At 66.3% G+C, this 229,917-nt stretch carries 198 protein-coding genes, 1 other RNA gene and 3 pseudogenes (1 of these 202 only partly in view); 98 read left to right on the plus strand and 104 right to left on the minus strand.

The genetic code is table 11. The features are described 5' to 3' along the window. Positions 1-423: pseudogene (locus EIP75_RS10075) on the minus strand (TRAP transporter large permease subunit); the annotation flags it as partial. A gap of 131 nt (positions 424-554) precedes the next feature. Further along, positions 555-2,498, minus strand: a complete 1,944-nt coding sequence (locus tag EIP75_RS10080; RefSeq protein WP_125243148.1) for a PAS domain S-box protein — start codon at positions 2,496-2,498, stop codon at positions 555-557. 192 nt (positions 2,499-2,690) lie between these two features. On the opposite strand from EIP75_RS10080, the gene EIP75_RS10085 reads away from it, so the two are divergent. The 7 genes from EIP75_RS10085 (at position 2,691) to EIP75_RS10115 (ending at position 14,351) form a co-directional block, all read left to right on the plus strand. Next, the gene (locus EIP75_RS10085) at positions 2,691-3,449 is read left to right on the plus strand and encodes a substrate-binding periplasmic protein (RefSeq protein ID WP_125243149.1); all 759 of its coding nucleotides are present in this window, start codon (positions 2,691-2,693) and stop codon (positions 3,447-3,449) included. Positions 3,450-3,475: 26 nt separating this feature from the next. Then, positions 3,476-6,727 (plus strand): PAS domain S-box protein, encoded by a 3,252-nt coding sequence (locus EIP75_RS10090; RefSeq protein ID WP_125243150.1) that lies wholly within the window; start codon positions 3,476-3,478, stop codon positions 6,725-6,727. Positions 6,728-6,734: 7 nt separating this feature from the next. Continuing rightward, positions 6,735-7,832 carry an alpha/beta fold hydrolase gene (locus EIP75_RS10095; protein ID WP_125243374.1) on the plus strand — a complete coding sequence of 366 codons (1,098 nt, stop codon included), beginning with the start codon at positions 6,735-6,737 and terminating at the stop codon, positions 7,830-7,832. A gap of 158 nt (positions 7,833-7,990) precedes the next feature. Next, a complete protein-coding gene (locus EIP75_RS10100; protein ID WP_158622800.1) occupies positions 7,991-8,800 on the plus strand; it encodes an alpha/beta fold hydrolase in 810 nt (269 codons plus the stop codon). Between the two features lie 175 nt (positions 8,801-8,975). After that, positions 8,976-10,718: a serine/threonine protein kinase gene (locus tag EIP75_RS10105; RefSeq protein ID WP_125243152.1), complete on the plus strand. Its 1,743-nt coding sequence runs from the start codon at positions 8,976-8,978 to the stop codon at positions 10,716-10,718. Then, positions 10,715-11,938 (plus strand): OmpA family protein, encoded by a 1,224-nt coding sequence (locus tag EIP75_RS10110; protein WP_233584793.1) that lies wholly within the window; start codon positions 10,715-10,717, stop codon positions 11,936-11,938. Before EIP75_RS10105 ends, EIP75_RS10110 begins: the two co-directional genes overlap by 4 nt. Positions 11,939-12,269: 331 nt before the next feature. Continuing rightward, complete coding sequence (locus EIP75_RS10115; RefSeq protein ID WP_125243153.1) at positions 12,270-14,351, plus strand: TonB-dependent receptor plug domain-containing protein; 2,082 nt, start codon at positions 12,270-12,272, stop codon at positions 14,349-14,351. Positions 14,352-14,383: 32 nt separating this feature from the next. On the opposite strand, the gene EIP75_RS10120 is transcribed toward EIP75_RS10115, so the two are convergent. Together EIP75_RS10120 and EIP75_RS10125 are read right to left on the minus strand one after the other, a co-directional pair. Further along, positions 14,384-16,450: an ATP-binding protein gene (locus tag EIP75_RS10120; protein WP_125243154.1), complete on the minus strand. Its 2,067-nt coding sequence runs from the start codon at positions 16,448-16,450 to the stop codon at positions 14,384-14,386. Position 16,451: 1 nt separating this feature from the next. Continuing rightward, positions 16,452-17,417, minus strand: coding sequence for an ABC transporter substrate-binding protein (locus tag EIP75_RS10125; RefSeq protein WP_158622801.1), 966 nt, complete (start codon positions 17,415-17,417; stop codon positions 16,452-16,454). 197 nt (positions 17,418-17,614) lie between these two features. Here EIP75_RS10125 and EIP75_RS10130 point away from each other — a divergent pair, with 197 nt between their 5' ends. The 5 genes from EIP75_RS10130 (at position 17,615) to EIP75_RS10150 (ending at position 22,595) form a co-directional block, all read left to right on the plus strand. Then, positions 17,615-19,528, plus strand: a complete 1,914-nt coding sequence (locus EIP75_RS10130) for a thiamine pyrophosphate-binding protein (RefSeq protein WP_233584794.1) — start codon at positions 17,615-17,617, stop codon at positions 19,526-19,528. An 11-nt stretch (positions 19,529-19,539) separates the two neighbouring features. Further along, entirely contained in the window at positions 19,540-20,352 is an 813-nt protein-coding gene (locus EIP75_RS10135) for a citrate synthase family protein (protein ID WP_125243156.1), read from the plus strand. Next, the gene (locus EIP75_RS10140; protein ID WP_125243157.1) at positions 20,349-21,167 is read left to right on the plus strand and encodes a citrate synthase family protein; all 819 of its coding nucleotides are present in this window, start codon (positions 20,349-20,351) and stop codon (positions 21,165-21,167) included. The genes EIP75_RS10135 and EIP75_RS10140 overlap by 4 nt, the downstream gene beginning before the upstream one ends. 112 nt (positions 21,168-21,279) lie before the next feature. After that, positions 21,280-21,708, plus strand: a complete 429-nt coding sequence (locus EIP75_RS10145; RefSeq protein ID WP_125243158.1) for an OsmC family protein — start codon at positions 21,280-21,282, stop codon at positions 21,706-21,708. Beyond that, positions 21,705-22,595, plus strand: coding sequence for a pirin family protein (locus tag EIP75_RS10150; protein WP_125243159.1), 891 nt, complete (start codon positions 21,705-21,707; stop codon positions 22,593-22,595). The genes EIP75_RS10145 and EIP75_RS10150 overlap by 4 nt, the downstream gene beginning before the upstream one ends. On the opposite strand, the gene fabR is transcribed toward EIP75_RS10150, so the two are convergent. Further along, positions 22,596-23,321: an HTH-type transcriptional repressor FabR gene (fabR, locus tag EIP75_RS10155; protein ID WP_199758550.1), complete on the minus strand. Its 726-nt coding sequence runs from the start codon at positions 23,319-23,321 to the stop codon at positions 22,596-22,598. A 65-nt stretch (positions 23,322-23,386) separates the two neighbouring features. Between fabR and EIP75_RS10160 the strand changes: the two genes are divergently transcribed. The 7 genes from EIP75_RS10160 (at position 23,387) to EIP75_RS10190 (ending at position 34,874) form a co-directional block, all read left to right on the plus strand. Further along, the gene (locus EIP75_RS10160) at positions 23,387-24,514 is read left to right on the plus strand and encodes a ferredoxin reductase (protein ID WP_125243160.1); all 1,128 of its coding nucleotides are present in this window, start codon (positions 23,387-23,389) and stop codon (positions 24,512-24,514) included. A 16-nt stretch (positions 24,515-24,530) separates the two neighbouring features. Continuing rightward, positions 24,531-25,685, plus strand: a complete 1,155-nt coding sequence (locus EIP75_RS10165; protein ID WP_125243161.1) for a fatty acid desaturase family protein — start codon at positions 24,531-24,533, stop codon at positions 25,683-25,685. A gap of 125 nt (positions 25,686-25,810) precedes the next feature. Continuing rightward, complete coding sequence (locus EIP75_RS10170; protein ID WP_125243162.1) at positions 25,811-26,080, plus strand: hypothetical protein; 270 nt, start codon at positions 25,811-25,813, stop codon at positions 26,078-26,080. Between the two features lie 190 nt (positions 26,081-26,270). Then, positions 26,271-27,965, plus strand: coding sequence for a ShlB/FhaC/HecB family hemolysin secretion/activation protein (locus tag EIP75_RS10175; protein WP_158622802.1), 1,695 nt, complete (start codon positions 26,271-26,273; stop codon positions 27,963-27,965). Between the two features lie 41 nt (positions 27,966-28,006). Next, positions 28,007-28,546, plus strand: a complete 540-nt coding sequence (locus EIP75_RS10180) for a hypothetical protein (RefSeq protein ID WP_125243164.1) — start codon at positions 28,007-28,009, stop codon at positions 28,544-28,546. Between the two features lie 430 nt (positions 28,547-28,976). Continuing rightward, the gene (locus EIP75_RS10185) at positions 28,977-31,538 is read left to right on the plus strand and encodes an ATP-binding protein (RefSeq protein ID WP_125243165.1); all 2,562 of its coding nucleotides are present in this window, start codon (positions 28,977-28,979) and stop codon (positions 31,536-31,538) included. An 84-nt stretch (positions 31,539-31,622) separates the two neighbouring features. Further along, positions 31,623-34,874, plus strand: coding sequence for an adenylate/guanylate cyclase domain-containing protein (locus EIP75_RS10190; RefSeq protein ID WP_125243166.1), 3,252 nt, complete (start codon positions 31,623-31,625; stop codon positions 34,872-34,874). An 18-nt stretch (positions 34,875-34,892) separates the two neighbouring features. Here EIP75_RS10190 and EIP75_RS10195 read toward each other — a convergent pair whose 3' ends face one another. Both EIP75_RS10195 and EIP75_RS10200 read right to left on the minus strand, forming a co-directional pair. After that, entirely contained in the window at positions 34,893-36,125 is a 1,233-nt protein-coding gene (locus tag EIP75_RS10195) for an NAD(P)/FAD-dependent oxidoreductase (protein WP_125243167.1), read from the minus strand. Between the two features lie 10 nt (positions 36,126-36,135). Beyond that, positions 36,136-38,007 (minus strand): thiamine pyrophosphate-binding protein, encoded by a 1,872-nt coding sequence (locus EIP75_RS10200; protein WP_125243168.1) that lies wholly within the window; start codon positions 38,005-38,007, stop codon positions 36,136-36,138. Between the two features lie 130 nt (positions 38,008-38,137). On the opposite strand from EIP75_RS10200, the gene EIP75_RS10205 reads away from it, so the two are divergent. Then, positions 38,138-39,733, plus strand: a complete 1,596-nt coding sequence (locus EIP75_RS10205; RefSeq protein WP_233584795.1) for a flavin monoamine oxidase family protein — start codon at positions 38,138-38,140, stop codon at positions 39,731-39,733. On the opposite strand, the gene EIP75_RS10210 is transcribed toward EIP75_RS10205, so the two are convergent. Continuing rightward, positions 39,713-40,705: a 3-oxoacyl-ACP synthase gene (locus EIP75_RS10210; RefSeq protein ID WP_125243170.1), complete on the minus strand. Its 993-nt coding sequence runs from the start codon at positions 40,703-40,705 to the stop codon at positions 39,713-39,715. The genes EIP75_RS10205 and EIP75_RS10210 overlap by 21 nt on opposite strands. A 95-nt stretch (positions 40,706-40,800) precedes the next feature. Between EIP75_RS10210 and glk the strand changes: the two genes are divergently transcribed. Next, complete coding sequence (glk, locus tag EIP75_RS10215; protein WP_158622804.1) at positions 40,801-41,790, plus strand: glucokinase; 990 nt, start codon at positions 40,801-40,803, stop codon at positions 41,788-41,790. A gap of 34 nt (positions 41,791-41,824) precedes the next feature. Beyond that, positions 41,825-42,295, plus strand: coding sequence for a hypothetical protein (locus EIP75_RS10220; RefSeq protein WP_125243172.1), 471 nt, complete (start codon positions 41,825-41,827; stop codon positions 42,293-42,295). Positions 42,296-42,322: 27 nt separating this feature from the next. Here EIP75_RS10220 and EIP75_RS10225 read toward each other — a convergent pair whose 3' ends face one another. The 3 genes from EIP75_RS10225 to EIP75_RS10235 all read right to left on the minus strand — a co-directional run bounded on the left by EIP75_RS10225 (position 42,323) and on the right by EIP75_RS10235 (position 45,937). After that, positions 42,323-42,757 carry a RidA family protein gene (locus tag EIP75_RS10225; RefSeq protein WP_125243173.1) on the minus strand — a complete coding sequence of 145 codons (435 nt, stop codon included), beginning with the start codon at positions 42,755-42,757 and terminating at the stop codon, positions 42,323-42,325. Positions 42,758-42,872: 115 nt separating this feature from the next. Beyond that, positions 42,873-43,640: a trehalose-phosphatase gene (otsB, locus tag EIP75_RS10230; protein WP_233584796.1), complete on the minus strand. Its 768-nt coding sequence runs from the start codon at positions 43,638-43,640 to the stop codon at positions 42,873-42,875. A 53-nt stretch (positions 43,641-43,693) separates the two neighbouring features. Next, a complete protein-coding gene (locus tag EIP75_RS10235) occupies positions 43,694-45,937 on the minus strand; it encodes an alpha,alpha-trehalose-phosphate synthase (UDP-forming) (RefSeq protein WP_125243175.1) in 2,244 nt (747 codons plus the stop codon). Positions 45,938-46,119: 182 nt separating this feature from the next. On the opposite strand from EIP75_RS10235, the gene EIP75_RS10240 reads away from it, so the two are divergent. Next, complete coding sequence (locus EIP75_RS10240; RefSeq protein ID WP_125243176.1) at positions 46,120-47,925, plus strand: glycoside hydrolase family 15 protein; 1,806 nt, start codon at positions 46,120-46,122, stop codon at positions 47,923-47,925. 37 nt (positions 47,926-47,962) lie between these two features. Here the strand turns inward: EIP75_RS10240 and EIP75_RS10245 are convergent, their stop codons facing one another. The 3 genes from EIP75_RS10245 to EIP75_RS10255 form a co-directional block, all read right to left on the minus strand. After that, positions 47,963-49,120: a mechanosensitive ion channel family protein gene (locus EIP75_RS10245; protein ID WP_199758551.1), complete on the minus strand. Its 1,158-nt coding sequence runs from the start codon at positions 49,118-49,120 to the stop codon at positions 47,963-47,965. A 76-nt stretch (positions 49,121-49,196) separates the two neighbouring features. Continuing rightward, entirely contained in the window at positions 49,197-49,985 is a 789-nt protein-coding gene (locus EIP75_RS10250) for a transporter (protein ID WP_125243177.1), read from the minus strand. Positions 49,986-50,166: 181 nt separating this feature from the next. Then, positions 50,167-50,619 carry a MarR family winged helix-turn-helix transcriptional regulator gene (locus EIP75_RS10255; protein ID WP_125243178.1) on the minus strand — a complete coding sequence of 151 codons (453 nt, stop codon included), beginning with the start codon at positions 50,617-50,619 and terminating at the stop codon, positions 50,167-50,169. 105 nt (positions 50,620-50,724) lie between these two features. Here EIP75_RS10255 and EIP75_RS10260 point away from each other — a divergent pair, with 105 nt between their 5' ends. Next, positions 50,725-51,528 (plus strand): siderophore-interacting protein, encoded by an 804-nt coding sequence (locus EIP75_RS10260; RefSeq protein WP_199758553.1) that lies wholly within the window; start codon positions 50,725-50,727, stop codon positions 51,526-51,528. 101 nt (positions 51,529-51,629) lie between these two features. Beyond that, the gene (locus EIP75_RS10265; protein ID WP_125243179.1) at positions 51,630-52,097 is read left to right on the plus strand and encodes a GlcG/HbpS family heme-binding protein; all 468 of its coding nucleotides are present in this window, start codon (positions 51,630-51,632) and stop codon (positions 52,095-52,097) included. On the opposite strand, the gene EIP75_RS10270 is transcribed toward EIP75_RS10265, so the two are convergent. Together EIP75_RS10270 and EIP75_RS10275 are read right to left on the minus strand one after the other, a co-directional pair. After that, positions 52,098-52,892, minus strand: coding sequence for a glutathione S-transferase (locus EIP75_RS10270; RefSeq protein WP_158622805.1), 795 nt, complete (start codon positions 52,890-52,892; stop codon positions 52,098-52,100). A gap of 7 nt (positions 52,893-52,899) precedes the next feature. Beyond that, entirely contained in the window at positions 52,900-53,823 is a 924-nt protein-coding gene (locus EIP75_RS10275) for a glutathione S-transferase family protein (RefSeq protein ID WP_158622806.1), read from the minus strand. 65 nt (positions 53,824-53,888) lie between these two features. On the opposite strand from EIP75_RS10275, the gene EIP75_RS10280 reads away from it, so the two are divergent. The 3 genes from EIP75_RS10280 (at position 53,889) to dinB (ending at position 56,551) form a co-directional block, all read left to right on the plus strand. Beyond that, entirely contained in the window at positions 53,889-54,884 is a 996-nt protein-coding gene (locus EIP75_RS10280; RefSeq protein WP_125243182.1) for a GlxA family transcriptional regulator, read from the plus strand. Positions 54,885-54,976: 92 nt separating this feature from the next. Continuing rightward, positions 54,977-55,276, plus strand: coding sequence for a flagellar basal body protein (locus EIP75_RS10285; RefSeq protein ID WP_125243183.1), 300 nt, complete (start codon positions 54,977-54,979; stop codon positions 55,274-55,276). A 75-nt stretch (positions 55,277-55,351) separates the two neighbouring features. Beyond that, the gene (gene dinB / locus EIP75_RS10290) at positions 55,352-56,551 is read left to right on the plus strand and encodes a DNA polymerase IV (protein ID WP_125243184.1); all 1,200 of its coding nucleotides are present in this window, start codon (positions 55,352-55,354) and stop codon (positions 56,549-56,551) included. Positions 56,552-56,554: 3 nt separating this feature from the next. On the opposite strand, the gene EIP75_RS10295 is transcribed toward dinB, so the two are convergent. After that, a complete protein-coding gene (locus EIP75_RS10295) occupies positions 56,555-57,208 on the minus strand; it encodes a DUF2239 family protein (protein ID WP_125243185.1) in 654 nt (217 codons plus the stop codon). Positions 57,209-57,326: 118 nt separating this feature from the next. Between EIP75_RS10295 and EIP75_RS10300 the strand changes: the two genes are divergently transcribed. Further along, positions 57,327-58,490 carry a GGDEF domain-containing protein gene (locus tag EIP75_RS10300; protein WP_158622807.1) on the plus strand — a complete coding sequence of 388 codons (1,164 nt, stop codon included), beginning with the start codon at positions 57,327-57,329 and terminating at the stop codon, positions 58,488-58,490. Positions 58,491-58,505: 15 nt separating this feature from the next. On the opposite strand, the gene EIP75_RS10305 is transcribed toward EIP75_RS10300, so the two are convergent. The 3 genes from EIP75_RS10305 to EIP75_RS10315 are packed head-to-tail and all read right to left on the minus strand — an operon-like array spanning position 58,506 to position 60,940. After that, complete coding sequence (locus EIP75_RS10305) at positions 58,506-59,489, minus strand: NAD(P)H-quinone oxidoreductase (protein WP_199758562.1); 984 nt, start codon at positions 59,487-59,489, stop codon at positions 58,506-58,508. Between the two features lie 38 nt (positions 59,490-59,527). Continuing rightward, positions 59,528-60,631 (minus strand): WD40/YVTN/BNR-like repeat-containing protein, encoded by a 1,104-nt coding sequence (locus tag EIP75_RS10310; RefSeq protein WP_125243188.1) that lies wholly within the window; start codon positions 60,629-60,631, stop codon positions 59,528-59,530. A 39-nt stretch (positions 60,632-60,670) separates the two neighbouring features. Beyond that, complete coding sequence (locus EIP75_RS10315; RefSeq protein ID WP_125243189.1) at positions 60,671-60,940, minus strand: MoaD/ThiS family protein; 270 nt, start codon at positions 60,938-60,940, stop codon at positions 60,671-60,673. 67 nt (positions 60,941-61,007) lie between these two features. Here EIP75_RS10315 and EIP75_RS10320 point away from each other — a divergent pair, with 67 nt between their 5' ends. Continuing rightward, positions 61,008-61,712: a TetR/AcrR family transcriptional regulator gene (locus tag EIP75_RS10320; protein WP_125243190.1), complete on the plus strand. Its 705-nt coding sequence runs from the start codon at positions 61,008-61,010 to the stop codon at positions 61,710-61,712. Positions 61,713-61,733: 21 nt separating this feature from the next. Here the strand turns inward: EIP75_RS10320 and EIP75_RS10325 are convergent, their stop codons facing one another. Further along, positions 61,734-62,159: a VOC family protein gene (locus EIP75_RS10325; protein WP_125243191.1), complete on the minus strand. Its 426-nt coding sequence runs from the start codon at positions 62,157-62,159 to the stop codon at positions 61,734-61,736. A gap of 315 nt (positions 62,160-62,474) precedes the next feature. Here EIP75_RS10325 and EIP75_RS10330 point away from each other — a divergent pair, with 315 nt between their 5' ends. From EIP75_RS10330 to EIP75_RS10365, 8 genes are all read left to right on the plus strand, one after another. After that, on the plus strand, positions 62,475-63,521 hold the full coding sequence (locus tag EIP75_RS10330) for a putative solute-binding protein (protein ID WP_125243192.1): 1,047 nt from the start codon (positions 62,475-62,477) through the stop codon (positions 63,519-63,521). 42 nt (positions 63,522-63,563) lie between these two features. Continuing rightward, the gene (gene bla / locus EIP75_RS10335; RefSeq protein WP_125243193.1) at positions 63,564-64,535 is read left to right on the plus strand and encodes a class A beta-lactamase; all 972 of its coding nucleotides are present in this window, start codon (positions 63,564-63,566) and stop codon (positions 64,533-64,535) included. A 133-nt stretch (positions 64,536-64,668) separates the two neighbouring features. Continuing rightward, a complete protein-coding gene (locus EIP75_RS10340; RefSeq protein WP_125243194.1) occupies positions 64,669-65,454 on the plus strand; it encodes a PEP-CTERM sorting domain-containing protein in 786 nt (261 codons plus the stop codon). Between the two features lie 164 nt (positions 65,455-65,618). Next, a complete protein-coding gene (locus tag EIP75_RS10345; protein ID WP_125243195.1) occupies positions 65,619-66,803 on the plus strand; it encodes a fatty acid desaturase family protein in 1,185 nt (394 codons plus the stop codon). Continuing rightward, positions 66,796-67,917 (plus strand): flavin reductase family protein, encoded by a 1,122-nt coding sequence (locus tag EIP75_RS10350; RefSeq protein ID WP_125243196.1) that lies wholly within the window; start codon positions 66,796-66,798, stop codon positions 67,915-67,917. The genes EIP75_RS10345 and EIP75_RS10350 overlap by 8 nt, the downstream gene beginning before the upstream one ends. A 149-nt stretch (positions 67,918-68,066) precedes the next feature. Beyond that, the gene (locus EIP75_RS10355; RefSeq protein WP_125243197.1) at positions 68,067-72,350 is read left to right on the plus strand and encodes a hypothetical protein; all 4,284 of its coding nucleotides are present in this window, start codon (positions 68,067-68,069) and stop codon (positions 72,348-72,350) included. A 10-nt stretch (positions 72,351-72,360) separates the two neighbouring features. After that, positions 72,361-72,816 carry an acyl-CoA thioesterase gene (locus tag EIP75_RS10360; protein WP_158622808.1) on the plus strand — a complete coding sequence of 152 codons (456 nt, stop codon included), beginning with the start codon at positions 72,361-72,363 and terminating at the stop codon, positions 72,814-72,816. Positions 72,817-72,909: 93 nt separating this feature from the next. Further along, on the plus strand, positions 72,910-73,368 hold the full coding sequence (locus tag EIP75_RS10365) for a glycine zipper family protein (protein WP_125243199.1): 459 nt from the start codon (positions 72,910-72,912) through the stop codon (positions 73,366-73,368). A 30-nt stretch (positions 73,369-73,398) separates the two neighbouring features. Here the strand turns inward: EIP75_RS10365 and EIP75_RS10370 are convergent, their stop codons facing one another. The 3 genes from EIP75_RS10370 to EIP75_RS10380 form a co-directional block, all read right to left on the minus strand. Then, on the minus strand, positions 73,399-73,740 hold the full coding sequence (locus EIP75_RS10370; protein WP_125243200.1) for a hypothetical protein: 342 nt from the start codon (positions 73,738-73,740) through the stop codon (positions 73,399-73,401). A gap of 85 nt (positions 73,741-73,825) precedes the next feature. Further along, positions 73,826-76,030 carry an ATP-binding protein gene (locus EIP75_RS10375; protein ID WP_125243201.1) on the minus strand — a complete coding sequence of 735 codons (2,205 nt, stop codon included), beginning with the start codon at positions 76,028-76,030 and terminating at the stop codon, positions 73,826-73,828. Positions 76,031-76,079: 49 nt separating this feature from the next. Beyond that, positions 76,080-76,655, minus strand: a complete 576-nt coding sequence (locus EIP75_RS10380; RefSeq protein WP_125243202.1) for a superoxide dismutase family protein — start codon at positions 76,653-76,655, stop codon at positions 76,080-76,082. Positions 76,656-76,756: 101 nt separating this feature from the next. On the opposite strand from EIP75_RS10380, the gene EIP75_RS10385 reads away from it, so the two are divergent. Continuing rightward, entirely contained in the window at positions 76,757-77,236 is a 480-nt protein-coding gene (locus EIP75_RS10385) for a DUF2127 domain-containing protein (RefSeq protein WP_125243203.1), read from the plus strand. Here the strand turns inward: EIP75_RS10385 and EIP75_RS10390 are convergent. Next, positions 77,179-77,742, minus strand: a complete 564-nt coding sequence (locus tag EIP75_RS10390) for a diguanylate cyclase (RefSeq protein WP_125243204.1) — start codon at positions 77,740-77,742, stop codon at positions 77,179-77,181. The two genes, EIP75_RS10385 and EIP75_RS10390, sit on opposite strands and share 58 nt — an antisense overlap. Positions 77,743-77,872: 130 nt before the next feature. Between EIP75_RS10390 and EIP75_RS10395 the strand changes: the two genes are divergently transcribed. After that, positions 77,873-78,145 carry a YkvA family protein gene (locus EIP75_RS10395; RefSeq protein ID WP_125243205.1) on the plus strand — a complete coding sequence of 91 codons (273 nt, stop codon included), beginning with the start codon at positions 77,873-77,875 and terminating at the stop codon, positions 78,143-78,145. 43 nt (positions 78,146-78,188) lie between these two features. Then, the gene (locus tag EIP75_RS10400) at positions 78,189-79,499 is read left to right on the plus strand and encodes an MFS transporter (RefSeq protein ID WP_125243206.1); all 1,311 of its coding nucleotides are present in this window, start codon (positions 78,189-78,191) and stop codon (positions 79,497-79,499) included. Here the strand turns inward: EIP75_RS10400 and EIP75_RS24860 are convergent. Further along, positions 79,418-81,166 (minus strand): methyl-accepting chemotaxis protein, encoded by a 1,749-nt coding sequence (locus tag EIP75_RS24860; protein ID WP_125243207.1) that lies wholly within the window; start codon positions 81,164-81,166, stop codon positions 79,418-79,420. The two genes, EIP75_RS10400 and EIP75_RS24860, sit on opposite strands and share 82 nt — an antisense overlap. 221 nt (positions 81,167-81,387) lie before the next feature. After that, positions 81,388-82,149 carry a meso-2,3-butanediol dehydrogenase gene (budC, locus tag EIP75_RS10410; protein ID WP_125243208.1) on the minus strand — a complete coding sequence of 254 codons (762 nt, stop codon included), beginning with the start codon at positions 82,147-82,149 and terminating at the stop codon, positions 81,388-81,390. Between the two features lie 256 nt (positions 82,150-82,405). Here budC and EIP75_RS10415 point away from each other — a divergent pair, with 256 nt between their 5' ends. The 10 genes from EIP75_RS10415 (at position 82,406) to EIP75_RS10460 (ending at position 95,946) form a co-directional block, all read left to right on the plus strand. Beyond that, entirely contained in the window at positions 82,406-83,623 is a 1,218-nt protein-coding gene (locus EIP75_RS10415) for a methyl-accepting chemotaxis protein (RefSeq protein ID WP_233584797.1), read from the plus strand. Between the two features lie 27 nt (positions 83,624-83,650). Further along, the gene (locus tag EIP75_RS10420) at positions 83,651-84,019 is read left to right on the plus strand and encodes a response regulator (protein WP_125243210.1); all 369 of its coding nucleotides are present in this window, start codon (positions 83,651-83,653) and stop codon (positions 84,017-84,019) included. Further along, positions 84,016-84,324, plus strand: a complete 309-nt coding sequence (locus EIP75_RS10425; protein ID WP_125243211.1) for an STAS domain-containing protein — start codon at positions 84,016-84,018, stop codon at positions 84,322-84,324. Before EIP75_RS10420 ends, EIP75_RS10425 begins: the two co-directional genes overlap by 4 nt. Next, positions 84,321-86,516, plus strand: a complete 2,196-nt coding sequence (locus EIP75_RS10430) for a chemotaxis protein CheA (protein WP_125243212.1) — start codon at positions 84,321-84,323, stop codon at positions 86,514-86,516. Before EIP75_RS10425 ends, EIP75_RS10430 begins: the two co-directional genes overlap by 4 nt. Before the next feature lie 69 nt (positions 86,517-86,585). Then, a complete protein-coding gene (locus EIP75_RS10435; protein WP_125243213.1) occupies positions 86,586-88,376 on the plus strand; it encodes a methyl-accepting chemotaxis protein in 1,791 nt (596 codons plus the stop codon). Between the two features lie 12 nt (positions 88,377-88,388). After that, positions 88,389-88,967, plus strand: coding sequence for a chemotaxis protein CheW (locus EIP75_RS10440; RefSeq protein ID WP_420797157.1), 579 nt, complete (start codon positions 88,389-88,391; stop codon positions 88,965-88,967). A gap of 21 nt (positions 88,968-88,988) precedes the next feature. Beyond that, positions 88,989-89,795: a CheR family methyltransferase gene (locus EIP75_RS10445; RefSeq protein WP_125243214.1), complete on the plus strand. Its 807-nt coding sequence runs from the start codon at positions 88,989-88,991 to the stop codon at positions 89,793-89,795. Continuing rightward, positions 89,792-90,337: a chemotaxis protein CheD gene (locus EIP75_RS10450; protein WP_125243215.1), complete on the plus strand. Its 546-nt coding sequence runs from the start codon at positions 89,792-89,794 to the stop codon at positions 90,335-90,337. Before EIP75_RS10445 ends, EIP75_RS10450 begins: the two co-directional genes overlap by 4 nt. Next, positions 90,334-91,407, plus strand: coding sequence for a protein-glutamate methylesterase/protein-glutamine glutaminase (locus tag EIP75_RS10455; RefSeq protein ID WP_199758554.1), 1,074 nt, complete (start codon positions 90,334-90,336; stop codon positions 91,405-91,407). Before EIP75_RS10450 ends, EIP75_RS10455 begins: the two co-directional genes overlap by 4 nt. Positions 91,408-91,512: 105 nt before the next feature. After that, positions 91,513-95,946, plus strand: coding sequence for a DEAD/DEAH box helicase (locus EIP75_RS10460; protein ID WP_125243216.1), 4,434 nt, complete (start codon positions 91,513-91,515; stop codon positions 95,944-95,946). Positions 95,947-95,958: 12 nt separating this feature from the next. Here EIP75_RS10460 and EIP75_RS10465 read toward each other — a convergent pair whose 3' ends face one another. The 5 genes from EIP75_RS10465 to EIP75_RS10485 all read right to left on the minus strand — a co-directional run bounded on the left by EIP75_RS10465 (position 95,959) and on the right by EIP75_RS10485 (position 102,308). Continuing rightward, positions 95,959-96,198, minus strand: coding sequence for a hypothetical protein (locus tag EIP75_RS10465; protein ID WP_125243217.1), 240 nt, complete (start codon positions 96,196-96,198; stop codon positions 95,959-95,961). Next, positions 96,198-98,507 (minus strand): xanthine dehydrogenase family protein molybdopterin-binding subunit, encoded by a 2,310-nt coding sequence (locus EIP75_RS10470; RefSeq protein WP_125243218.1) that lies wholly within the window; start codon positions 98,505-98,507, stop codon positions 96,198-96,200. The genes EIP75_RS10465 and EIP75_RS10470 overlap by 1 nt, the downstream gene beginning before the upstream one ends. Next, positions 98,507-99,532, minus strand: coding sequence for an FAD binding domain-containing protein (locus tag EIP75_RS10475; protein WP_125243219.1), 1,026 nt, complete (start codon positions 99,530-99,532; stop codon positions 98,507-98,509). Before EIP75_RS10475 ends, EIP75_RS10470 begins: the two co-directional genes overlap by 1 nt. Next, the gene (locus tag EIP75_RS10480) at positions 99,529-100,050 is read right to left on the minus strand and encodes a (2Fe-2S)-binding protein (protein WP_125243220.1); all 522 of its coding nucleotides are present in this window, start codon (positions 100,048-100,050) and stop codon (positions 99,529-99,531) included. The genes EIP75_RS10475 and EIP75_RS10480 overlap by 4 nt, the downstream gene beginning before the upstream one ends. A gap of 86 nt (positions 100,051-100,136) precedes the next feature. Further along, the gene (locus tag EIP75_RS10485; protein ID WP_125243221.1) at positions 100,137-102,308 is read right to left on the minus strand and encodes a hybrid sensor histidine kinase/response regulator; all 2,172 of its coding nucleotides are present in this window, start codon (positions 102,306-102,308) and stop codon (positions 100,137-100,139) included. 209 nt (positions 102,309-102,517) lie between these two features. On the opposite strand from EIP75_RS10485, the gene EIP75_RS10490 reads away from it, so the two are divergent. Next, positions 102,518-102,901: a phasin family protein gene (locus EIP75_RS10490; RefSeq protein ID WP_125243222.1), complete on the plus strand. Its 384-nt coding sequence runs from the start codon at positions 102,518-102,520 to the stop codon at positions 102,899-102,901. A gap of 27 nt (positions 102,902-102,928) precedes the next feature. Here the strand turns inward: EIP75_RS10490 and EIP75_RS10495 are convergent, their stop codons facing one another. Then, positions 102,929-103,384 (minus strand): hypothetical protein, encoded by a 456-nt coding sequence (locus EIP75_RS10495; protein ID WP_125243223.1) that lies wholly within the window; start codon positions 103,382-103,384, stop codon positions 102,929-102,931. Positions 103,385-103,573: 189 nt separating this feature from the next. Here EIP75_RS10495 and EIP75_RS10500 point away from each other — a divergent pair, with 189 nt between their 5' ends. From EIP75_RS10500 to EIP75_RS10510, 3 genes are all read left to right on the plus strand, one after another. Continuing rightward, complete coding sequence (locus EIP75_RS10500; RefSeq protein WP_125243224.1) at positions 103,574-105,469, plus strand: putative bifunctional diguanylate cyclase/phosphodiesterase; 1,896 nt, start codon at positions 103,574-103,576, stop codon at positions 105,467-105,469. Positions 105,470-105,639: 170 nt separating this feature from the next. Next, positions 105,640-107,160: a choice-of-anchor I family protein gene (locus EIP75_RS10505; protein ID WP_199758556.1), complete on the plus strand. Its 1,521-nt coding sequence runs from the start codon at positions 105,640-105,642 to the stop codon at positions 107,158-107,160. A 79-nt stretch (positions 107,161-107,239) separates the two neighbouring features. After that, complete coding sequence (locus tag EIP75_RS10510) at positions 107,240-108,316, plus strand: metal-dependent hydrolase (protein ID WP_125243225.1); 1,077 nt, start codon at positions 107,240-107,242, stop codon at positions 108,314-108,316. 9 nt (positions 108,317-108,325) lie between these two features. On the opposite strand, the gene EIP75_RS10515 is transcribed toward EIP75_RS10510, so the two are convergent. The 3 genes from EIP75_RS10515 to EIP75_RS10525 form a co-directional block, all read right to left on the minus strand. Further along, complete coding sequence (locus EIP75_RS10515; protein ID WP_125243226.1) at positions 108,326-110,794, minus strand: TonB-dependent siderophore receptor; 2,469 nt, start codon at positions 110,792-110,794, stop codon at positions 108,326-108,328. A gap of 73 nt (positions 110,795-110,867) precedes the next feature. After that, a complete protein-coding gene (locus EIP75_RS10520) occupies positions 110,868-111,842 on the minus strand; it encodes a FecR domain-containing protein (protein ID WP_125243227.1) in 975 nt (324 codons plus the stop codon). Next, on the minus strand, positions 111,839-112,336 hold the full coding sequence (locus EIP75_RS10525; RefSeq protein ID WP_125243228.1) for a sigma-70 family RNA polymerase sigma factor: 498 nt from the start codon (positions 112,334-112,336) through the stop codon (positions 111,839-111,841). The genes EIP75_RS10520 and EIP75_RS10525 overlap by 4 nt, the downstream gene beginning before the upstream one ends. A gap of 96 nt (positions 112,337-112,432) precedes the next feature. Between EIP75_RS10525 and EIP75_RS10530 the strand changes: the two genes are divergently transcribed. After that, the gene (locus EIP75_RS10530) at positions 112,433-112,732 is read left to right on the plus strand and encodes a hypothetical protein (RefSeq protein WP_125243229.1); all 300 of its coding nucleotides are present in this window, start codon (positions 112,433-112,435) and stop codon (positions 112,730-112,732) included. Positions 112,733-112,773: 41 nt separating this feature from the next. Here the strand turns inward: EIP75_RS10530 and EIP75_RS10535 are convergent, their stop codons facing one another. Further along, on the minus strand, positions 112,774-112,992 hold the full coding sequence (locus tag EIP75_RS10535) for a hypothetical protein (RefSeq protein WP_125243230.1): 219 nt from the start codon (positions 112,990-112,992) through the stop codon (positions 112,774-112,776). 92 nt (positions 112,993-113,084) lie between these two features. Continuing rightward, positions 113,085-113,339 carry a hypothetical protein gene (locus tag EIP75_RS10540; RefSeq protein WP_125243231.1) on the minus strand — a complete coding sequence of 85 codons (255 nt, stop codon included), beginning with the start codon at positions 113,337-113,339 and terminating at the stop codon, positions 113,085-113,087. Between the two features lie 170 nt (positions 113,340-113,509). Here EIP75_RS10540 and EIP75_RS24125 point away from each other — a divergent pair, with 170 nt between their 5' ends. Further along, the gene (locus EIP75_RS24125) at positions 113,510-113,731 is read left to right on the plus strand and encodes a hypothetical protein (protein WP_125243232.1); all 222 of its coding nucleotides are present in this window, start codon (positions 113,510-113,512) and stop codon (positions 113,729-113,731) included. Between the two features lie 46 nt (positions 113,732-113,777). Then, positions 113,778-114,023, plus strand: coding sequence for a hypothetical protein (locus EIP75_RS10550; protein ID WP_125243233.1), 246 nt, complete (start codon positions 113,778-113,780; stop codon positions 114,021-114,023). 125 nt (positions 114,024-114,148) lie between these two features. On the opposite strand, the gene ssrA is transcribed toward EIP75_RS10550, so the two are convergent. The 6 genes from ssrA to EIP75_RS10580 all read right to left on the minus strand — a co-directional run bounded on the left by ssrA (position 114,149) and on the right by EIP75_RS10580 (position 121,619). Beyond that, positions 114,149-114,520: a transfer-messenger RNA gene (ssrA, locus tag EIP75_RS10555) on the minus strand. A 99-nt stretch (positions 114,521-114,619) separates the two neighbouring features. Further along, positions 114,620-115,849: a bifunctional glutamate N-acetyltransferase/amino-acid acetyltransferase ArgJ gene (gene argJ / locus EIP75_RS10560; RefSeq protein ID WP_125243234.1), complete on the minus strand. Its 1,230-nt coding sequence runs from the start codon at positions 115,847-115,849 to the stop codon at positions 114,620-114,622. Between the two features lie 70 nt (positions 115,850-115,919). Beyond that, positions 115,920-116,741 (minus strand): LytR/AlgR family response regulator transcription factor, encoded by an 822-nt coding sequence (locus EIP75_RS10565; RefSeq protein WP_125243235.1) that lies wholly within the window; start codon positions 116,739-116,741, stop codon positions 115,920-115,922. Next, complete coding sequence (locus EIP75_RS10570) at positions 116,738-117,979, minus strand: sensor histidine kinase (RefSeq protein WP_233584798.1); 1,242 nt, start codon at positions 117,977-117,979, stop codon at positions 116,738-116,740. The genes EIP75_RS10565 and EIP75_RS10570 overlap by 4 nt, the downstream gene beginning before the upstream one ends. Before the next feature lie 36 nt (positions 117,980-118,015). Then, positions 118,016-120,187 carry a TRAP transporter large permease subunit gene (locus EIP75_RS10575; RefSeq protein WP_125243236.1) on the minus strand — a complete coding sequence of 724 codons (2,172 nt, stop codon included), beginning with the start codon at positions 120,185-120,187 and terminating at the stop codon, positions 118,016-118,018. 178 nt (positions 120,188-120,365) lie between these two features. Then, the gene (locus EIP75_RS10580; RefSeq protein WP_125243237.1) at positions 120,366-121,619 is read right to left on the minus strand and encodes an MFS transporter; all 1,254 of its coding nucleotides are present in this window, start codon (positions 121,617-121,619) and stop codon (positions 120,366-120,368) included. A 98-nt stretch (positions 121,620-121,717) separates the two neighbouring features. On the opposite strand from EIP75_RS10580, the gene EIP75_RS10585 reads away from it, so the two are divergent. Continuing rightward, positions 121,718-122,185 carry a winged helix-turn-helix transcriptional regulator gene (locus tag EIP75_RS10585; protein ID WP_125243238.1) on the plus strand — a complete coding sequence of 156 codons (468 nt, stop codon included), beginning with the start codon at positions 121,718-121,720 and terminating at the stop codon, positions 122,183-122,185. A 62-nt stretch (positions 122,186-122,247) separates the two neighbouring features. On the opposite strand, the gene secA is transcribed toward EIP75_RS10585, so the two are convergent. Beyond that, on the minus strand, positions 122,248-124,995 hold the full coding sequence (gene secA, locus EIP75_RS10590) for a preprotein translocase subunit SecA (RefSeq protein WP_125243239.1): 2,748 nt from the start codon (positions 124,993-124,995) through the stop codon (positions 122,248-122,250). A gap of 165 nt (positions 124,996-125,160) precedes the next feature. Here secA and EIP75_RS10595 point away from each other — a divergent pair, with 165 nt between their 5' ends. Together EIP75_RS10595 and EIP75_RS10600 are read left to right on the plus strand one after the other, a co-directional pair. Continuing rightward, on the plus strand, positions 125,161-125,577 hold the full coding sequence (locus EIP75_RS10595; protein ID WP_125243240.1) for a hypothetical protein: 417 nt from the start codon (positions 125,161-125,163) through the stop codon (positions 125,575-125,577). A 113-nt stretch (positions 125,578-125,690) separates the two neighbouring features. Continuing rightward, complete coding sequence (locus tag EIP75_RS10600) at positions 125,691-127,697, plus strand: TonB-dependent receptor (RefSeq protein ID WP_125243241.1); 2,007 nt, start codon at positions 125,691-125,693, stop codon at positions 127,695-127,697. A gap of 36 nt (positions 127,698-127,733) precedes the next feature. Here the strand turns inward: EIP75_RS10600 and EIP75_RS10605 are convergent, their stop codons facing one another. Then, entirely contained in the window at positions 127,734-128,720 is a 987-nt protein-coding gene (locus tag EIP75_RS10605; RefSeq protein WP_125243242.1) for a M23 family metallopeptidase, read from the minus strand. A 76-nt stretch (positions 128,721-128,796) separates the two neighbouring features. Between EIP75_RS10605 and EIP75_RS10610 the strand changes: the two genes are divergently transcribed. Further along, the gene (locus EIP75_RS10610) at positions 128,797-129,072 is read left to right on the plus strand and encodes a DciA family protein (RefSeq protein WP_233584799.1); all 276 of its coding nucleotides are present in this window, start codon (positions 128,797-128,799) and stop codon (positions 129,070-129,072) included. A 12-nt stretch (positions 129,073-129,084) separates the two neighbouring features. Here EIP75_RS10610 and EIP75_RS10615 read toward each other — a convergent pair whose 3' ends face one another. Beyond that, complete coding sequence (locus EIP75_RS10615) at positions 129,085-130,266, minus strand: NAD(P)/FAD-dependent oxidoreductase (RefSeq protein ID WP_125243244.1); 1,182 nt, start codon at positions 130,264-130,266, stop codon at positions 129,085-129,087. A gap of 15 nt (positions 130,267-130,281) precedes the next feature. After that, entirely contained in the window at positions 130,282-130,446 is a 165-nt protein-coding gene (locus EIP75_RS10620; protein ID WP_125243245.1) for a rubredoxin, read from the minus strand. Between the two features lie 252 nt (positions 130,447-130,698). Here EIP75_RS10620 and EIP75_RS10625 point away from each other — a divergent pair, with 252 nt between their 5' ends. The 11 genes from EIP75_RS10625 to EIP75_RS10675 all read left to right on the plus strand — a co-directional run bounded on the left by EIP75_RS10625 (position 130,699) and on the right by EIP75_RS10675 (position 143,835). Next, positions 130,699-132,447: a diguanylate cyclase gene (locus EIP75_RS10625; protein WP_158622809.1), complete on the plus strand. Its 1,749-nt coding sequence runs from the start codon at positions 130,699-130,701 to the stop codon at positions 132,445-132,447. A 55-nt stretch (positions 132,448-132,502) separates the two neighbouring features. Further along, the gene (locus EIP75_RS10630; protein WP_233584800.1) at positions 132,503-135,067 is read left to right on the plus strand and encodes a polysaccharide biosynthesis/export family protein; all 2,565 of its coding nucleotides are present in this window, start codon (positions 132,503-132,505) and stop codon (positions 135,065-135,067) included. A gap of 34 nt (positions 135,068-135,101) precedes the next feature. Then, positions 135,102-136,226: a Wzz/FepE/Etk N-terminal domain-containing protein gene (locus tag EIP75_RS10635; protein WP_158622810.1), complete on the plus strand. Its 1,125-nt coding sequence runs from the start codon at positions 135,102-135,104 to the stop codon at positions 136,224-136,226. 29 nt (positions 136,227-136,255) lie between these two features. Then, positions 136,256-137,653 carry a hypothetical protein gene (locus EIP75_RS10640; RefSeq protein WP_125243248.1) on the plus strand — a complete coding sequence of 466 codons (1,398 nt, stop codon included), beginning with the start codon at positions 136,256-136,258 and terminating at the stop codon, positions 137,651-137,653. Further along, complete coding sequence (locus EIP75_RS10645) at positions 137,634-138,218, plus strand: acyltransferase (RefSeq protein ID WP_125243249.1); 585 nt, start codon at positions 137,634-137,636, stop codon at positions 138,216-138,218. The genes EIP75_RS10640 and EIP75_RS10645 overlap by 20 nt, the downstream gene beginning before the upstream one ends. Beyond that, positions 138,208-139,317 carry a hypothetical protein gene (locus EIP75_RS10650; RefSeq protein WP_125243250.1) on the plus strand — a complete coding sequence of 370 codons (1,110 nt, stop codon included), beginning with the start codon at positions 138,208-138,210 and terminating at the stop codon, positions 139,315-139,317. The genes EIP75_RS10645 and EIP75_RS10650 overlap by 11 nt, the downstream gene beginning before the upstream one ends. Positions 139,318-139,462: 145 nt before the next feature. Continuing rightward, the gene (locus EIP75_RS10655; RefSeq protein ID WP_158622811.1) at positions 139,463-140,422 is read left to right on the plus strand and encodes a glycosyltransferase; all 960 of its coding nucleotides are present in this window, start codon (positions 139,463-139,465) and stop codon (positions 140,420-140,422) included. Between the two features lie 49 nt (positions 140,423-140,471). Continuing rightward, positions 140,472-141,311 (plus strand): class I SAM-dependent methyltransferase, encoded by an 840-nt coding sequence (locus tag EIP75_RS10660; protein WP_125243252.1) that lies wholly within the window; start codon positions 140,472-140,474, stop codon positions 141,309-141,311. 1 nt (position 141,312) lies between these two features. Continuing rightward, on the plus strand, positions 141,313-142,464 hold the full coding sequence (locus tag EIP75_RS10665) for a glycosyltransferase (protein ID WP_158622812.1): 1,152 nt from the start codon (positions 141,313-141,315) through the stop codon (positions 142,462-142,464). Further along, positions 142,461-143,099, plus strand: coding sequence for a hypothetical protein (locus tag EIP75_RS10670; RefSeq protein ID WP_125243254.1), 639 nt, complete (start codon positions 142,461-142,463; stop codon positions 143,097-143,099). Before EIP75_RS10665 ends, EIP75_RS10670 begins: the two co-directional genes overlap by 4 nt. Further along, complete coding sequence (locus tag EIP75_RS10675; RefSeq protein WP_125243255.1) at positions 143,068-143,835, plus strand: DUF2334 domain-containing protein; 768 nt, start codon at positions 143,068-143,070, stop codon at positions 143,833-143,835. The genes EIP75_RS10670 and EIP75_RS10675 overlap by 32 nt, the downstream gene beginning before the upstream one ends. 6 nt (positions 143,836-143,841) lie before the next feature. On the opposite strand, the gene EIP75_RS10680 is transcribed toward EIP75_RS10675, so the two are convergent. The 3 genes from EIP75_RS10680 to EIP75_RS10690 all read right to left on the minus strand — a co-directional run bounded on the left by EIP75_RS10680 (position 143,842) and on the right by EIP75_RS10690 (position 147,424). After that, positions 143,842-144,969 (minus strand): glycosyltransferase family 4 protein, encoded by a 1,128-nt coding sequence (locus EIP75_RS10680; protein WP_158622813.1) that lies wholly within the window; start codon positions 144,967-144,969, stop codon positions 143,842-143,844. 8 nt (positions 144,970-144,977) lie between these two features. Then, positions 144,978-146,180, minus strand: a complete 1,203-nt coding sequence (gene wzy, locus EIP75_RS10685) for an oligosaccharide repeat unit polymerase (RefSeq protein ID WP_125243257.1) — start codon at positions 146,178-146,180, stop codon at positions 144,978-144,980. Positions 146,181-146,314: 134 nt separating this feature from the next. Then, positions 146,315-147,424: an MraY family glycosyltransferase gene (locus EIP75_RS10690; RefSeq protein ID WP_125243258.1), complete on the minus strand. Its 1,110-nt coding sequence runs from the start codon at positions 147,422-147,424 to the stop codon at positions 146,315-146,317. Positions 147,425-147,706: 282 nt separating this feature from the next. Between EIP75_RS10690 and EIP75_RS10695 the strand changes: the two genes are divergently transcribed. The 3 genes from EIP75_RS10695 (at position 147,707) to EIP75_RS10705 (ending at position 151,595) form a co-directional block, all read left to right on the plus strand. Further along, positions 147,707-148,024, plus strand: coding sequence for a hypothetical protein (locus tag EIP75_RS10695; RefSeq protein ID WP_125243259.1), 318 nt, complete (start codon positions 147,707-147,709; stop codon positions 148,022-148,024). Positions 148,025-148,107: 83 nt separating this feature from the next. Further along, positions 148,108-148,779 (plus strand): hypothetical protein, encoded by a 672-nt coding sequence (locus EIP75_RS10700; RefSeq protein WP_158622815.1) that lies wholly within the window; start codon positions 148,108-148,110, stop codon positions 148,777-148,779. After that, entirely contained in the window at positions 148,776-151,595 is a 2,820-nt protein-coding gene (locus tag EIP75_RS10705; RefSeq protein ID WP_158622816.1) for a YjbH domain-containing protein, read from the plus strand. The genes EIP75_RS10700 and EIP75_RS10705 overlap by 4 nt, the downstream gene beginning before the upstream one ends. A gap of 9 nt (positions 151,596-151,604) precedes the next feature. Here the strand turns inward: EIP75_RS10705 and EIP75_RS10710 are convergent, their stop codons facing one another. The 21 genes from EIP75_RS10710 to EIP75_RS10810 form a co-directional block, all read right to left on the minus strand. Further along, positions 151,605-152,240 carry a hypothetical protein gene (locus tag EIP75_RS10710; protein ID WP_125243262.1) on the minus strand — a complete coding sequence of 212 codons (636 nt, stop codon included), beginning with the start codon at positions 152,238-152,240 and terminating at the stop codon, positions 151,605-151,607. Between the two features lie 17 nt (positions 152,241-152,257). Further along, complete coding sequence (locus EIP75_RS10715) at positions 152,258-152,893, minus strand: hypothetical protein (protein ID WP_125243263.1); 636 nt, start codon at positions 152,891-152,893, stop codon at positions 152,258-152,260. Beyond that, positions 152,890-154,245 carry a hypothetical protein gene (locus EIP75_RS10720; protein ID WP_125243264.1) on the minus strand — a complete coding sequence of 452 codons (1,356 nt, stop codon included), beginning with the start codon at positions 154,243-154,245 and terminating at the stop codon, positions 152,890-152,892. Before EIP75_RS10720 ends, EIP75_RS10715 begins: the two co-directional genes overlap by 4 nt. Further along, positions 154,242-154,454 carry a DNA gyrase inhibitor YacG gene (locus EIP75_RS10725; protein ID WP_125243265.1) on the minus strand — a complete coding sequence of 71 codons (213 nt, stop codon included), beginning with the start codon at positions 154,452-154,454 and terminating at the stop codon, positions 154,242-154,244. The genes EIP75_RS10720 and EIP75_RS10725 overlap by 4 nt, the downstream gene beginning before the upstream one ends. Positions 154,455-154,494: 40 nt before the next feature. Then, the gene (zapD, locus tag EIP75_RS10730; protein WP_125243266.1) at positions 154,495-155,253 is read right to left on the minus strand and encodes a cell division protein ZapD; all 759 of its coding nucleotides are present in this window, start codon (positions 155,251-155,253) and stop codon (positions 154,495-154,497) included. Positions 155,254-155,281: 28 nt separating this feature from the next. After that, positions 155,282-155,887, minus strand: a complete 606-nt coding sequence (gene coaE, locus EIP75_RS10735) for a dephospho-CoA kinase (protein ID WP_233584801.1) — start codon at positions 155,885-155,887, stop codon at positions 155,282-155,284. Next, complete coding sequence (locus tag EIP75_RS24540) at positions 155,884-156,741, minus strand: prepilin peptidase (RefSeq protein ID WP_125243267.1); 858 nt, start codon at positions 156,739-156,741, stop codon at positions 155,884-155,886. Before EIP75_RS24540 ends, coaE begins: the two co-directional genes overlap by 4 nt. Then, a complete protein-coding gene (locus tag EIP75_RS10745) occupies positions 156,741-157,955 on the minus strand; it encodes a type II secretion system F family protein (RefSeq protein WP_125243268.1) in 1,215 nt (404 codons plus the stop codon). Before EIP75_RS10745 ends, EIP75_RS24540 begins: the two co-directional genes overlap by 1 nt. Before the next feature lie 14 nt (positions 157,956-157,969). Then, positions 157,970-159,691, minus strand: coding sequence for a type IV-A pilus assembly ATPase PilB (gene pilB / locus EIP75_RS10750; RefSeq protein ID WP_125243269.1), 1,722 nt, complete (start codon positions 159,689-159,691; stop codon positions 157,970-157,972). A 162-nt stretch (positions 159,692-159,853) separates the two neighbouring features. Further along, complete coding sequence (locus tag EIP75_RS10755; RefSeq protein ID WP_125243270.1) at positions 159,854-160,798, minus strand: WavE lipopolysaccharide synthesis family protein; 945 nt, start codon at positions 160,796-160,798, stop codon at positions 159,854-159,856. Continuing rightward, positions 160,737-162,506 (minus strand): glycosyltransferase family 4 protein, encoded by a 1,770-nt coding sequence (locus EIP75_RS10760; protein ID WP_125243271.1) that lies wholly within the window; start codon positions 162,504-162,506, stop codon positions 160,737-160,739. The genes EIP75_RS10755 and EIP75_RS10760 overlap by 62 nt, the downstream gene beginning before the upstream one ends. Position 162,507: 1 nt before the next feature. Then, positions 162,508-162,831, minus strand: coding sequence for a hypothetical protein (locus EIP75_RS10765; RefSeq protein WP_125243272.1), 324 nt, complete (start codon positions 162,829-162,831; stop codon positions 162,508-162,510). A 2-nt stretch (positions 162,832-162,833) separates the two neighbouring features. Beyond that, a complete protein-coding gene (locus tag EIP75_RS10770) occupies positions 162,834-163,577 on the minus strand; it encodes a glycosyltransferase family 2 protein (RefSeq protein WP_199758558.1) in 744 nt (247 codons plus the stop codon). Beyond that, entirely contained in the window at positions 163,570-164,193 is a 624-nt protein-coding gene (locus EIP75_RS10775) for an HAD family hydrolase (protein ID WP_125243273.1), read from the minus strand. Before EIP75_RS10775 ends, EIP75_RS10770 begins: the two co-directional genes overlap by 8 nt. Continuing rightward, the gene (locus tag EIP75_RS10780) at positions 164,190-164,819 is read right to left on the minus strand and encodes a PI-PLC domain-containing protein (protein WP_125243274.1); all 630 of its coding nucleotides are present in this window, start codon (positions 164,817-164,819) and stop codon (positions 164,190-164,192) included. Before EIP75_RS10780 ends, EIP75_RS10775 begins: the two co-directional genes overlap by 4 nt. A gap of 2 nt (positions 164,820-164,821) precedes the next feature. Continuing rightward, complete coding sequence (locus EIP75_RS10785; RefSeq protein WP_125243275.1) at positions 164,822-165,574, minus strand: glycosyltransferase family 2 protein; 753 nt, start codon at positions 165,572-165,574, stop codon at positions 164,822-164,824. Positions 165,575-165,576: 2 nt separating this feature from the next. Further along, positions 165,577-166,638 (minus strand): WavE lipopolysaccharide synthesis family protein, encoded by a 1,062-nt coding sequence (locus tag EIP75_RS10790; protein ID WP_125243276.1) that lies wholly within the window; start codon positions 166,636-166,638, stop codon positions 165,577-165,579. A gap of 6 nt (positions 166,639-166,644) precedes the next feature. Beyond that, complete coding sequence (locus EIP75_RS10795; protein WP_125243277.1) at positions 166,645-167,829, minus strand: glycosyltransferase; 1,185 nt, start codon at positions 167,827-167,829, stop codon at positions 166,645-166,647. A gap of 3 nt (positions 167,830-167,832) precedes the next feature. Continuing rightward, entirely contained in the window at positions 167,833-168,813 is a 981-nt protein-coding gene (gene rfaD / locus EIP75_RS10800; protein ID WP_125243278.1) for an ADP-glyceromanno-heptose 6-epimerase, read from the minus strand. A gap of 45 nt (positions 168,814-168,858) precedes the next feature. Beyond that, on the minus strand, positions 168,859-170,589 hold the full coding sequence (locus tag EIP75_RS10805) for an ABC transporter ATP-binding protein (protein WP_125243279.1): 1,731 nt from the start codon (positions 170,587-170,589) through the stop codon (positions 168,859-168,861). Next, positions 170,576-171,607 carry a glycosyltransferase family 9 protein gene (locus tag EIP75_RS10810; protein WP_125243280.1) on the minus strand — a complete coding sequence of 344 codons (1,032 nt, stop codon included), beginning with the start codon at positions 171,605-171,607 and terminating at the stop codon, positions 170,576-170,578. Before EIP75_RS10810 ends, EIP75_RS10805 begins: the two co-directional genes overlap by 14 nt. A gap of 113 nt (positions 171,608-171,720) precedes the next feature. On the opposite strand from EIP75_RS10810, the gene EIP75_RS10815 reads away from it, so the two are divergent. From EIP75_RS10815 to gmhB, 4 genes and pseudogenes are all read left to right on the plus strand, one after another. Continuing rightward, the gene (locus EIP75_RS10815; protein WP_125243281.1) at positions 171,721-172,290 is read left to right on the plus strand and encodes a D-sedoheptulose-7-phosphate isomerase; all 570 of its coding nucleotides are present in this window, start codon (positions 171,721-171,723) and stop codon (positions 172,288-172,290) included. Between the two features lie 11 nt (positions 172,291-172,301). Then, positions 172,302-173,246, plus strand: coding sequence for a D-glycero-beta-D-manno-heptose-7-phosphate kinase (gene rfaE1, locus EIP75_RS10820; protein WP_125243282.1), 945 nt, complete (start codon positions 172,302-172,304; stop codon positions 173,244-173,246). After that, positions 173,243-173,719 (plus strand): annotated as a pseudogene (gene rfaE2, locus EIP75_RS10825) (D-glycero-beta-D-manno-heptose 1-phosphate adenylyltransferase); the annotation flags it as partial. The gene rfaE1 and the pseudogene rfaE2, both read left to right, overlap by 4 nt. A gap of 24 nt (positions 173,720-173,743) precedes the next feature. After that, positions 173,744-174,283 (plus strand): annotated as a pseudogene (gene gmhB / locus EIP75_RS10830) (D-glycero-beta-D-manno-heptose 1,7-bisphosphate 7-phosphatase); the annotation flags it as partial. Here the strand turns inward: gmhB and EIP75_RS10835 are convergent. The 3 genes from EIP75_RS10835 to EIP75_RS10845 are packed head-to-tail and all read right to left on the minus strand — an operon-like array spanning position 174,250 to position 177,508. Then, positions 174,250-175,362 carry a glycosyltransferase gene (locus tag EIP75_RS10835; RefSeq protein ID WP_125243283.1) on the minus strand — a complete coding sequence of 371 codons (1,113 nt, stop codon included), beginning with the start codon at positions 175,360-175,362 and terminating at the stop codon, positions 174,250-174,252. The pseudogene gmhB and the gene EIP75_RS10835 overlap by 34 nt on opposite strands. Next, the gene (locus EIP75_RS10840; protein WP_125243388.1) at positions 175,359-176,432 is read right to left on the minus strand and encodes a glycosyltransferase family 9 protein; all 1,074 of its coding nucleotides are present in this window, start codon (positions 176,430-176,432) and stop codon (positions 175,359-175,361) included. The genes EIP75_RS10835 and EIP75_RS10840 overlap by 4 nt, the downstream gene beginning before the upstream one ends. Next, positions 176,432-177,508 (minus strand): glycosyltransferase, encoded by a 1,077-nt coding sequence (locus EIP75_RS10845; RefSeq protein ID WP_158622817.1) that lies wholly within the window; start codon positions 177,506-177,508, stop codon positions 176,432-176,434. The genes EIP75_RS10840 and EIP75_RS10845 overlap by 1 nt, the downstream gene beginning before the upstream one ends. A 196-nt stretch (positions 177,509-177,704) precedes the next feature. Here EIP75_RS10845 and EIP75_RS10850 point away from each other — a divergent pair, with 196 nt between their 5' ends. Both EIP75_RS10850 and EIP75_RS10855 read left to right on the plus strand, forming a co-directional pair. Further along, on the plus strand, positions 177,705-179,036 hold the full coding sequence (locus EIP75_RS10850; protein ID WP_125243285.1) for a UDP-glucose dehydrogenase family protein: 1,332 nt from the start codon (positions 177,705-177,707) through the stop codon (positions 179,034-179,036). 13 nt (positions 179,037-179,049) lie between these two features. Next, positions 179,050-180,066 carry an NAD-dependent epimerase gene (locus EIP75_RS10855; RefSeq protein ID WP_125243286.1) on the plus strand — a complete coding sequence of 339 codons (1,017 nt, stop codon included), beginning with the start codon at positions 179,050-179,052 and terminating at the stop codon, positions 180,064-180,066. Here the strand turns inward: EIP75_RS10855 and EIP75_RS10860 are convergent. The 3 genes from EIP75_RS10860 to EIP75_RS10870 form a co-directional block, all read right to left on the minus strand. Beyond that, positions 180,056-181,579: a sensor histidine kinase gene (locus EIP75_RS10860; protein ID WP_125243287.1), complete on the minus strand. Its 1,524-nt coding sequence runs from the start codon at positions 181,577-181,579 to the stop codon at positions 180,056-180,058. The two genes, EIP75_RS10855 and EIP75_RS10860, sit on opposite strands and share 11 nt — an antisense overlap. Next, on the minus strand, positions 181,576-182,280 hold the full coding sequence (locus EIP75_RS10865; RefSeq protein ID WP_125243288.1) for a winged helix-turn-helix domain-containing protein: 705 nt from the start codon (positions 182,278-182,280) through the stop codon (positions 181,576-181,578). Before EIP75_RS10865 ends, EIP75_RS10860 begins: the two co-directional genes overlap by 4 nt. A gap of 94 nt (positions 182,281-182,374) precedes the next feature. Then, on the minus strand, positions 182,375-182,995 hold the full coding sequence (locus EIP75_RS10870) for a Spy/CpxP family protein refolding chaperone (protein ID WP_125243289.1): 621 nt from the start codon (positions 182,993-182,995) through the stop codon (positions 182,375-182,377). A gap of 156 nt (positions 182,996-183,151) precedes the next feature. Between EIP75_RS10870 and trmL the strand changes: the two genes are divergently transcribed. Continuing rightward, a complete protein-coding gene (gene trmL / locus EIP75_RS10875) occupies positions 183,152-183,622 on the plus strand; it encodes a tRNA (uridine(34)/cytosine(34)/5-carboxymethylaminomethyluridine(34)-2'-O)-methyltransferase TrmL (RefSeq protein ID WP_125243290.1) in 471 nt (156 codons plus the stop codon). A 22-nt stretch (positions 183,623-183,644) separates the two neighbouring features. Here the strand turns inward: trmL and EIP75_RS10880 are convergent, their stop codons facing one another. The 5 genes from EIP75_RS10880 to EIP75_RS10900 form a co-directional block, all read right to left on the minus strand. Beyond that, positions 183,645-184,508 carry a transglutaminase-like domain-containing protein gene (locus tag EIP75_RS10880; RefSeq protein ID WP_125243291.1) on the minus strand — a complete coding sequence of 288 codons (864 nt, stop codon included), beginning with the start codon at positions 184,506-184,508 and terminating at the stop codon, positions 183,645-183,647. A gap of 129 nt (positions 184,509-184,637) precedes the next feature. Then, positions 184,638-185,633 (minus strand): NAD(P)H-dependent glycerol-3-phosphate dehydrogenase, encoded by a 996-nt coding sequence (locus EIP75_RS10885; protein WP_125243389.1) that lies wholly within the window; start codon positions 185,631-185,633, stop codon positions 184,638-184,640. A gap of 44 nt (positions 185,634-185,677) precedes the next feature. After that, positions 185,678-186,142: a protein-export chaperone SecB gene (gene secB, locus EIP75_RS10890; protein ID WP_125243292.1), complete on the minus strand. Its 465-nt coding sequence runs from the start codon at positions 186,140-186,142 to the stop codon at positions 185,678-185,680. A 226-nt stretch (positions 186,143-186,368) separates the two neighbouring features. After that, complete coding sequence (gene grxC / locus EIP75_RS10895) at positions 186,369-186,632, minus strand: glutaredoxin 3 (RefSeq protein ID WP_125243293.1); 264 nt, start codon at positions 186,630-186,632, stop codon at positions 186,369-186,371. 105 nt (positions 186,633-186,737) lie between these two features. Then, complete coding sequence (locus EIP75_RS10900) at positions 186,738-187,151, minus strand: rhodanese-like domain-containing protein (RefSeq protein WP_125243390.1); 414 nt, start codon at positions 187,149-187,151, stop codon at positions 186,738-186,740. Between the two features lie 152 nt (positions 187,152-187,303). Here EIP75_RS10900 and gpmA point away from each other — a divergent pair, with 152 nt between their 5' ends. After that, entirely contained in the window at positions 187,304-188,047 is a 744-nt protein-coding gene (gene gpmA, locus EIP75_RS10905; RefSeq protein WP_125243294.1) for a 2,3-diphosphoglycerate-dependent phosphoglycerate mutase, read from the plus strand. A 39-nt stretch (positions 188,048-188,086) separates the two neighbouring features. Here the strand turns inward: gpmA and EIP75_RS10910 are convergent, their stop codons facing one another. The 13 genes from EIP75_RS10910 to lysS all read right to left on the minus strand — a co-directional run bounded on the left by EIP75_RS10910 (position 188,087) and on the right by lysS (position 203,688). After that, the gene (locus tag EIP75_RS10910; protein ID WP_125243295.1) at positions 188,087-189,139 is read right to left on the minus strand and encodes an exonuclease/endonuclease/phosphatase family protein; all 1,053 of its coding nucleotides are present in this window, start codon (positions 189,137-189,139) and stop codon (positions 188,087-188,089) included. A 23-nt stretch (positions 189,140-189,162) separates the two neighbouring features. Next, the gene (locus EIP75_RS10915; protein WP_125243296.1) at positions 189,163-190,077 is read right to left on the minus strand and encodes a carbohydrate kinase family protein; all 915 of its coding nucleotides are present in this window, start codon (positions 190,075-190,077) and stop codon (positions 189,163-189,165) included. Positions 190,078-190,099: 22 nt separating this feature from the next. Beyond that, on the minus strand, positions 190,100-191,596 hold the full coding sequence (locus EIP75_RS10920) for a DUF3426 domain-containing protein (RefSeq protein WP_125243297.1): 1,497 nt from the start codon (positions 191,594-191,596) through the stop codon (positions 190,100-190,102). 22 nt (positions 191,597-191,618) lie between these two features. Further along, positions 191,619-192,551, minus strand: a complete 933-nt coding sequence (prmA, locus tag EIP75_RS10925; protein ID WP_125243298.1) for a 50S ribosomal protein L11 methyltransferase — start codon at positions 192,549-192,551, stop codon at positions 191,619-191,621. Positions 192,552-192,583: 32 nt separating this feature from the next. Further along, positions 192,584-193,933 carry an acetyl-CoA carboxylase biotin carboxylase subunit gene (accC, locus tag EIP75_RS10930; RefSeq protein WP_125243299.1) on the minus strand — a complete coding sequence of 450 codons (1,350 nt, stop codon included), beginning with the start codon at positions 193,931-193,933 and terminating at the stop codon, positions 192,584-192,586. Between the two features lie 9 nt (positions 193,934-193,942). Then, complete coding sequence (gene accB / locus EIP75_RS10935; RefSeq protein WP_125243300.1) at positions 193,943-194,395, minus strand: acetyl-CoA carboxylase biotin carboxyl carrier protein; 453 nt, start codon at positions 194,393-194,395, stop codon at positions 193,943-193,945. Positions 194,396-194,473: 78 nt separating this feature from the next. Continuing rightward, a complete protein-coding gene (gene aroQ, locus EIP75_RS10940; protein WP_125243301.1) occupies positions 194,474-194,926 on the minus strand; it encodes a type II 3-dehydroquinate dehydratase in 453 nt (150 codons plus the stop codon). 155 nt (positions 194,927-195,081) lie between these two features. Next, positions 195,082-195,588 carry a TlpA family protein disulfide reductase gene (locus EIP75_RS10945; protein WP_233584803.1) on the minus strand — a complete coding sequence of 169 codons (507 nt, stop codon included), beginning with the start codon at positions 195,586-195,588 and terminating at the stop codon, positions 195,082-195,084. A 128-nt stretch (positions 195,589-195,716) separates the two neighbouring features. Next, positions 195,717-196,982, minus strand: a complete 1,266-nt coding sequence (locus EIP75_RS10950) for a hypothetical protein (protein WP_125243303.1) — start codon at positions 196,980-196,982, stop codon at positions 195,717-195,719. Beyond that, positions 196,951-197,574, minus strand: coding sequence for a hypothetical protein (locus tag EIP75_RS10955; RefSeq protein WP_125243304.1), 624 nt, complete (start codon positions 197,572-197,574; stop codon positions 196,951-196,953). Before EIP75_RS10955 ends, EIP75_RS10950 begins: the two co-directional genes overlap by 32 nt. 10 nt (positions 197,575-197,584) lie before the next feature. Next, positions 197,585-199,825: a molybdopterin-dependent oxidoreductase gene (locus EIP75_RS10960; RefSeq protein WP_125243305.1), complete on the minus strand. Its 2,241-nt coding sequence runs from the start codon at positions 199,823-199,825 to the stop codon at positions 197,585-197,587. Between the two features lie 81 nt (positions 199,826-199,906). After that, the gene (locus EIP75_RS24865) at positions 199,907-202,123 is read right to left on the minus strand and encodes an FUSC family protein (protein WP_125243306.1); all 2,217 of its coding nucleotides are present in this window, start codon (positions 202,121-202,123) and stop codon (positions 199,907-199,909) included. 20 nt (positions 202,124-202,143) lie between these two features. Beyond that, a complete protein-coding gene (gene lysS / locus EIP75_RS10970) occupies positions 202,144-203,688 on the minus strand; it encodes a lysine--tRNA ligase (protein ID WP_125243307.1) in 1,545 nt (514 codons plus the stop codon). Between the two features lie 74 nt (positions 203,689-203,762). Here lysS and EIP75_RS10975 point away from each other — a divergent pair, with 74 nt between their 5' ends. From EIP75_RS10975 to EIP75_RS11000, 6 genes are all read left to right on the plus strand, one after another. Continuing rightward, positions 203,763-205,103: an MATE family efflux transporter gene (locus EIP75_RS10975; protein ID WP_125243308.1), complete on the plus strand. Its 1,341-nt coding sequence runs from the start codon at positions 203,763-203,765 to the stop codon at positions 205,101-205,103. 123 nt (positions 205,104-205,226) lie between these two features. Then, the gene (locus EIP75_RS10980) at positions 205,227-205,862 is read left to right on the plus strand and encodes an acyltransferase (RefSeq protein ID WP_125243309.1); all 636 of its coding nucleotides are present in this window, start codon (positions 205,227-205,229) and stop codon (positions 205,860-205,862) included. Continuing rightward, positions 205,859-206,986, plus strand: a complete 1,128-nt coding sequence (locus EIP75_RS10985; protein ID WP_125243310.1) for a glycosyltransferase — start codon at positions 205,859-205,861, stop codon at positions 206,984-206,986. The genes EIP75_RS10980 and EIP75_RS10985 overlap by 4 nt, the downstream gene beginning before the upstream one ends. After that, positions 206,983-208,164 carry a glycosyltransferase family 2 protein gene (locus EIP75_RS10990; RefSeq protein WP_233584804.1) on the plus strand — a complete coding sequence of 394 codons (1,182 nt, stop codon included), beginning with the start codon at positions 206,983-206,985 and terminating at the stop codon, positions 208,162-208,164. Before EIP75_RS10985 ends, EIP75_RS10990 begins: the two co-directional genes overlap by 4 nt. A gap of 78 nt (positions 208,165-208,242) precedes the next feature. Then, positions 208,243-209,421: a DegT/DnrJ/EryC1/StrS family aminotransferase gene (locus EIP75_RS10995; RefSeq protein WP_125243311.1), complete on the plus strand. Its 1,179-nt coding sequence runs from the start codon at positions 208,243-208,245 to the stop codon at positions 209,419-209,421. 21 nt (positions 209,422-209,442) lie between these two features. Then, the gene (locus EIP75_RS11000) at positions 209,443-210,039 is read left to right on the plus strand and encodes a sugar transferase (protein ID WP_125243312.1); all 597 of its coding nucleotides are present in this window, start codon (positions 209,443-209,445) and stop codon (positions 210,037-210,039) included. A 788-nt stretch (positions 210,040-210,827) separates the two neighbouring features. Here the strand turns inward: EIP75_RS11000 and EIP75_RS11005 are convergent. The 4 genes from EIP75_RS11005 to EIP75_RS11020 form a co-directional block, all read right to left on the minus strand. Beyond that, a complete protein-coding gene (locus EIP75_RS11005) occupies positions 210,828-211,181 on the minus strand; it encodes a BON domain-containing protein (protein WP_125243313.1) in 354 nt (117 codons plus the stop codon). Positions 211,182-211,411: 230 nt separating this feature from the next. After that, the gene (locus EIP75_RS11010) at positions 211,412-212,827 is read right to left on the minus strand and encodes a sigma 54-interacting transcriptional regulator (protein WP_125243314.1); all 1,416 of its coding nucleotides are present in this window, start codon (positions 212,825-212,827) and stop codon (positions 211,412-211,414) included. A gap of 1 nt (position 212,828) precedes the next feature. Beyond that, positions 212,829-213,488, minus strand: a complete 660-nt coding sequence (locus EIP75_RS24320) for a hypothetical protein (RefSeq protein WP_199758559.1) — start codon at positions 213,486-213,488, stop codon at positions 212,829-212,831. Continuing rightward, positions 213,469-214,920, minus strand: coding sequence for a HAMP domain-containing sensor histidine kinase (locus tag EIP75_RS11020; protein WP_125243315.1), 1,452 nt, complete (start codon positions 214,918-214,920; stop codon positions 213,469-213,471). Before EIP75_RS11020 ends, EIP75_RS24320 begins: the two co-directional genes overlap by 20 nt. 253 nt (positions 214,921-215,173) lie before the next feature. Between EIP75_RS11020 and EIP75_RS11025 the strand changes: the two genes are divergently transcribed. Continuing rightward, positions 215,174-217,036: a polysaccharide biosynthesis protein gene (locus EIP75_RS11025; RefSeq protein WP_125243316.1), complete on the plus strand. Its 1,863-nt coding sequence runs from the start codon at positions 215,174-215,176 to the stop codon at positions 217,034-217,036. Positions 217,037-217,063: 27 nt separating this feature from the next. On the opposite strand, the gene EIP75_RS11030 is transcribed toward EIP75_RS11025, so the two are convergent. Further along, positions 217,064-217,954 carry a universal stress protein gene (locus EIP75_RS11030; RefSeq protein ID WP_125243317.1) on the minus strand — a complete coding sequence of 297 codons (891 nt, stop codon included), beginning with the start codon at positions 217,952-217,954 and terminating at the stop codon, positions 217,064-217,066. A gap of 31 nt (positions 217,955-217,985) precedes the next feature. Further along, a complete protein-coding gene (locus tag EIP75_RS11035) occupies positions 217,986-220,817 on the minus strand; it encodes a CHASE domain-containing protein (RefSeq protein ID WP_158622818.1) in 2,832 nt (943 codons plus the stop codon). Positions 220,818-220,987: 170 nt separating this feature from the next. On the opposite strand from EIP75_RS11035, the gene EIP75_RS11040 reads away from it, so the two are divergent. From EIP75_RS11040 to EIP75_RS11050, 3 genes are all read left to right on the plus strand, one after another. Further along, the gene (locus EIP75_RS11040) at positions 220,988-221,971 is read left to right on the plus strand and encodes an MBL fold metallo-hydrolase (protein ID WP_199758564.1); all 984 of its coding nucleotides are present in this window, start codon (positions 220,988-220,990) and stop codon (positions 221,969-221,971) included. Positions 221,972-222,167: 196 nt separating this feature from the next. Beyond that, on the plus strand, positions 222,168-223,613 hold the full coding sequence (locus EIP75_RS11045; protein WP_125243320.1) for a S41 family peptidase: 1,446 nt from the start codon (positions 222,168-222,170) through the stop codon (positions 223,611-223,613). Positions 223,614-223,628: 15 nt separating this feature from the next. Next, positions 223,629-224,396: a HesA/MoeB/ThiF family protein gene (locus EIP75_RS11050; RefSeq protein WP_125243321.1), complete on the plus strand. Its 768-nt coding sequence runs from the start codon at positions 223,629-223,631 to the stop codon at positions 224,394-224,396. A gap of 61 nt (positions 224,397-224,457) precedes the next feature. Here the strand turns inward: EIP75_RS11050 and EIP75_RS11055 are convergent, their stop codons facing one another. Continuing rightward, complete coding sequence (locus EIP75_RS11055) at positions 224,458-225,258, minus strand: WecB/TagA/CpsF family glycosyltransferase (protein WP_125243322.1); 801 nt, start codon at positions 225,256-225,258, stop codon at positions 224,458-224,460. 249 nt (positions 225,259-225,507) lie between these two features. Then, positions 225,508-226,107, minus strand: a complete 600-nt coding sequence (locus EIP75_RS11060; protein ID WP_158622819.1) for a TetR/AcrR family transcriptional regulator — start codon at positions 226,105-226,107, stop codon at positions 225,508-225,510. 86 nt (positions 226,108-226,193) lie between these two features. Here EIP75_RS11060 and EIP75_RS11065 point away from each other — a divergent pair, with 86 nt between their 5' ends. The 4 genes from EIP75_RS11065 to EIP75_RS11080 all read left to right on the plus strand — a co-directional run. Further along, the gene (locus tag EIP75_RS11065) at positions 226,194-227,141 is read left to right on the plus strand and encodes an oxygenase MpaB family protein (RefSeq protein WP_125243324.1); all 948 of its coding nucleotides are present in this window, start codon (positions 226,194-226,196) and stop codon (positions 227,139-227,141) included. A gap of 423 nt (positions 227,142-227,564) precedes the next feature. Beyond that, entirely contained in the window at positions 227,565-228,722 is a 1,158-nt protein-coding gene (locus EIP75_RS11070; RefSeq protein ID WP_158622820.1) for a patatin-like phospholipase family protein, read from the plus strand. Positions 228,723-228,863: 141 nt separating this feature from the next. Beyond that, positions 228,864-229,511: a response regulator transcription factor gene (locus EIP75_RS11075; RefSeq protein WP_125243326.1), complete on the plus strand. Its 648-nt coding sequence runs from the start codon at positions 228,864-228,866 to the stop codon at positions 229,509-229,511. Between the two features lie 34 nt (positions 229,512-229,545). Next, on the plus strand, positions 229,546-229,917 hold the 5' portion of the coding sequence (locus tag EIP75_RS11080; protein WP_125243327.1) for a response regulator. The gene runs 33 nt beyond the window's last position; the window shows 372 of its 405 coding nt (coding positions 1-372); the start codon lies at positions 229,546-229,548; its stop codon lies beyond the right edge, outside the window.

Here is a 229,917-nt window from a genome sequence, read left to right on the forward strand (position 1 = left end):
CTTGACCTGCGGCGTCTGGTGGGCCTGGATCCGGTTGTACATGTCCTGCTTGAACTGGCAGATCTTGTTGGACTCTTCCAGCGAGCGGCGCAGCGCCTCCGGGTCCTTCTGGGTCTCGCCGAACAGGTTGTCGATGTCATCGTTCGTGGCGGGAGCGCTCATCTGCCGCTGCACCTCCGCGTCGATGTCGGTGGTGGGTGTGCAGGTGGGTTTGCTGACCTCGCCGCGGAGCATGAAGTACTGAACCTGCGCCTTCTGGTCGCCGAACATCGATTCGCCGAACTTCAGCAGTTGGCCATGCACCATCTCGCCAGTGCCGATGATCAGCGTGAGCAGCAGCAGGGTGAACACCGGCAGGCTGGACAGCCACTCGGTGGGCGTGCGCCCCAGCAGGGTGCGGGACTTGGCAGGCGGTGTGTGCATGGGGCTCTCGTCGAGGGGCAGTCCCTGACTGTATCCACCAGTAAGCCCGGCGGACGTGTCTCACCCGCAAGAGAGGGGCAGGGAAAACACCTGTGGTCAGATTGGGTGCAGAAGCTCGTGTACCCCGGAGATCAAGGTTCTTCCGCCCCTGGCAGCAGCCCGCTTGCCACCATCCAGGCCTGGCCCTTGCCTTCGGCCTTGGCGCGGTACATGCGCTCATCGGCCGCCTGCAGCAGCAGTTCGGCATCTTCCGAATCGCCCCGTCGGTAGACCGCGATGCCGATGCTGGCGCCGATGTGCCCTTGCACACCCTCGTCCAGGTCGAAGGGTTGCGAGGCCTTGTCCAGGATCTTGCGGGCCACGCTGATGGGGTCGTTGTCCGGGTCGGCCATGCCCTCGAGCAGCACGACGAACTCGTCGCCGGCCAGCCGCGCGAGTGTGTCGCTGCGGCGGATGCAGGTGGACACGCGCTCGGCGAACTGCTGCAGCAAGGTGTCGCCGCGCTGGTGGCCCAGTCGGTCGTTGATGGACTTGAAGCCATCGAGGTCCATGAAGAGCACGGCCACGGCCTGGCCCGAGCGCTTGGCGCGCGCGATGGCTTCTGGCAGACGGTCGTTCAGCGCGCGCCGGTTGGGCAGGCCCGTCAGCGGATCGCGCAGGGCCTGGGCCAGCAGGAAGGATTGCAGCCGCTTACGCTCGGTGATGTCGGTGATGAACGCGCAGAACATCCGGCCGCTGTCGGAAACCAGGGCCGTGATGCGCACCTCCACCGGCACCTCCGTGCCGTCGCGGCGCAATGCGCTGAGCTCCACCCGCTGGTTGAGCACCTTGCCCACCCCTGTCCTGAGGTAGCGCTTGAGCCCGTGCTGGTGGGCCTCGCGCAGCGCTTCGGGGATGATGAGCTTGTCCAGCGCCTGCCCGAGCGTCTCGCTGCGCTCCCATCCCAGCATCTCTTCGGCCTGCCGATTCCATTCGGTGACACGCCCGCTTTCATCCATGCTGATGTAGGCGTCGGGGGCGTTGCGGATGATGGCCACCAGCTCGGCCTCCCGCGTGGCCAGCGAACGTGCCGCCAGTTCGCCCTGGTGCAGTGCAACGGCCAGGCGGTCATGGGCCTGCTGCAGCTCGAGGGTGCGCTCGTGCACACGCTGCTCCAGTTGCTGGCGCAGGGCAGCCAGGGCGTCTTCGGTGTCCTTGCGTCCCTGGATGTCCTCGATGATGGTGATGAAGTAGTTCGGCGCGCCGTTCGGCTTGCGGATCAGGGCCACGGTCAGGTTGACCCACACGGTGTGTCCATCTTTGCGGATGTAGCGCTTCTCGAGGCTGTAGTGCGGGATCTCGTTGTCCAGCAACCGCTGCACCATGTGCAGGTCGCTTTGCAGGTCGGCCGGGTGCGTGATGTCCTGGAAGGTCAGGCGCATCAGCTCATGCTCGGTGTAGCCGACGATGTCGCACAGGCGTCGGTTCACGCGCTGCCAGTGGCCATCGGGTTCGACCAGGGCGATGCCCACCGCGGCCTGCTCGAAGGTCACCCGCATGCGGAACTGGCTCTCGCGCACCAGTTCGTCGCTGTGGTGCATGGCCTGCCGGGCCGTGCGCGAGGTTTCACGGTAGGCCAGTTCGCGCTCGACCATCTGCCCCAGGTCGTGCAGCACCTGCAACTCGTCGGGCTGCAGTGTGCGGGGCCGGCGGCCGATGGCGCACAGGGTGCCCAGGGGAACACCGTCGCTGGAGTGGATGGGCACGCCTGCATAGAAGCGGATGTTGGGCGCGCCGAGCACCAAAGGGTTCTGGGCGAAGCGGGCGTCTTCGAGGGCGTTGTGCACCACCAGGGGGGCATCGGCTTCGGCTGCGTGGGCGCAGAAGGACACAGCCAGTGGCGTTTCGGAGACATCCAGCCCGACACGCGACTTGAACCACTGCCGGTCGGTGTCCAGCAGGCTCACCAGCGCGATGGGCACGTCCAGCACCCGGGCCAGCAAGCGCGTGATGCGGTCGAAGACCTCTTCCGAGGGGCTGTCCAGCAGGTCCAGCGAAGCGAGCAGGTCTGCCCGGGCTGAAGCGTTTGAGTCCATCGAACCAGTCTACACACAAGACCTGTTTTGCGGAACCTTGCCGCATCGCTTGTCCCGGGCCGTGTATCCACGGAGAGGCCAAGGCGGGGCCGGCTGGTATGCTGGGCGTTGGTTGTCTCCTGCCGCCGGACGGTGCGGTACGGTCGGCGGCCCCTGCTGTTGTCTCGCCGGTCTGTCGTTGGGGGCCTGTAAATGCGAATTGTTGCGTGCCTGCTGGCCTGGATGGCTCTGGCGCTGTCTGGCCTGGCTGGCGCCGAGACCATCCGTGTCGCTGCCGAAGACGATTGGCCGCCTTATTCTTCGGCGGTCGGCCCCGAGCGTCGGCCGGAAGGTTTCGCGGTCGACCTGGTGCGGGAGGTGTTCGCCTCTCAGGGCATCAAGGTCGAGTTCATTGTCGTGCCTTTTGCGCGTTGCCTGGCCTACACCACCAGGGGGCGTGTGGTGGCCTGCTTCAACGTGGGCATGACCGCAGCCAACCAGGGCGATCACATCTGGCCTGCCACCCCCATGCTGGAAGAAGAGTTGTCCATCTTCGCCCGCGCCGATGCGCCCGCCCGCGAGATCGGGCCGGCCGACCTGCGGGGGCGCAGCGTGGGCTACACGGTGGGCTACACCTATTCGACCGAGGTGATGACCGACCCGCTCATCACGCGCTACGGTGCGTCCTCCGACCATCAACTGCTCAAGATGCTGGTGGCTGGGCGCGTCGACTACATCCTGCTCAACCGCATGCCCGGGATGCTCCGCATCGCCGGCGATCCGGTCTTCAAAGGCAAAGTCAAGCGCGTGGGCAAGGTTTCCGTGGACGGTTTCTGGCTGGCCTTTTCCAAGGTGCACCCCGATGGGCAGCGCCTGTCCGGGGTGTTCGAGCGTGGCCTGCGCGAGTTCAAGCGCGATGGTCGTTACCAGACCATGGTGCAGGCTTTCAGGCGTCGGCTGGGTGTGCAGTGAGCGGACAAGGCGGGCAGGCCACAGCGATGGCATGGTTTCAACGCGGGGGGCGTCGGTCGCTGTTCGCCGTGCTGGCCCTGGCCGTGTTCCTGGGGTTGGGGGTGCCTGCCGCGCTGATCGGTGGCTTCATGGTGGGGGTGCGTGCGCCGGAGCAGGCGCGCCAGCAGCAGGTGCAGGACCTGGCCTCGCGGCTGGAGGTGCTGTCCACCAGCCTGCCCTACCTGATCTGGACCTTCGATGACACCGCCATGGCCGACGTGGTGCAGGCGATGATGAAGTCGCCGGAGGTGGTCAGGGTGGTGGTGACCGATGCCGATGCGCGGGGCGTGCTGGTCGACGTGTCCCGACCGGCGGCCAAACACGCCCAGGTGATCGAGAGCCAGCATGACATCCATTTCCGGGACAAGCTGATCGGGCATGTCCGGCTGGCGATGGATGATCGCCTGCTGCAGGCCGGTCTGCGCCAGCAGCGCCTGTTCTATGCCCTGATGGTGGGTTTGCAGGTGCTGGTGTCCCTGGCTTTGATCCTGGTGCTGCTGCATTCGCGCATCGCCAGGCCTTTGCGTGCGCTGGGCGCCTTCGCCGACGACCTGGCCGAGGGCCGCTTCCAGACGCGCCTGGAGCGTCGGCACAACGACGAGATCGGGCGCCTGGGCGAGCGGCTGGAGCACATGCGCGAGTCCCTGCGCCGGCTGTTCGAAGAGCAGCACCTGCTGCTGCAGCGCCTGAGGGCCGAAGAGGCCCGCACCCTGCGGCAGGCGCGCTTCTACGAAGCCGTGTCGCGGTCCAACCGCTTCATCGTGCGCCAGCGTGGGGCCGAATCGCTGAATGCCGAAATCTGCCGCATCTGCGTGGAGACCGGGCATGCCCTGATGGCTGGCGTGTGGGAACTCGATGACGCCCGGGTGAGCCTGGCGGCGTCTTCAGGGCAGGCACCGTCTGTACCGCCGCAGGGCCTGCCCGGCCTGCTCGCAGGTCCGGACCTGTCGCCCGTACCCATGCTCTTCGATGGACGCGTGGTGGTGTGCAATGACCTGCAGACGGAGGCGGGCGCTGGCCAGAGAGCACCAGGTGGTGAGAGTGCATCGGGTGCCCCCGAACTGAGGGCGCTCGCGGCGCTGCCGATTCGCCATGGCGGACAGGTGTCTGCCTTGCTGGTGCTCTACGCCGGCGAGCCAGGCGTGTTCGACGAACCCGTGGTGGCCTTGCTGGACGAGATGGTGAGCGATCTGTCCTTTGCCCTGGACAATGCGGACCGCGAGGCGTCCCGCCAACGTGCCGTGCAGGCCGTGGAGGCCGGCTACGCGAGGTTCCAGCGGGTCTTTGGCGCCATGCCTCTGCCCGCAGCCATCCATGCGCTGGACGACGGACAGATCCTCGAGGTCAACGAAGCGACCTGCGAATTCCACGGTCTGAGCCGCCCCCAGATGGTGGGCCGGCGCTGGCAGAGTCTGGGCGTGGGACTCAGTCCGCAAGAGCTGTCCCGGCTGGATGTCCAGGTTGAATCCTTGGGCGCGGTGCGCGATGTCGAGACCCGTGTGTGCATGCGCACCGGGCAGTGGCGGGATGTGCTCTTCCACGCCGAGCGCATCGAGTTCACGGGGCGCGAGTGCATCCTCACGATCACCGTCGACATCACCGAACGCAAGACCATGGAGCGGGCCCTGCGCGACAGCGCGGCGCGTCTGGCCGGCCTGGTCGAAACGGCGATGGATGCGATCGTGGTGGTGGACGGCGACCTGCGCGTGGTGATCTTCAACAACGCGGCCGAGCGCCTGTTCGGTGTGTCTGCCGAGCAGGCCATGGGCCAGACCGTGGAACGCTTCATCCCGGAGCGCCTGCGCCACCGGCATGCCGGCTTCATGGCGGCCTTCGCCAGCGATGACCAGCCGGCCCGCCACATGGCCCTGCAGGCCGTGGCACCCGGCGCTGATTTCCATTCAGGCGGCCCCACCACACGGGCACGCCGCCTGACAGCCTTGCGCGCCGATGGCGTGGAGTTCCCGATCGAGGCCTCGATATCGCGCAGTGGCGAGGGCGGGCGCCTGATGCTGATGGCGGCTGTGCGCGACATCAGCGGCGAGCTGGAGGCCGAGAAGGCCCTGCAGGCGCGCCTGGCCGCGGAGGCCGCAAGCCGTGCGAAGACCGATTTTCTGTCGCGCATGAGCCATGAGTTGCGCACGCCGCTCAATGCGATCCTGGGTTTTTCTCAGTTGCTGCAGGCCGACAAGCGCGAGCCCTTGTCGGACCGCCAGCGCGGCCAGGTGGACCTGATCCGCCAGGCCGGCTGGCACCTGCTGGCCTTGATCAACGATGTGCTCGACGTGTCCCGCATCGAGGCCGGCAAGCTCAATGTCGAGAGCGTGCCCCTGTCCCTGCAGGGCCTGCTCGACGAGGCTCTGCCGCTGGTGCAGTCCCTGGCCGAGCGCCATGCCGTGAGCTTGGCAGCCGACTACCGGGGGGGCCCCGATCGGCAGGTGATCGGCGATCCGGTGCGCTTGCGCCAGGTGATGCTCAACGTCATCGGTAATGCGGTGAAGTACAACCAGCACGGTGGTTCGGTGCACATCGATGTGCGCCCTGGCGTGAAAGCGGGCGAGGTGTGCATCCAGGTGGAAGACACGGGCATCGGCATGACCCCCGGGCAACTCGGACAGCTCTTCGAGCCCTTCAACCGCCTGGGGCGCGAGCACGGTAACATCGAGGGCACCGGCATCGGCATGGCCTTGACCAAACAGCTCGTGGACCTGATGGAGGGGCACCTGGAGGTGCACAGCACGGTGGGCGCGGGCACGGTGGTGCGCATCCACCTGCCCAGGCCTGCCGGACAGGCCGAACCCGATGCCCCGTCCGTGCCAGCCTTGCCGCCGGTGTCGCTGAGCGATCCCAGCCAGGCCCGGGGCGGGGTGGTGCTGTGCATCGAAGACGACCCTGTCAATGCCGTGATCGTGCAGCAGTTGCTCGGGCGCTGGCCCGGGGTGGTGTTCCGGCACGTGGTCACAGGGCGTGAGGGGCTGGAGTTGGCGGCCGAGTTGCAGCCGACCCTGGTGCTGCTCGATGTCAACCTGCCGGATCTGGATGGCCTGGAAGTACTGGCCATGCTGCGGGCCGACCCGCGCACCCGTGGCCTGTGCGTGGTGATGCTGTCGGGCAGCACCTCGGCGGACAGTGTCGAAGCAGCCCTGAGCAGTGGTGCGCGGGCCTACTGGGCCAAGCCGCTGGATTTCGCCCGGTTCATCACCGAGGTGCAGCAGCTGTTGCCGCCTGCCACATCCTGATGGGGCCCTGGGTGTGAGTGCGCAGCAGATCCGCTTCTGCACGGCCCATGACGGCGTTCGCCTGGCCTTTGCCAGCGGCGGGGATGGCCCGCCCCTCGTCAAGGCTGCCAACTGGATCAGCCACCTGGAGCGTGATCTGGGCAGCCCGGTGTGGAGTTCCCTGTTGCGCAGCCTGATGCAGCACCATCGGCTGGTGCGCTACGACCAGCGCGGCTGCGGCCTGTCCGATTGGGATGTGCCCTCCATGGTGTTTGACGATTGGGTGGCCGACCTGGAGACGGTGGTCGACCACCTGGGCTTGAAACGCTTTCCACTGCTGGGCATCTCGCTTGGCGCCTCCATCGCCATCGCCTATGCGGCACGCCACCCTGAACGCGTCAGCCACCTGGTCTTGCACGGTGGTTATGCCCGGGGCCGCCTGCACCGCCAGCCTTCGGCCCTGGCGCGGGAAGAAGCCGAGTTGCTGGCCCGCCTGGCCGAGATCGGCTGGGGCCGCCCGGACCTGGCCTTCCGCCAGTTCTTCACCACGCAGTTCATCCCCCAGGGCACACCCGAGCAGCAGGCCTGGTTCAACGAGTTGCAGCAGTTGTCCACCTCACCCGCCAATGCGGCGCGCATGATGCGCGTGTCCGACCAGATCGACGTGACCCCACTGCTGCCACTGGTGCGTTGCCCCGTACTGGTGCTGCACGCGGACCACGATGCCCGCGTGCCTTTCGAAGAGGGGCGCCTGCTGGCCGGGGCGATGGCGCAGGCGCGTTTCGTGCCGCTGAACAGCCCGAATCACCTGCTGCTCGATTCAGAGCCCGCCTGGCCGGCGTGGCTGCAGGCGGTGCGCGGGTTCCTGCCTTCGGTGCCCGCCCCGGCGTGGGCCGAAGCCTTTGCCACGCTCACCCCGCGCGAACGGGGGCTGCTGGCGCTGCTGGCCCAGGGGCACGACAACGCGGCCTTGGCAAGCGCGCTGGCGCTGAGCGAGAAGACAGTGCGCAACCACGTGTCGCGCATCTACGCCAAGCTGGGTGTGCACAAGCGGGCTGAAGCGGTGGTGCTGGCCCACCGTGCGGGATTGGGTCAAGAGGATCCCGGGACATCCATCCCGGCTTGAGCACGCAAGGTGCGACTGCGTGTGTGCGTGCCGGGACACATGCCTCACGACAGCGCCACCCAGGTCGGACAACATTCGCCTTTTGACCGCGCTTTGCCTTGGTGCCCGCGCCCGTGTTCTCGATGACCTTCACTGCCTTGTCTCCCAACGCAACAGCCATGTCCAGTGCCCTGACCGACGCGGGCCAAGGCCCCGTGGTGGTTCTGCTGCACAGTTCAATGGCCTCGAAAACGCAGTGGCGGGCCTTGTGTGAACGCCTCGAACCCGAGTGGCGCGTGCTGGCCATCGACCTGTATGGGTACGGCGATGCGCCAGAGGCGCCGCTGCACCCGGCCTTTGGCCTGGCCGACGAGGCCCAGCGCGTGCTGTCGCTCCTGGATGAGCGATTGCCGGCTGGTACGCCCTGGCACCTGGTCGGCCATTCCTATGGCGGCGGGGTGGCGCTGCGGGTGGCCCATGCGCGGCCATCGAGCGTGCGCAGCCTCGCGCTGTACGAGCCGACCGCCTTCCACCTGGTGGCCCCGGCATTCGCCGCCGACCTGGCCGAGGTGCGGGCCGTGGCCCGCCTGGCTGCCACGCACCAGCCTGCCGACCGGCTGGAGAGCACCGGCCGCTTCCTGGATTTTTGGAACGGCCCAAGCTACTTCGAACAACTGCCGCCGGCCCGGCGCGCGCAGTTCGCTAGCCTGCTGCCCAAGGTGGCCCTGGATTTCCAGGGACTGTTCGGTGACCCTCTGACCCCGCAGGACCATGTCCATCCCGGCGTGCCGGCCACCCTGATCGGTGGGCGCCACAGCCCGTTGTGCGCCCACCGGGTGATCGAGGCCCTCGCAGGGGTGTGGCCCCACGCGGACACCCACTGGGTCGACGCCGGCCACATGGGACCGCTGACCCACCCTGATCAGGTCAATGCCATGATCGAGCGTCACCTGCGGGCAGCCATCGCCAGGCAGGCCGATACCACCTGATTGCCTGGGCGGGGCTGGGCGTCCCCCCTTTGTGGCGGATTGGCGGGGCGGGGTGCGGCGCATAGAATCCGTCACAATTCATCACGGCGCGCCTTGTCGGGCTTGCCTGGATGTTCCGCGACCCGCTCGTTCAGGGATCCGCTCCCGGGCGCCGGGTGGCATTCCCCAGCCCCCCATGAGCCCACCCCGCCCTCACGAAGACGACGACGGCGCCACGACGATCCGCACCGGCCCCAGCAGTGGCCTGAACAGCGATTTCGTGACCTCGTCCATGTACATCGGCGACAGCCTGCCGGAAGGCCTGCGCCTGGGCGAGTACGAGATCCTGAGCGTCATCGGCGAAGGCGGCTTCGGCATCGTCTACCTGGCCTATGACCACTTCCTGCAGCGCCAGGTGGCCTTGAAGGAATACATGCCATCGTCCCTGGCCGGGCGCTCGCGCATGGGCCTGGAGGTGACGATCAAATCCGAGCGCCACCGCGACACCTTCGCGGCCGGACTCAAGAGCTTCATCAACGAGGCCCGCCTGCTGGCCCAGTTCGACCATCGGGCCCTGGTCAAGGTGTACCGGTTCTGGGAAGGCAATGGCACGGCCTACATGGTCATGCCCTATGTGGTGGGCCCCACGCTGAAGGCCGCCCTGGCCGAGATGCCTTGCGCGCCCAGCGAGGCCTGGCTGCGTGACCAGGTGCTCACGCCGCTGATGGAGGCCCTGGCCCTGCTGCACAAGGCCAGCTGCCTGCACCGCGACATCGCCCCGGACAACATCCTGCTGACCGAGACCGGCCCGATGCTGCTGGACTTCGGTGCGGCGCGCAAGGTCATCGGCGACCTGAACCAGACGCTGACCGTGGTGCTCAAGCCGGGCTATGCCCCCATTGAGCAGTACGGCGAGGTGCCGGCGCTCACCCAGGGCCCCTGGACCGATGTGTACGCCCTGGGCGGCGTGGTGCGCTATGCCATCACCGGCAAGGTGCCCGTGTCGGCCACCACCCGCCTGGTGCAGGACACCATGGTGCCCATGGCCCAATTGGCCGCGGGGCAGTACAGCGACGCCTTTTTGCAGGCGGTTGATGGTGCCCTGGCGGTCAGGCCCGTGGATCGCCCGCAGGACATGGAACAGCTCGCGGCCCGCTTGGGTGCCCCCGAGGCTTCGGGGCCTGGCGCCACGACGGGTGCAGAGTTGCCTGGGGCCGTGGGGATCGCGCCCAGCTCGGTGCTCCCTGCCAAGGGCCGACCGCAGCCCGTCACGCCAGCGCATCCCACGACCGTGGCCAAGGCCCCCGTGACCCGGGCTGGTTCTGTCACTTCACCCAGCACCGTGCCACCCGAGGCCGCGACGCGGCCCTGGCCTGCCACGGCCGAGCCTTCCGCCGTGGTGACGCCGCCGACCGCCCGCACAGGGCGCCCACTCGGCCTGTGGCTGGGCGGCTTGCTGATCGCAGTGGCCGCAGTGGTGGCATGGCTGGTGTTCAAGCCGGCGGCGACTGGCTCGTCGTCCTTGCCAACCCCGGCCCCAGCTGAAGTCAGCCCCCGGGCGCCAGATGCCGTGGCGGCTTCTGGGGCGACACCTGCTGCCACGACGCAGACACCGCCAGTGTCCCCGCCCCAGGCCACACCAGCCGAACCGGCCGTGGTCACCCCACAGCCCACCGCGGCCGCTGTCGCACCCACCGAGACTGCGGCAGCTCCCAAGCCAGTACCCGCGCCGACACCTCGGCCCGCGCAGCGCAGCGCCACCACGCCGGTTGCCGTGACCGAGGCACCGACGGCCCAGCCGCCGGTACTGGCCCCACCCGTCCGGCCGTCTCCCCCTGGCGGTGACAGGGCCTCGCGCTGCAGCGACCTGCTCCAGAAGGCGTCCCTCGAACCCCTGACCGCGAGTGAAACCTCGTTCCTCAAAACGGAGTGCAGATGATGAACAAAACCACCCTGGGATCCCGCTGGCTTGGCAGCCTGGCCGCCGTGCTCACGGCCGCTTCCGCCCTGGTGCTGGGCGGCTGCGCCGCCCCGCAGGCCACAGCCATCGACAATGAACTGCCTTTTGAGCAGGCCGTGGTGCAGGCCACCGACGGCCTGGTGGCCCAGACGCAGCAGCTCCCGGCCTTCCTGACCAAGCTGGAAACCAAGATCAGCAAGCGCGGTGTGGTGCTCGACAACATGATCGACGCGGACTCGGGCCAGCAGACCGGTGTCACCCGCCTGCTCGAGCAGCGCGTCACCTCGCAGATGACCAGCAAGTACGAGCTGTTCGAGATCCTGCCTTTCCAGGGGCCGAATCTGCAGAAAGCGCAATACTTGCTGACCGGCACCATGAACCGCATTCCCGGCAGCCGCAGCAAGAAGTCCTTCAGGCTGAACCTGGCGCTGACCGAACTGCGCAGCGGCAAGGTCGTGGCGCAGGCCTCGGCCATCTCGCGTGACGAGGGCCTGGACACCAACCCGACACCCTACTACCGCGACAGCCCCGTGCTGGTGAAGGACAAGGTCATCGAAGGCTACATCCGCACCACGGCCACCGCGCCGGGCCAGCCTGCTGATCGCGTCTACCTGGAGCGCATCGCCACCTCGGCCCTGGTCAATGACGCGACCAACCTGTACAACGGCGAGCGTTACCGTGATGCGCTGGCCCAGTACCAGAACGCCCTGTCCACGCCGGCCGGCGAACAGCTGCGCGTGCTCAACGGCATCTACATGTCCAACGTCAAGCTGGGGCGCACGGCCGAGGCCGAGAAGGCCTTCTCGCGCCTGGTGGCCTTCGGCGTGGCCAACAACTTCCTGAGCGTGAAGTTCCTGTTCAACCCGGGCGGCACGGAATTCTGGTCCGACCAGCGCATCAGCGGTGCCTACGGCATGTGGATCCGGCAGATCGCTCGGGAGTCGGCTGCGGCCAAGGTGTGCATGAACATCGTGGGCCATACCAGCAAGACCGGCTCGGACCAGGCCAACGAGAACCTGTCTCTCCAGCGCGCGATCTACGTCAAACAACGTCTCGACGCCGAATCGACGGAACTGGCACGCCGAACCAAGGCTCTGGGCGTGGGCTTCCGCGAGAACATCGTGGGCAGCGCCACCGACGACGCGCGGGATGCGCTGGACCGGCGCGTCGAGTTCAAGATCGTGTCTTGCGGCGCCTGAGCTGCCCGGCCTTCACGCATCCTCCGCCTCGATTGGCCCCGCACGGCAAGCCCGGCGGGGCCTTTTTGCTTTCCAGAACAGGGCGTGCCACGTGGCCGGCAAGCCCTGTTTTGGTGGCTTGACAACACTCCCGGTTGTTACGCGCCCCGCATCGGGGCAGACTGTTCCAATTTGGGACAAAGGCGTTATATTGCCGTGGATCCTTGCGGCTGTAGGGGCGGTGATGGACGGGTCGACGTCCCCGCCCTTCGTGACGATGGAAGCTATCAATATGACCCGATCCAGGCACTTCGAGGGCACATGGTGTGGTTCGGCCAAACGATTGGCCTTGATGCTGTCCGCCCTCGGGCTGGTGAGCCTGCCGGCCCTGGCCCAATCCTCCGATGAGGACGAACTGGCGATGTCCTACGGGGACAAGTCCTTCGTCAGCATCGCCACGGGTTCACGCGTGCCGGTCACCCGCGCGCCTGCCGTGGCCACCGTCATCACCACCGAAGATATTGCCGCCATCGGCGCCACGGACCTCGACGACATCCTCGAGACGGTGCCGGGCCTGCATGTGGCCCGCTCCACGCAGGTGTACGCGCCGATCTATGTGGTTCGCGGCATCAACATCGGCTTCAATCCTCAGGTACTGATGCTGATCAACGGCGTGCCGATCACGGTCACCTACACCGGCAATCGCGGTTCGGGCTGGGGTGGCATGCCGGTGGAGAACATTGCACGCGTCGAAGTGATCCGCGGCCCGGGTTCTGCACTCTATGGTGCGGATGCATTTTCCGGTGTGATCAACATCATCACCAAGTCGGCTGCAGAGATCGATGGCACCCAAGTGGGTGTTCGGGCCGGCTCCTTCAACACCAAAGACGGCTGGATGCTGCATGGTGGCAAGTGGGGCGGCATCGATGTGGCGGCTTACCTGCGTGCAGGCACCACCGACGGTGCGCGCCGTACCGTGCGGGCAGACGCGCAGACAGCCTGGGACGCCCTGGTGGGCACGACGGCCTCGTTGGCGCCGGGGGCGGTCAACAACGATCGCGATTTCGTGGATGGCATGCTGGACCTGAGCCTGGACAAGTGGCGCCTGCACTTTGATTACCGCGAGCGGGATCTGGGCTCGGGTACAGGGGTGGCGTCTGCGCTGGACCCTTCTGGCAAGTCTTACAGCCAGAATGTCAGCGCCGATCTGTCGTACGAGGACAAGAGCTTCGCGCAGAATTGGGCTGTGTCGCTGCAAGGCAGTCTGATGCACTACAAGGAATTCACAGATGCCGTGCTGTTTCCTGCAGGCACGAGACTCGCTTTTTCCGGACCCGTCTTTGCCGATGGCTTGATCGGCAATCCCGACAAGTGGGAGCGCCATGGCCGTTTGAACGCGTCGGCCACCTACACCGGTTTCGAGGATCACCGCATTCGCCTGGGGATAGGCTGGGAAAAGGAAGAGGTCTACCGTACCCGCGAAACCAAGAACTTCTACTATGACGACGCGGCCAAGACCTACCTGCCCATCGGCACCGGCTCCTGGGCCGACGTGACGGACGTGTCTCGAACTGCCCCGTTCATGGAGCCGCAGGGGCGCTACAAGCGTTATGTCTATGCGCAGGACGAGTGGAGCCTGGCCGCCGACTGGACCCTGACGGCCGGCATCCGCCACGACCGCTATTCCGACTTCGGCAGCACCACCAATCCGCGGCTGGCGCTGGTCTGGGACGCAGCGTACAACGTCACTGGCAAGCTCATGTACGGTACGGCCTTCCGGGCGCCATCGATGTCAGAGCTCTATGCCATCAACAACCCGGTGGTGCGCGGCAATGCCAACCTGAAGCCCGAGCGTATCCGCACGCTGGAGGCCGCCCTGACATGGCAACCGCTGAGCCGCCTGCAGTTGGGCATGAACGTTTTCCAGTACGAGATGAGCGACATCATCCGGCTGGTCAACTTCGCTTATGAGAACACCGGCCACCAGAATGGCCGTGGCGTCGAGTTCGAGGCCGAGTGGGAGTACAGCAAGACGCTGCGCCTGTCAGGCAACTATGCGTATCAGCATTCCGTCGATGAGGCCACGGACCAGGATGCCGGCAACTCGCCGCACCACCACGTGTATGCCCGCGCCGACTGGCGTTTCATCCCTGGCTGGTCGCTGCATTCACAAGTCAACTGGATCAGCAAGCGCATGCGTGTGGCTGGTGATCCCCGGGCCGATCTGGCCGGTTACGAGACGGTCGACCTGACACTCAAGACGGACCGGGGCAGCAGCGCCTGGAGTTTCGCGGTGTCCGTGCGCAACCTGCTCGACAAGGATGTGCGAGAGCCTTCGCCTTATGAAGCGCTGGGCAATGGGCAGGTGTACCTGCCTTACGATTTCCCGATGCCCGGGCGATCGATTTACGCTCAGGCCAGCTACAAGTTCTAAGCCGCACCGCAGCGTGCGGCGCTCTCTCTTGATCAGGCTGCGCTGGGCAGCGACGTCCAGTGCAGGCCGAGACGTTGTCCCAGATGTCGCAGCAGTTCCGTGCGCTCGAACGGCTTGGCAATGAACACATTCGCGCCCGCGGCCAGTGCCTCGTCACGGTCTGCGTTCGAGGCGTTGGCCGACAGGGCGATGATCGGCAGCGTGCTCGTTGATTCCTGGGCCCTCAGTGCGCGGGTGGCTTGCAGACCGTCCATCACCGGCATGGCCAGGTCCATCAACACCAGATCGGGCAGGGCTTCGGCAATGCGGTCCAGGGCTTGCTGGCCGTCGGCGGCTTCCGCCGTGTCGAAACCAAGTGGGCGAAGAATGTCCACCAGCATCGTGCGGTTGATGTCCACGTCGTCCACGATCAGGATGGTGCGGCGGCGGCCCTCGTAGGCATTCATTTCGGTGTCCGGTGCCGTGGGTGCTGGCAGAGGCGGTACCAGCGTGTCGCCCGCAGGGCAGTGCACCTGCAGCTCGAACCAGAACAGGCTGCCCGCGTCGACGCGGCTGTCTACCTGCACTTCACCGCCCATCAGCCGCACCAGCTGACGCACGATGGCCAGGCCCAGGCCGGTGCCGGCCGCCCGGCTGCGCGCATCGCCGGCCTGCTCGAAAGGCTCGAACACGCGGTCCTGCTCGCCCTTGGGGATGCCCACGCCGGTGTCGTGGACCTCGAAGCGCAGCGTGGCTGTGGACCCCTGCGCCTGAGTGTCCATGCGCCGCACGCTCAGGCTGACCAGCCCTTGGGCCGTGAACTTCACGGCATTGCTCAGCAGGTTGAGCAGCACCTGGCGCAAGCGCTTCTCGTCGACCTCGATGGTGTTCGGCACGCCTTCGCCGCAGTCCAGCACGAACTGCAGGCCTTTTTCTTCAGCCTTGATGCGGATGATGTCCGACAGGTCCTGCAGAAAGGTGGGCACGGCCACTGGCGCGGGATGCAGCTCGGTCTTGCCGGCCTCGATCTGAGACAGATCCAGGATGTCGACGATCAGCAGCAGCAGGTGCTCGCCACTGCCGTGGATGGTCTTGAGACCCTGCATCTGCCTGTCATTGAGGCTCTTGTCCATCTTGAGCAGCTGGGCGTAGCCCATGATGGCGTTGAGCGGTGTGCGCAGTTCATGGCTCATGCGGGCCAGGAAGGCGCTCTTGGCCTGGTTGGCGATCTCGGCGCGGTCCTTGGCGGTGCGCAGCTCGCCAGTGCGCTCGCGCACCAGGTCTTCGAGATGGTCGCGGTGGCGCTGCAACTCGTCGCCGCGCTCCTGCAGCACGGCGATCATGCGGTTGAAGGCCTGTGCCATGTGTTCGATGTCCTGCGGGCCGTCGACCACCGCGCGCACGTGGGCCTCACCGCGTTCGGCACGGGCCATGGCCGCCGACAGCACATTCAGCGGACGTGAGATGCGGCGGCTGAGATATCGGATCGCCACCAGGAACAGCCCGGCGAAGAAAAAGGCGCAGGTCAGGTTGACGATGAAGATGTCGGCCATCATTCGCACCAGCGTGGCCTTGCTGTGCACCACGCGCACATAGCCCAGGAACTCTTCGGTGGGGGCCACCACCTCGAAGGGGGTGTCGGCCGGCTTGGTCCACACGGGTGCCACGAAGCGCCAGGTCTCGTCGGTTTCTGCTTCCAGGAAGGCTTCTCGCTGATGCAGCTGGGGCAGCGGCAGGTTGCCCGCGCTGCTGTCCTTGCCGGCGGTGCCGCGCACCAGCAGCGCACCGCCGTCCGCCTTGCGGATCTCCACGCGAAGCACGTCCGGAAAGGTGAGGGCGGCGTTCACCGCATCGGAGGCGTTGTCGCTGGACGCGTACAGCAAGGCCAGCGTGCTCTGCGTGGCCAGGCTGGTGGCGATGTGCGCGCCCTGGCGCATCAGGGTGTCGCGGATCTGGCGGCTGCCCTGCCAGGCGCTGGCAATGGATGAGAACAGGGCCAGCAGCACCACGCCGACGGCCACGGCGATGCTGAGCTGGCGCTGGAAGGTCATGCGGTGCAGAAGGCCCGTCGCGCGGCGGTCCTCGGCGGGCACTGTGGTGTGCGTGCTGTGACTCGTCATCTCAAGGCTCCGGGAAGACCAGGTTGAAGCGTTGCGGAGACGCCGTGAGGTTGATGCCCAGGTGGCTGGCGGTGCGCGTGTTCACGGCCAACAGGACATCCTTGAGGGGGTGCAGCCCCCGGGAGGCATAGCTCCCCGAGCTGGCGTAGCCCAGGGCCGTGCCGGCCAGGGCCCGACCCAGTTCGGTGTTGTCGGGGTAGAGCGAGAACAGGGCGCCACGTTTGACGTGGGCCACGCTGCTGGAGAACAGGGGCAGGCTCTGGTTCCAGGCTTCGCGCAGCACCAGGGGCAGCACGGCCGATTCGTCCACGGTGATGGAATCTTGCGGCAGCCACAGGGCATCGCGCCGTGGATCTGCCGAGGACAGCAGATCCTGGTATTGGCGCACCGCGGCCTTGAGATCGTCGGCTTCCTGGGCGATCAGTTCCAGGCCTTGCGCCTTGGCGGCTTCGCGTGCCAGCTTGATCAGCCAGCCGTTCTGGCGCGGGTCGTAGACGACCAGCACGCGGCGGGCGTTTGGCACCAGGCTTTTGAGCCGCGCAAACAACAGGGCGGGGTCGGGCGCCAGGCTGTGCACCGCAATGCCCTGGGCTTCGGATTCGGGGACGGACAGAACGCCACCGGCGATCACGCCGATCGAGCGGTCCAGGCTGGAGGTCACGCGCATGCCATTGCGGCCCAGTGCAATCACGGCGCGGATGTCCCGCTTGCGCAACTCAGCGGCCAGTTCGGCGGTACTGGCGTTGGCGCTCACGGCGTAATTGAAGACACGGCCCTTGGCCTTGTCCTCGACACCATCAAGGATTGTTGTAAAGACGCTGCGGAAGGGCTCCCCGATATCAGGGTAAACCACCGCTATGGACCGCGCGGCGTCATCGGGCCCGGCCTGCACGGCCGGCCATTGAAACGTCCAGATTCCCAGCACCACCAGTCGCAGGGCCACCCAGAACGCTCTGCACGCTACCACCACGGACTCCTCCATCCTGCGCCCTTGCTTGCATATCCCCATAGCTTAGCGAGTCTTTGGGCTTCCCCCCGTATCCGGGGCCTCACACCCACGAGAAGGGGGATGACGCGCAAACAGTACGCAGGCATCATTTTGTTACATGGAAGGCCGCATGTTGTGTTGTTTGTTTGCGCGGCTGTGATAGGGCGTGAAGCATCGTGAACTCATTGGCAGCAGCAGTAGCACTGGGAGGTTTTTCTCCTCAGCCCAATCCCAACGCGGACACCGTGGAGGCGGCCACACTCATCGTGTCCTACCTGGAGGCCATCGGCGTCGAATATGTGTTCGGTGTGCCCGGCGGTGCGATCGAACCCCTGTACAACGCCCTGGCCGTGAGCATGCGCCGCGGCGGACCCCGCCCTGTGCTGGCGAGGCATGAGGCGGGCGCCGCCTTCATGGCCGATGGCTATGCCCGCGAAACCGGTCGCCTGGGGGTGTGCGTGGCCACCTCGGGCCCTGGCGCTACCAACCTGCTCACAGGCGTGGCCTGCGCCTACGACAACGGCGTGCCGCTTCTGGCCATCACGGGACAGCCCTCGCTGCCATTGTTCGGCAAGCGCGCACTGCAGGAATCTGCCTGCACCGGTGTCAACACGGTGGGCATGTTCCGCCACTGCACCCGCTACAGCACGCTGGTCTCGCATGCGGATCAGCTGGAAAACAAGCTTGTCAACGCACTGATGCGGGCATCGCAGTTGCCGCATGGGCCGGTGCACCTGTCCATCCCGGTCGATCTGCTGCGCACGCAGATCGAGCAGCGCTTGTCGCCCGAGGGGCTCAAGGGCCTGCTGGTCAAGCCGTCGATGATCGATGAGGACGCGGTGCGCAGCCTGTTCAAGCTGGTGCAGGACAGCCGCAAGACCGTGCTGATCATCGGTGGGGGTTGCGGGGAAGCGATCGACGCACTGATGCATTTCTGCGAGCTGACCGATTCCAGTTTCGTGACCACGCCCGATGCCAAGGGGCTGGTGCAACCGCACCATCCGCTGTACCGTGGCGTGTTCGGCTTTGCTGGCCACATGTCTGCGCATAAGGCGCTGCGCGATGGCGTGGACCTGGTGCTGGCCATCGGCACCAGCCTGGGCGAATGGACCAGCGGCGCGTGGAGCGACAGCGTGCTCAACCAGCGCCTGGTGCACATCGATGCGGCGGACGAGCACCTGCTGCGCTCTCCGATGGCGCGCCAGCATGTGCGCGGCCGCATCCGCACCGTGTTCGAGCGGTTGCTCGACATGATGCACATCGAGCAGGCCTCGCTGGGCCTGCCCTGGGCTGGCGCTGACGTGGGGCGCGTGCGCTTCGCGGCCAACGCGGCCGACAAGGTGCACCTGGCCGAGCCTGAGAAGGTGCATTCGAATGACACGCCCATCAAGCCGCAACGCTTGATGACGGAGCTGTCACGGCGTTTCCCGCCCACCACGCGCTTCGTGGCCGATGCCGGCAACAGCACGGCCTGGGCCATCCACTATCTGGAACTGCGCAACCGGCGCATGGGCCTGGTTCCTGTGGCCTCGGCGGCATCCGTCGATGGCGATACCGTGGGCGCGCAGGCCTTGCCGGCCGCCTTGGCCCCGCAGCCTCAGCGCCGCGGCGAGCGCCGTCAGGACCACGCCGGCTGGCTGCGTGTGCTGATGGATTTCGCGCCGATGGGTTGGGCCATCGGGGCGGCCGTGGGCATCGCACGCGGCAAACCCGATTGCCCGGTGGTGTGCATCACGGGTGATGGCAGTTATCTGATGAACGGCCAGGAGATCACCGTGGCCGCGCAAGAGGGCCTGAACGTCGTCTTCGTGATCCTCAATGACTCCGCGCTGGGCATGGTCAAGCACGGCCAGCGGCTGGCCGGTGCCGAGCAGGTGGCCTTCGAGCTGCCCCAGATCAACTATGCGGCCATGGCTGCGGCCATGGGCATTGCAGGCCACGTGATCGAATCGCCGGAGGATTTCGCGGCGCTGGACATGGACACCATCCTCAAGCGCCAGGGCCCCACGCTGCTGGACGTGCGCATCGACGGTGAGGAAGTGCCGCCAATGAGCCTGCGCATGCAGACGCTGGACAGCATCCAGGACTGAGGCGCACCACCATGAGCGTGTCACCTATCCACACCCGCATCTGGCAGGAAACGCCAGAGGCCGACAACCCTTTCGCCACGCGCACCGCGCGCTGCCATGGCTATGACGTGTACGGCGCGATGCTGGGTCGCGCGGGCTGGGCGGAGATGGTCTACCTGCTGTTCCGTGGGGAGGCGCCGCAGCCTTGGCAGGCGCGCGTGATGGACATGTTGGCCGTGGCCTTGGCCAATGCCGGGCCGCGTGATCCGGCCGTGCATGCGGCCATGGGGGGCGGCATCGGGGGCTCGACGGCGGCGTCCAGCCTGATGGCCGCGCTGGCCGTGGGTGCCGGGCAGGTCGGCGGCGCGCGCGAGGTGTTCCTGGCCGTGCGGGACTGGCGCGATTGTGGCTGTGATCTGCCCGCCTGGCGCGAGCGCATCGCCGCCAGGCCCGACAACGGCGACGATGTCTGGCCCACGCCCGAGCACACGCCGGGCTTCGATGTGCATGGCGTGTCCACGCCCTTGATCGTGCAGCAGGCACTCGATGCCCTGGCCCGTGACAGCCAGGGGCCGCGACTGGCCTGGCTGCAGTCCCACCGCCTGCTGCTGGAAGAGGCCGCTCGCTCGCCGCTGGCCATGACCGGCGTGGCTGCGGCGGCCCTGGCCGACCTTGGCTTCGAACCCGCGCAGGCGGAGATGCTGTTCCTCTTGCTGCGCCTGCCTGGTGCGGCCGCGCACGTGCTGGAACAGGAAGGCAACAGCTACAAGCGTTTTCCCTTCTACCCCCTTGATCTGGAAGACGACCCTGCGCGGCGTGGCCAGACCCTGGAGACCCTGCCATGAGCCATCCTCATCCCCTGCAGGCCCATGTGGGCGTGCTGCGCACGCGCGTCGGCGGCGCTTTTCCTGGTAGCCGAGCCGTGTTCCGGGGCCATGACCTGCACCAGGACCCGACCGTGCGCAACCTGACGTGGGTCGAGCTGTGCGCCTTCGGCATCACGGGCCGGCGCATCACGCGGGACCAGGCCCGGGTGATCGAGACCATGTGGGTGTGGACCAGCTACCCCGATGCGCGCATCTGGAACAACCGCGTGGCCGCTCTGGCGGGCACCACGCGCAGCACGCCCAACCTGGCCATCAGCGCGGCACAGGCCGTGTCCGAGGCCACCATCTACGGCCGCCGCAACGAGTACCGCGCGCTGGCCTTTTTCCGTTGGGCGCACCAGCGCATGCTGGCCGGCGCCACGGTGGAGCAGGCCATCGACGAGCATCTGCGCGCCGGCAAGCGCCTGGCTGGCTATGGCCGCCCGCTGGCTTCGGACGATGAGCGCATCGCACCCACCATGGCCCTGGCCCGCGAGCTGGGCCTGGCCGATGGCCCGCACGTGCGCCTGTGCTTCGAGGTGGACCGGGCGCTGCAGGCCCAGGGCAAGCCATTGCGCATGAACTTCGGGGCGCTGACCTCGGCTTTCGGCGCCGACTTCGGCTTCACCCCGCGCGAGTACGGGATGATGCATTTCCCGGCGTTCGTGGGGGGCATGCAGCCTTGTTATCTGGAGGCACTGGACAAGCCGCCTGGCGCCGTTTTCCCGACCCCGTGCGATGGGGTGGTCTACGACGGCGAACCCGCGCGAGACTGGCCTGGCGCGGTACGCTGACAGCAGCGCGCCCTTGTCCCGATATCTCAATTCCTCTGCCTGAAGGCAGAGGCGTGCCGGCCTGATTTGGGCGATGATGCTCGCATCGTTGTCCCCACTTTGAGAGGCCTGCATGCACATCTCCGTGCGCAAAGACCCTGGCGCCCTGATGCGCCACATCATCCATGTGCGTGATCACCTTGTGCCCACCGACATGGACGTGGCAGCGGGCGGTGAAAGCAGTGGCCCGGATCCTCATGATCTGTACGACTCGTCACTGGGTGCCTGCAAAGCGCTGACGGTGATCTGGTATGCGCGCCGCAAGGGCCTGCCGCTGCAGGACCTCGAGGTGACTGTATCGCGCGATGCCAGCCAGGAACGTCAGGGCATCTACCGCCTGTCGACCACCCTGCGCCTGGGCGGTGAACTGACGGATGCGCAGCGCCAGGAGCTGCTCAACGTGGCCTCCAAATGCCCGGTGCACAAGCTGATGACCGCGGTGACCACCGAGATCAGCACCGTGCTCGACGACAACCCGCCCGGCACCGAGGTGGCCCCATGAGCGATCCCGACACCCTGCTGCTGTCCGGCCATGAGTCCGACCTGGGCGGTGGCTTCATCGTGCACCGCCTGCTGCCCTCGGGCAAGCGCCAGCGTGTCGGCCCCTTCATCTTCTTCGACCACTTCGGGCCCGTGACGCACCTCCCGGAGGCCAACACCGATGTGCGTCCGCACCCGCACATCGGCCTGGCCACGGTGACCTACCTGTTCGAGGGCGCGATGATGCACCGTGACAGCCTGGGTTCGGTGCAGCGCATCGAGCCGGGGGCCATCAACTGGATGAATGCGGGCCACGGCATCGTGCACTCCGAGCGCACGCCCGATGACCTGCGCAGCGCACCGCGTACCTCGCACGGCCTGCAGTTGTGGGTGGCCGTACCCGCCGCACTGGAAGAGTCAGAACCCAGCTTCGCGCACACCGGTGCCGAACAGATTCCCGAGGTACCGCTGGACGGGGCCCATGTGCGTGTGCTGGTGGGCAGTGCCTGGGGCGCGACCTCGCCGGTGAAGCCGGCCTCCGACACGCTCTACCTGGACATCCGCCTGGAGCCCGGCCGCACGCTGGACCTGCCGGCGCTGGCGCCCGAGATGGCGGTCTATGGCGTGGACCGCCCGCTCACGGTGAATGGCGAGCCGCTGGCCCCGCACACCATGGCCGTGATCGATGGCGCCGCGCAGGTGCGCAACGACACCGATGGCGAACTGCGCTTCGTGGTGATCGGCGGCGAGCCGCTCGAGGGCGAGCGCTTCATCTGGTGGAACTTCGTGTCCAGCCGCAAGGAGCGTGTTGTGCAGGCCGCGCAGGATTGGGACGCCCGGCGCTTTGCCGACGTGCCCGGCGAGACCGAGCGCATCGACCTGCCGGTGCGGCGCCCGCACTGGTTCTGATCAGAGCCGAACCGTGTCGCTGGCCGCCAGCGACTGCGTGCCCATCACGATCATGCGCACCATCAGGGCCAACTGCTGAGTCAGCTCGTCGTGCTTGTCGGGCGGCAGGTCCATGGCCGTGGCGCCCATGGCGAACACCAGCCGTGTGATGGCCTTGGCCGTGAGGGCCGGCTCGTACAGGCCGGTGCCATTGGCCTTGGCCAGGCGGATCAGGTCCACGCAGAGCTCTTCTTCGAAGAAATGCAGCTCGCGCTCGACGGCGGCCTTGAAGGCGGGCGATCCCACCGTGCCTTCGCGCAGCAGGATGTGCAGCATCTTGTCGTCTGCCCGCAGCTGTTCCATGAAGGCCTCGATCGATCCCCGCACCACGCTGCGGTCGCCTGTGGCTCGATGGCGCGCCTCGCCGATGATGCGCCGCAGCGAGCGGCCGGCCAGGTCGATCAGGGCGACAGCCAGCTCGTCCATGTCGCGGAACTGGCGGTAGAAGCTGTTGGGCGCGATGCCTGCTTCACGGGCGACTTCGCGCAGGCTCAGGGTGGAGACGCTGCGGTGCGGGCCAACCAGCTTGAGGGCCGCCTGGATGATGTCGTCACGCGAGATCACGGCCTTGCGGCCCGGTGTGCCATGCGTGGCCACCGGCAGGGCCGGGACAGGCGGGCTGGAATCGGTGATCGTGGTGCTCATGGACGGTGTGGGGCGGATCGGCGACGCGTCAAGGATGTCCATGATAGCGAAAACCATTAAAGTACAAGTGTATAGACATATGTATTTTGATCGCTATACTGTGCATCATGACGACCGCATCCTTCTCTGCGCCGCGCTCAGGCCTGGCCCGCCGGCTGTTGCAACCCCTGGTCAGCCCCGAGGTGTTCGACTTCTGGGCGGCGCTGGTGCGTCCCGGCACGTCTTGGAACCGTCCGCTGGGCCGCATCGTGGCGCGGCACGAGGCGGCACGCGATGCCGTCACCCTGCTGATCCAGCCCAATCGCCACTGGCGTGGTTTCCAGCCCGGTCAGCACCTGAATGTGGGTGCGCAGGTCGGTGGCCGGTGGGTGCAGCGCAGCTACAGCCTCAGCGGCATCCCGCGCCGAGATGGCCGCATTGCCATCACCGTGCGCCGTGTCGAGGGCGGCGTGCTCAGCGAGCACCTGACCGGCCGTGCCCGCGTGGGCGAGGTGCTGAGCCTGGGCCCTGCCTTTGGCGACATGATCTGGCCGGGGGCTTCTTCGGACGCACCGGCCGCCCAGGAGAGCGCCTGGCTGTTCCTGGCCGCCGGCAGCGGTATCACCCCCTTGATGAGCCTGACGCGCGCCTGGGCCGCGGCCGGCACCCCGGCGGACCTGACCCTGGTGTACTGGGCCCGCACCCGCGAAGAGTTGTGCTTTGCCGAGGAACTACGTGCACTGGCCTTGCGGGAAGCCCGGTTCCGCGTGCACTTCGTAATGACGCGCCAGGATGGCCTGCGCGACACCGAGCTGCAGGGCCGCCTCAACGAAGCCCGGCTGGAGTCGATCGTGCCCGACCTGCCCCGGCGCCAGATCTATGCCTGTGGTCCGGCTGGTTTTGTCGACACCGCGCGGCGCGTGGCCGCCCCCCGTGCGCGGTCGTTCCATGCCGAGGCCTTCACACCGCCGCTGCTGGCCGCCGTGGAGCCCCAGGCGGGCACCGTGGCCGTGCACCTGAGTGCCTCGAACCGCACCTTGCAACTGCCTGTCGCCCAGTCCCTGCTTACCGCCCTGGAAGAGCAGGGCGTCCGGCCCGCCTCCGGTTGCCGCATGGGCATCTGCCGTACCTGCGTCTGCCCCAAGACGGAGGGCACCACCCAGAACCTGGGCACGGGCGAGCTCCACCACGGCCACGACAGCGCCCTGCGCCTGTGCGTCAGCCGCGCCTGTTCCGACCTCACGCTGAACCTCTGATCATCCGCACCACGCCATGACCACCGCCACGCTCAGCCAGCCTCTCAGCAAGCCGCTGTCGCCCACCGAACTGCAGTCCTTTGGTGACGAGATCGATGCCTTGCGCGCCCGCACCGTCGCCGACATCGGTGACCGTGATGCGCGCTACATCCGCCGCGTCGTCAAGGGCGTTCGCTACATGGAGGCAGCTGGCCGCGCCCTGCTGTTCATCGGCATCTTCCCGCCGGCCTGGATCCTGGGCACGCTGCTGCTGGGACTGGCCAAGATCCTGGAAAACATGGAGCTGGCCCATAACGTGATGCACGGCCAGTACGACTGGATGAACGATCCCACGCTCGATGGCAAGACCTACGAGTGGGACATCGTCGGTACCAGCGACAACTGGCGCAAGACGCACAACTTCAAGCACCACACCTACACCAACGTGCGCGGCATGGACGACGACATCGGCTACGGCCTGCTGCGCATCTTTCCCGAGCAGCGCTGGCGGCCGTTCTTCCTGGCACAGCCCTTCATCGCGGTGATCTTTGCCTTGCTGTTCGAGTGGGGCGTGGCCATCCAGGACCTGCGCCTGGGCCGCTGGTTCGCCGGCAAGATGAAGCCGGGCGAACTGGGTGCGGCCTTCAAGCCGGTGGGCAAGAAGATGCGCCGCCAGGTCATCAAGGACTACGTGATCTTCCCGCTGCTGGCCGGGCCCTTCTTCCTGCCGGTGCTGCTGGGCAACATCGTGGCCAACCTGATGCGCAATGTGTGGACCTTCTCGATCATCTTCTGCGGCCACTTCACCGCCGATGCCGAGACCTTTCCCAAGAGCGTGCTCAAGAACGAATCGCGGGCCCACTGGTACCTGCGCCAGGTGCGGGGTTCGTCCAACCTGCGCGGCGGGCGCCTGCTCAACCTGATGTCGGGCAACCTGAGCCACCAGATCGAACACCACCTGTTTCCTGATCTGCCGGCCAACCGCTACGCCGAACTGGCGCCTGAAGTGCAGGCCATCTGTGCGCGCTACGGCGTGCACTACAACACCGGCTCGTTCTGGCAGCAGTATGGGCAAGTGCTGTGGCGCATCCTGCGCCATGCCTTCCCCAGCAAGCCTGCCCCCGACGCGCCGCTGGTGCAGCCCCCGCAGCTCGACGACGACGAGGCACTGTCCCTGTCCCGCCAGGGATGATGGAAGGCGCCGCCGCGTCGCCCCAATGCCCTGAGGGTGACAGGGCGGTACGGTGCCTTCAGCGGGCATGCGGCGCACAATGATCTGCCTGCCTCTCGATGCCATGAGAGGCCAAGGAGCGAATCATGGACATCAAGCTTCAACGCCTGGAGACCATCCCCGCCACCGATGAGGCGGGCAAGGCCTACACCGTGCACGCCTTCGAACGACTGGCGCACGTGCCCGTGCTGCTGGACAGCCGCACCCAGTGGGAGCCCACCGGCCAGGTCGAGTACCGCCTGGCCAGCGGCGAGCGCCTGGACGTCGACACCGATGGCGACTGGCTGCTGCCAGGCAGCGAGTTGCGTCTGCATCGCCAGAACGGCCTGCCCGCGCGCAGTGCCCAGGCCACCTGAGCCTGCAGCGCCAGGCTGCCCCGGTGGCGTGAGGCCGGCAAGCAACGGCTTGCGAATTAGGGGGGTTATTTCGTGCCCCCGGTGGGGTTGATCGTGCGAGGATCAAGGTCCCGCTGACCATGAGGGGCGCCATGCCTTGGCGATCCCCGGAAGGTCTGTTGTCTCGATGAACCTGCCACAAAGGACCACCGTGTCAGCCCCCTCGCGATCCCCTTCGTCTGCTCTTTCGCCGTCCCTGCGCCGCGTGCCCGGCCTGGCCTTCGTGGCCGTGGTATTGGCTTTGCCAGGTGTGACCGCGCAGGCCCAGGGAGCGAGCGCGCCAACTGCCAGCGAGTCAACTGCACCCGCCTTGCCCAGAGAACTTGGCAAGCCCGAGGACGATCTGAGCCTGGACGTCACCACCTACGAGGTCGATGGCCTGGCGGAGGCTTCCCGCGAGACCTTGGCCGCCCTGACCGCGCCATACACGGGCAAGGGGCGTACTTATGAGGATCTGGTCAATGCCACGACGGCCGTCACGCGCTACATGCAGAGTGAGCTGGGCTACTACGTCGGCTTCGCCTACCTGCCCGAGCAATCGCCCCAGGGGGGCGTGATCCGCCTGCAGGCGCTCGAGGGGCGCCTGGCCCGGGTCGATGTGCGCTGGCCCGAAGGGCCCTTGCCCGTGCAGCGAAGCGTGGTCGAGCGCTATCTGGCGACGCTGCAGCCGGGGGCCATCCTGCGCGTGAACGAGGTCGAGCGGGTGGCCCTGCTGGTCAATGACCTGCAGGGCATCAGCGCACGCTTCGAGATCGAGGCGGGCGCCGAGCCTGGCACGGCTGTGCTGGTGGTCACCCCGCGCGCCGAGCAACGAGTGCGCGGCCGTGTCGACCTGGACACCCTGGGCTCCCGGTACACGGGCCTGGTTCGCCTGAGCGGGCAGCTCACCGTGGCCAGCCCGCTGGGCTGGGGCGATGCACTGTCGGTCAATCTGCTGGCCTCGCACAATGGTGGTGTGGTGCAAGGGGGCATTGCCTATGCCGCGCCTGTCGGCACCCAGGGCCTCAAGCTTGGCGCCGCACTCTCCAAGATCGAGTACCAGATCGACAAGGACGCCTACCCGACCGACCTGGACGGCCATGCCGTTGCCGGGAGCGTCTATGCGCTTTACCCTTTCGTTCGGTCGCGCAACGTCAATGTGTTCGGCCTGGGCAGCCTGGAGCACAAGCGCTTCACGGATGATCAATCCGGCGTGAGCTACAGCCGCAAGCACAGCGACGATCTGCAGATCGGTGTGATCGGCGATTTCCGTGACAGCCTGGGCGGCGGCGCCATCAACACCTTCGAATCTCATTGGCTGCATGGCCGCATCAGTTTCGACACGGACAGCCTGCCTGCCGGCTACAAGCGCAACTACGACAAGCTCACGCTGGGCTATTCGCGACTGCAGAACGTGGTGAGCAACCGCCTGCAGTTCTATGCCCGCTACAAGGGGCAGATCTCGGGCACCAACCTTGACATCACTGAGCGTTTCGCCGTGGGCGGTCCGCTGAGCGTGCGTGCCTTCGCGCCGGGTGTGGCCAGCGCCGACACCGGCCACGTGGTGACGGCCGAGCTTCGCCTGCTGCCGCCGGAAACCTGGTTCGGACGCTTCTCTCGCGAGTTCGTCTTCAGTGCCTTCTACGATTGGGGGCAGGCCAAGTTCTCACATGATCCGGACCTGCGCCCCGTGGGCCTGGAGAACACCGCCACTCTTAGCGCCTACGGCCTGGGCGTGGTCTGGGAGCGGCCCAGCGACATCAGCCTGCGCATGCACCTGGCCTGGCGGGGCGCCGGTGACCAGTGGGTCGACAGCCGCGAGCGCCAGCAGCCCCGTGTCAACGCCGTGCTGAGCAAGAGTTTCTGAGCCTGGCCACGCACGGCCGCTCAACAGTTCTGGAGACGATCATGAGTTCACATTCTTCTTCTCGCGTGGTGGTCCTGGCCCGTTGCTTGGCCCTTTCTCTGGCCTGTGTTGCCCCGATGGCGGTGAACGCCCAAGCGAGTGGCCCGACCACTGGTCCCATCGACATCCCGCCTTCCGAGGAGAAGCCGGCAGCGCCTGGCGCGCAGTACACGCCAGCGGCCGAAGCGGCCCGTGCGGCAGCAGCGTCCTCGCTGAGCTCGCCGGCCAATGCGGTGGACACCTCGCGTGGCCGCGCAACCTTGGGTCCGCGCCCCGGCCTGGTCACCGTGGTGGGCGCCGACCGCAAGGCAGGTGACAGCACGCGCGCACTGAAGGCGCCGACGGCCTGCACCCCGAAAACCAACAGCCTGGATTGCGTCAGCGAGGCAGGGCAGGCCGGACAGGGGGCCAATGTGTCATCGCGCGTGCGCAACAGCGTGATCGGTGAAGTGGGCGCTGGCCGTGCGGCCACGGAGGGGGCGGGCGGCGCCAAGCGGGAGGGGCCATGCGTGCCCCAGGCAGGCAAGCTGACCTGCAATTGAGCCGGAAGAAAAAGAAAAACGGCCGATCCACTGGATCGGCCGTTTTTGCCAACACAACCCCCCTGGGATATCTCGGGAGCCTCTGTCGAGACTCCCGATCCCGTCCTCTGGATGTTTCGTTGATGTGTCCGTTAGGACTGATGACAGCGTTTTTGTAGGCTACGACGGAAATCACACTCCGCTGACTTCTGTGTCTCGCTGATCAACCGGCGGCCGGTATCACTTGCTAAACTTACAGTCGTTTACGATTTGCGTGTCGTTGCTTGCTTTACTTAGAATGAAGTGATTCTCCGGCACGGGGGCTGACACAGTCTTTAAGGACTGCTGAAAGTTCCTTAAATACCCTGAATAAGAACAATGCACATCTCTTTCGGCGATGATGCATGCGAGTGACCCAGGGGGTCGGCATCCTGGATGAGAAGAGGGTTCTTTGTCTCGTAGCTACCGCTTTGACCGATTTGAACTCCGTCCTGCCGAACGCCTTCTGTACGTTCAGGGAGAACCCGCCCCTTTGGGTTCCCGGGCGATTGACCTGCTGCTGGCGCTGGTGGAGCGCCACGGCTGCCTGGTCACCAAGCACGAGTTGATGGACTTGGTCTGGCCGGGCGTGGTGGTGGAAGAGAACAACCTGCAGGTGCAGGTATCCACCTTGCGCAAGGTGCTGGGCGCGCGCTCCATCGTGACCGTGCCTGGGCGCGGATACCGATTCGTCGAGCCCGTGATCGTGGACACGGGGCTGCCTACCTCGGCGCCCCCAACGGCCCGCACGGTCGATTCCGTCGAGGCGCTCTGGGCCGCTGCCACATCCGATTCGCCCTTGTCGGTGTTGCCGGCCATGCCATCGCGCATCCTGGGGCGAGACCGGGATCTGGCGGCGCTTGAAGACCTGGCCGACCGACCCGTCGTGAGCATTGTCGGCCCCGGCGGCATCGGCAAGACGGCGCTGGCCCTGGCCGCCGCCCACGCGGGGCAACGGCGCCACCGCGACGGTGCTGTCTGGGTCGAACTGGCCGCGATCAGCGACCCGGCCCTGGTGGTCACGGTGGTGGCGCAGGCCTTGGGCCTGCCGGCCAACGCGGACGCGCCCCTGGCCTCGTTGGTGGTGGGGCTCAAACCCCTCAACGTGCTGCTGGTGCTCGACAACGCAGAGCACCTGCTGGAATCCGTGGGCGCCTTGGTCAAGGCCCTCATTGAGGCCGCACCGGAGGTGCACGTGCTGGTCACGAGCCAGTTGGCGTTGAAGGTGCCGGCTGAGCAGGTGTTCCGCCTGAACGCGCTGTCCGTCCCCGAGCATGGTGCGTCCACCGAAGAGGCGATGTCGCATGGCGCCGTGGCCCTGTTCGTGGACCAGGCCCAGGCGGCTGATCGCCGGTTTCTGCTCAGCGACTCCAATGTGGCGATGGTGATCGCCCTGTGCCATCGGCTCGATGGCGTGGCCCTGGCCATCAAGCTGGCCGCGGCGCGCATGCCCCTGCTGGGCCTGCAGGGCATCTGGATGCGGCTGGATGAGCGCTTTCGCCTGCTGGCCAGCCGCAATGCGCAGACCCTGCTGCCTGCCCGCCACCAAACGCTGCTGGCTGCCCTCGAATGGAGCCACGAACTGCTGGGCGAGCCTGAGCAGACTGTGTTCCGCCGACTGAGTGTCTTCTCCGGTGGCTTCTCGCTGGCCCTGGCCAGCGCGGTGACCAGCGACGAGCAATTGGACGAATGGGCGGTCATCGACCTGCTGGGCGAGCTGGTGGACCGCTCCCTGGTGTCCGTCGACGCCACGCTCGAGGGGGCGGATGCGCCGCGCTATCGGTTGCTGGAAAGTACCCTCGCTTTTGCCGAGCTCAAGCTGGCAGGCTCCAGCGAGCGCGAGTTCCTGGAGCGTCAGCATGCCCATGCGGTGGCTGAGCTGATGGAGCGCTCCTACGACGATTACTGGGCCATGCCCGATGCGGTCTGGCTCAACACCTATGGCCCCGAGATCGACAACGTGCGCAAGGCGCTGGAGTGGGCCCGCGCCCATGACCCGGCCCTGGCCGTGGCGCTGGTGGGATCGGCCAGCGCGCTCTTCCTTCTGCTGGGCCTGGCCCCCGAGTGCCGTCAGCACGGGCTGGCCTTCCAGGCGCAGGCCGAATCGATGCAGGCCAGCGCGGCATCGGTCCGCTACTGGGTCGAGCGCAGCCGGCTGCACTGGGGCATTTCCAACGGTCTGATGTACGAGTTTGCCTTGCGGGCGGCTCGGCAATGCCGCGAGATCGGCGACCAGCGCGGCCTGTACATGGCGCTGCGTTGCCAAGCCGGCAGCGGGGTGGTGTCCCAGGAGGATGCGCTGGGGCTGCTCGACGAAATGGCGCGCCTGGAGCACCCCGGCTGGCCGGTGCGCCTCAAGCTGCAGCGGCTGCTGGCCGAGGTGGGCGTGCTCAAGGCAGGCGACTTCATGGTCGAGGCGCGTCTGGTGTGCGAAACGCTGCTGATCCGGGCCCAGGCAGCGGGGCTAGACGCTGTGGTCTCTGCCACCCTGAGCGATCTGGCCACGGTCAGCCTGGCCTTGGGCGAGACCGAGGCGGCCATCCGTGCCTGCCGCAAGTTGCTCTCGCGCGGGCGCCTGCGGCGTGACAACTTCGTGCTGCACGCTCTGGCCATCGTGGCCAGCGCCTCTTTGATCCAGGGCGATGCCCATCAGGCGCGGGGGTCGCTGACCGATTTCGTGGCCGCATCGCGCAGCCGCGACTGGGAGTGGCTGGGCCTGTACTCCGGCTTGCTGGCGCTGCTGGCGGCCGTCGAGGGGCGCCACGAGGCCGCCGCCCGTGTGCTGGGCCATGCCGACCAGGCCTACCGCCAGCTGGGTTCGCGCGATGCGCAGGCGCTCAAGGCCCGCGCCCAGGCCAAGGCGCTGATCCAGCGGGCGCTGGATGCCTCGGCCATCGAGCGGCTCAGCGCCGAGGGGGCCGGCATGGACCCCGAAACGCTGTGCGCCTGGGCCCTGGCCCGGGAAGACGCCTGAGGGACGGAATTTCCCCGCACGCGTACACTGCAACCATGCCGTGTCCCGGGCCATCGCCGGGACAGGCCCACAGGTCGGATACACATGCAGCCGCTTTCTCCGTGGCTCCAGAGCGTCGGGCTCGCGCACCTTGAGCCCGTGCTGGTGGCCAATGACATCGCCGAAGACGTGCTGACCAGCCTGACAGAGCAGGATCTGGAGAAGCTCGGGCTGTCCATGGGGGAGCGCAAGCGCCTGCTCAAGGCCATCGCGGCACTGGTTCAGGCCGAGCCACCTGTCCCCGCGCCCGTGCGCCCCAATGTGGGCGAGTTGCGCCAGCTCACCATCATGTTCTGTGACCTGGTCAACTCCACGGCCTTGTGTGAGCGCCTGTCGCCCGAGCAATGGCGTGAGGTGGTGCTGGCCTACCAGCAGGCCTCTGCGGCCGTGATCGAGCGCTATGGTGGCGCCATCGCCCAGTACCTGGGAGACGGCCTGCTGGTGTATTTTGGCCACCCTCAGGCCCACGAGGATGCGCCTGAGCGCGCCGTGCGCACCGGCGTGGCCCTGGTCGACTGCATCCGCCAGCTGCACCTGGAGCCTGTGCAGGCCCAGGGCATGCATCTGTCTGTGCGCATCGGCATCCACACCGGGCAGGTGGTGATCGGGGACATTGGCGCGGGGGCGCGCCGCGAGCTGCTGGCCCTGGGGGACACCCCCAACCTGGCTGCGCGCCTGCAGGGGCTGGCCCTGCCTGATACGGTGGTGATCAGCGATGGCACGCGCCTGCTGGCCGGTGGCAGCTTTGCCTACACCGACCTGGGGCGCCATGAGCTCAAGGGCGTGCGCGAGCCCCGCCAGGTCTGGCGGGTACAGGCCGTGCTGCAGACGGCCAGCCGTTTCGAGGCCGCCACCAGCGCGGGCCTGACGCCGCTGGTGGGCCGCTCCAGTGAGCTGGCCTTGCTGACGGAACGTTGGCAACTGGCCTGCCAGGGGCGCGGCCAGGCCGTGCTCTTGTCGGGCGAGGCCGGCATCGGCAAGTCGCGCATGCTCAAGGAGTTGTGCGACCGCCTGGGCAACGCGGGCCTGAACGCGATCCGCGTGCAGTGCTCGCCCCACCATGTGCACAGCGCCTTCCACCCCACCATCGACAGCATCGAGCGTGTGTTGCGCCTGACACGCGAACAACCCGTGGGCGTCAAGCTCGACCGGCTCGATGCCTTGGCGATGGGCGAGTACGGGCTGCCGCGATCACAGGTGGCGGTGCTGGCGTCCATGCTGTCCATGCCCAGCGAAGAGCGATATGGGCCCATCGTCGACAGCGCCCATGAGCGCGAGCGCGAAACCATTGCCGCGCTGGTGGACCTGGCGCGTGCGCAGGCGCGCAGCAGCCCCACGCTGATGGTGTACGAGGATGCGCACTGGGCCGACCCGGCCTCGGTCAGCATGCTGCACGAGTTGATCGACCGCATCACCGATGTGCCCTTCCTGCTGGTGATTGCGCACCGCCCCGAGTTTGACCTGCCGATGGCACTGAAGGCGCGCGGCCATGTGACCTCGCTCAGGGTTCCGTCGCTGCGGCGTGATGAGGTTGCTTCGCTGGTGATGCGGCTGGCCGGCGATAACCCCCTGCCCGAAGACCTGGCCCAGCACATTGTCAGCAAGACCGACGGGGTGCCGCTGTTCGTCGAGGAACTCACGCGCTGGATCCTTGAAAGCCCGGTGAGCGAGGACGGCCGCCGCAAGGAGGTGCCGACCACGCTGCGCGACTCCCTGATGGCGCGTCTGGACCGGCACGTGCAGGCCAAGGAGATTGCCCAGATCGGTGCCGTGGTCGGGCGCGAGTTCAGCCGCGACATGGTGGAGGCGCTGGCCGACATGCCGCCGAGCACCTTGAACGAGGCCCTGCTGGCGCTGACCCAGGCCGGCCTGGCGTCGGAGCAGGTCGGACACCAGGGCACGCTGTACACCTTCAAGCACGCCCTGGTGCAGGATGCGGCCTACGATTCGCTGCTCACCCCGCGACGCGAAGCCCTGCATGGCGCCATCGTGACGGTGATGCAGGAGCGCTTCCCGGCCGTGGCCCAGGCCGAGCCGGAGCTGCTGGCCCGGCATGCCAGCGCGGCGCGCCAGCCCCGCGTGGCGATCCCTTACTGGCGACGCGCCAGCGAACTCGCGGTTCAGCGCCTGGCCCTGCAGGAAGCCGCCGCGCACCTGGATGCGGGCCTCAAGGCCTGCGCGTCGCTGCCCGCCTCGGCCGAGCGCAACCAGATCGAGCTGCAGTTGCAGGCCTCGCTGGGCACGGCCCACATGCTGGGGCGCGGCTGGGCCGCGGAAGAGGTTTCCCATGCCTTTGCGCGGGCCAACGAACTGGCCAGCGCCGCCGACCAGGTCGAAGAGGCCATCTGGCCCCTGTGGGGCGTGTGCATCTACCACCTGGTGCATGGCGACATCGACAGGGCGGTGTCCATCGGGCAGCGCATGATGACGGTGGCGCGCCAGTCCAGCAGCCGCAATGCCTGGCTGGTGGCCAACATGATCCATGTGCAGTTGTGCATGTACAGCGGGCAGTTCGATCAGGTGCAGGCCCATGTGGAGCAGGTCGAGCACCGCTACTGCGATCCGCAGGACCGGGCCCTGATCGCGCTGTACTCCACCGACCTCAAGCTGGTCTCGATGGTGCATGGTTCGCAGACCCGCTGGTTCATGGGTCTGGAAGAAGAGGCCGACGCGCTGTGCGTCGAGCAGGAACGTTTCGCGGCCACCCTCAACCACCCTTATTCGATGGCCTGGACGCTGACCTGGGGCGCCATGTCCTATCTGCACCGAGGCCGGGCCGACGAGTTGCTGGAGCGGGTGGAAGAAGGCCTGCGCCTGGCCGAAAAGCATGGCTTCGCCTATGTGGCGGGCATGGCCATGATGGGCAAGGGCTGGGCCTTGGCGCACAAGGGGCGGCATGACGAAGGCATTGCACTGATGAAGCATGGCCTGACGGCCTTCCGGGCCACGGGTGCGGGCATTGCGGTGCCTTTCTTCCTGGTATTGCTGGGTGAGGCCTTGGGGCGAGCCGGGCAGCGGGCCGAAGGCCTGGCACGCCTTGATGAGGCCGAGCAGTTGGTGGCCGCCGGAGGCGAGCGCTGGCACGAGGCCGAGCTGCACCGGATCCGGGGCAGGCTGCTGGCCACCGGCCCTCAACCTGACCTGCTCGCCGCGGAAGCGAGCATCCGGCACGCCCTGGCACTGGCGTCGGGGCAGCAGGCCCATGCCTGGCGTCGCCGCGCGTTGCAGGATCTGCGTGCGTTGCTGCAATCGCAGCAACGCCACGACGAGGCGCAGGCGCTCCTCGTGGCGGTGTGATCGGCGAAAGAGCTGCCTTCAGGCGCGGGCCTGGGCATCTTCCATGATCTTTTGCATGTTCTCGGGGCTGAAGAAATCGGCCGGCGACACGGTCTGACCGAACAGGCCGAAGTAGCGGTCGATCTGCACCTGGTTGCCCGCCAGGGCGCCCAGCAAGGCCACCAGTTCCGGCGGCGGAGGCAACAGCTCGGCCATCTGCTGGGCGAACAGATGCCAGGGCACGGCGGTGTTGTCACGCTGCGTGGCGTAGTCGGCCAGCGCCTGGTCCAGCGGGGCTTCGTCCTCGAAGGCCCTGTGCAGCGCCTGAGACAGGTGCTCGGCATCGCGCAGGGCATTGGTGATGCCCGCGGCGGTGATGGGGTCGAAAGTGATGCCGGCATCGCCCACCAAGGCCCAGCCGGGTCCGGAGGCCTTGCGGGCGCCGGTGGAGATGGACACGCGCAGCCAGTCGGTCTCCCGGCGGCCGGCTTTCAGACGTGCAGCCAGGTCAGGGGCCATGGACGCCAGCTCGTCCAGGATCAGAGGCTCGAGCCCTTCGCGCTCGGTGCGCTCTTCGCGGCCGGGCAAAATGACGCCGCTCATGACCAGGCCATCATTGGTCTGCCAGGCATAGCCCATGCGTTCGGGGCGGGAGTAGAACTCCACGCCGTCCATCGGCACACCGCTGAAGTAGGCGAACACGTTGACCGAGCATTGCTCGCGCGTGAACTCGTGCGCGCTGGGGCTGTCCACGGCGCGCGCCACGCGCGAGCCGCGGCCATCGGCGCCGATCACGCAGCGGGCGTGCACGGTGAGCGGTGTGCCGTCGGCCTGCCTGCACTGGATGCCGGTCACCACACCGGCCGCGTCGCGGATCACGTCCTGGAAGGAGGTGTTGTCGAGCAATTGGGCGCCGGCCTGGGCGGCGGCATCGCGCAGCACCTGGTCGAGCACGATGCGGCGCGGCGCGATGGCGGCGTGGGCCTGCGTGTGCGGCGGGTTGCCGCTGAGCACCAGTTCACCGAGGTCGAGGCTGAAGCGGGTCAGCAGGGGCGTGCCGGCGCGCTGCAGCGGATCGAGCAATTCCCAGGACTGCAGCAGATCAACCCCGGCATGCCATACCAGGTGGGTGGACAGCTTCATGTCGCTGGGGAAGGTGTCCTGGTCCACGACCAGGACGCGATGGCCCTGGCGCGCCAGCAGCATCGCTGTCGCCGCCCCGGCGCATCGTCCACCCACCACCACCGCATCGACCGAAACTGCATCGACCATACAAGAGACCTCAAAGAGAACTGTCACCTCCCGCTGCACTGGCCGATGGCAGGGTGCAACTGGGAATCGGAAGCACGGGCCACCCGTAAGGCGGCGACGGCTGAGTATTGATATGTACCACGATCACCTGGGGCTTGCCGCTGGTTTGGGCCGAATCCAGGGCTTTCACGAGGGCTGCCTTGAAGGACTCGGTGCCCTGGTCGGGTGTGATGGCCACGGCCTCGGCGCCCAGGCCCTGAGAGAACAGCACCAGATCGGGCGCGCCCAGCTTGTAGTAGTCCTGCCAGGACGGGGCCGGTGGCAGCAACTGGGCCATGCCCTGGCTGACCATGGCCAGGTCGTTGTCATAGAGCACGACCCACACGGCGCCGGTGCGGTACTGGGCCGCGGTGGACACCTCGGCCCCGTGCATCATGAAGGCGCCATCACCCACGATGGCCACGCAGGGCTTGTCGGGCTGGGCCATCTTGGCGCCCACCACCGCCGCCACGCCGAAGCCCATCGGGCCCATGGCCAGGGCACTCTGGTAGCGCACGGGCGGGTCCACGACCAGGTTGTTGAGCGACCAGCCCACGCAGTTGCCGGCATCAATGAAGATCTCGCCCTCGCGAACCAGCTCGTTGATCACGCGGATCATCGCGGCGGGGTGCACGGGGGCCTTGTCGGAGTCGCGTCCCTCCGGGTCGGCCCAGGCCGTGTGGCTCTGCTTGATCTGGCGGACGTAGGCTTTGCGCTCGTCCACCTTGGCGGGATCGGGGTGGTGGTACTGGTGCGCATGCTGCAGCAGCACGTCCAGGCTGGCGCCGATCTCGCCGATCACGCCTCGCGTGACGGGGAAATCGCGTCCGATCACGCTGGCATCCAGGTCGAGCTGGATGAAATGCTGCGTGGGCAACAGGGCCTTGTTGTACGGATTGGACGCGGCCGTGGTGGTGGCCAGCTCGCCCAGGGTGGAGCCGAGCACCATCAGCGCGTCGTAGTGATCGGGATCACCCAGCGGCCTGATGTACAGGTCGGGCCAGGCACTGGCGCACATGCCGTAGTTGCGCAGGGACAGTTCATGCGATTCGGGGAAGATGCCCTTGGCGTCGGGCGTGGTCATCACCGGGATGCCAAAGCGATCGACGAACTCGGTGAAGGCCTTGAGCCGTTCGGGCTGGGCCAAGGCTTCGCGGCTGCCGTTGCCCAGGAAGATCAATGGGCGCCGGGCCTGCAGCAGTTCGTGCAGCGAGGTTTTCAGCGCTTCGGGATCGGCGCAGGCGGCACGGGCCTGGTAGCTGCTGGGGGTGGGCTTGGTGGGCGGCGGGCTGATGCAGGTGCCGGCCACGTCGTTGGGCAGGCTGATGTGGGCGGCGCGGTTGGGCAGGGAGCGGGCGTTGCGCAGCGCCTGCTGGAACAGCGTCTGGAAGTTGCTGGGTGACGAGATCATCGCGCTCGATTCCACGGCGTTGCGAAAGATCACGTTGACATCCAGCTTGGCGTCGGTGCCCTCCTGCAGGTAGCCTTGTCCAAAGTATTTCTCCGGTACTTCGCCGGTGATGACCAGGAGCGACACATTGCTGGCCTGCGCGTTCATGGCGCCGGACACGGCGTTGGTGGCGCCCGGCCCCGATGTGGTCAGCACCACGCCCAGGCCGCGGGTGGCCCGCGCATGGCCATCGGCCATGTAGGCCGCACCGCTTTCGTGGCGGCAGATGACGAACTCGATCTGGTCGGCGTGCTTCTTGAGCTCTTCCATCAGCCAGACGGCTGCGCCGCCGGGGATGCCGAAGACCTTGGTGACGCCTTCGGCCAGCAGGTATTGCACAAGCAGTTGTGCCACGGTGCAGCTGGGAATGGTCTGGGCGCCGGGGATGACGGAAACGGATTGGCCTGTTTGCATGGTGATTCTTCCCTTATTGAATCAATCGATGGAACGTGAAGAAGCCACATTTGTAACTCTCGTGTGTCTGTTTCAAACGTAGATATGAAGGGAATCTGACGTGGATACCAAACAATCAGGTAAAGAGGTGTTGGACGTTGCCATCGTTGGCGGCGGGGTTTCTGGCCTGTACAGCGGTTGGCGCCTGCTGACGGACGGTGGTTTGAAACGCGGTTCGGTGCAGCTGTTCGAAAGCAGCGGCCGGCTGGGCGGGCGCCTGCTGTCGGTGACGCCGCCGGACATGCCGCAGGCCCGCATCGAACTGGGCGGCATGCGCTTCACCACGGGACAGGAAACGGTGAAGGCGCTGGTGGACTACCTGCAATTGCCGACCGTGGATTTCTCGGTGGGCGAGGCGAACAATGTGGCGTACCTGCGCGGCAAGCACCTGCGCACGGGCGACCTGACGGATCCGGACAAGATCCCCTATGTGCTCACGGACGACGAGCGCGCCAACATCAAGGACGGCTTCACCGTGCTGGCCGCGCAGCGCTTCCTGCAGAAGGTGCTGGGCGTGGACCATGTGGACCTCAAGACGGTGGACTGGGAAAAGCTGGCCCGCAGTGGCCGCTACGAAGGCACCTTGCTGCGCGACCTGGCCATGCGCTATGTGTACAACCGCTCGGTCAGCCACGAGGCCTTTCAGTACGCCGAAGACACCAGCGGCTACGACAGCATCTACTTCACCTGGAACGCGGCCGATGGTTTCCCCTGGAACCTGTCGGACTACGGCGCCACCATCGAGTACAAGCGCCTGGTCGAGGGCTATGAATCACTCCCCCTGACCATCGCTCATCGCTACACGGAGGCCGGTGGCATCACCCACCTGAAGCACCGCCTGGTTCGCTTTGACAAGACCCGACTGCCCGATGGGAAAGACGGCATCGAGCTGCACATCGAGCACGACGGCCATGAGCAGGTGATGCTGGCGCGCAAGCTGGTGCTGGCCATGCCGCGCCGCTCGCTGGAGCTGATCGAGCAGAGCGGCGCCGTGCTGGCACCCGAACACCACGAGGTGCACCGCCTGATCCAGTCCGTGGTGCCGATCCCGCTGTTCAAGCTGGCCCTGTGCTACCGCACGCGCTGGTGGGAGAAGCTGGGCATCACGCAGGGCCAGTCGGTCACGGACCTGCCGATCCGCCAGTGCTACTACTGGCCGGTGGGCGACGACACCGAGGCTGGCGCCATCCTGATCTACGACGACGGGCTGGACCTGGACTACTGGGCCGGCCTGCGCGACAACCCTGTCAAGTTCACCAACCAGGGCCATGCACCGTCCAGCGAAGGCCTGCCCGCCGACGAATGGAACGACCATCCCGCACCGCAGCTGATGGTGGACGAGGCGCACCGCCTGCTGCTGCAGATGCACGGCTTGCAAGACCATTCGGACCTGCGTCCCTACGCCGCGGCCTACCGCGACTGGGGCGACGACCCTTTCGGTGGTGGCGCCAACTTCTGGCCACAGCATGTGGAGAGCTACGACGTGGGTCATCGCATCATCCACCCGGTGTCCAACGTGCCCGTCTACATCTGCGGCGAGGCCTACTCGCATGCGCAGGGATGGGTGGAGGGCGCGCTGGCCACGGCCGAGGAAATGCTGCAGAGCCACCTGGGGCTCAAGCCGCCGCCCTACCTGCAGGCGGCCCCGGTGGATTCGTCGCCTGATTCAACCACGAAGGTAAAGTAGGGCCGTTGCGTGCATCTCCATGCCGGTGCCCATCAGCACCAGGTACTTGGTGTTGATCTCGCCAAAGCACTTGGCGAGGTTCACCGGCACGGACGATGACACCATGTCGCCCAGCTCCTCCAGCGTGGTGATGTAGGTCCCAGGCTGGATGGCGCTGTTCCAGGCCTCGTAGATGGACTTGGAGCTTTGGTGCGCCACGAGGGTGATGTCTTTGCTCGTGATGCCGTGGCGCGCCAGCATGCGCGCAATGATCTTGGGTGGCACGGGCACGCCGAAGGTCTTGACCGCGGTGGCGCCGTCCTTCTCGTCGATCTTCATCAGCGGGGTGGTGAACAAGGCCAGTTCGCCCTGCTTCTCATGGAAGCGCGGCTCCATGCGCAGCGCGCGGAACCACGAGCTGTCGGTCTCGTTGTCCCAGTCGATCAGCGTGAAGCGGCTGGTGTCATCCGTGGCACCGACCACGGCCGCACCGGCGGCATCTGAGGCGGCCATGGCCACGGCTTCGTGGTAATCGACATGGTGCGTCCAGTTGTTGCCGCAGGCCACCAGGGCCTTGCGGGCCGAACCGGCCGCGATCAAGTCGTTGGCGATGCGCAGGCCGTCGTGGAAGGCCGTGTAGTCGGTGTTGAGCGTCATCACGCGGCAGCTGGCGGACAGCTTGAGCTCGTGGTGCACGGCGCACAGATCGTTGGGCGCATAACAACCGCTCACCGAGGCCGAGCCGATCAGCAGGTCGATGTCGGCCAGGTCCACCTTGGCATCCAGTGCGGCGTTGCGGCAGGCCTTGGCGACGATGTCGGTGACCTGGTCGCCGCGCTCCAGCACGCGCCGGTACTTCAGGCCGTCGAACAATTCGCCCCCCGAGGGCGGGTGCGCACGCAGCCAGTCGAACACCGGGTCGTCGTTGCCGCGGATCTTGTCGGGCAGACAATAACCCACACCCAGGATGGCCACTCTTGACGCTTGGTTCATCGCATGTTCCCTTGTTGATGGATGATGGGCATATCGGCAGGTGGCGCAGACCACCCAAGCTGTTTTTGCAGGGGCGGACAACAAGGAGACGGGACATGATCTTGTGCGCGGACATTGGGGCCACCAAAACCTTGCTGGGCTTGGCCGAGGTCCACCCCGAGACGGGGCGGGTGGTGGTGAAGGCCTCTCAGCGTTATGTGGCCGCGCAGGTGCCCTCGTTCGAGGCCATGCTGACCGATTTCCTCAGCCAGCATGGGCCTTCCTTGTCGCAGCCCTTGCGCGCGGTAGGCCTGGGCGTGGCCGGTCCCGTGCGCGACCAGACCGTGCAGATGACCAACCTGCCCTGGCGGCTGGATGCGCGTGAGCTCAGCCGCCACCTCGGGGGCGTGCCCGTCACCCTGGTCAACGACTTCGAGGCCGCAGCCCATGGCATCGAGGCCCTGGCACCCGATGAGCTGATGACCTTGCAGGCAGGCGATGCGCAGGCCCGTGGCAACCAGCTGGTGCTGGGCGCGGGCTCCGGCCTGGGCGTGGCCTTTCGCATCTGGCAGGGCAATGGCCACGCCGTGGTGCCGGGCGAGGGCGGCCATTTCAGCTTCTCCCCCATCAACGACCAGCAGGACCTGGCCCTGCAGCGCCTGCGCCCGCTGGTGCCGCGCGTCGTGGTCGAGCACTTTGTCTCCGGCCCGGGCCTGGCCAACTTCTACCAGTGCCTGGGCGACGAGCCACCCACCAAGGTGATCACCCCGATGGACACCGAGGGCCTGACCGGCGAGTCGGTGTTCCGCAAGGCGACGAAGGAGGGCGACGCCCTCGCGGCGCAGGCGCTGGAGCAGTTCCTGCTGGCCTATGGTTCTGTGGCGGGTGACTACGCGCTGGCCACGCTGGCCCGTGGCGGCGTGTATGTTGCTGGAGGCGTGGCGCAGCGTTGCGGCGAGATGATGCGCGATGGCCGCTTCATGCGCGGCTTCGGGCAGAAGGGGCCTTACACAGAGCTGATGGCCACGCTGCCGGTGCACCTGGTCCTGCAGCCCGAGCTGGGCCTGGTGGGCGCGGCGGTGGCGGGTGCGCGCCTGCCCCACTGACGCGGCAACGCAACTTGAAAGGACGGGACGCTCCATGACCAGCACCAAGCCCTCTTTGCCGGACATCACCCCGGCGCCCGAGTTGCTCGAAGCCCTGCTGCGCCTGTCGGCCGGCCATGGCACGGCGGCCGACAGCGCCCAGGCCCTGCTGGACGCGGTGAACCGCTACCTGTGGGACGGCAGCACCTTCAATGAGGCCAAGGCCGTAGGCGAGGCACTGGCCTTGCGCTCGCTGGGGCTGCAGGCCATGCCGCTCACGGATGCCAGCCCCCAGGAAACCCCCGGGGCGCCGCAGGACCAACTGCTGGAAGAGAAATTCCGCGTGACCGCTTCCGAGATCCAGCACCCGCGCCGCGTGCTGGGCGCCTCCAGCTTTCTGGTGAGCCTGCTGTCGCAAGACATCTCGCCCGGGCTGAAGGACGGTGCGGAGCGCCTGATCGCGCACCTCAAGGACATCTATCCGGTGGAGAGCGGCATCTACGACATCAACGCCACGCAGTGGTGAGGCCGGTGGCGGACTTTGTGCGGGCACTCAGGCTTGGGTGGCCGGCGCGATGGCGGGCACCACCGCCGTGGCATCGATTTCGAAAAGCATGCCATCGAGGGCCAGGCGGCCTACGGGGATGAGGGTGCAGGCGGGCGCGGGCTGTCCGGCCCACAAGGCCTTGATGGCGGTGCTCAAGACCGCCAGCCGCTCGGGTGAGTGGTCGACCACGAGCGCGGTGAGCCGGGTGATGTGCGACAGGCTGGCCTGCGCCGCCTGCAGCGCAGTCTGCAGGTTGTGCAGGGCCTGATGGACCTGCTCCGCGAAGTCGGTGGACAGCTGGCCATCCGCCGTCTCGCCGCCCTGGCCTGCCACGAAGACCAGCCGGGCGGGCGCATCGGCCACCACCACGTGGCTGTAGCCATTGGGGCTGGGGTCGTACAGGGCGGGCGGGTTGATGAAGGTGTGCTGCGTCGACGACATGGCAAGGCCGGCTCGAGTGGAGAAGGCCTTCACTATCGAACCTCAAGCCCGCTTGAGGTCAATCGGTCGCGCCAGCCAACCCTGCCGAAGGCAGGGCCATCGAGTGCCGAGCCTTTCAGGGCAGCGAGGTCACCATTTGCTGCAGCATCGTCGCCACCTCGGCGTGCGTGTCCAGGAAGTAGCGCGCCTTGGACATCGGGTCGTCGCGCCCGATGCGCACCGTGAGCCAGCTGGGCTGGGCGCGTTCGAACACCGACTCGTCGTTCACGTCATCGCCGATGAACAGGGCGGCCTGGGCGCCCGTGCGGTGCACCAGGGCGGCCACGGCATCGCCCTTGTCGGGCGCGTGCGCGGCCACGATGTTGACAACGCACTTGCCGCCGAACTGGCGCAGGGCCGGGTCCAGTTCGCCCAGGGCGTTGTCGATGGCGCGCATGGCCTGGTCACGGTCACGCGCCAGGCGATAGTGCAACGTCAGCGAGTGGAGCTTGTCCTCCACCAGGACACCGGCGGCAGTCAGCAGGGGCTGGCGCTCCGCGATGCGCTCGCGCAGTTGGTTGAGCTGCTGGGTCAGCGCGCCATAGACCTCTTGCGAGAGCTGCGGGCTGTCCGGGTCTTCCGCCCCGTGGTTGCCGATGATGAAGTGCGGCTCGAAGCCCAGGCGCGGCGCCACATCGGCCACACTGCGGCCGGTGACGATGGCCACGGGCAGGCGGCGGGCCAACTGCTCCAGGCGCTGGGCCACGCCGATGGACACACGTGCGTCGTCGGGCAGCGTCACGATGGGGGCGAGGGTGCCGTCGAAATCGAAGGCCAGCAGGGGCTGCAGCCGCATGACGGTGTCGAGTGCCTGCAGGCCTTGTTGAGAGAACAGGTGTTTCACGTCGTCAGACCTCCCGACGGACTGTGGTGGGTTCGATGGATCAAGGGGTGAAGTCATCCTACGCCGGGTTGGTGCCGTTGAACACGGGCCTCGATGCGCTCGCGCAGGCGCCAGCGGCCAGCGTCGGTCAGCATGCGGCCGGCCCAGCGGTATACGTTGAACTCGTGCACCGTCATGCGCAGGCTGGCCATGCGCTCGCGCTGCTCGGCCTCGGGCATGGTGAGCGAGCGGTGCAGGGCATCGGCGGTTTCTTCCACGTGGTACGGGTTCACGATCAGGGCTTCGCTCATCTCGCGCGCGGCTCCGGCGAAGCGGCTGAGGATCAGCACGCCCCGCTCGTCGTCGCGCGCGGCCACGAACTCCTTGCAGACCAGGTTCATGCCGTCGTGCAGGCTGGTCACCATGCAGGCATCGGCAGCGCGGTAGAGCTCATTGAGCGCGTCGGATTCATGGTGCTCGGCCAGCAGGTGCACGGGCTGGTAGCTGTCGTTGCCGAAACGCTCATTGATGCGGCGCGTGGTGTTCTGGATGCGGTCCTGAAAGGCGCGGTACTCCTCCAACGAGCTGCGCGAGGGCGCGGCCACCTGCACGAAGGAGAACTTGCCGATCCACTCGGGGTGCTTCTCGAGCAGGCGCTCCACGGCATGCAGGCGCTCCAGGATGCCCTTGGTGTAATCGAAGCGGTCCACGCCGATGGCGATGCGGTGGCCGGGCGGCATGCCCAGGCGCTGCAACACGCGTTCCTTGCACTGGGCCACGGGCGCCCAGGTGGCCATGGTGGTGTCCGATGGCCAGGCGATCGAGATGGGGTAGTTCTCGACGAAGGTCGTGTCTTCGTGGAAGGAGATGGTGGAGTGCTCGTGCTCGATGCGCGCCTCGAGGTAGCGGTCCACCGTCTCGATGAAGTTCTTGCAGTGAAAGCGCGTGTGAAAGCCCAGGATGGTGCTGCCCAGCATGCCTTCTAGGATCTCCTGGCGCCATGGGCAGATGCCGAAGGATTCGGGGTTGGGCCATGGGATGTGCCAGAAAGTGATGATGGTGGCGCGCGGCAGCTTCTTGCGGATCAGGGCGGGCAGCAGCGCGAAGTGGTAGTCCTGCACCAGCACGACCGGGTCCTCGCTGCGGGCCTCGGCCACGACGGCATCGGCGAAGCGCTGGTTGATCTTGCGGTACTCCTGCCAGTCGTTCTCGCGGAACACGGGCCGCACGTGGGCCACATGGCACAGCGGCCACAGGCCTTCGTTGGCGAAGCCGAAGTAGTAGCCCTTTTCTTCTTCTTCGGTCAGCCAGATGCGGCGCAGCGTGTAGTCGTCCTTGCCGGGTGGCACCAGCACGCGGTCGTGCTTGTCGACGCTGCCGCGGTCGCCGCTGCCGCTGCCATGCGCGATCCAGGTGCCCGAGCAGGCGCGCATCACCGGCTCCACCGCCGTGACCAGGCCGCTGGCCGGGCGCTTGACGATGGTGCCGTGGCCGGTGTCCTCGTGGATGTAGGGCTCGCGGTTCGAGACCACGATCAGTTCATCACCGCGCAATTGCGTGCGCAGCAGGGCGCGCAGGCGCTCGGGGTTCCAGATGGTCTCGGGCCCGAGCGAGCGGCGGTACTCGTCTTCCAGATCGCGCAGGCGGCTGCGCAGATCGGCTGCCAGGGGGGCCAGCTCGGGCGAGGTCGAGATCAGGGGGCTGATCAGGCCTTCGCCGCGCAGCAGCGCGCGCGCGCCCGATACCCAGCCCCGCCAGCTCAGCTGCGCCACCACCACGGTGATCAGCGCGATGATCACGCCCAGCCCAGAGATCAGCACGATCAGGTACTTCTGCGTGTCCTGGCTGCGGCGCTCGACGAAGCTCAGGTCGTGCAGCAGCACCAGATCGGCGATGTGCTCGCCGTTGTCGGCCTTGACGGGGTGCATGCCCACGTGCACCGAGCCGCCTTCGATGTGCATCTGCGGGTCCTTGCGGCCGGCGGTCTCGGTCGCCTGCGCGCAGCCCAGGTCGCGGGGAAAGGCTGGGGTGTGACGCAACAGTTCGCCATTGAGCGTGCACAGACCGATGGCGACCAGGCGTTCATCCTGCACGGCGCGGTTGAACAGCACCTGCAGGCGCAGGCCCAGCGGGTCTTTCAAGGCCTCCGAGATGGAGTCGGCCATGGTGTTGGTCAGCAACTCGCCGCGCAGGTTCACATCGCGTGAGAACCAGCGCAGGGTGAGGCGGTCCATCAGCGGCAGCGCCAGGTACGAGGCCACCACCAGCGTGATGACCAGGGGGACCAGAAAGCGCAACTGCATGCGCAAAGTGTTCATGCGCGGGCTCCTCTTGTCTTGGGGGAGTTGAGTGTCTGCGCTGGCGTCGCAGGATGCCCGGGAGGCCTATACATTGGTGCAAATATACAGGGCTTCCCAAAACCCCCATGTTTCGCCCAGGTTGGGGGCCTTGCGGTACAAAGGGTGCAAGCTTGATCAAGACCAAGAAGAGGAACAAGAAGATGAGCCATCCCGTCGACCATGCTTCCCTGGGCCTGGCCCTGATCGGCAACTGTGCGATCAGTGCGCTGGTGGACAAACAAGCCCGCGTCGTGTGGAGTTGCATGCCGCGCTTCGACGGTGATCCGGTCTTCCACGCGCTGCTGGATTCGCCCGATGGCGTCAAGCGCGAAGGCACGATGTCCGTGGAGATCGAGGGGCTGGCGCGCACGGAGCAGGAGTACGAGCCGGGCACGGCCATCCTGCGCACCCGCCTGTACGACACCGAAGGGCAGGGCATCGAGGTGGTGGATTTCGCGCCCCGCTTCTTCCAGCGTGACCGGGCCTTCCGGCCGGCCCAGCTGGTGCGCCGCATCCGGCCGCTGAGTGGCCACCCGCGGGTGCGGCTGAGCGTGCACCCCCGCGGCGACTGGGGCGCCACCACCCCCACCTTCACGCGCGGCAGCAACCATTTGCGGTTCGTGTTCCCCGACCATGCGTTGCGCCTGAGCACCAACGCCCCGCTGACCTATGTGGTGGCCGAGACCTGGTTCTCGCTGTCCGGGCCGATCAGCATGTTCTTCGGGCCTGACGAGACGCTGGGCTCCGGCATCGAAGAGACCGCGCGCGATTTCGAAGAACAGACCAGCCTGTACTGGCGCCACTGGACGCGCCGCCTGGCCTTGCCACTGGAATGGCAGGACGCGGTGATCCGCGCCGCCATCACGCTCAAGCTGTGCCAGTACGAAGAGACCGGCGCCATCGTGGCCGCCATGACCACCAGCATCCCCGAGGCGCCGCACAGCGAACGCAACTGGGACTACCGCTACTGCTGGCTGCGCGATGCCTTCTTCGTGGTGCGGGCGCTCAACAGCCTGTCCGAGGTGGGTACGATGGAGGAGTACCTGCGCTGGCTGCACGACATCGTGCGCGGCGCGCAGGGCGGCCATGTGCAGCCGCTGTACGGCATCGGCCTGGAGCGCGAACTCACCGAGGGCCTTGTGCCGCACCTGGCGGGTTACCGCGGCATGGGGCCGGTTCGCGTGGGCAACCAGGCCTTCGAGCACTTCCAGCACGACGTGTACGGCAACATCGTGCTGGGCGCGGCCCAGGCCTTCCATGACCACCGGCTGTTCCGCCGCGCCGATGAGAGCGATTTCGCGGCGCTGGAGGCCATGGGCGAGCAGGCCTGGCGCCTGCACGATCAGCCCGACGCCGGCATGTGGGAGCTGCGCACGCGCTCTCGCGTGCACACCTCGTCGTCGCTGATGTCGTGGGCGGCGTGCGACCGGCTGGCCAAGGTGGCGGCGGTGCTGAACCTGCCCGACCGTGCAGCCCACTGGGCCGACCGTGCCCGCATCGTGCGCGACAAGATCCTGGCCCTGGCCTGGAGCGAAGAGCGCCAGGCCTTCGTTGAGAGTTTCGGGGGCAAGGACCTGGACGCCAGCGTGCTGCTGATGGCCGAAGTGAACTTCATCGATCCGAAGGACCCCCGTTTCATCAAGACGGTGGAGGCCCTGGAGGCCACGCTGTGCGACGGCCCCTTCATGCGCCGCTACGAGGCGCCCGACGATTTCGGCCGGCCCGAGACCTCCTTCAACGTGTGCTCGTTCTGGCGCATCGACGCGCTGGCGCGCATCGGCCGCACGCAGCAGGCCCGCGAGATCTTCGAGGCCCTGCTGGCCTGCCGCAACCACGTGGGCCTGCTGTCCGAGGACATCGCCGTGGGCAATGGCGAGCTGTGGGGCAACTTCCCGCAGACCTACTCGATGGTGGGCATCATCAACGGCGCGATGCGCTTGTCCAAGCCCTGGGACCAGGCCGTCTGAACAACGACGGGTTCGTGCGGGCCTGACCATGGTGGGGTCAGGCCTTGTCCACGGCGGGCGTGGCATGTTCGTGCTCAGGCGTGGGCGAGCGCTGTTCCGGCGCAGGCGGTCTGTGCTCGGTGTCGCTGGGCGGGTCCATCTCGGCGCGCAGGCGGGGCAGGTACTCGGGGTAGTCCTTCTGCATCATCGACATCAGCTCTTCGCGCACCAGGCAGCGCAGGTCCCAGCCCTTGCCTGAATCGGCGGTGCTGATCAGGCAGCGCAGCTGCATCGACTTTTCGCTGAAATCCGTCACCTGCACCAGGCACACGCGGCCGTCCCACAGGGGCGAGCCTTCGCACACACGCTTGAGCGCTTCGCGGATGGGCTGCAGCGGCATGCGGTAGTCCACCCACAGGAAGATGGTGCCCAGCAGTTGGGCGCTGGAGCGCGTCCAGTTCTGGAAGGGGTGTTCGATCCACCACTGCAGCGGCACGATCAGGCGGCGTTCGTCCCAGATCCGCACCACGACGTAGGTGCTGGTGATCTCTTCGATGCGGCCCCATTCGCCCTCCACGATCACGACGTCATCAAGCCGGATGGGCTGGCTGAAGGCGATCTGCAGGCCGGCGATCAGGTTGCCCAGCACGGGCCGCGCGGCCAGGCCGGCGGCGATGCCGGCCACGCCGGCCGAGGCCAGCAGGCTGGTGCCGAGCTGGCGCACGTCGGGGATGGTCATCAGGGCCAGCGACACGCCGATCAGCATCACCAGCGCGGCCACCATGCGGGTGACCACCCTGGTCTGCGTCTGGATGCGGCGGGCCGTCAGGTTGTCGGTGACGTTTTCGATGGGCTGCGACAGGATCACGGCATCGCCGCTGGCCTGCACGATGCGCACGATCAGCCAGGTGAGCGCCCCGATCAGCACGATCGTGGTGAACTGGCGTGTCAGGCCGATGCCACTCAGGTCATCCGGCGCTGCCCGCAGCACGAACTGCAGGGCCAGCAAGGGCAGCACATAGCTGGCCGGCCTGCGGGACGCCTGGGTGATCAGAGAGGCGGATGGCGAGCGTGCCACGGCACGGCGTATCACGGCCGCGCCAGCCTGGAAGGCCAGCCAGGCGATCACCATCGCGATGAGCGCTGCGACGAGCGTCAGCCCCCAGGGACCCAGGGGCAGGCGGTCCAGCCATTGCATGTATTCGGTGTTCTCCATGGACACGAAGTATCCATAGAGGAGGTGCCTGCCCGGCGTTCAGGGTTTTTGACGTCACATTGACGCCATGATCCTGTCAGAAGCGGACAGCCAGCCCCACGCCCCAGGCGAAGTCGGGCGTCTCCTTGGTGGCGCCCCACGAGAAGCTCACGTCCACCTGCACATCGTTGTTGATCAGGTAGGTGGCGCCGGTGTCCCAGGTGGCGATGTTGCCGCCGTTCTTCTTGGAAGCCAGTTGCTGGCCGGCCAGTTCGAAGAAGGTCTTGAAGCGGTCTGTCCAGGATTTGCCCACGGTCACGGCCGCGATGCCGCCCACGTAGCGGTCGCCATCCTCGTTCTTGTCGACGAAGAGGCCCGGCATCACGCCGATGGACCAGTCGTTGGGCAGATCCCACTCCGCCACGGCGCGCAGCGAGGGACGAACGCCGTCGCCACGGAAGGCGCGCGAGCCGGTCTCCAGGTCGGCGTGCAGCAGCCAGGCCATGGCCGGGATGCCCTTGTCGGCATCGCCATCCTGGGTGTGCCACTTGATGCCGATGGCCATGTCGGCGTAGCCACGCTCGCGCGTGGTGATGCCGGTGGTGGTGTCCTCGCTGCGCAGGCGCGAGATGCCGTCGGTCTCGACGCGGAACTCGAGGGTGTCGCTGACGCCGAAGCGCAGCAGCGTGGGCGTGGTGCTCAGGCGCTCCTTGACGCCATCGGCCTTGTTGCGCTCGCTGGCAAAGCCGGTTTCAAGCTGGAAGCGGCCCTTGCCCACCACGTCGCTCGATTCGACGAAATCGGGGCGGTCGGTGCTGATAGGCTCTTCGGCCCTCGCCGCCTGAACCAGGCTCAGGGCCAGCAGCGGGGCGGTGAGCATTGCCATGCGGCAAGCGGTCGAGAGAGTGGGGCGGTGTGAGCGCATGGGGGCCTCCTGTGGATAAGGACCGGCGCACATGCTGTCTGGGGCGAGCCTGCGGGGGCTCCGGGGGCGCGGCCGGGCGTGGCTGACTGTACTGCAGCGCCAGGGCGCTGCCCAGCGGGTGTGCCGTGGATGAGACGCAGCGTCAGCCGGGGGGCGCCAGGTTGTCGCGCAAACGGCCCAGCAGGGCGGACAGCGCCGCGAGCTCGTCGCTGCTCAGCCCCTTGACCATGGCCTGGCCCAGCCGCTGGCGCTGGCGATGCAGCACGCGCTGCAGGGCCGTGCCCTCGGCGGTGGGCGAGATGCGCTGCTGGCGGCGGTCGGTCGGATCGGGCTCGCGCAGCAGAAGGCCTTGGTCCACCAGCAACTGCACCAACCGGGTCACCTGGGCCTTGTCACGGCCGCTGTGCTCGACCAGATCGCTGGCGGTGCTGCCAGGCCGGCGCGCAAAGAACATCAGCACCTTGGCCTCCATCGGGGCCAGGCCGGCACCTTCCTGCCGCACGGCCTGGTGCAGCTGCGACTTGAACAGGTGGGTGAGGTCGGCCAACTGGTCGACGATCTCTTCTCTGGGCACTTTGGGATGGTTGGCGGGCATGGGGCACCGTGCGGGGAACGGAGAACTCAAGACCATATGGTTGACATAGTCAACCAATGAGGCATACGATATGTTGACATTATCAACCAACAACACCAAGTCGTCATGCCTGACAAGATTTCACCCGCCGACCTCACCGTGCAGCGCGTGCGCCACCCCGTCAAGATGCGCCGGCTGCAGGTGCGCCGCACGCAGTTGCTCAGCCCGAACCAGCTGCTCGTCACCCTGGGGGGGCCCGATCTGGCCGATTTCGTCACCGCCTCGTTCGACAACCACTTCAAGCTGATGTGGGCGCCCGATGGCCTGGGCGAGCCCGAGTTGCCCACCATGGGGCCGGAGGGCCCGCAATGGGCGCCCGGCGCGCCGCGCCCGCTGATGCGCGACTACACACCGCGCCGCTTCGACGCCCAGGCGCTGGAGCTGGACATCGAGTTCGCCCTGCACGGCGACGGCCCGGCCGCCAACTGGGCACGTCAGGCCCAGCCCGGGCAGACGCTGGTGGTGGGCGGGCCGCGCGGCAGCTTCATCGTGCCACTGGGTTTTGACTGGCACCTGCTGGTGGGCGACGACTCGGCGCTGCCGGCCATCGCCCGGCGCCTGGAAGAGCTGCCCGCCAGCGCTCAGGTCACCGTGGTGCTGGCCCTGGACAAGGCCGACCGGCGTGCGCTCGACACCCGTGCCGAGCTGACCCTGGTCTGGGTGGACGACCCCGCGGACCTGCCCGCTGCCGTGCAGGCGGTGCGCCTGCCGGAGGGTGAAGGCCATGCCTGGGCCGCGGGCGAGGCGCAGGCCATCGCCGAGGTGCGCAAGGTGCTGGTGGGACACCATGGGCTGGACAAGGCCCGCGTGCGGGCATCGGCTTACTGGAAGCGCGGGCAGGCCGATCACCACGAGTCGCTCGACGCCTGAGTGGCGTCATCGCGGCGTCATGTCGCCTTCATGGGATTGGCTTGCGTGGCTCGGAAGTTGCGTGTCCAGTGTCCATGCACGAACCACGTCCAGAGCCTGCCATGACCACCGCCTTGAACCTGTCAGCCGCCAACCGCCTGATCGACGCCGCCCTGGCCCACGGCCGGGCCGGTGGCATGGCGCCGCTGTGCGTGGCCGTGCTGGACGCAGGCGGCCATGTGATCGCCCTGCAGCGTGAAGACGGTGCCAGCATCCTGCGCCCGCAGATCGCCACGGCCAAGGCGCGTGGTTCTCTGGACATGGGATTTGGCGGACGCGAGCTGGCGCGCCGCGCGGCGGCCAACCCGGCCTTCATCGGGGCGCTGGCTGCGCTGGCGGGTGGGGACATGCTGCCCGTGCCCGGTGGCGTGCTGGTGCGCACGGCCGATGGCGCCTTGATCGGCGCCGTGGGCATCAGCGGTGATCTGTCCGACAAGGACGAGGCCTGCGCCATCGCCGGCATCGTGTCAGTGGGCCTGGTGGCCGATGTGGGTGTGCAGGAGCTGCACACCCAGGTTCCATCGGCCTGATCAGGCCGCCGCTTGCAGCGGGTTCTGCAGCGCGCCTCCGTGCATCGCCCCGCGGTGCTGCGCATACAGGCGGCGCACCCAGGCCATCGATGGGCGCACCTGCCAGGGCGCGGCCGCGCCGGCCATGGTCTGGCGGAACACCGGCTCGCCATAGACCGGGTGCTCGCTGGGGCAGGCCAGCGGGGCCAGCAAGGCCGCGGCGGTCAGGTCGGCCGTGCTCAGCTGGCCACCGACCAGGTAGGTGCGGCCATCGGCCAGGCGCGCGTCCAGCCAGTCCACCGCGTCGCCGATGCGGCGGTGCGCCCGTGCCGCGCCGGCCTCGGTGATGCTGAGCTTGCGCCGGAAGGCCCATCGGATGAACGGGTAGGCGCTGCGGATGAACGCGGCCTGGCCGGGCGTGGCGTGGTCGGTCCACAGGCGCTTGATGTGCTCGTCGCCGCTGCCGAAGCTGTGGGCGTACAGGTAGCGCGCCACGTCCTTGCCGATGGCATCGAAGCGTTTGGCCACCTCTTCGATCTCTGGCAGGTGCGCCGCGGGCATCAGCGGCAGCGGGCCGTGGTGCTCGTTCAGCCAGCGCAGAATGCGGGTGCTGTCCTGGATGCTGCCCTTCGGGGTCTTGAGCACGGGCAGGGTGGTCTGTCCGCGCTTGCCCATGGTCAGGGCCGGCAGGATGTGGAAGACGGGCGTGAGGCACACCTCGCGGTAGGCGATGTCGCTGATGTCCAGCGTCCAGCGGATCTTCTCGCTGTAGTGCGACATCGCGAAGGTGTAGAGCGTGTAGGGCGTGTTGTTCATGGTGAGGTCAAGCCTGCGCTGCCTTCTTGATGCGGTAGCCCAGGCGGGGAAAGTGCACATGCACGCTGCCGGCGCGTTCGGTGTCCAGCGACACGGCCAGGCGCTGCGCGTCCAGTTGCACCAGCGAGCCTGTCACGGTGGTGCCATGGCCCAGCAGTTCGGGCGTGATGCTCACCTGCGTGCCCAGCTCGATCCCTGACGGGTCGCGCTGATCGCTGGCGGGCAGCGGCAGGGCTGCAGGCGTGGCGGCCGCGGCCAGGGCGATGGCCTCGTCGGCGCTCATGGGCTGGTGCTCACCATGGCCGAAGGCGCGCAGGCGCTCCATCCAGGCTGCGGTGGCCGGGAAGCGGCTGAAATCGAAGCGGCCGTTCCGTGCGAACCACAGGGTGCTGTACAGCGTGAAATCGCCACTGCCCGGGCGCACGCCGTTGACGAAGCCCGGCCCGCCGGCCAGCCCCCGCTCGATCCAGGCCACCTGGGTGGCCAGCTCCTGCGCGGCCAGCGGCACGGAGGCCTTGAGCGCGGCACGGTCCAGCGGTGCGCCGCGCAGGGCGGCGCGGTCGGCCAGGAAGGCGTCGTCAAAGTGGTCCACGGCCACGCCGAAGGTGTAGGCCACGGCCTTGCCGAACAGGTTCAGATCCACCCAGTGCTCGACCACGTCGTTCCAGCCCGGCGACACGGTGCTGGCGGCCGGCGTGGGCGCCAGGCGCTCCAGCTCCAGGGCGATCAGGCGGGTGTCGCAGTAGACGTCGGCGCCCAGTTGCAGCACGGGCACCTTGCGGTAGCCGCCGGTCAGCGCGACCATGTCGGGCTTGGGCGCGATGCGCGGCACGATGACCGAACGCCAGGGCAGGCCCTTGTAGCCGAGCAGGGTGCGGATCTTCTCCGCATAGGGCGATTCGGGGTAGTGGTGAAGGATGGGTGTGCTCATGGAACGCATTGTGGTCAGCGTGGCGTGTGCCTAGAATTGTCATTTTGGACATCTTTGAGGCTGATATGGACAATGCGCTGGCGCCCCGCAGCCGGCCGCCCAAGCAGTTGCACCGCGTGGCCGTGGTGCTCTGCCGGCACCACAGCCTGGCCAGCATCGGTCTGGTGATGGACATCTTCCGCATGGGCAACCAGGTGCCCGGGCTGCACCGCTTCGAGCTGCTGCGCCTGAGCGCCGATGGCCAGCCCGTGCCCCACCCGGACGGGCTGCTCAGCGTGGATGGCGATGCGTCCCGCATGGCAGAGGCGCATGCGGTGCTGATCCCGTCGTTGTGGACGGATGGCGAACCCGCCGTGGCCGAGAACGCCGCGCTGATCCAGGCCTTGCAAGACCTGCCCCCGCAGGTGCTGCTGGCCTCGCTGTGCACCGGCGCCTACCTGCTGGCGGCCACCGGGCGGCTGGACCAGCGGCCGGCCACCTTGCACTGGATGCTGGCCGATGCTTTCCAGCAGCGGTTTCCGCAGGTGCAGGTGCAGGCCCATGAGAACCTCACGGACGACGGCGGCCTGATCTGCTCGGGCGGTTCGATGGCTGCGATGGACGGGTGCCTGCAGGTGATGCGTCGCCTGGCCGGGCGTGACACGGCGCGCCGCGTGGCGCAGATGATGGTGATCGACGAACACCGCGGACCGCAGACGCACTACATGCCCCCTTACGGCTGGCGCCGCCATGGCGACCCCGAGATGCGCCGCGTCGAGGCCACCTTGGTGGCGCGCCACGCCGAGGCGCTGGCATTGGATGAGCTGGCCACCCTGGCGCACGTGAGCGTGCGCACCCTGCAGCGGCGTTTCCTGGCCGCCACGGGCATGACGCCGATCCAGTACCAGCAGGCCGTGCGCATCGAGCGCGCCCAGGACCTGCTGCAGACCGAACACCTGCCCGTGCCCGAGGTGGCCGAACGGGTGGGATATCAGGACCGGGTCGCTTTCGGGCGCCTGTTCAAGAAGGCCACGGGCATGACGCCGGCGGCCTGGCGGCAACGCCACAAGCTGTCAGATTGATCCTTTTTGCTTGATGAAAAGTTGTGAGGCCGCATGAAAAAGGTCTCAAGCACCCTTCTTTTCTGTCGATAGCACGACCAAGAGGTGTGCTCATGAAACCAGTTTCCACCATTGCCCTGTCGGGCATGCAGGCCGCTCGGGTTCAACTTGACGTGGCGTCGAACAACATCGCCAATGCCCAGACGCTGGGTTTCCGGCGGCAGACGGTCACCCAGCAGGCGCAGCCCGAGGGCGGCGTCAGCACGACCGTCAGCCTGGTGAACACGCCCGGCCCGGATTTCACGGGCGACGTGGTCAATCAGCTGGGGGCGGGCTATGCCTTCGTGGCCAACCTGAAGACCGTCGAGACCGACCAGAAGATGACCGGCACCCTGCTGGACATCACGGCTTGATCATCTGATTTGATCGCCTGGCCTGATCACCCAGGCCGGCGGACTCCGTGCCCACGCGCTACAGTTCGGCCCAGCATGAGCCGACGCTGGATCGCCCACCTGGACATGGACGCCTTCTACGCGTCCGTTGAACTGCTGCGCTACCCGCAGCTCACCGGCCAGCCCGTGGTCATCGGCGGGGGGCGCCGCCACCAGCCCGAACCGCAGCCCGATGGTTCGCTGAGCTTCTCCACCCTGCGCCATTACGCCGGCCGCGGCGTGGTCACCACCGCCACCTACGCGGCCCGCGCCTTTGGCGTGCACTCGGCCATGGGCCTGATGAAGGCCGCGGCCCTGGCGCCAGACGCCGTCCTGCTGCCCACGGATTTCGACGAGTACCGCCGCTACTCGCGCCTGTTCAAGGCCGCCGTGGTCGAGATCGCCCCGGTGATGGAAGACCGGGGCATTGACGAGATCTACCTCGACCTGACCGAGGTGCCGGGCGCGCAGGACGCGGTTGATGGCGACCCGCTGGGCGGTATCCGCGCGCTCGGCCAGCGCCTGAAGGACGCTGTGCACCACGCCACCGGGCTGAGCTGCTCGGTCGGCATCACGCCCAACAAGCTGCTGTCCAAGCTGTGCTCCGATCTGGACAAGCCCGATGGCCTGACCTTGCTGGAACTCAGCGGCATCCCTGAGCGCATCTGGCCGCTGCCGGCCAAGCGCATCAACGGCATCGGGCCCAAGGCCAGCGCCCGGCTGGAGGCCCTGGGCGTGCACACCATCGGCGAGCTGGCCGCGGCCGAGCCCGAATGGCTGGTGCAGCACTTCGGCGCCAATTACGGCCTGTGGCTGCATGAGGCGGCGCATGGCCGGGACGACCGGCCCGTGGTCACCTACCGCGAGCCCAAGTCGCTCAGCCGCGAAACCACCTTCGAGCGTGACCTGCACCCGCGGCAGGACCGGGATGCGCTGGGTGCCATCTTCACGCGCCTGTGCGAGCAGGTGGCCAGCGACCTGGAACGCAAGGGTTTCGAAGGCCGATCCATTGGCGTGAAGCTGCGCTATGACGATTTCAAGATCGTGACCCGGGTGGTGACGCTGCCGGCGCACACGCAGGATGCGGCCACCATCCGTCAGTGGGCGGGGCGTTGCCTGAAGACCGTGCCGCTGGACCAGCGCCTGCGCCTGATCGGCGTGAAGGTGGAAGGGCTGCGGCGGCCGGGCAGCGAGCCGGTGGCGGCCCAGGAGCCCGCCGCCGCCTGGCGCCTGGGCGAATCGCTGCCCCTGTTCTGATCCTCAACCTGGCTCAGCCGGGGCGGTTGCTGGCTCGAAGGCCGGTTCGGCCAGGCGCCGGCTGTGATCACGCAGATCGACGGGCCAGGGTTCCGTCAATGCATTGAAACGCTCGCGCTGACCGGCATACAGCGCCCGGGCCACCTCTTCATAGCCTGGCAGATCACCCGCCATGGCCATCATGAAGCGGTCGGCACTGGCCTGGGCCTGGCGGATGCGTTCTTGCGCCGAGGAGGCGGTGCGGGCGGTGTCCACCAGCTTGCGCAGCGTCACCGAGGCCCCGCCGGGCTGGGCGCCCAGCCAGTCCCAGTGGCGCGGCAACAGGGTTACCTCACGGGCGACCACGCCCAACTTGGGGCGGCCCGGGCTGCGCGCGTGGGCATCGGCCGACAAGGGGCTGGCAGCCTCTGCCTCCGCTGGCGGACCCAACTGCAGCGCCAGGCGTGCGGCGATGTCCTCGGCGCTGCCGCGCAGGTCCAGGTCGACGCTGCGGCCCTGCTGGTCGTCGAAGGTCAACACGCTGGCGTTGGGGTCATGTCGCAAGGCGGCCTGCACCGCCAGGGCCACCTCCAGCGGCGAGCCGCGGTGCAGCAGGCGTGTGCCGGCAAAGGCTGTCCAGTGGGCAGCGGGCGGGGAATGGTCAGGTGGTGTGCTCATGAAAGTTGAATTTACCCGGGTGAAATTGTCTTGTCAATATTACCCGGGTAAAAATGAGGCTCAAGACGCGTCACAGATGCCCGATATCCACGGTGACTTGTCTTTTCGGAACATTTCCTTGTCCATATCCCTGGGGTCTGCCACGTCGCTGCCCGCCCTGGAGTCCCAAGCACCCCAAAGCGACGAACAACTGGCCCGGCGCTGTGTGCTCGACACCGCGGCGCGCAGTGCCACGGGCACCTTTGTCTACCCTGCCATCTGGTTCACGTTGGTGCTGGCCACCGGCACGCATGAGCGCTGGCCGCTGTTCGCCTGGCTGAACGTGTTGGGCCTGGGCCTGCTGGCGCTGCTGCGCATGGCCTTGAACCACCGGCTGGAGCACCTGCTCACGGTGCGCCTGCGCACCACCAGTTGGGTGTTCACGGTGTTGACGCTGCTGATGGCGTTCTACTGGGGCGCGCTCACGGCCTGGTGCATGGCCCACGCGCCGGACGAGACCCTGTCGTGGGTGATGCTGGCCGCCACCGTGGGCTTCTGTGCTGGCGGCAACACCATGGTGGGCATCAACCCGACCCTGCGGCTGAGCTATCCGGGCCTGATGATCGCGCCCGTGTTCCTGGTCGAGGTGCTGATGCCGACCGCCTCGCACCTGATGATGGCCGCGCTGGAAGGTGCCTTCGGCATCTACCTGGTGCGCTCATCCCGCGTGGTGCACGACGACTACTGGCACATGCTGCAGACGCAGCGCCTGTCCGACGCACGTGCCCGCAGCCTGGAGCTGGCCAGCCTGACCGATGGCCTCACGCAGATCCCCAACCGCCCGCACTTCGACCGGCAGTTCCAGTACGAATGGGAGCGCCAATGCCGCCATGGCGCGCCGGTGTCCGTGATGCTGGTGGACCTGGACCATTTCAAATCCATCAACGACACCTACGGCCACCCCTTTGGCGATGCCTGCCTGCAGGCCGTCAGCCAGGCCCTGAGCGGCAGCATGGGCCGATCCACCGATTTCGTGGCGCGCTATGGCGGCGAGGAGTTCGTGGTGCTGCTGGCCCAGACCGATGGCGAGGGCGCCCGCGTGGTGGCCGAGCGCCTGCTGCAGCAGGTGCGCGAGATCAGCCTGTCGCACCAGGGTGCGCCCGTGCGCATCACCTGCAGCATCGGTGTGGCCTCGACCGTGCCTCATGGCAGTGAGCCGCCGGCCGCGCTGGTCAAGCGGGCCGACGATGCGCTTTACCGCGCCAAGCACCACGGCCGCAACCGGGCCGAGATGGCGGTCTGAGGCGAGTCTTGGCGCTCAGTGCGCCACCTCCAGCACGATCTTGCCGATGTGGTCGCCGCCTTCCATCAGGCGGTGCGCCTCTGCGGCCTGTTCCAGCGGGAAGGTGGCGTGGATCAGCGGCAGGCAGCGTCCGGCGTTCAGGGCCGGCCAGACCATGCTCTGCAGCTCGCGGGCAATGACGGCCTTCTCGTCGCGTGTGCGGCCGCGCATGGTCGATCCGGTGATGGTCAGGCGGCGGCTGGCCACGGCGGCCAGGTCCAACTGCTCGGCGCGGGCGCCGCCCAGGAAGCCGATCACCAGCAGGCGGCCGTCCATGGCCAGCGTGGCGATGTTGCGCTGGAAATAGGCCGCACCCATGATGTCCAGGATGGCATCGACGCCGCGCCCGCCCGTGGCGGTCAGCACCTCGCGGCTGAAATCCTGCTCACGGTGGTTGATGGGCTCGGCGCCCAGTTGGCGCACGGCCTCGCATTTCTCGGCGCTGCCGGCGGTGGCAAAGGCCCGCACGCCGAACTCGCGCGCCAGCATCAGCGCCGTGGTGCCAATGCCGCTGGTGCCACCGTGCACGAGCAGCGCATCACCAGCCTTGACGCGGCCCATCATGAACACATTGGCCCACACGGTGAAGAAGGTCTCGGGCAGAGCCGCGGCCTGCACCGCGCTCAGCCCGGTGGGCCAGGGCAGGGCCTGGGTGGCCGGCACGGTGCAGTACTGCGCGTAGCCGCCCCCGTTGACCAGGGCACACACCTTGTCGCCCAGCACGAAGCCCTGGGCACCGGGGCCGGCGCCCACCACCTCACCCGCGATCTCCAGACCAGGTGCGGGGTTGGCGCCGGGCGGCGGCGGGTACTTGCCCTGGCGCTGCAGCACGTCGGGGCGGTTGATGCCGGCGGCTTCCACGCGGATCAGCAGCTCGCCCTCGATGGGCCGGGGCAGGGGCACGGTGCGCAACTGCAGCACCTCGGGCGCGCCGGGGGCGGTGATGGTGATCTCCTGCATCGAATCGGGCAGGGTGGCTTCCAGGATGGACATGGGTTTCACGGACTGGCGGGTGGCACGAAGCCCACACAGTACACCGGAGGCAGGTGGTTGGACACGGCCTGCCAATGATCCCCCTGGTCGTCGGAGACCCACAAGCCGCCCGTGGTCGAGCCCAGCACCAGGCATTGTCCGGCGTCGTCCACGGCCAGTCCGTGGCGGTAGGCCAGGTCGTAGGCATGCTGCTGGGGCAGGCCCTGGCGCAGCACCTCGAAACTGCGGCCGCCGTCGCGCGTGCGGCTGACCACCAGCTTCGCGTCCACCGGCACACGGGTCTCGTCCTTCACGGCCGGCACGAACCAGGCCGTGTCCGCATTGCGCGGGTGCACCGCCAGCGCGAAACCGAAGCCCGAGGGCGGCACGTCACTGATCTCATGCCAGTGGCGCGCCCCATCGGTGCTGCGGAACACGCCGTTGTGGTGCTGGGCCCAGAGCACCTCGGGGTGGCCCGGGCAGTGCAGCAGCCGGTGCGGATCCTGGATGTTGGGGCTGCCCGCCAGCTCGGGCGGCATGTAGGCGGCGCGCATGCCGTCGGCGGTGAGCTGCCAGGTGGCGCCGCCATCATGTGTCTGCCAGACGCCGCCGCACGAGATGCCCACGGTGACGTGGCGGCTGTCGCGCGGATCCACATTGATCGAATGGATGCCGGGGTGGTCGTAGCCACCGCCGAACCACTCTTTGCGCTCGGGGCGGTCCCACAGGTCGGTCATCAGTTGCCACGATTGCCCGCGGTCGCCGCTGCGGAACAGCCCGCCGGGGATGGTGCCGGCCCACAGCACGCCGGGTTGATCTGCACCGCCCGGCTCCAGGCACCAGATCTGGTCCAGCGTGTCCGGTTTTTCATCGCTGCCCGCAACCGGTGCGGGGTAGGCTGGCACACCCACCTCGGTCCAGGTTCGGCCCTGGTCGGCCGAGCGGTGCAGCTTGACCCCGAAATGACCCAGCCGCAGGGCGGCATACCACTGGCCATCGCGCGGGTCGGCCAGCACGGCCGACACCGGCTCGCCCAGGAAGTGCACGGCATCGGCCAGGGCCCAGCCGGTGGGGCCGCGGTGCAAGGTGATCAGGCCCTTGCGGGTGCCCAGCAGGCAGAGATCGCTCATGGGTTTCTCCGTGGAGGTCGTGTTGGCGGGAAGCGTTGATCAGCCCCCGGTCAGGGCCTGCAGCACATGGACTTGGCTGTCAGGGCCGACCGGGTCACTCAGTGCGCGGCGGTCCTGTGCGCGCACGCCATCGATGAACACCACCACGTGCCGGCGCAGCGCGCCGTGTTCATCCAGCACATAGCCACGTGCGGCTGGATGCTGCTCGAAGATGGCGTCCAGCACCGTGCGCAGCGTGTCGCCGCGCACCTCGCCATCGGGGCAGGGCACGTGTCGCAGCAGGTGGGCAGTGAAAGCGACGTGGGGCATGTTGATTTGTGTACGGTGTACACAATAAGATAGCAGCGGCGATGGACAATGTCCACCTGGAGGCACGATGACACGCAGCACGACCCCGGGCACACACGCCCGATCATCCACCGCATCTTCCAGGGCTGAGCCACCCCCTGCGCGCACCACCTACCGACATGGCGATCTGCGCCAGGCCCTGCTCGAGGCCGGCATCGAACTGGCCCGCGCCGGCGGCCCCGACGCCGTGGTGTTGCGCGAGGCCACCCGGCGTGCCGGCGTGGTGCCCAACGCCGCCTACCGCCATTTCGCCAACCGCGAAGATCTGCTGCAGGCCGTGCGTTCAGCGGCGCTGTCCTCGCTGGCCCGCGCCATGGAGGCAGGCATGGATACCGCCGTGCCGACCGCGCGGGGCAAGCGTGCCGCCGCCGAAGCCGCCCGTGCCAGCCTCCGGGCCGTGGGGGCGGGCTATCTGCGTTTCGCGCTGGCCGAGCCGGGCCTGTTCAGAACGGCCTTCTCGGTGCCGGGTGATCCGCGGGTGGCGGCCGACCCGGCCAAGGCCGGTGACAGTGGCCTGAACCCCTTCCAGTTGCTGGGCGCGGCGCTGGACCGCATGGCCCACGCCGGCGTGCTGCCGGCCGACAAGCGCCTGGGCGCCGAATACCTGGCCTGGTCGGCGGTGCATGGGCTGGCGCTGCTGGTGATCGACGGACCCCTGCGTGAGGTGAGCGCCACGCAGATCCGCGTGCTGGGTCAGCGTCTGCTGGACATGGTCGAACAGGGCCTGGCCTGACCCTGCCCCGTTCGCCCATGCTCACGTGGGCATCGGAGCCGGCACGATCACCATCCAGTTCACCCCGAAGCGGTCGTTGACCACCCCGAAGCTGGGTGAGAAGAAGGTCTTGCCCAGCGGCATGGTCACCTGCCCGCCCTGGGACAGTGCGTCGAAGCGCTGCCGGGCCTCGGCCTCGTCGGCCACGGCCAAGGTCAGCGAGATGCCCTGGAAGCCTTGCGTGCCAGCGCAGTAGCCGTCGGTGGCCATGATCTCGCTGTCGCCGATGCGGATGCTCGAATGCATGACCTTGTCGCCTGTGCCTGGAGGCATCGTGCCCTCGGGCGGCGGCTCCGGGCTTTCCTTGAAGCGCATCAAGGCGGTGATCTGGCCGCCGAGTTGGTCGCGGTAGAAGTTCAGGGCCTCTTCGCAGCGACCATTGAAGGACAGATAAGGTTGGATGTGCATGGTGTGGTCCTCTGGGTTGTCAGGGCCGCTTGGGCAACGGCACATCCGCAAAATTATCATGGTTTGTGTACGGTGTCCACATATGCGGGTAAACAGCGAGGACTTGCCTGCATGCATCGACCTGTGTCGCGGCGCCGCCTCAGCTTGGTGACAAAACACCTTGTCATGTAACGCCGGGGCCCAATGCCGGCTACGAACTATGCAAGTGCTTACACCAGCGCCCAGTTGGCCATCGGGGCATCGATAGCATCGCGCCCTTGCTGCAGGCCACCTCGGCAAGCCCAAGACATCATCAACAAACACAGGACCCTTCCCATGAGCAAGATCTCGCCGTTCGCGCGCATCGCCCTGGCCTGCATGGCCGCTTCCCTGATCAACACCACCGCCGTGGCCGCGCAGAAGGTGTGCGTGTTCGACATCCTCGGCACCTCGGGTGACGCCTACAACATGGCCAAGGACTACGGTGTGGCCATGAACAAGTCGGGTGTGTCGCTCGAACTCAAGGCCTACAGCAACGAGGCCGTGGCCGTGGACGACTTCCGTGCCGGCCAGTGCGACGCGCTGCTGGCCACGGCCTTCCGCACGCGCCAGTTCAACGGCGTGGCCGGTGCCATCGACACCCTGGGGGCCACCACCATCATCAGGGGCGGCAAGATCGACATGGCCGCCAGCTACGACGTGGTGCGCAAGGTGGTGCAGACCTACGCCGCACCGCAGGCCGCCAGGTTCATGACCGACGGCCACTACGAGATCGGCGGCATCTTCCCCTTCGGCGCCGCCTACCCCGTCGTCAAGGACCGCGGCATCAACACGGTCGAGGCGCTGGCCGGCAAGAAGATCGCCGCCTTCGACTACGACAAGGCCCAGGCCCTGATGATCCAGCGCTTGGGCGCGCAGCCCGTGTCGGCCGACATCACCAACTTCGCCACCAAGTTCAACAATGGCAGCGTCGACATGATCGCCGCACCCACGCTGGCCTACAAGCCGCTGGAGCTGAGCAAGGGCATCGGCGCCAAGGGCGGCATCGCGCGCTTCCCGCTGATGATCCTCACCTACCAGCTGGTGCTCAACAAGCCCAAGTTCCCGGCCGGCTTCGGCGAGAAGTCGCGCGGTTACTGGGTGGGCGAGTTTGAGCGTGCCATGGGCCTGATCAAGACCGCCGACGCCGGCATCCCCGCCGCAACCTGGGTGGACCTGGCCCCCGAGAACGCGCTGAAGTACAACCTGATGCTGCGTGAATCGCGCATCGAAATCGCCAACAAAGGCCTGTATGACAAGCAGGGCCTGCGCGTGATCAAGAAGGTGCGCTGCACGGTGAACCCGTCGGATGCCGAGTGCTCGACGCCTTCGGAAGAAGGTTGAGGCGCGTGCACGAAACGGCCGGCCGGTGGATACTCAGGTGCCATGAACGAACACGCTCCTCTTTCCATCCAGCGGCGGCGTTTCGGCCTGTGGGCCGCTGCGGCTGCCATGGGCCTGGCTGCCACCGGCTGTGCTCGCGATGTGCCCCCCTCGCCCGCCCATGGGACCGGGCCGGCCACACCGCCACCCGATGCCGATCCGTGGCGACAGCGCCTGTGGGCCCTGGAGCGCAACAGCGGCGGCCGCCTGGGCGTGGCTGCGCTGGACCTGCACACCGGTGCGCGCCTGGCCTGGCGCGCGGACGAGCGCTTCCCGATGTGCAGCACCTTCAAGCTGCCGTTGGCGGCCATGGTGCTGCAGCGTGCAGACCGCGGCCAAGAACGCATGGACCGCTTGCTGCTCATCGACAAGGCGGCCTTGGTGCCGCACTCGCCCATCACGGAGCGGCACGTTGGCGAGGTGGGCATGACCATGACCCAACTGGCTCGCGCGGCCGTGACCGTGAGCGACAACACCGCGGCCAACGTGCTGCTGCGGGAACTGGGCGGGCCGGCCGCCTTCACGGCGTTCGAGCGCTCTCTGGGCGATGCCACCACGCGCCTGGACCGCTACGAGCCTGATTTGAACGACACCGTGCCCCCTGCCGACGAACGCGACACCACCACACCCGCCGGCATGCTGGCCGGGCTGCAGCAAGCCGTGCTGGGAGATGCTCTGTCGCCTGCGTCGCGCGAACTGCTGGTGCGGTGGATGCGTGAGACGAAGACGGGCGAGCATCGTCTGCGCCATGCGGTGCCCCCTGATTGGCAGCCAGGCGACAAGACCGGGACAGGCGCCCCCGGCACGGCCAACGACGTGGCCGTGTTCTGGCCGCCCGGGCGGCAGCCCGTGCTGGTGACGGCCTACCTCACGCAGGCCACCTTGCCTGCGGAAGGCTGCGAGGCTGTGCTGGCCGATGTCGGCCGCCTGGTGGTGTCGTTGGTGCGCGACGCCAAGCAACCGCCGCCGCCCTGATCCTTGGGGAGAAGACACGAGGGCTTTCTTTTGTGTTGAGGGATAACCCTTGGCGCATCCCCTCAGGCTGGCGTTGACGCCCTGTGACACTCTTTTGCAGAATCCTGCTGTCTACAGCAGGGAGTTACCTTTCATGGTTCTGCGCAAGTTCACGGCTGCCACGCTGGCTGCGGTCGCCACCTCGTTCGTTTCGCTGTCGGCGCTCGCTGCGCCCGTGACCTACAACTATTCGACCTTGCACGGCGGCCTCCTTCAGGCGTCTTCCAACGCCGCCGTTCTGACGGCTCTGGGCGGCCCGGCCGTGACGGTGTCTGGCAGCTTCATCTATGACGCCGAGACCCCCTTCACGACGTATACGCAGAACATCGGCTACGAGGCGGGCCGCGCGGTCTACTCCGGAGCCGTGTCCCAGCTCAGCGGCACGGTCAACAGCACGGTCGGCGGCTTGTCATTCATCGACAACGGCACTGGTGTCGCCACGGTCGGCAACGAAGTGCCGTCGCTTGGCCGTGACTCGTTCTCGCTGAACGCCGATCCCACCCCGCGTCTGGGCGAGAACACCACGCCCGCTGAGTACGCCCATCAACTGGCTGGTTTCAATGTGGGCGACTACACCCTGCACAACGTGCGCCTGTATTGGGTAGAAGGCTATTTTGCTGCGCCGGATTTCCTGTCGAACAACGATCTGATGCCCACGCCGCCTACCTTCTATGGCGTGGTGGCGCTGGACTTCATCCTCACGGCCGATCCCACGAACACGGCCAACTCGCCGTACTACAGCCGCACCGTGTACTTCGGCGGCCTGACGGCGAGCGTGGCCGCCGTGCCTGAACCCGGCACGACAGCCCTGGCCCTGGCCGGCCTGGCCGGTGTGGCGCTGGCCATCCGCAGCCATCGACGCCAGGCCCCTCAAGCCTGAGCGCTGTTCGCCCTGATAAAAAAAGTCACCGCCCGCGGTGGCTTTTTTCTTGGGGGATAACACGCCCCCCGTTCTGGGCGTTCATGGGGAATGCCCGGATCGGGGCCTGTAACGAGCATCGTTAATCTTGCGCTCAGCTGTAGCCACCCTTCACAGGGCCCAAGATGAACGTTTCGCCTGCTGAGCACGCCACCGTCCCCGCCACCCTGGCCGATCCTCCTGCCGAGCGCTCGGCCCTCTACGACCAGATCGAAGCCGAGTTCGAGGCCATCAAGCAGCGCTACAAGGCGAAGCTGGGGCCGGCCGATGTGGCCTACATCAAGGGCCTGCGCTTCAAGTCCCGGCTGGCCGAGTTCTTCGGCCGCGGCCTGATCTGGGTCAGCCCCGAGCCCATCACCTTCAGCGCCGGGGTGGCGCTGCTGGCCCTGCACCGCAACCTCGAGGCCATCGAGATCGGCCACAACGTGCTCCATGGCCAGTACGACAGCTGTCCCGAGATCCCGCAGTTCCACTCGCGCAACTTCAAGTGGAAGGCCCCGGTCGACGAAGAAGGCTGGCGCCGCGAGCACAACGGCCAGCACCACGTGCACACCAATGTGTTCGAGATGGACCCGGACCTCAACCACGGCATCCTGCGCATGAACGATCGCACGCCCTGGAACCCGTACCACCGCTGGCAGCTGCCCATGTACCTGTTCATGGCCTATCCCATCGTGCTGTACGGCTTCAACCTGCAGAACCTGGGCCTGCGCCAGGCCTGGCGCGAGCGCAAGTTCCCCAAGGGCAACGAAGGCTATGCACCCGTGCACCCGGGCGGTGACCTGGCCGACTGCAAGCGCCGCCACCGCCTGTCGGTGTTCCGTGTGATGTTCAAGGAATACGCCGTGTTCCCGCTGCTGGCGCTGGCCAGCGGCTTCTCGTTCTGGAAAGTGATGCTGGGCAACGCCCTGGCCGATGGCATCAACAACTACTGGGTCAGCCTGACCATCCAGGCCACCCACCTGACCGAACCCCTGCAGCCCGAGGATGCCCTGGCCCACAAGGGCCGCTGGTACTTGTCGCAGATGGATTCCACCGTGAACTTCAAGGGCAGCCGCCGCATGAGCATCCTGTGGGGGCACCTGAACTACCAGATCGAGCACCACCTGTTCCCGGACATCCCCTCGCGCCACTACCCGGACATGGCCCGCGAGGTCAAGCAGGTCTGTGCCAAGTACAACTTGCCCTACAAGTGCAACGAAAACTGGTTTCAGGCCATCCGCAACTACCTGGGCGCGATGTGGAAGTACTCCTTCCCCACGCCGGCCGAGCGCCAGGCCATGGCTGAAGAAGAGGCTCGCCATGCTTGAGCGTGCCGAGCGCATCGTGCACGGCGCCAGCCGCTGGGTGCTCGACCGTGTAGATCCGCAATGGGTCGACTACGTGGCCAGCAACACCATGACCGACATCAACCGTCGGCTCAACCGCTTCATCTGGACCTACGACCTGCAGGCCCAGGTGGTGCGTGTGGTCGACGAAGCCCCGGGCGTGAAGACCTTCGAGCTGCGGCCCAACCAGCTGTGGCGCGGCATGACCCCAGGTCAGCACGTCGAGGTGCTGTTGCCGGTCGATGGGCCCGACGCACAGCCGCTGCGCCGCCACTACAGTGCCACGGCCTTGCCGCGCGGTCGCTTCAGCATCACCGTCAAGCGCCTGCCCGAAGGGCGCGGATCGGCCTGGATGCACGAGCACCTGCGGCCGGGCTCGCTGCTTCGCCTCAATGCCGCGCAGGGCAGCTTTGTGCACCGTGACCAGAGCAGGGTGCTGTACCTGTGCGCAGGCTCGGGCATCACGCCCTGCCATTCCATGGTCGATTCGCTGCTGGCCTGCCCCGCCGGTGAGCGGCCTGATCTGCAGGTGATCGCACAGTTTCGCCATTCCGGCGATGTGATCTTCAAGGACGCGCTGCGCCGCTGGGCCCGCGCCGGCATCAAGGTCGACACGGCCTTGAGCGGCACGCCCGAGGCCGGCCACGCACCGCGCCTGGATGCCGATCAGTTGAAGCTTCTGTGTCCGGACATACGCCAGCGTGACATCTACCTGTGCGGCCCCGATGGCTTCATGACGCAGGCCATGGCCCACCTGCAGGCCCTGGGCGTGGACCTGACCCGCGTGCACACCGAGCGCTTCACCGTGCCCGACACCGTGGCCCGCCCGGCCGCTGGCTTCAGCGTCGAAGGCACCGAGGTGGTCTTCAAGCACCTGAACCGCCGCATCACCCTAACTGCCGCCGACCAGAACAAGACGCTGCTGCAGGCTGGCCGCGACCATGGCCTGGACCTCGAAGCCGGCTGCTGCCAGGGCATGTGCGGCACCTGCAAGCTCACAGTGCACGAGGGCGAGGTCAGCGGCAACACGCTGGGCCGTGCCGTCTACCTCTGCACGGCCTATCCGGCCTCTCGCACCGTGGTGCTGGGCGGCTGAGCACACCGCCCTGGCCGTGCTCTCTTGAGGGGGTGATCAAGTCCCCGGCGACAGGCCGATTTCATGGCAGAGTGCAGCCACCACAACAGGTTGCAGGGGATGCCATGGGGCGCAGGATCAATGGGGTCGAGGGGGACATGGCGGGCGCCGTGCGGGCTGTCCTGAAGACCGCCTGGCGCGCCACGCGGCGGCCCCTGCTGGGCCTGGTCTTCGGCGGCGCAGCGGCCTGGGCCACCGCCGGCCCCTTGCCCCGCAGTGAGGTGCCGGGCGCCCTGAAGGACTGGCTGCCCTGGGCCTTTCAAGGCCAGGAGGCCGCGCTGTGCCCGCCGGCCTACAACGCCGAAGCCGACAAGGCCTGCGTGTGGCCCTCATCTCTGACGCTGCACGCCGATCCGGGCGGTGCGCGCTTTCGCTACGAGGTGCAACTGTTCGGCCCTTCCGCGCTGGTGGCCCTGCCGGGCGAAACCGGTCGATGGCCGGTGGACGTCCGTGCCGATGGCCAGGCCTTGCCCGTGGCCGAGCAGGACGGCCGCCCGGTGGCCCTGCTGGCCCCGGGCCGCCATGTGATCGAGGGCAGCATCGCCTGGAAAGAGCTGCCACCGGATCTGCGCCTGCCGCAGGGCGTGGGCAGCCTGGCGCTGTGGGTGGGCGGCGTGCCCGCCCCCCGCACGCCCGATGCCGATGGCCGCGTCTGGCTGCGCCAGGCCCCCGAGGCCGAGCAGAGCACCGATGCCTACACCGTGCACACCTCGCGCCGCATCGACGATGGCGTGCCCCTGCGCGTCACCACCCACATCGACATCGCCGTGTCCGGCAAGGCCCGCGAGATCGTGCTGCCCGTGGCCTTGCTGCCCGGCCTGGTGCCCGAATCGCTGGAGTCGGCCCTGCCTGCCCGTCTGCAGGAAGGCGGCGCATTGGTGGTGCAGGCGCGTCCCGGCCGCTGGACGGTGTCGCTGCGGGCGCGCCTGATGTTGCCCGTGCTGGCCCTGACGCTGCCCGGCGCAGCGGCCGATGCCGAGGTCTGGTCGTTCGAGGCGCACAACGATGTGCGGCTGGTCAGTGTCGAGGGCGCACCCTCGGTCGACCCGCGGCAGGTGGCCATGCCCGATGACTGGCGAAGCCTGCCCGCCTACCGCCTGGTGCCCGGCGGTACGCTCAAGCTGGCGCAATCGCGGCGCGGCAACCCCGAGCCCGCCCCCGACCGGCTCAAGCTGGTGCGCGAGTTGTGGCTGGATTTCGACGGCCAGGGCTACACCGCCCACGATGAAATCGGCGGCACCTTGTCGCGCTCCTCTCGGCTGGAAATGGCCGCCCCGGCCGTGCTGGGCCGTGCCTCTGTCGATGGCGAAGACCAGCCGGTCACGCGCCTGAAGGAGGGTGGCCCGCAAGGCTTCGAAGTGCGCGGAGGCACCGCACGCTTGAGCGCCGACAGCCGTGTTGATGGTCCGCTGCGCACGCTGCCGGCCAGCGGCTGGCAGGTGGACGTGAACCAAGCCTCGGCCAAGCTGAACCTGCCGCCGGGCTGGCGCCTGCTGCACGCTGTGGGCGTGGACAGCGCCGAGGGCTCCTGGCTCTCGCGCTGGACGCTGTGGGACTTCTTCTTCGTGCTGCTGAGCGCGCTCGCTGCTGGCAAGCTCTTCGGTGTGCTCACCGGCGGCGTGCTGGGCGCGGCCCTGGTGCTGTCCTGGCACATGCCGGGCGCGCCGCAGACCCTGTGGCTGGCGCTGCTGGGCCTGCATGCGCTGCGCCGTGTGCTGCCGGCCGGGCGCCTGGTGCCCTGGGTGCGCTGGGGGGAGGGCGGCGCCGCCCTGCTGATCGCGCTGGTGCTGCTGCCCTATGCGGTCGACCAGGTCCGCCTGTCCATCTACCCCTCGCTGGAGCGGCCATGGCAGACCCAGGGCGACGCAGATGGTGCCCGCACCTTGGCTGCCGCTGAAGCCGAGGCTGAGGCTGAGGCTGAGGCCGACGCGGCCGACGAGCCCAGGGCCGAGGCACCTGCGCCGGCCGAGGTGGGCAGCGATTACGGCTCGGGCTCGGTGTCGCGCAAGGTGGCCCAGTCCAGCATCGCCAAGCCCGTTCCTGCCCCCGCACCCACCCGCCGTGACGACGTCGATCCGTCCGCCCGCGTGCAGACCGGCCCGGGCCTGCCCATTTGGCAATGGACCTCGCACCGCCTGGGCTGGCAAGGCCCGGTGCAGGCCGCACAGGAGGTCCGGCTGGTGCTGCTGCCGCCGGCTGGCACGGTGGCCTTGCGCCTGCTCAGCCTGGGTTTGATGGTGCTGGCGCTCTGGCGCATCGTGGGCCGTGGTTGGCGACCGGGATCGGGATGGCCTCCGGCGTGGGGCGGCCGTGATGGCCTGGCACCCGGGCCCAACACGCAGACGCCTGCAACACCGGTGGTGGCGCTGGCCGGCACGGTGTGCCTGGCGGTTGCCCTGGGCATCTTGAGCGCGCCGCGAACCTCATGGGCCGCTCCTGCTCCCAAGCCGGCCAGCACTGAAGAAGCGGCACCCGCTTCGCCTGCTCCTCAGACCAGGCCTGGCGATCCCGCCACGCCACCCTCCGATGTGCTGGATGAACTGCGCCAGCGCGTCACCGCCGCGCCCGACTGCATGCCGCGCTGCGCCGACATCGCCCGGCTGCTGGTGGTGGCCAACGGCTCGCGCATCCAGCTGCGCCTGGAGGTGCACGCCCTGGCCGATGTGGCCGTGCCGCTGCCGGGCCAGGGCAGCCAGTGGCGCCCGTCGTCGGTGCTGGTCGATGGCCGCACGGCGGCCACGCGCCGCGACAGCGCCGGTGCGCTGTGGGTGGCCTTGCCGCGCGGTGTCAACCAGGTGGTGCTCGAAGCCGACGCCGGCCAGGCGTCCAGCGTGGACATAGCCTTGCCCCTGCCGGTGCGCGAGGTGCGTGCGCAGACCGAAGGCTGGACGCTGTCAGGCCTGGATGCGCGTGGCCAGGCCAGCGGCGCGTTGAGCCTGTCGCGGGCCCAGGCCGCTGCGGCCTCGCCCGATGGCGGCACCCAGCGCGATGCCCTGCCGCCTTTCGTGCGGGTGCAGCGCACCGTGCACCTGGGCTTGCGCTGGACGGTCGACACGCACATCGAGCGTGTCGCCCCCAGCCTGGCGCCGGTGCGCGTGCGTGTGCGCCTGATGCCGGGCGAAGCCGTCAATGACGAGTCCGTGCAGGTGCAGGATGGGGTGGCCACCGTGCTGCTGGGCGCCGGCGAATCGGCCGGCTTTTCCAGCACCCTGGCCGTGGCCCCGCGCCTCACACTCGACAGCACCCGCGAGCCGAACCAGATCGAGGTGTGGACGCTGGACGCCTCCACGCAATGGCACACGCGCCTGTCCGGCATCGCACCCGTGGTGCACCAGGCCGCAGGCCGATGGATGCCGACCTGGCAGCCCTGGCCGGGCGAGCAGATCGTGATCGAGGTGAGCCGCCCAGCCGGCGTCGCGGGCCAGACCTTCACCGTGGACCGCTCGCACACCACCGTCACGCCGGGGGCCCGCGCGACCGATGTATCCTCGCTGGTGAGCCTGCGCTCCAGCCAGGGCGGCAACCACCGCGTCGAACTGCCGGCCGATGCCGAACTGCTCGGCCTGTGGGTGGATGGCCAGCAACTGCCGGTGCAGGCGGCCAAGGGCGTGGTGATGGTGCCCGTCACCCCTGGTGCGCACCAGCTGCGCGTCGACTGGCGTGAACCTCGCGGCATGGGGCCGCACTTCCAGACGCAGCCCCTGAACCTGGGCGCGGCCGGCGTGAACGATGCGCTCAGCGTCAACGTGCCGCAAGACCGCGTGGTGCTGGCCGTGGGCGGCCCGGCGGTCGGGCCGGCCGTGCTGTTCTGGGGTGTGCTGCTGGTGATCGTGGCGGCGGCCGTCGCGCTGGGCCGCTGGCACTTCTCGCCGCTGGGCGCGGTGTCGTGGGTGCTGCTGGGCCTGGGCGTGGCGCAGATGTCGCTGGCCGGCGTGGCGCTGGTGGTCGGCTGGTTCCTGGTGCTCGAAGCGCGTGGGCGCTGGGGCGCAGGGTTGGGGCCGCGCTGGTTCAAGGCCGCACAGGTGCTGGTGGCGCTGTGGGGCGTGCTGGCCGCCGGCACCTTGCTGGAAACCGTGCGCGTGGGCCTGCTGGGCTACCCCGACCTGATGGTGCTGGGCAATGGCTCTGATGCGCAGCACCTGCACTGGTATGCCGACCGCTTTGCACAGAGCACCGCCTCGGCCTGGGTGGTGTCGATGCCGGTGCTGCTGTACCGCGTGGTGATGCTGCTGTGGGCCCTGTGGCTGGCCACGTCGATGCTGCGCTGGGTGCGCTGGGGCTGGGAGCGCTTCAGCGCGGGGGGCTACTGGCCTGAGAAGAAGGCCGCCCCTGCCAAGCAGGCGCAGCCGCCTGCAGGCGACGTCTTCCCTGATGACGATCCGCAAGACAAGTGACAATGTGCCCATGGACAGCACACTGACCTGGGACCAGCCCACCCCGTTCATGCTCGACGTGACGGTGGGCGATGAACACATCGACATGATGCGCCACACCAACAACGTCGTGTACCTGACGTGGTTGGAGCAGGTGGCCTGGGCGCACTCGGTGCAACTGGGCCTGGGCCCGGCCGAGTATGAGGCCGAGGCCCATGGCCTGGTCGTGCGTGAGCATCGTTTGCGTTATGAGGCCGCATCGCGCTTCGGCGAGGTGCTGCGCCTGGGCACCTGGATCACGCAGGTGGATCGGCTCTCGCTGCACCGCCGTTTCCAGTTCGTGCGCGTGTCGGATGGCAAGACGGTGTTCCGCGCCGAGACGCACTACGTGTGCGTGGACATCGCCGAAGGCCGCGTGCGCCGCATGCCCGCGGTTTTTCTGCAGGCCTACAGCCCAGCCGTCATGCCGGCCACCCGGCCCCTTTAGGGGATGGATCTGGCCAGGGGCTTGTGGCTATAGTGATCGCACCTGTGCGGCCCATCGGCCCAACTATCGGCCTTTTGCTCCCTGGAGTTGTCCATGTCCTTTTCGTCCGTCAGCCCTGCTGCCCTCGTGATCGTCGCTGTGGCAGCTCTGGCGGCCTGCGCGCAGACCGGGCCGCAATCCTCATCGGCCAAGCCCGTGCTCTACCCCAATGAGACCTTCAACCGCATGGGCGCCCAGGCGGCTCAGGCCCATGTGCAGGCCTGTGAAGGCAAGGCGGTGGATGCCGGCCTCACGCCCCGCGTCGAGGACAACGCCGTGGCCCGCAGTGCGGCACACGGCGCGGCCGTTGGCGGCACACTGGGCGCGGTGGCAGGCATCTTCAACGGCGGCATCAGCCGTGTGGCCGAGAACGCTGCCAAGGGCGTGGTGGCCGGTGGGGCCACAGGCGCGGTGAGCGGCTCGTTCAACAACGACAAGCCCAACCCCATCTACCGCAACTTCGTGTCGCGCTGTGTGCAGGAAAAGGGCCTCGAGGTCATCGGCTGGAACTGAGCAAGTCAGGGGCTGTCGCCAGCGCCTGGCTCATTCCGCCTCGGGGATGGCCACGCAGTTGAAGCGCACCTCGTACTTGGGCTCGGTCGGTTTGCCAGGGGCAGGGCGCTCCTCGCTCGTGTCCTGCACCTTCAAGCCCTTGTTGAGTGAGGCGCAGTAGTGGTCGGCTTCTTTCAGCGCATCGGCCTTGGCCTGTGCGAACCCAGGGGCGCCCGGCGCCACCGGGCGTGAGACGACGAAGATCTCTTGCCCCTCGATCGTGGCCGTGGGCGGCTGCACCTTGTCAGGGGCGGGCGGCGCCGAGCCGGCGCAGGCGCTCAGCAGAAGGGGCGTGGCGATCAGGGCGCCGAGGATGAGCGTCGAACACTTCATGGAGCAGGCTGGCCTCTGGAGGGCGGGGCTGAGATGCGTTCCATCTTAGCGAGAGCCGGGCCCGGGCGCTTTGACCCGGCGGCCATCAGGGTTCGGGGTGCTTCAGCGGCATGCGCACGTCGAACATCACCATGCCTTCATCAGCGCGGTAGCGGTACGCAATGCTGCCCTGGTGGCTTTGAGCGATCTGCGCGGCGATGTACAGCCCCAGGCCCATCCCCGTGCGGTTGCCGGCCTTGCCCAGCGATTGGCGCTTGAAGGGGTTGAAGAGGTGGGGCACCTCGTCTTCCGGGATGGGCAGGGCGCGGTTGCTGATCTCCAGCACGGCATGGCCATCGTCTTCGCGCAGCACCACGTGCACCACACCGTCACCGTGGTGTCGGCCGTTGCTCAACAGATTGGAAATCAGTTGCGAGACACGGCCGGCATCGGCGGGCACGGTCAGGCTGGGGGGCAACTGGTGCGTCACCTGCATGTCCGGGTAGCCCACCGTGGTCTCTTCAATCAACTGCAGCACCAGGGCCACAAGGTCGAGGTCTTCGACATTCATCGCCAGGCCCAGGCCGTTCTGCAGGCGGCTGATGTCCAGCACGTCGCGCAGCAGGCGCTGCATGCGCCCGGCGGAGTTTTTGATCACCGAGCTCATGCGGCCGGCCTGCACGCCCTGGTCCAGCACATTGGCTGCGATGCTCAGCGACTGCAAGGGGTTGCGCAGGTCGTGGCCCAGCACGGCCCACAGCTGTGAGCGCAGGCGGTCGAGCTCCATCACGCGGTCGGTGTTGGCGCGGCTGAGACCGTCCAGCAGTTGCGAGGCGATCTCCAGCTGGGTGTCGTTCCAGGGCACGGCCGTGCCGCGCACGGTCTCTCGCCATTCGTCGAAAGAGCCGCGCGGTGTCAGACGCGGGCCCAGCGGGCCATGGGCGATCTCCTTGTCGGGCTTGCCTCCCCAACGGATGGTCTCGATCTGCTCGCGCCGCAGTGCCACGACCCAGCCTTGCTGCAAGGTGTCGTAACGCAGGGCCAGCACGCCGCAGTAGGGCGGCGGTGTGCCGTCATCGTCACGGGGCAGGTGCTCACCCTCCTGCACATGCACCACGGGCATGGCCTGGGTGCCCAGCCAAGTGGGCAGTGCGTGGGCCCAGGCCAGATCGGCCTCGCCCTCAATGCCATGGGTGCGCACCTTGCCGTCGAGCGACAGCACCAGGGCATCGGCGCCCAATGCCGCGCGCAGGGGGGCGGCATGGCCCTGCAGCACCGTCAGGGGGTCTTCGCCCTGGGCCACGGGCGTGGTGATTTCGCTGCGCAGCCAGGCGGCATGGGCCACCTCGGCAGCACGGGCTTGCGCGTTGATCGTCTGCACCGACGAGGCCAGCAACTGGGCCATCACGTCGGCCGCCATGCGGATGGAATAAGGCACACGCCGTGGCGACATGTGGTGGCAGGCGATCATGCCCCACAGCTTGCCGGCCACCACGATGGACACGCTCATCGACGCGCCCACCCCCATGTTGCTCAGGTACTCGATGTGCACCGGCGAGACGCTGCGCAGCACGCTGTGGCTCAGGTCAAGCGGCTCGTCATGGGCCGTGTCGGCCAGCAGCGGCACCGGGATGTAGCCGATGTCGGCGATCAGGCGCAGCGTGTTGATGGTGTACAGGCGCCGGGCCTGGGCCGGGATGTCGCTGGCGGGGTACCTGCGGCCTACGTAGGGGTCCAGGTCTTCGCGTACAGATTCGGCCACCACATCGCCGCTGTCGTCGTGGCGGAAGCGGTAGGCCATCACGCGGTCGAAGCCGGTCATGGCGCGAACGGCCTGCACGGCGCTTTCGAGCAGGCGCAGTTCGGTGCGCTGGCGTTTGAGCACGTCCAGCGAGCGGTAGGCCTTCTGAGCAAAGCTGGCGACCTCGTTGGCATCGCCGTCGCGCAGCTCGAACTCGCAGATCACCAGGTCTCCGCTGACGTGCACGACCACATCGAAACTGCGGCCGTTGAGTTCTGCCTCTTGTGACAGAGGAGCCATCTGCTCTTGGGGGGCTTCATCGAGCACCTGGCGTATCAGATCATGCACATCCTGCTGGCCGTCCAGGTCGGTGGCCGCGAGTGCCTGGCCAAACACAGGCACGAATCCGAGCAGGTCGGCCACGTTCGCACTGGCGTGCGTCACCCTGCCCCGCAGATCAAGGGCGATCAGGGCACCGTGCGGCTGGACGGAGCCAGGGATGTGGATGGGCTCCCGCGCGCAGTTGTCCAGCGTAACGGAGCCGCCCTCCAACGGCGAGGGGCTGTGCATGGGGCCAATTTGAGCACATTCCGTTGACACTGCCCCGTCTTTGATCTGCTTATTGAATCGCGACCACTCCGCAGGCCAGGCGCGCTCCTGAATTGCCCGTGGGCTGTGTCTTGAAATCATCCGGATCCGCATGCACGATCACGCTGCGCGTGTCGATGCTGTGGGGGCCTGGGCTCAGGCTCACGCCCGTGAGGATGAACTTCTGATCGGCCACGCCGTTGCCGTCGGCCTTGAGGCTGGGCATGTCACCCGCGTGATGCTCGGCGTCCTGAGGGCCATGCGCGCTCTTGGCAGGGTTGAAGTGACCACCGGCGCTGTTGCCGTCGGGGCTGGCACAGTTGCCGGTTTCGTGCAGGTGAAACCCATGCTCGGCGTTGGGCTTGAGCCCGATCACGCGCGCATGGACCATCACATGGGTGGCGTCCATTTCGCGGAACAGCACCAGGCCGCGCACGTCCTTGCCCTGGGTCGGCGTGAGTGAGGCGGCGCCCAGCACAGCGGCTGCGACATCCTGCCCGCGGTCGGTCGACAGGGCGATGGACCGGTCGCTGGCGGGCGGGGTGCTGCAGCCCAGGGTGACCAGCAGCGCGGTGGCTGCACTCAGCATGGCGGGCAGTCGTGACATGATGTCTCCTCCAGGGTGATGGGTCGATGCCGCAGGCTAGCCAATCACCATCACGATGCTGCCGACAGGGTCTTTTGAGCCTGGCGATCCGACAGAGGCCCATGCGAACGAACGGTAACAAGAAGCTCATGAGGCTGGTGGCCGTGTTCGAGGCCAGCAAAGGCCTGCTGGTGCTGCTGGCGGGCTGTGGCCTGCTGGCCATGCTGCACCGCGATGTGCAGCAGGTTGCCGAAGAGCTGGTGCGCTTCATGCATCTGAACCCCGCCAGCCACTATCCTCGCATCTTCATCGACGCCGCGGCGCACACCACCCATGGACGGTTGTGGATGTTGGCCTGGCTGGCTTTCGCGTATGCCATGGTGCGGCTGGTGGAAGGCTACGGCCTCTGGAGGGAGCGCCGGTGGGCCGAGTGGTTCGCGGCGGTCAGCGGCGGCATCTATGTGCCATTGGAGGTCTTCGAGCTGTGGAGCCACCCGTCGTGGCTCAGGGCATTCACATTGAGCGCCAACCTGGCGGTGGTGGCCTACATGGCCTGGTCTCTGCGGCGCGCCCGCAGCCCGCGCCGCAACTCCAGCACGTAAGGCACAAAGCTGAACAGGAACGCGGCCGACAGCACGGCCGCCAGGTACTTGCCAGACACCGATGGATCCTTCAGGCGCAGGCTGAAGTCGGCCTTGGCCGGGCCAGTGCCGACGAGGGCCTGCACCTGCTCCCAGTGGCTCACAGCCAGCAGGCCGATGGCCATCAGCGGGATCATCTCCAGGAAGCTGTGGATGTGCTGCTCGAGGGGCGTGACGACCCGCTTGGTCACGGCATAGCTCACATCCCACAGTGCGGTGGCCTCGTGCACGAAGAAGGCCGCCACCATCAGCACGATCACGAGGGCGTTGATCTCGCACACCAGCGCGATCACCAAGGGCAGGCCGACTTCGGCAAACATCAACAGGTGGATCAGCGATTCCTTGGGGCCTGCGTTGTGCTCGATCCCCGCGCTGCGGTGGCACAGCCAATCGGCCACCCCGGCCACAATCCACAGGGGGATCAGGCCATACATGAGGATCAGCGTGATGGGGTCTGCAGGTGCCATGCGCCCACCTTAACGGGCTGTCCCGCCCCTGCGTGGCGTGGGGCTGTTGTGATGCCCCCTCGGCATGGCTTGCATTCCTCGCGTATCACCCCATCTGAATTGGCTCACGGTTTGTGAAGGAGTGCGTGCCATGTGGAAAAGATTGTCGATGCTGTGGCTGTTGCTCAAGGGCGATGCCCGACGTCTGTGGTTCGCGCTGCGCCACCCGCAATCGCCGGGGTGGCTCAAGCTGGGCACCGGCCTGATGCTGCTCTACATGATCTCTCCCATCGACATCGTGCCCGACTGGATCCCGCTGCTGGGCGTGGTCGATGACGTGGTGGTGCTGAGCACGGCGATGCGCCTGATGCTGAACCGGTTGCCGGCCGCCGTGCGCGCCGATGTGGACCGCCGCATGGGCTGAGGGATAAGATCCGGGGTTTTGCCTTCCCGCTGAGGAAAATCCCATGACGCCGTCTGCTTCGGCCAGCGCCGCGCCCGCGCCCGCACAGCGCAACAAACCCGCCACGGTGCTGTTTGCCAGCCTGATCGGCACCACGGTCGAATTCTTCGACTTCTACATCTACGCCACCGCTGCGGTGCTGGTGTTTCCCAAGCTGTTCTTCCCGTCGTCCGACCCGACGGCGGCCACGCTGCAATCGCTGATCACCTTCGCGCTGGCTTTCTTTGCCCGGCCGGTCGGCTCGGCGGTGTTCGGCCACTTCGGCGACCGCATCGGCCGCAAGGCCACGCTGGTGGGTGCCCTGCTCACCATGGGCCTGTCCACGGTGGCCATCGGCCTGCTGCCCACGTACGCGGCCATCGGCACGCTGGCGCCGCTGTTGCTGGCCATCTGCCGCTTCGGCCAGGGCTTCGGCCTTGGGGGGGAGTGGGGCGGCGCCGTGCTGCTGGCCACCGAGAACGCCCCGCCAGGCAAACGCGCCTGGTACGGCATGTTCCCGCAATTGGGCGCGCCCATCGGCTTCTTCCTGTCGGGCGGCATCTTCCTGTGGCTGGGCGAGGTCCTCACCGAAGAGCAGTTCTTCAGCTTCGGCTGGCGCATCCCCTTCATCGCCAGCGCGCTGCTGGTGCTGGTGGGCCTGTGGGTGCGCTTCAAGATCAGCGAGACGCCGGTGTTCCAGAACGTGCTGACCCACGACACGCGCGTGAAGGTGCCCGTGGTCACGGTGTTCAAGCAGCACACCCGCGTGCTGGTGCTGGGCACCCTGGCCGCGCTGGCCACCTTCGTGCTGTTCTACCTGATGACGGTGTTCGCGCTGAGCTGGGGCACCTCGGCCCTGAAGTACACACGCCGCGAGTTCCTGGAGATCCAGCTGTTCTCGGTGCTGTTCTTCGCGCTGGCCATTCCGCTGTCCGCGGTGCTGGCCGATCGATTCGGGCGGCGTCTCACGCTGATCCTGGTGTCCGCAGCCATCGTGGTGTTCGGCTTCCTGATGGCGCCGATGTTTTCGTCGGGCAACGCGCTGAGCGTCACTTTGTTCCTGTCGGTGGGCCTGGCCCTGATGGGCATGACCTACGGCCCGCTGGGCACCTACCTGTCGGAGCTGTTTCCTACAGCGGTGCGCTACACGGGCTCGTCGATGACCTTCAACTTCGCGGGCATCCTGGGCGCTTCGCTGGCGCCGTATGCGGCCACCGCGCTGGCCAGCACCCACGGGCTGGCCTATGTCGGCTATTACCTGTCGATCTCGGCCGGGATCAGCCTGGCGGCGCTGCTGCTGGCCGGACGGGCCAGCGAAGGCGACTTCAACGCCTGAGACGGTGTGGCGCCCAGGGGCCGGGCGCTGCCCGGGCGCCCCACCGGGCGGCTGGCGTAGAGCATCTGAGCTTCCTCCGCCATGGCCAGCGCCGGTGCGTTGTCGCGTGTCTTGAAGGCGGCGATCACGTTCTGCAGCGCAGCGGCCTGCTGGCGCAGGCTTTCGGCGGCGGCGGCGCTTTCTTCCACCAAGGCGGCGTTCTGCTGCGTGCCATGATCCAGCGAGGCCACGGCCTGGTTCACCTGTCCGATGCCCACGCTCTGTTCGGTGGTCGAGGCGTTCACCTCGGCGATCAGGTCATTCATGCGTTTGACCTGGGCGACCACGTCGTTCATGGTGGTGCCGGCCTCGTCGACCAGCCGGCTGCCGGCCTGCACTTTTTCGCTGCTGTCCACGATCAGCTGCTTGATCTCTTTGGCCGCCTGGGCGCTGCGTTGCGCCAGGGTGCGCACCTCGCCCGCCACCACGGCGAAGCCGCGGCCTTGCTCACCCGCACGGGCCGCTTCCACGGCGGCATTGAGCGCCAGGATGTTGGTCTGGAAGGCGATGCCGTCGATCACGCCGATGATGTCGGCGATTTTGCGGCTGGCTTCGCTGATGTCGCCCATGGTGTGCACCACGCGTTCGACCACCAGGCCACCGCGGCCGGCCACGTCGGCCGCAGAGGCGGCCAGCACGCTGGCCTGGCGCGAGCTGTCGGCGTTGTGCTGCACGGTGCCGGTCATGTGCTGCATGGAGGCGGCGGTCTGCTGCAGGGCGCTGGCCTGCTGCTCGGTGCGGCTGGACAGGTCCATGTTGCCCGTGGCGATCTCGGTGGAGGCCACGGCGATGCTGTCGGCGGCCTGGCGAACCTGGCCCACCATGCTGCCCAGGCTGTCGTTCATGCTCTTGAGCGCGCTCAGCAACTGGCCGGTCTCGTCGCCGCGGTCAACGACGATGTCCGAGCGCAGGTCGCCGGCGGCGACGGCCTCGGCCAGCTTCACGGCGCGGTTGAGCGGGCGTGTCACGCCATTGCTCAGCAACCAGCCCATGGCGGTGGCCGCGACGATGGCGGCCAGGCAGGTGGCCAGCATCAGGGCCTTGTCGCTGGCGTAAGCCTGTTCGGCGCCCTTGGCGCGGGCCACCGCCTGGTCGTGCTCGTGCTCGACGAAATCATTGGTGATCTTGAGGAGTTGCGCCAGCAATGGGCGGCATTCAGCGTTCATCTTGGCCACAGCCTCTTCACGGTGGCCTTGCAGTTCCAGTGCCACGATGTGGCCAGCCACGGTGCGGTACTTTTCTTCGACCTGGGCGATGGTTTCGACCATGGCGCGGTCCTCGTCGGTGGCGTCGCTGTGTACGCTGGGAGCCACCGAGGCGCGCAGATTCTTCACGGCCTCGTCCATGTCCTGCTGGGATTTGACCACGGCGGCTTTTTCGAGTTCGCGGTCACTGGCCTGGGTCACCAGCACCAGGTTGCGCGCAGCGATCGCACGCCGCGTGGCGGCACCCCGCACGGCCGTGGCCATGCGCTCGCGCTGGTTGGCGCCTTCCAGGTAATCAGAGAAGCGGTCATTGGCGCGGGTGAGGGAGCTGAGTGCCAGGCCGGAGACCAGCAGCACGACGGCTGCCAGACAGATGAAGCCCAGCATCAGCTTGGTCTTGATGCGCATGTGATTGAGTGCCATCGCCGCTCCCTTGGCGCGCTGGCGCCATGAATGCCCGGCGTATCTGGTCGTCACAGGCGTCCGGGCTGGGCCTGAGCGATGGGTTGCACGGAGTGGCGTGTACGCCTGTGCAGCAATCCCAGTGGTATCGGACAACAGGGACCCGAATAAACCCTGAAAAAGAACATTTAAGCTTTTCAGGCTGTATCCAGACGTTTCCTGTCTGCCTCTACCATGTGCAATCACATGGCCGGCTGCCCATTGGAGGCCGTCACACCGCCATCGACGGGCAGGTTCACACCATTGACGAAGCGCGCATCGTCGCTGGCCAGAAAGGCCACCACCCCGGCGATGTCCGCTGGTTCGGCGTAGCGACGCAGCGGCAGGCGTTCCATGAAGCGAGACATCAGGGCCTTGTCATCCAGCATGTCCTCGGTCATGCCGGTGTGCGTGAGCGAAGGGCACACGGCGTTCACGCGCACGCCAGCCGGGCCGAAATCCAGGGCCAGCGATCGCGTCAGGTTGACCACCCCGCCCTTGGCGGCGTTGTAGGCGGCCATGTTCCAGTCGGCGCCCAGGCCAGAGACCGAGGCCGTGTTGATGATGCTGCCGCGGCTGTGCAGGAGGTGGGGCAGGGCGGCCTTGCAGCCATACAGCACGCCGCTGAGGTCGGTGTTCAAGGTGGCGTGCCAGTCGTCCAGCCTCAACTCGAGTGCATTACCCGACGGGGCGATGCCGGCGTTGTTGACCAGCACGTCAAGCCGTCCGAACCGATCGATGGCGACCTGTACCAGCGCCTGCACCTCGTCGTAGCGGGACACGTCGCACACGTGCACCAGGGTGCGGTCGGGGGGCAACTGGGCCGCCACCTGTTCGAGCTTGTCCAGCGTGCGGCCCGCCAGCACCACCAGGGCGCCTTCCTGCGAGAAGCGTTCGGCCACGCCCCGACCGATGCCGGAGCCCGCGCCAGTGACGAGGACGGTCTTGCCGATGAAGCGCTGCATGGATCTCTCCTGACGGCATAAGCCTGTGGACAAAGGGATCCCCGACGAGCAAACTGCATTCCCAGCGTGCCGTGTGCAAGGCCTAAGGCCCTGCACACGGCAGGGCGGTTCAAGTGTGCGCATGCTGAACCTGTCGTGAACTCGCAAGTGCAGCTGTCAGGCGCTTGTGCTTCGTGGCATCGGAGCCTCTCCGTTGCGTCACGAAGGCCCCGGCAAGCGGGGTGAAAGGCTTGCATGTCCAATGTGGAGTGTTGCCTTGAATCGCCTGACCGACCGCAGTCGATGGCCTGCGCTGTATCCCTTGCTGATCGCCCTGTGTGGTGGCCTGGCCCTGCTGTGGGGCACTCATGGCCATTGGGCCGCCTGGCCGGTGGCGATGGCGCTGCTGGGCGCCGGGGCCCTGGCCAGCCGCCACACCGCGCAGCGCCTGCGCGAACGCACGGGGGGGCTGGCCGAATACATGGAAACGCGCCAGCGCTTCAGTGAGGCAGTGGCGCCCGTATGGACCGGCCAGATCGAGGTGTCGCGCCAGCAGATGGAGTCGGCGATTTCTTCGCTGTCGCAGCGCTTCTCGGGCATCGTCGACAAGCTGGACCACGCGGTACGCACCACCAGCACCACCACGGCGTCCATCGATGACAGGGAGCAGGGGCTGCTGGCGGTGTTCGCGCGCAGCGAGCAGGAGCTGGGCGTGGTCGTGTCCAACCTGGAGGCGGCCATGAACAGCAAGACCGAGATGCTGCACAAGGTCCAGAACCTCAACCAGTTCGTTCAAGAGCTGCAGCAGATGGCCACCGATGTGGCCAGCATCGCCTGGCAGACCAACCTGCTGGCCATCAACGCCGCGATCGAAGCCGCGCATGCGGGCGAGAACGGACGGGGCTTCGGCGTGCTGGCGCAGGAGGTGCGCAAGCTCTCCTCGCTGTCGGGCGACACGGGCCGGCGCATCACCGAAAAGGTGGGGCTGATCAATGCTGCCATTGCCGAGACGCGCCAGGCGGCCGAGGCCACGGCGGCCGAAGAAGGCCAGGCCATGGCCCATTCGCAGGGCAGCATCGCCAATGTGCTGGGCGAGTTGCGCGCCGTGACCACCTCACTGGCCGCGTCCACCGGTGTGCTGCGCGAGGGCAGCGAGGACATCAAGGCCGAGATCTCCGAGGCGCTGGTTCAGCTGCAGTTCCAGGACCGTGTCAGCCAGATCATGAGCCATGTGCAGCACAACATCGAGCGCCTGCCCGCCGTGCTCGACGAGAACCGCCGGCAGGCCGAGGCCGCCGGGCAGCTGTTGCCGCTGGATGCGGCGGCATTGCTCAACGAACTGGAGCAGACCTACGCAATGAAGGAAGAGCGCGCTATCCACCGGGCGGCCCCCGCCTTGGCGGTGGTGGCGGGTGGCAAGCCGGCTGCGCCGCCGGCCATTGAGGCCCCCAAGGCGGCTGCGCCTTCCAGCGATGACGAAGTCACCTTCTTCTGAACCCACAACACTCAAGGAGATGAAGCCATGGCCAAGACCATCATGATCGTCGACGACTCGTCTTCGCTGCGGGTCATCGTGGGCATCGCGCTCAAGGGGGCGGGCTATGAGGTGCTCGAAGGCAGTGACGGCAAGGATGCGCTGTCCAAGCTGACGGGCCAAAAGGTGCATCTGATCGTGAGCGACGTGAACATGCCCAACATGGACGGCATCAGCTTTGTGCGGGCCGTCAAGCAACTGCCGGCATACAAGTTCACGCCCATCGTGATGCTGACCACCGAATCGCAGGATGCCAAGAAGAAGGAAGGCCAGGAGGCCGGGGCCAAGGCCTGGGTGCTCAAGCCTTTCAAGCCGGAGCAGCTGCTGGCCGTCGTCCAGAAGCTGGTGTTGCCATGAGCGGGGCCGGAGCCACAGGTCGCCTTGCCATCGAAGGCGAGATGACGATCTACCGTGCCGCGGAACTCAAGGACGTCCTGCTGACGGCCTTGCGGGCACCACGCCCGCTGGAGATCGACCTGGCCGAGGTCACCGACATCGACAGCGCCGGGGTGCAGCTGTTGATGATGGCCAAGCAGGCCGCCCGCGCACAGGGCACCGAGCTGCGGCTGGTGCGGCACAGCCCCGCGGTGCTCGACGTCTTCGAGCTGCTGGACCTGGCGGGGCACTTCGGTGATCCCTTGCTGGAAGGAGCCCTTCGATGAACATTGACCAGGTGCTGCATGCCTTCATCACCGAGAGCCGCGAACTGCTGGAGTCGATGGAGACGGCCCTGCTCGGCCTGGACGAGGCCGATGGCGAGACGCGCGCCGAGTACATCAACGCCATCTTCCGAGCGGCGCACACCATCAAGGGCTCGGCGGGGCTGTTCGGGCTGGACCGCATCGTGCGCTTCACGCATGTGGTCGAAAGCGTGCTGGACCGGGTGCGCGACGGCGGTGTGGCTGTAGACGGCCCCTTGATCGAACTGATGCTGGCCTGCCGCGACCACATCGGCTCGCTGGTGGACGCGGCTGAAGCCGCCATGGGTGATCCGGACGAGGCCGCAGCGCAGGGGGGTGATCCACTGGTGGTGCGCCTGGGCACCTACCTGGAAGCCCGCCCCGGCACGGAGCATGGGGACGCGTCCACCAACCGAGCTTTGGCGGCGCCCGGGAACGCGGTGGGCGAGCATTTCGAGCGAGTGGACCGCGGCGGGGCCTCGGCCGACCACTGGCACCTCTCGCTGCGCTTCGGCCCCGATGTGCTGCGCAACGGCATGGACCCGCTGTCCTTCCTGCGCTACCTGGGCACCTTGGGCCGCATCGTCGGCATCGTGACCTTGCACGATGCCCTGCCGCCTGCGGCCGAGATGGACCCGGAATCCTGCTACCTGGGCTTCGAGATCGCCTTCCAGAGCGAGGCCAGCAAGGCCCAGATCGAAGGCGCCTTCGAGTTCGTGCTCGACGATTGCCAATTGCGCATCCTGCCGCCGCACAGCCTGGCGACCGAGTACGTGGCGATGATCCAGGAGTTGCCGGAAGACATGTCCCGCCTGGGCGAGATCCTGCTGCGCTGCGGCACGCTGACGCAGCACGAACTCGACGCCGCCCTGGCCCTGCAGGCGAAAGCCGAGCCGGAAGCACGGCGCATCGGCGAGATCCTGGTGGAGCAAGGTCAAGTGCAGCCGGCCGTGGTGGCCGCCGCGCTGAGCAAGCAGAAGCAGGCCAAGGACGGCCGTGCCCAGGAGACCCAGTCCATCCGTGTGGACGCTGACAAGCTCGACAGGCTGATCGACCTGGTGGGCGAGCTGATCATCGCCTCGGCCGGTGCCAGCCTGGTGGCGCGCGCCAGCCGCGTGCCCACGCTCGATGAGGCGCATTCGGTGCTGTCCAACCTGGTCGAAGAGGTGCGCGACAGTGCTTTGCAGCTGCGCATGGTGAAGATCGGCGCCACCTTCGGCCGCTTCCAGCGGGTGGTGCACGACGTGGCGCGCGAGCTGGGCAAGGACATTGCCCTGGCCGTCAGCGGCGAAGACACCGAGCTGGACAAGACCGTGGTCGAGAAGATCGGCGACCCGCTGACCCACCTGGTGCGCAACGCGATGGACCACGGCATCGAGCCTGTCGAGGTGCGTCTGGCGCGCGGCAAGCCGGCGCGGGGTACCGTTCGCCTGAACGCCTTCCACGATTCGGGAAGCATCGTGATCGAGGTGGGCGACGATGGCGGCGGGCTCAAGCGCGAGCGCATCCTGGCCAAGGCCGTGGAGCGCGGCCTGGTCGAGCCGGGCAAGGTGCTCAGCGACAGCGAGATCTTCGGGCTGATCTTCGAGCCGGGGTTCTCCACCGCCGAGCAGGTGACCAACCTCTCCGGGCGCGGCGTGGGCATGGACGTGGTCAAGCGCAACATCACCGCGCTGCGCGGCAGCGTCTACATCGACAGCGCCGAAGGTGTGGGCACCACCGTGACGGTGCGCCTGCCCCTGACGCTGGCCATCATCAATGGCTTCCAGGTAGGCGTGGGACCTTCGGTGTTCGTGGTGCCGATGGAGATGGTGGAGGAGTGCATCGCCTTCTCTGCCGAAGAAGGGCACGACTACACCAACCTGCGCGGCCAGGTGCTGCCCTTCGTGCGCCTGCGTCAGCTGTTCGGCATCGACGGGCCGGTGCCGCCGCGCCAGAACATCGTGGTGGTGCGCCATGCGGGCCAGCGCGCCGGCCTGGTGGTGGACACGCTGCTGGGTGAGTTCCAGACCGTGATCAAACCGCTGAGCCGCCTGTTCGTCCAGGTACGGGGCATCAGCGGTTCGAGCATCCGGGGAAGCGGCGATGTGGCGCTGATCCTGGACGTGCCGGCGCTGCTGCGGCACATGCAGACAGCCGTGGGCATCGAAGGGCCGCCCCTCGTGCCCTCATAAGACAGGCCTCGCCTGTTTGTCGCCCTGTTCCGAATCATCAAGCAAGAGAGGTTCCGCATGTTCAACAACATGAAAGTCGCCACCCGCCTGGCTTTGGGCTTCGGCCTTGTGATCGCGCTGCTGCTGATCATGGCCGTTCTCAATGTGTCGCGCCTGTCCGCCATCAATGACTCGTCCACCGAGATCATGGAAAACCGCTATCCCAAGGTCGAGATGGCCACGCAGGTGGCGAAGAACGCCCTGAAGAACGGCAATCTTCTCCGCAGTTTCCTGCTGAGCACCGATGAGGCCGAGCAGAACACGCTGCGCCAGCATGTGGAGACCACGCGCTCCGAAAACGGCGAGCTGCTCAAGAAACTCGAGGCGGTGCTGACCACACCGGACGCCAAGCTGTTGCTCAAGGAACTGACCGACCGGCGTGCCGCGCTGAGCACGAAGTACAACCGACTCTACGATTTGGCACGCACCGAACGTGCCCAGGCCGTCCAGTTCATGGCCAGCGACTTTGCCCCGGCCAACGAGGCCTATGTCGAGGCGGCCGACACCCTGGTGGCCTATCAAGTCAAGCAGATGAACCAGGCCAACGACGATGCGGATGCGCTGTACACCCAGACGCGGGCCTTGGTGATCGGTCTTTCGATCGCGGCCATCGTGGTGGCGGTCGGCGTGGGTTTCCTGATCGCTCGGGGCCTGCTGCGCCTGCTGGGCGGCGAGCCGGCTTACGCGGCCGAGGTGCTGCGGCAGGTGGCCGTGGGCGATTTCACCGTGCAGGTGGCGGTGCGCCCCGGGGACAACCACAGCATGCTCTACACCGTGAAAGAGATGGTGGGCTCGGCCGGCGACAGCATCAACGACGTGGTGCGTGTGATGAGCGCCGTGGCCGAGGGCGATCTGACGCAGACCATCACCAAGACCTACCAGGGCTCGTTCGCCGAGATGAAGGAGTACGTCAACAACACCGTGCTCAAGCTCTCTCAGGTGGTCTCCGAGGTCAACAGCAGCGCCGAATCACTGGCGGGTGCGTCTGAAGAAGTCAGTGCCACGGCGCAATCGCTCTCGCAGGCGTCCAGCGAACAGGCGGCCGGGGTGGAGGAGACCAGTGCTTCCATCGAGCAGATGACGGCCTCCATCGCGCAGAACACCGAGAACGCCAAGGTGACGGACGGCATGGCCACGAAGGCCGCCGCCGAAGCTTCCGAAGGGGGCGATGCGGTCAAGGCCACGGTGGTGGCGATGAAGCAGATCGCCCAGAAGATCGGCATCATCGACGACATCGCTTACCAGACCAACCTGCTGGCGCTCAACGCTGCCATCGAGGCGGCACGGGCCGGCGAGCACGGCAAGGGCTTTGCGGTGGTGGCGGCCGAGGTGCGCAAGCTGGCCGAGCGCAGCCAGGTGGCCGCGCAGGAGATCGGCGATGTGGCCGGCTCCAGCGTGGAGCTGGCCGAGCGCGCGGGCAAGCTGCTCGACGAGATGGTGCCCAACATCCGCAAGACCTCCGACCTGGTGCAGGAGATCACGGCCGCGTCTGAAGAGCAATCGTCCGGCGTCAGCCAGATCAACGCCGCCGTGAGCCAGCTCAGCCAGACCACGCAGCAGAACGCATCGAGCTCGGAGCAGCTGGCCGCCACGGCCGAAGAGATGAGCGGGCAGGCCGAGCAACTGCAGGAGTCGATGGCCTTCTTCAAGCTGGCCCACGGCCATGCGCCCGTCGCGCGGCATGTGCCCGCGGTGGGTACGGCGGCGCGCAAGCCACCGCGCGGCCGGCCGCCGGCCCGCAAGGCCAGCACCGCGCAAGCGGCCGACCTGGCCCTCGCCACGGCCGATGGCCCTGACGAGACCCACTTCGCCAAGTTCTGAGGAGGCGTGGCCGTGAACACCTCCACACACACTCCGTCGCCATCCGGCGCCGTGGCGCCGCTGTCGCGCGCTGCGGCCCGCCCGGTGTCCAGCGAGCCGGCGCAGTACCTGACCTTCATGCTGGGCGGTGAGACCTTCGCCATCGGCATCCTGGCCATCAAGGAGATCATCGAATACCAGAGCCTCACGGCGGTGCCGATGATGCCCGAGTGCGTGCGCGGCGTGATCAACCTGCGCGGGGCCGTGGTGCCCGTGATGGACCTGCAGGCGCGCTTCGGGCGGCCTTCGTCGCCGATCACCAAGCGCACCTGCATCGTCATCGTCGAGGTGCGGGCGCAGACTGAGGATGGCCCGGAGGGCCAGGTCATCGGCGTGCTGGTGGACGCGGTCAACGAAGTGATCGACATCGCCCCGGGCGAGGTGGAGCCGCCGCCTGCTTTTGGCGCACGCATCCGTACCGATTTCATGCAGGGCATGGGCAAGGTCAAGGGCAAGTTCGTGATCCTGCTGGATGTGGACCAGGTGTTCTCGCTGGACGACATCGCCCAACTGGCCGCGCTGGCGCCGGAAGCACAGGCGGCCATGGAGTGAGCGCGGCGAGCGCGGCAGGGCATGCACCACACGATCACCGACCAGGAGTTCGGCTGGTTCCAGCGCTTCATCTTCGAGGCAGCGGGCATCAGCATGGGCGATACCAAGAAGGCGCTGGTGTCCGGGCGCCTGGCCAAGCGGCTGGCCGCCCTGCGCCTGGACAGCTTCACCGCCTACTTCAGGCTGCTCGACAGCGGCCAGCGGCCCGAGGAGGTACAGGCCGCCATCGACCTGCTGACCACCAACGAGACCTACTTCTTCCGCGAGGCCAAGCACTTCGAGCTGCTGCGCCGGTTGGCCCTGGAGGCGGCGCAGCGTCCCCACCAGGCCATGCGGGTGTGGAGCGCGGCCAGCTCCAGCGGCGAAGAGGCCTACAGCATCGCCATGGTGCTGGCCGATTGCCTGCCGCAGGCGCCCTGGGAGGTGCTGGGCACCGACATCAGCTCGCGCATGCTGCACAAGGCGCGCACCGGCCACTTCCCGATGGAGCGGGCCCGGCACATTCCGCAGAACTACCTCAAGCGTTTCTGCCTGCGGGGCTTCGGAGAGCAGCAGGGCACCATGCTGGTGGACCGTTCGCTGCGCGCCCGCGTGCAGTTCCGCCACGCCAACCTCAACGAGGCGCTGCCCGCGCTGGGACAGTTCGATGTGATCTTCCTGCGCAACGTGATGATCTACTTCAACGCCGAGACCAAGCGCCGCGTGGTGGCCCGCCTGCTGGCCCACCTCAAGCCGGGCGGCCACTTCCTGATCGGGCATTCCGAGAGCCTCAACGACATCACCCAGGCCCTGGTGCCGGTGGCGCCGTCCATCTACCGCAAGCCATGAGAGCCGCTCATCTGCACGGACACACCCGAGGGGGGAAGCCCCCCGGGCCGACCGACCTGGTGCTGCAACCCGGTGAGTACGCGGTGGCGGACCACCATCACCGCATCCTCACGCTGCTGGGCTCGTGCGTGTCCATCACCTTGTGGCACCCGGGCCGGCGCATCGGAGCGATGTCGCATTTCCTGGTGCCCAGCCGATCCGCGCGGGAGCCGGTCACCCAAGCGATGGCACTGGATGCTCATTACGGCGACGAAGCCCTGGCCCTGATGCTGCGTGGCCTGGCACGGCGAGGTGTGTCTCCGCAAGCCTGTGAGGCCAAGATCTTCGGTGGCGGCGACATGTTCCCCACCGTGCCGGCCCAAGGGCCCAGCGTTGGCCGCCGCAATGGCGAGGCGGCCCGCTGCCTGCTGCAGGCGCATGGCATCCCGGTGCGCTCCGAGAGCCTGTTCGGCACTGGCCATCGCAAGATCATCTTCGATGTCGCCAGCGGTCATGTCTGGTCGCATCAGGCCCGGCGGGCCGGGATGGGAGGCGCCGCGTGAAGCCCATCCAGGTCATGGTGGTGGATGATTCGGCCGTGGTTCGACAGGTGCTCGCGGCCTTGCTCAACGAGGCGCCGGGCATCGAGGTGCTGCATGCCGTCGCCGACCCCTTGCTGGCCATCGAGCGCCTGCGCGTGCAGTGGCCCGATGTGATCGTGCTGGACGTGGAGATGCCGCGCATGGACGGCATCACCTTCCTGCGCAAGATCATGAGCGAGCGGCCCACGCCGGTGGTGATCTGCTCGACGCTGACGGCCAAGGGCGCGCAGACCACGGCCGAGGCGCTGGCGGCCGGCGCCGTGTCCATCGTGACCAAGCCCAAGCTGGGGCTCAAGCAGTTCCTGCAGGATGCCAGTGATGACTTGGTGGCCGCGGTGCGCGCTGCGGCCAAGGCCAACGTGAAGCGGTTGGTGCAGCGCGAGCCCGCGCAGGCACCGCCGGCCAAGCTCACCGCCGACGCGGTGATCGCCCCAGGGGGGCGCGCCATGGCACAGACCACCGAGCGCGTGGTGGCCATCGGCACCTCCACCGGCGGCACACAGGCGCTGGAAGAGGTGCTCACCAGCCTGTCTCGGGTCAGCCCCGGCATCGTCATCGTGCAGCACATGCCGGAGAAGTTCACAGCGGCTTTCGCAGCCCGGCTGGATTCGCTGTGCGAGATCGAGGTGCGCGAGGCTCGCCACAACGACCGTGTGGTGCCCGGCCGCGCGCTGATCGCGCCGGGCGGGCGGCACATGCTGCTGCGCCGCAGCGGCGCGCAATACCACGTGGAGGTGGTGGAAGGCCCGCTGGTCAACCGCCACCGCCCCTCGGTGGACGTGCTGTTCCGTTCGGTGGCCAAGAGCGCCGGGGCCAACGCCCTGGGCATCATCATGACGGGCATGGGCGATGACGGCGCCGCCGGCCTGCTGGAAATGCGCCAAGCCGGTGCCCACACCCTGGCCCAGGACGAGCGAAGCTGCGTGGTCTACGGCATGCCCAAGGAGGCCGTCAAGCGCGGTGGGGTAGAGCGCAGCGTGCCGCTGCAGGGCATCGGGGCGGAGATCATGCGGCAGATGGCGATGGGGTGATGGCCCCGGGCTGACGGATGGTGCATGGCTGTGAGACAGTGCTCCCTTGGGGTGCTTGAAGCCTGGGCAAGCGCCCTCAGCTGTGTTCCAGCCCCAGGCGTGTCCATGCCGCTGTCCACTTTCCACCCCGTCGTTGCCACCTGGTTCGCCAGTGCCTTTCCTGCGCCCACCGAGGCGCAGGCCTTGGCGTGGCCGGCCATCGCCGCAGGCCGTCACACGCTGGTCGCCGCGCCCACGGGTTCGGGCAAGACCCTGACCGCCTTCATGGCCGCGATCGACAGCCTGGTGCGCCAGGGCCTTGAAGAAGGTGGCCTGCCCGACGAGACCCAGGTGATCTACGTGTCGCCGCTCAAGGCGCTGTCCAACGACATCCACGTGAACCTGGACGCGCCGCTGGCCGGCATCCGTGCCGCGCTGGCTGCGCACGGCCTGCCCGATGTGGCGTTGCGCGCCGCCGTGCGCACCGGCGACACGCCGCAAGCCGAGCGCGACCGCCTGCGCCGCAAGCCGCCGCACATCCTGGTGACCACGCCCGAATCGCTCTACGTGCTGCTGGGCTCGGTGTCCGGGCGGCGCATGCTGGGCACGGCGCGCACCGTCATCGTCGACGAGATCCACGCCGTGGCCGCCAGCAAGCGCGGCAGCCACCTGGCCTTGTCATTGGCGCGGCTCGATGCACTGTGCGGCCGGCCGCTGGTGCGCGTGGGCCTGTCGGCCACGCAAAAGCCCATCGACGAGGTGGCGCGCTTCCTGGTCGGCGCGGGCAGGGTGTCGCCCGAGGGCACGCCCGATTGCAGCATCATCGACATCGGCCATGCCAAGCCACGTGACCTGGCGCTGGAGCTGCCGCCCGTGCCGCTGTCGGCCGTGATGAGCAATGACCAGTGGGAGATGGTCTACGACCGACTGGCCGAGCTGGTGGTGCAGCACCGCACCACGCTGGTCTTCGTCAACACCCGGCGCATGGCCGAGCGCGCTGCGCGCCACCTGGGTGAGCGCCTGGGCAAGGAGGCCGTGGCCGCGCACCATGGCAGCCTGGCCCGTGAGCTGCGGCTGGAGGCCGAGCAGCGCCTGAAAGGCGGCCACCTGCAGGTGCTGGTGGCCACGGCCTCGCTGGAGCTGGGCATCGACATCGGCGATGTGGACCTGGTCTGCCAACTGGGCTCACCCCGTTCCATCGCGGGCTTCCTGCAGCGGGTGGGGCGCTCGGGCCACGCGGTGGGCGGCGTTCCCAAGGGGCGGTTGTTCCCGCAATCGCGCGACGACCTGCTCGAATGCGCGGCCCTGCTGGACAGCGTGCGCCGCGGCGAGCTCGACCGCCTGCGCCTGCCGCCTGCCCCGCTGGATGTGCTGGCCCAGCAGATCGTGGCCGAGGTCACCTGCCAGGATTGGGATGAAGATGCGCTGTACGCGCTGGTGCGCCAGGCCTGGCCCTATGCCTCGCTGGCCCGGGCGTCGTTCGACGAGGTCGTGCGCATGCTGGCCGAGGGCTTCACCACCCGACATGGCACGCGAGCGGCCTATGTGCACCGCGACGCCGTGAACCGCCGCCTGCACGGCCGAACCGGCGGGCGCATGACGGCGGTGATGTCCGGCGGCACCATCCCCGACCTGGCCGATTACAGCGTGATCCTGGAGCCGCAGGCCCACACCATCGGCACCGTGCACGAGGACTTCGCAGTCGAAAGCCTGGCCGGCGACGTGTTCCAGCTGGGCAATGCCAGCTACCGCATCCTGAAGATCGAGCCGGGGCGCGTGCGCGTGGCCGATGCGCAGGGCGCACCGCCCAGCATCCCGTTCTGGCTGGGCGAGGCGCCGGGCCGCAGCGACGAGCTGTCGCAGGCGGTGTCGCGCCTGCGTGCGCAGGTGGCCGAGCGCTTCGAGGCCGACACCGGCACCACCGCCGCGCCGCGCGCGCAGCATTGGCTGGCGCAGGATCTGCAGCTGGGCGATTCGGCCGCCGCGCAGATCGTCGACTACCTGGTGCGCACGCGCGCCGCGCTGGGCACCGTGCCCACGCAGGAGCACCTTGTGATCGAGCGCTTCTTCGATGAATCGGGCGGCACGCAACTGGTCATCCACTCGCCCTATGGCAGCCGGCTCAACCGCGCGTGGGGCCTGGCGCTGCGCAAGCGCTTTTGCCGCCAGTTCAACTTCGAGCTGCAGGCGGCGGCCACGGAAGATGCCATCGTGCTGTCGCTGTCGAGCAGCCACAGCTTCCCGCTGATCGACGTGGCACGCTACCTGCACAGCAACACCGCGCTCGATGTGCTGGTGCAGGCCCTGCTCGACGCACCGCTGTTCGGCGTGCGCTGGCGCTGGAACGCCACCACCGCGTTGGCGCTGCCGCGCTTCAGCGGTGGCCGCAAGGTGGCGCCGCAACTGCAGCGCATGCGCAGCGAAGACCTGCTGGCCGCCGTCTTCCCGGACCAGGTGGCCTGCGCCGAGAACATCGTGGGCGAGCGCGAAGTGCCCGAGCACCCCCTGGTGGCGCAGACGCTGCACGACTGCCTGCATGAGGCCATGGACGCGGAGGGGTGGCTGGCCCTGCTGCGCGGGCTGGAGTCGGGCCGCATCGCCATCGACGCGCGTGAGACCACGGCCCCGTCGCCGCTGGCCGCCGAGGTGCTCAATGCGCGCCCTTATGCCTTCCTGGACGACGCGCCGCTGGAAGAGCGCCGCACACAGGCCGTGATGGCACGCCGCCTGACCGACCCCGACCACCCCGATGACCTGGGCCGGCTCGACCCCGCCGCCATCGACGATGTGCGCGACCAGGCCTGGCCCCAGGCGCGCGATGTGGACGAGATGCACGATGCCCTGATGGGCCTGGGCCTCATCACGGCCGATGATGTGCGGGCCCGGCCGGCTTGGCTGCCCTTGCTGCAGGCCCTGGCGGCCGACCGGCGTGCCACGCAACTGGTGGTCACAGGCCTCCTGCCTGCCGACCTTGACCTTGCCTTGCCGCCCGTGGATGCTGCCGATGCACGTTGGGTGGCGGCCGAACGCCTGCCCCAGGCGATGGTGCTGTTTCCATTGGCGGCACGTCAGCCGGCCATTGAGGCCCCACCCGATTTTGCCGAGCGCCTTTGGAGCCCCGATGAGGCGCTGGTCGAGATGGTGCGTGCACGGCTGTCCGGGCTGGGGCCCGTGTCCGTCGATACGCTGGTGAGCGACCTGCACCAGCCGGCGCCCGACATCGCCGTGGCCCTCAGCCGGCTTGAGGCCGAAGGCGTGGCCATGCGAGGCCGCTTCACGCCCCAGGCGTCCGAACTTGGTGCCCCGGAAGAATGGTGCGAACGCCACCTGCTGGCCCGCATCCACCGCTACACCATCGCCCGCCTGCGCCGCGAGATAGAGCCGGTGGAGCCGCGCGATTTCATGCGCTTCCTGTTCGATTGGCAGCGTGTGGACGAGGACACCCGCATGCAGGGCGACGAGGCGCTGCCCGCCATCATCGAACTGCTGGAAGGGTTCGAGGCACCGGCCGGTGCCTGGGAGGCCGAGCTGCTGCCGGCACGCCTGGCCGACTATGGCCCCGCCTGGCTGGACCAGCTGTGCACCGGCGGCAAGGTGGCCTGGACGCGGCTGCGTGGGCACACCCACAGCGTGGCCAGCGAGCAGGGCGGTGCCGTGGCCACGACCTTGCGCGCCACGCCCATCGTGCTGCTGCCGCGCCGTGTGCTGGGCCTGTGGCGCGGCCTGCCGCCGCAGCGGGCCGATGACGACGAGGCCCTGTTGTCACCCAAGGCACGCCGCGTGGCTGCACTGCTCGAGGCGGATGGCGCTTCCTTTTTCGATGAGCTGGCTGCTGGTGCCCACCTGCTGCGCAGCGAACTGGAAGACGCGCTGACCGAACTGGTGGCACGTGGCCGTGCCCATTGCGACAGTTTCGCGGGCTTGCGCGCCCTGTTGCTGCCTTCGTCGAAGCGGCCCTCCGCGCACGGATCGCGTCGCGGTCGCCGAGCCTCCGTGTTCGGGCTGGAAGATGCCGGGCGCTGGGCACTGGTGCGCCGGCCCGCCTTGCCTGCCGAGGCATCGGCCCCAGCGGGCAGGAACGCGCCTGCGCGCGCCGCGTCGCCGCTGGACCCGGCTTCGGTGGAGCATGTCGCCCGCGTGCTGCTGCGCCGCTACGGCATGGTCTGCTGGCACCTGCTCGAACGCGAAGCGGCCTGGCTGCCCCCCTGGCGTGAGCTGCTGCGCGTCTACCAGCGCCTGGAGGCTCGCGGCGAGATCAGGGGGGGCCGTTTCGTGGCCGGCCTGAGCGGTGAGCAGTTCGCCCTGCCCGAGGCCATCGGCCTGATGCGCTCAGTACGCCGCCGCCCGCACGATGGCCGGCTGGTGCGCGTGTCGGCGCTGGACCCCTTGAACCTGTCCGGCACCTTGCTGCCCGGCGCCAAGGTGCCCCGCCTGGCAGGCGCCCGCCTGGTGTTCGAAGATGGCGTGGCAGTGGCCAGCCTGGTGGCCGGCGAGGTGAACCTGTTGCAGCCGGGCATGGCGGTGGACCGCATCTCGCGCGTGCGCCAGGCCTTGATCTGAGCCCCGCGACAGTCAAGCCTTGTTCTTGCTTGCCCCGCGGATGTTCATGGCTGCCAGGCCCGCCTGCAATGCAATGAGCGCCCAGGCCTGCGTGCTCCATCCCCACGCCACCCACAGCACATTGCTGAGCATGTAGACCCAGAAGCCCCACTTGCGGTGCCGCTCGGACCGGGAAGCCACCAGCCAGGCCGCACCCAGCGTCACCGCCATCGCGGGCCATTGCAACAGATCGAGCAGGTCCGAGCCGTCCATCAGGCTGTGCCCTCCGGCCGCATCACCTTGTCGGGCGTCATGGGCGTGCTGCGCACACGCCGTCCGGTGGCATGGAAGATGGCGTTGCTCACCGCGGCTGCCACGCCCACGATGCCGATCTCGCCCACCCCCTTGGCCCCCAGGCTGCTGACCACGTCGTCGTGCTCTTCCACGAAGATCACGTCAATGTCGTGGATGTCGGCATTGACGGCCACGTGGTACTCAGAAAGGTTGTGGTTCATGAAGCGGCCCAGGCGGTGGTCGGTGAGGGTGTCTTCGTGCAGGGCCTGGCTGATGCCCCACACCACACCCCCCACGATCTGGCTGCGTGCCGTGTGCGGGTTGATGATCCGGCCGGCTGCGATGGCACTGACCACACGGGTCACGCGCACCGTGCCCAGCTCTTCATCGACCTTCACCTCCACGAACACGGCCGAATGCACGGCACGCACGAACTTCTTCTGCCGCAGCATGTTGGGCAGCATCAGGTATTTCTCGTCGAGCTTGGAGACGCCTGCGGTGCTCAGGACATCGGTGATGCGAAGGGCCGCGGCCGGATCGAGGGTGGACTTCACCATGCCGTCGGCGAAGCGCACGTCCTTGAAGCGGGCGCGGGCCAATGGTGAACCAGGCAGCGCGCGGGCCAGCTTGAAGAGCTTCTTGTGCAGTTTCTCGCACACCCCCTGCACGGCCGAGCCCACCGTGGCCACATGTGATGAGCCGCCTTCGATCGGCGCCACCGGCAGGTCGGAATCGCCCAGCTCGAAGCACACCTGCTCGATCGGCAAACCCATGGCGGCGGCGGCGATCTGCGTCATCACGGTGATGGTGCCAGTGCCGATGTCGGTGGCAGCGCTGCTGACCACCAGCCGCCCGTCGGCGTGCAGCACGGCGCGGGCCCGCGCGAACATCTGCATCGCATCCCAGGTGCCCGTGGCCATGCCCCAGCCCACCCAGTCGTCGCCCTCCCGCATGGAGCGTGGTGCCAGGGGACGTCCATGCCAGCCGAAGCGCTCGGCGCCCTGCGCATAGCAGGCACGCAGCTCCTTGCTGGAGAAGGGCAGGTCCTTGCTGGCATCGCGCTCTGCGTAGTTCTTGAGCCGCAAGGCCAGGGGGTCCATCTTCAGCGCATGGGCCAGCTCGTCCATGGCCACTTCAAGCGCGTGCACCCCATGGGCTGCTCCCGGTGCGCGCATGTCCATCGGTGAATAGTGGTCCAGATCCACCAGGCTGTATTCCATCCGCACGTTGTCGCACTGGTAGAGCTGGCCGGACCAGTTCACCACCACCTCCACGTAGTCTTCCAGCCGCGAGGTTTCGGCGATGGCTTCGTGCAGCACCGCGGTCAGGCGGCCATCCGGCTCGGCCCCCAGCCTCAGGCGTTGCCAGGTTTCGGGCCGGTGGCCGAAGGTGAACATCTGCTGGCGCGTGAGCACCACGCGCACGGACCGGTTGAGGTGCAGTGCGCCCATCACGGCCAGCAGCAGCTGGTACTGCGGGCGCAGGCCGGACCCGAAAGCGCCGCCCACGAAGGCGTTGCGCACCGTCACGCGGCTGCGCGGCAGACCGAACACGCGCGACACCACCCAGCGGCTGTTCTGCGAGCCTTGTGTCTTGTCATGGATGGTCAGGTGGCCGTCTGCGCCCAGCAGCACAGTGGAGGCGTGCATCTCCATCGGGTTGTGGTGCTCGACGCCCGCGTAGTAGCTTGCATCGATGCGCACCGGCGCGGCCTCGAAGGCGGCATCGGCATGGCCACGCGGCTCGGGCGGTGGCGAGTACCCCGCCTTGAGGCGGCTGGGCTGGTGGGCACGACGCAGGTTGCTCAACAGATGGGTATCGTGCGGCTCGGCTTCGTATTGCACCCGCACCAGCGATGCGGCGTAGCGGGCGGCTTCGAAGGTCTCGGCCAGCACCAGGGCCACGGGCTGGCCGCTGTGGTGGATGTGTTCATCGTGCAGCGGCCTGAAGGGCGTGCCGCCGGGCGAGGTCATGTCCTTGTAGAACAACCCCGAGTTGCGAACCTTGGGGCGATGGGCGTGCGTGAGCACGTCCAGCACCCCCGGCACGGCCAGCGCGTCGCTCAGCTCGAAGCCTGAGATGCGGCCGCGCGCAATGGTGCTGTTCACCACCACCCCGTGCACGACGTCGGGAGAGGTGGCGGGATCAAGGCCCTGGTGATGGTCCATCAGGTGTTCCGCCGCGTACCGGGCCTGGCCAGTGACCTTGGCATGGCCGTCAAGCCGCTTGACAAGGGTGCCCAGGGCCACCGGTGTGGCCAGGTTCGCAGCAGGATCTCGGGCGTTCATCAGGCGGCTCCCAAAGGCTGGGGCGTGCCCCGGGCGGCCCGCTGCAGCGTGCGCACGATGGCGCGCCTGGCCAGCGGGATCTTGAAGTCGTTGTCGCCCTGGCCCTGGGCGCCGTGCAGCAGTGCATCGGCGGCCTGGGCGAACCTGGCGTCGTCCACCGGCTGGCCCACCAGCAGGGCCTCTGCGTCCGGCTGCCGCCAGGGCTTGTGCGCCACACCGCCCAGGGCCAAGCGCGCCTCACGCACGTGACCGTCCGGGCCAATGTCCAGTGCCGCGGCCACCGACACCAGTGCGAAGGCATACGAGGCGCGGTCGCGCAGCTTGAGGTAGGCGCTGTGTCCACGCAGGTGGTCGGCTGGCGGCAGCTCGATGTGGGTGATGAGCTCGCCGGGTGCCAGGGTGTGGTCCTGCTCCGGGCGGTCTTCGGGCAGACGGTGAAAGCTGGCCATGGGCACGGTGCGGCTGCCTTGAACGGACTGCACATGCACGCTGGCGCCCAGGGCCGCCAGGGCCACGCACATATCGGAGGGGTGCGTGGCGATGCAGTGCGGGCTGGCTCCGAGGATGGCGTGCTGCCGCGTCAGCCCACCGATGGCGGAACAGCCGCTGCCGGGCAAGCGCTTGTTGCAGGGCGCGGCGGTGTCGTAGAAGTAATGGCAGCGCGTGCGCTGCAGCAGGTTGCCGCCGTTGCTGGCCATGTTGCGGATCTGCGGTGATGCGCCCGCCAGGATTGCGGTGCTCAGCAAGGGGTAGTGAGCGCGCACCAGGGGGTGCCAGGCTGTGTCGGCATTGCGGGCCAGAGCACCCAGGCGCAGCCCGCCAGCAGGGGTGGGCTCGATGTCGTACAAGGGCAGGGCGTTGATGTCGACCAGGCGTGCCGGGCGCAGCACGTTCTCCTTCATCAGATCGAGCAGGTTGGTGCCGCCAGCGATGAACATGGCCGGGCCCAGGGCGGCGGGCGCATCATGCAGGGCGGCCAGGGCAGATGAGGCGTCTGCGGGCGCGTCGTAGGCGAACGGCGTCATGCGCTGGCCTTGTGCGCTGGGCCGAACATCACCTGGCTCACCGCCTGCACGATCTGCGGGTACGCGCCGCACCGGCAAATATTGCCGCTCATCAGCTCGCGCACCTGGTCTTCATCGTGGGCCTGTCCTTCACGCATCAGGCCCACGGCGGAGCACAGCTGGCCTGGCGTGCAGTAGCCGCACTGGAAAGCATCGTGGTCGATGAAGGCCTGCTGCAAGGGTTGCAGGGCCTCGCCATCGGCCAAGCCTTCCACCGTGGTGATCTCGCTGCCATCGCGCATCACGGCCAGCGTCAGGCAGGCATTGATGCGGCGCCCATCGACCAGCACGGTGCATGCGCCGCACTGGCCATGGTCGCAACCCTTCTTGGTGCCTGTCAGGTCGAGGCGGTCACGCAGCAGGTCGAGCAGGGTCACCCAGGTTGCCACCTCCAGGTGATGGGCCGTGCCGTTGACGGTGAGCGTGATGGGGCGCGTCGGTGGCGGGGCGGGGATGGGCCTGTCGAGGTCTGCGGGCATGGCGGCTCCGGGCGGTGGGGATCACGTCCTCTGGCAAAGGACGTTCCCAAGGCACGCCTGCCGCGCGCCGCCCCGCCTGGGCCTGCTCAGACGACGGGCTGGCGGAGCGATTCGAGGGTGTGGGCCAGCCGCTGGATGTCGACCGGCTTGACCAGGTGGTCGAGGAAGCCGGCTTCGCTGGAGCGCTTGCGATCGTGCGGCTGGCCATAGCCTGACAGCGCTAGCAGAGGGGTGTGCTCATGCCCCGGGACCCGGTGGATGGCTTGCGCCAGCTCGTACCCATCCATCACGGGCAGGCCGATGTCCAGCACGGCCAGGTCGATGGCCTGGCCGTCCAGCATCTGGAGCGCCGTGGGGCCGTCATGCACCACCAGCGCGCCATAGCCCCAGGAGCGCAGCAGTTCTCCGAGCATGCGGGCGGCGTCTTCGTTGTCGTCCACGACCAGCACCGTGCGGCCGCTGCCCTGTGGCGTGCCGCTGCGCTCATCTCCGGCATATGGGCTGCCGGCATCTTCGGGCAAGCGGGGAAGGGTCAAGGTGAAACTGCTGCCCTGGTCCCTCCCCTCGCTTCGGCAGCTCAGGGTGCCGCCATGGAGCGTGGTCATGGTGCGTGCAATGGTCAGCCCCAGGCCCAGACCGCCCTGAGACCGGTCGATGCCCTGGCGCCCTTGGGCGAACAGGTCGAACACGCGCGCCTGGTCATCTGGCTCGATGCCGACGCCGTTGTCATGGACCGTCAGCTGCACCTGGCCTTGCTCGTTCACCTGGGCAGAGATGCGGATGTGCCCCTCTGGCGGTGTGTAGCGCGCGGCGTTGGTCAGCAGGTTGGAGATGGCCTGCCCCAGCCGCACAGGGTCGGCCATCACCTGCAGGCCGACGGGAGGCACCTCGATCTGCAGGGTATGGCGGCGCTGCTCAATCAGGGGCGAGGCGGTTTCCACGGCCCGGCCCACCACGGACCACAACTCGGTGGGATTGGCCTGCAGCGTGACCTGGCCGCGGATGATGCGCGCCACGTCCAGCAGGTCGTCCACCAGGCGCGCCATGTGGTGCACCTGTCGGCCGATGATGGCGCGCTCCCTCTCCGAGCCGGTTTCACCGCGCATCTCCATCAGGTGCAAGGCGATCTGGATCGGCGCGAGGGGGTTGCGCAACTCATGTCCCAGCATCGAGATGAACTCGTCCTTGGCCCGGCTGGCCTGGCGCAGGTCATCGGCCACCTGGCGCAGTCGGGTTTCGATGCGTGAGCGTTCGATGAGCTCGGCCGCCTGCCTGGCATAGAGATCGAGCATGCGCATGGCGCTGTCGGCAGGTTGGGTCGGTTCTTTCCAGTGCGTGGACAGCATGCCCATGGGCACGCCATTGCGGCCCAGCAGGGGCGTGCTTTGCACGGCGCGGTAACCGGCTTCCCGGGCCACTTCGCGCAGCGAGGCGTAGCCCTCGTCCAGGTTGACATCTGGAATCATCACGCGGGCATTGCTGTGCAAGGCACGCCCGCAGGCCGATTCGGCCGCGGCATCCACGGTGCTGAAGGTGCGCAGGAATGCCTCGTCAAACCCGCGCTGTGCACCGATGCGCAACGTCTGGTGTGCGGCGTCGAACAGCTGGATGTTGCCTTTGTCGGCAGCCATCATCGTCAAGGTGGCGTCCAGCACCTCGTGCATCGCGCTGTCCAGATCCTGGCAATGCAGCAGGCGTGATACCAGCTCGTGCAGCTGTCTCATGGCGCGCAGCTCGTCGGCCAGCACGGCTTCGGCTTCGACGCGGCGTGTGACGTCGACGATGGTGACCATCACCCCCTGCACCTGGCCTTGCGGTCCGCGAGCGGGGCTGTAGCAGATGGTGAGGCTGTGCCTGCGCGGCTGGCCTTCGAGCTCCAGCACATAAGGCTGGTCTTCCATGAAGACGCTCTCGCCGGTGGACATCACCCGCTGGTAGATGGGCTCATTGAAATGCCACACCTCGGGCCAGCAGGCCTGTGTCGGGCACCCCAGGTAGGCCGGGTGCTTGTCGCGCATCAGGCGTGCGTAGGGCTCGTTGTAGATCTGCAGGAGATCGGGGCCCCACAGCAGGATCATTGCGAAGCGGTTGTCCAGCAGCGAGGAGACCAGTGCACGCAAGGTGTCTGGCCAACCCTCGATCGACCCCAACCCGGTCTGCGACCAGTCTTTCTCGCGGATCAGCCGCGCGAGTTCACCCGTGCCGGGTGGCCAGGCTGTCTGCTGCGTCTCCCACCGACGTTCTTCTTGTTCGCTCATCCAGGATCCTTGCGTCTTGCTGCGCAGGCTTTTGGCGGTTGGACGGCCTCGGAGCGGGCCGTGTTGCAGGGGGTGCAGAACAGTCTACCCGTTTGCCTTGGCCCTTGCCCTTGGCGGGCATAGGCAGGCATTCGGATTGCCATGGATGGAAGGTGCCCTGGCGTGCGTTGTGCGTGCCAGGGCTCGCATGTGTTTGCAAGGAGCCCACCATGTACCAGACCGCACTCAATCTTCACGATGCCTCCAGTATCTTCAATCCAGTTCAGGCGACTGAGCTGGCGTTGCGAGGTGCCGAGCACCTGTATGAGCTGAACGTTTCAACGGCTCGGCTGCTGCTTCAAGCCCAGCTGAACACTGCCGTGGCGTTCGGCATGCCCGACTGGTTGCCGTTCTTCGACCTGGCCACCGATCAAACGCGCAACATGTGGCTGGCCGGCGCGGGACAGGTGCTGGACGCTGGTCAGCGCACCAACGATGTCGCGACAGAACTGCAAAGGCAAGCAGGCCAGATGATCGAATCCCAGGCATCGGAACTGGCCAACCCCGATTTGCCGATGAACCCGGTCAGTCAAGCCGCCCGCATGATGATGTGATCAGGAAGGGCATGCCTGCCTGAGCGCTCATGTTCCGGCCTGCTGAACGCGGGCCGAATCGGACGTGAGTGCCGGGTCATCGGGATTTTCTTCCTCCGAGTCTTCCTCATCGACGGTCAGGTTCTCTATGTCGACAGCCTGCGGATCGTCCAGTGACACCAGGTCTGGCGAACTGTCCAGGGCTTCACTGGCCGGCAGGATCACCCGGTCTGGGGCCACGTCCGAGCCGTCCTGCACATGGTCCGGGGTGGCTGATCCACGCTCGCCTGTGCCTGCGGTATCGCTGTCCGCTTCTGGATCGGTGTTGCCCGCGCCAGAGATGGCTGCCGCGCGGCTTTCCAGATCGTCGTCGGTTTCCACATGCAGTTGCCCCTGGATGTCGGATCCGCTGTCGGAGCTGTCGCTGGGGCCGAGCGCATCGGCATCGGTGCCTGCGGCGTGGGTAGGGGCGGGCGTGGCGCCCCAAAGACTGTTCTTGGCCATGGTCTTGTCTCCGGCGTCTAAGGTGTTGACCAAGCCAGAGGCAATCGATGTGCCTTCGCCCTGAGCGGCAAAAAGTCACCACCTGACCTCAAATCGCACCCTTTGGTTTTGTGTAACTGCGGCCGATAAGTTGTCATGGACTGTCCCCATGAGCGGGGGCTCGTCCGATTTTGACAAGGACGAGGCGCGGTGAAGGCGAGCAGGGAACAGCATTCAGGAGGGAATCAGCAGGCTGGGCGTCGCCGTCTGGCCTGGCTGCCATTCACACTCGCCCTGGTGGTGGCTGCCTTGCTGCTGACCTGGCAGCGCCTGTATTTCGAAATGCAGGATGTGCGGCGCGACGCTCTGGGCGAGGCCGAATCCATCATGACCGTGATCGAGCTGTCCCGTGCGATGAGCTCCACCGATGCGGCGCCCTGGCTGACCAGTGCCTCCAGCCGTTTCACGGACGTGGTGTCGTCCAGCTATTGCGTGCAAGGCCGTTGTTCGGCCAATTATCACCAGCGAGGCAGCGCGTTGTGCTCGGCGGGTGATCAATGGGATTCGGTGTGTGTGCAGTCCTTCCCGCGGGGAACGACATCGGCTTTCGTAGAGGTGCGCCACAGCCTGATCCCGGCCTACCAGGCCACCTTGCGGGATCTGCTGGTCGTGAGCATCGTGGCCCTGCTGGGGCTGGGCACCTGGTTCAGTGCCGAGCAGCGTCTGCGTCAGCAGGTGCTGCGCCGCGAAGACCAGCTGCGCCATGCGGCCCGCCATGACGCCCTGACCGGCCTGCTCAACCGCGCAGCCTTTGAAGAAGTGCTGTCGGCCCATCTGAGCCGGCCGAAGGCCGAGCGGGCCCCCGCCACCTTGCTCTACCTGGACCTGGACGGCTTCAAGCACCTCAATGACACGCATGGCCACCACATGGGTGATCTGGTGTTGCGCGAGGTGACGCACCGCTTCGCGAAGGCCCTGCCGGACGCGCAGGGCAGCATGGGCCGGCTGGGCGGCGATGAGTTCGCATTGATCCTGCCCGGTGTCAGCGAGCCGCTGGCCGTGGCCGCGGCGGTGGATGCGCTGACGGAGAGCCTGGTGGCGCCGTTCGAGGCCGAACAGATGTCGGCCCAGCTGGGCGTGAGCATCGGCGCCGTGGTGCTCGATGCCGAGGTGCACACGGCCGAAGAGGCCTTGCGCCGTGCCGACGTGGCCATGGACGAGGCCAAGCGACTGGGCCACGGCAAGCTGGTGCTGTTCGATGACCTGCTGGGATCGCGCGCGCGCCGCCGCCAGTTCATCCAGTCCGAGCTGCGCCCGGCCATCATCCAGGGGCAACTGTTCCTGGAATACCAGCCCCAGGTCGGCATTGATGGCGGCGTGCGCGGGGTGGAAGCCCTGGTGCGCTGGCGCCATCCCCGTTTCGGGGTGATCCGCCCTGACGAGTTCATCTCTGTAGCGGAAGAAACCGGCCTGATCCTGCCCCTGGGCCTGGCCGTGATCGAGATGGCCTGCCGTGACCTGGTGGCCTTGCGCGCGCAAGGTGTGGCCCTGCCGTATGTGAGCGTGAACGTGTCGCCCCGGCAGTTGGCCGATCCTCAACTGGTGGCGGCGCTGATGAGTGCCTTGCGGCAGCACGGGCTGGGCCCGGCCGACATGGAACTGGAGGTGACCGAAGGCGCGGTGATGGAGGTCAATGGGGCTGAAAGCTCCGTGCTGGATCACTTGTCCGCGCGCGGCTTCCGCATTGCCATTGACGACTTCGGTACCGGCTACTCGTCGCTCAGCCGCCTGCAGCGCATGAAGGTGGACAAGCTCAAGATCGACCGGTCCTTCATCGAAGGCCTGGGCGAGCCGGGACACGACCCGATGCTGGTGGACATGATGTTGGCGCTGGCGCGCCGCATGAACGTCAAGAGCGTGGCCGAAGGCGTGGAAACCCAGCAGCAGGCCGACTGGCTGCGTGCGGCAGGCTGCCACATGATCCAGGGCTACCTGTATGCCAAGCCGATGCCGCTGGCGCAACTCGGCGCCTGGATGAAGACCCACTCGGGCGAGCATGAAGACGACGAGGATGTGTGGTCGCCGACGATCTCTGCGGAGTTGTGAGTCGCGCCCTGGCGCACGCGCCATCTGGACACATCGGACTCAGCAGCCTTGTGTCTGGCCGATGAGTGGCGCCCCCTTGATCGAGTGATCCATCGGGACCATGTCGTCACGGGACTGTCATGGAGCCTGGGCAGTATGCCGGCCTGAAACACACCCATTCTGAGCAGTCCATGACAAGCAAGCCTTCCATCGCCCGTCGCCTGTGTGCAGCCCTGACGTCGGTTGCCCTGGCCTCGATCGCCGTCTCCGCCTCGGCCGGTGCGCTCGACGACATCAGCAAGAGCTGGAGCTACCAGCACAGCAGCACGGGTGGTTTCCTGTCGGAGATCGTCGGCTTCGATGCCAGCACCAGCACCCTGTGGGTGGCCGGTGTGAGCGGTGTCGATGTGTTGAACGCCCGCACCGGTGCCTTCATCGACCGCATCGACGTGTCGGCCTACGGCCAGATCAACAGCGTGTCGATCAACAACGGCATCGCCGCCTTTGCCATTGAATCCAGCGTGCGCACCAACGCCGGGTTGGTCACCTTGTACGACACCAGCACGCGCTCGTTGCTGGCCGGCAGCAGCCCCATCACGGTGGGTGCGCTGCCCGACATGCTGACCTTCACCAAGGACGGCAGCAAGATCCTGGTGGCCAACGAGGGCACGCCCGGCACCTACGGCACGCGCATCGGCAATACAGTGCCACGCAACTACGGCGCAGCCGCCAATGACCCGGTGGGCAGCGTCAGCATCATCGACGTGGGCAGCCGCACCGTGACGCACACCGCCACGCTGGCCGGCGTGCCGCAAACGGGCACGAACATCCGCACCAACACCGGCATGGATTTTGAGCCCGAGTACATCGCGGTCAATGCCGCGGGCACCAAGGCCTACGTGACGCTGCAGGAGGCCAACGCCATCGGCGTGCTCAACGTGCAGACCGGCCAGTTCGAGAAGGTGATCGGCCTGGGCGCCAAGGATTTCAGCCTGCCCGGCAACCGCATCGATGCGCTGAACAACGGCAGCATCAACCTGAGCTCGGTCAACGCCAAGGGCCTGTACATGCCCGATGGCATCGCCGTGTACGAGAAGAACGGTCAGACCTTCGTCGTGATGGCCAACGAAGGCGATTTCCGCGAGGACGACGGCGACCGTTCGGCCGCCAGCAGCCTGGGCGCCACGGGCGAGCTGGCCAACCTGCGCGTGACGAACACGGATTCGTCCGCGGGCAACCTGTTCGCGGCAGGCGCACGCTCTTTCTCGATCCGCGACGAGGACGGCAACATCGTCTACGACAGCGGCGAGATCCTGGACCGCGAGGCCATCGCCCGCGGCATCTACGACGATGGCCGCAGCCGTGACAAGGGCGTGGAGCCCGAAGGCGTCGAGGTGATGGAGATCAACGGCCGCACCTTCGCGCTGATCGGCCTGGAGCGCACCACCAAGGCCGGCATCGCCGTGTTCGACATCACCGATCCGGCCCACGCCAGCTTCGTCGACATGATCGTGTCCGACGGCGACCTGGCACCCGAAGGCCTGCGCGGCTACTCGCTGGACGGCAAGTTCTACCTGGCCTTCTCCAGCGAAGGTTCGAACACGACCTCCGTCTACCAGCTGGCCGCAGCCGTGCCCGAACCGCAGACCTGTGCCATGGTGCTGTCGGCGCTGGCCGTGATCGGCGCGATGCGCGCACGCCGTCGTCGGTGAACACCGGGGCCTGATTCGGGCCAGCAGCGACAATGGCCCTGGGCGATGATCCGCCCGGGGCCTTCTTGCTTTCAGGACCATGGATTCAATCACTCAAGCCGTTCTGGGCGCTGCCGTGCATGGCGCGCTATTGGGCAGGGCCCAAGGCCGCCGCGCCTTGCTTTACGGCGCTGCGCTGGGCACGCTGCCCGATCTGGATGTGTTCGTGCGCTATGCCGATCCGGTGTCCACGATGACCTACCACCGGGGCTTCTCGCACTCCGTCTTCGTGCTGACGGCACTGGCAGCCTTGATGACCTGGCTGATACGCAAGCGGTGGCCCGGCGCACCCTACAGTGGGCCGAGGCTCTTCACCACGGCCTGGCTGGTGCTGGTGACGCATGTGCTGCTGGACGCGTTCACCGTGTATGGCACGCAGATTTTCTGGCCCATCGCCTCGACGCCAGCGAGCTGGGCTGCCATCTTCATCATCGACCCCGTCTACACCGTGCCCTTGCTGGGCGCCGTGCTCTTTGCCGGAGCCGGTGGGCTGAGGGGCCGCAGTGTGGCCGTGCTGACATGGGCACTGGTGTTCAGCACCGCCTACCTGGGCTTTGCCCTGGGCAACCGCGTGCTGGCGGAGCATCGCGTCAGCCAGGCGCTGCGTGATCAGGGCATCGTGGTGACGGCGTTGCGTGCCGTGCCGATGCCCATCAACACGCTGGTGTGGCGCGTGATCGCCAAGACACCCGATGGACACTATATCGAGGCCGTGACCAGCCTGTTCGATCGTGCCCCGCCGGAGTGGTTGCGCTATCCGCTGAACCTGGAGGCGGCACGTGTGCTGAGCGGCGTGCCCTTGCACGAGCGGCTCCGCTGGTTCACGGACGACTGGCTGCGCTACGACGTGGTCGGCGATGCGCTGGTGGTCAGTGACCTGCGCATGGGCATCCCGGGGCAGTACACCTTTCGCTTCAAGATGGCGCAGTGCGGCGCGGGCGGCCAGTGGCAGGCCGTGAAACCCTCGGCGTGGGCAGGCCGCTCTGCCGGACTGCCCGAACTCGAACTCATCCTGCGGCGCATCGTGCACCAGCAGCCAGCCTTGCCGCTGGCCGACTGGGCCGATGCCTTCCTGGACAAGCCAGACGGCTTGCCGTCGCCGTCGGCTTGTTTCTGAAGACTCGCCTCAGAAATCGTAGCGTGCGCTGAGATTCACGCTGCGCGGCATGCCCCAGGTGTAGAACAGGCCCTGGCTCGTGAAGTCGGTGACGCCCGAGTAGTACTTCTTGTCGAACACGTTGTCGACGTTGAGGTTGATGCTCAGGTGGCGGTTGACCTGGTAGCGGCCCATCAGGTCGAACAGCCAGTAGGCATCCTGGCGCAGCGTGGCGCTGCCACGGCTGGTGGAAATGGCGCTCTGCCAGCGCGCTCCGCCGCCCACCGTCAGGTTCTGCAGTGGGCCGCTGCCGATGTGGTAGCTGCTCCCCAGCTTGAACTGGTGCTTGGGTGTGGTGGAGGCGCTGTCCAGATCGCTGCTGTTGAGCACATAGCTGCCCTGGGCCTGCCAGCCGCGGGCCAGCTCGCCCGACAGTTCCAGCTCATAACCACGCCGCTTGGCGCCGTCGACGGCCCGGTAGATGCTGTCGCCGCTGGGGGTCGATCCGACCTCTTCAGCCGTGTTGTTCGTGCGCATCCAGAAGTAGGCCAGGCTGGCGTTCAGGCGCTTGTTGAAGAACTCGCCCTTGGCGCCGAGCTCATAGGTGGTGCCTTCTTCCGGGGGCAGCGTGCTTTCGGCCGCGTCCTTGGCGCTTTGTGGCTGGAAGATGCTGGCATAGCTGCCGTACACAGAAACGTTGGGCGCCACGTCCACGATCAGGCCGGCGTATGGCGTGAGCACGCTGCGCTCGCGCATGCTGTAGTTGTACCAGCCGATGTCGGTGACGTCCTTCTGGTCGTAGTCGCTCAGGCGTGCCCCGGCGATCAGCTTGACCGGATCGGCCAGGCTGAAGCGGCCGGCCGCGTACACATAACGGTTCTTGCGGCTGAACAGGTCGTTGGAGTAGCTCAGGCTGTTCCAGTCGCGCTGCGGGATGCCGGCGCCGCCATCGGCGTAGTCGATGCCGACATCGGTCAGCGTGGTGTTGGCACTGCTGCCGCGCAGCAGCGTGGTGCGTGCCCGCGCGCTGCCGGCGCCCAGCAGCAGGTCGTGCGTGCGGCCGAACAGCTGGAAGGGGCCTTGCACATCCAGGCTGATGCTGCCGTTGCGGTCGTCGATGTCGGTGTAGCGGTTGTACTGGACCTGGCCCGGCAGCGCGTAGCGCAGGTAGCCGATCAGGAACTCCGGCGTTTCCACGGTGTCGCGCGCCAGCTGGAGCTTGGCTGTCCAGCCGCCGGCGAAGCGGTGTTCAAGCCGCGCGAACAGGCCCAGCGATTCCTGGTCGTAGCCGGCCCAGGAGGCACCGATGTTGAACGAGCGTCGCATCCGCTCCACTGGTTCACCGGTACCCGAGAACGCCTGGATCGGCGTGGTGCCGCCGGCGCCACGCAGCGTGCGCTCCTTGTAGGTCAGGCCGACGCCGAGCAGGGTGTCCGGCGTGAGGTCGGCCTCCAGCGTGCCGTACAGCGTGGTGTTGCGGTTGTGCTGCCGGTCGCGGAAGGAGTCTGCATCCTTGTGCGCAGCCACCAGGCGCCCGCGCAGGGTGCCGGCTTCATTGAGCGGGCCGCTGATGTCGGCATCGGCCCGGTAGCTGTCCCAGCTGCCCACACCTGCCTTGACGCTGGCCTGGAACTCGTGCGTGGGCCGCTTGCGGATCAGGTTGACGGTGCCGCCATAGCTGCCATCGCCGTTCATCAGGCCGGACGATCCCTTGAGCACCTCGATGCGGTCGATCTCGGCCATGTCGTCGGCCGAATACATGATGTGGCTGTTCCAACCCCAGCCGCTGGACAGCAGCCGATTGCCGTCGACCTTCAGGTTCACGGTGGATCCGCGCACGTTGAACGTGGTCATGTCGCCTTGCTTGGACACGGTCACGCCCGGCGTCTGCGTCAGCACGTCGGACAGTGTTTCCAGGTGGAAATCGTCCATGCGCTGGCGCGTCATCACGGTGACGGATTGAGGTGTCTCGCGCAGCGTGAAGGGCAGGCCTGTGGCCGAGCGGCTCGGGCCGGCCGCGGTGTAGCTCTGGGTGCCTTCGGTGCTGCCGTCGCGTGCGACCTGCGCAGTCACGCGCACTTCTGGCAGTGCGTTGCCCGCTGCGGAAGGGGCGATGGGGGCGGCGTCGGGCACGCGGCGCAGCGTCCAGGTGCCGTTGTCGGCCACGACAGCCTGCAGGCCGGTGCCGACGAGCAGCGTGGACAGTGCTCGCGCGGGCGGCAGGTTGCCTTGGACCCCGGGGCTGGCCAGGCCACGCACGAGTTCAGGCTGGTAGGCCAGCAATACGCCGGAGGTCTTGGCGAAGGCGGTCAAGGCGCCCTCGAGCGGACCGGCCGAAATGCTGTAGGCCACAGCTGCCTGGCTGGCGGCTGTCTGGGCTTTGGCCTCAGGGGTGACCAGCGGGCCGGCGACGGCGAAGGCGGTGGCCAGCGCGGCGGCCAGGGTGGTGCAAGGGAACAGGACGCGGCGGTGCCCGCGTGGCGCAACAAAGTACTGCATGGTGTGTTCGGAAAGAGGAGAAAAAGGGGCTCTCCCTTCCTTGTCGCGCGAGATTCGAAAAGGTACAGACCAGTCAGCCCGCCGGACCGATGCGCACCCAGTAGCGGACCGGCACCTGAACCCGGACAGGCAGCACCTGCCCCAGGGCCTGCAGGATGTGGTCGGTGTCGCCCAAGGGGAACACGCCGGACAGGCGCAGCCCGGCCACCTCGGGCGCCAGCTGGATCAGGCCGGAGCGGTAGCGGCGCAGCTCGTCCAAGAAGGCGTCCAGCCGCATGTCGGACGCAACCAGCACACCCTCGGCCCAGGCGGGCTCGGCCGGTGGCGCCATTGCGGTGGCTGTGCCGCCGGTCGGCAGGCGGGCGGCCTGGCCGGCATCGATGCGCAGCGCCAGGCCGCTGGCGCTGCGCAGCTCTACCGCGCCCTCGAATACCTCGACCTGCGTGCCAGGGGCCGCCGAGCCTTCGGCGTCGTGGCGCACCGTGAAACGCGTGCCCAGGGCCTTGGCACGGCCGGCTGGCGTGTCGACCACCAAGGGTCGTTTGGGCAGATGGGTGTCTGGTGCGGTGGTGATCAGCAGTTCACCCGTGTACAGGCGCAACCGACGCAGCGTGGGGCTGTAGTCGATGTCCAGCGCTGTGGCGGTGTTCAACATCAACTGCGTGCCGTCGGACAAGAGCAGGCGGCGCTGCTCGCCCTTGGCGGTGCGCACCCCGGCCAGCCAGCCATGCGTGGCGACCTGTTCGTTGCCCGCCCAGACGGCCATGCCGGTCACGGCCAGCGCCGCCATGCCGCCCAGCGCGCGCCGGCGGCCTGCAGCCTTTGGCGATCTGGCCAGCGTCTCGGCCAGGCCAGGGGCGTGCGCTCGCCAGCGTGCGTTCGTGGCCTCGATGCGGCGCCAGGCCTGTTCGTGCAGCGGATCGGCGGCGCGCCAGCGCTGCCACTGTGCACGGCTTTCCTCGGTGGCCTCGCCGGACCACAGGTGCACGAGCCAGCCCACGGCGGCATCGACCACCGGTGTCGGCAAGGGCGCGGGCGTCTGGGTCATGCTGCGCTTTCAGGGAAGTAGCAGTGCCGGATGGCCCTCGCCATGTACTGCTTGACCGAGCTCAGCGAGACGCCCAGGCGCTCAGCGATCTCGGCGTAGGGCAGGCCATCGAGTTGTGCCCACAGGAAGGCCGTGCGCACCTTGGGCGGCAGGCTGTCGAGCAGGCGGTCGATCTCGAACAGGGTTTCGAGCACGATGGCGCGTTCTTCGGGAGAAGGGGCCAGCTCCTCGGGCGACTGGGCCAGCGCATCCAGGTAGGCACGCTCCACCTCCCGCCGCCGGAAATGACTGACCATGACGCGCTGCGCCAAGGTCGTCAGGAAGGCGCGCGGTTCGCGGATGTCTGCCAGCGCCGTGCGCGACTCGATCACGCGCAGGTAGGTGTCATGGGCAAAGTCCGCCGCATCACCCGCATGCCCGAGGCGCCGGTGCAGCCACCCACGCAGCCAGCCATGGTGCTGCTGGTAGAGGTGGGTCAGAGACTGCGAATCCATGGCGCTTTGGAATGAGAAACGTTCTCATTATCTCATTTAAATGCGTGCAGGCACCTCGTTTGCTCAACAGGTGAACAACCAGAACTTGGAGACACCATGAAGCACGCCATCGTTCATATCGCCTTGGCAGGCCTGTTGGCCGCCGGTTTCACGGCCACGCATGCACGGTCTGAGAGTGCCCAGACGGCAGCCTCTGCCGCCAGCGGTGCACAGAAGGCATCCAGCGCTGCGCAAGGCAAGAAAAAGGCCAGGAAGCCAGCTTCCCAGGCCAGCAATCCCGGCACCAGTGGAGGCGCCGGCAATCGGTCGGGTGGCGAGGCCAAGGATGGCGCGAGCTTCGACGCCCCGCGGGCCGGCAAGGGCGCTTCGAAACCTACCGGCACTGGCTGGGATTGAAGACGGATGTCTGACAGGCGACCGAATACCCGTCGGGAGCCTTACTGGTCAGATGCGTCCTTGTGCTGTGCCTGTTTCGTGGGGGCGGCGTCCAACAGTGGCGTGAACGCCGTGACGGGCACCCGCCACCGTTCCGGGTTGGTTTCGGCAAAGGCCAGCAAATCTTTCGCGAGCCCGATGCGGATACCGGTTTCCACCGCCACATAGGCCACCGCCCGTTCAAGCACTTCGATGCGGCGTGACAAGGCTTCGTTGTCCATGGTGGTGAGTCCCTCAGGTCGGGCAGGGGTGGATGACACCAGCCATCGTGCCACGGTCTAGGAGCGCAAGAGCAGCCTGTGCATGTTGCTGTTCAGGGATGTGACGAACCGTGCGGGTCGTCTGCGCTGGACAGGTGGACAACTTCTGCCACGGCATGGCGTGCGGCCTCTTCCGGAGCCATGACGCCGTGGGCGTCCTCCCAGAGTCTTTCCGACCAATCGATGGCCTCAGGCAAGCTCATGCTGCCCAGCAGCGGGGCCAGCAGGAGCTTGTAGAGCTCGACCAGCTCACCGGTGCACCGGTTGATCCAGAGATTGCGCGGCGGATCTGCTTCAGGACAGGGCATCGATCACTCCTGGCCGCTTGCAAGGCCAAGTCTTGTTGATTGCTGTATGTTTATACAGTAAATGGCTTGGTTTTTTTCGGACTACCATCGCCATCACCATGACTTTCATAGGGCCCCCCTCGGCCGGCACGAGGCCCAGGGATGCCTGCGACTATCACAAACAGATCAATATGATCATGGTGGTCTTCGACATCGCCGTGGAAAAGGACTACCTGCCCACTGGCGGCTTGCTGATCAGCGCGGCCGACTGGAGAGACTGGACGTGGGGCAGCATCGAGCGCTCGTTCAAGCAATGGAGCACGGCCACGGGCGTGGGTCACGACCCTGGTGCACACCGATCCCTTGCAGCGGCCAGCCCTCAACGTCAAGGGCTACTCCCACTTGGTCTATGAAAAGCTGGCGCGCGGCACCGGCGTGTCCGGCTCGCAAGGAACCCTGATGAAGTACCGGGCCTGGACGGTTGGCTTGATGGGCCTTGATTCGTCCGGCGAGCCGAAGTCTGACCCTCTCTATTCGGCAACCTACACGTCGGACGGCATCAGCTGCTTTGGCGGGCCGCTGTATGGCAACAAGGGGCAGTGCAAGAAGAATTACCTCAAGCTGCTGTCGTCGCACCTCCAGAACATCAACCCGCAGTGGCCCGACCTGCTTGAGGCCCCAGCGATCAGGCCTGCATCGCGCTGAGCGGCCCCATGCCGGGCGCCTGATTCCAGCGATCCAATCCGGATTGCGTCGGGACGAAAAAAAGCCCCAAGTGATTGACTCACTCAGGGCTTCTTGTCGCGCCCCGGGGGCGGAGCGCTTGTGTATGGTGGAGCCGGGGGGAATTGAACCCCCGTCCGCAAGCCATCAACAGGTAGATCTACATGTTTAGCTGACTGATTTGGATCTCGTGGTCACCGTCGCGCAGCAGCACGCTACGGAGCCCACCAGTCACTTGATCTCGGCTTCAACGGAGTGACCCCGCTCAAGCCCAGCCTATGTGAATAACCTCGCAGCCCTTGTCTTGCGACTCAAGCCCAGCCCATAGGCCGACTGTTGCGAGGCTCACCGGTGTTAAGCGGCGAGTGCGAACGATTCGTCGTTGGCAGTTAGTTTGTTTCCAGATGGATTTACGAGCTCACTGGTGCTCGACATGCACTATCCCGCATCCGCACCCACGTCGAAACCAAGTCGGCCCCAGGAAAGTAAGACCATTGTAGGACGGATCCCCGCCCAGCGCTGGCCTCATTCAAGGATCTTGGGCCAGCGGCGCGGTTTTCAAGCCCTGGCGGGCGTGATCAGCTGCGGTAATCCGCGTTGATGGTCACGTAATCGTGCGAAAGATCACAGGTCCACAGGGTGGTGGCGGCGGTGCCGCGCGCCAGGCCCACGCGGATGGTGATCTCGCTCTGCTTCATCACGCGCTGGCCGTCTTCCTCGCGGTACTCGGGGCGGCGGCCGCCCTTGGTCACCACGTGCACATCGTCCAGGTGCAGCTCGATCAGGTTCTGGTCCAGGTCATCGATGCCGGCATAGCCCACGGCGGCCAGGATGCGGCCCAGGTTGGGGTCGCTGGCAAAGAAGGCGGTCTTGACCAGCGGCGAGTGGGCAATGGCGTAAGCGGCCAAGCGGCATTCGGCCTCGTCGCGGCCACCCTCCACGGTGATGGTGATGAACTTGGTGGCGCCTTCGCCGTCACGCACGATGGCCTGGGCCAGCTGCACCGACACGGCGATCACGGCCTCGCGCACGGCGCGGCCCTCGGGGCTGTCCCAACTGGTGATCTCGGCGTGGTCGGCCTGGCGGGTGGCGATCACCACGAACGAGTCGTTGGTCGATGTGTCGCCGTCGATGGTGATGCGGTTGAAGGAGGCGTCGGCCGCGTCCTTGGCCAGGCCCTGCAGCAGCGCGGGCGCGATCTTGGCGTCGGTGGCCACGTAGCCCAGCATGGTGGCCATGTTGGGCTTGATCATGCCGGCACCCTTGCTGATGCCGGTGACCGTGACGGTGGCGTTGCCCACCTTGACCTGGCGCGAAGCGGCCTTGGGCAGGGTGTCGGTGGTCATGATGCCTTCGGCGGCCAGGGCCCAGTTGTCGGCCTTCAGATCGGCCAGGGCGGCGGGCAGGCCGGCCTGGATGCGGTCGATGGGCAGCGTCTCCATGATCACGCCGGTGGAAAACGGCAGCACCTGCTCGGGGGCGATGTCCAGGTGGCGGGCCAGGGCGATGCAGGTGGTCTGCGCGCGGACCAGGCCATCTTCACCGGTGCCGGCGTTGGCGTTGCCGGTGTTGACCAGCAGGGCGCGGATGTCGGTGCCCGCGGCCAGGTGCTTCTGGCAGATCTGCACGGGGGCGGCGCAGAAGCGGTTCTTGGTGAACACGCCGGCCACGGCCGAGCCTTCGGCCAGGGTCACCACGGTCAGGTCACGGCGGTTGGCCTTGCGCACGCCAGCCATGGCGACACCGATTTGCACGCCGGGCACGGGGTGGAGGTCTTGGGGGTTGGGGGCGGACAGGTTGACTGGCATGGGGGCTCGCTCTCTGGCGCGGCGTGAAGCACCGCTTGAAGCCGACGATTGTGCCGCACGCCGATGAGGTCTACATGGCCTTGAACAGATGGGCGTACATGCGGCTGACCTCCAGCGTCTCGGGGCGGCCACGCAGGTGCACGCGCAGGCGGCCATTGGGCCGGTTCTCGCGGCTGACCCGTTCGATGGCGCGCACGTTGACCACGGCGCTGCGGTGCACCTGCCAGAAGCGCTCCGCGTCCAGGCGCGGCATCAGCTCGCGCAGCGGCGTGCGGATCAGCAGCTCAGGCCCCTGGCCGCTGGTGGGGGTGATCAGGCGCACGTACTTGTCGGCGGCCTCGAAGTACAGCACTTCGTCCACCGGCACCAGGACCAGGCCCTGGGCGGTGGACACCTGGATGATGCTCAGCGGAGGCTGGCTGGCCGCGGCCGGCGCGGGGGCAGTCTGCCGCAAGGCCTGGAGGGCCTGCATGGGCGGCAGGGCCGGGTCTTCCTGTCGGGCGGCGCGCAGGCGCAGCTGTTGCTGCAGCCGCTCGCAGGTGCCGGCCAGGCGGGCGGTCTGCACGGGCTTGAGCACGTAGTCCACGGCGGCCTGCTCAAAAGCAGCCAGCGCGTATTCATCGTAGGCCGTCACGAACACCGTCAAGGGCAGGGGGCGGTGCTCGGGCCAGGCATCGGCAATGGCTTCGGCCGCATCCAGCCCATCGCGGCCGGGCATCTTGATGTCCAGGAAGAGCACATCGGGCTGCTCGGCCACGGCCAGTGCCACGGCCTGGTTGCCGTCCTGCGCCAGGGGCAGCAGGCGCAGCTCGGGCCACAGGCGGCCCAGCAGGGTGCTCAGTGCGTGCGCGAGCACGGGTTCGTCTTCCGCGATCAGGGCCGTGGCGTTCATGGGTGAAGGGCGTGGGCAGGGGGCTCGTCCAGCGGCGGCAGCACGCTGGGGCCGAAGGGTGAGATGGATCCGGTGCTCAGGGCAGGCGCGGGGCTGACCGCGGTGTTCAGAGGCAGGCGCAGCGTGACGATGGTGCCGCTGTGGCCGGTGCTCTCTTGCATGCTCAGGCTGGCTGTGCCGCCGTAGGCCGATTGCACGCGGTCTCGCACGCAGGCCATGCCGAAGCCCGGCGGGCCTTGCCGGGCGGCTTCGGCGGCGCGCAGGCCGCGGCCGGTGTCGATCACGCACAGCACCAGGGTGCTGTCTTCCACGCGGGCGCGCAGGATCAGCTGGCCGCCCGGCGGGTTGGGCTCCAGGCCGTGCTTGACGGCGTTCTCCACCAGGGGCTGCAGCAGCAGGGTGGGCACGTGGTGGCTGGCCAGTTCGGCTGGCAGCTCAAGTTTCACCTGCAGGCGCGGGCCCATGCGCACCTGCATCAGCGCCAGGTAGTCGTCCACGCGGGCGAACTCGGTGCTCAGCGGGTGGGTGGTGGTGCGGCTGCCGCCCAGGGTGGCCCGCAGGAAGGTGATCAGGCGCGCCAGCATGTCCTGCGCGCGGGCCGGATCGGATTCGATCAGCGCGTGCAGGTTGGCCAGGGTGTTGAACATCATGTGCGGCTCGAGCTGGGCCTGCAGCAGGCGCAGCTGGGTCTGCAGGGCCTGTCGCTGGGCAGCCTCGGCGCGCACCTCGTTGGCCGCCAGGCGCACGCGCAGGTAGTCGATCGTGAAGGTCAGGATGGTGATGCTGTAGCTCAGCACCAATGACACGGCAAAGGGCGGGCGCTCCCTGGGGATCTCCATGGGCCACCACGGGAACGCCAGGATGGCCTGGGCCAGGAACACCCCGAACAGGCAGGCCAGGGGAATGCCCACGATGGCGCAGAAGGCGATGGCCGGCCAGCCCACCAGGCCGTACACGCCGCGCCGGTCGAAACGCTCGCGCGCGTCGGGCAGCTTGGGCCAGCGCCGCCGGGCCTCGGCCAGCCACACCATGCCCACGATGGTCCAGCACCAGTAGCCCAGGCACATGGCATACGCCAGGTTCACCATCAGGCCGTAGCGCTGGTCTTCGTCGCGGCCCGCCCATTCGATCGCCCACAGGAACAGCGCGATCGACAGGCTCCACAGCAGGTTGAAGCGCCCCGTGCGCGGGATGGAGCCCAGCAGGGTCAGGTCCTTGGGATGGTGGGCGGCTGACATGGGGCGGGGCGCGTCTTCGTCAGTGCGAAAAAAGGGTCATCGGGATGGTGGAGCCGTCCAGCCTTGCAGCCAGGTGTTCAGCGCCGGAAACTCCTTGATCAGCAGCGGCGCAAAGGACACCAGTATCAGGCCCAGCGTCATCACCGCGCAAGGCAGGATCCAACGCTCATACCGGCGGTAGAAGGACTGGTTGGCCACCTCGCGGTCCGAGGCGTCGATCAGGTCTTCGCCCACCACCTGGCGTGCCAGCAGCTGGTTCAGCGCCACCGGCGGCATCAGGTAGCCCAGCTCGAAGGCCACCAGCACCATCACCCAGAAGTGCACCGGGTCGATGCCGCTCTTGTAGGCCAGCGGGGCCAGCGTGCCCGACACCAGGAAGATGGCGCCCAGGGGCTCCATGAACATGCCCAGCACCACCAGCGCGGTGGCCATGAAGGCCATGGCCGTCCAGGCGCTGCTGAACACCTCGGGGGCCATGTGGATGATGCCCGAGCGCTCGATCACGCCGCCTGCCGCCTGCGACAGCAGGATCAGGAACAGGTAGCCGCCCAGGTGGCCGGTGGTCTCGACCGTGGCCGCGCGGATGGACGACTCGACGCCGCGCTCGCGGTGCATCGCGAACGACAGTTGCTGCGAATCGGGCCCGATGCCGCGCGCCAGCAGCAGCTTGTCGAACACCACGATGATGATCATGATGACCGGCATGATGATGGGCGCCGAGATCTCGTTGAGCGGCGTGTCCAGCACGTTGTCGTAGAAGGCCACCACCGCCAGGATCACGGCGATGTAGGGCAGCAGGGCGGGCACCTGGCGCAGCATGGCCGGCACGCCCACGCGTGGCGAGACCACGTCGATGGTGTGCTTCTCACGGCGCAGCTGCGAGGCCGCGAAGAACAGCGTGGACGTGATGAAGAACACGAACAGGCCCCAGTGGAAGAGCTCGTCGCTGGTGACCTCTTTGTTGACGGCCACGATGGCCACCACCAGCAGGCTGGGGCGCAGGACCACACCCAGCGATCCGGACATGGCCGTGGCCGCCAGCGCGAACTGGCTGGATCCGCCCACCGCGCGTACCTCGTGGTAGATGATGGCGCCGGCCGCCATCACGAAGGCGCCGGAGCCGCCGGTGTAGGCCGTCGGAATGGCCGCTGCAAGCAAGATGGCGTAGGTGAGTGCTTCTGGCGACAGCTTCCATGGCCGCAGCAGGTTCATGAACAGGTCGACCACGCGGGTCTGCTTGAACAGCATGCCGCCCCAGATGAACAGGGCCAGCTGCAGCGGGATGTTGGGGAACTCCATCAAGGCGTTGATGTAGATGGCCAGGCCCGAGGGGTGGCCCTGCTCCCAGAAGTAGTGCCCCGAGCTGATCGTCATCAGGCCGGCCAGCGGGATCGTCTTGAGCGCATGGCCCCAGGTGCCATCACCGATGCCATCGGCCGGCTTGTGCGGCCTCAGGCATTGCCACGCGCTGGCGATCAGCAGCGATCCGAACAGCACCATCCACGCAAAGTGGATCAAGGGCTCTTCCACGGCCACGCCCGAGGCCACCGAGATCTGGTAGTAGCGGATGCTGGAGTACAGCGCCACGGCTGAGGCGATCAGCATCGTCCAGGCCTGCACCTTGTAATCGCGCCCGTAGCGAGGCGGCACCAGGCTGATGTGGTGGTAGCCCACCGTGGTGGCCAGGATGGTGAAGCCCATCAGCAGCAGCAGGATCATGGGCCGGTTCTCGCTGCCGAAGCGGAACAGGCCGAAGAAGCTGGTCTCCAGTGTGCGGTAGGCCTTCACGGCCCAGGTGTTGTGATCGGCCACGCGCTGGAACCAGGCATGCTTCTCCTGGCATTGCGCCAGCGTGTCGCGCAGCGACTGGCGCAGCTTGTCGGCATCGAGCGCTTCGTCGGCGAACAGGCTGTCGATCACGTCACCACCGCCGGCGGGCTGGGCGGCCATGCGCTTGCTCACCTCGGCGTCGACGTTCATGTTGGCGTCGCAGGTGGGGCGCACGGGCTCGGCGCGCAGCATGAAGTACTGCACGTGCTCGGCCTTGTTGCCGAAGAAGCTCTCGCCGAAGCGCAGCAACTGCCCGTGGATCATCTCACCGGTGCCGATCACCAGCACCAGCAAGAGCATGGCGATGGTGGGCAAGCCGATGCACCAGTCGGACAAGGTGCGCGGGGCGGGGGCGGGCAGGGTGGTGGCCTGGCTCATGGTTCGTGTCTCCTGTTGCGGCGCCTTGAGGTGCCGTCTTGTGCTCACGTTGTGATGCGTCGCAATCTAGGGCCCTCGAGCCGTCTGCGAAAGCCCCTTGCGATGGATGACACGTTTGTAGCGCCAACCGGCATGCTGATGGAGCCAGCCAGAACCGATGTTCAATGAATGAGCCTGATCAAGGCGCGATGCGGTGTGATGGCGTATCAGGGTTGCCACTAGGTTGGCCGTTGTGCACTGCAATAGATGGGCGAGTGAACCACCAGAACACGCTGGCCACCGCGTTGCCGCCCAGGCCCAGTGCGCACACGCCCGCCCAGCCGTGCAGGTCGTAGAGCCAGGTGGCGGTGATGGCGCCCAGGCCGCTGCCCGCCGCGTAGAAGAGCATGTAGCAGGCGATCAGCCGGCCCTGAGCCTGGGGATCACCCTGAAGGATCAGGCTCTGGTTGACGACATGCAGGGCCTGCACGCCCAGGTCGAGCAGCAGCACACCGATCAGCAAGGCGGCCAGTGAGTGCTCCATCATCACCAGCGGCCCCCAGGACAGCATCAGGCACAGCAGAGCGGCGCCGGTCACCCGCTGTCCATGCTGCCGGTCTGTCCAGGCGCCTGCACGGCCCGCCGCCAATGCGCCCGCCACGCCCACCAGCCCGAGCGCGCCGATGGCCGTGTGCGACCAGGCATGAGGCGGCTGGCCCAGCGGCAGTGCGATGGCGCTCCAGAAGGCCGCGAAGGTGAAGAACATCAGCAGGCCGATCGTGCCGCGCACCTGCAGGGTGCGGTCATGCATCAACAGGCAGGCCATGGAGCGCAACAGCTCAGGGTAGGTCCATCGTGGTTGCTCAGGCGCTGGCCTGGCCGCATCGGTCTCTGGCAGGCGCCACCAAAGCCACAGACCCATCAGCCCGCAAACTAGCGCCGAGGCTGCGTACACGGCGCGCCAGCCTGCGATGTCGCTCAAGGCGCCGGCCAGCGCGCGCGCCATCAGCAGCCCGATGACCACGCCCGCCTGCGCCGTGCCGACCATGCGCCCGCGTTGTGTGGCATGCGCCAGTGTGGCCGCATGGGCGATCAGGCCTTGTGTCATCGCCGTGCCCAGCAGGCCGGTGCAGGTCAGTGCGATCAGCAGTGCCGAAGGAGAGTGCGCCATCGTCACGCCGACCAGGGCCGCGATCAGCAGCATGGACTGGGCCAGCAGCAGCCGGCGACGGTTCAGCAGGTCTCCCAGGGGCACCAGCACCAGCAGCGCGATGACGCTGCCCAGCTGCGCGGTGGTGATCAGACCGCCGGCTGCGGCGCGGGACAGACCGGAGTCTGCAGCCATGGCATCCAGCAAGGGCTGTGCGTAATAGACATTGGCCACACTGATGGCGCAGCACAGCGCGATCAGGCGAGCGGTGCTGATCGACAAGGCCTGATGGATGTTCTTCATGTGGTTTCAAATAAAAACTGGATGATGGGTTGCCATTCTGGTTTTAAAATGAAACCATGTGAGTGAGTGCGGGCTTGTGCCGCACAAAGGAGCCTGTTGTGGCCAAAAGAAAAAGCTTGGCCGATGCGCCCTGCCCGGTGGCGCGTGCGCTCGATGCGGTGGGCGAGCGCTGGTCGCTGCTGATCGTGCGCGATGCCTTCGATGGCGTGAGGCGCTTCAGTGAGTTCCAGGCCAGCATGGGCGTGGCGCGCAACATCCTGGCTGATCGCCTGCGCCTGCTGGTGGAGGCTGGCGTGTTGCGCACCGAGCCTGCGTCCGATGGCAGCGCCTATTCGGAATACGTGCTCACCCCCAGGGGCGAGGCCTTGTTCCCGGTGATCGTCACCTTGCGCCAGTGGGGCGAGGCCGAGCTCTACCGCCCTGGCGAGGCGCATTCCAGGTTGGTCGATCGCCGCAGTGGGCGCGCGCTCACGCGCAAGGTGGCCCTGCGCTTCGAGGATGGGCAGCCCTTGCGTGCCCAGGACACCGTGGTCAAGAAATTGCCCGTACCCGCCACGGAACCTTGACGGCCCAAAGCACATCGGGGCCCGAAGGCCCCGATGTCATGGTGCGGCGCAGGTGCCTGTGATCAGGCCAGCTTGCCGTGGCAGTTCTTGAACTTCTGGCCACTGCCGCAAGGGCAGGGGTCGTTGCGGCCCACGCGGGGCAGGTCTGCCGCGGCGGCGGGCTGGCCTTCCTTCTCGGTGGCCACGCTGCCATCCTCGTTCGGGTGGGTGTAGGTGATGTTGGAGAAGGCTTCGCCTTGTTCTTCGATGGCCTGGGCGGCCTGCGCAGCTTCTTCCTGGCTCTGGATGCGAACCGTCAGCAGCAGGCGCGTCACGTCCATCTTCACCGTGGTCAGCAACTGGCCAAACAGCTCGAAGGCTTCGCGCTTGTACTCCTGCTTGGGGTTCTTCTGGGCGTAGCCGCGCAGGTGGATGCCCTGGCGCAGGTAGTCCAGCGCAGCCAGGTGCTCGCGCCAGTGGGTGTCGATGGATTGCAGCAGCACCATGCGTTCGAAAGACGCGAACTGCTCGGCCCCGACGCGGGCGGTCTTGGCAGCGTAGGTGTCTTCGCCGGCCTTGAGCACGCGCTCCAGCACGTCGTTGTCGTCCACGGCGCTGGCCGATCCGACCCATTTGACCAGGTCGACCTCGATCTGCCATTCTTCCTGGAGGTTCTTCTCCAGTCCTGGCAGGTCCCATTGCTCTTCAACGCTCTCGGCGGGCACGTGGGCACGCACCACATCGGTCAGGGCGCCACCGCGCAGGGCGGCGATGGATTCGGCCACGTCCTGCGTTTCGAGCAGTTCGTTGCGCTGCTGGTAGATCACCTTGCGCTGGTCGTTGGACACGTCGTCGTATTCGAGCAGCTGCTTGCGCATGTCGAAGTTGTGGCCTTCGACCTTGCGCTGCGCGCTTTCGATGCTGCGGCTGACGATGCCGGCCTCGATGGCTTCGCCTTCGGGCATCTTCAGGCGGTCCATGATGGCGCGCACGCGGTCGCCCGCGAAGATGCGCATCAGCGGATCGTCGAGCGACAGGTAGAAGCGCGAAGAGCCCGGATCGCCCTGGCGGCCGGCACGGCCACGCAGCTGGTTGTCGATGCGGCGCGATTCATGGCGCTCGGTCGCGATGATGCGCAGGCCGCCCAGCTCCTTGACCTTGGCGTTGAGTTCGATCTGCTCGGCCTTCAGCTGGTCGATCTTGAGCTGCTTGGCAGCATGGTCGAGCGATTCGTCCTGCTCGATGGCCTGCACCAGCTTCTCGATGTTGCCGCCCAGCACGATGTCGGTGCCGCGGCCGGCCATGTTGGTGGCGATGGTGATCATGCCGGGGCGCCCGGCCTGGGCCACGATCTCGGCCTCGCGGGCATGCTGCTTGGCGTTGAGCACCTGGTGGGGCAGCTTGTCGCGCTCGAGCAGCTTGGCCACCAGTTCGGAGTTCTCGATGCTGGTGGTACCCACCAGCACGGGCTGTCCGCGGCCGTGGCATTCCTTGATGTCGGCGACGATGGCCTCGTATTTTTCCTTGGCCGTCTTGTAGACCAGGTCGAGCTGGTCCTTGCGCAGCATGATCCGGTTGGGCGGAATCACCAGCGTTTCCAGGCCGTAGATCTCCTGGAATTCATAGGCTTCGGTGTCGGCCGTGCCGGTCATGCCCGACAGCTTGCCGTACATGCGGAAGTAGTTCTGGAAGGTGATGGAGGCCAGGGTCTGGTTCTCGGCCTGGATCTCGACGCCTTCTTTCGCTTCCACGGCCTGATGCAGGCCGTCGGACCAGCGGCGACCCGACATCAGGCGGCCGGTGAACTCGTCGACGATGACGACCTCGCCCTGCTGCACCACGTAATGCTGGTCCTTGTGGAACAGGTGGTGGGCGCGCAATGCGGCGTACAGGTGGTGGATCAGCGTGATGTTGGCCGCGTCGTACAGGCTGGCGCCCTCGGGCAGCAGGCCGGCCTCGGTCATCAGGCGTTCGGCGTTCTCGTGGCCGTCGTCGGTCAGGGTGATCTGGCGGCTCTTTTCATCGGCGGTGAAATCGCCGGGCTCGATCACGCCTTCGCCGGTGCGCGGGTCGGCCTCGCCGATCTGCTTCTTCAGGCTGGGCGCGATGGCGTTGATGGCCAGGTACAGCTCGGTGTGGTCTTCGGCCTGGCCGGAGATGATCAGCGGGGTGCGGGCCTCGTCGATCAGGATCGAGTCCACTTCGTCGACGATGGCGTAGTTCAGGCCACGCTGCACGCGGTCGCGCACCTCGTAGACCATGTTGTCGCGCAGGTAGTCGAAGCCGTATTCGTTGTTGGTGCCGTAGGTGATGTCGGCGGCGTAGGCCGCCTGCTTCTGCTCTCTAGGCATCTGCGGCAGGTTGATGCCGACAGTGAGGCCCAGGAAGGTGTAGAGCTTGCCCATCCACTCCGCGTCGCGGCGTGCCAGGTAGTCGTTGACGGTGACCAGGTGCACGCCCTTGCCGGTCAGGGCATTGAGGTAGACGGGCAGGGTGGCGGTCAGGGTCTTGCCTTCGCCGGTGCGCATTTCGGCGACCTTGCCGTTGTGCAGCGACATGCCGCCCAGCAGCTGCACATCGAAGTGGCGCATCTTGAAGACGCGCTTGGAGCCTTCGCGCACGACAGCGAAGGCTTCGGGCAGCAGGTCGTCGAGCGTTTCGCCCTTGGCGATGCGCTGGCGGAACTCATCGGTCTTGGCGCGCAACTGCTCGTCTGTCAGGGGCTCGAAATTGGGCTCCAGCGCGTTGATCTTGGCTACCGTGCGCCGGTACTCCTTGAGCTGGCGTTCATTGCGGCTACCGAAAATCGTCGTGAGAATCTTGGGCAACATGGAGCGGTCTATCCAATCGGTCAACAGTCGGTCGGCGGCCAAATCAAGCGCACCGGGGTGGTTCCGGGGGCACTTTCCCCAGTCAACCAAAGCCAAAAAGTGTAGCACCTGGGGGTAGCGGCTTCGGTTCACCAGGGGTTCCCCCTAGAATGTGCGCTCCAGCCCATGACCCGCCCAGCCCTCCTGCGATCCCGCCGGTGCACCCCAGGTTCCACCGCCCGACGCTCACCGCCCGCTTTCTGGGCCGTGGCGCTGCTGGTGTGCTCGCTGCTCTGGGCCCAGGCGGTGGGCGTGCTGCACCGCATCGAGCATGCGGGCGGCCCGATGAGCCCGCCTGCCTCCGTGCTGTTCGGAGCGGTGGCGTCTGCATCACCGCATGCGTCGAGCGATGAGGCCTCGTCGTCATCGCTGCACTCCTGCGTGCTGTTCGATGGCCTGTGCATGGCGGACACCCTGCCCACGGCCTTGCTGCCTGCGGCGGTGGCCCGCCAGATGGAAGCCCTGCCTCCAGCGACGGTCTTCGCATCCTGGCATGCGTTGTTCGTCAGCCATTTCCTGTCGCGCGGCCCGCCGGCTGCCTGAGTCTTGCGCCCCTTGGCGTCGCTTGTCCTGTGGACATGGCGCCCGTTGATGCGACCGGTGCGGCCTGACCTGGCTGTCGCCGGTCCGCACGCCCTTGGTTTCAGGAATTTCTCATGCAGCTCCAACACACCCTGTTGGCCGGCGCGGCGCTGTCCGCCCTGGCTTCCTTCTCGTTCGCCCAAACCGCCGCGGCTCCCACCACCACGCAGGCCCTGCCGACCGTGACGGTCACCGCAGCCCCCTTCAACGCCTCTGAAGGCGATCAGATCCTGGCGCCCGCCAAGGTGCTGACCGGCGACGAGCTCAGCAACAAGCTGGGCAATTCGCTGGGCGACACCCTGTCGCAAGAGCTGGGCGTGTCGGCCTCGGCCTTCGGCGCCGGCGCATCCAGGCCCATCATCCGCGGCCTGGAGGGCTCCCGCGTCAAGATCCTGCAGAACGGCATGGGCGCGGCCGATGTGTCCACCCTGTCCAACGACCACGCCGTGGGCGTGGGCGGGCCCACCGCCCAGCAGATCGAGATCCTGCGTGGCCCGGCCGCCCTGCTGTACGGCTCGGGCGCCATCGGCGGCCTGGTCAACGTGATCAATGACCGCATCCCCACCACGCTGGAGCCCCAGCCCACCGGCATGGTCGAACTGCGCCATGGCACGGCCGACAAGAGCGGCACGGCCTCGGTGTCGGTGGATGGATCGGCCGGCAACATCGGCCTGCACCTGGACGGCAGCGTGCAGGACGCCCGCAACTACCGCATCCCCGACGACCGCGTCCGCGACGATCCCAGTTCGGGCTCGGGCCGACTGCCAGGCTCCTATTCGGGCGAGAAGGACATCGGCGTCGGTGCTTCCCTGATCGGCACCTGGGGCCACGTGGGCGCCTCTGTCAGCCAGCTCGACAAGCTGTACGGCATCCCCACGGACGAAGGTGCGTCGATCGACCTGAAGCAAACCCGCTACGACGTGGACGCCCTGGTCAACAACCCCTTCGGCGTGTTCGAGGCCTTCAAGTTCAAGCTGGGCTACACAGACTACAAGCACACCGAGATCAACGGCGAGGGCGAGCCTGAGACCGACTTCAAGAACCGCGCACTCGAATCGCGCTGGGAGCTGCGCCACCGCGAGGTGGCTGGCTGGCGCGGCAGCATCGGCCTGCAGACCGAGCAGAGCAAGTTCTCGGCCCTGAGCGCTGAAGACGGCAGCCCCGGCACCGTGCCCGTCACCAAGTCCACCTCGACGGCAGCCTTCATCGTGGAAGAGCGCGATCTGGGCCCCGTGCGCCTGAACGCGGGTCTGCGCGTGGAGAACGTCAAGCGCCGCCCTGAAGACGGCAGCGCCGACAGGTCGTTCAACCTGACATCGTATTCAGTGGGGGGCCTGTGGCCCTTCACGCCGGGCTATGGCCTCGGGGCCACGTTCTCTGTGGCGCAGCGCGCACCCACCACCGAAGAGCTTTACTCCAATGGCCCGCACGAGGCCACGGAAACCTTCGACATCGGCAATGCCGATTTCAAGAAGGAGACCTCGCACAACGTAGAGCTGAGCCTGCAGAAGACCACGGGCCTGGTGCGCTGGAAGGTCAACGTCTTCCAGAACCAGGTGAAGGACTTCATCTATGGCCAGCTCACCGGCAACACGCTGGATGAGGATGGCGTGGCGGGCGGTGATTTCAACGAGCGCGTGTTCGGTCAAGCCGATGCCACCATCCGCGGCACGGAGGCCGAGGTGAGCTACAACCGCCATGGCGAGGGCCTGTCGCTGCGCGGCTTTGCCGACACCTCGCGCGGCAGCCTGGACGATGGTGGCGGCAGCCTGCCGCTGCAGCCTGCCACCCGCGTGGGCGGGGACATCGGCTTCAAGAGCGGCCCATGGCGCACGGGTGCTTCGGTGATCCACGCCAATGCGCAGGATCGACTGGCCGCGTCCGAGACGCGCACGCCTTCATACACGCAGCTCGATGCCAACCTGTCCTATGTGCAGCGATTCAACGGCAGCGACATCACCTGGTTCCTGCTGGCCAGGAACCTGACCAACGAGGACATCCGGCTGTCGACCTCGGTGCTCAAGGACCAGGTGCCCCTGCCCGGGCGCAACTTCGTGGTGGGGATGCGGACGCGCTTCTGATCCCGGGCCGCTGCCGGCCAACGGCCGAGCCCGGCCTCAGCGCGCTGGCGTTGGGGCCTGGGCCACGTTCTGTGGCGCCTGCCCCTTGCCGGCCAGGAACTTGGCCGGATCCTGCTGCACGCCTTCCACCAGCACCTCGAAGTGCAGGTGCGGGCCGGTGGAGCGGCCCGTGGTGCCCACTTCGGCGATCTTCTGGCCGCGGCGGATCAGGTCACCCTGCTTGACCAGCATCTTGGAGGTGTGGGCATAGCGGGTGATCAGGCCATTGCCGTGGTCCAGCTCGACCAGTTGCCCATACTGCGGGTGGAGCCCGGCAGAGGCGACCACGCCACCTGCGGCAGCCAGGATGGCGGTGCCTGTGTCGGATGGGAAATCCAGCCCGGTGTGCAGCGTTGGCCGGCCGGTGAAAGGGTCCGAGCGGAAGCCGAAGCCCGAGCCCACCGGCACGTTGGCCACCGGCGCGCTGCTGGGGATCATCAGCGCTTCGAGGCGTTTTTCGAACAGGCGCGATTCGATCAGCGTGAAGACGTCGGCGTTGCGGTCGCTGAGGTTCTGAACCCGCTCCATCAACTGGTTCATGTCGTCGAAGCTGCCGATACGGGTGGGCTCGCGCAGGGCGGGCAGGGCGCCGCCGCGGCCACTGCCGGCGGCGCCGGGCGGGGTGGGTTCGACCTTCTTGAGTTCTTCGGGCTTCATGCCGGCCATGCCGGCCACGCGCTCGCCCACGGCCTCCAGGCGCATCAGGCGGGCCTGCAGATCACCCACCTTCATGGCCATGGCATCGAGGTTTTCGCGCACGAAATGGTCGCGCTGGGCCTGCTCGTGCCGCTCGACGAAGCGCACGGCATCAGAGATGATGGGCCATTGCTCTTGCGCCGCCTTGAGCACGACGGCGTGGTACAGCGCCACAGACAGGCCCATCAGCGGTACGATCAGGGCCACTGCCGACAACACCAGCGAGAGCGAGGTGAACTGGTACACCCGGGTGGGTGACGAGGGGCCGGCGGTGATCAGTATCTGCATGCTTTCCTAACCTTTCGCGATGAGATCGCCCAGACGCCTTGACCTTTTCCGACCTTCCGTTGCCGATGTGCCGGGGGTGAAAACTGCGCTGGACGGCTCCGAACCACTGGCCAGCCTGATGCAGCGCCTGCGCGCATCACAGAAGTGCCTGGAAGCGGTTCGATCGGTGCTGCCCGCCGGGCTGGCCCTGCATGTGCAAGCCGGCCCGCTGGACGACGAGGGCTGGACCTTGTTGGTCGCCAATGCGGCCGTGTCCTCCAAGTTGCGGCAACTTCAGCCGCGCCTGATGGAGGCCCTGCTCCAAAAGGGGCTCAAGGTTAACGCAATCAGGCTCAGGGTACAAACCCCCTGAGTCAGATACGCATCAGGACAGCAGCGAGGGCACCTGGCCGGCCAGGGCCTGGCGTTGGCTCACGGCCTTGCCCTGCAGCACGAAACCCAGCAGTTGATCCGGGTTGGCGCTGGACACGAAACGGGCCTCGATGGCCTCGTCGCTGCTCACCACCTTCCATTGGCCTTCGGCGCGGGCCGAAGGAGGGCACACCACGGTGGGCCAGGCCGGTGTCTTGACCACCACGGGCATGGCCGGGTAGCTCACCGGGGTGGGTTTGCCTGCCAGCGTGGCCGCCAGGGCGCGGGCCTGCTGCATCAGCGGCATCACATAGGGCAGGCAGTGGCCATCGACCTCGGCGCAATCACCCAGGGCGTACACATGGGCGCGGTTGGTGGCCAGTTGGCGGTCGACCATGATGCCCTGGCCGGTGAGGATGCCGGCCTCTGCCGCCAGGTGGGTACGGGGGCGCAGGCCCACGGCCGACAGGACCACGTCGGCCTCGACCGTGCTGCCATCGCTGAGCGTCAGCACCAGGCCATTGGCCCCGCGGTTCACGGCCGATACGCCTGTGCCGAAGCGGAATGTGGCGCCACCGGCTTCCAGCTTGGCCTGCAGGCGGGCGCTGGCCTCGGGAGGCAGCAGGCGCGGCAGGGCACGCTCGGCCAGGTCGAACACCGTGGGCTGGATCTCGCGGGCCAGCAGGTCGTTGGCGAACTCGCAGCCGATCAGGCCGGCGCCCAGGATGGCCACGCGCTTGGCGGGCTGGCCGCCGGCGGCGGTGTCCAGCGCCTCGGCGAAGCGCGCGAAATCGTCCAGGTCGTTGACCGACAGCACCGTGTCGGCCGCATCGCCCTGCAGGGGCAGGCGCAGCGGGTCGGCGCCCAGGGCCAACACCAGGTCACGGTAGGGCAGCACCTCACCGTCGCTCAGCGTGAGTGTCTGGGCCTGGGTGTCGATGGACTGCACGCCGGTGTTGGACACGATGCGGGCGTTGATCTCGGCGGCCATCTTGGCCGCGTCCTTCATCACCAGCGTGGCGGGCGTCTTCTTGCTGGCCAGCGCGTTGGAGAGCATGGGCTTGGAGTAGAAGCCCGCCGCATCGCGGCTGATCACCACCAGGGGCACCTCGGCGTCGAGTTTGCGCAGTTCACGCGCCACGTTATAGCCCGCCAGGCCGGATCCCACCACCACCACTGCATTGCCAGAAGACATCGTGCTCAGCCTCGTTCAGATCTCGATCATTTCAAAGTCGCTCTTGCCGACGCCGCAGTCGGGGCACTCCCAGGTGTCGGGCACATCGGCCCACAGGGTGCCGGGGGCGATGCCGTCTTCGGGGCGGCCCTGGGCCTCGTCATACACAAATCCGCAAACAACGCACTGAAAAGTCTTCATGGGGGAACTCGTCGAAAGAGGGGACAGATTTTGCGGCATCTTGAGGGTGTGGCGAGCTTTTACGACGCCAGCAGGGGTGACTGGGCGTCAACCGCGCCAAAACCGTGGCGTTTTGCGAGGGTGGCGCTTAAAGGTTTTCACTGATTGAAAGGTCGTGACATGGTGCTCACAGGCTGGCCCGTGGGCGGATGCAATCGTCATTAAGATGGCGGGTTCACCTTTTCGCGTTCAACTTTGCGTCAACTGCCCATCGTGTCCCTCAGGCGCCTGCCGGTGCTGGCGCTGCTGCTGTGGTGGCTGAGCCTGCTGCCCGGGGCTGTTCTGGCGCAAACAGGCATCCCCGAGGCCACGGTGCGCCTGACCGCCGGCGAGCGTGAAGTGGCGCTGTGGCCCGCCTGGCGCCAGCTCTCTGATCCCGCCCACAGCCTGACCATCGATCAGGCGCTGGCACGGCGAGGCGTCTTCACCGTGCCGCAGGTGCCCTATGCCAACCTGGGCGTGCGCCCCGACACGGTGTGGCTGCGCACCCAGATCAGCACGGCGGCCGATGCGCCGGCCGGTTGGTGGTTCACCATCGACTTCTTCCCGCTGGACGAGGTGGAGGTGTTTCTGGTTCAGCAGGGGCGGGTGGTGCAGCGCGCCTACCTGAGCCAGTTGCTCGCCTTCAAGGACAAGGCCGCGCCCACCCACCACCACGCGGCGAGGCTGGCGCTGCAGCCGGGGCAGTCTTACGAACTGGTGCTGCGGGTGCGCAAGTACGCGCCGCTGGCCATGCTGATGCCCGCGTCGCTGCTGCAGACGGATGCCCTGCTGGCCAAGGAGGCCTCCTTCCAGTTCTGGCAGAGCCTGATGTTCGGTTTGGGCCTGTGCCTCACGGTATACGCCCTGGTGGCGGCAGCGCTGAACCGTGAGCGCCTTTACCTGTGGTTTGCGCTGTTCGCGGCCAGCCACACCCTGTCGTGGTTCTCGTACTTCGGCCTGGCATCGCAGCATTTCTGGCCGGGCCACGGCGGGCTCAACTCCAACGTGTCGCTGCTGTTCGCGCTGATGCTGCCCCTGAGCGGCTTCCTGTTCGTGGACCGTGCGCTTGATCTGCCCCACGGCCACCCGCGCCTGAGCAAGGGGCTGCGCATCATCAGCGGGTTGCTCGCGATACTGGCCTTGATGTTCATCGCCGGGCTGGTCGGTGAAAGCGTGGTCGGCCCGGTGATCGGGCTGGTCGGCACCTGGCCTTTCCTGCTGATCCTGCCGCTGGCCCTGCGCCGAGGGCTGCGGCGTGACCGCCTGGCCCTGTGGGTGCTGATCGGCTGGGTGCCCCACGCTGTGGCCCTGGCCATCGGCGCCGGGCTGCACCAGGGCCACGTGCCGTGGAGCGAGTGGGACAACATCGTGCCGCAACTGGGCGCAGCCATCGACCTGCTGGCCTGGGCCATGGTGGGCAGCCTGCGTACCAAGGACATGCGGCGGGACGCCGCCCTGCACCGCGAAGAGCGTGATCGCCTGCTGGTGGCCGTGCAGACCGATGCCCTCACAGGGCTGGCCAACCGCCGTGGGCTGGAGCATGGGCTTCGCGGCATGCTGGCCAAGGCGGGGCAGGGCCAGATGTTGGCGCTCTACGTGATCGACCTGGACGGCTTCAAGCCCATCAACGATGTGCATGGGCATGACGCTGGCGACGAGGCTCTGGTGATGGTGGCGCAGCGCCTGAAGCAGGCCGTGCGTGCTGGTGATCTGGTCTGCCGCATCGGAGGTGACGAATTCGTCATCGTGGCGGCAGGGCTGGCCGATGAGCAACAGGCCAGGCTGGTGGCCGACAAGCTGCTGGCCTGCAGCGCCAAACCCTTCGTGCTCAGCCAAGCCAGTTGCCACCTCGGCATGACGATCGGCTACGCGGTGGCCCCGCTGGACGCCACAGATCCGGACAGCCTGCTCAAGCAGGCCGATGCGGCCATGTACCGTGGCAAGCAGGCCGGCAAACAACAGGCACGACGGGCCGAGTAATCCCCCCGGGGCGCCCTACAATCTGCCCAGCATTCACACATGGAAGACTGGGCTCATGACGCATCCGCGCCGCTCGCAGGCCTTTCGCCAGACCCTGGCACTGGCTTTGTCGCTGACACTGGCCTTGCCACCTGGCGCTTTTGCGCAAAGCCTGCGCAGCCTGCAAGGTGGGGGGGCCAACCAGGGTTATGGTCAGCAGGACGATGCTTTCGAGCAAGGTGGCCTGGGCCTGTCCAGCCAGGGCTATGGCAGCGGCATCGGCCGCATGGATTCCGGCCTGTCGTCCGTGCCCACCATCCGCCAGGGGCTGCCTGGATCGGGTGATGAGCGCTGGAACAGCGCCACGCAGCGCGCCAACGGCCAGCAGCCGGGCGCCTACGCCGCGCCTGCCAAGCCGCTGCCGCCCAATGATTTCCAGAAGTTCGTGCTGGAAAGCACCGGTCAGGCCTTGCCTTTGTTCGGTGCCGGCTTCTTCGATGCTGCGCCCGACAACTTCAACCCCCAGGCCAGTGCGCCGGTGTCGGGCGATTACCGACTGGGCCCGGGAGATGAGCTGCAGATCCGCGGCTGGGGCTCCGTCGACATCGACGTGCGCGCCGTGGTCGACCGCAATGGCCAGATCCACATCCCCCGCGTGGGCGCCGTGCCGCTGGCCGGTGTGCGCTCGGTAGAGGCTGAGTCCACCATCCGCAATGCCGTGGGCCGCTACTACAAGGATTTCCAGCTCAGCGTGACCATGGGCCAGTTGCGCGGCATCACCGTGTACGTGGTGGGCCAGGCCCGCAAGCCAGGCGCCTACAACCTGAGCGGCGCCTCTACCCTGGTGTCGGCCCTGTTTGCCAGCGGCGGGCCCAGCGCCAACGGCAGCATGCGCAACGTGCAGGTCAAGCGCGGCGGCCGCACCGTGACCGAGCTGGATCTGTACGACTTTCTGGCCAAGGGCGACAAATCAGCCGATGTGCGCCTGCAGGATGGCGACACCATCACCATCCCGCCAGCCAGGGGCTACATCGCGCTGACCGGCAAGGTGGCCACCCCCGCTGTGTACGAGCTGGGCGGCGACAAGGACACCCTTGGCAGCACGCTGGCGCTGGCCGGGGGGCTGCCCGTGGTGGCCGATCCCAAGCGCGCCTACCTGGAGCGTGTGGATCCGAGCAAGAAGCCGGCGCGATCGGTGGAAAGCTTCGCCCTGGATGCGGCTGGCCTGAACCGCCCGCTGCGCAACGGCGATCTGCTGACCGTGCTGAGCCTGAGCCCGGAGTTCGGCAATGCCGTGACCTTGCGCGGCAATGTGGACCAGCCCGTGCGTGCACCCTGGCGCGAGGGCATGAAGATCCGCGATCTGATCCCCAGCAAGAGCTACCTGATGTCGCGTGCTTCGGTGCAGCGGCAGAACAGCGTGTTGCTGACCACCGAAGAGAAGCAACGTGTTGAGGACGGGTATCAGTTGACCCGTCGGGCGCAGGATGCAAGTTCGCCGCGCGCATTCCCGGGTGATGCATCTGGTGCGTACGGCAACGGCGCACCGGGCCAGCCGCTTGATCGCCCAGGGCCGCGACTTCGTGGAGAAGGCGGTGTGCGCGAAGTGCGGGACAACGCCGACACCCTGGCCGAGCGCATCGGCAACCTGGTCGATGAGATCAACCTGGAATACGCCGTGGTCGAGCGGGTGGACAGCCAGAACGTGACGGTGCAACTGGTGCCCTTCAACCTGGGCCGTGCGCTGGAAGACGCCAACAGCCCCGACAACCTGGCCCTGCAGCCGGGCGACATCGTCACCGTGTTCTCCGTGACCGATGTGCGCGTGCCGCAGGCCAAGCGGCAGGTGTTCGTGCGCATCGAGGGCGAAGTGCGCCGCCCGGGCATCTACCAGATGAACCCGGGTGATGGCCTGTCCAACCTGCTGGAGAAAGCCGGCGGCCTGACGCCGGATGCCTACCTGTTCGGATCGGCCTTCTACCGTGAAGAGGTGCGCCAGACGCAGCAGAAGAACCTGGAGCAACTGGTGCGGCGCCTGGAGGCGCAGACGCAAACGCAACTGAGTTCGTCGGCGGCCAGCGTGTCGGCGGTCAGCGGTGATGCGTCTGGTACGGCGCGGTTGCGGCTGGAGGCGGAGGCCCGGGCGCAGCAGCAGGCGTTGGAGCGGTTGAGGAACATCAACCCGACGGGTCGCATCATGCTGGGGCTGCAGGCGGACAACGCCACGGTTGACGCCTTGCCGGATGTGCGCCTGGCCAACCAGGACAGGCTGGTGATCCCTTCGCGGCCTGACTTTGTTTATGTGCTCGGCTCGGTCAATACCGAGGCCTCGATGCTGTGGCGCCGTGGTGGTACGGTGCAGGACTACCTGAGCCAGGCTGGGCTGACCAGTGGGGCGGACAAGGATGAGCTGTTCATCATCCGGGCCGATGGCAGTGTGGCTTCGGGCAACAACAGCAGCAGCTGGTTCAATCGAAGCATCACTGGGGCTGCAGTGCAACCAGGGGACCTGATCGTGCTGCCCGAGAAAACCGATCACGAGAGTGCATGGAGCGTGTTCACGCGCAATGCCAAGGACATCACGCAGATCATCTACCAGTTCAGTCTGGGGGCTGCGGCGATCAAGACGTTGAGGGAGTGACACCCTGCGTATTACCACCACCATGGATGCGGATATGAACCAAGCCTCAAAGGGCGCCGGCGACGACAACCAGCTGGACGACCCTCTGGGTCAGTTGCTCAGCAGGCTTCGCGACGAGAGCAAGACCTTTGTCATTGTGGTGGCCGCGGGGCTGCTCCTCAGCATTGCCGTGGTATTGCTAGTGCCTAGGTATTACGTGGCCAGCACTCTGCTGCTGGTATCTCAGCCATCCTCCAACGGCTCCTCAGGGGCGGCTGCTCAGCTGGGCGCCTTGGTCGGGCTGCCAGGACTGGGCACCACCAAGTCCCCTGAAGAAATGTATGCGGCGCTGTTGCGCAGCCGCACCATCCAGGACGCCATCATCGGAAAATTCTCCCTGCAGGGGGCCTATCAGGCCACCACGCTGGCCGAAACCCGCTCCAAGCTGGAATCACGCACACAGATCACCGCTGACAAGAAAACGAGCCTGATCGTGGTGTCGGTCGATGATCAAAGTGCGGAACAGGCCGCTCGGATGGCCAATGCCTTTGTGATCGAACTGCAGAAGATGCTGTCCAAGATTGCCATCACCGAAGCACAGGAACGGCGCATGTTCTACGAGGCTCAGTTGTCCAAGGCCGCCTTGGACCTCAAAGCTGCGGAGCTCACGTTCCGGCAGTTGCAGGCCGAACGTGGCATGGTCGTCAGCGAGTTGCTTGCGGAAGAGCAATCGCGCACTTCCGCGGAGTTGCGGGCCCGCATCACGGAGAAGGAAGTGCAGCGTGATGCCCTGGGGCATTTCGCCACGGCTCGCAACCCGGATGTCCAACGCCTTGACACAGAGATCGAGGCTTTGAAACAGGCTTTGCGCAAAGGGGAAGAGGGGCGTGGGCAAGGCAAGGTGTCCGGCAGCGGCATGGACGCAGTACAGGCTTATCGCGACATGCGGGTGCGTGCTACCGCGCTTGAACAACTGGTACGCCAGGCAGAATTGGCCAAGCTTGATGAGGCCCGTGAAGGCCCCCGGTTGCAGCAGATCGATGTGGCTACGCCACCCGAGAAGCCTACTAAACCACGCAGGCTGTTCTTGGCGGTCGTGGGTGGCATTGCGTCGGTCGCACTGGGAGCGGTGGCTGCCCTTGCGCGCTCTCGCTGGCGTGTGCGCTCCGTCTCACCCTGAGCCGTCGCTCGGCCTCGTCTTACATCATCGTGCTTGAACGCTTTGGCTTTGTGCTTCTGGATGTAGCGCTGAAGCTGTTTTTCTTCGTGTTCACTTACCAATCCAGCATGTTGCTCAGCAGGCCTGATTTCGACCTGCTGTCCTACTTCCGGACGACCTTGACAATGTGCGTAGGGGGGCTCACTTCGACTGTTGGCATCTACTACCTGGTCTATTCGAGAAGGATAGCAAGTGAGCGCCCTCATGCCTGGGTTTACCGCTTCACGCCGGCGATGTTCTTCATTTTGATCTTCCTGATGCTGCTGGCTTTGCTGATCCCGGGGGCGAGACTGTTCCAGATCGACGGGATACTTCGCGGTATGGGCGCGGGACTGTTCTTCCTGGCAATCCTGGTGTCTTCGTTGGCCCAGGTCATGTTGGTCTATCGCAAGGCACTGGGGCGCCTGGGCCGGGGGCGCGTGGTGTGTGCGTTGTGCGGCCTGCTCGTATCCGTGGTAATAGGCGTCGAGCTGTTGAGGGGCTTCGGATTGCGGGGGGCCGCCGCTTACATCTGCCTGGGCTATGGGGTGCTGCTCCTGACCATGTGGCACGTGGGCTCGAAACAGGCGGACGATCGGCGCCCTCCCCTTCGATGGCGACGAGAGGCTGTGTTGGCATGGATCACTGTGCGCCGCTTTCTTCTCCCCAACTTTGTCGAAACGCTGTTCTCCATCATGGCGCCTTGGCTCGCGGTCTACTTCATGGTCTCCAATGCGGGCATGGGTGGCGTTGGTCCTCTGCTGTTCTATCAAGCGTTGGTCGGATTGCCAGTCTTCATGGTTTATTCATTGACCTTGAATGGGCATGCTCGTTTTGACGTGAAGGATCAGGGCATGATCCGCACGCTCCGTCTTGGCCGCGTGGGTTTCGTCGTGTTCTACGGCGCCATTGCGCTAGTCGGCGGTGCGTTAAGCGACGAACTGAGGGCGCTACTCAAGCTGGATAGCGTGTCCGTTGTCTCCGCGTTCTGCCTTTTTGTGGCGACCATCCTGCAGGCGGAACTCGTCATGAAGGGCATGGTATTCAAGAAGGCAGGGGAATCACGGCGCACCCTTCGGCACAATGGCGTTTACTCGCTGGCGCTGTGCCTGTTGTCGTGGGGGTTGACTCGCCTTCTGGGGCACGAGGGATACGGCTTGGCCTGTCTTTTGGCCTGGCTGCTGGCCTACCTGTATGTGAACTGGGATTTCAGGCGCACTTTTCACATGGCCGCGCAGGCTCTGTGGCTGGACGTGGTTTTAATCGCCATTGGTTTTGCCTGTCTGCTCAATCATCATCGCGTGCCAACGGCCCTACAGGTCAGCGTGGTGTTGGCGGTGGGCTTTGTGCTGTATACACGCCTCCATCGTTCAATGGTCAGGGGGGCGCATGAGCCAACGGATCCATAGGCTGATCGAAATGGCGCTGGCCTTGTCTTTCAACCGAAGACTGACCCTGTTCAAGGGCGCGAGGCTGTTCGGCCGCGTTCGCAAGTCCGCTGAATCCAGGGTGACGCTCGGGCCGCATGCCCGGGTCGATGGGCTCGATGTGCATGGGCGCGGTACGCTTCGGCTTGGCGCTCGTGTGGAGGTGAAGAACCTGTCGATTGACTTCGGCCTGTCGGATGGCATGGTCGACATCGCAGACGACGTGTACATGGCCGATGGCGCCAAGCTCATTGTCTTCGGCAGGCTGTCGATCGGCCCTGGCTCCATCTTCGGACCGGACGTGGTCGTGGTCGATACGGTGCATCGGCACGGCGTGGGCGTGCTCTTGCGTACATCCGGTGTAGACGTGCGTGACGTCAGCATTGGCAGTAACTGCTGGATCGGTGCCCGCGTGTCGATCATGCCGGGCGTGCGCGTGCACGACGACGTGGTTGTAGGCGCGGGCAGCGTGGTTACGCGCGATTGCTCGCGCCATCATGTCTATGCAGGTGTACCCGCGAAGATGATCAAACCCTATGAATCCTAGTCCGATTCTTGTGCATGATCTGGCGTCCCTGGCCGCGCTGCATGGGCGGGTGGAAAGCTGCGATGAACTCATCGTCGATGCACGCGCGCTCAAGCAGTACGGCGTCTTGCGGCATGCCTTCAAGTATGCCCAGTGGGCCTTGAAGGATGGAGGGCGGCTTTTGGTCACCGACGAGCCTGCGCGCAGCCTGCTGTTCACAGCGCAGCGTGTGGACTTTTGGCAGGTACGCCATGAATTTTTCAAGTCCGTCGGGCAGACTTTTCTCACCGAGGCTGTGGACGATGCACGAGGCGAGATCAGGGCGGTCAAACAGGTGAGTACGACCTTGCCCGACGGGCTGAGCTTTGGCGTCGTGTTTGGTGGGGGCGTGCATGACGCGGCGCTGTTGCTGGAGGCCGTCCAATCCATGGCCACGGCGTCGCGGGGCCATGAATCGCGTGTAGAGATACTGGTCTGCGGGCCGCTTGATGAGGAAGGGTTGGACCGACTGCGTCGGTATGCCCCGGGAATCGACATAGCAGTCATTGACGGCGATCTGCCTGCGCAGGCCACGCGCATACCCTTGCCCGAAAAGAAGAACCGCCTGTTCCAGGCGGCCCGTTACCAGGCCGTCTCCATCAGCCATACGCGCATAGCCGTCGGCACCGACTTTGTCTCCAGGGTGCTTTCGCAGCATTTCGATGTGCTGGCTCCACGGGTGGAGGTCGAGTGGCAGGGGCGTCGTGTGCGCTACCTCGACTACATTCTTATCGGCTCGTATGACGTCGCGCGGCGCAACCGAGCCAAGGCACTGGGGGGCTTCTCGGCGGGCGAGAATCACTTGGCGATGATGAAGCGCCGCGTGGCATATGTCGATGGTGGCATCATGCTGTTCGACAAGCGCCTGGTGCGGGGTCTTCCGTTTAACAGCGATCTGGCATGGAGCGAGGCCGAGGATCTGGATGCTTGCGGTACGCTCTACCAACAAGGTGCCCTGATCGACCACGATGCTTCCCTACTGTGCGAATCCAGAGTGTTGAAGTTCTCGCCAGTGGCGGGCCCTGTATTCAAGCTGACCTGGCCTTTGAAGAAGCGCCTGATCCAGCTTGGGTGGTATTGAGTTCCGGCAAGCACAAAAACGAGGGGCATGTGAGCCTGTCATGTGATCTGCTAGCGTTTGCTGCACTTGTGTGATGAAAAATCGAATCTTGGTGGTGGGATTCAACTTCTCATACCACGATGAATATTCGGGCTATGGGCGTCTCATGAAATTCGTCCAGGGATGCCGTGTGTTCGATTACACGTCGATCTTTTCGGATGGCAACTACTCCTTCGCGGGAGCAGTGGTCAGGCGATTGCTGATCGAATTGATGACGGTCCTGAAGGGGTTGAGAGTGGATGTAGTGCACTACATCTATCCGGAAGGAACAGTGTTCATCTCACCGTTGGTGCTCAAGCACATCTTCGGAAAGAAGGTCGTGATGACCTTCCACCTATCGCCCAAGTGGTACAGCACCTACCCCGCGCGAGAGAGCCTGTTGAAGAAATGTGCCAGGCGCTTCTTCCAGGGCTTGGCCTACCGTTGCGTGAAGACGTGCGATCACGCCATTTCGCTGACCACGGATGCGGCTGCTGTCTATGCGAAGGCCTATGGGCTGCGGGGCGTGTCGGTGGTGCCTCACGGAATTGTCGTGGGGCCGCAGCCTCCGCCCAAGTTAGTGGTGGACAAGCAGGTCTGCATCGTGGGACGCAACTACCGCGACATTGATTTCATCAACGCCGTGCTTGGGAACGAGCGCGCGCATGGCTACACCTTTCATTTGGTCGGCGTCGATTTTGACCGGATCTATGCTCCAGCCGGGGTAGCGGTGCATGTCCACAGGGAACGTCTGAGCCATGCGCAATATGCCGAGGTGCTCGACCGGTGCCTGGTGATGCTGCTGCCGCTCACGTTCGCCACCGCCAACAATGCCATCCTCGAGGCTTACCTGCACAAGGTGTTCGTGTTGACGACCCGCGCCGGCATGAACGAGGACTACCTGTCCGACACCTTGTACGAGGTGCAGGATCCACAGGCTTTCTTCGACAGGGCCGACAAGCTGTTTGCAGGCGCGGCTGGTGTTGAGATCCAGGAGGCACTGATGCAGGCCCGGAAGTCGGCCACTGACCGGTTTGGCTGGCCAGGCGTGGTCCGGCAACTTTATGTCATTTATGATCGTCTGTGATGTACCACGACCTAGATCGTGGTGGCTTCATTCCTGATCGGGAGCAAGAATGCAGTTTCGTCCGTGGTGGGTGACGATGACAGCCAAGCTGGCTGTTTCCAGGTTGCCGGTGGGTTACAGAACATGGGCCAGGTTTGGGGTTTTCCGCCACGGGGGCATGGACGATGGTTCCTATGCCATCAGCGTCTTCAATGCCCACGTACGTGCTGCGGGCCTGGTGCAGTTGCAAGGGGCGCGCATCCTGGAGATGGGGCCCGGAGATGGCGTGGCGACGGCGCTCATCGCCGCATCGCACCGTGCCAGCGCAGTGCTGGTGGATGTCGGTGATTTCGTGGCTCATGACCTGGCGCCTTACAAGAAACTTAACCGGCAACTGAGCAGCCATGTTGACCTGGAGGGCTGTACCGACTTGGCAGACCTGATGTCGCGCTGCCATGGCAGTCAGTACCTGACGCATGGGTTGGCATCTCTGAAAACCATCCCTACTGCTTCCATCGATTTCCTGTTCTCCAACGCCGTGCTCGAGCACGTGGACAAGGACGAGTTCGCCGATCATGTGGTGGAACTCAAGCGGATCCTCAAGCCCGGAGCTTTGATGTCCCACGAGATCGATTTCCGTGATCATCTCGGCGGCGGTAAGAACAACATGCGCTTTTCGTCTGCAACCTGGAACTCCAGGCTGTTCAGGTCTGCGGGGTTCTACACCAACCGCATCGCCTGCAGCGACATGGTTGGAATGTTTCTGCGCGAAGGCATGCGTATCGTGCAGCAGGAAGCCAGCCCTCATGTCGTCGCACCGCCACCCAGGCGCGCGTTGGCACCCGAGTTTCGCGCGATATCCGAGGCGGACCTCAACACTGCGATCCTCAAGATCGTTCTGTCGACTTGACATGAAGGTGTTGCACATCATTTCCGGGTTGGCGCAGGGCGGGGCCGAAACGGTGCTTTGCCGTCTGGTGGAGTCCATGCCGGAGCAGGAGCATCTCGTGGCAGTGCTGTCGACGCTTGATCAGCTCGAAGGGCGTTTGCGCCAGGCCGGCGCACAGATCACTTACATCGACCTGCGAACGCCCTGGCGGCTGCCCTTGGGCCTGATCGAATTGTGGCGATTCATCCGGCGTACACGCCCGGACGTGGTGCAGACATGGATGTACCACGCCGATGTCGTGGGCGGTGTATGTGCTCGGCTGGCAGGCGCTGCTCCGGTGTGCTGGGGGCTTCATCATGCATCGCCGAGTGCGCCAGATCTTGGGCTTACCGCGCGTCTGTCTGCCAAGCTGGGCAAGATGCTGTCAGGCTGGATACCTGCCAGCATCATCGCCTGCTCCAACACCACCAGTCGGTGCCATGCTGCGTTCGGCTACAGGCCTGCAGCCATCCGGGTGATCTGCAACGGGTATGACACGGAAGTGTTCCGGCCCGATCCCTCCAGAGGCCGAAGCGTCCGTCGCCGCTTGCGGATCGATGATGGCGCGCGGTTGATCGGCATGGTGGCGCGCTTCCATCCAGCGAAAGACCACGCTAATCTTTTTCAAGCTTTGGCGCTCTTACGACAGCGTCGGCCCTCTGGCTGGCGCTGCTTGCTGGTAGGCGACGGCATGAACCATGCCCATCCGGACGTCGCCCGTCTGCTCGCATCCAGCCATCTGGCCGATGAGGTTGTACTGGCCGGTCCGCAGGCTGACATGCCGGCCATCATGAACGCGCTGGACGTGCTGGTTCTGTCGAGCGCCACAGAAGCTTTTCCCAATGTGCTCAATGAAGCCATGGCTTGCGGCGTACCATGCGTGAGCACCGATGTGGGTGACGCCTCGTTGATTGTGGGCGACACCGGGTGGACCGTTCCGGCCAAAAACCCGGCGGCTCTGGCTGATGCTCTGGCCACTGCATTGCAGGCCAGTGAGTCTGCTCCGGACTGGGAGCTGAGGTGCCAGGCTGCGAGGCAGCGAATCGTCGACAACTTCTCTGCGGCGGCGATGGCGGAGGGCTATCGCCAATGCTGGATGTTAGCCTCGCACGGGCGTCTGGAGGTGGCCGGATGAGTCTGCAGGACAAACTCGACGAACTGGGGTGGCTCGGGTTCCTGCGCTGCTCATTTAGCCGGTTGAAGCTGCGCGCGCTGCGGCTGGTATTTCGATTCGATCCGTGGCATGCGGATGCGCCCTGTGCCTGCAGGCCCTACAAGCAGATCGTGGCAGACAGTATTGGCCAACTCGTTCCCCGGGGGGTGGTCGAGATCGGCTGTGGCCTTGGCGACATCGGGCATCTGCTGCGAGAGCGTGACGTGGCCTACATCGGCCTCGATGCAGAGGCAGCTGTGATCGCTGCTGGGCGGTACCTTCGCCGGGGCCTTGATCTGCGCCAAGGAAGCTTCGAACACTTGGGTGATGCCGGTGCAGACGCTAATGTGCTGCTGCTTCTGAACTGGCCTCACGGCTTGGCCTCCAGCGAGTTGGCCACCTTGGCCAACGGTGTGCCCGCCGGCTTTGACTACTTGGTTGTCGACTTGATTCGTCAGGACGCGCCGGCGCTGGGCTTCACGCATCGTCACACCGTCACGCAACTCAGGCAGGATGGGCTACAGGCTTCGCTGCTGACCCTGGTTGAAAGGATTGACCCAGTCCGTGACCTGGCGATATTGAAATATGAGCGCGCGCTACATCCTTCGCTTCGATGACGTGGCACCAGGCATGGCCTGGAGCCGTTTCCTGCCGTTGAAGCAATTCATCGAGGAGCAGGGGGTCCGGTGCTTGCTGGGGGTGGTGCCTTGTTGCAGAGATGCGTCGCTGTTTGTCGAGCCTGAGCGGGCCGATTTCTTCGACTTGGTCCGGCTATGGCAGTCCTTCGGCGACACAGTCGCACAGCACGGTGCTTTTCACGTGTATGAAACGGCTCAAGCCGGAGTGCTGGGCATCAATTCCCGATCAGAGTTCTCGGGTTTGTCGTTAGAGCAGCAGTTGCGCAAGCTCGGCGAGGGAAAGGCCATTCTGCAGCGAGAGCAGGTCTGGCAGCCCTACTTCATGCCCCCGTCGCACTCGTTCGACCGCGACACTGTCCGGGCCCTCAAATCGACTGGGTTCGTGGCCATCACAGACGGCATGGGATTTTTCCCCTATGCCCTCGATGATTTCAGGCTTGTCCCTCAGTTGCTGAGCCGACCGCTGGCATTCCCCTTTGGCGTGATCACAATCTGTGTGCATGTCAACGCCATGTCGGACCATGAGGTCGAGCGACTCAGGCGATTCGTCACCAAGCATAGATCAAGCTTCGTTAGCTTCAAAGAGATCGTGCAGGAGCCGATCAACGATGGCCCCTCGCAGGCTTTCCTGCGATGGATCACCAGCCATGCCTTGAAAGCCGTGCGTGCCGGCCGTCGGGTTATGAGCAAGGATGTGCTGGGCCAAGTGGATTGATTGCTCTCAGATGGACGAAGACATGGCGGATGCACGCGTGATCGCGTCCATGTAGGCTTCAACGATCCGCGACTCCCCGAATTCCCTTTCCATCTTGAGTCGGCCTTCACGGCCCATCGCTGCGCGTGCCTCTTCGCTCATTTCAAGGATCTGTCGCATGCATCGGGCGAGATCGGTTGGATCTCGGGGGGCGCAGAGCAGCCCGCTGGTCCCCGCGGTCACAGCATCACGGCAGCCCACCGTGTCGCACGTGATGAGGGGCAATCCCATGGCGGCGGCTTCCAGCAGGGATCGAGGTACGCCTTCTCGGTAGTAGGAGGGCAGTACCATGCAGTCTGCCTCGCACAGGGCCTGCCGCACATCGTCGCGGGGCCCGTCAAAGGTCACTGTGCCCTCGGTGACCCAGGTGTGCATCTCGCTCTCCGAGACGAAGGCAGGATGGTTCGGTTCAAGGAAGCCCACAATGCGCCAGGACGCGTTTGGGAAATCGCTTCTGAGTAAGCGTGCGGCCGCAACGAAGTCGGCAACCCCCTTTTCTCGCAGCAGCCGAGCGACGAGAATGAAGGTCATCCCTCCACTGTGAGGCCGGCGATGCGGTGGACGGAACTTGTCCAGATCCACGCCGGACCCAGGTAGGCGGACGGTCTGGTGTTCGCTGGCCAGCCTCTTGTCCACGAACATCCGCCGGTCGTCTTCATTCTGGAAGAAGATGGTGTGGGATTTCGCGAAAGCGAATCTGAACAGACGGGATACCAGGGTCTTCAACCAGCCTTCGCGCGTGAAGGCCATGCCCAGGCCTGCTACGTTGTTGATGACCGGTATGCCAAGCACCCGTGCCGCTAGCGAACCATAGATGTTGGGCTTGATGGTGTAGCTCAGGATCACATCGGGTTGTTCCTTCCGAAGGATCAGGAGCAACCTGACGAGCAAGGTAATGTCGGCAATTGGATTGAGCCCGGTGGTCTGCATTGGCAGATTGGCATGGTCGCAGCCCAGGGTCTTTAGTCTGTCTGTGTGCGCATCGTGTGGTGACAGTGCGAGCACCTGATGGCCTCGCGCCTGGATGGCATTCACGAGACCCGAGCGGAAGTTGACGATGTTCCAACTTGAGTTGAGGATGAGGGCAATCTTCAAAGGTCTGCTCATGCCTTTCGTGAGTGCGGTACCCGAGTCAGCTCCGAGGTTTGAAGCGGGGATCTGAGCTGTTGCCGGTCGAGTCTGCATAAGAGGTTGTGAAGCACGAGCGCATAAATGCAGAAGGCGAACTCACGCATATTGCCGGAGTAGTACAGGTTGAGCGCCGTGATGATGAAGTAGTACTTGATACGTGGTGACCACAGCGGCTTGCACAACACGAAGATCAGACCGTACAGGCACAGCGCGAAGACCGGGAAGATCAGCGCGTTCAACGGGGAAAGCTCCGTGGCCAGGCGGAATATGCCTGGCAGGGTTACCGCGAAGCCCGTGCCCTCCATGCCATCGATGCCGGGCGCAATGAACTGCGTGGCGAAAATATTGTCCAGGGGCCGGTAGTTCTCGTAGCCGATCATCGACTTAGGCAGGAAGGCGAGTAAAAATTCCTTGATGTAGAACAGGGCGTCGCCATCGATGAAGCCCAGGAAGTCGGGGACGATGGACGAGAAGTAGTCGAAGTTCTGAAACGCTGTGACGCGCGAGATCGCATATTCAGCCGTCACCAGAAAGTTCGATTCGAAGAGTACTCCCTCGCGTATGTAGTATTTGAGAAGGTAAAGATAGTTGTACGCCAAGATCATGATGCCGGCCGCCAGCACGATCTTCGGTGCGTTACGAGCGTTGACGACGCGAATGCGGCTGAGGACGAGGATGATCACCATCACCACCACGATGGCGGACCAGCCTCTTAACATGATAAGCAGGCTACCCGTGGCCAGATTGACCAAGTAGTGCGTGTTGACGTTGCGCTCGCGATCAGCGAAATACACCAGTAGCAGCGGTGCCATTGGCAGCATGTTGACGAGGAAGCCCAGGGACTGCGCCGAAGTACCAGCAACACCGATGCCCGTGGTGAGGAAGATGAGCCAGTTGACACCGATGATCAGGGAGTAGGCGGCGTCCAGTCTGTCATGGTGAGTACGTGGGCGTGCGTGTGGTTCTCGCCGGCTTGCCATGAATGCGTACAGGCACGCATAGCCTGCCAAAAGAACCGCTAGGTTGGTCCAAACGTCTTCTGGTTTGTCGACCGACTTGAACAGAACCGCGCTACCATAGAAGCCGTACTCCAGCACCAGGTAGCAGGTGATGGTGTTCAGGGCTGCGAGCGTCAGCAGGTAGAGCGTTTCGATCCTGATCTGGAAGCGCGGCATCGATGGGACCTGTTGCGGCTATGAGCGGGATGCTGGCATTTCGTTGGCGCATGCCGCAACGCGCAATTGACCAGCCCTTTTCAGCATTGTGATGGAACTTCAGCCCCGCAAGCCCGCCCGTTGCGGCACGGGCGTTATCCCAGAATGTTCTGCGGCTGCTTGCTGCTAGATCCTGCCAAGGGCGCGTAGATGAGTTGGTAGAGCAGCCCGAACGCCATCACGCAAGGCATCATCAAGGCTGTGTCCAGGTAGCCCGACACTGCCACCGCCTGGCAGAGCAAGACCATCATCCAGATGCTGCTGCTGGTCATGGCGTGAAGCAGCCATGAGGGCGCCCATGCATGCTCGCGCAGCGTGGAGTAATGGTGCAGCACCAAATGGTGGATGTGAAGCATGTCCGGCATGCCGCTGTTGACGCGGTTGACCATGTGGCGCCGGTACATGGAGTAGCCCGTTTCCCAGACAGGGTAGATGCAGCACAGAAGGACTGCCCACGTGGATACGTCCGGGTTGCGCTTCAGCAGTAACACGGCGCACTCCGCCAGCCAGAAGCCCGCCAAATAGGCGCCTCCGTCTCCCAGGAAGATCTTACCGAACGGGTAATTAAGAGCCATGAAGCCCAGAAGGGCCGCGATGCCACCCAGGCAAAGGTGCAATACCAGAGAGTCACCCTGCATCCAGGCAATGCTCCCCAGGCCACCCAGCATGATCACCACGCTGCCCGACGCCAGGCCATTGACACCGTCAATGATGTTGATCGAATTGATCACCCCGCTCACTGCAAAGCATGTGAACAGCATGGCCAACATGCCGAAGTCCATCAGCGTGTCCAATAATGGGGTGTCCACCTCAACCAATTGGGCATCCAGAAGATAGATGGTGGCCAGAGCAGATGCCATGGAGGCGGCCAGCCTCATGCGAACTGAAATCTGCTTGGTGAGGTCTTCCAACAGACCGGCGGCGAATGTTGGAGTGGCGCAGATCAGCAGCGTGGCCATCGAGAGACCGTCAGGGCTGTGGAGCGAGTAGGCCAATGCGGCGCCGATGGCCAGGCTCAAGGCGATGGCAATGCCCCCAACACGAGGGACCGGCTGCCGGTGGATTTTCTGGGCGCCCGTTGTGTCATGGTCCAGTGAAAACCTGCCGTGCCATTTCTGAGTCGCGATCAGGGCAGCACAAACCATGAAGCTGCTCCCTAGCGTGATGCCAAGTACAACTGCAAACGTGGCGTCGAGGAGTCTCAATTTACTGATCCCGTTTATTGTTGGGCGGTTGCGCACACTGATTTTAGGCGCTCGGCTCTATGTTGAAGCATGCTGCAAGGGGGTAAACCCACGAGACTCGAGGCTGATGGTGATCAATTCGAGTTATTGCACGCGCCCCATTCCTTGATAGGGCTATGCATCCTAGTGCTATCCCGGAGGGGGAGCAACTTCCTGGCGGCAACGGATGGTCATTTGCTTGATGCAGTTGTTGGGGTATGCCATACTGCCTCTTAATTTTTCACCAAGCAAAGCGGAGTTGCCATGAAGAAAACTGCAATTGCAGCCGTCCTGGCTCTGTTGGGCTCCTCGGCCATGGCTCAAGGCGCTGCCCCGGCCGCTGGTAGCGCGCCTGTGGCCCCTACAGCGGGGGCGGTGCCTTCCGCAGGTGGGGCCGGCACCGCAGGCAGTGCTGGTGGCTTGGGCACTGGTGGTGTGGGTGTCACGGGCGCCACGACCGGCGCACTCGGCGGCATCACCGCCGGCGCCGTGGTCGGTGGCGTGGTCGTTGTGGGTGCTGTGGCCGCCGTGGCCAACGACAGCAACGACGACGGCCCTTCCGGCACCACTGGCACCCGCTGAGCGGCCGTGCCGTCATCCAGTCCCGGCCCTGTCACTGGGGCCCGGTTGGTTGATGTCGCCTCGCCATGAGCATGGCGAGGTGCTTGAACAAAGCCATCAGGGTTGCGTTATGGGCGGTATCAGGCACCAGCCTGTGTCTGATGACCGCTTGTTCGTCGTCTCAGTCGGCGGCGTTCATGGCTTTGCGCAATGTCGCCAGGCCCAACGCCGCGATCGACAGCAGCCCCCTGAATCCCAAGCTCACCTATCTGCGTGTCACCGTCAACGATAAACCGTTGTTGATGGTGCTGGGCTATGTGGACAGATCCTCTTCGGAGTGGCCCGAGCAAGTCTGGTACAGCGCGAGCGGCGAAGTGCTGCGCCTTCGCGCAGGACGGCTGGCCGGGTTGGTGGGCACGCCTGTCGAATGGCGGTCCGTTCGTTGGCCTGCGGGCTTGCCCGCATGGGGTGCTGAGCCGGTATCGCCTGCGCCCTACAAACGCTTGCTCGATGAGATGCCAGGTTATCGTTTGGGCGTGGAAGACACCTTGAGGCTTCAAGCCATCGCGCCGCCCGGCAGCACAGCATGGCGAGGCTCCGCATCGGCCGACGTGCGCTGGTACCAGGAGGTGCCCTCCAGCGGCAGCACCTCCGCGCGTTATGCCGTGCGGCAGACAGCTTCAGGCGCTGTACCGGTGTATGGCGAGCAGTGCCTGGCGGCAGATTTCTGCCTGACATGGCAATCCTGGCCTCCGCTACCCAAGACAACACCATGATCAACCGGTTGAGCTTTTCACCGTGGGGTGGTGGTGTGATGCTGTCATCGCTGCTGGTGGCCGCTGCTTCGGTGGCTGCGCCTGCGGCTGGCCATGTGCCATCACAGGGCGCCGCCACCGACTACCGGATCGAGACTCGCCAGCGCCTGAGCGATTGGTTGCTGGCCAACCCTTTGCCTGACAACGCCGATCTGCTGGCCTTGAGCTGGCGCTCTGCCGCAGAGCAGGACCGCCAGCAAGCGCTTCAGTCGCAACTGCGGCAGCGGCTGAATGGGCGCTGGTCTGCCCTGGGGGGTGTGATCGCCGACATGCCCGTGACAGGGCGTGTGGCTGTGCCCAAAGCCGATGCCCGCTGGCTGCAGGCCAATGCCCATGCCGACCCATGGCTCAGCCCCGGCGACATCGTTCATGTGGCCCCACGCAGTCAGCAGATCACCGTGCTTCTCACCACGGGCCACCAATGCCAGGTGCCCCACCAGGGCGGTGCCGATGCCGCCACCTACCTGCGCGCCTGCGGTGTGGTGTCGGCCGACCGCGCCTGGGTGGTGCAGCCCGATGGCGTGATCACCAGCCATGGCGTGGCCCGCTGGAACCAGAGCACGCAACATGCGCCCGCGGCCGGTGCCTGGATCTGGGCGCCTGAGTTGGGTGATGACATCGATCCGGATCTGTCCGATCAGGTGGCCAGCTTCCTGGCCCTGCAGGAGGTGGCCCCTCTGTCGCCAACCTGGTCGTTCAAGCGCTCGCCGCGCGACATCACCCTGGCGGCCGATGCGCGCGATCTGCCCACCGTAGGCAATGACTGGGGCGTGGTAGGCCTGATGCAGACCCCGACGGCCCGCATGAGCCCAGCCGGCACCCTGGCCATCACCTACAGCCGCCAGGAGCCCTACAGCGTTCTCAACATGCGGCTGCAGCCGGTCGAGTGGCTGGAGCTGGCCCTGGGGTACATGAGCATTTCCGACAGGCCCTACGGCCCGACGGAGCTCAGCGGTGACCAGAGCTGGAAAGACAAGAGCGCACACCTGAAGGTTCGCCTGTGGCAGGAATCGGCCTGGTGGCCCGAGGTGGCCCTGGGCTGGCGCGACTTCCTGGGCACGGGCGCGTTTTCGGGTGAATACCTGGTGGCCAGCAAGCGCTATGGACCCTTCGATGTGAGCGCGGGCCTGGGCTTTGGCTACGTGGGGGGGCGCGGGGATGTGCGCAACCCGCTGGGCCGGGTGTCGGAGCGCTTCGACACCCGGCCGGGCCGCGACACGTTCTCGCGCAGCGGCGGGCAGGTCAACGGCAAGACCTTCTTCCGTGGGCCTGCCGCCTTCTTTGGCGGTGTGCAGTACCAGTTGCCGTGGCAGCAGTGGGTGCTCAAGGCCGAGGTGGATGGCAACGATTATGAGCACGACCCGGCCGGGCGTCCGATCAAGCAGGATTCGCCCGTCAACCTGGGCCTGGTGTACCGGGCGGCCTCATGGCTGGATGTGACGGTGGGTGTGGAGCGCGGCAACATGGCCACCGTGACGGTGTCGGCCCATGCTCCGCTCGACAAGCTGACCATGCCCAAGTTCCTGGATGCGCGCCCGGTGCCTGTGCTGCCCACGCGGCCTGCGCAGGCCGGTTTGGTTGCCACCACGGCGAAAGACATCCAGGATCAGACGAATCTGAAGGTGCGTGCCATCGAGCAGCGTGGCCGAACCTGGTCCGTGGTGGTGACCGACCCCGACATGGGTTACGAGCGCCCCGTGGTCGAGAGGGTGGCCGCTGTGGTGCACCGTGATGCACCAGCGGAGGTGGACCGCATCGAACTGCGTTTCGACCAGCGTGGTGTGCAAGTGGCACAGGCCGTGGTGGACCGTGAGGCCTGGGCGCGCGCCAAGACCGAGTTGCTGCCGCCCAGCCAGCAGCGCGAGGCCCTGAGCACAGAGGCCGTGGCGACTGACAAGGCGCCGGACAAGACCTTGTACGAGGCCGAGCCGAACCGTTTTGCCTATGGCGTGGGCCTGGCCTATCGCCAGAGCCTGGGCGGCCCCGATGCCTTCCTGCTGTTCCAGCTGGCGGCCGATCTGAACCTGAGCTGGCGCCTGCGTGACGACACCTGGGCCAATGGCCGCCTGCGGGTGGGCCTGGTGGACAACTACGACAAGTTCAAATACACGGCGCCCAGCGACATGCCGCGCGTGCGCACCTACATCCGCGAGTACCTGACCACCCGCAACGCCACGATCCCCAACCTGCAGATCACGCACATGGGCTCATTTGAGGCGCTGGGGGGAAGTGACCACTTCTACCTGGGGTATGCCGGGTTGCTGGAGACCATGTTCGCCGGCCTGGGCGGCGAGTACCTGTACCGCCCTGTGGGCAGCCGCTTGGCCGTGGGCGTGGATGTGAACCGTGTGCGCCAAAGGGCTTTCGAGCAGGATTTCGGCCTGCGTGACTACGAGGTGAACACCGGCCATGCCACTGCCTACTGGGATACCGGTTGGTATGACTTGGTGGCCAAGCTCAGCGCGGGCCAGTACCTGGCGGGTGACCGGGGTGTGACCCTGGATGTGTCACGCGTGTTCCGTAACGGCGTGTCCATGGGGGCCTACGCCACCAAGACCAACGTGTCGGCTGAGCGCTTCGGTGAGGGCTCATTCGACAAAGGCGTGTACGTGACGATCCCCTTCGATGCGATCCTGCCCAAGTCGGGCCCTTCGGAGGCCTCGATCGTCTATGCCCCGCTGCTACGCGATGGTGGGGCGCGCCTCAGTCGGCGCTTCACGCTGTATGACCTCACGTCCACGCGTGGTCCGCGGGCCTTGCAGACCGGGGCACCTTGACGCGTGGCGTCAAACCGGCCACTTCAACGCGGGCGTCTTGAGCACTTGCAGCAACGCCGCATCCCGCGCTTCGGCCTCATCACCGATCATCGCGCGCATCAGCGCCAGGGTCTCGGCCTTGCGGTCGGGATCTTCCAGGCGCCAGCCATGCCGCATCAACAGGGCATCGGCCGCGGACAGCCGCAGCGATTCCCTTGGATCGGTGCGCACGATGTCGGCCAGCCGATCGCTCGCGTCCGTGGCGGGGATCGATCGGAGCAACCCTTCCATCGCCAGCCCGCACAGCCACAGGTCGTCGTCATCGCGCACCTTGCGCGTCAGGACATCCAGCGCGCCGATGTGGTCGGCGAGCGAGAGCAGCGCATAGGCGCAGTCCAGCACGAATTCATCGGCGTGCCGGGTGGTGGCCGCGTGTGCCTGAAGCGCCTGCTCCAGCAGTTGCCGGGTGGTGTGTGTCGGGGCGATGAAAGCCAGTGAGCGCGGCGCGCGCGCATTGCGCTGCTCAAAGGCCGTGATGAGGATCTGGTGCACCCTCGGGCGTTCAGCCTCGCTCAGCTGGGCCAGGTGGTAGACGGACATGCCCTCCATCGACTCACGCCCCGTGGCATTGAACTCTCTCAGGAACAGGTCATAGGCCGCGGTCATGGGGCGATCATCAGGGCTCAAGGGCGTGCCAGCGGCTTGATCGGCGCCTTGAGGACTTTGACCAGCGCGCCATCGCGTTGCGCAGCGTCGCCGTCGACCAGGGCACGCAGCAACTGCAGCGCTTCGGCCTGTGTGGCGGCATCCGTGAGGTACCAGCCATGGCGCTGCAGCAGTGTGTCTGCGGCATCGGCGCGCAGGTCTTCGTCATCCATCGAACGAACCAGCCGGGCCAGGCGAGGGCTGGCATCGCTGGCGGGCTGGGCCCAGCGCAGCCCATCCATGGCGATGCCGCGCTTCCAGTTGTCGGTGGCCTTGGTGAAGACGCCTTCCAGGGCGTCGAGCACCAGGGGCTTGCCCGTCAGCAAGGCCAGCGCCGCCAGCACCTGCAACTCGAAATCGGTGGCCTGTGCGGCTGTGGCGGCGGCGGGTGCCAACGGTTCCAGCAAGGCCACGGTGTCGGGCTCGGGGCTGAGCACGGCCAGCGGCAGGGGCGCGCGCATGTCATGCTGTGCGACGAGGCCCACGAGGGCCTGGCGGACCTTGGTGCGCTCGTCCGGAGTGAGGCGTGCGAAGCTGCCGGTGGAGAAGCCTTCGAGCCGTTCACGGCCATCGGCCTGCAGTTCCTTGATGAAGAGGTCGTAGGCAGCGGTCATGGTGCGGTCTTGGGTGGCAGGACAATGGTGGGGGTGAACGTGATTTCACCGCGTCGGGCCTTGTTGCGCAGGATGCGTTCCTCGACGAGACGCCACATCATGCCGCCATCAGGGTGGCGATCAGGGGTCTGCACGATGGTGATCTTGCCTTGCGCGCTCTCGGCATACGAGGCCGATGCCAGCGCCCACAGGTCACGAAGGTAAGGAGGCGGCTCCTTGGAATCCTGGTTCCAGGGCAGGGCCTTGCTGGGGTCGTCCTTGTTCCAGTCGTCGATGAGGGTGCCGCCGGGCGTCGACTCCAGCGCCACACCGCCTTGACCCGCTGCGATGTCGATGGCGGCGTCCTTGTCGCCGGACCAGAAGACGGCCAGGTCCTTGGGGGATGACACATCCAGGCGGGCCACCAGCGGTGCCCAGTCTTCGGCGGTGCCTTTGCAGAGCGCATCGCGTTTGGGCCAGCAGGATTCAAGCACCGCGCGTGCTGCCAGGCGCTCCTTGTGCGCCTGTGCCTTGAGCTTCTCGGCCGTGGCCAGATCGCCCGAGGCCTCGGCTTTGCGCGCGGCGAGCAGTCGTTCTCGGACACTGGCCCCGAGCTTCTTGAGCACTTGGCGCTCTTGTTGGATCTTCGGGTCGTCCTGCAGGTTCTTGATGAGGACGAAGGCCTTGTCCATGCCGGGCTCGTCCAGCCTGCTCAGGTCTTTCTGCGTTTGGGCTTCGGCCTGTGCCTGGCGCAGCAGGACATTCAGGTTCTTCACGCCCTCGGCGGCTTGCGCGGTCAGGCCGCCCTTGATGGCAGCGGACAGATCTTGCAAGGTCTGGCGCAGCGCGGGGGCCTGGCGGCCACCTGCCAAGATGGCTTGCTGAACCTGTGGCAGCAAGAGCTTCAGCGCAGCCTGGACCTTGGCCAGTGCGGCCGTGTTGGCGGGTTCTGCTTTGCTGGCGTTGGCGTTGGCGTCGGTGAGGGCGGGAGCGCTGGTGGCGCTTTCCTCGTCATCATCCGCCAGCTCCTGCCCGTCCATCTTGAGCGCCACCTTGCGTACAGGCATGCCTTGCAGCTTGAGCCAGGCGCCCAGCTTCTTGGCCAGACCGCCAGGGGGCTTGGCGTCGAGCACCAGCACCAGGGTGTCCTTGCGGTTGTCGTCGACCTCGGTGGTGCCTGAAGCGAGCTGCTTGGAGCCGGTGGCCTCTTTGAGCGCCTTGGCCAGGGCGCGGCCGGCCCGCGTGGCGTGCAGGCTGAGGCAGTGATCTTCCGGCTGCTTGCCCAGCACCGCCGCGAAGTTCATGGGCTGGCGGCGCGAGCGCTGGAGGGCTGATTTCAGCGCGCTGAGGTCATCGTCGCTGAGCGTGCTCATCGGATGTCGTCGGGATCGATCAGGTCTTCCGGCAGGTCTTCGGGATTGGGCTTGGCGGCCATGCGGTACTGCTCGCTGGCCCAGGCGCCCAGGTCGATGGCCTGGCATCCCTTGCTGCAGAAGGGGCGGTAGGGGTTGTCGGTGCTGTAGGGGTGGGGCTCGCCGCAGGAGGGGCAGGGCACCATCAAGGTCTTCTTGGGCGTCGTCATGGCATCAGGCCAGCGTGTCTGGCGGGTGATCAGGCGGGCGTCAGGCGCAGAGCGTGAGCTCGAAGCTGGCGTCGGTGTCGGTGGCCAGCCTGGGCTTGCCCTCGGCATCCTGGCGCATCAGGCGGATGGAGGCCATCAGGCGGTTGCCGCTGATCTCTGGCACCAGGCCCAGGGCCCCATCGATGCGCAGGCGCAGCAGCAGGTAGGTGCGGCCTTCTTTCAGGCTGTGCTGGAACTGGCCGGCGGGGGCGGCCACCATGTGCGGGTGGCCGGCATCGCGCAGCAGGCTCAGCATCAGTGCCAGCGCCTCGTACAGGGGCGCCAGCGTGCCGCCCCATTGCTGCAGGTCGGCCTGGCGCCGGGCGGGCGGCTCGTGTTGCCAGGCGTAGTAGGAGGGCAGGTCGAACTCGCAGGTACCGCCCGGGATGCTGATGCGGCTGCGGATGCTCATCAGCCAGTCGTTGGCCGCCAGGGCCTGGCCGGCCTTGCCCTGCAGCTGGTTCAGGCCCTGGTAGGCATGCTCGATGCGTTGCAGTACCTCCAGCAGCACACCCTCCTGGATGGCGGGGTTGCCGCGGTAGCTCTCGAATTGGCCCTTGTAGCGGTCGAGCTCTTTGAGCAGATCGCTCTTGATGTCGGCCCGCGAGGCCACATCCATGATCTCGAACATGGTGGCGAGCGCGTAGTGGTGGTCCACCGGCGTGTCGCGCGAGGCAAGGAACCCCAGGCGCTTGAACAAGTGCTCAAGCCGGAGCATCGTGCGGATGCTTTCGTTGAAAGGGTATTCGTAGAGGATCAACGCGTCACCTGGAGCCTGTGCAAGCGGTTCATGGGTGATTGTTCCACAGGTCCCAGAGTTCCTGGACCTGCTGCCGTAACTCTTCCAGGGTGATGCCGTCATTCAGGATGACGTGATCGGCCGCCTCGCGGCGCTGTTCGCGGGTGGCCTGCTTGGACAGCACGGCCTCCACGGCAGGGCGCTCCCACCCGGAACGGGCCATGACGCGCTGGATCTGCGTCTCGGGCAGGGCATCGACCACCAGGATGCGGTCGACCTTGTCGCGCCAGCGGCGGCCCGATTCGACCATCAGGGGCACGTCGTAGACCACACGCTGGCCTGGGGCAGCCTGGGCTGCGTGGTGGTCGGCCCGTTGGCCGATCAGGGGGTGCAGGATGGTTTCCAGGCGGGCCAGGGCGGTGGGGTCGCCGAAAGCCAGGTTGCGCATGCGGGCACGGTCCATGGCGCCCTGGGCATCGATCATGTCGGCCCCGAAGGCCTGCGAGATGGCGTCGATGGCATGGCCGCCCGGGGCGGTCAGCGAGCGCGAGATGGCGTCGGTGTCGACCAGGTGGGCGCCCAGATCGACCAGCATCTGGCCGACCGTGGATTTGCCGCTGCCGATGCCGCCGGTGAGCCCGATGGTCTGGATCACCAGCCGAACCAGTCCAGCACGCGGGCTTCGCCCGCGAAGAGCACCACCAGCCCTGCGCCCGCCAGGAAGGGGCCGAAAGGCACGTACTGGCCTTCGCGCAGGCTGCTCTGGATCTTGAGGGCGATGCCCACCACGGCGCCGATGATCGACGAGATCAGGATGATGGGCAGCAGCATCTTCCATCCCAGCCAGGCGCCCAGCGCGGCCAGCAGCTTGAAGTCGCCATAGCCCATGCCTTCCTTGCCGGTGGCCTTCTTGAACACCCAGTACACCGACCACAGCGACAGGTAGCCCGCCACGGCACCCCAGAGTGCATCGTGCAGCGGCAGGGAGGCCCACCCGAGCCCGGCTGCCACCAGGCCGGCCCACAGCAGGGGCAGGGTGAGGTCGTCGGGCAGCAGGGTGGTGTCCCAGTCGATCAGCGATGCGGCCACCAGCACGGCCACCACGCCGCACCAGGCCAGCGTGAAGGGGTGCGGGCCGAAGCGCCAGGCGCAGGCGGCGAACAGCAGGCCGGTGGCCAGTTCGACCAGGGGGTAGCGCCATGAGATGCGTGAACCGCAGCCCGAGCACTTGCCCCGCAGCACCAGCCAGCTGACCAGCGGGATGTTTTCATACCAGCGGATCTGGTGGCCGCAGGACGGGCAGCGCGATGCGGGCTGGGAGAGGCTGAGCGGCTTGTCGTCACCGGCCTGATCACCCAGCTCCAGCATGTCGCGGGCATCTTGCCGCCACTGCCGCTCCAGGATCAGCGGCAGCCGGTGGATCACCACGTTGAGGAAGCTGCCGATCAGCAGGCCGACGACGAACAGCGCGGCCGGGGTCAGCAGGATCGACAGGTAGACATCGAACATCAGACAACTTGACCGATCTTGAAGATGGGCAGGTACATGGCCACCACGATGCCGCCGATCAAGGTGCCCAGGAACACGATGATGATGGGCTCCATCAGGCTGGAAAGGCCCTGCACCAGCTCGTCGACCTCACCCTCGTAGATGTCGGCAGCCTTTGCCAGCATGGCGTCAAGCGCACCGGACTCTTCCCCAATGGACGCCATTTGCAGCACCATGATGGGAAAGATGTTGGTGCTTTGCATCGAGGTGGTCAGGCTGGTACCGGTGGAAACGTCTTTTTGGATCTTCTCTGTGGCTTCGGCAAACACGGCATTGCCAGCGGCGCCGCCGACGGAGTCCAGGGCTTCAACAAGCGGCACACCGGCCGCGAACATGGTTGAGAGGGTGCGCGTCCAGCGGGCCACGGCCGACTTGTAGAGCAGGCCCCCGAACACCGGGATCTTCAGCAGCCAGCGGTCCATGGTCTTTTGCATCTTCTCGGAGCGCTTCCAGGTCTGGAAGAAGAAGTACACACCGCCGCCGATGAACCCGAACATCGCCCACCAGTAGCTCACGAAGAACTCTGACATGGCGATGACCAGCATCGTCGGGGCCGGGAGTTCTGCGCCAAAGGATGAGAACACGTCCTTGAACGCGGGCACCACGAACAGCATGATCACGGTGACCACGACGAAAGCCACCACCAGCACCGAGATGGGATACATCAGGGCTGACTTGATCTTCTGCTTGATGGCAAGCGTTTTTTCCTGGTAGGTGGCCAGGCGGTCCAGCAGTGTTTCCAGAATACCTGCCGCTTCACCGGCTTCAACCAGGTTGCAGTACAACGCGTCGAAGTACATCGGGTGCTTGCGGAAGGACTGCGACAGGCTGGTGCCGGTTTCCACGTCGCCACGGATGTCGTTGAGCAGCTTGGTCACACGCGGGTTGGTACTGCCGCGTGACACGATGTCAAAGGCCTGCAGCAGGGGCACGCCGGCACGCATCATGGTGGCCAGTTGTCGCGTGAAGACTGAGATGTCCTTGGCCTGGATGGATTTGCCGCCGCTGATGCGTCGCTTCTTGACCTTGTTGACCAGGATGCCCTGGCGACGCAGCGACGCACTGACCATGGCCTCGCCACCGGCCCGCATCTCGCCGCGCACGGCTTTGCCGGTCCTGTCCTTGCCTTCCCACTCGAAGACGAAATCCTGCGGTTTCTTGGCGGCGGTGGCCATAGGGTGGTGCTCCGTTATTCGTTGGTGGCCGAGATGACTTCTTCCAGCGTGGTGACGCCGCTGCGCACCTTGACCAGGCCGGACTGGCGCAGGTCTCGCACGCCTTCGCGCTGGGCCTGCTGGGCGATGTCCATGGCGGTGCCCTGGTTCAGGATGATGCGCTGCATCTCTTCGGTGATGGGCATGACCTGGTACAGGCCTACCCGGCCCTTGTAGCCGTTGTTGCAGCTGGAGCAGCCGATGGCCCGGTAGGGCTTCCAGTTGCCTTCGAGCTGCTCTTCGGTGAAGCCTGCCTTGAGCATGGCCTCGCGCGGGTATTCGGTGGGTGCCTTGCAGTTCTCGCACAGTCGGCGCACCAGGCGCTGAGCCGTGATCAGGATCACGCTGGAGGCGATGTTGAACACGGGCACGCCCATGTTCATCAGGCGCGTGAGCGTGGTGGGCGCGTCGTTGGTGTGCAGGGTGGACATCACCATGTGGCCGGTCTGGGCGGCCTTGATGGCGATGTCGGCGGTTTCCAGGTCACGGATTTCACCGACCATGATCACATCGGGATCCTGGCGCAGGAAAGCCTTGAGCGCGGTGGAGAAGTTCATCCCCGCCCGGTCGTTCACGTTGACCTGGTTGATGCCCGGCAGGTTGATTTCAGCCGGGTCCTCGACCGTGGAGATGTTGACGCCTGGCTGGTTCAGGATGTTCAGGCAGGTGTAGAGCGACACCGTCTTGCCCGAGCCGGTGGGACCCGTGACCAGCACCATGCCGTAGGGGCGCACGATGGCGTCCATCAGGCGGGCTTTTTCTTCAGGCTCGTAACCCAGCGCCTCGATGCCCAGCTTGGCGCTGGACGGATCCAGGATCCGGATCACGATCTTCTCGCCAAAGAGCGTGGGCAGGGTGCTGACGCGGAAATCGATCGACTTGGTGCCGAACTTCAGCTTCATGCGGCCGTCTTGGGGCACGCGCTTTTCGGCGATGTCCAGGCGGGAGATGACCTTGATGCGGGAGGCCAGCTTGTCCTTGATGGCCACCGGAGGCTGGGTGATTTCACGCAGTTCTCCGTCGACACGGAACCGCACCCGGTAGTTGTATTCGTAGGGCTCGAAGTGCAGGTCGGAGGCGCGCATGTTGATCGCGTCCACCAGCATCTTCTGCAGGAACTTGACGACAGGGGCATCCTCGACCTCGGACGCCAGGGACGATGGCTCCTGCTGGGGCTCGGTGGCATCGTCGGTGATGTCGAAATCGAAATCCTCGTTGGCCATCGCGGCGATCTGATCGCCGGCCGTGCCCGTGGTGCCTTCCAGCACCTTGACGAGCTTGTCATGTTCGACGATGACCCACTCAGGGTTGAGCTGGGTGGCGAACTTGATGCGCTCAATGGCCTCTTGATCGGTCGGATCGGCCCCGGCCACGAACAGGCGGCTGCCACGCTTGGACAGGACCAGCACCTGGTACTGGTTGGACAGCTTGGCGTCGATCACGCCCTGGGGCAGGCGCTGGATGTCCAGGGCACCCAGGTCGAGCAACGGCACGGACAGGGCGCGGGACAGGGTATGGGCCAGGTCGTCGGATTTGATCGAGCCTGCGGCAAGCAGTGTCGTGACGAAGCTGCGACGCTGCTCCCTCGCCGTGCGTGTCAGCTCTTCTGCCTGCCGGCTGTCGAGCTTGCCGGCATTGACCAGCACCCGGGCGACGCCGGACAGCGTTCCCGGTGATTCCGCCAAGGTGTCTGCCATGTCCTGAATAGATGAAGCGCGTTTTTACCGATTATCTGGGCGAATGCCCAGTCGGACCAAAGGACGAATGTAAACGTTGCCGTGTCATCGTCTAGTGAGATTTGCCCTCGACTGAAGGTGTATTGCAACATCTTCGGCGCGCTGGACACCGTCTCATGATTTTCAACGGGCGGTGTATTGTCCTTTCACCACTTTTCGGAACCCCTTCCAATAGCTGCCATAGTGGCGGCCGGCAAGGTAGAAATCATTCCAAAGCAGTCGGGTCATCAGGCGCGTGACCCTGCTTTGCCCCGCGTCGCGCCCGTGCAGTTCTTCCACGGTGAAGCACTGAGCCTGTTCCTTTACAACCCCTTCGAACGGGGCCATCTGGAAGTCGTAGGGTACAAGGGTAACGTGGCCGCCGTAGAACTTTTCCCACTTGAGGCGAATGGACCGAGAGTCCAGCATGACACAGTGGGCCCGTAGGGCTGCCACGCTGTCTTCGATGGTGTTCCGGAAAACCCAAGCTCTGCTGACAAGCAGGTGTCTGTAAAGGCGGCTTTCTGGCCATTGCTCGATGGTGAGCAGGCTTTTGCTGGCGCGTGATGTTTCACGGATCGCCATGTGATCATCCAGTTCAGTTTGCGCAAAAAACTGGGCCGGGTAGTAATCCAACAATGTTGCTTTGAGCGCGATCAGGAACATGTCTGACGGATGGTAGAGCCTGTCCTTGCGTGTGTAGCAGTTCGTCGTGAGAAGGGCGCCTGCTTGCAGAGCATGCTGGTGCATCGCAATGATGTTCCGCACCTTGGCGAGGGAGACCCGCTGATCGGAGCGGAGCTTGACAATGATTCGATCGTTGGCATCGACACTCTGCATGCCTGACCGGACCATGTTGATCTGTCGGTTGATGTTGGCGAAACCGGGGTTTCGGACATCATCAACCAGCGCTACTCTCGCCCATTCCAGTGCATCCCTGGCCGTTGTGCGAAGCTTGGCTTCTTCCTTCTTGTAGGTGACGATGACGCAGTCATCCACGAGCCCGTTTTCGACGGCTTTGCGTCCGTCAGCCAGTACCAGACGAGAGTAATCGGAGATCGGCCCGTGGATCAGCAGAGTGATAGGCATGGTCTGGAACAAATGGAAAGTGTCGGCGGCTCAGGTAGGTCTGCAGCGCGATGGACTTGCGAGACAGAATAGCCTGAGGGTGGCACAAATAAGCAAACTCTCTGGCACTGCACAAGCTGGCGGCCAAGTGTTCATGCAACGAGGTACATCCCAGTTGCTGATTGGCTGGCCCAGACAGAAATCCGAGGAAGGCTGGCAACGTCTTGGCGCGAAGGGCAATGGCCAGTGAGGTCGATCCCACATAGGCCTTGCTCAGCGCCACGGGGGTTGCCGGAAGAAGGTGGTTTGCGTCTTTGGCCAACGAAACAAGTGCCATCACGACCGCCAAAGGCGTGTCGTCGAAAAAAAACACCCCGACAGTGTCATCCTGGCCGTTGGGATCGAATGCATCGTGGCCTGAGTGGAATTCGATAGAGGGATACTTGGCCTTGACCGCGGCCGCGAGCCTGCGCCCCTTCTTGGTGGGCTCGTCTAGAATCAGCAGCAGCTTGGCATTGTGCGACGCAGTCGGCTTCTCCACCTTGATCTGACTGTATATATCCAGACGCTTCAAAGTGGTGTTGGCCACAGATACGGCAAGACTGAGCCGTCGAAATTGCTCATCCGCGATGCCAAGCAACTGTTTTTTGGACATCGCTGAAACGCTCCGAAGTGCCCGCGACAATGATGTGCTATCGAGGGGGTCGAAGTAGAGGCCTGCGGAACCCACCATGTCAACCAAGCCCGATGCTTGCGAGCCCATCACCGGTAATCCCATGGAAATGGCCTCCAGGGCAGTGGTCGGGAAATTCTCGAATAGAGACGGGATACAGAACAAGTCTGCTTCTTTATACAGGTGCTCCACGGCTTCTGGAGACGCAAAATCCCAGAAGCTGAAATGTTTTCGCAGGCTTGGAGGAATTTTTCTGTAACAAATTTCCCGATAATCTTCACCAGTTCCCGGAACTCCCACGGTGTTACCCACGAAATTCACATGGACGGAGATGCCATCTTTCAATAGGTCCAGCGTCGCTGATATCAAATTTTCCTGGCGTTTACGCGGTTCGAAACGACCGAGGCTAAGAATGGTGAGGGTCTTTCCGCGAACTTCTTTACTTGGCACCTCTGTTGCCTTTTCCACCAATGGAAAATAGGGGTGCAGGGGCGCGATGAAACGCCAGTCATATCGCTGGTGCAAGTATTGCGTCAAAAATGTGGAGACGCTGACATTGGCATCTGCGAGAATGCTTTGAGCGCTTTCCTGCGCATGCGCGCCCGCCAGGAAAGCGTCGGTGCAAGCCTCGAATTGAACTCCAGAGCCCCATTCCCATATTTCCCTGCAACCAGTGTGGTGGTTGACGATGACAGGGAAGGCGCCGGTGAATCTGCCCACTGCCCTCTGTATAAGGTAATCCAAGCACAAAGCGCCGAATTCAGCGACCTCCACCCACGAAGGTTGAATTTGCTGAAGTTTCTTGGTGACAGTGCGCTGGGATGAAAAATCTAAGCCGGAAAGCTTATGAATGGTGATGCGTTCGTTGGATATTTTCGTCTGATGCTGCACACAGAATACATGGATGTGAAAATCTGTGTGCGCCAAGATGCTGTCTACGAGATTCTTCAGATAGACCGCGATGCCGCCATGGCCAGGATAGCGGCCAAATTCATGGGCGACAAGGGCGATGCTTTTTGAACCTGCCGTTGCCGCTGTTTTTGCAACTGAGTCCATGTCAATCGACCAAATATTTGTCGTTCTTGCTGGACGGAGTCTTTACCACAACTGTGGTGGTATCTTCCAAGGCGGTGAAATCGGTGGCTTCACCGGGCTCAATTACGATGATGTCGTTTTCATGGAAGATCTGATCGAACATGCGCACCTTGCCAGACGTTATAACGGTCCATTCAGTGCTGATTTTATGAAAGTGTTTGTGTTCGTGGCTACCTTGCGGATACTTCTTGACAGCAATCTCGAAATCCTTGCTTGCAAGGAGTGTCGGCTCAAAGTCACCCATGAACCATCCACCCTTCATGTCGCCCAGTTTGAATACTTTCAAGGTCACCTCCTCATTTCCTGAACAGTTTCGAAGTTTTCGATCTGACGGGAGGTCTTGAGTGGATGGTATCTGCTTCCGTCAATCCGCTCGATGCCGATGCGTTTTTGGCGCAAAAGCATCTGATTGATGGTCGGGGCGATGTAATAAGAACCGTTAACATGGTCATGCTTGCGGATCACGTCCTTGGCCGCTTCCACGAAGTCGGCCCCGCGCCTGTACCAGAAAAAAGTCGCGGCAGCGGTGTTGCTGATGGGGCGCTTCTCGGCCGCCAGGCTCACCAAGCCCTCAGAATTGGTCTTGACGTAGGAATATCGAGGATGGATGGAATTAAACGTCAATACGCCTCCATCGAGTTCCCGCTGGCGGAATGTCTGGATGGTCGCAGCAAAGTCGACATCGACATACTCATTCACACCCAATATGAGCAGTTCGTCGTCGTGATCAATATACTGGGCCGCCAGCAAGGCCGTGCACACGGCGCCTTGGGTATTGCCCTTCGTGGTCACGAACTCCGCATTCGGGTGCAACAGTTTAGGCAAAGCGCCAATGCGGTAGGTGTCGATGTCGGACGCTTGACAAGCAATGCCGATCCAGGCTGGCGATAGAGCGGTGCAAGATTCAACGAGGCGCTGGATCAGTGGCAAGCCCTTGACCTCTGCCATGAACGCTGGGAACGCGTCTCCACCCTGTCCGCTGACAGTAGCGCCTGCCCCAAGAATCAACACATTGATCTGCCGTTCAGCCATGGCTGACCTCCTGGATGCGAGCCTCGATGTTCTCGATATTCACTTCGTGTACATCCCGCACGCGCAGCAGGTGCGCACCGGATGCCAGAGCCGCCCTAACGCCGTTGTCATTGTCTTCCACGATCAGGCATTCGTGGGGTTCCAGCCCCAAACCTTGCATGGCCGCAACGTAGATCTCTGGGTCTGGCTTGGGTTTGGCGACGTCTTCATTGGACAGCATCAGGTCCAGATAGCGCACCAGATTGGAGCGTTCCATCATGGTGTGCACTGTTGATCGAATGGAGTTTGACGCCACCGCCAACTTGTATCCTTGTGCTTTCAGTGTCGACAGCGCCAGTTCGTGTGAAAAGGTTGGACGGCACTGGGTATGCACGATCTCCATCGTGTACTGCTGCTTCATCTCATTGATGAAGCCGTGCAAGGACCTTGGCAGGTCACTCTCGATGCTGAGCATTTCAAGTTTCTTGGAGGTGGGCAGCCCGTCGTACGTGGACAGATGCGCGTAGCGTGAGATTTCGAACCCGAACAGGCGCAGGGCGCGGTTGAGCGCTTCATAGTGCCAGTCCCTTGCTTCGATCAGGACGCCATCCATGTCGAAGATCACTGCTTTGATCATGGGGCGACTCCAAGAATATGGTGCCTGGCCTGATCGGGCAGGTCTGTGCACAGTGTCAGCAATGAGGTGTCTTGAAGGGACATCAGTTCTTTCCACAAGGGGATGGGATCGCGGCGATGGAGTTCGGGCGAAACCAGGCATACGGGCTTGCCCCAAGCCAGCACGCGGCTGACCTCCCGGGCATCCAACCAGGGTGTATCCAGGGCATCGAGCCAGATGCCGGAAGCTCGTTCAAGGTATGCCGGTTGTCGTTCGACCTCGCTGCAGCGCGTGTAGGTAGGGTTGCCGGCCGACAGGTGGCCTCGCATATCCGGCACGGACATGTCAAAAACGAACCAGTCCAATCCGGGGAGCGCGCTCACTTGCGATTGCAGCGCCTGGGCCAGCCCATCGGCCTTGATATTGATGGCCAGCGGAACCCCGTGGAGATGCGCCATGTCCAGCACAGGCTGAAGGGGCAGCACCTTGTCACGAAGAGGCATGTCGTGCGAGATGACCAGTTGCCCGTCCAAGTCTCGCACATCTGTTTCCGTGCCGTAGCCTGCCGCGAAAGAGCGCTCGAAAGCCGCCATGGTGTTTTTTTCGGCGGGAGAACGCCACCACCCGCGGTGGGAGATGATGCGCATGTTCAGCCTCGCTTGAAGCGTTCCGACAAGGGCAGGCTCAGGAAGAGTTCCAGGTCAGACGGAATGCCCAGCCCGTACATGCCGTCGGCTTCTCTGCCTATGTTATGAATGCCGACCCGATGGCCTCGCCGGATCAGCGTGTTGTAAGCCGGAGCCACATAGAATTCGCCGTTGACGCGCTCATCGCGCTCAATCATGTCGAGTGCCGCCTGCACGAAATCCTGCCCATGCCGGAAATTGTAGATGCCTACGGTGGCCTCGTCAGAGATGACTTCCTTTTCGACCACCCGTGTGACATGTCGGTGAGCGTCCAGCGCCACGAACGACCACTTCGGGTCGTTGGCGGTCATGGTCATGATGAGTCCATCGAGTTCCTGCTCCGACATGACGTCGAGATAATCGTCGATCCTGCAGTCGATGTACTGGTCGCTGTTGGCGATCATCAGTGCCTGAGCATTGTCGATCAGATGCCGAGCTTTCAGAACCGTGCAGGCCGCACCTTCCGTGAGACCGTCGATTTCGATGATATCTCCGCCACCGGATATCCGAGGCAGGAAATCACGCAGGCCGTAGGCCTGGGCATGGGCGGCTTGAACGATGAAGACGAAGCGATGAGGGCCGGAAGGCCGCAAATTCTGCACCACGGCTTCAATCATCGGAGTGCCGTGAACCTTGATCAGTGGCTTGGGATCCTTGTAACCAGCCTTAGTGAAGCGGCTTCCGGCTCCCGCCATGGGGATGACAATGTTGAGCATGATCAGGCAACGGCCCTCATGAAGTAATAGAAAGTGGACAGGCCATCTGCCAGCATCTTATGGCAGTGCGTGAACCAGCCCTCCTCGGAGGTTGAGAAAATCAATGCCGCATGCTGCCGCATGGCGAAGCGGTGCTTCAGTAATCTTTCGTGAATTTTCTTTCGCCTTGCGAGGCGGGCCTCCAACTTCTCTCGCCAGGACAGTTCGGCCTGCGGATCACACCACTGCCGGTACTCGATGCGGTATAGAAGGTGTGAGTAGCAGTTGGCAGTGTCCTTGGCGATGGCGTAGGCCAGCGCGGCCTTCTTGGTGCGTATGCCGAAATCAGCCATGTCCAGGATCACGAAATTGTTGGCCATAAAGCGGCGGCTCTGTTCCGGGATGTCGCCATGGCAGTCGTGATAATGACGCATCGGGATGTCATGTCCGTGAAGCTTAAGGCTGTGCACGAAGAAGTGCTGCTCTGGAGCGAACTGTGGCAGGTAGAGGTCATGCTGGCGTTCGATCGGTATCTCGGCCAGGTGGTGCTCGGCCCAGTTCCAGTCCTTGCCTTCGATAAGCGGTACATCAAAATGCCTGATCAGGTCTTCGGTGAGCCCGAACAGGCTGATGTCGGAGGGATGGAAAGGAAAAGGGCGGGCAGCATCCGGAAAACGCGTGGAATAGTGCGGAATGACGAGCTTGCGGCGGTAGTGAACAAAGCGCTCGTCCCTTCGCTGGGTCGAATCGAACGCGGTGAGGAAGCCGCTTCCGCTCAGTTCAAAGTCTGTGCGGATCTTCAACGCATGCGGGCGCGTGGCGCGGCGCAGGCCGGCCAATGTGGAAACGAGTTGTCGATTGGTGTTATTGAGGACCTGGCCCTTTCGGTCGGCCGGCTGGGCACCCGGGTCGGCGCTGAAGATGCATTCATCAACAGGAAGGCCGGCTGGCACATTGCTGCCCTCCCAGGTGGACAGGATGAGTTCCGACTGGGGAAGCTGCTGACGGATACTCCGCACGCACGCGAGCACATCTGTCCCGAGCGCACCCTGTATGACAACACTGATTTGATCGCTGGTGATCATGGATTCTCACGCCTGCAAGGTCTGCTGCACTGCAGGGCGCAGGATGTTGGGCCATAGTAAGGACTGATGGCGAAGGACATCGGTTTGTATGGCGAAATCGGTGGGCCGTGCCAGCAACTCGGCCATCAGTGTGCGGAAGGCGGCCGGCTGGTCTTGCACGTGCACCTCTGGTGAGGACCGCCAGTCTTCGAAGCCTCTGAACGCATGGGAAGTGCCGAGCACCGGGCGTGCGCTGACAAGCGCCTCTGCCGTCTTAAGGTTTGTGCCACCGCCAGCCAGGATGGGGAGCAGCACCAGGCCAGCCTGGAGTAACGCTGCATCAAGCGTATCTGCATCAACCCTACCGTGGTGGACGAGGCGGCCCTCTGCCAGCCACCGTGCGTGGGCTGGGTGTGTCTTCAGGACGTCGGCGCACGAGCCGATGGTCTGGACGCTGCAACCTGCAGGCAAGTGGGTGAAGTCATCGCCCAACATGCGCAGGAAGCCATTCACGTTAGGACCGTAATCCGTTCCCACGAAGAGTGCGTAGCGACCTTTGATCGCGCCAAACGGAGAGGGCGTGGGCTGCTGCGGCAATGCACGGCAACCATTAGGCACGACCAACACCCGGTTGGCTGCGTTTTCCAACTGGTGCGCGTCGTGCTCGGAGACTGCCCAAACCAGGTCGGCACATGCAGCTGCGCGCATTTCGATCTCGAAGATCTCTTGCTGCAGGCTGCGCGCTGCGCGATTCCAATGGCCTTGCTCGGTCACGACTGACTTGAACAGCGCGGATTCAATGTTGTGAGCGCTGTATACCAGCCGAGCACTGGAAAGTGAGGGGTGGTGCCGCATGGCGTGCATCAGTGCGACGTTCCAGGGATGCTCCACATGCACGATTTGGTAGCTGCCCTCCAGGTGGGCTGCCAGTTGGTGCTGCAGCGCTCGGCTTCTGCTGGACGCCCAGTGCTGCCGGATCTGGCCCAGATGGCCCGGCTTGCCCACATGTTTGCGGCGGATGCGGTCGATCCACGGCAGCACGAGGTCCGCGGGGCGTCGTACGTCGCGCTGACGCGTGACCACGCAGGAACGCACTACCTCGCATCCCGCAGCAAGGTAGGCCTGGGCAATGGCCTCGATTCTGATTTGCCCGCCAGCACGGGGCTCTTGCGGGATGTCAAAAGGGCAGATTTGCAGGACGCGGACTGCCATGTGTCACCGAAATGGATCGCTCGTCTGCAGATGGTGTTGAACGTAATCCGCCACGCCTTCTTCCATGGAATGAAAAGCCTTGTTGAAGCCTGCGCAGCGCAGCTTGTCCATGCGCGCTTCGGTGAAGTATTGATAGTTGGGGCGGATGCTTTCCGGCATGTCGACGAACTCGACTTGGACAGGCTGGTTCAGGGCGCTGCCAATGGCGTGCATCAAGTCTGCAAAAGAGCGGGCCTGGCCGGTGCCCAGATTGAAAAGGCCGCTGACATGTTGATTTTCTTGCAGCCAAGTCATCACAGCGGTGCAGTCCTTGACATAGACAAAATCCCGCAATTGTCCCCCGTCGGGGCATCCCTGCTTGTAAGACTTGAAGAGCCGCACGGGCTCACCCCGGGCGATGACTCCCGTGTTCTTGGCCACAAGGCTGCGCATGTCAGCTTTGTGGTATTCGTTGGGGCCGTACACATTGAAGAACTTGAGGCCGGCCCATTGAGGCGGCGCCTTGCCTTCGGCAGCCCTTTCGATGGCCCACTTGTCGAACTGGTGCTTGGACCACCCGTACAGGTTCAGAGGTGCCAGACGGTCCAGTTCAGCAGTCTCCTGTCCATCGTCGAACCCTTGCTGACCATCACCGTAGGTGGCCGCCGATGACGCGTAGATGAAAGGCGTGCCGGTGTTGGCGCACCATTGCCACCAGGCCATCGATGCACGCAGGTTGACTTCGAGGATTTTATCACCGTCGGTGGATGTGGTCGACGAGTCGGCCCCCATATGGAAAACTGCGTCCGCCTGGGCCAGCGTGGGCAGCAATTCATGCAGTTTGCGGTAATCGATCAGGTCCAGAAAGCGCCTTTTGGCGATGTTCTTCCACTTGCCTTGGGTGCCCAGGTCGTCCACGAGAAGCAGGTCAGTCCGCCCTTGTTGGTTGAGGTCGGCGGCAAGATTGGAGCCGATGAAGCCGGTGGCGCCTGTGATGATGATCATGATGTTTTGTATCGCCGGGGGAGGGGCGGGCAATGCGGGGGACGCTTAGTCTGCTGCTTGGATGCGCACCATACCGGCGTACAGGCCATTCTGTGCGACCAGTTCCGCGTGGGTGCCGCGTTCAACGATGCGCCCTTCCGACATGACACAGATCAAATCCGCGTTCTTGATGGTGCTGAGGCGGTGGGCAATCAGGATCAGCGTCTTGGCGTGACGCAGATCTTCGATTGAGCGTTGCACGATGGACTCGGACTCGGAGTCAAGTGCTGATGTGGCTTCATCAAAAATCCAGATGGCTGCATTGCGGTAAAGCGCCCGGGCGATGGCCAGACGTTGGCGCTGTCCTCCGGACAGCTTGCTGCCATTGGTGCCGATGTTGGCATCCATGCCTTCAGGCAGGCTGCTGATGTGCGGCCAAAGATTGGCAGCCTTCAGGCATCTCTCGACCTTGTCACGGTTGACGCCTTCGGGGCTGGCGTACGCCACATTGCTGGCAATGCTCCCGTCGAACAGCACGATGTCCTGGGAGACCACAGCGAAGTGCCTGCGCAAGGCCGCCAGTTTCAGCGATTCGATTGGCGTGCCGTCTAGTCGGATCTCACCTTTGCTGGTATGTGCGAAGCGCAGAACGCTGTTGATCACCGTGCTCTTACCCGCGCCGGAAGATCCCACCAGCGCGACGGTCTTGCCGGCAGGGATGTGCAGGTCGAAGCCTTGAAGGGCAGGGTATGGGGCACCTTCGTATTCCACCCAGACTTTATCGAACACGATGTCGCCCTTGCTGTGCGGCATGTCCTGCGTGCCATCGTCTGGCTCCGGCGGGGTATTCATCAACTCAAAGGCGCCTCGAGCGGTGATGAGTGCGCCGCTGATGGGCTGGTAGATGTCCGTGAGATGACGCATCGGCGAGATGGTCATCAGCAAGGCGGTTACGAAGGAGACAAATTCTCCGACTGTAGAAGAGCCCTTGCTGGCCTGCCACAACGCTAAGGTGATGATGATGGACACGCCGATGGCTGCGACGACCTGGCTGATCGGTGTGACCAGCGATGTGGTGGCCACCTGTTTCATCATCATGCGACGGTGGACGTAGGCTTCGTCGTCGAATCGTTGCAATTCGAAGTCGGCGGCATCGAAGGTGCGGACCACGCGCCAAGCCCGGGCATTGTCGTCCACCGTGCCGACGAGTCGCTGCTGCGACTCATACTGGGCGGCCCCGACCTTGTTGACGCGCCTCTGCACCAGCTTGATTGTCAGCCCCAGCAGCGGCAGAGTCATGAAGGTGATCAGTGTGAGTTGCCAGTTCAAGTAAACGAGGTAGCAGACCAGGAAGAACAGTGTCGTGGCGTCCTTGATGACGGAGATGAGCGAGCTGCCCAGGATCTGGGATGCCATCTGGGGGTCATTGATGACCTTCGTGACCGCGATGCCAGGACTGATGTTCGTGAAGAGCTTGGCATCGGCTTTCACCACCGCTCGCATCAGATGACGACGAAGATCAAGGACGACCGAGGTGATGGCCGAGGTCATCACGTATGTGCCCGAGAAGTTGAAAGTTCCTCGGATGGCGAACAGGCCGATAATGATGATGGGCACGATCCACAAAGGGTATCTCATGCCCTCCTGGAAGCCCGAGTCGATCAGCTTTTTGAACAGTGCCGGGATGGCAGGCTCCACGGCTGCGCCCAGGATGAAGAACAGGAGAGACGCACCAAACATGCGCCAGTGGGGGCGCGCATAGTCGAGCAGGCGTTTGGCGGTATCAGAGAGCTGCATGGGCCGGGGAGCGGTGTTGAATCAGGAGGCCGTGGACTCGGTCGACGTCGATGTCTGACAACTGTCTGGCACGGATGTTATGCATGTTCTCCGGGTCTTGGTTCAGCCATGGGCGCGACCCGATGATGACGTAGCTGGGTCGTCCTACAGCGGCTGCAACGTTGACCATGCCGGTGTCATTGCCGACGCAGGCGTCTGCCACCCGAAGCGCTGCTGCGCTGCCCAGGACAGGCGCATCTGTGACCGAGGCCAGGCCGTGGCGGCAGTTGTCGGGGACGGCTTGTTCTATCTCGCGGGCAAGTTCGACCTCTGCAGGCCCACCGATCAGCAGCACGCCGCACCCCTCGTGGATCAGCCTGGCAGCCAAGGCGGCGAACTTGTCCACGCCCCATTGCTTGTGAGGCTCGCTAGTGCCGATGGCAAAGCTGTACAAGGGACGGGGCAATGCGGCGAGTCGCTTCTCCATGAGCACGATCTGCTCTGCTGGTGGCGTCAGCTGTGGTACCACAGGCGCCGTACAGAAGCCGTGGGCCACCATGAAGGCGCTGGCTTCGGGATAGACGGCCAGCGCGTCACCGCGATAGGCCTTGATGTAGGGGCCCTTGTTCAGGAAGATGCGCTGCAGCCATCGGTAGCCGAACCCCATGCGCACTGGAATGCCGCTTAGCCAGGCGACCAGTCCTCGGCTCGGCCTGCCTGAGAACAGGATGATGCGATCGAAGTGGCCTTGCCTGAGTTGCTGCGCCATCCGCCACATCCCCTTCAGGCCGGCATGGGCACCACGGCGCTTTTCTCCCCGTCGAGGGCGGTGATCGTGCTCGATCACGGCTTCAATCCATGCTTCGTGGCCGATGAAGGCCCTCGTCAGCGTGGAGGGCTGTGCGACCACGGTCACCTTGCCACCCTGGCTGGTTTCCGCCACCCGCTTGAAGTACTGGACGTGCCAGATCAGGTCGCCAATACCGGCGTACTGCAGCATGACCACGGTGCGGGGCCGGTTGTCGTTGGGAGCGGACATGAAGGGGCTGGCGTCAGAGGGAAAGCAAACCGCTATTTTGCCTCTATCTGCCTGGACGTACAGTGGTGAGCGTTTGGCGCGACAATACGCGAATCGCGACCTCTACTTGTGTCATGAGTGAACTTTTCTTGAAAAATGTGGCTGACCAAGTGGTCGTGCTGCAGTCGTTGCCCGTGTTGGCAGGCGTGGTCGATGACGCCGCGCAACGTCTGGCAACCGCCCTGGCGTCGGGCGGCAAGGCCATGTTCTGCGGAAATGGCGGATCTGCCGCCGACAGCCAGCATCTGGCCGCAGAGCTGACCGGCCGGTTCATCAAGGACAGACCGCCTCTGGCTGCGCTGGCCTTGTCGACAGATACCTCGGCACTGACCTGCATCGGAAACGATTACAGCTTTGACGAGGTGTTCGCGAGGCAGGTCCGTGGCCTGGGACGAGCAGGCGACGTATTGGTCGGCATTTCGACTTCTGGCAACTCACGCAATGTGATCCGTGCCATTGAGGAAGCCAAGGGCTTGGGCGTGACCGTGATCGGCCTGCTGGGGCGCGATGGCGGCGCGATCCGTGCCATGTGCGATGTGGCCATCGTCGTCCCCAGTGAGGTCACTGCGCGCATACAGGAGTCCCACATCTTGATCGGGCACACCTTGTGCGGGCTGATCGAAGAGCGGCTTGGACTGTGCTGAGAGCCGAAGCCATGAGTCAAGCTGTTGTGCCTTCGCGGGATGATCTGGCCAGACGCCGTGTGTTGGTCGTGGGCGATGTCATGCTGGACCGTTACTGGTTTGGAGCGGTGGAGCGGATCTCACCCGAAGCGCCCGTGCCGGTGGTACGTGTGAACTCCGAACAGGAGCGGGTTGGTGGCGCCGCGAATGTGGCCTTGAATATCAAGACCGTGGGAGGGCAGGTGACTCTGCTGAGCATGGTCGGTGCCGATGAGCCGGCACGTCGCCTCCAGAGCTTACTGGCCCAGCACGGGGTAAAGGCGGTCCTGGGTCAGGATCCATCATTGCAGACGATCGTCAAACTGCGGGTGATTGGCCGAAATCAGCAACTGCTTCGGGTGGATTTTGAACGGGAGCCCATGCATGAGGTGCTGGCTCAGATGCTGGATGACTTCGCCCGTGAGATGCCTGCTCACGATGCCATCGTTTTCTCGGATTATGGCAAGGGCGGGCTGGCGCACATTCCCAGGATGATCAGGATGGCGCGCGCCGCTGGGAAGCCGGTGCTCGTTGATCCCAAGGGCAGTGATTACGCCCGGTATACGGGTGCTTCGATGATCACGCCCAACCGTGCAGAGCTCATGCAGGTGGTTGGAGCCTGGCATACCGAGGAGGAACTGCAGGCCAAGGTAGAGCAGTTGCGCCAGAAGCTCGAACTGGATGCACTGCTGCTCACGCGCTCCGAAGAAGGTATGTCCTTGTTTGAGGACGGCAAGCGGTCGAACGTGGAGGCGCAGGCCCGCGAGGTTGCCGACGTTACCGGTGCGGGCGATACCGTCATAGCAACCATGTCCCTGATGCTGGCCTGTGGTTTGGCGCCTGCTGATGCAATGGTCCACGCCAATCGTGCTGGCGGTCTGGTCGTCGAAAAATTCGGTACGGCCACCGTGAGCTACGAGGAGTTGTTTACGCCATGAGCTCTCCTGAATTGGCGGACAAGATCTGTTCGCGCTCCGAGCTCGCCGGGCGCATCGCGGCTTTGCCCAAGCCCCTGGTGTTCACCAATGGGGTGTTTGATGTCCTGCACCGTGGGCACGTGCAGTATCTCCATGCTGCGCGTCAATTGGGTGGCTCACTTGTGCTGGGCCTCAACTCGGACGTGTCCGCACGCCTGCTTGGAAAAGGGCCAGACCGTCCCCTGAACCGTGCCGATGACCGTGCCATGGTGCTGGCAGCGCTGGCGTCGGTCTCGCTCGTGACCTTTTTTGATGAGCGCACTCCCGTCTCGCTCATCCGGGTCGTCCGCCCGGACGTGTACGTGAAAGGCGGCGACTACGACATGGAAAGGCTGGAAGAGACCAAGGTGGTGCGCGAATGGGGCGGTCAAGCGTTGGCCATTCCTTTTGTGGACGGTTATTCGACCACCTCCCTGGTGCAGCGCATCCGGGCTGGGCGAGTGCTCCGCAAGGCCGCCTTCCTTGATCGCGATGGTGTGATCAACCTGGACCGGGCCTATGTTCACCGCTGGGAAGACTTCGAGTTCGTGCCTGGCGCAGTCGATGCCATGAGGCGGTTGGCCGAGGCGGGCTACGCGCTGGTGGTGGTGACCAATCAGTCGGGTATCGCCCGAGGCATGTACACCGAGACCCAGTACCAAACCTTGACCCAGCATCTGCGTGAACACCTGGTTGCACAAGGCGTGCCTTTGGCGGGGGTGTACCACTGTCCGCACCATCCGTCGGGCAAGGTGTTCGAGTTCGCGCGAGACTGCGACTGCCGCAAGCCGGCCCCGGGGTTGATCCTTAGAGCGGCTAAGGAGCTTGGGCTGTCGCTGCCCGATTCTCTGCTGGTGGGCGACAAGCCCTCGGACATTCACGCTGCCCGGGCCGCAGGGGTGGGCAAGGCCTACATTGTCGACTCCGACAACGCCGAGTCGGGGCAGGATGCCACGGTGGCGGCAGACGGGCATTACCGCGATCTTCAACGTTGCGTGAGCGCAGTGCTCGATGCTTGAAGGCGTCGCCGGTAGATGGAAAGGTTGCCGTTGACCATCGCGTCGATCGAGAAGTGCTGTTCTACCCAGGCCCGCCCGGCGCCACCGTAGCGCGCGCGCAACTCTGCATCGCCCAGCAGGTGCTGGAGGTGTTTGTCAAGCGCCGCCACATCTCCGGGTGTGATCAGTTCACCATTCAGTCCGGGCTGGACGATCTCCGGGATGCCTCCGGCACGCCCTGCAACCAGCGGCACGCCGCACGCCGCTGCCTGCAGCAGTGAGACTCCAAGCCCTTCCATGAAAGCCGGGTGAGCGACGATGTCCAGGCAAGGCAGCACCTTGTCGAGGTCGCTGCGGAAGCCTGGGCACTGGACTCTGCCACGCAATGTCTCCGAGGCGTTGATGCGTTGGACTACGCCATCGCGCAGGGGGCCTTGGCCTAAAAGCAGCACATGGGCCTGGGGATACGCAGCCAGTACATGCGGAAGCGCCGCCAGCAGGGTGTCATGCCCTTTGCGCTGAATAAACTGGGCCACCATGCCGATGGTCAAAGCGTTATCAGGCAGGCTGAAGGTCTGCTGGAACCAGGCCAGATCGTGGCGACCTGGCTTGTATTGTTGGGTGTCCACCGCGCTGGGCACGCAGTGGACCTTCGCTGGCGGAACCCCTTCAGACAGCAGCACCTGCTGAATGCCCTGGGAGATGCAGATCACCTCATCGTGCAGGCGGTACTTGAGCTTGGCAAGCCACGGTGGTTCGGGGTTGTCGACGCGGCGACTGAGGACAACGGGGGTTTTCTCGAGCCGCCCAGCTACAGCGCCCCAGATGTCGCTTCCCCGCCGGCTATGCAGGTGGACCAGGTCAGGTTGCTCTTCCCGAATCAGCGCGCGAAGCCTTCCCACCAATCCGATGTCCGCATCGCCCTTCATGGGCATGGTGACGACGCCGGCATGAGCTGCAGCCTCCTGGGCGATGGCACTGCCCTCTGGACAGGCCAGGATGCATTCCACGCCAGCTGTCTTGAGTCCTCGGAGCAGGAACACCACCTGCAGTGCGCCTCCATAGAGATGCATGCCGGCTTCAACGTGTAGGACCTTCATGGACCTTCCTTGGTGTTGCGTATGAGGTCCAGGGCCGTGTTGAGTACGCGTTCGACCGTGAACTGGCGCATGCAATCGAAGCGGCCGTTGCAGGTTGGATTGCGTCGGCATGGTGAACAGGACAGTCCGTCATACATCACACGCGTGCTGGGCTGGCCGGACGAGAGGTAAGGGCGCGTAGAGCCGAACAGCGCGACTGTGGGAATGCCCAGGGCTGAGCCCATGTGGGTGAGGCCAGTGTCGACCCCTATCAGCAGTTGGCCTTCTGCGATAGCTGCGGTGCTCTCGTCAAGTTTCAGTGCGCCGGCCATATTGAGCGTTTGCGGGTGGGCCTGCGCGATGCGTTCGGCGGCGGCCTTGTCTGCCGGGCCTCCAAGAATGACGGGTTGCCATCCATGTTCGTACAGGGCTCGGGACAGGTCGACCCAGCGGTCTTCGAACCAGTGCTTTTGCGGGCGTGTGGTGAAGGGGCATAGCATCACCATTGGGCGCGTAGCGCTGTCGCGGGAACGAGCTTCGGCCAGCGCCTGCCGCATCCTGGACCTGGGCTTCTCACCGATGGCCAGGTCGGGTTTGAAGTCTTCATCGCGTGCGCCCAGGTAACTTGCCAGGAAGCGATATTCCGAACCCATGCGCGTGTCCTGGCCTGCGGGGGGCTTGATGCGCTCGTGTACCAGCAGGTGGCCGCCTTCGCGTCCGATGATGCTGATGCGGCGTGGCGCCCCGCTCCACCATGCACAAAGGCTGCTCTTGAGCAGCCCCTGCGTGTCCAGGGCCAGATCAAAACGGTGTTCGCGCAGTTGGCGCCGAAAGGCCTTCACCTCCTGCCACAGTGTGCGGAGCTGTCGGGCTTTCCACAGCGACTTCCAGCGTTCCTTGGGAAGCAGGATGATGCCCTTGAGATCCGGGTTGTGCGTCAGCAGGGGAACGCCGGGGCCTTCGTTGAGCCAAAAGAGGGCTGCGTGGGGGTAGCGGGCCCGCAGCGCGGGGATCAGGCCCGAAGCCATCACCACGTCTCCGAGGGCTGATAGCCGGATGATCAGGATGCGTTGTGGATCGCGGGATGTCATCACGGGATTTGCCTGGTGCCTGGTATGGTCCGGGCCCGTTCATAGGTTTGCAGGGTGCCGGCCAGCATTGCCTCAACCGTGAATTGTCGAAGGTAGTGTTGGCGGCCTTGGCGGCCCAAAGTCTGTCGATTGGATGGCTGGTCGATGAGCTGCGCCAGGGACTGCGTCAGGATGTCAGGCCGATCCGGTGGGACCAGCAGGCCGGTGTGCTGGTCGACGACGACTTCCGGAACACCGCCGACAGCCGTGGCCACTATCGGGAGACCTGCGGCTGATGCTTCGACCAGCGACAGTCCCAGGGCCTCACGGCGAGAGCCCGAGACATAGAGATCGAAAGCGCACAGCAGGCGTGGCACGTCTTGCCGGTAGCCGAGGAAATGCACTCGGTGCGCCAAGCCTTCAGTCTGCGCCAGCGCCTTGACCTCCTGGCCGAAGCTGGTCTGCGGGTCACCGATGAAGTAGAGGTGCACATGCTCCGGCAGTCCGCCCAGCGCGCGCAGCACAAGATCTTGCCCCTTGTCGCGCACGAAGCGTCCCACCAGCACCAGGGCAAGATGACTAGGTGGGATGAGCAGTTCGGCGCGCCGTGCTTGTCGCTCGGCTGGCGGTACGTCCGGCATGCCGTTGTGGACGACGTCGATCAGCGCATCCGCATGGCCTCTTGCCAGCATATGGTTTTTCACGGCCTGGGAAACCGCGATGATGCGCCGGCATCGCCCCATGTGCTTGTAGGCCGTGGTGGCGTGGGCGGTACACACAGGGGCAGCGCTTGCCCATGCCTGGGCGGCCCAACCCGCGTAGTATGCGCCGCGAATCAGGTGTCCATGAACGATGTCCGGCCGCTCTGCACGGACCCAGCGCCTCAGTCGCCAGTGCGATACCAAGTCATAGAGGCCCCTCATGCGCAATGGAAGCACCGTCAGGCCGACTTGTGATGCATTTCTCTCCAACCAGGAACCCTCAGGACATGCCAGGGATACCTCATGGCCGGACTGATGTAGGGCGCGGCTTAGCACCAGGGCATGGTTTTCTGCGCCACCGTAGCCCTGACTGTGCAATATCTGCACTATGCGCACAGTGGCGCTCCTGGTGTCGTGCAATCCGACTCGGTGAGCAGACCGCTGTGCAGGGGCATGGAAGCCATGGGCGCGCGTGTTCTGAAGGGGCAGGTGGCAGAGGGCATATTAGAAGCTCGGGCGGGTGCTATTGTCCATGCATTGCACTCAAGCAGGCGCACAATCACGCTCTGCTGCTATTAAACGATCCTCTCGTATGAAAGTCTCCGTCATCGGCACCGGCTACGTCGGCCTGGTCACTGGCGCCTGTCTCGCCGAAATGGGCAACGATGTCCTGTGCCTGGATGTCGACCCGAACAAGATCCGCATCCTGGAAGAAGGCGGTATCCCCATCCACGAGCCTGGCCTGGACGCCGTGGTGGCGCGCAACGTCAAGGCCGGCCGCCTGGCCTTCACCACCGACATCGCCCGCTCGGTGGCGCACGGCACCTTACAGTTCATCGCCGTGGGCACGCCCCCTGATGAAGACGGCTCGGCCGATCTGCAGTACGTGCTGGCCGCGGCCCGCAACATCGGCCGCCTGATGTCCGACTACAAGGTGGTGGTCGACAAGAGCACGGTGCCCGTGGGCACGGCCGACAAGGTGCGTGCGGCCATCGCCGATGAACTGGCCCAGCGCGGCAGCGATGCGCGCTTCGCGGTGGTGTCCAACCCCGAGTTCCTGAAAGAGGGCGCGGCGGTTGACGACTTCATGCGGCCGGATCGCATCATCGTGGGTGCTGAGGACGAGCAGGCCATCCTGCTGATGCGTGCGCTGTACGCGCCCTTCAACCGCAACCACGACAAGGTGCACGTGATGGACGTGCGCAGCGCCGAGCTGACCAAGTACGCGGCCAATGCCATGCTGGCCACGCGCATCAGCTTCATGAACGAGCTGGCGCTGCTGGCCGAGAAGATGGGCGCCGACATCGAGCAGGTGCGCCAGGGCATCGGCTCGGATCCGCGCATCGGCTACCACTTCCTGTACGCCGGTTGCGGCTACGGCGGCAGCTGCTTCCCGAAGGATGTGAAGGCCCTGATCCAGACGGCCGCGCAGAACGGCCAGCAGCTCAAGGTGCTGCAGGCGGTCGAAGACGCGAACGATGCGCAGAAGCTGGTGCTGGTCGACAAGATCGTGCGCCGCTTCGGTGAAGACCTGTCGGGCAAGCGCTTCGCGGTGTGGGGCCTGGCGTTCAAGCCCAACACCGACGACATGCGTGAGGCCACCAGCCGTGTGGTGCTGGCCGAGCTGTTCAAGCGAGGTGCCAGTGTGACGGCCTACGACCCGGTGGCGATGGATGAAGCGCGCCGCATCTTCGGTGACGAGCCCCGCCTGACCTACGCCGACAGCCCCTCGGGCGCGCTGGACGGTGCCGATGCGCTGGTGATCGTGACCGAGTGGAAGGAGTTCCGCAGCCCCGATTTCGAGCGCATCAAGGCTTCGCTCAAGACGCCGGTGGTGTTCGACGGGCGCAACCTGTATGAGCCATCACTGGTGCAATCGTTCGGACTGGATTACCAGGCCATCGGACGGGGCGCGGCGGCTTGACCGTGGTGGTGGCATGAAAGTCCTGCTGACAGGCGCGGCCGGCTTCATCGGCATGCACACCGCGCTGGCGCTGCTGGCGCGTGGCGATGAGGTGGTCGGCATCGACAACCTCAACGATTACTACGATCCGCAGCTCAAGCGCGATCGCCTGGCCCACATTGAGCAGCAGCGGCCGGGCGCACCGTTCCGGTTCGAGCCGCTGGATGTGGCCGACCAGGCGGGTATGGCGGCGTTGTTCGAGCGCGAGCGTTTCGACCGCGTGGTGCACCTGGCCGCGCAGGCGGGTGTGCGCTATTCGCTGCAAAACCCGCAGGCCTATGCGCAGTCCAACCTGGTGGGCTTCCTGAACGTGCTGGAGGGCTGCCGCCACCATGGTGTGGCGCACCTGGTGTATGCCAGCAGTTCCAGCGTGTACGGTGGCAATCAGAAGATGCCCTTTGCCGAGGGCGACCGGGTGGACCACCCCGTGAGCCTGTACGCGGCCACCAAGAAGGCCAACGAGCTGATGGCGCACACCTACAGCCACCTGTACGGCCTGCCGACCACGGGGCTGCGCTTCTTCACGGTGTACGGGCCCTGGGGCCGGCCGGACATGGCGCCCATGCTGTTCGCGCGGGCCATCCTGGCCGGCGAGCCGATCAAGGTGTTCAACCATGGCCAGATGCGGCGTGATTTCACCTACATCGACGACATCGTCGCGGGCGTGGTGGCCACGCTGGACCGCGTGCCTGGCCCTGACGGCAGTTTCGACCGGCAGGATCCGACGCCGGCCTCGTCATGGGCCCCATACCGCGTCTTCAACATCGGCCACAGCGAGCCGGTGGCCTTGATGGATTTCATCGGGGCGCTGGAAAGCGCCTTGGGCCGTGAGGCGGTGAAGGATCTGCAGCCCATGCAGCCGGGCGACGTGGTCGCCACCTATGCGGACACGGCGCGGCTGGAAGACTGGACCGGGGTGCAGCCAGCCGTGTCCATCGACGATGGCGTGGCGCGCTTCGTGGCCTGGTACCGGGCCTACTTCAAGGCCTGATGTTCCGGCCTGCCAGCGGCAGGCGGATCACAAAGCGGCTGCCGCCGCCCTCGCGCGCTTCGCAGCGCACCTCGCCGCCATGTCGCTGGGCGATCTGGGCCACCAGGCTCAGGCCCAGGCCCACGCCACCGGCATGCTCGGCATGGCCGGGCATGCGGTAGAAAGGCTCGAAGATGCGTTCGCACTGCTCTGCGGGCACGCCAGGGCCGCGGTCTTCGACCAGGATGTCCAGGTGCTGGTTCTGCGCCATGCGCAGCCTGACCTCCACTGCAGCGGGTGTGTTGCCCGTGTGGCCGTAGCGCCGCGCGTTTTCCAGCAGGTTGCGCACGGCGCGGCGCAGCAGGCGCTCGTCGGCGCGCAATGGCGTGCTGGCGAGGCCTGGGGGCAGATGCTCTGTGTCGACTTCGGCGCCCACGCGGCCAGCCTCCTCGATCAGCAAGCCCAGCACGTCCACGGGCTGCAGGTCCAGCGTGGGACGGGCATCCAGGCGGCTGGCCAGCAGCACTTCTTCGACCAGGTCATTGAGTTCATGGATGTCCTGGTTGATCTCTGCCTTCAGGCGGGTGGCATGCTCGGGCGGGACGTCGCCCAGCATCGAGATGGCCATTTTCATGCGCGCCAGCGGTGAGCGCAGCTCGTGGCTGGCGTTGGCCAGCAGGCTGCGGTGGGCCGTGACCAGCTCTTCGATGCGCTGCGCGGCCTGGTTGAAGCTGCGGGCCACATCGGCCACCTCGTCCTTGCCTTCCACCTCGACGCGGTGCTGCAGCTGCCCCTCGCCGAAGCGCTCCACGCCGTGGCGCAACTGCTTGAGGCGGCGGGTGAGCCGGTTGGCCACGGGCCAGGCGCCCACGGCCACTGCGATGAACACCATCACCAGCACGATCGCCAGTTCAGGCACGCCGCCAGCCCAGCCGGCGGGGAGGATGACACCCAGCGGAGACAGCCAGGGCTCGTTGGGCGCGAAGGGCGGCGGGCCGTTCGGCGGGCCGCTGTTTGGGCGCGGAAAGGGGCCATTGGGATTGCCGGGCCCCCCACCTGGGCCCTCGCGGCCGTTGAAGCCAGCACCGGGGCCTGGCCCATTCATGCGCATGCGGCCGCCCATGAAGGGCCCCGGCCGCAGGATCCACAGTACGCGCCCATCGGTCAGCTTGGTGCTCTGCAGGTGGGTCGCAAGTTCTGGGCGGCGCTCCAGCCGTTCCTCCAGCAGGGCGGAGGTGGCGATGCGCTGGCCCTGGGCGTTGTCCAGCGCCAGGGGGATGCGCAGGCGTTTCGCCCAGTCGAGCAGCGCCTCGCGCTGCTGGGCCTCCGGGGTGTCGATGCCGGGCAGGCTCTTTTCGATCAGCTCGCCCCAGGCGGCGTCCCGGTCGACCTCGTTGTTCTGCTGGGACTGCTGGCTCTGGAAGCGCTCGAGTTCGCGCTCGAGGTTGCGTTTGGCCAGCCACCCCGTGAGCAGCGCAAACAGCAGCAGGACCGTGACGACTGCCAGGTAGATCCGCAGCGCCAGGGTTCTCATTCAGCGTCTTGCTTCTTCGCGAACACGTAGCCCACACCGCGCACGGTGAGGATGCGCTGGGGGTTCTTCGGGTCTTGCTCGATGGCCGCGCGGATGCGCGAGATGTGCACGTCGATGGAGCGGTCGAAGGCGTCCAGCGGGTGCCCCTTGAGCGAATCCATGATCTGGTCGCGGCTGAGCACGCGGCCCGGGTGGCGGGCCAGCACAGTGAGCAGGTCGAACTGATAGGAGGTGAGATCGCAGGGCTGGTTGTCCAGGCGCACCTGGCGCAGACCGTTGTCGATCTCCAGCCGGCCGAAGCGCCAGACATCGTCGTCGGCCTGGGCGGTGGCGGTGCGGCGCAGCAGGGCGCGCACGCGGGCCAGCAGCTCGCGTGGCTCGAAGGGCTTGGGCAGGTAGTCGTCGGCGCCAATCTCCAGGCCGACGATGCGGTCGGTGGGCTCGCCGCGGGCGCTGAGCATCAGCAGGGGCATGGCGCGCGTGCGCGGCGATGAGCGCAGCTCACGGCACAGGTCCAGGCCGTCGCCGTCGGGCAGCATGAGGTCGAGCACCAGCGCGTCACAGGCCTGGCGGGCGAGCAGTTCGCGGCCGGCACCCAGGCTGGGGGCGGTCGACACGTGGTAGCCGTGGCTGCGCAGGTAGTCGCCGACCATGGCACTGAGCCGCAGGTCGTCGTCGATCATCAGGATGTGTTCGCTCATGTCCATCATTGTGGCGTTCTCCGGCGGCCGTGCTCAAGTAGGGTCTGTTCGGCGAAAGCCCCCGGCTGCCGGGGCCGGCAGCCGGGAGGCTCGCTCACTGGGCGGGCGCAGGAGGGGCGTCACCGGGCAGGCGGTCAGCCGACTCGGGGCGGTCGCTGCGGCGGGCCTCACGGCGCTTTTCGCGCTCGGCCTGGCGCGCCTTGACCTTCTCGCCCAGCTGGGCGCGTTGTTCAGGGGTCAGCACCTTGGCCACGTCCAGCATGGCGGTCAGCGTGCGCTTGGACACGGCGTCGTGCTGGGCCAGCATCTTCTGGCGGGCCTGTTCGGCCGCGCCCACGTCGATGCTGGGCTGTGTCAGCACGTTCAAGGTGTCCTTGCGCAGATCAGGGGCCGATTCGCGCAACTGGCGCAGGTCATCGCGTGCGGCGCCGGCGATCTGGCGGATCTGTGCGCGCTGCGCGGCGGTGGCTTGCACCTCGTCGAGCAGGCGGTCCAGGCCGGGGCCGCCGAACAGGATGCCGGGGCCGCCAGCAGGGCCTGGGTGGTGGGCCACCTTGTGGATGGCGGCGCGCGGGCCGTGGCCTGGGGTCGCCCAGGCGGTCATGGCGGAAGCGGAGGCCAGCACGGCACCGACCACCAGCATCGAGCCGGAGGCCAGGCGTGTCCAGCGGGTGGCGTGGCCACGAGTCTGGGCGGTGGGGATCGATTGAGTCATGGAGGGGTCTCCTTGGGTGTTGCAGAAGGGCACGATGCCTCTCTGTCCATGGGCCCATGGTCCGCCCCGGGGGTAAAGCGTGTGTGGACCCCGCGTAAAGATCTGTGTAGGCCCCGCACAGCGGCAGGGGCTGTGGCAGGCCTAGAATCGCGCCCCATGTTCCGCATCGTCCTGGTCCAGCCCGAAATCCCGCCCAACACGGGCAATGTGATCCGCCTGGCGGCCAACACGGGCTGCGAGCTGCACCTGATCGAGCCCCTGGGCTTCTCGATGGACGACAAGCTGCTGCGGCGCGCCGGCCTGGATTACCACGAGTACGCGCCGGTGAGGCGCCATGCCAGCTGGGAGGCGTTTGTGCAAGCCGAAAGGCCTGATGCGGCTCGGCTCTTCGCTTTCACCACGCATGGCAGCCAGCCGGTGGGCCAGGTGGCCTGGCAGGCGGGGGATTGGCTGGTGTTCGGCTGTGAAACGCGAGGGCTGGATCCGGCCTTGCGCGAGCAGTTTCCTGCTGCTCAGCGCGTGCGCCTGCCAATGCTGGCAGGGCAGCGCAGCCTGAACCTGAGCAATGCCGTGGCAGTGGCCGTGTTCGAGGCCTGGCGCCAGAACGGCTACGCCGGCGGGGCCTGAGCCTCGCGAGCGCCTTGCCCACTCACATGCCGTCGTCGGTGGACAGCGCCTCGCGGCAGCGGTAGGGCATGGTGGCGTGAGGCGCCACCAGGGCCTCGATGGTGATCAGCGGCGGTGGTGAGGTGACCGTGCCGAAGATGGTGGCGTAGGCCACATCGGCGGCATCGCGCCCGGTGCCGAAGCGCACGAAGCCCATCGGGATGGCTGTGCCTGAGGGGTCGAAGATGTACCAGCGGTGGCCCAGGTAGACCTCCACATAGGCGTGGAAGTCGGTCGGGCCCAGGGCCGGATCCGCACCGTAGTCGATGCCGGTGGCGAAGCGCGCGGGGATGTTCACGGCGCGGCACAAGGCGATCATCAGGTGGGCGAAATCGCGGCAGATGCCCGCGCCGTCGCGCAAGGTGTCCAGTGCCGAGGTGTTCGAATCCGAGGTGTTGGAGGTGAAGCTGACGCGGCGCTGCACCCACTCCTGGATCGCCTGCACGCGGCTGTAGCCCTGCCACAGGTGCCCGAACTCGGCCACCGCCAGCTTGTGCAGCTGGTCCGACTGACAGTAGCGGCTGGGGTAGATGTAGCTCAGGGCCCGCATGGGCAGTTGCGAAACCGGGATCTCGGCGATCTGGTCTGGCTGGGCGATGTGGTGGTGCAGCGCCACCGTGGCGCCGTACTGCACGGTCAGGGGCCCAGGCGCCGCGCTCAGCCGCAGGTAGCGGTTGGCCGTGGCATTGTCGGTGTGAATCTGGGGGATGAGGGCCTGGCTGATCTGCAGGCTCTCTTGAGTGACCGTCTGCTGCCTGGTGTGGGCGGCGTGGATGTTGAAGATGAGATCGCAGCCTGGGGGGGCGATGTCATACCGGAGCTCGATGCCGAGCTTGATCTTGATCACAAGGGCCTTTCTGGGGCGTTGGCCTGGGACGCAGGCTGCGCCTTCGAAAGCCGAATGTCTTGCAGCAAATGTAGTGCCATGTCGCCGATGGCGCACCAGGCCCTGTTCGCTCGCCTTCCCTGTGCAGGGTCAATGCTCGGGGCGGGCCTCGCGGCCCATCAGCGCCTGCACGGCGGCTTGCGGGCTCAGCCGGCCGTCGATCACCTGCACCACGGCCTCGGAAATGGGCATGGACACGCCCAATGTCTGGGCACGCGCCAGCACCGTGGCAGCACTGTAGACCCCTTCGGAGACATGCCCCAGTTCACGCAGGATGGTGGGCAGGTCCTTGCCCTGGGCCAGTTGCAGGCCCACCGTGCGGTTGCGTGACAGGTGGCCGGTGGCGGTGAGCACCAGATCGCCCAGGCCGGACAGGCCCATGAAGGTGTCCGGCTGCGCGCCCAGGGCCACGCCCAGGCGTGTCATCTCGGCCAGGCCGCGGGTGATGAGGGCCGCGCGAGCGTTCAGGCCCAGTGCCAGGCCATCGGCGATGCCGGTGGCGATGGCCAGCACGTTCTTGACCGCGCCGCCCACCTCGACGCCGACCGGATCGGCAGAGGTGTACACACGCAGGCTGTCGCTGTGAAAGGCCGTGACGGCCTGCTCGCACAGCGCGGCATCGGGGCTGGCGGCCACCAGGGCCGTGGGGCTGCCTTGCGCCACTTCCAGCGCAAAACTGGGGCCGGACAGCACCCCGCTGCGGCCACCCGGGCGGACGGCCTGGGCGATTTCGTGGCCCAGGCGGCCGGTGGCCTTGTCAAAACCCTTGCACAGCCACAGCACGGCGGCATCGGCAGGAACGCGCGCCAGCATGTCGGCCAGGGCCGCCATGGGCGTGGCGATCACCAGCAGGCCGGTGGTTCCGGCGTGGGCCAGGGCGGCCTGCCAGTCATCGGTGATCTCCAGGCTGGCGGGCAGCCCGGCTTCGGGCAGGTAGCGCGTGTTGCGGCGCTCCTGCTGCATGTCTTCCACCTGGGTGGCGTCACGACCCCACAGCAGCACCCGGCCCGCACCGCTGGCGCGGCGGGCGGCGCTGATGGCCAGGGCTGTGCCCCAGGCACCTGCGCCCAGCACGGCCACATTCAGTGGGGGTGTCGGCACGGGCGCCAAGGGGGTGTGCGTCAAACCGGTCAGGCGTGGCCGACGGCGCCGCCCTGGGCAGCCTGGGCCTGCTCCACCTGGGCCTGGTACATGGCCTGGAAGTTGACTTCGGTCAGGTGCACGGGCGGGAAGCCGGTGCGGTTGATCGCGTCAGCCACGGTGGCGCGCAGGTAGGGGTAGACGATCTGCGGGCAGGCGATCGCGATGATGGGCTGCAGCTGGTCTTCCGGCACGTTGCGGATCTCGAACAGGCCGGCTTGCTTGGCTTCGACCAGGAACAGCACCTTGTCGTTGACCTTGGTGGTGACGGTGGCGCTGACGGTGACTTCGTAGACGCCGCTGTCGCTGACGTTCTCGGCGTTCAGGTTCAGCTGCACGTCGACATTGGGGTTGCCTTGCTCCAGGAAGATCTGGGGGGCATTGGGCAGCTCGACCGACAGGTCCTTCAGGTAGATGCGCTGGATGTTGAAGCTGGGTTGGGCTTGGTCGCTCATGTGATCCTCGAGTGTGCGTGAATATCGGTGAATTGGTTCAGGCCGGGGCGCTGCGGTTGGCGCGGAGAACTCCAAGCCGGAAAGGCAACAGGGCTGGATTATCGCCCAGCCCTGTGACAGCCCTCGGTGGGGCAGCGCTCATGGTTTGCAGGGAATTCCCCCTGTTTCGGGGTGCCTGCGCCCGGATGGGCGCCATGGCGGACAGCTTGTCCGCCAGGCCCTGGGATCAGGCTGCCTGGGCCAACAGGGGCACCAGCTTGCCTTCCTGGTCGAGCGCGATCAGGTCGTCGCAGCCACCCACGTGCGTGTCGCCGATGAAGATCTGCGGCACGGTGCGCCTGCCGGTGATTTCCATCATGTGGTCACGCTGCTGGGGATCGAGGTCGATGCGGATCTCTTCGATGGCGCTGACGCCGCGTTGCTTGAGCAGCATCTTGGCCCGCTGACAGTAGGGGCAGACCTGCGTGGTGTACATCTTGACGTTCTGCATGGCTTTGGCTGCTGGCTTGTATGAGGGGATTGTCCTGCCCCGGGGTTAACCAAGGCGCCGACAAGGTGTTGCCACCCTGGTGTAGGGCGGCTGGCACACCATGGCTCAGGCGGCCTTGTCAATCGGCAGATTGGCCTCGCGCCAGGCCTTCAGGCCGCCGCGCAGGGCCTGGGCCTTGTCGTAGCCCAGGGCCTTGAGCTTGGCTACCGCCTTGCCGGCGCGCGCGCCCGTGGCGCACACCACCACCAGGGGCAGCTGCTTGTTGGTGGGCAGGCCCTTGACGCCATCGGCGATGGTGTCCAGCGGCACGTGGCGGGCATTGCGCACGTGGGCGGCCGCGAACTCGGCGGCATCGCTCACGTCGATCACCGTGGCTTTCTCGCGGTTGATCAGCATCACGGCGGCCTGGGGCTCGAGGTCGCCGCCGCCAGCGCCATTGCGCAACTGAAGCCACAGCAGGGCGCCGCCGGAGCCCAGGGCTGCGGCGATCCAGTACCAGTTTTGGGTGAGGTAACTCATCATGATGCGTGTGGCGTGCAAGTGGTCCCGACGGGCGGGGGCCCGTGCGCGGAACCGGAGATTATAAAATCCCTGGATCCGGTGTGCGGTAAGCCATATGGCCTGCCGCGCCGCCTTCCTTCTTTTTGACTGACCAACAAGGCAGCAGCGCCATGTACAAGCTTGTCCTCATCCGCCACGGCGAATCGACCTGGAACCTGGAAAACCGCTTCACCGGCTGGACCGATGTGGAACTGACCCCCACGGGCGTGGAGCAGGCCAAGCAGGCCGGCCGCCTGCTCAAGGCCGAGGGCTACGAGTTCGACGTGGCCTACACCTCGGTGCTCAAGCGCGCCATTCATACCCTGTGGCACACCCTGGACGAGATGGACCGTCCGTGGCTGCCGGTGGTCAATTCCTGGCGCCTGAACGAGCGCCATTACGGAGGCCTGCAGGGCCTGAACAAGGCCGAGACCGCCAAGCAGTACGGCGATGAGCAGGTGCTGGTGTGGCGCCGCAGCTATGACACGCCGCCGCCCGCACTGGACGCCAACGACCCGCGTGGCCAGCGCCAGGACATCCGCTACGCCAAGCTGCAGCCCGAGCAGATCCCGCTGACGGAATGCCTGAAGGACACCGTGGCCCGCGTGCTGCCGTTCTGGAACGAGGCCATGGCACCGGCCATCAAGGCCGGCAAGCGCATCGTGGTGGCCGCGCACGGCAACAGCATCCGCGCCCTGGTCAAGTACCTGGACAACATCGGCGATGACGAGATCGTGGGCGTGAACATCCCGAACGGCATCCCGCTGGTGTACGAGCTGGACGCCGACCTCAAGCCCATCCGCCACTACTACCTGGGCGATGCCGAAGCCGCCGCGAAGGCCGCTGCGGCCGTGGCCACGCAGGGCAAGGCCTGAGCGATCGCTCATGGATCGAGCCGGCGCGCTGCCGGCTCGTCAAGGCGCCATGTTGTCCAACTGCACACCCAGCGGGCAGTGGTCGGACACCAGGCGCCTTTCTTCTTCCAGCGTGTAGGGCAGGCGAGCGAAGCGCACGCGGCTGGTGGCGAAACGCAGGCTCTGGCCCATCAGCACGTCGTCGATGTAGCGGCTGTGCTTTTCTTTCGACGTGCAGGGCACGTAGACCTGCTTGTTGGTGGCGGGATAGAGCACCGCGCCTACCGGGCGGTCATCGCTGATGGCATCTAGCAAGGCCAGGGGCGCGGCTTCGTCCGGGCCGGCGGCCAGGCGTGCGTCGCGATCGAGGTGTCGGTTGAAATCGCCCAGCACGGCGAAGTGCTGTTTCTCGCGCACGCGGGCATCCACCCAACGCTCGATCACCGGCACCTGCTGACGCAGCTTGCCGCACGGTGCGAACTCTCGGTCCAGCGCGCCCTCGAAGCAGCCACTCTTGAGGTGCACGGCCAGCAGGCGCACGGCATTCTTGGTGTTGGGGTAGAGCGTGATGTCGGCGCCGCCGCGGGTGCGGCCGTCGATGTCGAGCGCCTGCAGCGGCGGGTTGCAGCGGTAGGGCACGCCCTGGCGGATCGCGAAGCCCACCTTCTGCGGGTGGGCGCGCGGCGTGAAGCAGTCCAGCGCCCAGCCCTGGCGGAACACCTGGCCGGCCGCCTTCGGACCATCGACCTCTTGCAAGGCCACCACCACGTCACCGGGCAAGGCGGCCGCACGGCGGGCGACCCCGGCCAGCGCCTCGAAATCGGCGTTGCTGCGCAGTGGCGGTGGTTTGCGCCCTGGGGCGCAGGGCACGGCCCGCTCATCGCTGGCGGGCTGCTGGCGCTGGCAGTGCGCCCGCAGCTCACGCTCGTCCGCGGGGGCGATCAGCCACTCCATGTTCCAGGTCATCAGCGTGAGCGGGCGGCTCTGCGCCTGCACCAGGCCAGGGCTGGCACCCAACGCGGCGGCGGCCAGCAGCGCGCTCAACGTCCTCGATGCACGGGTGGCATGCCGCATGAACACGGCCATGGGGATACTGCGTTGCGTAGCCGTCATGGCAGGGTTCTCAGGCAATGGGCTCAGACCTGGGCGAGCAGCGCCTGGCGATCAATGGTGTAGGTCTGCGGGCCGGGGGTGGCGATCTTGGCCGCGCCCATCTGGTTGCCCAGGCGCACGCTGCGCACCAGGTCCCAGCCTTGCGACAGGCCGTACAGCAGGCCGCCACGGAAGGCGTCGCCACAGCCGGTCGGGTCGACCACGGTGTCGGCCTTCAGACCCGGCACATGCGTGGCCGTGCCTTGCTGCCACACGTTGCAGCCTTCGGCGCCCAGGGTCTCGATCAGGCCCTTGAGGTGCGGCTGGCGCGAGATCTCGGCCAGGGACTGGCCCACGCGGTCGGCCAGCATCTTGCCTTCGTAGTCGTTCACGGCCACCCAGGTGGCTTGACCGATGAAACGCTTGAGGTCTTCGCCGTCGAACATGGGCAGGCCCTGGCCCGGATCGAAGATGAAGGGCACCTTGGCCTGGGCCAACTGGGTGGCGTGCTCGATCATCGCGTCGCGGCCGTTGGGGCCGACGATGGCCAACTGCAGATCGTCGCGCTGGGGCACGGCCTGGCTGTGGGCGTTCGACATCGCGCCTGGGTGGAAGGCGGTGATCTGGTTGTTGTCGTTGTCCGTGATGATGGTGCATTGGGCCGTCATCGCATCGGGCAGCGTCTTGACCAGATCAAGCGGCACGCCCCATTCGCGCAGGCGTTCCAGGTAGGGGGCACCGTCGCTGCCCAGCGTGGCCATGATCAGCGGTGTGCCACCCAGCAGGTGCAGGCTGTAGGCGATGTTGCCGGCGCAACCTCCGTATTCGCGGCGCAGCGTGGGCACCAGGAAGGACACGTTCAGGATGTGCACCTGGTCGGGCAGGATCTGATCTGCGAAGCGGCCTTCGAAGCGGCTGATGTTGTCGAAGGCGAGCGAGCCGCCAATGAGGATGGCCATGGTGGTGTCCGTTTGAAAGAGATCAGGGATAGAACAGCTCGACCGTGTAGCCGGCCAGCGCCAGATCGGGCGCGCGCAGCTGCCATTGCAGCGTGGTGCTGCTCTGGGCTGGCACGGCGTCGGGCGGCCGGGTGCTGCGGTCCGTGTCCGCATTGTCGCTGGCCGCGCGCGTGGCGGTCTTGACATCGAACACGCGCCGCACGACGACCGCGCCGTTGGCATCGGTCAGGCTGAGGTCCAGGTGGGGCCAGGCCAGCGTGGCCTCGGCCCGGTTGTGGATGATGGCGGTGAGCCGGTAGGTGTCTTCGCCGAGCGAGCTGGTCTTGACGAGGGCGATGTTGTCCACCTGCAGGTCTTCAATCTGCATGGGCGGGTTGATCCGGCAGCCGGTGAGCTGGCACCACTGGGCCAGGTAGGGCGCCAGGGCCGGGTAGTGGCTGGCCAGCCGGTCGTGCTCCTTCTGGGCTACCTGGGCGGCCAGCAGCAGGGCCAGGGCCAGGGCGGTGAAGGACAGCACGGCGCGCACCGCCGGGTGGCGCCAGATGGCCTTGCGCTCGGCCTGCTTGATGAAGCCAGGGGCTTCGGTCTGCGGGCCACGGCCACGCGTGCCGGGGCGGCCCTTGCGCTTGCTGGGGGGCGGCAGGGATTGTTCGGGCCGGTAGTCGCCATCCTCGGGCAGGCGCGAGGGGATGGTGTTGGGGCCGTGATCGGTGTCTGCGTCCGATGCAGGCGGTGTCGCGGCGGCCACCACGGCGGAAGGTGTTGCCGCGGGGGGCAGGGGCGATGCGTCGGACGCCTGCGCGGGTTCGGCGGGATCAGTGGCCTCGGCCGGTGCGGTCTCGCCCACCGGGTCTGTTTCAGGGAAGTTGAGCGTGTCTTCACCTGAGCGGCTCCAGCCGGCCGCCCAGTCGTCGTCCAGATCGGCCATGGCATCACTGGGAAACTCGGCGTCGGCGAACTCGGGGCCGCGGCGGGACCGACGGCGGGTGGGCGGCCGCCTTTCGTCGGAAGGCAGCAGGTAACGCGAATCCAGCGCGTCGGATTCGTCGGTGACGGGGTATTCGCCCTCGTCGCCGTTGTCATCATTCGCCGTCCGGATGGCGGGCTGGGTCAGCGCGGACATCGCGGCGGCCACGGCCTCGTCGGACGGGGGCAGGTCCAGTTCGAAATGGGTGACGGCCGAGGTCGGGCGGCGGTCCTGCGGCGGCAGGTCGTCGCGGATCACCGCGTCGTCAGGGGCCGGTGGGAAGGCCGTCGGCTCTGTCGCCTGGAAGGCTTCGGCAGGGCTGGGCACGGCAGGCGGTTCTGGCAGCGACGGGCTGGGCGGCTGCGTGACCACCGTGGTGGGCGGCACGATGCGCTGTGGGGGCGCCTCGCGCTCCATGTCGAACAGCCCTTCGAGGGCGTTGAACACCTCGGTGCAGCGCCCGCAACGCACCCAGCCTTCGGACACCTTCAATTGGTCTTGAACGACCTTGAAGATGGTGTTGCAGTGGGGGCAGCGGGTGGCCAGGCTCATAAGGCCACGTTTATGCCACCGATCAGGCGGGTTTTTGCGCCGTCATCAGGATCCAGCCGTCTTCTTCGTTGGCAACCTGCAACTGCAAGCCCACGCCAGCATAGGCGTCCTTCAGTTCCTGCTCCTGGCGCGCCAGGATGCCGGCCAGCACCAGGTGGCCGCCGGGGGCCACATGGCCAGCCAGCAGCGGGGAAAGCAGCTTGAGCGGTGTGGCCAAAATGTTGGCCAGCACGACGGGGTAGCTGCCCTGCGATTCACCGATCAGGTCGGGCAGGCCGGCGTTGATCGGTGTGCGGCCCTGGGCATCGGCCAGGTGAGCCAGGTTGGCCGCGGCATTGGCCTCGGTGGAGTCGACCGCCGCTGGGTCGATGTCGACCGCATCGACCTGCGCCGCGCCGAACAGCGCCGCGCCGATGGCCAGGATGCCCGAGCCGCAGCCGTAGTCCAGCACGCGGCGGCCTTGCAGCTCACCGGCGTGGCCGGCGATCCACTTCAGGCACATGCGCGTGGTGGGGTGGGTGCCGGTGCCGAAAGCCAGGCCCGGGTCCAGCCGCAGGGCGGTGGTGGCCTGGGCTGGCACCTCGTGCCACGTAGGCACGATCCAGAAGGTGTCCGTGATGGGCACGGGCGCGAACTGCGACTGCGTCAGGCGCACCCAATCCTGATCGGCCACTTCCTGGATGCCCTGCACGTGGATGTCGGTGGCCCAGTCCTGCGCCAGGATCAGGGTGGCGGCTTCCAGTGCGGCGGCTTCGTCAGGGAAGAGGCTCTTGACGGTGGAGCGCTGCCAGGCCTCGCGCGACACCGGCATGCCGGGCTCGCCCCACAGGGCTTCCTCGTGCTCGGTGTCGGCGTCGGCATCTTCGACCGACACCGAAAGGGCCTCGACCTCCATCAGCGCATCGCTGAGCAGTTCGACGTCGGCCTCGGTGGCGAGCAGGGTGAGTTCGTGCATGTGGGTAGTCTGAGCGGTATCAGGCGGGCCGCTCAGCGCTTGCGCGCGGCCATCCAGTGTTCGAGGTAATGGATGTCGGTCCCGCCTTCGATGAACTTGGCGTCCACCATCAGCTCGCGGTGCAGCGGGATGTTGGTGTTGATGCCTTCGATCACGGTCTCGGACAGGGCCGTGCGCATGCGGGCCAGGGCCTGCTCGCGCGTGTCGCCGTGCACGATGATCTTGCCGATCATCGAGTCGTAGTTGGGCGGCACGAAGTAGTTCGTGTAGATGTGCGAATCGACGCGCACGCCAGGGCCGCCGGGCGCATGCCAGGTGGTGATGCGGCCGGGCGAGGGAATGAACTTGACCGGGTCTTCCGCATTGAGGCGCACCTCGATGGCGTGGCCCCGCAGCTCGATCTGGCGCTGGGTGAAGGGCAGCTTCTCGCCGGCGGCCACGCGGATCTGCATCTGCACGATGTCGATGCCGCTGGTCATCTCGGTGACGGGGTGCTCCACCTGCACGCGCGTGTTCATCTCGATGAAGTAGAACTCGCCGTTCTCGAACAGGAACTCGAAGGTGCCCGCGCCGCGGTAGCCGATCTTCTTGCAGGCGGCGGCGCAGCGCTCGCCCACCTTCTCGATCAGGCGGCGGGGGATGCCCGGTGCAGGCGCTTCTTCGATGATCTTCTGGTGGCGGCGCTGCATGGAGCAGTCGCGCTCGCCCAGCCACACGGCGTTCTTGTGCTGGTCGGCCAGCACCTGGATCTCGATGTGGCGCGGGTGCTCCAGGAACTTCTCCATGTAGACCGCCGGGTTGCCGAAGGCGGCACCCGCCTCGGCACGCGTGGTCTGCACGGCGTGGATCAGTGCGGCCTCGGTGTGCACGACGCGCATGCCGCGCCCGCCGCCACCTCCGGCCGCCTTGATGATCACCGGGTAGCCCACGGCGCGGGCGGTGCGGATGATCTCTTTCGGATCTTCGGGCAGGGCGCCTTCGGAGCCGGGCACGCAAGGCACGCCCGACTTGATCATGGCCTGCTTGGCCGAGACCTTGTCACCCATGGTGCGAATGGACTCGGGCGTGGGGCCGATGAAGGTGAAACCGCTGGACTCGACGCGCTCGGCGAAGTCGGCGTTCTCGGACAGGAAGCCGTAGCCGGGGTGGATGGCCTCGGCATCGGTGACTTCAGCCGCCGAGATGATGGCCGGCATGTGCAGGTAGCTCTGCGCGGAGGGGGCCGGGCCGATGCAGACGGCTTCGTCGGCCAGGCGCACGTACTTGGCGTCGCGGTCGGCTTCTGAGTAGACCACCACCGACTGGATGCCCATCTCACGGCACGCACGCTGGATGCGCAGCGCGATCTCGCCTCGATTGGCGATCAGGATTTTCTTGAACATGGCCCCCCCTTATTCGATGACGAACAGGGGTTGGCCGTACTCGACCGGTTGGCCGTTGTCCACGAGGATCTTGGTGATCGTGCCGGCCTTGTCGGTCTCGATCTCGTTCATGATCTTCATGGCCTCGATGATGCAGATGGCCTGGCCTTCCTTGACCTGATCACCCACCTCGGCAAAGGCCTTGGCACCGGGGCTGGAAGCGCGGTAGAAGGTGCCGACCATGGGCGATTTGACCACGTGGCCGGTTTCGATCGGAGCGGCTTCGGCCACGGGGGCGGCTGCGGTGGCTGCAGCCGGGGCGGCGGCCACGGGTTGCGCCTGCATCACCGGCATGGCGACGGCCACGGGGGCTGCACCTGCCTTGACGATGCGCACCTTGCCATCGGCCTCGGTGATTTCCAGTTCAGAGACGTTGGACTCCGAAACGAGGTCGATCAGGGTCTTGAGTTTGCGCAGGTCCATGCTGAGGATCTCCAGGGTCGCCGGGCCGGGGCCCGGTCGGCTCGATGAAAAATAGGGGAGAAAAAGAGGGCGTCGGGCTCAGGCGGCCGGGGCGGGCGCGTTCAGGCGCTCCAGCGCGGCATCCAGGGCAAGCTGGTAACCCAGCACGCCCAGGCCGACGATGACGCCTTCCGCCAGATCCGAGAAATAGGAGTGGTGGCGGAAAGGCTCGCGGCGGTGCACGTTGGAGAGGTGCACTTCGATGAAGGGAATGGCCACGCCCGCCAGCGCATCGCGCAGCGCCACACTGGTGTGGGTGTAGGCCCCGGGGTTGATGACGATGAAGGCGGTGCCGTCCAGACGGGCAGCATGCACGCGGTCGATCAGCGCGCCTTCATGGTTGCTCTGGAAGGCGCTGAGCGTGGCGCCGCGTTGGACCGCGCGCTGGCTCAGGGCCGCGTTGATCTGCTCCAGCGTGGTGGCCCCGTAGACCTGTGGTTCTCGGACGCCGAGCAGGTTCAGGTTAGGGCCATGGAGGACAAGAATCTGCATGTGTTCGTTGAACGAAGGCCGGATTGTGTCCAACTGTTCGTTCAAGAAAATGAAAGTAGGCGGATTTTAAGCACAAATGAGCACAAAAATCTCATCTGCTTATGTGCTTGAGCAATCTGCCCCGTAAAGCCGCCGTGGCAGGGGCTGGGGGCGTGTCAGCCGAACTCGCGGGCCCAGCCGCTGAGTTCATCAGCGTGGGTCGGCCCCATCTTACGCTGGCGGATGCGCCCCTGGGCATCGATGACCACCGTGAAAGGCAGGGCACCTGCCCCATTGCCCAAGGCCTGGGCCAGCTCGGTGCCACCAAAGCCGGCCAGGCCGATGGGGAAGTGTACCGGGGTTCTGCCCAGGAAGCCCTTGACGGGGGTGGCGCTGTCGATCGCCAGGCCGATCACGTGCCAGCCCCGGACGTTGTGGGCTTGGTGGAAGCGGTCCAGGTCGGGCATTTCCTTGACGCAAGGGGGGCACCAGGTGGCCCAGAAGTTCACGACCAGCGGCTTGCCCTGGAAGGACGCGAGCTTCAATGGCGGGCCGTCGACCGTGTCGAACTGTTGGCTCCAGAAATCTGCTGGCAGGGGATCGCCCGGCGCATTGGCGCTGTCAGCGCCTTCCCGGTGCCGGGCCCACCAGAGCCCGCCGCCCAGGCCTGCGAGCGCGGCCATGCCACCAGCCACCCAGAGGCGTCGGGATGGGGAGGCAGGAGGCGCGGCGGAGGGGGTGCTCGGGTTTTCCATGGGGTGGCAGTGTACGCGGGCACGCTGCCTGGCGCTGTTGTCCGCCCGGGCGGCGGTCAGGGCAGGGCCTGGGGTCTCAGCAGGCTGGCGCGCACCTGGGCCCAGGGCAGCACCACAGGCTGGCCGCGGCAACCGCGGTCGACTTCGGCGTAGACATCAGGGGCCACCGCCAGGCCCGGCGCGGTGGGCCAGATCTGCCAGCCATCGGGCACGCGACCGCCGGTGAGGTCGCCACGGGTGCAGCGGCCACCCCTGCATTCGTAGTGGGCCAGCACCAAGCGGGCGCAGCGGGCCTGGTCCGACGTGGCTGATGGCACATCGGGGGGCAGCGCAGTCACCTGGGCGGCAAAGGCTTTGAGCGCCTGCGCGGCCAGCAGGTCGCGGCGCTCGAAGTCGACCGCCTCGGTGCCCGGGGCGGTGAAACGGAACCAGCGTGACCAGTCGACCGCCTGGCCCGTGGACAGGTCATAGGTGGTGGCGGTGAAGCCGTTGCTGGGATGGGCGGCACCTGCGAAATAGAAGCCGACGCTGTAGGTCAGGGCCAGCCAGCGCTGGTTGGCGAAGGCGACATCCACCTGGTCGTCGTGGTCCAGTGCTGTCAGGGCCTGGCCGATGCGCTCCTGCCATTGGGTTTTGAGCTGGTCGTTGATGCGCTGCAGCGCGGCGGGCGAGGCGCCTCGGGTGAACTGAGGGGCCGCCACCTTGGAGCGCGCGTCGCTGAGGGTTTCCCAGGCGACGGGGCCGAGCTGGCCGCCTGGCATGCGCTGCCCGCGAATGCCCTTGAGCCGGCGTTGTTCGTAGGGGTCGGTCAGCGCGCCGGCGGTGGGGGCGTAGTCGGCCACACGGGTGAGCGAGACGGTGGCCGGCACGAAGCGGGCGGTGGGGCTGGACACCTGCCACTGTCCTTTGGCGCTCGTGCCGGCCAGCGTGAGCGACCATGTGGCTCGCGGACGCTCGCAGGGTGCGTCAGCGATGCCGTAGTCGGGTGCGCATTCCTGCAGGGCAAGGGTGTCCGACGAGCCGGCATCCGCGTCGGGGACAGGCCCCCAAAGGCCCAGGTCACGGCCGAAGCGCTCGTAGAAGTATCGGCCAGTCCATCGTCCCTGTTCGTTGAGGTACAGGGCCATGACGATGGGCTGCCCTGCCAGGCGGCCTTCCCAGACCCCTTGCCAGGCAGGGGCGGTCGCGACGGCCTTGACGACGGGCCCGGATGCCGGAGCGGCCGATGAGGGCAGGGCTGCCCACACGCCGCAGGCGGCCAGCAGTGTGGACGCCAGGCGCACGGTGCGCTCAGCCAGGCGGAGGCGTGGGGTGCAAGCCATGGTGGGGGTCCTCCAGCAGTTTGTTGAGTGCGTTGAGATCGCCGCGCTCCGTGCGGCCGCGGGCATCGGGCTTGAGTGCGCCGCGCAGGTCGTCCAGGTCCAGGATGGTCAGGTGCAGGCCGATGGCCTCGCCGCCCAGGCCAGGGCAGGGCACGGTGAGGCTGAGGCGGTCCACTTCATCGCCACGCGGTCCAGGCGCGCTGCTGACATCGTACGAGAGGCGCTGGTTGATCAGTGCGATCTCGGCGGATTTCGGATCGTCGCAGTACAGCTGCAGGTGGATGTCGTTCAGGCGCGTGGCAGTGCCGCGCCAGACGGCCCCTGTGAGGTGTGGACGGAACTCGGTCAGACGGCCCATCCAGCGGGCGGCCAGGGCGCGCAGCGCGGCCAGTTCGGCGGGCTGGGTGTCGGCGCAGAAGATGGCGATGTACTCCTCCACCGCTTCTTCGACCTGGTCATTGCCGGGCAGGGCGGTGCGGGCGTTCAGGCCCAGCACCTTGACCGCGCGGCGCTTGGCCGGGCCGTATTCCAGGCCTTCCTCCACCACCAGCCGCGCGGCCGCGGCGGCGATTTCTTGGCTGATCTCGCTCATGCGGTTGATTCTAGGCGGCCACCTGCCCCTGTACCTGCACGGGCACGCCGCTGAAGGCGGCGTTGCCGCTGATGCGGTCGGTCAGAAGGTCATCGGTCAGGTCATTGAGGCTGGCGCCTGCATGGGCCTGTGCCACGGTCAGGTTCGTGCCCTGGCGGTCATGGCCCCACCCGTGCGGCAGGCTGACCACGCCAGGCTTGATGTCCGGGGTGATGTGCACCGGCACGGCCACCTGGCCGACACGTGAGCGCACCTGCACCGTCTGGCCTTCGCTGAGGGTGCGGGCCTGGGCATCGGTGGGGTGGATCCATAGCACGCAGCGCGGCTTGCCCGACACCAGGCGTGCGCTGTTGTGCATCCAGGAGTTGTTGCTGCGCACGTCGCGCCGGCCGATCAGCTTCAAGGCGGCCTGGGCACCTGTCTCGGTGTCAGCTGGGGCTTCGGCTGCTTGCGCGGCCTGAACCTGCGCGCGCATGTCGTGCAGATCGCGCGTGATCGGGGCTGGCAGCAGCTTGATGCGACGTGATTTTTTGCTGAGCAACTTCACCAGGGAGGGCTGGAGCGGCCCCAGGTCGATCCCTTCGGGGTGCTGGCGCAACTGCTTCATGCGCAGCGGGTAGCTGCTCTTGCGCAGGCCGATCGCCAGCAGCTGATCCGGCCGCAGGCGGCCCAGGATGCTGCGCGTGGCCAGGCCCTTCAGGCGTTGCGAAGTGGTGGATCGCTCCAGCGCCCACGTGCGGTGGGCATAGCGGCGTGCCAGCTCTGCATAGATCTGCCAATCGTGCAGGGCGCCTTCCGCCGGGGCCACGACCGCCTGGCTGTAGCGCGTGGCGTTGCGCACGGCCAGGTGCCAGAACAGCAGGTCGTAATGGTCGTGCTCGACGAAGCAGGTGGGGGGCAGGATCACGTGCGCGTGGCGTGTGGTTTCGTTCAGGTAGAAGTCGATGGACACCATGAAGTCCAGCCCCTGCAGGGCCTGGTCGAGCTGGCGGCCATTGGGCGTGGACAGCACCGGGTTGCCGCAGGCCGTGACCAGGGCGCGGATCTGGCCCTTGCCCGGCGTGAGCATCTCTTCGGCCATCACGGCCACTGGCAGTTCGCCGCTGAACTCGGGCGCGCCGCGCACGCGGCTGCGCCACACGTCGTGGTGGCCCGGGCCCATCAGGCCCAGCTTGATCAGGTCCACGGCGGGCGAGGTGAGCAGGGTGCCGCCCACGCGGTCCACATTGCCTGTGAGCAGGTTGATCACCTGGATGGCCCACTGGCAGACCACGCCGTGCGCCTGCGTGGACACGCCCATGCGGCCGTAGCAGACCGCGCCATCGGCGGCGGCCAGCTCGCGCACCAGGGCGCGGGTGGTGGCCGCGTCGATGCCGGTGAGGGCGGCCGTGGCCTCGGGCGAGAAAGGCTGCACGGCCTCGCGCACGGCGTCGACCTGGTCCAGCAGGGGCTCGAGCGGGCCCGGCTTGAGCAGGTTCTCGTCGAACAGGATGTGGATGGCGGACAGCAGCCAGGCGGCATCGGTGCCCGGTGTGATGAAGTGGTGGGCATCGGCCACGGCGGCGGTCTCGGTGCGGCGCGGGTCGATCACCACCAGCTTGCCGCCACGCTGGCGCAGGTCCTTGAGGCGCTGGCGCACATCGGGCACGGTCATCAGGCTGCCGTTGGAGGCCAGCGGGTTACCGCCCAGCACCAGCATGAAGCGGGTGTGGTCGATGTCGGGGATGGGGATGCGCATCTGGTGGCCGTACAGCCAGTACGCCACCACGTGATGCGGCAACTGGTCGACCGAGGTGGCCGAGAAGCGATGCCGTGTCTTGAGCTGGCCGAAGAACATCGGGCCGTGCGTGACATTGCCCCAGTTGTGCACATTGGGGTTGCCCTGGTAGATGGCCACGGCGTTGGCGCCGTGCTGCTCGCGCACGCGGGCCAGGTTGTCCGCGACCAGGTCGAAGGCCTCGTCCCAGCCGATCTGCCGCCAGGTGTCGCCCACGCGCTTCATGGGCAGGCGCAGGCGGTCGGGGTCTTCGTGCAGGTCCTTCAGGGCCACGGCCTTGGGGCAGATGTGTCCGCGCGAGAACGGGTCCTTGTCGTTGCCGCGAACGCTGGCGATGCGCTCGCCCTGCGTGGTGGTCTCGACCTGGAATTCGAGGCCGCAGATGGCTTCGCAGAGGTTGCAGGCGCCTTGCACGGTGCGGGTCGAGAGCACGGTGGGGGCGGTGGCCGGCGCGTGGGGGACGGTCTGGCTCATGGGGCTCGTGGGGCTTTGGGGAAGGGACAGCGGGGACGGCCATCGTGCCACGAGATGGCCCTGCCATCCAGCCCGGTGCGCTCAGGCCATGAAGGCGCGCGCGGCCTGCACCAGCGCCTGGGCGTCGACCTCCGCCTGGCGCAGGCGGCGCGCCAGCCAGGACAGGGCCGAATCCGAGGACTGCGGGTGCTCGGTGCTCAGCAGGGCGGTGTTGGTGATGGGGGCGTGCTCGGCGCCGGTGTCGTCCATCGGGGCCAGGGGGGTTGGCGAGGCCTGCGGTTCGTTTGCGGGTGTGGTGGGCCCGGTGGGCAGTGGGATCACCTCGCCGAACAGCGCCCCCATGCGCGCATCGGCCTGGCCCAGCAGGCGCAGGGTGTGGGCCGGGTCGAACTCGGCCTGGCGGGCCAGCAGCAGGCCTCGCACGCCGGCGATCTGGCTGGTCAGGCGATGGCTTCGCACCACCACGGTTTCCAGATCGCCCAGGTGGGCGCGCTGCGATGACGGCTCTTTCTGCATGCGCTGCAGTGATTGCGTGAGCAGCCAGACCACGTCGTAGACCTCGCGGCGAGCATGGCTGCCGCGCTCGCCCAGCGTGCTCTGCACGCCCTGGCCCATCACGTGGTGGGCATAGCGGGCCTCGGCACGCAGCAGGCGCCCCACCAGTTGGGGCAACTGGTGGCGCTCCCAGGCGGGCCACAGGTAGCTGAAACCCCAGGCCAGGCCGGCACCCACCAAGGTGTCGCCCAGTCGTTCGAGCACGGCCAGCGAGGGCATGTGGCCGTGCGCCACATGCACCTGCAGCAGGGCCAGCACGGCGCCGGCCATGGAGGTGATGCGGTAGTCGACCAGGGCATAGGCGTGGGCGATGCTCAGGGCCAGTGCCAGCACGGCCAGCACCACCCAGCCATTGGGCTGCAGGGCCAGCAGCAGCGAGGCCAGCAGGCAGCCTGCCAGCGTGCCGATGACGCGGGCGTCGCGGCGCGCCAGGGTTTGCTCCAGGTTGCCGCGCAGCACCACGGCCACCGTCATCAGCATCCACTGAGGGTGGGCCGTCCAGGGCAGGCTGTGGGCCAGCAGGTAGGCGCAGGCCATGGCCGCGGTGGTGCGCGCGGCGTGGCGCAGCACGGGCGAGCGCCAGCTCAGCACGGCGCGCAGGTTGGCCAGGGGCCAGTCCACCGGCGAGCGCATGGACTGCAGCACGGCGGTGTCCAGCGTGAGGGGCTGGGCATCGGGCACGGCCACGGCGTCGCGCAGGCGCTGCAGGCCCAGGCGCATCTGGGCGTGGCGGCGCAGCAGCGACAGCAGGGTCTGGTTCAAGGCCAGGGGCACGTCGCTCAGAGGGGTGTGGGCGATGTCGCGCGCCACGGGAAGCGTGGGCCAGGGCAGGTGGCGGGCGGCGGCCTCGGCGGTGCGGTCCAGGTGGGCCGCCAGGTCCTTCATCTCGCGGCCCCATTGCAGCAGGGCCTCGGGCACGGGGGTGTCGGCGGGCCACTGGTCCAGGTCCACCTGGCAGGCCAGCACCAGATCACGCACGTCCACGATGCCGATGAAGCCGGGGATCCAGCGCCGCGCGCCGGGGCGCGTCAGGTCGCTGTAGAGCAGGTCGCGCGTCTGCTGCAGCACGTCGGCGATGGTGGCCTGCTGGCGCACCAGTGGCAGCAGGCTGCCCTCGGGGTCGGCGCCCTGGATGTGGCGGTGCGGCAGCGTGGCCAGCCAGTCGGCCTGGGCCTCGATCAGGCGGGCCAGGGCACGCAGGCTGTCGGCCACGGCCAGGCTCTGGTAGCGCGGCGCGAGCACGCGGCCCGAAGCCAGCGACCACCCAGCCATCGCGGCGCACCCCAGCGCCACCCAGCCCACATGAGTCCACATGGCTGCGCCTTCCAGGTGGCCCTGATCAAAGGCAGCCATCTGGAAGACCAGCGACAGGATCATCGTGAAGGTGAGCGTGCCGCCCCGCTTGCCCCAGGCCGTCCAGAGGATGGCGCTGAAGGTGATGAGCAGCACGGCCAGGCCCATCAGCACATGGTGCCCGTGGCACAGGGCCACCAGCAGCGCCACGGCGAAGGCGGCCAGCGCCGCCATCAACATGGGTTGCGTCTTGGCCTGGGGCGGCGCGACGGTGTCCGCAATGCTGACCACGGCGGCACCGGACGAGACCGTGAGCGCGGCGGGCAGGCCGGCGGCCAGCGCCACGGCCGTGGTGATGCTGGCCAGCCCCGCGCCGACGCTCAGCCCGTTCACCAGGTGCGCGGGCAGGCGCCGGGCCAGCGCGACAGGGGTGAGCTGTGTGGCCTGCACCCCCGAGCGCTCCGCAGGAATCAGACCTCGCGGCGCAAGGCCGGGAACAGGATCACGTCGCGGATGTTGGCCGCGTCGGTCAGCAGCATGATCAGGCGGTCAATGCCGATGCCGCAGCCGCCTGTGGGGGGCAGGCCGTATTCGAGCGCGCGGATGTAGTCGGCGTCGAAGTACATGGCTTCTTCATCGCCCGCATCCTTGGCGCTGGCCTGCGACTGGAAGCGCGCGGCCTGTTCTTCGGGGTCGTTCAACTCGCTGAAGCCGTTGCCGTATTCGCGGCCGGTGATGAACAGCTCGAAGCGCTCGGTGATGGCGGGGTTGTCATCCGACGCGCGGGCGAGAGGCGAGACCTCAACGGGGTAGTCAATGATGAAGGTGGGCTGCCAGAGCTTTTCTTCGACGGCCGCTTCGAACAGGCCGAACTGCAACTCGGCCAGGCTCCAGCGCGCGGGGGCTTCCTCTCCATGGGCCTTCAGGCGGGCGCGCAGCACCTCGGCGTTGTCGGCCTCTTCGGGCGTGAGGCCGGCGTGCTGCACCAGCGAATCGCGCACCGTCAAGCGGGCGAAGGGCGATTCCAGGTCCACATCCTTGCCACCGTAGGTGAGCTTGGCCGAACCCACGGCAGCGCGTGCGGCATGGCGCAGCACCTCTTCGGTGAAGTCCATCAGGTCGCGGTGGTTCCACCAGGCCGCGTAGAACTCCATCATCGTGAACTCGGGGTTGTGCCGCACGGACACGCCCTCGTTGCGGAAGTTGCGGTTGATCTCGAAGACGCGCTCGAACCCGCCGACCACCAGGCGCTTGAGGTACAGCTCGGGCGCGATGCGCAGGAACATCTCTTGATCGAGCGCGTTGTGGTGCGTGGTGAAGGGCTTGGCGTTGGCGCCGCCGGGGATGGGATGCATCATGGGCGTTTCAACTTCCAGGAAGTCGTGCTCGACCATGAAGGCGCGGATGGAGGCGATGGCCTTGCTGCGGGCCACGAAGCGGGCGCGTGACTCTTCGTCGACGATCAGGTCGACGTAGCGCTGGCGGTACTTCTGTTCCTGGTCCGTCATGCCGTGGAACTTGTCGGGCAGCGGGCGCAGGGCCTTGGTCAGCAGGCGGATGCTGGTGACCTTGATGGACAGCTCGCCCGTCTTGGTCTTGAACAGCGTGCCTTCGGCGCCCAGGATGTCGCCCAGGTCCCAGTGCTTGAAGGCCTGCAGCGCATCGGCCCCGACGTTGTCCAGCGTCACGTAGACCTGGATGCGGCCGGTGGCATCTTGCAGGGTGCCGAAGCAGGCCTTGCCCATGACGCGCTTGAGCATCAGGCGGCCACCCACGCTGGCAACCACATTCTGGGCTTCCAGATCGGGCGCTTCGGTGCCGTCGTGCGCGGCGTGCAGCTTGTCGGCACGGTCGGCCGGCTTGAAATCGTTGGGGAAGGCCACGCCCTGGGCGCGGATGGCGGCCAGTTTCTCGCGGCGCTCGGCCACCAGCTTGTTGGTGTCGACCGGGGCGGCTGCTTCCGTGGAGGCTGTCGCGGAGGTCTGGTCGGGCGTCGGGGTGTTGGGCTTGGTCATGGGCGTGGCGCGGTGGGCCGCCGGGGGCGGCGGTAACCCTCCATTGTATGAAACCGTGCGCCACAATGGCGCCCATGTCTGACCAAGAAGAAACATCGCCCTGGCGGCGCGCCTGGGCGGCCGTGCCCAGCGCCGCACTGGGCAACCTGCTGGCCAAGCTGGTGATCGTGGGGCTGGGCCTGGCGATCACGGTGCTGGTGGCCCGTCAAGGCCCCCGGGTGCAGGGTGCTTTTGCGCTGTTCGTGGCCGTGGAAGCCGCCTTGCTGACCCTGTTTTCCGGACTGGGCCTGTGGCTGGCCCGGCAGGTGTCGCGCCAGCAGGCCGGCGAGCCGGGCAGCACACTGCCCTTGTTGCGCAGCGTTCTACGCGCCTCGGTGGCCTTGGGCCTGGTGGCGGCGGGGGTGCTGCTGGGCGTGTCCTGGTGGGCCGACAGCCTGCCCTATGCGCAGCTGTGGCTGCTGGCGCTGGCTGCGCCTTTCCTGCTGCTGGTGCCCACGGCCACAGGCCTGTGGCTGGGCCGGGGCCGCATGTGGCCGCTGAACCTGGCCCAGGTGGCGGCGCCCGCCTCGGTGCTGTCGGGCCTGGCGGTGGTGTGGTGGCTGATGCAGGACGTGGCCTGGAAGACGCCCGCCGCGGTGCTGGTGCTCACGGCCTGGGTCAGCGGCAAATCGCTGGTGGCGGTGCTGACGGCCATCTATGCCCTGCACGACAGCGCCCGCCACGACGAGGCGCGTGCGCCGCACAGCCTGGTCTTCAAGGATGGGCGCCCGTCCTGGTGGACGGACTGGCGCTTCGTGGCCACCATCGGCATCACCAACGTGATCAGCCTGATGAACTACCGGGCCTCGCTGTTTTTGGTGGAGCACTTCCATGGTCTGGCGGCGGTGGGCACCTACTCCGTGGCCGTGACGGTGGCCGAGCTGCTGTGGCTGCTGTCCTCCTCGGTGACGGTGTCGGCCTATTCGCGCATCGGCCACCCGGACCGGGCCGTGTCGGCCGCCATGACGGTGCAGGCGGTGCGCATCAACGTGCTGGCCACCGTGGTGGCCGCGCCGGTGCTGCTGGCCGGCGCCTCCTGGGCCGTGCCACGCCTGATGGGCGAGGCCTATGCCGAGTCGATCATGCCGCTGGCCTTCCTGCTGCCCGGCGTGGCGGCCTACGCGGCGGCCTCCAGCCTGTCGGCCTTCTACACCAACCACCTGGGCAAGCCGCACCTGTCGGGGCTGGTGGCCAGCCTGTCGCTGGCCGTGAGCGTGGTGGTGGCGCTGGTGCTGGTGCCGTCCATGGGCGCCAAGGGCGCGGCCATTGGCAGCAGCACGGGTTACATCCTGGCCATCCTGGTGGCCTATGGGGTGTTCCTGCGGCACGCGGGCTTGCCGCTCAAGGCCTTGTGGACCCGGATGCCCTCCAGCTGATGGGTGCCCCGAAATGCGGGGGCTGGGGGCTTGTGCTCTCCCTGGTGTTGGCCAAAGCGGGCGACAATCCCGGGTTTACCCGTTTCGGGGTCGTGTGACCCTTCCCGTGTCCCTGTCGTGCCCATGATCGCCCTGCGCCAACGCCTGATCCGCCTGCTGGCCCGACTGCTGTCGGTGTTCACCGGGCCGCGCGTCGTCTATGGCTGGCGCAATGCCAATGGCGTGTACTGCGCGGCCACCCGGGTCAGCACGCACACCTCGATCGATGGTGCCGCCGGGCTGGTGCTGGGCGACCATGTCTTCATCGGCCACTTCAACCGCATCGACGGCGCCAATGGCCTGGTGATCGATGAAGGCTGCCAGATCACCAACTACGTGTCCGTGCTCAGCCATTCCAGTCACCGTTCGGTGCGCATCATGGGCCGGCATTATTTCGGGCATGCCGACCCGGTGGGCTATGTGCGCCGCGCCACCCACATCGGGGCCTACAGCTTCATCGGGCCCCATTGCGTGATCGCGCCGGGCGCACGCATCGGCAAGGGCGTGATCGTGCAGGGCTACAGCTTCGTCTCGGGCGATGTGCCTGATTTCGCCATCGTGGGCACGCGCGTGCCCGGGCAGGCCGCCGTGGTGATGGGCGACACGCGCGACATGGATGCCGGGCTGCTGGCCCAGCACCCCGAGCTGCACGAGGCCTATGCGGCCTGGGCCGGGCCGGACAACCTGCGCCGCGCGCTGGCCCACGGAGGCCGCCCGTGAACGAACCTCTGCGCATCCTGTTCTTCGCCGACGCCTCCAGCGTGCACACGCGGCGCTGGGTGGCCTCCATGGCCGAGCGCGGCGCCGAGGCCATCGTGATCACCCGCCAGCCGGCCGAGGTGCCCGGCGCGCGCGAGGTCATCGCCATTGCGCCGGGGCAGGACAAGGCCAGCTGGTTCAAGGCCCTGCCCGAGGTGCGGCGTGTGGCGGGCCGCGTGGCCGCCAGCTTCAGGCCGCACCTGGTGCATGGCCACTACGTGACCTCGTACGGGCTGTGGGCTGCCGCCTGCGGTGTGCGCGTGCCCAAGGTGCTGACGGCCTGGGGCTCCGACATCCTGGTCACGCCGCGCGAGAGCCGCCTGATGCGCCTGATCGTGCGCTGGACGCTGCGCCGTGCCGACCTCATCACGGCCGACTCCATCGAGATGGTCGACGAGATCGCGTCCTACCACCCCAGCGCGCCGGTGCACCAGATCCTGTGGGGGGCCGACACAGGCAAGTTCCTGCCCGCGCCACCGGCCCCGGATTTCGAGGTGGTCAGCCTGCGCGTGTGGGAGCCCAACTACAACATCGACCTGGTCATCGAGGCCTTTGCCCGCTTCGTCAGCCTGCGCCCGCATTCGCAGGCACGCCTGCACCTGCTGGGCGGCGGCCCGCTGCAGGGCGCGCTGGAAGAGCGCGTGACGGCGCTGCGCCTGCTGCAGCAGGTGCGCTTCCATGGCCGCGTGGGCGATGTCGAGATGATCGAGGCCATCCAGCGCTGCCGGGTGTCGGTGTCGGTGCCCACCAGCGACGCCACCTCGGTGTCGGTGCTCGAATCGATGGCCTGCGGGCTGCCCATCATCGCCTCTGACCTGCCCGCCAACCGCCAGTGGGTGGACAGCCGCGGCGGCTGGCTCACGCCCGTGCGCGACATCGATGCCCTGACGCAGGCCCTGCTGGACGCGCACGACGACCCCACCGCCGCCACGCTCAAGGGCGTGCACAACCGCCGCCGCATCGAGCGCGAGGCTTCTCGGCGCGGGCAGATGGACCGCATGTGGCTGCTCTACCTGCAGCTGCTCAAGCCCAACCCCAAACAGCGCAAGGGCGCACAAACAGCCAGCCAGGGAGAGGCTTCTTGAGTGATCTGCACAATGAGGGGGGCAGCAAGCTGGAAGGCGGCCTGCTGTCGGTGATCGTGCCCTGCCGCAACGAGCGCGACCACATCGAGGCTTTCTGCGCCAGCGTGGCCGCGCAGCAGGTACCCGAGGGCTGGACGCTGGAGGTGCTGATCGCCGATGGCCTGAGCGACGACGGCACGCGCGAGTGCCTGGCCGCGCTGTGCGCGCGCGATGCCCGCTTCGTGATGATCGACAACCCCGGGCGCATCGTGTCCTGCGGGCTGAACCGCTGCATCGAACGTGCGCAGGGCCGCTTCATCGTGCGGCTGGATGTGCACACCGTCTATGCCCCCGATTACCTCGCGCGCTGCCTGGACACCTGGCATGCCACGGGTGCCGACAATGTCGGCGGCCCCTGGAAGGCCGAGGGCGCATCCGGCCCCAATGGGCGCGTGCAGTGCGCCATCGCGGCAGCGTTCCAGTCGCGCTGGGTGGCCGGGGGCGCACGCTCACGCGACCTGGGCTACGAAGGCCCGGTGGACACGGTGTACCTGGGCGCCTGGCCGCGCGAAACCTTCGCGCGTTTCGGTGGCTTCGATGAAACCCTGGTGCGCAACCAGGACGACGAGCACAACCTGCGCATCCACAAGGGCGGCGGGCGGGTGTGGCAATCGTCCACCATCCGCTCCACCTACTACCCGCGGGCGCTGGTGTCCGACGTGTTCCGGCAATACCGCCAGTATGGTTACTGGAAGCCTTTCGTGATGCGCAAGCACGGCCAGGCCGCGTCGATCCGCCACCTGGTGCCCGGTGTGTTCGTCGGGCTCTGGCTGGCGCTGCTGCTGCTGACCCTGGGCAGCCTGCTCTGGGCGGCTTCGCCCTGGGCCCCATCCACCGCACCGGTGATGGCTGCCGCAGGTACTTACCCGTCGCACGGACCCTGGCTGGCCTGGATCTTTGCCGGGCTGTCGGCGGGCCTGTTCGTGGGCTTGAACCTGCTCTATGGGCTGGGCGTGCTGCTGGTCAGCAGCCTCATCGCCACGCAGCAGGGGCGCGAATTGATGCCCTACCTGCCCCGCGTGATCGCGGCCTACCACGTGGGTTATGGGCTGGGATCGCTGCGTGGGTGGTGGGATGTGATCGTCAAGGGGCGTCCCGATCCCGCTTTCGGCAAGCTGACACGCGGGCCTGCCCGCTGACAACGCCCGCATACTGACGCCCCGACCCAGCCACCACGGCCCGTCCAGAACATTCGTGACCGCACGTCCCTCACCGCCATGAGCACCGACCAGAGCCTGCCTTTCCTGCCCTTCGCCCTGCCTGAGATCGGCGAAGAAGAGATCGCCGAAGTGGCCGATGCGCTGCGTTCGGGTTGGGTCACCACCGGCCCCAAGACCCGGCGCTTCGAGCAGGCCTTTGTCGAGTTACTGGGTGACGACAGCCTGCAGGCCATCGCCGTGAACTCGGCCACGGCCGGGCTGCATCTGGCGCTCGAGGCCCTGGGCATCGGCCCCGGCGACGAGGTCATCACCACCACGCACACCTTCACGGCCACGGCCGAGGTGGTGCGTTACCTGGGGGCGGACGTCAAGCTGGTCGACATCGACCCGGCCACCTTGAACATCGATCCGGTGGCCATCGAGGCCGCGATCACACCGGCCACCAAGGCCATCATGCCGGTGCATTACGCGGGCCTGGCGGTGGACATGGACGCCATCTACGCGATCGCACACAAACATGGCCTGAAGGTGATCGAAGATGCCGCCCACTCGCTGCCCACCACCTACAAGGGCCAGCTGGTCGGCACGCTCAAGAGCGACGCGGTGGTCTTCAGCTTCTACGCCAACAAGACCATGACCACGGGCGAGGGCGGCATGCTGGTCACGCGGGATGCCGACCTGGCCGCGCGTGCCAAGGTGATGCGCCTGCATGGCATCAACCGAGATGCCTTCGACCGCTTCACGGCCAAGGTGCCCAGCTGGTACTACGAGATCGTGGCGCCGGGCTTCAAGTACAACCTGACCGACATCGCCGCGGCGCTGGGCCTGCACCAGCTCAAGCGCCTGCCGGGCTTTCAGGTGCGCCGCGAGCAGATCGCCCAGCGCTATGACGAGGCCTTCGCCGACCTGCCCATCATCCGCCCGCCGCGCCCTGTGCACGCGGGCGATACGCACTCGTGGCACTTGTACGTGATTCGCCTGTCCGATGGCACGACCGTGCAGCGCGATGCCTTCATCGACAGCCTGTTCGCCGATGGCATCGGCGTGAGCGTGCACTACATCCCGCTGCACCTGCACCCGTACTGGAAAGAGCGCTACGACCTGCGCCCCGAGCAGTTCCCGCACAGCCAGAAGGCCTTCGAGCGCATGCTGACCCTGCCGTTGTACACGCGCATGACGGATGCCGATGTGGAGCGGGTGATCGCCTCGGTGCGCAAGGCCCTGGGCCGCGCTTGATCAGGTCGGGGCGGAGCACACGTGGCCAAGCGCCTGTTCGACTGGGTGATGTCCTCGCTGGGTCTGCTGACGCTGGCGCCCTTGCTGCTGCTGATCGCCTTGCTGGTGAAGCTCGATTCGCCGGGTCCTGTGTTCTTCCGGCAGGAGCGGGTGGGGCGGCACGGTGTGCCGTTTCGCATCCACAAGTTCCGCACCATGCGCTTCGATCCGGCCGGGGCGGGGCCGCAGATCACGGTGGGGGCGGATGACCGCATCACGCGTGTGGGACGCTTTCTGCGGGCCAGCAAGCTCGATGAGCTGGCGCAGCTGATCGATGTGTGGCTGGGTAGCATGAGCCTGGTGGGGCCGCGCCCCGAGGTGCCTCGGTATGTGGCGCATTACCCGGTGTCGTTGCGAGACAAGGTGCTGTCGGTGCGGCCGGGGATCACGGACATCGCGTCGATCGAGTACCGCGATGAGAGTGCGGTGCTGGCGCGGGCGTCGGATCCGGAGCAGGCCTATCTGCACGAGGTGCTGCCGCACAAGCTGGCCCTGGCGGCGCGGTATGTGGATGAGGCTTCCTTGGCGCTGGATGTGAGGCTGATCCTGCGGACGATCTTGGCGATCTTGCGGCGTTGACTTTTGGGCCGTTCTTTGCCTTCGGCGGTTCGTGCGCTTTGTCGCAGCAACGCGGGGCACGGGATGTGGTGGCAGCCGTCCGGGCTTCATTGTTGTCGGTCCCGCCTTCGGCGGGACTGCCCTGTGCTGCTCGCGGCGAGGTGGGGCCGCAGAACTCGCTTCAGGCCCTGTGGGCCTTACGCTCAAACAGCTGCGGCCAGTCAGATGACGAAGCGCGCTGCGCGCGCCCACCTCACCACTGTGCTGCTCGGCGCCAACAAGGCGCCCGACCGTCCGCCCCCACATCCCTTTTGTGCCCCGCTGGTGGCGTGCGGAGAAGGCGGGGCGTGCACGGCCAGCGCGCGTCGGCAGAGAGGCTGACCCAAGCATCTGGATGCCAGCTCAAGCCAGACAGAGGACAAGGCCCTCCGCATGCGGCGAGCGGGGCACAAAATGGCTGAGGGGGACTCTGGGCGGGCGCCTTGTTGGCGTCGCAGGCGCGCAGGGAGGGACAGGTTTGCCCCTGGCCGCAGGCCAGGGGATGGCGAGCATGTTTGAGCCCGCAGGGCGAGTTGCGCAGCCACCTGTCCCGGACGAGCACCGGAGAGCAGTCCTGCCGAAGGCGGGACCGCCAACATTGAAGCCCGGCCAGAGTCCCCCTCAGACCCCGCCCCGCGCTCTCACGACAAAGCGCCACAACCAACGCAGGCAAAGAACAAGGCACACCCAAAAAAAGGAGACCCGAAGGTCTCCTTTTTCTAAGCCCAACCAGCCCGTCTGGCTGACCGGTCAAGCCCGATCTCAGGCAATCACTTGCCCAGCTTCAACTCGTTCTTGACGTCCTTGACGCCAGGAACAGCCGTGGCAGCCGAGATGGCTTGCTGAGCGGCTTCAGCGTTGGGGATGGAGCCCTTGAGCACCACCACGCCGTCGTTGGTCGACACGTCGATCTTCTGGCTCGACAGGTCCTTGTTCTCGAGCAGCGCGGCCTTGACCTTGCTGTTCACCACGGCGTCGCCAGCGTACGAAGCTTCGCCGGTCGGGGCGGGGGCCTGGGCATCAGGCGAAGTCGCTGCAGCAGGGCCGGCAGCGTAGACGGAGGCGGAACCGGCGACCAGGGCGGCGGCAGCGATCAGGCGAGCGATGGCGGAACGTTGTTGCATAGGGATCTCCTGTTGTGCATGTGAATGCAGTTGGCTTGGAAGAATCGCGGTGCCGCTGTTTCAGGCACCACACCTCCCACAGGGCAACGACCGTGCCAGAACGGAAAACTCTTTGTGAATCAACAACTTGAAAAATGGCCCACGCCAACCCCACGCCAACCCCACGCCAAACACCCGCCAAAACCCCGATTTCTGTCGCCGCACGGCGACAGACAGGTGTTGCGCCAACGCTAAGTGCTTGAATCAACGGGGTTTTTCCTGTCGCCCTGTCCCGACGCTTCATCCCCGGCAGGCAGGTCATCCCTGAAGCGCTGGGCCACCAGGCCATGCCGCTGCAGCAGGCGGTAGAACTCGGTGCGGTTGCGCTCGGCCAGGCGTGCGGCATCGGCGACATTGCCTGCCGTGAGCTTGAGCAACTGGCTCAGGTAGCCCCGCTCGAAGCGTTGTTTGGCGTTCACATAGTTCAGCACCTGTGTGGGCGCTTCGGCCTGCAGGGCGCGCTGCACCAGGCTCAGCGGGATCAATGGCGAGGTGGCCAACGCGCACACCTGCTCTACCGCGTTGTAGAGCTGGCGCACATTGCCTGGCCACGGCGCGCCCACCAGCGCTTCGAGCGCATCCGGTGCGAAGCCATTGAGCGTCTTGCGGTACTTGGCCGCCAGCTGCGTCAGGAAATGCTGCGCCAGCAGGGGGATGTCCTCGCGCCGTTCACCCAGCGACGGCAGGCTCAGCTTCACCACGTTCAGGCGGTAGTAGAGGTCGGGGCGGAACTGGTTGTCGGCCATGGCCACGTCCAGGTCACGGTGCGTGGCCGACAGCACGCGCACATCCACCGGGATGGCCTCGTTGCTGCCCACCGGGCGCACCGTGCGCTCCTGCAGCGCACGCAACAGCTTGACCTGCAGGGGCGGGGGCATGTCGCCGATCTCATCCAGAAACAAGGTGCCGCCGTCGGCCGTCTGGAACAGGCCCTGGCGGCTGGTCTGCGCGCCTGTGAACGCGCCCTTGACATGGCCGAACAGCTCGGATTCGAGCAACTGCTCCGGGATGGCGCCGCAGTTGATGGCCACGAAAGGCTTGCGCGCGCGCGGACTGGCGCGGTGGATGGCGCGGGCCAGCAGCTCCTTGCCGGCGCCGCTTTCGCCCGCGATCAGCACGCTGGCATCGGTGGCCGCCACCAGGCGGGCCTCTGCCAGCACATCGGCCATGGCCTGGCTGCGGCTGATGATCTCTTCGCGCCAACTGTGGTCACCGCCTGCATCGCCCTTGGCCCCGGGGCTCAGGCTGGTGGCCTGGCAGACCTTGTCGAGCAGCTCGTGGCTGTCGAAGGGCTTGGTCAGGTAGGCGAAAGCGCCGCGCGAGGTGGCGTCCACCGCATCGGGGATGGTGCCGTGCGCGGTCAGCAGGATCACAGGCAGGGCTGGATGCTGGGCGCGGATCTCGTCGAACAGCTGCAGTCCGTCCAGGCCCGGCAGGCGCACATCGCTGATCACCAGCGTGGGCTGGGACACGGCCAGTTGCGCCAGGGCGGCCTCGGCCGATTCGGCGGTGCTCACCCGGTAGCCGGCGGCGCTCAGGCGCATGGTCAGCAGGCGCAGCAGGTCGAGGTCGTCGTCCACCAGCAGGATCGAATGGTTGGAGGTCATGTCATCCACCTTGTTGTTTGACGGAGGAGGCCCCGGCGGCCGGTGCCGCGGTGGCGGGGGAGGCGGGCAGGGTTCGTTCGATGGTCTTGAGCGCTTCGAGCTTCTCGGTGAGCTGGTCGGTTTTGCGCTGGTTGTCGCGGGCCTGCGTGCCCAGCTTGTCCAGCGCATCGGCCAGGCGGCGCTGCTCGGTCCACTGCGTGCCCAGCATGCGGGCCAGGGGCTTGAGCGCTTCGGCCTCTTCATCGGTGCTGCTCAGCACGGTGTCCAAGTGGATCTGCGCCAGCGCCAGGTCGTTGGCATTGCGGCCGATGCTCAGCACCATGGCCTTGCGCATTGAGCCGACAGGCGTCCTGGGCTGAGTGTTGAGGGTGTTCAGCTCGCGTGTCAGCTCGGCGGGGCTCAAGGCCTTGAGGTTCTGGTGGTAGGCCAGCAGCACCTCCAGCGGGGCCGGTGACACCGGCAGCGCATCGACAGGATCGGGCACGCAGGCCACGGGTTCTGGCGGTGCTGGCGATGGTGGCGGGGCGGGTGGCGCCGTGGTGCAGGCGGCCAGCGACAACAGCACCGCTGTGGTCAGCACGGCGCGGTGCAGGGTGGTCAAGGCAGAGGCCCCGCGCTGGGCGGCCAGGCCCGTGCCGGGGTCATGCAGCAGCTTGTTCATGAGGCAGTTCTATCCTGAAATGGGCGCCCCCTTCGCGGGGCATCAAGCGCACAGAGCCGCCGTGCGCACGCACGTAGTCGTGCACGATGGACAGGCCGATGCCGCTGCCATGGCGTGCGCCTGCAGGCTGGTGGCGGCCCTGGTAGAAGGGGTCGAAGATGTGCTCGGCGTCTTCGGCGGCAACGCCCGGGCCTTCGTCGATGCAATCGATCGCGAGCCGGCCCTTGCCGTCGGTCACCACGAAGCGGATGGGGCTGCCGGCCGGGCTGAAGCGCACGGCATTGGACAGCAGGTTGCCCAGGGCAACCGACAGCTTGTCGGCGTCCAGCTCGGCACGGCCTGTGGCGCCCGAGACGGACACGCTGAGGTTCTTGGCCTGCCATTGCAGGCGCTGGGTCTCGGCGATGCGCAGCAGCAGGGCTTTCACATCCACCGGCTGGCAGCGCAGGCGCTGGGCCTCGAAGGCGGTGGCGTGGTAGCGCAGCAGGTCTTCGATCTGGCCTTGTAGCGAGGCGGTGCTGTCGCGCAGGATGCGGGCGATCTCGGCCTGGTCGGGGGTGAGCTCGCCAGCCACCCCATCCTGCAGCAAGGCCACGCCTTCGCGGATCGAGGCCAGCGGCGTCTTCAGCTCGTGCGAGATGTGCCGCACGAAGCGGGTCTTGTCGGATTCCAGCGCGGCCAGGCGCTGGCGCAGCCAGTCGAGCTGGCGGCCCAGGCGCTGCAGGTCGACCGGGCCGCGCACGGTGATGGGTTGGTCGAACTGGTTGGCGCCCAGCCGGTTGATGGCCGCCCCGATGCGCCGCATGGGCCGCGACAGCCACCAGCCGAAGCCGAACGCGAAACCGGCGGCCACCACCAGCGCGCCGATCACCAGGCCGCTGATCAACTGGCGCTGGCGTTCCAGATCGGCCAGCAACGCGTCATTGCGGCGGTCCACCTCTTTCTGGCTGCGTTCCGCCAGGGCTTCGTTGGCCGCATGCAGACGGCTGAAGATGGGCGTGAGCAGCGGCAGTGCGGCCTGGCGCGGCGTGGCATTGAGGATGTCCCAGGCACCTTCGGCCTGCACGGCCCATTCATGGAAGGTCTGCGCCTCGGCGGGCATCGTGGAGACGATCACGTCCTGCGTGGCGCGGGCCTCCTGCCAGGCCGCCTGGTAGCGATCACGCAAGGTGTCATCGTCGAGCACCAGGAACTGCCGCGCGCTGCGCTCCATTGCCACGGTGCGTTCGGCCAGGCGTTGGGCACTCTCGGTCAGCCGGACCGCGTTGTGGGACACGGCGCGGCTCTGCTTGGCCACGTGCTCCAGCGTCAACAGGGCCTGCACAGCCGCGCCCCCCAGCAAGGCGGCGATCACCAGGAACGCAGCCAGCAGGGATTGGCGGAAGGACAGGCCCCGGAGCCGGCGCAGGGCCGGGAGCGGCTGGGTGTGCATGGATGGTGTGAAACGAGAATGGTTGCTTGTCAGTGTGACGGCAAGCTTAGAGGAGGGGGCTATCCCTGCGATGCCCCGGGGTGGCCTGACACCGGGTTGATTCACATTTGTTTCGTGTTAAAAATATTTGTTACAGGATTCAAGCTTGGCGAAGCGGTTGCGTGGTCTCTCGCCTAGGGACAAGCGGCTGCAGGCCGGCTGGCACAATAAAGGGTTGCCCTGTCCGAACCTTCCAACCCTGCTTGATCACGCCATGCTCTGGAGCCGAATCGACCGCCTGCTGGACCGCCTGCGTCCGCGCCGCCAACCAGCGGTCCTCGTGGTCGATGCACTGCTGATCGCGCTGGCCTGGCATGCCACCTACCTGTTCCGTATGGGGGTGGAGCGTTGGCTGCATGAGCCGCCTCACTATGACGGGGCTGTGCTGCTGGGCGTGGTGCTCATCTACAGCCTGTGGTCCTGGGCACTGGACGTGCCCAAGGCGGCCTGGCGTTATGTCAGTTTCAACGAGGTGGCGCGCCTGGGCTGGATGTGCCTGGGCGCTGGCCTGGTGTCGGCCGTGCTGGTGCTGATGGCGCAACTGGTGGAGGTGCCGCGGGCCGTGCTGGCGCTGCACCCCTTGATCGCCCTGATGACCCTGACCCTGGCGCGCATGCTGCTGCGCATGGCGCATGAGCATGCACGGGCCCGCCGCACCGGCACGAACGACAGCGGCCAGCGCGCGTTGGTGCTGGGCGCGGGGGCCGCAGCCAAACTGCTGATCGCCGGCATCCAGCACCGTGGTTGGACGGTGGTGGGCCTGCTCGATGATGACCCGCGCAAGCATGGCGCCCGCGTGGCCGGCGTCTCGGTGTGGGGCGGGCTCGATCTGCTGTCGCAGGCCGACACGCTGCAGGGCATCTCGCACCTGATCCTGGCCATGCCGTCGGCCTCTGGCGCCCAGCGCAAGCGTGCGCTCGACCTGGCCGTGGCCGCCGGCCTGCCCGTGGTGACGGTGCCCAGTGCGGCCGAGCTGCGCGAGGGCCGCTCGCGCATCGACCGTGTACGCGACATCGAGCCCGACGACCTGCTGGGCCGTGAATCCGTCAAGCTGGACGAATCGGGCGTGTCTTCGCTGATCAGCGGCCAGACGGTGCTGGTCACGGGCGCTGGCGGCTCGATCGGCTCCGAGCTGTGCCGCCAGATCGCCCGCTACGGCCCATCTCGCATCGTGCTGTTCGAGCTCAGCGAGTTCGCCCTTTACCAGGTCGAGCAGGACCTGGGCGAGCGTTTCCCGCGCCTGCCCCTGGTGCGCCTGGTGGGCGATGTGAAGGACCTGGACGCGCTGCGCCGTGTGATGGGCCAGCACCGCCCGCACATCGTCTTCCATGCGGCGGCCTACAAGCACGTGCCGCTGATGGAAGACGAGAACGCCTGGATCGCTGTGCGCAACAACACGCTGGGCACCTTCCTGGCGGCCCAGGCCGCAGCCGAACAGGGCGTGCAGCGCTTCGTGCTGATCTCCACCGACAAGGCCGTGAACCCCACCAACGTGATGGGCGCCACCAAGCGCGCCGCCGAAATGGTGGTGTCGCACTGGGCACAGCAGGCGCCGGGCACGCGCTTCATGGCCGTGCGCTTCGGCAATGTGCTGGGCTCCAGCGGCAGCGTGATCCCCAAGTTCAAGGAGCAGATCGCCAAAGGCGGGCCGGTCACGGTGACGCACCCCGAGATCACGCGCTACTTCATGACCATCCCCGAGGCGGCGCAGCTGGTGCTGCAGGCCGCGGCCCTGGCTGAATCGGGCCAGGTCTTCGTGATGGACATGGGCCAGGCGGTGAAGATCGCTGATCTGGCGCGCGAGCTGATCAAGCTGTCGGGCCACACCGAGGCCGAGATCCCCATCGTGTTCAGCGGCCTGCGCCCCGGCGAGAAGCTCTATGAAGAGCTGCTGGCCGATGACGACACCACGCTGCCCACACCGCACCCGCGGCTGCGCCTGGCGCAGCTCAAGGAGGCCTTGTCGGACGACTGGATCGAACGCATGCAGGCACTGGCGACCGAAGGCCAGGGCCTGCAGGCCGGCGAGGTGCGCTCCCGCCTGCACGCGCTGGTGCCCGAGTACGCGCCGCGCTGAGCTGTTTTGGGTTGAGCGGGTGCAGGCCTAGACCGACACCAGCACGTCGACCTCGGTGCTGCCCAGCACGCGCCGGGTCACGCTGCCCAGGAACAGCCGCTGCAGCATGCCATCGGCATGCTTGCCCATCACGATCAGATCGGCATTGAATGCCTGCACCTGTTGGAGGATGCGGGCCGCAGCATTGCCATGTTGCACCACGGTGAGGGTGGCGTCCGTCGGCAGGCCGGCAGAGCTGAGCAGTTCGTTCAGCTGCTGCTCGGCCTGCGTGTGCGCTGCGACTTGGTATTGGTCAATCTCGGCCAGGCTGACACCCGCATAGCGCAGGCTGCCTTCAAAAGGCAAGTCGAAGGCATGCAGCAGGCACAGCCGGGCGCCGGGTGCGATGGCGCGGGCCAGGTCGATGGTGCGCAGGGAGGCGGACGACAGGTCCACGGGGACCAGCACGCTGCGGTAGGCCTCGCTGGGTGCCTGCCGGACCACCAGCATGGGACGCGTGGCGCTGCCGAGCAGGCGTTCTGCGGTCGAGCCCAGCACCAGGTGGCGCAGCAGGCTGTCCCCGTGGCTGCCCAGTACCACCAGGCTGCTCTGGTGGGCATCGGCCTCGGCCTGCAGGGTGGGCAGCAAATCACCGACCGTGGTTTTCACTCCGGCCTGCACCCCTTGCTCTTGCGACAGCAGATCGGCCAGTTCCTGCAGCCGGGCCTGCGCGCTGTCCAGCAGTCGCTGGTCCAGGTCGGCGGGCAGCGAGCCGGCGCTCGCCAGTTGCTGCAGCCTGGCCATGGGAGCCTGTTGCGCCACGTGGACCAGGTCCAGGCGGGCGCCGTTCTGGCGGGCCAGCAGGGCCGCCCTTTGCGCGGCGTGCAGTGCCGGGGGCGACAGGTCGGTCGCGGCGAGGATGTGGGTCAAGGAGGCCATTGACAGCAAGGCGCCTCAAAAGTACATCGGATCAGACGCTGCCGCCGCGTCCGCTCCGGCTAGTGGGAGGCGGCAGTTTCAGCATGTCGTCCACCATGTCCAGCAGTGCCGTGATCTGCAGAGGCTTGGTCAGGTAGGCCGCAGCGCCTGCCTTCAGGGCATTGTCGATCTGTTCGGGCAGCGCATCCGCCGAAATCATCACCACCGGGATGTGCTGGGTTTCAGGGTTGGCCTTGGCCAGTTTCAGGAAGTCCAGGCCCGAGGCATCAGGCAGGTGCACATCCAGCAGGATCAACTGCGGCAAGGGCCCGCGCAATCGATCATGCAGCGCGGCCAGGCCGGCCTCGATGGTGGCGGCGACCGTCAGCTTGATCCAGGTGCGGCTGGACAAGGCGGCTTGCACCACGGCCGTGTTGGCATGGTTGTCTTCCACGTAGAGCACGTGGCGCGTGTCGCGGGCCGCGTCGTCGGCGTCCATGGCGGGCTCATGGCGGGGCGGGGCGGGAGGCGCCGCCGGCGGCTCAGAGGCCAGCTGCGTGGCCGGCAGCGACAGCGTGAAGGTCGAGCCCGAGCCTTCGCGGCTGCTGGCCTCCAGCTGGCCATTCATCAGCAGGGCCAGGTGGCGGCTGATCACCAGACCGATGCCGGTGCCATCGGGGGTGTTTTTCTCGCGGCCCAGCCGGTTGAAGGGCTGGAAAAGCTGGGCCAGCTGGGCTTCGGTCATGCCCAGGCCGGTGTCGGTCACCACGATGTTGACGGTGGGCGGCTCCGAACTCTTGTGGCGCAGCAGCGCGGCCTGCACGTGCACGCTGCCCCCGGGCCGGTTGTACTTCACGGCGTTGCTCAGCAGGTTGGTGAGCACCTGCTTGAGCCGGGTCTCGTCGGCCAGCACGCCCCATCCCGCCGGCAATGTGCCATCGATGGTCAGGGAAACCTGCTTCTGGCGCGCCAGATCGTCCACCAACTGGCGCGTGGCATCCAGCAGCGGTGGCAGGGGCAGGCGCACGGCGGTCAGCTTGAGGGTGCCGGCGTCGATGCGGGACAGGTCCAGCACGTCGTCGATCATGTCCAGCAGGTGCCAGCCCGCCTGCTGGATCTGCTGCAGGCGGTGGTTCTGGGCGTCGCTCAGGGGGGGGCGACGGTCCAGGCCCATGACCTGCGCAACGCCCAGGATGGCGTTGAGCGGGGCGCGCAGCTCATGGCTCATGCGCGAAAGGAAATCGCTCTTGGCCTGGTTGGCCGATTCCGCGGCGGCACGCTGCAGCCGCGCATCGTCGATGGCCGCGGTCATGCGTTCGGCATGGCCGGTGACCATCAGCAGCAAGGTGCCCAGGGCGGCGGCAAAGCCCACGCCGCCGATCGCAAACAGCCAGGCTGTGGCCCGCCCTCCCACCGAGGGCACAGGCCCCACGGCCCACATGTGCAGGGACCATTCCCGCTGCGCGAAGGACAGGGGCACTACCACCGAGTGCGGTGAAGGCGTCTTGGCGTTGCGCCCGCAACCCGACGTGCCGCCCAGGAAGAGGGGCTCGCCCTTGGATTCGCTGCGGTCGAGCAGGCAGGCCTGCATGAAAGGCGGCATGTCCTTGAGCACGGCCACCAGCGCATCGTCGATGCGCAGCGCCAGGAACACCACGCCCATGGCGGTGGCGTTGCGGTCCGAGGCCAGCACCGTGGGGCTGCGGTAGACCGCCCGGTAGATCACCACACCGAGCTGGTTGCCCTTTTCCTGTGTCAGCCGCATGCCCGGGGAGGCTGCAGGCTGGTTGCTCAGGATGGCTTGCTGGTAGGTCTGGCGTGCCAGCGGCACGGAGAGGATGTTCAGGCCCAGCGCAGCCTCGTTGCCGTCAAGTGGTTCGATGAAGCGGATCGCGGCCAAGTCGGGGCCCTGTGCTGCCACCCGACCTGGCTGATCGAAGACGCGGTAGCCCGTCACGCCCTCCGCGCGCTGGAGCATCTCGAAAGTCTCCAAACGCCCGATCCCGAGCTTTTCCGTCCAGCCCAGCGCCTGCGTGCCCGGCAGTTGCCGCAGCCAGCTGGTGGAGGCGCGGCGGAACTCATCGCGCTCGACACTGTCGGAGGCGTCGTAGATGCCGCGCATGGATTCCAGCGCAGCCAGATAGGCGTTCAGGCGCAGGCGCATGGCATTGCTGGTGGCCTCGGCGTGCAGGCGGAAGGCCGAGTCCTCACGCTCCTGATCCCAATCCTGGATCTGGCGGATGCCCAGCCCCAGCAGGATCGACGAGGCCAGCAGCGGCATGCCCACCACGAAACGGCGCTGGCGCCACAGCCGCTCCGGGCGGCCCCACAAGGTCAGCAGCAGCGGCGTGCCCATCAGCACGCCGAGCATGTCGCCCGCCCACCAGCTGGCCATCAGCGGCAGCCATTCCGTGTAGGGCGTGGCGCCGGTCAGCACCAGCGTGGTCGAGGTGAGCACGGGGTTGATCACGCAGGCCAGCGGGCCGGCCAGCAGCATGAAGCGGGTGATGTCGCGCAGGTTGTCCAGCGGCAGCGGGGCGTTCTCGTCAGGGCCTTGCACCCAGCGTGCGGCCACCCAGGCCTGCAGGCCGCCGCCCAGGCCGCTGGCGGCCAGCCCCAGGAAACTGCCCCAGTGCTGCAGCGCGCTGTGGTCGGCCAGCACGCCGATGGCGCCCACCGTCAGCGAGCCCAACCCTACCGCAACCGCTTGTGCACGCCCCCAGCACAGCACGCAGGCCAGCCCGAATCCGGCCGCCAGGTACAGCAGGGAGATGGTGTCACTGGACGTGGACAGCGCCAGGGAAACGGTACCTGCGGCAACGTAGATGAGGTAGGTCACGATCCCCCGGGACCAGCGGCCGTGGGGAGCAAATGCCTCGGGCATGGGGTGGTGTCTTGCCAAGGTGGGAGTTCGCGGAGCGTTGGCCCCAGAGTATCCGCCAGAGCACAGCCGGCACATAGGGCTTTTGCGCGTCGGTGGCCTTATTGTTGTTTGTGCCCCTAGACTTTGGGACTTCACATCCATTGAGACCCAGGAGAGACCCCATGCAAGCCATGTCCCTGCGTACCGCCTGGTGGGCGGGCAAAGCCTTGTTGGCCGTGGCCGCGCTTTGGCCCCTCATTTCCGTGCCGGCGCATGCCGAGGCGCCACAGGTCAAGACCCAGGTGCCGGGCTACTACCGCCAGGCCGTCGGCGATTTCGAGGTGACGGTGCTGCACGATGGCCAGATCAAGCTGGACACGAAGCTGCTCAAGAACTTGCGCGCCGGCGAGATCCAGAAACTGCTGGCCCTGCAGTTCCGCAACAATCCAACGCCCACCGCCGTCAACGCCTTCCTGGTCAACACCGGCCGCCAATTGGTGCTGGTGGACACCGGCGCGGCCAAGGTGTTCGGGCCCACGCTGGGGCAGGTGCTGGCCAACCTCAAGGCGGCCGGCTACGAGCCCGGACAGGTCGATGCGGTGCTGTTGACCCACCTGCACGGCGACCACGCCGGCGGCCTGCTGGGCGCCGATGGCCAGCGCGTCTTCCCCAAGGCCACGGTGTACGTGTCCCAGGCCGAGGCCAGCCACTGGCTGGCGGCCGATGCCATCGCCAAGGCGCCCGAAGCCATGAAGGGGTTCTTCAAGATCGCCCAGGACGCCACCGCCCCCTACGCCCAGGCCGGCGCACTCAAGACCTTTGCCGGCGCCACTGAAATCCTGCCCGGCATCAAGGCCCTGCCGGCCCCCGGCCACACGCCCGGCCACACCGGCTACCTGCTTGAATCCAAAGGGCAAAGGCTGCTGATCTGGGGTGACCTGGTCCACAACGTGGCCGTGCAGATGGCCCACCCCAACGTCACCATCGAGTTCGATGCGGACCCGGCCGTGGCGGCGCGCACGCGCCAGGCGCTGTTCAAGTGGACGGCGCAAGATGCCTTGCTGGTGGCCGGCATGCACCTTCCTTTCCCGGGCCTGGGCCATGTCCGTGAAGACGGCCGAGGCCGCTACAGCTGGGTGCCCATCGATTTCGCGCTCTGGCCCGACGCACCCTGAATCTGCGCTGGCGGCGAAGTCGTCAGCTTTGCACGACAAGCCCGCTCAAAGCGCGCCCCGTGAGACCTTCGTCGCACGATTTGACCCCGCTTTACCCTGTGATTGAACTTTGCAGCGCCCACCGCTCTCCTATACTGGGAGATCTGTGGGCGTTTGTTCTCCACAGGCATCCTTGTGCAGCACGAGGCAAGACACGATGACCTCCAAATTCAAGATCGCCGGCTGGGTAGCCGTGGGCGCCCTCGCAGGCGGCCTGACCACTCTTCAGTTCCAGGCCACGGCCCGCAATGCAGCGCCTCAGCTGCCCCTTGAAGAGCTGCAGCAGCTGGCCGCCGTCTTCGGCATGGTCAAGACCGACTATGTCGAGCAGGTCGACGAGAAGAAGCTCATCAGCGACGCCATCGGCGGCATGGTGGCGGGGCTCGATCCGCACTCGCAGTATTTCGACAAGACCACCTTCAAGGAATTCCGCGAAGGTACCACCGGCAAGTTCGTCGGCGTGGGCATCGAGATCGGCATGGACGACGGCCTGGTCAAGATCGTGTCGCCCATCGAAGGCTCGCCCGCCTTCCGCGCCGGCCTCAAGAGCGGCGACCTGATCACCAAGATTGACGAGACCTTCGTCAAGGGCCTGACCATGGACCAGGCCGTCAAGCGCATGCGCGGCGAGCCCAGCACCAAGGTCCTGCTCACCATTTTCCGCAAGAGCGAGAACCGCAGCTTCCCCGTGAGCATCACGCGTGAAGAGATCCGCGTGCAGAGCGTGCGCACCAAGCTGGTCGAGCCCGGTTACGCCTGGGTGCGCGTGAGCCAGTTCCAGGACCGCACGGTGGAGGATTTCGTCGCCAAGGTCACCAAGCTCTATGCTGAAGATCCGAAGCTCAAGGGCCTGGTGCTCGACCTGCGCAACGACCCGGGCGGCCTGCTCGAAGGTGCCGTGGCGATTTCTTCGGCCTTCCTGCCCAAGGACGTGGTGGTCGTGACCACCAACGGCCAGCTGCCTGAATCCAAGCAGAAGTTCCTGGCCCGCCCGGAAGACTATTCCCGCCGGCTGAGCAGCGATCCGTTGTCTCGCCTGCCCGCCGGCCTCAAGACCGTGCCCCTGGTGGTGCTGGTCAACGAAGGCTCGGCCTCGGCTTCTGAAATCGTCTCTGGCGCGCTGCAGGATCACAAGCGCGCCACGGTGATGGGCGCCCAGACCTTCGGCAAGGGTTCGGTGCAGACCGTGCGCCAGCTCACCGCCGACACGGCGCTGAAGATCACCACCGCACGCTACTACACCCCCAGCGGCCGCTCCATCCAGGCCAAGGGCATCGTGCCCGACCTGATGGTCGACGAAACGCCCGATGGCAACCTGTTCGGCGCCCTGCGCATGCGCGAGGCCGATCTGGAGAAGCACATCGCCAGCGGCCAGGGTGCGGAAGTCAAGGACGCCGCCCGCGAGAAGGCGCGCGAAGAGGCCATCAAGAAGCTGGAAGAAGCGGCAGCCAAGAAGGACGAGAAGCCCAAGCCCCTGCCCGAGTTCGGCAGCGAGGAAGACTTCCAGCTGCAGCAGGCGCTCAACCGCCTCAAGGGCAAGCCCGTGCTGGTCTCCAAGACCATGACCGAGCGCCAGCCCGAAGACGCCAAAGCTGCCGAGTGATCACCGTGGCGCCGCGTGGACGATAGCCAGCGCCTGCGCTACAGCCGGCACCTGCTGCTGGACGAGTGGTCTGAAGACGCCCAGGAGCGGCTGCTGGCCTCGCATGCCCTGGTGATCGGGGCGGGTGGGCTGGGTGCTCCGGCCCTGATGTACCTGGCCAGTGCGGGGGTGGGGCGCATCACCGTGGTCGACCACGACACCGTGGACCTGACCAACCTGCAGCGCCAGATCGCGCACACCACTGACCGCGTCGGCCTGCCCAAGGCAGATTCGGCACGCCAGGCCCTGGCGCAACTGAACCCCGGGGTGCAGGTGCACGCCCTGGCACAGGCGGCCGATGAGTCGCTGCTACGCACCTGGGTGCCGAAGGCCGATGTGGTGCTCGATTGCACCGACCGATTCGACATCCGCCACCTGATCAACCGCGTGTGCCGAGAGTCCGGGGTGCCGCTGGTGTCGGCAGCGGCGCTGCGATTCGACGGCCAGATCAGCGTGTATGACCCGCGCCAGCCGCAGTCGCCCTGTTATGCCTGCCTGTTCCCGCCCGATGCGCCGCCTGAAGAGGCGCGCTGCGCTTTGCTGGGCGTGTTCGCTCCGCTGGTGGGGATGATGGGTGTGGTGCAGGCCGGCGAAGCCATCAAGCTGTTGGCCGGGTTGGATGCCTCAGCCGGGCAGGTGCCCCTGACCGGGCGGTTGCTGATGGTCGATGGGCGCAGCTGGCAGGTCACGGCCTTGTCGGTGCGGCGTGACCCGGCCTGCCCGGTGTGCGCAGGGCGCCCCTGAAAGAACAACGCCCTGACCGGCAGGCGGGCAGGGCGCGTGGGGCGCGGCGATGGTGGCAGGTTTACTTGGCGCCGGCCACCCAGTTCATGGCCTGTTTGTAGACGAACACGGAGTTCGTCATGAGGTACCGCTTGAACAGGCGGCGCGGTTCGCTGGCCAGGCGGTACAGCCATTCCAGGCCATGGTTCTGCATCCACACCGGGGCACGGCGCAGCGTACCGGCATGGTAGTCGAACGCGGCGCCCACGCCGATCATCACGGCCGACACGCGGCCCTTGTGATCGGCCATCCAGGCCTCCTGCTTGGGACAGCCCAGACCGACGAACACCACGTTGGCGCCGGAATGGTTGATCGCATCCACATGGGCCTGGTCATGCTGCTCCATCGCCTCGCCGAAAGGCGGGGAGATCATGCCGGCGATGCGCAGGGTGGGGAAGCTCTTGCGGACAGCGGTTTCCAGCTTGTCCAGCGTGTGCTGCGTGCTGCCGTAGAAGAACACGGACTGGCCGAGTTCTTCAGCGACCTTCATGTAACGCCACATCAGGTCAGGGCCGTTGATGCGCTGCTGCTCTTCGAAGCCCGAGTTGCTGAGAACCCAGGCCACGGGGGCGCCATCTGGCAGGGCCATGTCGGCACCGGCCAGCACATCGTGGAACGACGCGTCGCTGTCGGCGGTGACCACCGAGTGAACGTTGCACAGGCAGACGTATCGAGATTCACGTTGGCGGGCCCAGGTGGCCAGGCGCGCCAGCGCCTGATCCCAGTCGATCGCGTCGATGAACGTCGACAGCACGGTGGCGCCGGAACGCCGGGTGCGCTGTTTCAACGTCTGCAGGTAGATGCTGTAGTTGGAGGGTTTCATGGTGTATGTCTTGCTCTCACCATCCTTTGGTCACAACTCTACCGTAGGAGACCTGTTCTCCGCTCAGGGCAAACCTAGGGGCGTTGCATGCGGAGTGTGCGAATTGACGTGTTTTGTGCGGGTTTGTCCTTGAAAAAATGGCTAAAAGTGCGTTTTTAACGGATCAGGGCGCCCCCTTGTTTCGGGGGGAAGCCGGCCAGAGAGGCGTCAAGCCGTGTAAGGGAATGTTGCACCAGGCCCCTTTGAGGGTCATGGCGCTCCGCTGCGCGCCATGTACGCGCTCATCATCTCCGTCAGTTCTTCCACCAGTCGATCGATGCCGAATGGCGGGTGAGGCAGGCTGAGGTACTGCATCACCGTGTACACGGTGCTGTTGTAGGCGATGAAGACGCTGACCTGCAGGTCCCGGGGGCGGTATTCGTCATGGTGGTGCAGCATGTACTGCCGCGCCACCTCCATGAGCTGCTGCTCGGCCGCCTGGACGGCTTGGGCCGTGCGCAGTTCATGCCAGTGGCGCGCCACCGCCCGATAGCCCAGGTTCTCCGACACCAGGGCCACGATCTCCGTCAGGCAGGTCTTGTAGAAGGTGGGGTAGTCCAGCGCCAGCCGCTGTGGCAGGTTGCGGGTGACCACCAGGGCGACATCCGTGGACATCTGGGACACCAGGGCGGCCAGCAGCTCGTCCTTGTTCTTGAAGTACTGGTAGAGGGAGCCCACGCTGACGCCGGCCTCTTCGGCCACGTCGCGTGTGGTCAGGTGCAGGCCTCGGCGGTCAAACACGCGCGCGGTGGCTTCGATCAAGTTCTTGACCAGGAATTGGGAGCGCTGCTGCTGCGGGGGCTTGCGCATAGGGGGAGCACGTCGGTTTGCGAATTGAATGCGAACATTTGTTTGCATCATAGTGAAGGGGCTGATCACAGACAAGGAGACCCCCCATGCTGACCGCGCAAGCCCCCGCATCCGCCGACATCCCGTCAGACCCGACGCACTTCAACGTCTCCGACGAGGAGAAGACCAACGTGGCTGATGTGCGCAGGCTCGGCCCTGATTCGCTGATCTGGGACCGCCTGGGCGATCTCAGGGGCCTGTTGACGGTCTTTCGCATCGGCCTGCTGCAGAACATGCATCCGGCCGTGAGCCGCGCCCTTGAGGATCATTCGGGCGAGGTCTTTCTGAAGAATCCATGGAACCGGCTGTTGCGTTCGCTGCCACCCATCATGGGTGTGATCTATGCGCCCGATCCAGGTGCCATCGGGCGCAAGGTGCATGACTACCACGTGGACATCAAGGGGACGCTCCAGTCGGGGCAGGCATATCACGCACTCAGTCCTGATCTGTTTTTTTGGACACACGCCACCTTCGTCGAGGGCGTCATCGCCATGAGTGAGCGCTTCGGCACCCCCTTGACGGAATGCGAACAGGTGCTGCTGTATGACGAGTCCATCGAGTGGTATCGCCGCTATGGACTGTCGATGCGCCCTGTGCCACCGGACTACGCCAGCTTCAAACGTTATTGGGCCGACATGCTTGACACCCTGCAACCCACGCTCATCACGGATCATGCGCTGAAACTGCGCCGCACGCCCAGGCCCTTCGATTCGATCCCCAAGCCGGTGTGGTGGCTGATCGATCCCTTCGTCAACCGGTTTTCCCAGTGGCTGGCCCGGGGCACCTTGCCCTTGCAGGCGCGCTCGAAGCTGGGCCTGGACTGGTCGGCGCTGGACGAGCGCCTGCTGCGCATGTTCTGCGCGCTGGTGCGCGTGACGTTCCGCATGATCCCCAAGGAGCGGCGCTACCTGCCGATGGTGAGGGCCTGGCGTGCGCAGAGGGCCGCAGCCACCCCGTGGTCCCCACGTGAGCCGGAACATCACGCGGCCCAGTGACAAGCCGAGGTATCGGCTCTGCCCTTTGTACCTACATACATAGAGAGAGGAGAAGCTCGCCCTGTCGAAGGTCGCGGTGCCATCACGAACGCCATAGAGTCCTGGCAATTGCCACTGCAGCCAGCTTCATGGGTCAACCAGCGCCACTCTTTGCCCTGGACAATTGCGTCCTGACCTGTTCAAGCGCTTGCGCCGCCGCGCCGGCAGCGCAGTACTGAGAGTTGTATGCGCCATGTCTGGGCCTTCGCTGTCCGTTGTACTCGTGGCTGGGCCGCCGTGGCAGTGCCCTGCATCTTGGCCTCGCTGTCTGCGTGCTCAGCCCAGCACTACGTTCTGAACCAGCCGCTTAAGGAGCACCCTGGGCCGGCAGGCTACTCAATCCGGAACTTGGAGCGAGGCGGAAACACGGACAGCCTCAACATCGTGCTTGCACTGTCCGGTGGTGGCTTTCGTGCAGCAGCGCTCTCCTTTGCCGTCATGGAGGTTCTCCATGAGACGGAGATAACGTGGGATGGTCATCGCACGACGCTGCTTGATGAAGTCGACTTCATATCCGGAGTGTCCGGCGGCGCCTTGCCTGCAGCCTACTATGGGCTCCACAGGGATGCGTTCTTTACACGCTTTCCCGCTGAAGTGCTTTTCAAAGACCTGCAGGGTCACCTGGTGAGCCGGGCCATCTCGCCTGCAGGGCTCTGGCGCCAGACCTCGCCAAGATATGGCCGTGGCGATCTGTTGCAGGAGGTCCTGGACGAGGAGGTCTTCCACGGGGCGACATTTGCAGAGCTGTCCAGGCGCCGACCAATGGTCTACGTCAATGCAACAGACATGCGCCACGGGGCCAGGTTCGAGTTCAGCCAAGATCAGTTCGACTACCTCTGCTCTGACCTGTCTTCGGTCCCACTGGCGCGTGCCGTGGCCGCTTCCATGGCTGTTCCGGTTGTCTTCAGTCCGATCACCTTGTGGAACTACACCGACACTTGTACCGTCAACCTGGACCTCTACAAGTTTGATTCGGACATCGGCAAGGCCAGGTACATCCATCTGGTCGATGGTGGACTCGCGGACAACATTGGTGTGCGAATGCCTTTGGAGATCATCTTGTCACGCGGAGGCATCATCGAGGCGACCAAGCAGGCTGGCTTCCGCGGCGTCCGCAAGCGTGTGTTCATCCTCGTCAACGCACAGTTGCAACCTGACTTTGAAGAGGACAGCTCACCTGACACGCCTGGCCTCGTGCGTCAGCTCAGGGCTGCAATAGATGTCCCGATCGACAGATACTCTTCAGACAGTGTGAGCCTGCTGCGCAGTGCTGTCGGACGGTGGAAGGCTCAAATCGCCGATGCTTCTGATGAACGCCTGGGCGACTACATATCCCGTGGTACGGAGTTCCATGTCATTGAGGTTTCGCTCAGAGACCTTCCACGCGAGTTCCGCGATTTGAAGTCGATGGCGACCTCGCTGCGGCTGACCGAAGCAGAGCTGGAGCGGATGAGAGCCTTCGTTCGGGCCTCGCTCTCGAAGAACCCAGAGTGGCAAAAGCTCCATGGTGAGCTGCACGCGCACCTTGTCCCTTTGCAGTAGGAATCATTCTCGATGGTGTAGAGTGAGGTCTACCGTGAAGCGGGCCACCTGCACACTGCTGCCACGCGAGCTTGCGTGGCCAACAGTCAGGCGCAGGCAGGCCGTTTCTGGTCGCTGTTGAAACTGATCTAGCCATTTCCCATGAGTGCTTTGCCCCGGCCATGCGTCCATCTGGTCGAGGACGACCCTTCCCTGAGGCAAGCCATCTCTGCGTTGCTTCGCTCCTTGAACCACGACGTCGCGACCTACGGCTCAGCAGAGGAGTTTCTGGCGGCGGCCCCCAACCTGGGATTGGGCTGCGTTCTGCTGGACGTCCATTTGCCCGGCGACAGCGGCGTCGTCCTGCAGCGCGCGCTCAACCAGATGGGCTTCAATATGCCCATCGTCTTTCTGACCGGCCATGGAACGATTCCACTGACGGTGCAGGTGATGAAGGCCGGTGCGGCCAATCTTCTTCCCAAACCGTTCAGTGACCAGGAACTGCTCAACGCCGTCGAGAGTGCCATTGCGGTCGACCGCGATGGCTGGAATGCGCGCGCGGCCGCGCTGTCCCTCCGTCAGCGCTACGAATCGCTGTCTCCTCGGCAGAGAGAAGTGTTCGTTCTCGTGGTCGCCGGCCGTTTGAACAAAGTGATTGCGGCAGAGCTGAACATCACCGAGATCACCGTCAAGGTTCATCGGCGGCACATCATGGAAAAGTTCGAGGTTCGGACCGTCGCCGACTTGGTGCGCTCCGCAGAAAAGCTGGGTATCGAAATCCCCGGGCAGGCAGCCTATACCAAGGTGTAATGGCGCCACGGCGCGCACACCTTATGCTTGTCGGATGCAGAAAAATGGGGCCGCTAAGAACGGCGCCGGGAACGGCAAGCTGACATTTTGTGTGGTCGAGAGCGACGCCGCTGTGCGCGCGGCGCTGAGTGCGCCACTGCACGCCATGGGCGTTGATGCCCACGGATTCGTGGATGCAGCAGAGTTCCTGCTCTCCGGCCATTCGCATACGTGCCAAGGGCTCATCGCCGAGTGGTCCATGCGCGGAATGACCGGCCAAGAGTTCCTTCGAGCTCTCGGTGCTGCGGCACGCCCCTTTGTCACGATATTCACGGTCAAGGGCGATGAAGAGGTTGCTGCCGTGGCGGCGCTTCCCGGTGTGACCGCAGTGCTGAAGAAGCCCATTGCCCAGCAAGAGCTGCTGCAG

Origin of the sequence: Aquabacterium soli, from assembly GCF_003933735.1 — a bacterium.
Taxonomy (GTDB): Bacteria; Pseudomonadota; Gammaproteobacteria; order Burkholderiales; family Burkholderiaceae_C; genus Aquabacterium; species Aquabacterium soli.

Coding starts and splice junctions, on each gene's coding strand:
- EIP75_RS10465 (WP_125243217.1), bottom strand. CDS start 96,198: ATGGACGGCTCGGACCTGCTCGATCTGTTGCAATGGCCCGCGATGGCG.
- EIP75_RS10615 (WP_125243244.1), bottom strand. CDS start 130,266: ATGTCTTCTGGCAATGCAGTGGTGGTGGTGGGATCCGGCCTGGCGGGC.
- EIP75_RS10255 (WP_125243178.1), bottom strand. CDS start 50,619: ATGCCCGCCAACCATCCCAAAGTGCCCAGAGAAGAGATCGTCGACCAG.
- EIP75_RS10975 (WP_125243308.1), top strand. CDS start 203,763: ATGTCTGACCAAGAAGAAACATCGCCCTGGCGGCGCGCCTGGGCGGCC.
- EIP75_RS10525 (WP_125243228.1), bottom strand. CDS start 112,336: ATGGATTCGCAGTCTCTGACCCACCTCTACCAGCAGCACCATGGCTGG.
- EIP75_RS11045 (WP_125243320.1), top strand. CDS start 222,168: ATGACCTCCAAATTCAAGATCGCCGGCTGGGTAGCCGTGGGCGCCCTC.
- EIP75_RS10225 (WP_125243173.1), bottom strand. CDS start 42,757: ATGTCGTCGACGCAGCACACCTTCATCAACCCGCCCGCCCTGTACGAC.
- EIP75_RS10195 (WP_125243167.1), bottom strand. CDS start 36,125: ATGGTCGATGCAGTTTCGGTCGATGCGGTGGTGGTGGGTGGACGATGC.
- EIP75_RS11020 (WP_125243315.1), bottom strand. CDS start 214,920: ATGCACACCCAGCCGCTCCCGGCCCTGCGCCGGCTCCGGGGCCTGTCC.
- EIP75_RS10345 (WP_125243195.1), top strand. CDS start 65,619: ATGAACGTTTCGCCTGCTGAGCACGCCACCGTCCCCGCCACCCTGGCC.
- secB (WP_125243292.1), bottom strand. CDS start 186,142: ATGAGCGACCAAGCCCAACCCAGCTTCAACATCCAGCGCATCTACCTG.
- EIP75_RS10810 (WP_125243280.1), bottom strand. CDS start 171,607: ATGTCCGCTCCCAACGACAACCGGCCCCGCACCGTGGTCATGCTGCAG.
- EIP75_RS10110 (WP_233584793.1), top strand. CDS start 10,715: ATGATGAACAAAACCACCCTGGGATCCCGCTGGCTTGGCAGCCTGGCC.
- EIP75_RS10815 (WP_125243281.1), top strand. CDS start 171,721: ATGAGTGAACTTTTCTTGAAAAATGTGGCTGACCAAGTGGTCGTGCTG.
- EIP75_RS10450 (WP_125243215.1), top strand. CDS start 89,792: ATGAGAGCCGCTCATCTGCACGGACACACCCGAGGGGGGAAGCCCCCC.
- EIP75_RS10080 (WP_125243148.1), bottom strand. CDS start 2,498: ATGGACTCAAACGCTTCAGCCCGGGCAGACCTGCTCGCTTCGCTGGAC.
- EIP75_RS10855 (WP_125243286.1), top strand. CDS start 179,050: ATGAAAGTCCTGCTGACAGGCGCGGCCGGCTTCATCGGCATGCACACC.
- EIP75_RS11010 (WP_125243314.1), bottom strand. CDS start 212,827: ATGACCTCCAACCATTCGATCCTGCTGGTGGACGACGACCTCGACCTG.
- EIP75_RS10960 (WP_125243305.1), bottom strand. CDS start 199,825: ATGAGCCAGACCGTCCCCCACGCGCCGGCCACCGCCCCCACCGTGCTC.
- EIP75_RS10775 (WP_125243273.1), bottom strand. CDS start 164,193: ATGATCAAAGCAGTGATCTTCGACATGGATGGCGTCCTGATCGAAGCA.
- EIP75_RS11075 (WP_125243326.1), top strand. CDS start 228,864: ATGAGTGCTTTGCCCCGGCCATGCGTCCATCTGGTCGAGGACGACCCT.
- EIP75_RS10630 (WP_233584800.1), top strand. CDS start 132,503: ATGACGCATCCGCGCCGCTCGCAGGCCTTTCGCCAGACCCTGGCACTG.
- EIP75_RS10150 (WP_125243159.1), top strand. CDS start 21,705: ATGAGCGATCCCGACACCCTGCTGCTGTCCGGCCATGAGTCCGACCTG.
- EIP75_RS10695 (WP_125243259.1), top strand. CDS start 147,707: ATGAAGAAAACTGCAATTGCAGCCGTCCTGGCTCTGTTGGGCTCCTCG.
- EIP75_RS10635 (WP_158622810.1), top strand. CDS start 135,102: ATGAACCAAGCCTCAAAGGGCGCCGGCGACGACAACCAGCTGGACGAC.
- EIP75_RS10945 (WP_233584803.1), bottom strand. CDS start 195,588: ATGGCCGCGCTCGCAGGCCTGGGCGGCGGGCTCTGGTGGGCCCGGCAC.
- EIP75_RS10375 (WP_125243201.1), bottom strand. CDS start 76,030: ATGCACAGCCCCTCGCCGTTGGAGGGCGGCTCCGTTACGCTGGACAAC.
- EIP75_RS10550 (WP_125243233.1), top strand. CDS start 113,778: ATGAAGTACCGGGCCTGGACGGTTGGCTTGATGGGCCTTGATTCGTCC.
- EIP75_RS10565 (WP_125243235.1), bottom strand. CDS start 116,741: ATGAACGCCACGGCCCTGATCGCGGAAGACGAACCCGTGCTCGCGCAC.
- EIP75_RS10315 (WP_125243189.1), bottom strand. CDS start 60,940: ATGCCCCACGTCGCTTTCACTGCCCACCTGCTGCGACACGTGCCCTGC.
- EIP75_RS10395 (WP_125243205.1), top strand. CDS start 77,873: ATGTGGAAAAGATTGTCGATGCTGTGGCTGTTGCTCAAGGGCGATGCC.
- EIP75_RS10105 (WP_125243152.1), top strand. CDS start 8,976: ATGAGCCCACCCCGCCCTCACGAAGACGACGACGGCGCCACGACGATC.
- EIP75_RS10275 (WP_158622806.1), bottom strand. CDS start 53,823: ATGAGCACACCCATCCTTCACCACTACCCCGAATCGCCCTATGCGGAG.
- EIP75_RS10665 (WP_158622812.1), top strand. CDS start 141,313: ATGAAGGTGTTGCACATCATTTCCGGGTTGGCGCAGGGCGGGGCCGAA.
- EIP75_RS10595 (WP_125243240.1), top strand. CDS start 125,161: ATGACCCGCCCAGCCCTCCTGCGATCCCGCCGGTGCACCCCAGGTTCC.
- EIP75_RS10620 (WP_125243245.1), bottom strand. CDS start 130,446: ATGAAGACTTTTCAGTGCGTTGTTTGCGGATTTGTGTATGACGAGGCC.
- EIP75_RS10755 (WP_125243270.1), bottom strand. CDS start 160,798: ATGCCTATCACTCTGCTGATCCACGGGCCGATCTCCGATTACTCTCGT.
- EIP75_RS10270 (WP_158622805.1), bottom strand. CDS start 52,892: ATGAACAACACGCCCTACACGCTCTACACCTTCGCGATGTCGCACTAC.
- rfaE1 (WP_125243282.1), top strand. CDS start 172,302: ATGAGTCAAGCTGTTGTGCCTTCGCGGGATGATCTGGCCAGACGCCGT.
- bla (WP_125243193.1), top strand. CDS start 63,564: ATGAACGAACACGCTCCTCTTTCCATCCAGCGGCGGCGTTTCGGCCTG.
- EIP75_RS10780 (WP_125243274.1), bottom strand. CDS start 164,819: ATGCGCATCATCTCCCACCGCGGGTGGTGGCGTTCTCCCGCCGAAAAA.
- EIP75_RS10950 (WP_125243303.1), bottom strand. CDS start 196,982: ATGGCTTGCACCCCACGCCTCCGCCTGGCTGAGCGCACCGTGCGCCTG.
- EIP75_RS10370 (WP_125243200.1), bottom strand. CDS start 73,740: ATGAAGTGTTCGACGCTCATCCTCGGCGCCCTGATCGCCACGCCCCTT.
- EIP75_RS10365 (WP_125243199.1), top strand. CDS start 72,910: ATGTCCTTTTCGTCCGTCAGCCCTGCTGCCCTCGTGATCGTCGCTGTG.
- EIP75_RS24540 (WP_125243267.1), bottom strand. CDS start 156,741: ATGTTCGATGTCTACCTGTCGATCCTGCTGACCCCGGCCGCGCTGTTC.
- trmL (WP_125243290.1), top strand. CDS start 183,152: ATGTTCCGCATCGTCCTGGTCCAGCCCGAAATCCCGCCCAACACGGGC.
- EIP75_RS11065 (WP_125243324.1), top strand. CDS start 226,194: ATGCTGACCGCGCAAGCCCCCGCATCCGCCGACATCCCGTCAGACCCG.
- EIP75_RS10900 (WP_125243390.1), bottom strand. CDS start 187,151: ATGAGTTACCTCACCCAAAACTGGTACTGGATCGCCGCAGCCCTGGGC.
- EIP75_RS10385 (WP_125243203.1), top strand. CDS start 76,757: ATGCGAACGAACGGTAACAAGAAGCTCATGAGGCTGGTGGCCGTGTTC.
- argJ (WP_125243234.1), bottom strand. CDS start 115,849: ATGCCAGTCAACCTGTCCGCCCCCAACCCCCAAGACCTCCACCCCGTG.
- EIP75_RS10330 (WP_125243192.1), top strand. CDS start 62,475: ATGAGCAAGATCTCGCCGTTCGCGCGCATCGCCCTGGCCTGCATGGCC.
- EIP75_RS10575 (WP_125243236.1), bottom strand. CDS start 120,187: ATGAGCCAGGCCACCACCCTGCCCGCCCCCGCCCCGCGCACCTTGTCC.
- EIP75_RS10850 (WP_125243285.1), top strand. CDS start 177,705: ATGAAAGTCTCCGTCATCGGCACCGGCTACGTCGGCCTGGTCACTGGC.
- aroQ (WP_125243301.1), bottom strand. CDS start 194,926: ATGCAGATTCTTGTCCTCCATGGCCCTAACCTGAACCTGCTCGGCGTC.
- EIP75_RS11055 (WP_125243322.1), bottom strand. CDS start 225,258: ATGAAACCCTCCAACTACAGCATCTACCTGCAGACGTTGAAACAGCGC.
- EIP75_RS10090 (WP_125243150.1), top strand. CDS start 3,476: ATGGCATGGTTTCAACGCGGGGGGCGTCGGTCGCTGTTCGCCGTGCTG.
- EIP75_RS10835 (WP_125243283.1), bottom strand. CDS start 175,362: ATGAAGGTCCTACACGTTGAAGCCGGCATGCATCTCTATGGAGGCGCA.
- EIP75_RS10805 (WP_125243279.1), bottom strand. CDS start 170,589: ATGCAGCTCTCTGATACCGCCAAACGCCTGCTCGACTATGCGCGCCCC.
- EIP75_RS10180 (WP_125243164.1), top strand. CDS start 28,007: ATGAGTTCACATTCTTCTTCTCGCGTGGTGGTCCTGGCCCGTTGCTTG.
- EIP75_RS10280 (WP_125243182.1), top strand. CDS start 53,889: ATGGACAATGCGCTGGCGCCCCGCAGCCGGCCGCCCAAGCAGTTGCAC.
- EIP75_RS10770 (WP_199758558.1), bottom strand. CDS start 163,577: ATGGCTGAACGGCAGATCAATGTGTTGATTCTTGGGGCAGGCGCTACT.
- EIP75_RS10600 (WP_125243241.1), top strand. CDS start 125,691: ATGCAGCTCCAACACACCCTGTTGGCCGGCGCGGCGCTGTCCGCCCTG.
- prmA (WP_125243298.1), bottom strand. CDS start 192,551: ATGCACGAACTCACCCTGCTCGCCACCGAGGCCGACGTCGAACTGCTC.
- EIP75_RS10085 (WP_125243149.1), top strand. CDS start 2,691: ATGCGAATTGTTGCGTGCCTGCTGGCCTGGATGGCTCTGGCGCTGTCT.
- EIP75_RS10840 (WP_125243388.1), bottom strand. CDS start 176,432: ATGACATCCCGCGATCCACAACGCATCCTGATCATCCGGCTATCAGCC.
- EIP75_RS24860 (WP_125243207.1), bottom strand. CDS start 81,166: ATGGCACTCAATCACATGCGCATCAAGACCAAGCTGATGCTGGGCTTC.
- grxC (WP_125243293.1), bottom strand. CDS start 186,632: ATGCAGAACGTCAAGATGTACACCACGCAGGTCTGCCCCTACTGTCAG.
- rfaD (WP_125243278.1), bottom strand. CDS start 168,813: ATGATCATCATCACAGGCGCCACCGGCTTCATCGGCTCCAATCTTGCC.
- EIP75_RS10380 (WP_125243202.1), bottom strand. CDS start 76,655: ATGTCACGACTGCCCGCCATGCTGAGTGCAGCCACCGCGCTGCTGGTC.
- secA (WP_125243239.1), bottom strand. CDS start 124,995: ATGTTGCCCAAGATTCTCACGACGATTTTCGGTAGCCGCAATGAACGC.
- EIP75_RS10570 (WP_233584798.1), bottom strand. CDS start 117,979: ATGTCAGCCGCCCACCATCCCAAGGACCTGACCCTGCTGGGCTCCATC.
- EIP75_RS10660 (WP_125243252.1), top strand. CDS start 140,472: ATGCAGTTTCGTCCGTGGTGGGTGACGATGACAGCCAAGCTGGCTGTT.
- EIP75_RS10725 (WP_125243265.1), bottom strand. CDS start 154,454: ATGACGACGCCCAAGAAGACCTTGATGGTGCCCTGCCCCTCCTGCGGC.
- EIP75_RS10645 (WP_125243249.1), top strand. CDS start 137,634: ATGAGCCAACGGATCCATAGGCTGATCGAAATGGCGCTGGCCTTGTCT.
- EIP75_RS10790 (WP_125243276.1), bottom strand. CDS start 166,638: ATGATCACCAGCGATCAAATCAGTGTTGTCATACAGGGTGCGCTCGGG.
- EIP75_RS10910 (WP_125243295.1), bottom strand. CDS start 189,139: ATGACGGCTACGCAACGCAGTATCCCCATGGCCGTGTTCATGCGGCAT.
- EIP75_RS10540 (WP_125243231.1), bottom strand. CDS start 113,339: ATGCCCTGTCCTGAAGCAGATCCGCCGCGCAATCTCTGGATCAACCGG.
- EIP75_RS10340 (WP_125243194.1), top strand. CDS start 64,669: ATGGTTCTGCGCAAGTTCACGGCTGCCACGCTGGCTGCGGTCGCCACC.
- EIP75_RS10305 (WP_199758562.1), bottom strand. CDS start 59,489: ATGCAGGAGATCACCATCACCGCCCCCGGCGCGCCCGAGGTGCTGCAG.
- EIP75_RS10165 (WP_125243161.1), top strand. CDS start 24,531: ATGACCACCGCCACGCTCAGCCAGCCTCTCAGCAAGCCGCTGTCGCCC.
- EIP75_RS10475 (WP_125243219.1), bottom strand. CDS start 99,532: ATGACGCCGTTCGCCTACGACGCGCCCGCAGACGCCTCATCTGCCCTG.
- accB (WP_125243300.1), bottom strand. CDS start 194,395: ATGGACCTGCGCAAACTCAAGACCCTGATCGACCTCGTTTCGGAGTCC.
- EIP75_RS10505 (WP_199758556.1), top strand. CDS start 105,640: ATGACAAGCAAGCCTTCCATCGCCCGTCGCCTGTGTGCAGCCCTGACG.
- EIP75_RS10955 (WP_125243304.1), bottom strand. CDS start 197,574: ATGAGCGAGATCAGCCAAGAAATCGCCGCCGCGGCCGCGCGGCTGGTG.
- EIP75_RS11025 (WP_125243316.1), top strand. CDS start 215,174: ATGCTCTGGAGCCGAATCGACCGCCTGCTGGACCGCCTGCGTCCGCGC.
- EIP75_RS10425 (WP_125243211.1), top strand. CDS start 84,016: ATGAGCGGGGCCGGAGCCACAGGTCGCCTTGCCATCGAAGGCGAGATG.
- EIP75_RS10715 (WP_125243263.1), bottom strand. CDS start 152,893: ATGACCGCTGCCTACGACCTCTTCATCAAGGAACTGCAGGCCGATGGC.
- EIP75_RS10145 (WP_125243158.1), top strand. CDS start 21,280: ATGCACATCTCCGTGCGCAAAGACCCTGGCGCCCTGATGCGCCACATC.
- EIP75_RS10795 (WP_125243277.1), bottom strand. CDS start 167,829: ATGGCAGTCCGCGTCCTGCAAATCTGCCCTTTTGACATCCCGCAAGAG.
- dinB (WP_125243184.1), top strand. CDS start 55,352: ATGAGCCGACGCTGGATCGCCCACCTGGACATGGACGCCTTCTACGCG.
- EIP75_RS10310 (WP_125243188.1), bottom strand. CDS start 60,631: ATGAGCGATCTCTGCCTGCTGGGCACCCGCAAGGGCCTGATCACCTTG.
- EIP75_RS10350 (WP_125243196.1), top strand. CDS start 66,796: ATGCTTGAGCGTGCCGAGCGCATCGTGCACGGCGCCAGCCGCTGGGTG.
- EIP75_RS10710 (WP_125243262.1), bottom strand. CDS start 152,240: ATGACCGCGGCCTATGACCTGTTCCTGAGAGAGTTCAATGCCACGGGG.
- EIP75_RS10515 (WP_125243226.1), bottom strand. CDS start 110,794: ATGCAGTACTTTGTTGCGCCACGCGGGCACCGCCGCGTCCTGTTCCCT.
- fabR (WP_199758550.1), bottom strand. CDS start 23,321: ATGGACATCCTTGACGCGTCGCCGATCCGCCCCACACCGTCCATGAGC.
- EIP75_RS10285 (WP_125243183.1), top strand. CDS start 54,977: ATGAAACCAGTTTCCACCATTGCCCTGTCGGGCATGCAGGCCGCTCGG.
- EIP75_RS10170 (WP_125243162.1), top strand. CDS start 25,811: ATGGACATCAAGCTTCAACGCCTGGAGACCATCCCCGCCACCGATGAG.
- EIP75_RS10720 (WP_125243264.1), bottom strand. CDS start 154,245: ATGAGCACGCTCAGCGACGATGACCTCAGCGCGCTGAAATCAGCCCTC.
- EIP75_RS10135 (WP_125243156.1), top strand. CDS start 19,540: ATGAGCGTGTCACCTATCCACACCCGCATCTGGCAGGAAACGCCAGAG.
- EIP75_RS10980 (WP_125243309.1), top strand. CDS start 205,227: ATGATCGCCCTGCGCCAACGCCTGATCCGCCTGCTGGCCCGACTGCTG.
- EIP75_RS10760 (WP_125243271.1), bottom strand. CDS start 162,506: ATGGACTCAGTTGCAAAAACAGCGGCAACGGCAGGTTCAAAAAGCATC.
- EIP75_RS11030 (WP_125243317.1), bottom strand. CDS start 217,954: ATGGCCTCCTTGACCCACATCCTCGCCGCGACCGACCTGTCGCCCCCG.
- gpmA (WP_125243294.1), top strand. CDS start 187,304: ATGTACAAGCTTGTCCTCATCCGCCACGGCGAATCGACCTGGAACCTG.
- EIP75_RS10535 (WP_125243230.1), bottom strand. CDS start 112,992: ATGGACAACGAAGCCTTGTCACGCCGCATCGAAGTGCTTGAACGGGCG.
- budC (WP_125243208.1), bottom strand. CDS start 82,149: ATGCAGCGCTTCATCGGCAAGACCGTCCTCGTCACTGGCGCGGGCTCC.
- EIP75_RS10705 (WP_158622816.1), top strand. CDS start 148,776: ATGATCAACCGGTTGAGCTTTTCACCGTGGGGTGGTGGTGTGATGCTG.
- EIP75_RS10115 (WP_125243153.1), top strand. CDS start 12,270: ATGCTGTCCGCCCTCGGGCTGGTGAGCCTGCCGGCCCTGGCCCAATCC.
- lysS (WP_125243307.1), bottom strand. CDS start 203,688: ATGACCAAGCCCAACACCCCGACGCCCGACCAGACCTCCGCGACAGCC.
- EIP75_RS10435 (WP_125243213.1), top strand. CDS start 86,586: ATGAAAGTCGCCACCCGCCTGGCTTTGGGCTTCGGCCTTGTGATCGCG.
- EIP75_RS10245 (WP_199758551.1), bottom strand. CDS start 49,120: ATGGAGAACACCGAATACATGCAATGGCTGGACCGCCTGCCCCTGGGT.
- EIP75_RS10430 (WP_125243212.1), top strand. CDS start 84,321: ATGAACATTGACCAGGTGCTGCATGCCTTCATCACCGAGAGCCGCGAA.
- EIP75_RS10785 (WP_125243275.1), bottom strand. CDS start 165,574: ATGCTCAACATTGTCATCCCCATGGCGGGAGCCGGAAGCCGCTTCACT.
- EIP75_RS10865 (WP_125243288.1), bottom strand. CDS start 182,280: ATGAGCGAACACATCCTGATGATCGACGACGACCTGCGGCTCAGTGCC.
- EIP75_RS24320 (WP_199758559.1), bottom strand. CDS start 213,488: ATGAACAAGCTGCTGCATGACCCCGGCACGGGCCTGGCCGCCCAGCGC.
- EIP75_RS10120 (WP_125243154.1), bottom strand. CDS start 16,450: ATGACGAGTCACAGCACGCACACCACAGTGCCCGCCGAGGACCGCCGC.
- EIP75_RS10995 (WP_125243311.1), top strand. CDS start 208,243: ATGAGCACCGACCAGAGCCTGCCTTTCCTGCCCTTCGCCCTGCCTGAG.
- EIP75_RS10325 (WP_125243191.1), bottom strand. CDS start 62,159: ATGCACATCCAACCTTATCTGTCCTTCAATGGTCGCTGCGAAGAGGCC.
- EIP75_RS24125 (WP_125243232.1), top strand. CDS start 113,510: ATGATCATGGTGGTCTTCGACATCGCCGTGGAAAAGGACTACCTGCCC.
- wzy (WP_125243257.1), bottom strand. CDS start 146,180: ATGCCGCGCTTCCAGATCAGGATCGAAACGCTCTACCTGCTGACGCTC.
- EIP75_RS10490 (WP_125243222.1), top strand. CDS start 102,518: ATGTACCAGACCGCACTCAATCTTCACGATGCCTCCAGTATCTTCAAT.
- EIP75_RS10400 (WP_125243206.1), top strand. CDS start 78,189: ATGACGCCGTCTGCTTCGGCCAGCGCCGCGCCCGCGCCCGCACAGCGC.
- EIP75_RS10745 (WP_125243268.1), bottom strand. CDS start 157,955: ATGGCCACCGCCGCCAAGAAACCGCAGGATTTCGTCTTCGAGTGGGAA.
- EIP75_RS11005 (WP_125243313.1), bottom strand. CDS start 211,181: ATGCAACAACGTTCCGCCATCGCTCGCCTGATCGCTGCCGCCGCCCTG.
- EIP75_RS10210 (WP_125243170.1), bottom strand. CDS start 40,705: ATGAACCAAGCGTCAAGAGTGGCCATCCTGGGTGTGGGTTATTGTCTG.
- EIP75_RS10495 (WP_125243223.1), bottom strand. CDS start 103,384: ATGGCCAAGAACAGTCTTTGGGGCGCCACGCCCGCCCCTACCCACGCC.
- EIP75_RS10420 (WP_125243210.1), top strand. CDS start 83,651: ATGGCCAAGACCATCATGATCGTCGACGACTCGTCTTCGCTGCGGGTC.
- EIP75_RS10920 (WP_125243297.1), bottom strand. CDS start 191,596: ATGAGCCTGGCCACCCGCTGCCCCCACTGCAACACCATCTTCAAGGTC.
- EIP75_RS10445 (WP_125243214.1), top strand. CDS start 88,989: ATGCACCACACGATCACCGACCAGGAGTTCGGCTGGTTCCAGCGCTTC.
- EIP75_RS10140 (WP_125243157.1), top strand. CDS start 20,349: ATGAGCCATCCTCATCCCCTGCAGGCCCATGTGGGCGTGCTGCGCACG.
- EIP75_RS10190 (WP_125243166.1), top strand. CDS start 31,623: ATGCAGCCGCTTTCTCCGTGGCTCCAGAGCGTCGGGCTCGCGCACCTT.
- EIP75_RS10390 (WP_125243204.1), bottom strand. CDS start 77,742: ATGGCACCTGCAGACCCCATCACGCTGATCCTCATGTATGGCCTGATC.
- EIP75_RS10860 (WP_125243287.1), bottom strand. CDS start 181,579: ATGAGAACCCTGGCGCTGCGGATCTACCTGGCAGTCGTCACGGTCCTG.
- EIP75_RS10360 (WP_158622808.1), top strand. CDS start 72,361: ATGGACAGCACACTGACCTGGGACCAGCCCACCCCGTTCATGCTCGAC.
- EIP75_RS10235 (WP_125243175.1), bottom strand. CDS start 45,937: ATGAACACTTTGCGCATGCAGTTGCGCTTTCTGGTCCCCCTGGTCATC.
- glk (WP_158622804.1), top strand. CDS start 40,801: ATGATCTTGTGCGCGGACATTGGGGCCACCAAAACCTTGCTGGGCTTG.
- EIP75_RS10655 (WP_158622811.1), top strand. CDS start 139,463: ATGAAATTCGTCCAGGGATGCCGTGTGTTCGATTACACGTCGATCTTT.
- EIP75_RS10650 (WP_125243250.1), top strand. CDS start 138,208: ATGAATCCTAGTCCGATTCTTGTGCATGATCTGGCGTCCCTGGCCGCG.
- EIP75_RS10460 (WP_125243216.1), top strand. CDS start 91,513: ATGCCGCTGTCCACTTTCCACCCCGTCGTTGCCACCTGGTTCGCCAGT.
- EIP75_RS11060 (WP_158622819.1), bottom strand. CDS start 226,107: ATGCGCAAGCCCCCGCAGCAGCAGCGCTCCCAATTCCTGGTCAAGAAC.
- EIP75_RS10240 (WP_125243176.1), top strand. CDS start 46,120: ATGAGCCATCCCGTCGACCATGCTTCCCTGGGCCTGGCCCTGATCGGC.
- EIP75_RS10470 (WP_125243218.1), bottom strand. CDS start 98,507: ATGAACGCCCGAGATCCTGCTGCGAACCTGGCCACACCGGTGGCCCTG.
- EIP75_RS10670 (WP_125243254.1), top strand. CDS start 142,461: ATGAGTCTGCAGGACAAACTCGACGAACTGGGGTGGCTCGGGTTCCTG.
- EIP75_RS11035 (WP_158622818.1), bottom strand. CDS start 220,817: ATGCCCGAGGCATTTGCTCCCCACGGCCGCTGGTCCCGGGGGATCGTG.
- EIP75_RS10265 (WP_125243179.1), top strand. CDS start 51,630: ATGACCACCGCCTTGAACCTGTCAGCCGCCAACCGCCTGATCGACGCC.
- EIP75_RS10605 (WP_125243242.1), bottom strand. CDS start 128,720: ATGCAGATACTGATCACCGCCGGCCCCTCGTCACCCACCCGGGTGTAC.
- EIP75_RS10100 (WP_158622800.1), top strand. CDS start 7,991: ATGTCCAGTGCCCTGACCGACGCGGGCCAAGGCCCCGTGGTGGTTCTG.
- EIP75_RS10160 (WP_125243160.1), top strand. CDS start 23,387: ATGACGACCGCATCCTTCTCTGCGCCGCGCTCAGGCCTGGCCCGCCGG.
- EIP75_RS10485 (WP_125243221.1), bottom strand. CDS start 102,308: ATGAGCGAACAAGAAGAACGTCGGTGGGAGACGCAGCAGACAGCCTGG.
- EIP75_RS10200 (WP_125243168.1), bottom strand. CDS start 38,007: ATGCAAACAGGCCAATCCGTTTCCGTCATCCCCGGCGCCCAGACCATT.
- EIP75_RS10870 (WP_125243289.1), bottom strand. CDS start 182,995: ATGACTCAATCGATCCCCACCGCCCAGACTCGTGGCCACGCCACCCGC.
- EIP75_RS11040 (WP_199758564.1), top strand. CDS start 220,988: ATGTCCCTGCGTACCGCCTGGTGGGCGGGCAAAGCCTTGTTGGCCGTG.
- EIP75_RS10250 (WP_125243177.1), bottom strand. CDS start 49,985: ATGGCAATGCTCACCGCCCCGCTGCTGGCCCTGAGCCTGGTTCAGGCG.
- EIP75_RS10320 (WP_125243190.1), top strand. CDS start 61,008: ATGACACGCAGCACGACCCCGGGCACACACGCCCGATCATCCACCGCA.
- EIP75_RS10295 (WP_125243185.1), bottom strand. CDS start 57,208: ATGAGCACACCACCTGACCATTCCCCGCCCGCTGCCCACTGGACAGCC.
- EIP75_RS10675 (WP_125243255.1), top strand. CDS start 143,068: ATGAGCGCGCGCTACATCCTTCGCTTCGATGACGTGGCACCAGGCATG.
- EIP75_RS10915 (WP_125243296.1), bottom strand. CDS start 190,077: ATGGCCATCCTCATTGGCGGCTCGCTCGCCTTCGACAACATCAGCCGC.
- pilB (WP_125243269.1), bottom strand. CDS start 159,691: ATGGCAGACACCTTGGCGGAATCACCGGGAACGCTGTCCGGCGTCGCC.
- EIP75_RS10510 (WP_125243225.1), top strand. CDS start 107,240: ATGGATTCAATCACTCAAGCCGTTCTGGGCGCTGCCGTGCATGGCGCG.
- EIP75_RS10220 (WP_125243172.1), top strand. CDS start 41,825: ATGACCAGCACCAAGCCCTCTTTGCCGGACATCACCCCGGCGCCCGAG.
- EIP75_RS10480 (WP_125243220.1), bottom strand. CDS start 100,050: ATGCCCGCAGACCTCGACAGGCCCATCCCCGCCCCGCCACCGACGCGC.
- EIP75_RS10530 (WP_125243229.1), top strand. CDS start 112,433: ATGAAGCACGCCATCGTTCATATCGCCTTGGCAGGCCTGTTGGCCGCC.
- EIP75_RS10520 (WP_125243227.1), bottom strand. CDS start 111,842: ATGACCCAGACGCCCGCGCCCTTGCCGACACCGGTGGTCGATGCCGCC.
- EIP75_RS10260 (WP_199758553.1), top strand. CDS start 50,725: ATGCCTGACAAGATTTCACCCGCCGACCTCACCGTGCAGCGCGTGCGC.
- EIP75_RS10580 (WP_125243237.1), bottom strand. CDS start 121,619: ATGAAGAACATCCATCAGGCCTTGTCGATCAGCACCGCTCGCCTGATC.
- accC (WP_125243299.1), bottom strand. CDS start 193,933: ATGTTCAAGAAAATCCTGATCGCCAATCGAGGCGAGATCGCGCTGCGC.